Origin of the sequence: Bacillus sp. FSL E2-8868 (assembly GCF_038005505.1) — a bacterium.
GTDB lineage: Bacteria > Bacillota > Bacilli > Bacillales > Bacillaceae_G > Bacillus_A > Bacillus_A mycoides.
Map to the genome: position 1 here is coordinate 1 of NZ_JBBOTI010000002.1, position 230,686 is coordinate 230,686.

A 230,686-nucleotide genomic window follows, 5' to 3' on the forward strand; every position below is an offset into this window, starting at 1 on the left:
TTACATGATTAAACTGATTTGGATTAATATTAGCTTTTTGTGAGAGTGCTACAATCTCTTCTTTTGTAATTGAATCTTTAGTATTTATAGATGCTATATTTGTATATTTTCCATCTTCTGTTTTTGGAATTTCTAAAATCCCTTTATTTACAAGATCAACTACAGCCTTATGCTCTGAAGAATGTGTATCTACACCAGTAATTTTCCAATTATGCATAACTTTTGGCGTATATACACCGTTCTTTACCTCTTTTAAATATGTAATAGCAAGGTTACGAATGGTTCCACCTGTTTCTCCGAATGCATTCTCTTGTTTAGATGACCAAGTTTGTTCAAATTTACGTCCCTCTAAAGCTCCCCCTTTTGCCTGAAGAGCCTCCATTCTATACGCATTCATTCCTAGCGTCATAACATCGCTCATTTTGATTGGTTTATTTGTACGAATAGAGCGTAAATTTGTAATTCTACTACCATATGGTTTTGTTAAGTCAATTTCGTATTTTACGCCTCCAAAGAAATCGTTCGTACTGTATTTAGACGCACGACGGTTTTTATCAAAGCTAACTGTTACATCTCCGGCACGAGATGAGTTAAAATATCCTGCTGCCCATTCCATATAGTCTTTTAAATCTTTTCCAGTTATCTTATATACTGTAATTTCTCCCAAAGCATATTGATAATTATAAGCAATATCTTTCTTCTTTATAGGACCTATATCCAAACGGGCATAATCATTATCAATTTGATGGGCTACTACATCCGCCTTACTGTAATGGAGCATGACTTCATGAAAGAAATCTGATAAAGGTGTCTCTTGAATCTGCACACTTGGAATATCCTTTATTTCATTTTGAGGAACAAGGTTTCTACCCTTTAATCGGGCGACTACAACATTTGCATCTCCTCTCGCATACTCATGAAAAGGTGTTAATGTTTCTTCAAGTGTAGAATCAGATAATACTGTAGTTCCATCAGCATTTTTTACAGGTATAGCGGTAGCTGTTTTATCTTTTAAAACAAGCTTCCCATCTTGCTTTGTAAAAGTAAGGTCAATACGTGAAATATGCGTTCCGTATTTATCTGGTTCTGTAATAATTACGCCATTTACAACTTCTTTTTTTACAAGTTTATGCATATGAGCCGCAAAAATAGCGCTTAGTTCCGGACAAGCATTCGCAATATCTTGAACACCAGTACCTGGGATTCCATTCTCATTTTCTAGTCCCATATGCATAACCCCTACCATTACATCTACTTTATCTTCTAATTCTTTAATAGCCTTTTTTGTCTCTTCTACTGGATTTTTCACTACTAAACCATCCAAATGATCTGTCCCTTTTTCAAAATCACTAATCATTGGTGTATTCATACCAATAATCCCGACTTTAATTCCACCTTTTTCAACAATCGTATATGCAGGAAGAAAACGCTCTCCATTTTCCTTATAAATATTTCCTGCTAACGTCTTTCCCTTGTATTGCTCACTAACTTTTTTCAATGTATCTAATCCAAAGTTGAATTCATGATTTCCAAATGCCCAGGCGTCATATCCCATTGTATTCATTGCTACCATCATTGGCGATTGTGGCTTATCGTTGAATAATTCTACTGAGTTTCCTTGAATTGTATCCCCGGCATCTACTAATATGGTATTTGGATTTTCTTGACGTACCTTCTTTATAACCGTATAAAGCTGCGTCAAACTTCCACTCATATTTGCTCCATCAAGCGCATAATCCCAAGGCATAAATCTACCATGAATATCTGCAGTACCTAACAATGTAATATTAACATTAGATTCCTCAGCCTTAGAAATAGCTGGTTTGACTGTTACTGCTGTTACAAGAAGCATAAGAATAATAAAATTGCATACATAGTTCTTCCATTTCATTTTTTGCATAATAACAATATTTCTCCCCTTTTTGTACTGTCATAAAGTTGCTTGAACTTTAAAAATGTAACTTATTATTCAGAGAAATTCAACTACAAAAGATAATTTTGTAGTTGGTTTTGCTGTGAAAATATAGAGAATAAAATGCATATATCCCCTAACAGAATAGTATTTTATCATTTTCTAATAAAATACTTCTTCCTCCAACGTGTGAAGGGCGCTAAACCAACGGTAGATGTATATGTACTTTCAAGATTTTGGACATGCAACTCATTTTCGGATTTTATTTCTAATTTTTTCCTTCTATATGAAAATACTGAGATCACTTCCAAAAATAATAACCCCGCTCTTCATTTAAGACGGGGTTACACTTATACAGCAAATCGGATTCAGATTTTTTTCAAATGTTCGTTTCCTCTTCAGGAGTAAAATCTGCTAGTTTCGTATTTTTTTTCTGCTTATTGGTTGCTTTCAACTAAATTCATCATAATTTTAATCAGGACTTGTATTTTATCACTCGAACCCTTGATGCTATCCCAAATCGCTCAATAAATAGATAATGATTTTTACTTTTCAACTCCACAAAGCAATTTTATCTCTTTAATTTGTTCTATATGACGCTGTTCATGCAAATAGATCAGTTCTATCCACTGATCAAGAAGTAATTCTCCAAGAGCTGGATGCGTCACTGATTTTTTCGCTAATATAGATTCATCTTCTATTGTACTCAGGAAACGCATCAATTCTTTTCTAGAGTCGTTTAACAAATCAACCATTTGCTGCACTTCAAATGGTTCTATACTTGGTTCAATCATTTCTGGGGCTATAAATTTTATCGATCTATCTAATAAAATAGTGTGAATTTCTTTACGCTCATTTAAGATACTATCCATCTTTTTTAATCCCGATGAAATAACTGTTATAACTCTCTCATCTAATAAAACTAAGTGATGACAAACTTGTGCTATACTCCATTTATCCTTATCTGGTTTCCTATTAAATTGAGCATCACTTAACAAAGTAATTTCCTCAAATAATTGATTTCTAGTTTCATAAAACGTGTCATTTACAAATGTATTCATGTGAATTCTCCTTTCGCTAGAACCTACATACTTAAATTCCTACGCTAGAAATATTCTCTATGGAAAAAAGATTTTCCTTCACTATTATTCCAATCCAATCTTTTCTTTCTTTAGTAGGTTCTCTAATTCATGCTGAAATGTATGAGTTCTCTCAACATCCTTGAAGATTTCCTTGAGGTTATTATGCGCTACAGCTACATCATAATACTTTCAACGGAATCCTTTCAATATAACTACATAAAACGTTCCTAATTATCAATCTAGCATTAAATATATGTAAAAAATCAACCTATTCATTCATTTTTAATGCTTATGTATGTACATTTGTTAATTTATTAGTTATATTATGGGTATTGAATGATTACGAAAAGTTAATAAATCGCTTGTATAACACCTTATATTTTTATATCCGTGAAAACTACAAAATGTATAAAATTCCATTTGTCAAATGAATTTAATGCGGAAGGAGGTTTGTGGTTACTTCATCGGGATATAATAATCAGTTTTGAACTGATAAAAATATAGGAGGCGACATAATGTTTCGTACGATTTCAAATTTCATGAGAGTAGCTGAGATAAGAAACAAAATTCTTTTTACACTAGCGATGCTAATTGTTTTTCGAATTGGCACGTTTATTCCAGTTCCTCATACTAACGCAGAGGTATTAAAAGTACAAGATCAAGCCAACGTTTTAGGCATGCTGAACGTATTTGGCGGAGGAGCACTGCAACACTTCTCAATCTTTGCTGTAGGTATCACACCATATATTACAGCTTCTATCATTGTACAATTACTACAAATGGACGTTGTACCTAAATTTACAGAATGGGCAAAGCAAGGAGAAATGGGCCGTAAGAAATCAGCTCAATTTACTCGCTACTTTACAATCATTCTCGCATTCATACAATCCATTGGGATGTCTTATGGTTTTAATAATATAGCAGGTGGACAATTAATTACAGATCAAAGCTGGACTACATACTTATTTATTGCGACAGTTTTAACTGCTGGTACTGCATTTTTACTTTGGTTAGGTGAACAAATTACCGCTAATGGCGTTGGTAATGGAATCTCAATGATTATCTTCGCAGGACTTGTTGCGGCGATTCCGAATGTCGCTAATCAAATTTATTTGCAACAATTCCAAAACGCAGGCGATCAGTTATTTATGCACATAATAAAAATGGTTTTAATTGGACTCGTAATTTTAGCGATAGTTGTTGGTGTTATTTACATTCAACAAGCTGTTCGAAAAATACCGATTCAATATGCAAAAGCTGTTTCAGGAAACAATCAATATCAAGGAGCAAAAAATACTCATTTACCTCTTAAAGTAAATAGTGCAGGTGTAATTCCTGTTATCTTTGCTTCAGCCTTTTTAATGACGCCGCGTACAATTGCGCAGCTCTTCCCTGATTCAAGCGTATCTAAATGGATAATTGCGAATCTTGATTTTGCACATCCATTTGGAATGACACTATATGTGGGTCTTATCGTTGCCTTCACATATTTCTACGCGTTTATTCAAGTAAATCCTGAACAAATGGCTGAGAATTTGAAAAAGCAAAACGGATATGTCCCGGGTATTCGCCCAGGTAAATCTACAGAACAGTATGTAACAAAAATTTTATACCGTTTAACATTTATCGGTGCGATTTTCTTAGGAGCAATTTCAATATTACCACTTGTATTTACAAAAATCGCTACATTACCACCATCTGCTCAAATCGGTGGTACAAGTTTACTAATCATCGTAGGTGTTGCATTAGAAACGATGAAGACGTTAGAAAGTCAACTTGTGAAGCGTCATTATAAAGGTTTTATAAAAAAAGTGAATTAATTACAAAAACACACTAGGATATAAAGACCTAGTGTGTTTTTTATTCTATAAAAATAAAACCCTCATTTTCTCGCTTCATATTTTTATCTTTATTTTAATTACCATAAAAGTAGCTCCTTTCTCTCACCTTCAATATATCCCTCGGTGGTTATAAAAAGTCTCAGCATGAATTTATCTATAATTAAATAGTCTGGTACAAAATCTTTTAATGTTATTACTTGCTTTCTAACAATTCTTTTGTCACCTTTTATTCCAAAAACTTTAGCTTCTAAATAATCAATTTCACCTAAAAATAAATCTATCCTTTGATATATAGGGATTCCAACCAATTCTTTAACTTCTGGTTATATTGTGTAAGTTGTCTATTACTATCGTATAAAAAGAGATATTGAAATTCATTAACAATGTAGTTTGTAGACACAGGTATCATATTTTTCTTTCAAAAAAAACAGAGTGCCGCTCAACTAGCTCTCTGTTTTAAACTAATTATATTATTGCGTATGTAAAATACCTTGCAAAACAACTTCTAATCCCCAGCGGAATCGTTCTTCTCCACCAGATAACATATTTTCTTTTAGACTTACAATCATTGGATACCTTGCTGTATCTAAAGCCTCATACGAAGCACGAATTGGGTCAAGAGTGGTACCTTTTTCTTTGCGAGCTGTTTGTTCATATGCGACCGAAGCAGCATATAACAGTAAAATATCTACTCCCCATGCTGATGCTCTTGCATTAACTCCACCTTCATGTAATTGACACAAAATCTGTTCAGTAAGGGCTAAAGAATTTGGCCCAATTGGAATTGTCATTAAAGCTAATTCTGCCATTCCAGAAGAGTCGAATAAAATTCGAAAATATGAATGTACAAGTGTAAATAGTTCTTTTTTCCATGGTTCATTTTTCTCATCTGTTATTTCAATTTTCCCTAGACCATAATCTAATACATACGCTCTTAATTCATCAGCATTTTTTACGTATACATATAAAGAAGACGGACCTGTATCTAATACTTTTGCAATTTTACGCATACTAAGGCCAGAAATACCTTCAGACTCTAATAGGTCATAAGCAGTCTTAACAATGATTTCCTTACTTAACGGTTCTTTTGCTGGTCGTGAACGACGACTAGTAATTGTATTCGTTTGCTCTTCCATAGTTCTCCTTTAGTAAATATATTTTTATTGTTGCTCATGAAGTTGATTCATAAGATTATACATTTTCATAGTAGCATCCTCCGAGAAACAAATCTCAAGATTATCATTTGACACTTCAGCGGATTGAGAAGAATAATCGTACATTTTTTCTTCGTAATTTTCAATTGCCTCGTTCAAATTATCATGTTTTACAATAGATAATGCAAGTTCTGCCGCATCACGCATCGCTAGATTCACACCTTCTCCAGCAAATGGAGACATTAAATGTGCAGCATCACCAATTAAAGTAACACCAGGCTTACTTTTCCAAGTTAGTCCAACAGGTAACATATAAATTCGTCTAGGAAAAATCGCACCATCTGCACATCTAATATAATTTTTAAGTGTTTCATCCCAGTCTTCGAAATATTGTAGAAGTTGATGTTTTGCTTCTTCTAAATTTTTAAATGGAATTCCACAATTATCAAGCCATTTTTTATCTGTTCTAAAACTTAAATACACGCGAATACTGTCATCTCCATTTAATTGCGCAAGAATTCCTTTATGCTCCGCAAGTGCAAATACTTTGCCACGTCGATTAAATTTCGCCATCTGAGGGTGATTCTTCGTTACATTTTTCAAATTCAATTCTACCATGCTAATACCAGTATATTGCGGTATAGAATTTGTGACAAGTGGACGAATTCGAGAGAAGGCACCATCTGCTGCTACCACTAAATCAACAGTGTCTACATGTCCATTTTCAAAATGAAGTTCATGTATACCATTTTCTACAGGAATGGCTTTTGTTAAGTTATAGCCCCAATGTATACATTGCGGATCAACAGAATTTAAAAGTAACTCACGTAAAGTGCCTCGATCAATTTCTGGACGATCTCCGCAATTAGGATCCGCTACTTCATCTAAATATATTTTCCCGTTCTTATCACATAAACGAAAATCTTCTCCCTCATATCTAGCAAGTTCATTAAATTGTTCTAACAATCCTGCTTCTTTAAGCGCCTCTTGTCCGGAATCATGATGAATATCTAATGAACCTCCTTGTTGCCGAATCCATGGTGATGTTTCTCTTTCATATACGACACATTTTAAACCATGTTTCTGTAATATACGAGCTAATGTTAAACCTCCTGGTCCAGCACCTATAATTGCAATACGTTTTTCTCCTTTATTTTTTCTTTCCATCATTTATCACACCTTATATTTTATTGAATTACTTGTTTTATTTATAACATAACGTACACTGTTCGTAAAGTACGTCGTTCGTTAATTACTAAGCAAATTATGTTAAACTTAATGTGTAAAAATAAAAAGCATGTTACAAGTCAGTAGTAACATGCTTTTTAAGTTGATAAAGTAATAAACTTTTATTAACTTAATAGTCCAATGATTCCATTTGTATTATTTACATTTCTTTCTTCAATAACTTCCCTTGCTTAAAATAAACGCCCAGCGTAGAACGATTTGCTAAAAATACACCAATCAAGATTAAACAAGCACCAATTCCCATTGCAGGATTTAATGGTTCTCCTAATACAAAATAACCTACAATAACAGCAATTAACGGAGATACATACAACCAAGTCGATGGAAATACTGGATTTGTTTTTGATAAAAGCCAGTAATATAAACCGTGTCCACCGATAGATCCTACAAATATAAGATATAAAATTGGCCATTGTACATTCCAAGATGTTAATACAGCTAAATTCGGCTGTTCCATTACAACAGATACAATTAATAGCAAAACTCCTCCATAAAACATTTGAATGCCGTTAATGAGAAATGGTGATACGTTAGGTAAATCTGAAAGTATCTCTTTAGAACGAATCGAACCTATTCCATAAAACAACTCTCCTACTAATATAACAAGGCATGCAATACTCCATATGAAAGTAAGTTCTTGATGCATGCCAGGTAAAGATATAAACAAAACTCCTGTAAGTGCTATAACTAAAGCAACAAGTTGTTCTTTTTGCAGTTTTGTTTTGTTTCGCCTTGATTGTAATAGCAAAATCATCATTGGGGCTGTTGCAGATAGAACTGCAGCTAATCCAGAAGAAATATATTGTTCAGCCCAGTAAAGGGTCGCGAATGTCATAAATGTTAAACAAAAACCAGCATATATAATACGTTTCGATAATAAGTAAGGCATAATATCCTTTCGCTTTAATTTAAAAATAATAATGAGAATAAGGCCCGCCAAAAAGAAACGAATTCCAGCTGAAAATAATGGTGGTGCCCCCGCTTCTATTCCAATTTTTATCGTTAAAAATGTCGTTCCAAAAATAATACATACTAAAATATAATTTAAAATGACCATTTTCCTTCCTCCTTTTTACTCTTGAAATGAGTATAGAGGATATGGTGTATAACAGTGTATCCACGCATATAACAGTTGAATAAAAATATAGTTGATTGTCAGACTGTTTTTCGCTTTAATTAAATTAAAAAGAAAAACAGGTGATTCTATGAAGATAGTACTACGTAAAGAATCCAACATACCATATTACCAACAAATATATATGCAAATTGTTGAGAGAATTCAAAGCGGGATGCTTTCACATGGCGATTACCTCCCTTCTTTACGTTCTATGGCCGATGATTTGCAAATTAGTTTATTAACTGTTCGTAAAGCTTATAAACAGTTAGAAACGAAAGGTTATATACGAATTGAACAAGGAAAAGGTGCCTATATACATAAACGTGTGAATAAAGATTTCAAACCAATTCCATATCAATGGCAACAAACGAAATCCATTAATGTTATGCGTTCTCAATATGTGATGAACCAACACCGTAAATATTTCGATTTTTCACAGGCGGTCCTTTATCCGCGTTTATTACCAAATCCGTTTCTTTCAGATGAAATGCACAAATTACTTAATAAAGATCAAATGATACTAGCAACTTACGGACCTGTTCAAGGCGATAAAGAACTTAGAGTGGAAATAACAAACTACTTAAAAGAACACCAACAATTAGTTACAGATCCATCTCAATTATTAATTACAAGTGGTGCCCAGCAAGGAATCGATTTAATCGCCCAAACATTATTAAAGCCTGGAGACATAGTGTTAGTAGAAAGTCCGTGTTATGGAGCGGCGCTTGATGTATTTGTTAATAAAGGAGTTCAAATTATCCCTGTTAGTCTTGATAACAATGGCATTCGCTCAGATTTAATCGATGATATTTGTCAAAGAAAGAATCCTGTTTTGTTATATGTGAATCCTACTTTTCAGAATCCAACGGGCACAGTAATGAGTAAAGAAAGAAGAATGGAACTTGTAGAACTAGCAGAGCTATATAACTTCTTCATTATTGAGGATGATTCTTTCGGAGAAATTTATTTTGAGGATTTTAAAATTCCCCCTCCAATAAAAAGCTTTGATACAAATGGTCATGTTATATATTTAAAAGGATTTAGTAAAACGTTAGCACCAGGTCTTCGCATCGCGGCACTTGCAGCTGAAGGACATATCTTTGAATGGTTATACGCTGTGAAGGCTTCGATGGATATTGGTAGCCCTTTATTAACGCAGAAAGCACTACTTCCTTTTTTACGAGCGGAACGAATGAAAAATCATTTAGAAAAATTACGTACAGCTTTACAAATTAGACGCGATTTAACAATTGATATATTATCTCCATTAAAAGAATTAGAATTTGAAATACCTAATGGAGGATTTAACTTATGGATTACACTCCCTCAGTTAATCGATCCTTTTACATTATTACAAAAAGCGAATGAAGTAGATGTTTCTTTTTTACCCGGCACAGCTTGTTTGTTAAGCCATGAAACTCAATATAATCATTTACGAATTAGTTATTCAATGTTAAATGATAAAGATATGTTGATTGGATTAGAAAGATTACATGATACCATTGCTAAGTTTAAATCAATGATTTAAACTCCAAAACAACAACTAACCTATTATTCACACAATAAAAAACCAACACTTTAAAATTTTATTAAAAGTCAAGATATAAGCTGAACCTATTATTAATAGTGAATTCTTATCTAATGTCATACATTAGATTTATAAAAATTAAAAGGATAGAAGAGCTTGAATAAATTCGCCCTATCTATCCTCTTTTTAAACACAAATGACTAATCATAGCGGACTTCGCTGTCACCAGAACCCGTATTGCTCTATTGCTATGCTCAAACTTTTTATTACTACTTGTTCAATAAGAGGTGTTTTCTTCCTGCATAAAATTTATTTTATAGGGAATTCATTATACTTATTAAAACAACAACATGATATAGACAAAACCAAAGAATAAACATAATGGACTATAGAACCAAGTGTCATATCTAGCAAACTGCGAATGTTTAATTTTTTTGAAAAATCAAACAAACTTAAAATCACCAATTGCCCTAACAATGAAAACTAAAGCCCAGACAATACTTCCGATTTTAGATAAACTATTTGCTTTGAACCCCTGCAAATAACCTACTTGAACAACAATAATGACACTAGCTAATAGAATAAGAATGGCTACGAATAATGTTCCCCATATTCTCGGAGTAAAAGCAGGCTTATGTTCTCCCTCTTTTACTGGGATAACAGCAGCAGAACCCCATCGACCTCCAAAAGCCCAATAAATATGCAAAAAACTGATAAACCACAGAAGCCCCACAGCTACTACTATTAATAGTAATTTCATTTATTCGCCCCCAATTTCGTAACTTCAAAGATAACATACACTACCGTATGTTATAGTGAAAGTATTGTCCCTTCAGGTTTTATAACCATATTAGGGACATTTATTATCGAATAATCAATTATGCCTCAGCATAATTGCGTCCGGAGGCTTTACTTTTTTCAGTGGATGTTTGGACACCCGCTGAAAGAAGTTAAAAGCTCAACCATTTTATCAATATCAAAATTAAGATTTGCTTCAAACCTTGTCATCCACCCTACATACGTTAAATAGGCAAGTCTCGCTCGATCAACTGATTCAGTTTCGTCTATGCCCATTTTTTCATACAATTTTGCAACACAAGAAATTCTTTGTTCTTCTATATCTACTAAACGTGCTGCCACAACAGGATCATATTTAGCCCAAGCATAAATACCATTCTCAATTTTTTTATCTCGATTAAAACTAATCTGTAATAGCTGTTCTAAAGAGGCATCCTGTTGCTCCATACTTTGAACAATCAGCTTTGTTGCATGTACTTCCCAAAAGTCGAGCATAGAATCTAAAAGCTCTTGATGGTCACGAAAATAGTGATAGAAGCTTCCTTTGCTTATTTTTAGCAATCGAGCAAGTGCTTCAATGCGAACTTTATGTATACCTTCATTAGCTAATTGTTGTAATCCTACTTTTATCCAGTCTTCTCTCGTTAATTGCATATTATCTCCCCAATAAAATACGGTAGCGTATGTTTTACGTTAGATTACTACTATTCTCATTTTTTGTCAATTATTCATTCTGTTTATTTTTATGAACTTTAACGTTGTTGTTAATCGTAATATTGATCGTCATCACCCTCGATAAATTAGATAACACGAAAGTCCCTTCAGGATTACTGAAGGGACTTTTACACGTTTGCGAAAAGTGCCTTTATGTACAAGAAGCGCTTTTCAGTCTAAAACTATTTTTTCAGATTACATTGCTCTAGAAGCTTTTCTAGCATTTCCAAAGTAACTGGTTGTGCCTTGGTAGTTAGTTGATACCCAATCCGTCCATTCGTTTCTACAGTTGCTTGTTGTAAATTCTTGATTTCATGTATGCCTTTTTCTCTCAGATGCATAAATAATTGTTGTTCTGACATTTTTGCGCGTAATAAATTCTTTTTTAAGATTTCTCCGTTTTCTATAACAATAATGCTATTTCCATTTAGAAACTTTTCTACTTTTCGTGATTTCAATTCAAAAAAATGAATAATAAGTAAAACACCCGCAAAAATAAACGCAGCAAAAATAGATGGGCCTACTTTCCTACTTAATATAGGTTCTACAATAATACGTCCTATAGAAACCACAATAATAATTTCAGCTCTCGTCATTTGGCTAACAGATTTACTACCTGTCAATTTTAAAACAATAATTCCAGTGAGGATTAAAATAATGCTTTCAAAAAGTATATTCATTACAGCCCAATCCTTTAATAGTGAATGTTACTAGTATTCCCATTAAAGGATTTTTATGACATTTTAAAGTATCCATTCTCTTTACGTGCCTTATTCTTTGAAGCACCTCTCTCCCAGCTAGTACTGGTAAAGCATCAACTTTCTTCATTGCTTCTACTTGTGATTCGTTACGAATCATTGCGTACACAGTATGACCTTCTTTTATTGGCATTGGTATTAAAGAACATGCTGTTGCACCTGCTACAAAAATTTTCATATGTGTTCCTTCTTATTTTGAATATCATAATTGAGAAAAGACATATATAAGGTATGTGACAAATATTTGGCTAGTTTTTCATTATTCATATGAAACGTATACTTTTAAAGGATTAATTATCCCTTGACTCAGTTCCTCAAAACATTGTATGAGTGCAGTATAATGTATTTCATGTTGAAAAATTTCTTCTATAAATGGTGTTTGTTCTATTTTTCTAAAAAACCAATCTGCATGTTTTTGATAATCGTATCCGTCACTTGACCCAATGATTTGCAATTCTTTCCGATAAAAGTCGGCGGTTAATGTTAGTTCTACTTTATTACCATCAGAAAGTATACATATTACACCATTACTGTTAAGTGCTTTTTGCAATGTACGGAATCCGCTATTTGTAGCTGAACATTCGAAACCGTAACTATATGTTTCTATTATTTTCTCTTCTGAATCATATATGTTTTTTACACCAAATTTCTTTGCAAATTCTCTCCTATTTCTATTAGGTTCAACAATATCCACATGATCAACACCTACATAATATTTTAAGAAATAACATGTGAGTAAACCCATAACCCCCATGCCAGTTATTAGTACTTTTTTATCCTGTAGTGGGTTTAATTTTAATACTCCTTTAGCAGCATCACATGAAAGAATGGATAATAAGGCAACTTTAGGCTTTATATAACTAGGTACTCGAGTTACTTTATGTCCCTTAACTATTCCTATCGTTTGATGTCCATAAAAAGAAACTACTTTATCGCCTACGCTTAAATTTGTTACTTTACTACCAACTTGAATAACTTCACCATAACTTTCATATCCAGTTTCTCTCGGATATAAAGGATTAACATCTGAAATATCCGATTCTTTATACTGTGGTAACTCTGCCCCAATACTTATTGCACCTGCGATTGTTTTAACGATAATTTCATCATCCTGTATGGGCCTAATTTCACCCGTTTCCCACTTTAACTGTTTAGATCCTTCTAAAACTAATTTATATTGTTCCATTGAAATCCTCTCACTTTATAAAAATATATTCACACTAAACTTTAAGCTATAATAATCAATATGAAAGATTCATCCAAAATTAAAGCTATAATGTTGGCTAGCAACCAATAGTGATAACATGATAATTGAATTTGATGGATATGGAATTAATGAGTATGTTATTGGTCATAACTGTTCTATCAGTAAGTTAAAAAATGTATTTTAACGTAAAAAATGAAGAGTTATCTAATGAGGAGCTTATAAATTTATTTTGTGTACGTTATCATTTTGAAAACATTCCAAAGTCATTACAAGAAGACATTAAGACCGATGTCGTCATTGACTTAGATACGGACTATATTTATATCCCTAATAGATAACAATAACCCAGTAAACTAAAATGGTTTAATGTAACTTACGATTCAGACAAGAATTTAATAAAATAAGTAATTGCCCAAATAGAAGTCGCGAATTGAGTGACAAAATACATTGTCCATTCGAAAGAAGTCAGTTTTCTCTCTCGTTTAATCTTCTTTAAGTATCTGTAAAATATTAATGTACTCAAAAACATAAGTAATAAAGAGAATTGTTGTAAATCATCGACTATACGTACCGCCATAGACTCCATCACCCTCCTATACAAAATATAGACTATACTTTAAGGATATCATTTTTTTGGTAATGATTCCCTATATATTTAATGAAGTTAAAAAATGTTTTATGCGATATATGTGTACAGATAATAAAGTTGTTTAATTTTGTTCTTAGAAATACATTAATCGCCTACTCATAAATTTGATGGGCGATTATTATTTTTGTTTAATAATTGCTTTATTTCAATCACGACATTAATAATAGGTTTTGGTCTAAATGATTCTTGCAAGGAATCTCCTAATCTTGGACTTACTGATTTGGAAAAATAAAATTATTAAGATCGTCTCAATTACCATTATTTTGGAGAACAATGTGCTATTATATATTCGTAATCAATGAAATAATAAGAAAGAAGGGGTAGTTGTGGAAACAAAGATTATAGAAACAGAGAAGAAAATTGATTCAAAATCCCTTTTGGCTTTGGGATTATTAATTATTTCCGGGATTGTATATCAACTTTTCGCAGTGTTAGGAGATAATATACCTGAAGTATTGAGGATGATTTTTGAAGCTTTATGGAATCTTGTATTATGTGGAATTATAGGATACTATTTTTTAGGAAAAATATCATTAGAGCAATTTAAACATTTTAATTTCAAGACATTACTTTGGGGTTTGCCTTTAACAATTATCGTAGGTATGGCTTCCAACTTAATATTCAGTTACATTTTTGAACCTGCAACTAAAAATTCCGTTGCTGAAGTAATAAGTATTTCTATGATTTTATTCCGTGTACCCTTTATGTTAATGGGTGAAGAGTTGATTTGCACTAATATAATTATCGCATTACAAAAATTAGGATTAAAATTTGGCACGGCATCATTAATATGTAGTTTGTTGTTCGCTTTGTGGCATATTCCAGCTTATGGTTTTGTGCCAATGCAGTTATTAATAACTATAATCCCAATTAGATTAGCACTAAATTATATATGGAAAAATTCAAAAAGTATTTGGGTAAGTTGGATTTGTCACTTTATTTTTGACTGTATTTCATTTGTACCAATGCTTTTTAAATAACCATTTTATTTTTAAAAGGACTTTATTATTTGCGTATTGTATAAAGAACAAGAGCACTCAGCTATTGAGTGCTCTAAAAACATTAATTTTGATTCAAAACATTCTCCTCAAAATATTTCCCCCAATCTGGGCGTCTTCCATCCATATCTGTAAATCCATACTCTCTTCCTAATTCCCATGAACTTAACGCTCGTCCCGTTTTTTCATGAACATTTGGATCACTTGCTAAAGCTGCTACTGCTCTTCCAACAAAGAAAGGAGTTTCTGATGCGATAAAATGAGGGTCTTGTTTAGCTCCTTCTCGCCAATTCTCCTCTGTTACACCAAATATATCTAACATCGCTTCTGAACGAAGGAATCCTGGACTAACTGCGACAGCTGTAATATTGTGTTGTTCTAAATCTTTCGCCATAGCTTCTGCTAAATGAATTGTTGAGACTTTTGCTAAACTATAGTACAAATTACCTCGATATTGATAATCGACTCCATCTGTAATTTCAATAACAAGTCCCATTTTATTTTTCACCATTAATGGTACACCGTAATGGCTTGTCATTATATGAGAATGAACAGCTCTTTGTTGCATAAGTAGTCCGTTATGTAGGTTGTGTTCCCAGAAAGGTTTCTCCCATTCTGTTAAAGGATCGCCGCCCCAAACATCGTTTACTAAAATATCAAGCTGTCCATTTTGTTCGTCTTGAATCTTTGTAAATAATGCTTTAATATCTTCTTCTACCGTATGATCAACACGAACTGCGATTCCTTTTCCGCCTTGCTTTGTAACAAGCTCTGCCGTTTCTTCAATCGTTTCAGTTCTTCCCATACAGGATAAATTCCCTTTTGTACTTCTTCCTGTTACATATACAGTTGCACCGGCTTCACCAAGCATCATCGCAATACCTCTTCCGGCGCCTCGTGTTGCTCCGGCCACAACTGCTACTTTACCTTGTAATGGTTTCATGTGATTCTCCTTACTCTTTATAATCAAGTATAATTATTTTCGGTACCCCGTTCTGATTTTAAGAAGGGGTTAAAATAATATTAATTAAATTTGATTAGCATTGCACCCTATGCCTCGTTGTGCAGCAGCGAAGTTCATGCTTTTTTGTTCGAAATCAGCACATTTAAATAGTGCTGATTGTACATAACGCCTAATATGTTTCCGAAGGGATCAACTACGGAAGCCGTGATGAATCCCACGCCGCGCTCTGTAGGTGCCTCATATTCTTTTGCTCCCATAGACAGTAGCTTATTGAAAGTTGCTGTTACATCATCAACATGCCAGTACACTATAGAGCCAGATGGGCCGGTCACTGAATCAGCTGGCGCATAACGGCTATCGATTAAACCTAGCTCGTGTTGGTAGTCGCCAATGCGAAATTCGGCATATCCTGGACGTTCAAAGTATGGTTCACTTCCTAATAGGTCAGCGTACCATTTCTTTGCGGCTGCTAGATTATCTGTCCAAAAACTAACTGTGGTTAGCCCTCGTAATGTCTGTGTATTGCTCATAATCGATCTCCTCCATAATGTTGAGTAATATTTCCACATACTAAAACGAAATAACACCTTCTGAATTACCTTTAATTCACATATAAATAACCCATTCTCTTATCCATATTCAAGAAAATACCCTTTTAATGGCAGATCATGAACGTAACGATTTTTTTGTAATTAAACAATAATATTGTGAATCAATAAGAGCAATACATACAAACAAGGCTATTCTATTCAAAACACGCCCCCTCATAATTTTTATTCTTTTTTAAACTGAAAATCCACACGGTTCGTTCGTTTTATTTCCCCAATTACTTTGCCAATCCCTTCTTCAATCTTTTCTTCTTTTACATTAGATACATTTAACTTTAACAATCTCTCTTTATGAAAGTTACTTAAATAATTTTTATCAATAGAATCTATGCTTATTTGACTCTTGCTTAAATTTTTAATAAATGTGTCCGTGACTATATTTTTTTTCAACTGTAAACAAGTGTGTATTCCAATTGGATCTACTGTTCTAGAAGTAAACAAATGTGGATTTTCATTTTGAACACCTTCTACTACTGCCGCTAGTTTTTTTGACCTATTGTAGTAAGATGCTTTTATTTTATGTTTATGCCGATCAAACATTCCGCTCTTTATGTAAATTTCTAAAGCAGCTTGCGAAATCATAGGACTATCGATATCTAAAATCTTTTTATACTTATAAAAGGCATCTGCAATGGATTGCGGGATGACTGCAACACCGACTCGCAAACCAGGAAAGATGATCTTCGAATAACTTTTTAAATATATAACATGATTACAATTATCTTGGCTGTAAAACGGATCTACTTTTGAATCAGTTTCTAAATCTGCTAAATAGTCGTCTTCTACTATAAATACATTATATTTCTTCGCAAGTTTAACAATCTTTTCTCTCTCTTTTTTAGAATACGAAGTTCCAAGTGGATGATGAAATCTTGGAGTTGTATAAAAGAATTTAATTTTTTCTGTGCTGAATATCCGCTCTAGTTCATTTAAATCTATCCCCTCATGCGTACGCTTAATTCCGATTACAGGAATGTTATTTGTTTCTACATATTCAATATATAAATGGTAACTTGGCTGTTCAATTAGAATCATATTATGTTCATTCGGAAATGGTATTGAAGTTAATATAGCAAGTGCTTGCTGCACACCTGACGTTATAAATATATTATCTTCCTTTGTGAAAACTTGATAGTTTGCTAACTGTTTTTGCACAACCGAAATTAAAGATGGTAACCCTTTCGGTGTTCCGTATATAAACAAATCATTCTTATAGGTATCAATCGCTTTATTAATGCAATGCTGAAAATCTAAGTATGGAAAAACATCTGGATCTGGGGCCGAAGAAGCGAAATCAATAATCTCGTTACTTTCTATGTAACTTCCAGATTTCTTAACAACGTAGTATCCACTTTGAGGTACAGAATAAATAATATGACGCTTTTCCAATTCATGCAGCGCTCGTATTACAGTCGCCTTATTACATTCATATTGTGTAACAAGCGACCGTATAGACGGTAATTTCTTTCCTTCTTTTATCTCACCATTTTGAATCATACTTTCTAAGTCGTTCAAAACATGTAAATATTTATACATCATTACACCTCCTATTTTTTTGTACCGGTACAGTTTGTATTTGTTCACATTGTAGCACTAGATCAGAAGGATTACTATGTACGTATACTGGCCAGTAAGAAATCAACTACTATGAGGTGGAATTATGACAAATACAACAAAAGCATATATATCAGCATTACTCTATTCATTTATTATTGGGTTTTCATTTATGTTTGTGAAACTAGCACTAACCATTACGAGTCCTCTTGATACTCTGGCTCACCGTTTTACAGTTGCCTTCATAGCAGCAACCATTCCGGTTATTTTCGGTTTTGTAAAGTTAAATATATCATTTAAAAACATACTTACACTTTTACCACTCGCAATATTTTATCCAGCATTGTTCTTTGCTTTCCAAGCATTTGGCTTAGTATATACAAGTTCATCTGAAGCTGGAATTATACAAGCAGCGATCCCTATATTTACGATGATACTAGCTTCCTATTTTTTAAAAGAATATACGAATACATGGCAAAAAACATCAGTATGTATTTCTGTCATAGGTGTCATTTATATATTTGTTATGAATGGTATAGGGGCTCATGAAACGAGCTTTATCGGTGTTATTCTCATTTTATTATCGGCATTATCATCTGCTTGCTACAATGTATTAGCTCGAAAAATGACAAAGAAATTCAAGCTGATGGATTTAACATACACAATGACAGCAATCGGTTTTATTAGTTTTAATTTCATCGCAATCATTGACCATATGAACAAAGGTACAATAACTGTATACTTTAAGCCATTTACGAATGGAACATTCCTTATCTCCATTTTATATTTAGGATTACTATCTTCCTTACTGACAGCATTATTATTAAACTATTCATTATCTTATATTGAAGCAGCCAAAATAAGTGTTTTTAGCAACTTATCTACACTTATTACCATTATCGTAGGCGTTGTATTCTTACACGAGCAAATTGCCTACTATCATATTGTCGGTACACTTATGATTGTTCTTGGAGTAATAGGCACAAATTTTCTAGAAAAAAAAGGAATCATAGCGAAAAAGAAGAATACCTCCTTGAGTAAATAAAAAGTGAGGGGTAAATAATGCAGAACTCTAATACGATCGATATCCGTAATATACATGAGCTAGAGAACGAATTATCTACTTTATTAAGTAAACCCATTTCTTCAGGAGAAGATTTAGAAAATTGGCTGAAAATACAGTCGAAATTAATATGGGAAATCGAAGAACAATTGAGATCACACTATATTGACTTTCAATGTAATACAGATAACAAAGAAATAAAAGATACGTTTGAATATGATCAACAATATGTAAGGCCTCTTTTGAAACGTTATCAAAATTCCTTTGATAATAAATATTTAGAGTCACCATTTCGAATGCAACTTGATCCAAAAACTTATAGCTTACTAGATAAAAAAATAAAAAATGCGCAAACATTATTTTGTGAAAAGAACATTGATTTAGAAGTAAAAGAAGACAAATTAGTAACCGAGTACTTCGAAATTACAGGCAGTTTGACTGCACTATGGGATGGCGAAGAAAAAACAATTACTGAACTACAGTCTTACTTACAAAATCCGAATCGTGATATACGAAAAAAAGCAAAAACGCTCATTTCCGAAAAATTTTTATCTGTTGAAAATAATTTACAACATATTTTAAATGAATTAATTGCAATCCGTCACCAAAAGGCAAAAAACATTCAATTAGATAATTATCGTGATTATATGTTTAAAAAACATGAACGTTTTGATTATACGGCTGATGATTGCTATGAACTTGCAGAATCCGTTCGTAAATACGTTGTGCCACTTATTGATAATATATTTAATGAGAAAAAAGCTGAACTTCAAGTAGATACACTTCGTCCGTGGGATCTAAAAGCAGCCGCACCAAATCAAAAAGTATTAAAACCCATTGAAGATGAGAGTGATTTAATCGAAAAAAGTTCTCATATTTTACAAAAACTAGATCCAGAATTTTCTGCATTATTGAGCCGTATGCATAAAAATGATTGCTTAGATTTAGAAAGTCGTAAAGGAAAAGCACCTGGAGGATTTTGCGAACACTTACCTGCTTCTCAATTATCTTTTATTTTTATGAATCTCAATCATACACATTATGATGTTACTACTTTCCTCCATGAAATGGGCCATAGTATTCATAATGAATGTATGAAGCAGCTAAAGCTACAAAAATATTTAGAAATCCCTTCAGAATCAGCTGAGCTAGCCAGCATGACAATGGAATTGTTTTCGATGGAGTATTGGGATACATTTTATGAGAATACAGAAGAATTTATAAAAGCAAAATTAGATTTCTTTAAAGATATTGTTAAGTATTTACCACAAATGCTTATCGTTGATCAATTCCAACATTGGATGTATGAAAATCCAAATCATACTGCTAAAGAAAGAAATGAAAAATATTTAGAATTACATAACACTTACCAATCGAATGTGGTAAATATTGAAGGTTATGAAAACTGGATAGCAACTGGCTGGTTACCTGTACTACACATATTCGAAATACCATTCTATTATATCGAATATGCAATCGCGCAACTTGGTGCATTGCAAATGTATAAACAATACAAAGAGAATCCTAAACAAACACTACAAAATTACAAAAAAGCATTATCTCTAGGTAGCTCTGAATCCTTACCAGAGGTATATGAAGCAGCTGGAATTCGTTTTGATTTTTCTAGTGAGACAATAAAAGAATTAATGGCATTTGTAGAAGAGGAATTAAATTTACTTGAATAAATATAAGTAAAAAAGATGCACCTATACTTTTAGGTGCATCTTTTTTACTGTATTCTCTTCTAATTATTTTCAATTTTCATCTCGCTTTATTAATAAGCTCTATATATTGTAGGTCCCCATATCCTATTGTTGGGAAAAGATTAAACAACCTTTTTAGTAACTCTTGTGTTGGTAAATCTTTATTTTTGGAGATATACTTTACTACTACATTATTTTCTTTTAGCATCTCTAAATATAAATCTATCGCCTGATACATTACAGGTAGTATCTCATGAGATGGCTTTTTATGATTTACTAGAACTTCATTGTAAACAGAAAAATAGTTCCCTAATTCAAGTTCAATTTGACTTACTTTAAATTCATCCTCTCTGAAGCTATTTAAGTATACTTTTCCCTTATAATCAGACTGTTCAAGGTAAGAAAGTACGGTAAGTAGATTCATTTGGCAAAACATATCCTCACCAAACCATAAAACGATACATTTATACTCTTTCTTAAAAAGATTCTCTAAAGGATGAATAACCTTTTTCATATAATTTTCTACAGTACCATGGTGTCCTTCTGCCCTTGTTTTAATAAACTCATCATCAAAAATCTGTGCAGTAGTCGCATTTACACACATAGCTTCATTAAATGGAGCGTAATCAGACTCCCCCATTAGTCTTTCACTTTTAAATTCTTCATACATAAATTGACCATTTAATATATTTAGTACATCTTTATCAAACAGCTCACTCTTCGCATTCCGTAACTGATTAACTTCAATTTTTCTAGAAAAATTCATTCTATCCCACTCCTTGCCATCATTGATTGAGAGTTTAATAAATGATTGAACCGGTATTTTGTTAAGTTGGAATTTTCCTGGGGTTATACCAAAAACAGTTTTAAATGCTCTACTATAAGCCTCTTGCGAAGAGTAATCGTAATCAAATGCGATATCAATTATCTTTCTATCATTCGTCAAATCTTCCGTTGATAAATACAATCTTCTAAGAAGAATATATCGTCTAATACTTATCCCTGTTACTTGATGAAATTTAAACGAACAGAAGTAAGGAGAATACCCCATATAATCAGATAATTTATCTAATGAAAACTCCTTTTTTAAATTGCCCTCAATCCATTCAATCATTAGCTGTATATGTTCATTCATTTATATCCCTCCTCACTAAATATTATAAGAAGTATCCACTTCTTTCTTTTGATATTTCTTGTGGTTTATAACATTAACCACCCTCTAGAACCTTTAAATATCATATGTAATTACTCATTTCATATTTTTTCAGCTATCTTATTTTTCCATACATTTACTTAACTTTCTAATAAAGTGAAACTTTAATCAGTGGGAAGTTTGTTCCTCCCCACTGATTATTATCCCATACTAATCGGACTTTTACGGGATAAATCTTTTTTAAAGGATTCTACCAAATAAAACACGAAATTTGTAAGTTAAGGAACTAGTAGTTTTGTAAGTGGAAAATTTATGTTTGGAAAGGAAGTCAAAATGAATAATATAGAAAAAGAGATACTTAAACTAATTAATAAACTATATCCATTGGATTTTATTGAAATGAAACCAATAACAAATGAAATGTATCAATGTCTCACAGCACAAGGTACTTACTTCGTTAGAATTACAAACTATAAAACATATGAAGAGCAATTAGAAGAAGTTACATATACGAACTTTTTATATCAAAAGGGCTTAGGAGTCCCTCCCATAATACCTTCTTTAAAGGGGAATTTAGTAGAGAAAATAACATTAGACAAAGAAGTTTTTGCTGTATTATATAAAGCTGCTCCTGGTATACATTTACCAAGAAACGAATGGAATTCTAATGTATTTAAAAAGCTTGGTCAACAAATTGGTAAATTACATCGTGCATCTAAAAATTTTGAAAGTATTGAACCAGTAAAACATATAAACGACTGGTATGAAAATGAAGAGTATAATTTTCTTAACTATATCCCAAAAGAAGAGACTACTATAAGAGAAATTGCATCTGACGTTTTAACTTCTATAAAGGATCTGCCAAAGTCCACTTCAAATTACGGCTTAATTCATGGAGATTTATGGTTAGAAAACATATTAGTGGACAATGATTTAAATTTAACAATGATTGATTTTCAAGACTGTGAAAAACATTTTTACATATTCGATTTAGCTGTTCCAGTCTATAGTGCGATAGAATATTCTTTCGTTGGGAATGGCAACATAGTCGACTATGAGAATTCTATTACAAAAGCAATAATCGACGGATACCAGGAGGAAAATGATCTACCTAAAGAAATGATAGAGCAGCTTCCATTGTTTATTAAATTAAAGGAGATATTCGAATATAGTTTAATGCATATGTATTGGAATAAAGAAGAGTTAACTGAGGAACAAGTACGGATAATGAACCTTTATAGAATAAAGATTGAAAAAAGCCATTCTTTAAACACAGTTGGTTTCCTATGAAGTACACCCAATTGTTACATTCAGTTTAACAATTGGGTGTACTTTTCTATAGATAAGTTTTCTTCAAAAGACAAAATACAAGGAGCGAAACGATATTTAATCGTACAGTGGCACCTATTTTTCAATCCATTCAACGGATTTATCTAGCTTAATACCATCCTCGATATTACTTTCTTCCAAAGTATTTGCCCTAGCTTGAATACAAATAAAATAGAGAGGTTCACTTGAATTGTTACGCCAAATTCTTTCCCCCTTTTGTGCCACCCTTATGACAGTACCCTCTTTGATTTCAAGGATTTCATCATCAATCTTGAATTCTCCTTGTCCTTTGACGAAGATATACAGCTCTTCATTTTCTCTATGCTTATGATAAAAGGGCATCGAAATGCCTGGAGGGAAAACATTTAGTGAAACTTCCATCCCTGTACATTGTAAGTCTTCTTTAAGAAATACCTTTCCAGGAGCTTTAAATGGATTTCCATTTTTATATTGAAGCAGATTCTCCCACTTTCCTACTTGAACAGCACTAAAATTTTTACCTTCCATTGTTGAATTAACAAATTGACTCATTTATATTCTCCTCTCATATTTATTTTCCATAATTTCACTTTTCATTCTCTAATAAATGAATAAATCCTCTCACAAAAAGAAACCGAATAGTCTCTTTTTTACGGTAAAAAAACGGCTCAATTAGCCATAATATGTTATTAAGAAGTTTATTAGTAAAGATTGTTTTTTACATATTTATTTATCTCTACATTTATTTTATTTAGAATTTCTAAAAAACGAAGAAATCCAATTTTTATTAATTAATATTTATTTAAAATTGTAAATTAAGGCCTCAGCCGCTTCCATCACAATCTCACTTAAAGTTAGTTGAGCATGTGGTGTTAATGCAATATCTTCAACTGTCATGCCTGATTCAATTGCTAAACCCATTTCGGCAATTATTTCTGATGCACCATTACCCACGATTTGAGCACCTACTAATACACCATCTTCTTTACGCACCAATAGCCTCAAGAACCCTTTACCTTCATTTGATACAAGTGCACGACCGTTTGCTGAAAATCGGGATTGAATCACTTTTACTTCCATGCCTTCTGCCTTTGCTCGCTCTTCAGTATAACCAACTGTAGCTAATTCAGGATTTGTGAAACAAACTGCTGGAATTGCCAAGTAATCAACAAATGATAGTTCACCAGAGATAGCTTCAGCAGCTACTTTTCCTTCGTAAAATGCTTTATGTGCAAGCTGTGGACCAGCAATGATATCTCCTATAGCAAAAATGTTCGGAAGGTTAGTACGACATTGTTGATCAACTTTTAATAAACTGCGGTCAGAAAACTCAATACCGATTTTTTCAAAACCCATATTTTCAGTATTAGGACGACGGCCAACCGTTACTAATACGTAATCAGCGTCAACTTTCTTTTTTTCACCACCAATTTCGTAGGTAACAATTACACCATTTTCAACTTCTTCAACACCTTTAGCGGATGCATCTACTATTACTGTAACACCTTTGTTTATAAGGTCTTCTTTCACAATTTGAGTCATTTGTTTATCGAAGCCAGTTAAAATATCTTTACCTCCTTCAATAATTGTTACTATAGAACCGAGGGAAGCGTAAGCAGAGCCCAATTCAGTACCAATGTAACCACCACCGATTACAACCAATTTACTTGGAACTTCAGTTAAACTAAGTGCACCTGTAGAGTTAATCACACGTTTTGTAAATTTAAATGCTGGAATTTCAACTGGGCGTGATCCAGTAGCTATAATTGCATTTTTAAATGTATATGTTTGAGCTGCATCTTTATTGGTTACTCGTATAGTATTAGCATCCATGAAATAAGCTTCACCTTTTATCACTTCTACTTTATTGCTTTTTAATAACCCTTCTACACCACCTACTAATTTCTTTACAACGTTGTTTTTAAATTCTTGTACTTTTGCAAAATCAACATTTACACCAGAAGAAAAAATACCCATATTTTCTGAATGCTTTGTTTCCTCAAAACGATGACCTACAGAAATAAGTGCCTTAGATGGAATGCAGCCGACGTTAGCACATACGCCACCAAGATTCTCTCTTTCTATAATTGCCACTTGTTTCCCTAATTGTGAAGCTCTTATTGCAGCAACATATCCTCCAGGTCCAGAGCCAATTACGATTGTTTCTATTTCTCTCATATCCTTTTTCACACTCCTCCAAAAATTAGAAACAGGTAGGCCGAAATTGTTCATACTCTACACATTTTTCAATTTACTATTTTGTATTAGTACCATTCTTCTCTCATCCGTTTTTTCATAGTTCCATCATGGAATTTCTATTAAGTGATCACCCCCTCAAAAAAGAAACCGAACAGTCTCTTTTTAGCGATAAAAATTACGGCTTACTTGGCCGTAATTTGTTTTTCCAATTCATCTAAAAGTCGTGACGATACTGTATCAATATAAACTGTATCTTGGTATAAGCGTGACAAGGCAAGTGCTCCTTCAAGAGAAGAAATCCAGATGATAGCAATCTGCTTTGCTTGAGTATCTGGTTTTAACTCTCCTTGCTCAATTCCATACGTAATAATCTTTTCAATTATTCCAAGTAATTGATTCATCGCTATCTGTGCTTGTACTGCCATGAGAGGATGGGAATCATCTGCTTCTAACGTTACGTTCATGATTGGACACCCTCCAGGAAGAGGATCATTATGAATGAGAGATGTAAAAACTGAAATAAAAGTTTTTAACTTATCCAACGTATTGGATGCTTTTTTTATCTCTTCGACATAACGCACTCCCATTTGTGAAGTTGCGTGCTGAAAGGCTTGAACAGCCAAGTCATCTTTATTTTTAAAGTGACGATAAATACCACCCTTCTCCAGCCCAGTCTCTCGCATAATATCAGAAATTGAAGAACCACTATAGCCCTTTACATTAAACAGAGCAGAGGAACGATCAAGAATCATTCTTTTTGTTAATTCACCTTTACGCATTGTGTCCTCCTAAAAGAAAACGTTTGGTCTCTTTTAAGTATATGACAAACCGAAAAGAATTAGCAAGAAAAAAATAACAGGGAATATCAATGAGTAAAAAACAAATGATACACCATCCTTACAAGAATCAGAATAAATACATGAAAAACATCTTTTATTTACAGAGGTTTAGTCTCTGCCAGTCTAGCTGCACTAATTATAGGAGCCCACTGGAAAATTTCATCTCTTAATAAACCTGTTTTTTTGCAATATATATGTAAATACATTTCAGCTAATTCCACTGAATTCTGTGAATACAATAAGTATGTCCGAAACACATCTGCATGAATATCACCTGAACTAGCATCAACCCAATCTATAATTTTCACATCACCATTACTCATAATTAAATTAAACGGATGTAAATCACCATGACATAATCTAGGTTCAAATGTGATTGAATCTAACTTTTTTAATATATTTCCCTTTTGTTTTTCATCCAGATCATGTACGGAGTTAATTTGACGATAAAGCCTTTCTTCCATCGGTTCTATTTCATCCGAGCTCACAGATATAGCATGAATTTTTTGTTGTATACTTACACAAATACTTATGAAATACTCCGCTTTACTCAAATTATTAAGCAAAAGCTCACCAACACTTTCCCCTTCTACATATTCCATAATAATAGCTTGTCTACCTTGTATCTCTGTAACTTCAAATACTTTAGGAACGTATAAACCACATGAATATGCATACTTTTGTTTTCGTGCTTCGTATAGAGATTCTGTATTAGGGAGGTATTCTTTAAACAATTTCACAACTTTATTATCACAAAGATAAATTTCAGCCGTATTTCCTTTGGCTATCGGATTTCCTAGATTCAATTCATTTCTCTCCTTACAGTAAATTAGAATAACGCCTTATAGTCCTCTATAAATTCAGTGTAATTATATTGAAACCCTTCTTCATGAAAATGAAAAAAACTTACCCCTCCCTATAATTATATAGAAAGTGGTAAGTTTAATTTTCTAGGAATATCGGAATGAAACTCCGGTGTATGCAAAATAGAAAATGAATACCCTTGTTGAATAAACAATACTTCAGTATGTTTACTTTCAAATGGAACACCATTTTTCTTAAAGTTATTTTGGATTTGTTGTAAAAACGCATGATCCGGTGTTCCGAATGAAACATGTACTTTCGGTGGTAAAGCTTTCATCGCGATTGGAATCCACGGTCGCTGCCACCAGGTTGCAACGATATATGCAGTGCCACCTATTACAAAGTTAAAAATATCCCCATCTTCCTTCGTTTTCATGTCTAGATTTGATTTCAACCATTCCGTAAATACAGGTACACTTTTAACCGGAAGACCAATTTCCCTTACGTATAAAATGTTTAACGGTGAATGCGGGACTAATACATCTTCTTTAACATAACTATGTGCGATAATTTCGAGAAGATTTCCATCACCATCTTTAAAGTATAAATTAAATAGACCATTCTCCTCACCAATTGTATGACCATCTTTCCATTTCACAATGAGTAATCCAGACTCTTTAAGCCATTTTGCCGTTTCATGAAATTTTGAATATGGGATCTCAAAAGCGAAATGCGCAGGTGCAATTGGTTCATATACTTCTTGAAAACTAATTGTTGTATACGGTGTTACTTCAAATTGAATGTATGATGCGGTTTCTTTTTTTATTGGAAAAGATAATATGTCTTTATAAACTTGTTTTACCCCTTCTATAGAAACCGTTTGTAGTTTTATATCTGATATATGTGTAATCACTTTACATTCCCCCTTGTTTCTTATTATCTATTCTTATTGTATTACACTTATAAATAGATAAAATCAAACCGAAGGGTGGATTTTTCGTGTAAAAACTACAACTTTAGTATGAATATGTTAGCTCCAATTACTTTTTATTTCCTCTATAACAACTTCTGGTTTATCCCAGTGTAACAAATGTGTAGTATCAGGAATTTCTTTTACTATACTGTCAGTTTTCTCTGCATTCTTTCCCACAAAAAAACTGATTTTCTTTTAAAGAAAATCAGCTTTTACGTTAAAATACACTATGATTTAACAGCAATAATCATAAACCTTTTTGAATTCGTACGAATACCTTTTTCGGAACTATTAGCGTCAATGAACTTTTGTAAAATATTAAAGTCCTCTTCTTTTTCTCCAAATCTAGGAATAATAGGCGTATGTTTTAATAAGAAAATAAGATCCTCAGGAGTACTGTAATAATCAGTAACATCATATTCACGTACTTGTACGAGTTCAAATCCTGCACTAATAAGTTCACCCATATAATTATCTTTTAACGTACCATCTCTTTCACCTAAACATTGCCCTCTACCAAATGCTTCTTTAAGATTTAATTTATCATGTTCGCTAACTTGTTGTGTTAAGACAAAAGCACCTTTTTTCATTACTTTTGCTAATTCAGATGCTACAAACGGCGCATGACAATTTGAAGCAATATCAAAATGAGCATGCGGAAACGTTAAAACTTCAGAATCCATTTGGAGAAACTCAACGTTTTGTACACCTGCTTTATTCAAATTAGAATGTGCTGTTTTGATCATTCCATTAGAATTATCTATTCCAATCAGTAATGCAGCTGAAGATGCTATTTTTAATATATTCTCTCCTCCACCTGTGCCAACATCAAGTAGAATATGTGATGGTTTACATCTTTCTTGCACTTCGCCATAAAAGTCCCAAGTGTCACCTACAGTTTCACACTTTAGCTTACTAAAGTCCCACCCATTTAATCGTCCCACTTTATCATAAAAACTTTTATACTCTAATTCATTCATTTTATTATTTCCCCTTTGTAAAAATGCATTAACTGTTTAGATGATTCTCGAAATAGACTCATAGTTGATATTATCGTGAAAGGGCCTACGTCTCCTTTTATATCTGCTACGCATTTTTTCAGCACCGAACAACTAGTTACTTCGAACGATACAGCATTTCATCTATATCACTTCATCCGGAAGACTGCATATATAATAACCTATAGTACTATTTAATTATATATTATAAAATACAAATTATTAAAACGATATGTTTCGACACATCATATTTAGTTTACATAATAATATTATAGTTTGTTTTTATCGATATATTCTAAATGTCCTCTTCCCCAACCACACATACTATCCAAAACAATACTGACTGTTTTTCCATGCTCAGTTAAGCTATATTCCACTTTAGGTGGTATTTCTTGATAAATTTCGCGTTTTATTAGTTGATCGTGCTCTAATTCACGAAGCTGCTTCGCTAATGTTCCTTGAGAAATGCCTGGTATTAATCGCTTTAATTCACCAAACCGTTTCGTTCCATCTGTTAATAATATAAATAAAATGAGTGGCTTCCATTTCCCACCGATTATTTGTAATGTCGCTATTACCCCTTTTAATTTCGGTTCCTCTAAATTCACTTTCCTCACCATTCCCCTCAAATCATAAATTATAATGATTAATTTTTTATATTATGTATCCATATAACAAGCGATTAGTACGAAATTTGCGACTATGTACATATAAAGTGCGTACTTTTCACTTGCAATCTTTTAGCGAATAATAAAAACATAGCAGTTTTATTTTAAAGTTTTTATTAAAGGAGGGGCTAAAATATGTCTATTACTACATTAAAAGATACTCGTATCGTTATCATTGGTGGAAGCTCTGGTATTGGATTAGTAACAGCAAAACAAGCAATCGAACAAGGCGCACATGTTATTATTGCAGGACGCTCGGAAGAAAAATTAAAAATTTCTCGAGAACTAATAAATAACAACCATCTTCAAACTTATGTATTGGATAATCAAAATAAAGAGCAATTACAAGATTTTTTCAAGACAGTTGAGAATTTTGATCATTTATTCACACCGGGAGCCTCTTACACACTTGGACCAATAACCGCTACAGAGGAAATTGCTGAAAGCAGCTTTATCGGAAAGTTTTGGCCACAATATTACGCCGTAAAATATGCGATTCCTTTTCTTTCAAAATATGGATCTATCGTGTTAATGTCCGGTGCATTTAGTCAAAGACCACTTAAAGGTGCACCTGCTTATGGCGCTTGTAATGGTGCTATTGAAAGCTTAGGGAAAGCTTTAGCTGTTGAATTAGCTCCTATTAGAGTTAATGTTGTTTCTCCTGGAACGATACGAAGAGAGAATGAACAAAATGAGAAAAGACTAGCTGCTTATGAAGATTATAAATCTCTTTCTCTTGTACAGCGACCTGGGTATAATGATGAAATTGCACATACTGTCCTGTATTTAATGCAAAATGGTTTTACTACAGGTAATGTATTATTTCCTGATGGAGGATACACATATCATTAATTTATAACAATTCAATGCCTCCTTAGATTAACTAGTATTAAGGAGGCTATTATTGTTAATCAACGAGTCCTTTGTGCTAAATATTTTCAGATGGAAATAAAGTAAAAAAGGCATATACGATACCTTTTTTACTTTATTGTTTATTTGTTTATCGGATAACAAACCTCTGTAACCCACTTATTAGGATCTGATTCCATCGCTGGACTAACGTGATAAATATTAAACATCGGTCCGGCTAATTCATAACCTTCCGTTTCAATCCATTTTGCTGCCGCCTCATTTACAGCTGTCATTTGTTCATAACTTCCGTTAACTGTTATTGAAGCTACATAGGATGGATCTATCTTTTTGAAATTAACATCTTTTGTATTTTCATGCTCCCCTAAAATATTTATCTGTATTTCTACATCCACATCATTTTCCTTATATTCTTGATCATGGAATGTAGCAATACTATAACTCGGATTAGCTATACTAATATTTTTAACATTAATTTTTTGCATCAATATACTCCATAAATCCCCTTCGCAATTATACGATAGAATAACCTTTCTAACACTTGCTACATTTCTTTCTGGAATTTCTTTTAATGCAACATGATAGTTCATTTCAATAACATCCTCTCTCATCGTTTTCATTGAGTCTTCGAGGAGACGTAATTGTTTTTTGAGATTGTCCATTTCTTCCTTTACTTGAGCACTACGATTTTCAAATTGTGACTTTATTACTTCAATATTTTCACTCTCTACTAATTCTTTAATAGTGGCAATATTAAATCCCATATCTTTTAACACTTGAATTTGATTTACTTTCTTTAATTGGGCTGCTGAATAAAATCGATAACCACTTTGCTCATCGACTTTTACTGGTTGTAATAATTCCACTTTATCGTAATGTCTCAACATACGTATGCTAATGGAAGAAAGTTTTGAAAAATCTCCTATTTTGAACATTAGTTCCTCCTATTTATTACAATTATTCGAAGCTCAACTTAAGCTTAAACAATGACATTGTGTGAGAGTCAACTATTTATAACAGTTTAAACGATTATTTAATGTATTATATTTATATAATTAAAAGCTCTTACGACTTATTTACCAATTCACTTTTCAACGCAATATATATTGATATTAATCCATTTACATTCAATAAAGTAACTATAATACTAATGAGCAACGCTACATCTGCAGAAAATATTTTAATCGTCTGCCACGGTGAATTTGTACTATAAATAAGAAGTGGAATTAAAGTAATAGATAATATTAGAAATAAACTCCCTAGAAAAATCCAGGTCATTTTTTTACAAATTTTCTTACGTTTATACTTTATTATTAACACAATTGCTGTAATAAAAAGTGCGAATATTAATATTGACATAACAATTTGAACTATTGGTATATTTTTTGGTATATCAACCGGTTCTTCACCATTCAAAATATTAATAATCCCTTTTTTAAATTCTGGTAGTGATGCTTCTTCTAAAACATGATTTTTATTCGTTAAAATCACAACACCCCAGCCAGTTTCATTTAAAATAAATATTTCTGCATGTGAATCAGGAGTTGAGCCTGAATGCCAAACCATCTTTTCGTTTCCATTTATATTTGTTGTCCTCAGTCCAAAACCATAATATTTCGCTGAATCTATTTTATATAATGGAGATAAATAAAGATCCATACTATCTTTATTTAAAAATTGTGTATGCTCTTGGTGATTCAAAAACTTAATGAATTGAATCATATCTTCTAGATTTGCTGTAATATATCCATATGGTGTCCCACCATTATCATACGACACCGTACTTTTTCTTGGTATTCCAAACCATGATTGATAACCTGTTAAATAACCCTTTTTATAAGACTCTTCACTATTTGCTGCTGCACCATTCATTCTTAATGGCTGAAAAATTTGCTTCTCCATATAAGTAGAGTATGTCTCTTTTGAAACTTCCTCAATAAGTGCACCAAGAACGAGATAATTTACATTACTATATTGATATTTTTGTCCTGGGGGAGCAGTTAATGTTACATTCGACAGTTTCATTACATTTTCTTTTATAGCCGTAGTAGTCTTTGATTGCTTATCTGATAATGCTAAACCTTCATAGGTACTCATTCCACTTGAATGTGTTAGTAGATGTTGGATTGTTATATTTGAGGCCGATTGATTATCTTTTACTTTAAACCAAGGAAGATGTTGTTGAACTGAATCCTCTAATTTTATTTTTTTATCTTCTATTAACTTGACTATAGCTAAAGCTGTTAAAGATTTACTTATTGAGCCAATCGCAAATGGGGTTTTACTAGTTACCTTTTTTTCAGACTCCCCAGTAATCCCCCATGTTTTTGTAAAGAATACACCTTTATGATGTACAATTGCAACGGAAGCTCCAGGAATGTTCTGTTCCTTTATAAATTTTTCAATATACTTATCTAATGTAACTTTAATATTTTGCTGAGCATAAACTTTTGGATGTACGATACATAATATTAATACATTACAAAGAATACAAATTTGAAATAGTTTATAGATAGTTTTCTTCATTATACTTTAGATAGCTTTCTTTTTTTATAACTTACTAGGCTAATAAATACTAATATAGAGAGCGTAAAACTAAATATTATTAATACATAGTTCCACCATTGATTCTCTGCTATACGATATAAAAGATTATAATTAAATGTATTTTTGCTATTAGTTCCGTTAAATGATTCAGTTAAAAATAGTGAAAGTGTAGTTTGTGAGATGAGGTAAGTAATAACTGCGATGAATATGCCACCTAAGATAAATGTGCTCGAATTTCCCTTTTCATTTTGAAGTTGTCTCATTTTAACTTGTAGGTCAATTTCATTTATTTCTAAAAAATCTTGAACAAATAATTGAGGCGTACCTAGATCATTTATACTATCCTCCCCATTTTCACGACATTCTTGAATATGCTCTAAAATTTGTTGTTTAATATTTCCCCTTTCTTCTAAACTTATATCGTATTGCTTTAATTCCTTAAGTACGTCAGTTAAAAATTGATTTTCTTTACCGTTTAATTCATTCCTCATTTCAGAAGGTCTCCTTTCAAACCACTTTTTAATAATGTTTGAATATCAGATTGTAATTCTAACCACTCATTAATTTTCTTCTCAAGACGTATTTTCCCGTTTTCATTAATTTCATAATAGATTCTAACTTTACCACTGTCTGTTACTTCTTGATAAGTATTTACCCACTCTTGATTTTTTAACTTAGTTAAAATAGGGTAAATACTTCCTACTCCTTTCAATTTTAAATTGTGTACTTCAAGTTCTTTCATAATTTCATAACCATAACTTTTCTTTTTCGACAAAATAGATAACACACACATTTCTAAATGACCTTTAATTAAACTTGTTTTGTCCATAGGATAAATTTAACAGAAATATATACTTCATTCAAGTATATATTTCTGTTAAATTTAAAAATTCTAATAATTATACATTCACTAAAATATTCCTTTTGTTATTATCCAAATAACCTAAATTATTATCCCCAAAAAACATTTTTATACATCAATAATTATATAATAAATGATCATAATTAACGATTTAAAACTAACTCTCACAGATAAATGTATTTACATCTTAGAAAGACTAACAAAACTTAAACATAAATGCCAACCTGTAATACTTTTCAGTTTAAAATTTAAGAATAATTTATATTGGTATTACAAATAGATTTTTCTTGCTCTATTATCTATCTACCTTAACACGTTTAAAGAAACTCTTCTTCAACATAAAAACTCATTTGCAGATTATTGCAAATGAGTTTTTAATCCCTAACTGACCACTATTTTTTATTCTTCTTAATTTAATTATTTTTCTCAAGACATTCATAAACTGCCATCATTTCTCGCTTATTCAACTCACGAATTCGATTAAATATTAGAATGTCTGCAACATCCTCAGTTCGTAAGCTTTCATCCACAACATCACTAACTTTTCCAGTTAACCATGTTTGTACATCTATGCCATCAACAATTTCTTTAAGCCCTTCATCATTAATACCACTTGCATTACAAGTTATACATGGAATTGTTAATTTAAACACGCCATCATGTAGATTATCCTCGGCTATAACTTTTTTTCCGTTACAGAATGGACATGGGTTGCTTTTTTTAATTTTATTAATTTGGGTAACTAATTTTTTATAACCAAATGCTTCATACACATATGTTAATTTTTTATATTTTCCATTTGTGAAATACTTATCTATGATAGTTTCTCTTGTTTCATTGATATTTTGGAAATCACAAATAGTCACCTTATTATTATTGCTGATTGATTCGATATTATCTTTAATTTGGCTCCAGAATGGTAAAACATTTTGTAACACCATTTCATAGTTTGAAAAGCTTGCTTGTTCTAATTCAAACATTTTCAGTGCAACTTGTGTTTTCCTAGGCAGTAAAGAGACATCTTCTGTCATAATCATATTGTCACCTACGATAGATTTCAATTTGATGAGTACAGGTAAATCTCCTACAATTTTTATTATTTCATTAAGCGGCTGATTGATAATTTCACGAATATCTGTATCTCCAAATTTAAGCGATTTTTGGTGATTTAATACAGTTGCCTCACAAATTGGACATGTCATCATTTCTTTAGAAGTCTTAATATCTTCTTTAATAGCTGCTTTTGAAATAACAATATATCCGCCAATAATTGTATTAAATCCTACCCATGTTCTACGTGTCTTTCCTTTCTTATCATAAAAGGACTTATCAAAATAGCCGTACCAAAATGTATGTTTTTCTTCCTCAGACATATCATTATAGCTCTTTGACAAATCATGACCAAGCTCATTTTTAATTTCTTCAAATAGAAATTCTATTTTTTCATATTGATAAAATTTTAATACTTTCATGATTTCCGGATCGAATAGACCATCCCAAAATGGAACATTTTTATCTTGAATTGTAATTTCTTTATCAAAAACTTCAATTTGAAGACGTCCCGAACATGATGGGCAATGATTATCCTGAGAATAGAAATCGAAGCTTCTCGTATCTTTATTAGTCGGATGAGCAGCTACAATATGATTGATCAATCCACCAATTTCATATAAGAAACTATATTGACTATACAAATGTCTTTCGAGATCAATAGCAACTACAGGTGCAATTGTATCAGATTCGTATTCACCGTAAATTAAACGAGCCATTGATGATAAGCTTTTTAATATGCCACCCTTATAGATGTTTTCTGCATTTTTAAAATAATCAATATGATTTTCTTCTAAGTAATTAATTCCATTTTGTTGATTCAGTGTTGAAGAAATATGTATTTGCTCAGCATTATTCACACTGCTTTTTTGACGATAATAATCATCATGACTTACTACATCAAGATGCTCTATAGATTCAAGCTGTCTTTTTCCAAAATCGACAATATAATCAGAACTTTCTAGCATGTAACTGTTATGCTCAATCATTATGATAGAGACTGATTCATCTTGTAATATCCCTCTAACACTATCTATAAATTGATTTAAAATATTTTGCGATAAACCTTTTGAAGGCTCATCAAAAATAAACAATGTATGTGGATTTCTTGTTTTTGCAAATAACTCAGAAACTAAATGAACACATTGAAACTCACCCGTTGATAATGTTTGTGTTTTTCGTTCTAATGTTAAATAGCCCAGTCCTAATTTGATTAGTAGGCTCAAGCGTTTATACGCAATATCTTCGTTTGGAATTTCATCAATAATATCCTCAATTGAGCGCTCAAAAATATCATCAATTTCTTCACTATACTTTGTCAGTTTCTTTTTAATATCTAAGAAAGTTGCTACAGTTGATCGACTTGTAATCGATTGGTTTCGATCTTGCCCTACCATAACTAATTTATCTTTGGGATATCGTTTCAAGAAATCTGTAGCTAAACACTCATTGACAAGTGTAGATTTCCCGCATCCAGACTCTCCTGTAACAGTTACAAGTCTATTTTTAGGAATCTGAAACTCAGTCATTTGGATATTTCGGCAATATAATTCATGGAATGTATAATATTCTGTTGGCATTTTGTAATTTCGTTCCGATAGTATTGGTTTTGGTCTTGGTGATTCTTTCACGATTTGTCCACCATATTTTCCGCTACCAGGTCCGAAGAACATTTGCTCATCTGTTGTATCCAGTACTGTATCTGAATGATCAATGAGCCAGATTTGATTTTTACACCCTAATCGCTTGATTTCTTCTAATATTTGTAATAATGTTTCATTATCAAGTCCAACTGAAATCTCATCAATAATAATTACAGTATTTTCACTAACTGCCATGAATTCAGCTAAGTAAAGTCGTGTTAATTCTCCACCTGACAACGTACCCATAATTCGATTTAATGTTAAATAACCAATGTTCATATTGATAATATTTTGCAATATATGTTGTTTTGCTTCACTAATATTTAATTCTTCTGCTAATGAAAGAATAGATTCAACACTTAAATCGTTAATATCCGAAATTGTATGTGATTTAGCAAATAACTCAATAGTACGTTGTTCAACTTCTTCACTATAACGTTTCCCCTTACATTTTTTACACTCAATATTTTTAGTAGTACCACGCCCTTTACAGCCAGCACACCAACCTAATTGATTATTAAATGAAAAGACTTCAGGAGAAAGATTAAATTCTTCCGCTAGTTTTTCACGAATCTCTTTAAAAACACCTGTATGAGTACCAATCGTCGAACGTGGATTGGAAGAAATTGATGATTTCCCTAAAAAAAGTACTAAAGGCATTTCCTCCATCTTAATGGCACTAAAATTAGTTTCCATAATATTAGGAAATAAATATTGATATTCAGCCTTTGGCAATAAGGAAACTAGACGCTTCTTTGATTCTTCACCAATTGTTTGACAAAGAGTTGTTTTTCCAGATCCAGATAAACCAGCAATACCAAGTGATTTATTAAATGGAATAACAGTATCAAGTTTATTTATGTTATTAGCAATTAATTGATTTACTTTCATATTAACCTCTATTCTTATTGTTTTTAAAAATCATTTTTATAAGATAATAATTATATAATAAATACCATGAATTTAATCCCTAATCTTTCAACTCATCAACCTTAACCTTATAATTATCAAACCAATATTCCCACACATCTTTTGAAAACACCTTCTCTTCTCCTTCTAAAACGGAAGAAAAAAGATCTAAACAAATATGCCAACCAGCTATATCTTTCGGTGTATGATCAGTTAATTCCTGAATGTATTCTTTAAGAAGTAAAAGAGAACCATTTTCCTCTTTATGTATTTCAAATCGGACACGATCTTTATCCCATGTGAATTCAAGTACTGAATTTAGTTGGCACTCTAAAATATCAATATTTAAAAATGAACCATCCATCATGTCGAACTTTATAATTCCACCTGTTTTAAGATTTTCAATCTGTAAATTAGACATCCATTTTTTAAGCTTGCTGTTTTCAGTTAAAACAGACCAAACTTCCTCTATTGTATAAGAAAATTGGCGTTCAAATTTCACAATATAGCCGTCAGTTTGTTTCTCTATTTCAGCCAACATATTTATTGCCTCCTACTTGCATATAGAATGTATGTTCTTGTTTTATTTTACACGAATTTATGTATAAAAGAAATCTCTATGGCAATGAAATATTAATTTAATGTGTGAATGGTAATTTGAACATTGATTTATTATATATTCTCTCCATATGTTTATTACAATAGGCGTACCTCAACATTTCCACAAAAAAATTCAACATGAGAAAACGTTGATTTATTTATTTTATATAATATTTCCATTAAATATTTAAAAGCAATTTCCTTTAAGATAAATGGTGTTAATAAGAGCTAATATAGTATTCAAATCAAGTTATGTAATGTTCAAAATCACTTATTATGTATGTCTAATTCCTTGCTAAACGTAGGTTTACAAAACAAATAAAAAAAGCCGCATTTGCGACTCATGAACTGATAGAACTAACACCTATTTTAGGTGAATGACTTACCTTTTAATCGCGTCAACAATTAGCGATGGAAAACCAAGTTTATCGCCTCTATTTCTAGAATCATACCTTTTCGAACGGAAAATAACGCCGTCATTCGCATCCCATTCTGTGTAATAAAATTGACCATTTTCATCACAATATTCATGTAAAACTACCTCAAATCCAGCAATTTCAAACATTTTCGTTAATGTTTTATAATTATGTACGATTTTATGGCTTGCAGCTGGGTGGTCTTTCGGGCCAGGGCCGCCTATTTGAACTATATTTTGGTAGGTTGCATCTCGGAAAAATGCATCAGGCACTCCGCACCGAATATGACCTGATGGCTTTAAAAATTTATAGCAAATTTCAGCTGTTTTTACACCTTCTTCAAAAGTAAGATGTTCCCATACATGCTCTGCTAAAATAGCTGAAATGGAATTGTATTCAAATCTTTCTTCCCAAGTGGTATTGTCTAGTAAATTAAGTTCATCTTCTTGCGTTTGAACCCAACCTGGATTATTATTAAATACTCCAGCTCCGACTACTACTTTAATTTCGTCTTGCTTAATTGCCATCACTTTCACCTCATAAATCTTTTAATGTATTAATATATTCTATGTTTACTATACATTTTCCTTTTTCAACTAAAGTGCCAGTTAGCTCAATAAGATAGGTAACAAAACTTCTGTTGTTTTTACTTATCCTCCCACATACAGCAAAAACGTTTATAGTGCAAAATAAAAAGCGAAAAGAATAATTCCCTCCGCTTTTTATAGCAATAAATACATTTCATATTGTGCTAAAGAATTCTTTTCAAATCCAGATTTCTTTAAAAACCCTTCCAGTAAATTGTTGTTTGGGAACCCAATTGATAAACTTGATAACTTTAATTCTTCACTTGCTACCTGTAATAATTTCGTCCCAACACCAATATTTCTATAGTCTTTGTCTATGAAAATAAAACTAATTTTTCCTTGTTCATTTACACATACAGAACCTTTTATATCACTATCAACATATGCACCGTAAAATGTATGATTTGTTTTTTCGATATAATCAATATCATTTTGCCAATTTATATGGAAGTTTAGCCATTTCTGAATCTCAACTTTAAATGTTGGAAATTCTAATTGTTTTACTTCAATCTTTTTATTATCTTTATTCATTATTTTAGTTAAATCATTTAAATTATAATAAGAAAGATCATATACTTTTTCATAACCTAATTTGTTATAAAAATGAATCGCCCGATCGTTTCCTACAATAACTTCAAGAAAAAGCTGCTTACATTTATTTTGTGTCGCTTCTTCTTTATGTAACTCAAATAACTTTTGACTTACACCAATGCCTCGAAATTCTGGATGAACAGCTAATGTTCCGCAGCGCATTGTTTTTATACTTTCATATACCTTAATACCACCAAGTATTACACCAACAGATTTGTCACCGTCTAACGCAATAAAGGAGTGTTCTAGCGAGTTACCTTCTGGTCCCAAAAACCGTTGTACAAAATCCTCTTTTGAAACTTCCATTTTAATAATATAATCAGAAAAACCATCTTTAAACGCTTCATATACTAAATCAATATTTACTTCATTACACCTTTTATATTGAATCATATAGAATTATCCTCCACTTACTTGTATTAAACTCAACATTCAAACACATGAAATAAACTATTACCACTATATCCATTATATCCATTATTCTTTAATTTTTAACGATATCTCTTAATTTGAAATGAGCGGACACTTTCCTATATATCTTTCACTATTAATTTGTTTTACTACAAACGGTGCAATATCCCCATTTTGAATTTTGATTCCTGGCATATCTACTAAACTCTCTTTAATATCACCAATCCCATTTCCCTCTATAACAAATGGTAATCTAACAATTGTCCAATCTATTTCACTACTTTGTATAATTTGCAATTCTTTATATTTATCCTGCATCATCTTTGGAAGAAATAATCGAAACAAATTAGCCCCTATTTTATTTGCAATTCCCTTCTGATCTCCTTTTACATTTAAGGAGCCTCCAGAAATAAGAATATAGCGCTTCATTTCATATTCCTTCATTACTTTTAAAATATGCTTCGTAACTGTACTAAAAATATAAGGTTCATTTTTCGGCTGACCCACCGCATTAATCACAGCTTTACACCCTTGAAGTAATTCCTGTATGACTGAAAAATCGCGGGCATCCCCACGGATAGTCTCTATATTTTCATTAGTTATCGTCATATTTTTAGAATTTCTCGTTAATATTCGTACTTGATAGCCCTTTTCTAACGCTTGATTTACGAGGTATTTTCCGACTTTTCCATTCGCACCAAGAATCGCTATTTTATTTGTAGCTTTCATCACTATACTCCTCTTACTATACATTGTTAACTACAGTAATCTCATAAACACGTAAAAAAGTAATTAAATGCTCACACGCTCGTTCACATGCTAACATTTTAAAAACCTTTTGTTCTTCTTTCGTTTTGTCATTCGCTTGATCTGAGGCAGCTTTTAAACATAGAAATGGTTTGTTATTTACACGACATACATAAGCAAATGCTGCCACTTCTTGATCAACGGCTAAAGCACCGTATACAGTATGAAGTAAATACCTCATTTCTGAACTTCGAATACGTTGATCTCCAGATAGAAATGTACCAAAATGGACCGGGTCATACGAACGCAATTTCTTCATTCGCTTTACGAGTGATTTATTTGTTTCAATAGGTGCTGTTCTACCATCATATAGATTAAAACTATCTTCTCCTGAACCAGCCGCTGTAACATCATGCTGCAAAGTATTAAGAGCTACAACGATGTGTCCATTTTTCACCTTATCTGATAAACTCCCGCAAATCCCTGTCATAAATAACTGGTCTGGCTGGAATTCACTTATTAATAGTTGTACACAACTAGCACAACTTACTTTACCGACACCAGTTACAACTGAAATAACTTCTAATTCATTAATAGAATGAAAATGAAATTCCCAAGCTGCTATTTTTTCTACACGCTCACTTGGATAATGTTGATGCAAATACGTAAGCTCTGGTTCCCATGCAGATACAATTGCGATCCTTTTCATTACACACTTCACTTCCTCCTATTTTCATGTAAATAAGTCATCTATACTCTCTCGTTCATATTCTGGTATCCACTCTTTATACTTCACATATAAATCCCGTATCTTTTCTTTATTCTTCGCAATTACTTCACATCCTCTATCATCATAAATAAACATGATAATATCCTTTGTTACATTTATAAAAAATACATCTGGATATGAAATTTCTTTTTTTCGCCCTAGACGTGGACGTAGGTCAGGGTAATCTTCATGATTAGCTGCTTGAATAAGCGGTTCATATTTAATATCTTCTGCAAAACATTGTAAAGAAAATTGATATGTACAATATAAGTCAGCTTCTTCATCTTCAAATAGAAAAGGTAATGTTTCTTGTCTAATATGAAACTTTAAACCGCTCTTTTTAATAAATCTATTGTATACATTTATTTTCTGCAGATTTTTTATATTTTCCTGTTTAAATCGATAAACATTTGTGATTAAAAAGACGGTATCTTCTTTTGAAAATATATCTTTAAATAGATTTTTATTATACCTATATAGTTGTGTGAAATATTCCATATTATACGTGTTACCATCTTCTTTGAATTGATATTTATCTTTCCCAAAATCAAAATGAAGATGATTTTCCCACTGAGAGTATATGTACGGCACTAAAGTAACTCCTGGAAATATTTGATTCATATATTCTTTAAATTGCATTTTCATACCCTTTCTACTCTACAATTTCTTTTAAATTCCGAATTGAATGTTTATATGTAAATTCTTTATTGTATTTTAATAGGAAAGCTTTAATATCATTTTCTATTTTTCCAGTTGGAGTAAATGAATATATATCATTATATAACATAGCAAGTCCCCCTTATAACTATCTTTCAGTATAATGTGGAGTTTGAATATCCTTCTTATTTTATATTCGTTATGAATGTTTTAATTCCTTTTTAATACGATACATGAAATTTTATGTAGAAACATTACTACAAAATACATAAATGTTTGATATTATAGTAATGTTGATTAATTGTAAGGAAAGGAACTAACTATAAAATGAATAAAAACATATTAATTATTGATGATGATAAAGATATTGTAGAATTACTGGCTGTTTATTTACGAAATGAAGGCTATAACATTTATAAAGCTTATGATGGTGATGAAGCATTACAAATGATATGTACATATGAAGTTGACCTTATGCTTTTAGATATTATGATGCCAAAACGAAACGGATTGGAAGTTTGTCAAGAAGTGCGTGAAAATAATACTGTACCTATCCTTATGCTTAGTGCAAAGGCTGAAGATATGGATAAAATTTTAGGACTTATGACCGGCGCAGATGATTATATGATTAAACCGTTTAATCCACTAGAATTAGTGGCTAGAGTGAAAGCTTTATTACGAAGATCCTCTTTCCAAAATGCTACTTCCCAAAAGAATGAAGATGGTATTATTCGTATTCGTTCTGTTGAAATACATAAACATAATCATACTGTTAAAGTAAATGGAGAATATATTAAACTCACCTCTATCGAATTTGATATTTTATATTTACTAGCGAGTAATACTGGAAGAGTATTTAGCTCTGAAGAGATATTCGAACGAGTTTGGAATGAAGACGGTTATGGTTCTAATAAAACGGTAATGGTCCATATTAGTAATTTACGCGATAAACTTGAAACCGTAATGAATGGTGAAAAACTAATTCATACGGTTTGGGGAGTAGGATATAAAATTGAGAAATGAAGCATTTGATATATTAAAAGATATACCAAAGTGGAAGCTTATTTTTTGGCTTTTATTAGCTATCACTCTTACACCAATTACCGAATTAATTATATTTCGCCTCGTAACGAGTGTAATTGAGAGTTCACTTACTCTAAGCGAACTAGGAAAAGAATTCATTAGAATTTTTGGCCATGAAAAATATATTGGATTAAAAGAGTCTTTATGGATGATGATTGTATCTTATTTGTTTTTATTTTCTATTTTCTCATCCTATTTATACATTTTTTATCGTCATGAAAGAAAGGTTTACTATGAAACTTGTATAAAAAAAATGATTGAAGAGATTCGGTATATTGCAAGTGGAAACTTTAATCATAAAGTTTCCATCGTACACCATAATTATTTAGAAGAACTGGCAACTGGGGTCAATCAAATTATTGAGCAATTAAAAGTTTCGATTGATGAAGAAAGACAGGCAGAACAAGCAAAAAGCGAACTTATTACAAATGTATCACATGACTTACGAACCCCTCTTACATCTATAGTTGGATACGTAAATTTAATCCATCATGATAATTATAGAGATGAAGTAGAATTACGATACTATATTCAAGTCATTTACGATAAAGTAACCCGTCTTAATGCATTAATGAATGACTTGTTTGAATATACACGTGTTCAAAATAAAGAGTTAAGTTTATATTCTGCTCCCATTGATATTGTAGAATTGCTTGGACAATTAACTGTCCAATTTCGGATACAGCTTCAAGAAGCTAATATTGAATGTCGCCCTTCTTTCCCATCTCAAAAGCTAATGGTACTAGCTGATGGGGATAAATTAGTACGTGTGTTTGAAAATCTAATCATAAACGCTATTACTTATGGAAATGATGGAGATCATATTGATATTACCGCTTACGAAAGCAATAACATGATTACAATTGATATAACAAATTACGGACAACCTATCCCTAGTACTGATTTACCTCATATTTTTGAACGTTTTTATCGTGTTGAAAAATCACGTTCAACAAACACTGGTGGATCTGGGCTCGGATTAGCAATTGCAAAAAGTATTGTTGAATTGCATAAAGGAACAATTGAAGTATATAGCGATGATAAAAAAACAACTTTCACTGTAAAATTACTCCCTTATAAAGCTTAATACCACATATTTATAGGTTCAATTTTTTATCATATAAGAAATTGAACCTTTTATATTCCATCAATATCCAAAATTTAATAATACTTTATAATTCTTTAGAAATTCTTTACCTTTTCTTTCTTCCTAATTAAGCATTCCTTTTTACAATAATATTATTGATGTAATATTAGGAGGATCGCTAATGCAATTCTTGAAAAAAATAACAGTTTTATTATTATCTTTTCTTATTACTGCACTTATCGTTTTATATTTTTATCTTTATGTAAATGGTCCAATTATTCAAGCTAAATCAGCTATTTTAATAGATACTAATTCTGGTGAGATTGTTTATAAAAAAAATGAAGAAACTCCTATACAATCAGCTACTTTATCTAAATTAATGACAGAGTATATCGCACTGGAACAACTGAATGAAGGAAAAATACAGTTAGATGAATTAGTAAAAATAAGTAACGAAGTTTTCCGAGCAGAAACGAGTCCTATACAAGTAACTTCGAAAGATAAAACGACGGTTCGTGATTTACTTCATGCATTGTTTTTGACAGGGAATAATCGTTCCGCACTTGCCCTTGCAGAACACATTGCTGGAAACGAAGATAACTTTACACTTTTAATGAATGACAAAGCAAAACAACTAAAGTTATCACAACCATCCCCGTTTCTAAATGCTACTGGAATTAATAACGATACCAATAAACAATCAACTACAACATCGATAGACGTCGCTAAACTAGCAACACAATTAGTAAAAGACTTTCCAGATGTATTGAATGTTACGAAACTAACCTCTTACCAATTTACCTTCAAAGATTCAAAAGTTTTCAATACAAATAAAATGATATATTCCCTTAATAAAAACATTAAACTCCAAGGTGTTGACGGCTTACAAACTAGTTTTTCAACTAATGGTAATTATAGTTTTGTCAGTACAGCCACACGAGGAGATACTAGACTTATTTCAGTAATATTAGACGCCGGTGATGAAAACAGTACTTTTATTGAAACAAAAAAGTTACTTCAGTACGGTTTTGATCCTTCCTCGTACTCTGCACTCCAAGCTTTTAAAGATGCTGTTACATCTTGGACAATATTGTTTCAGTTTAAAAATTTAATCATACAAACGATTATGATCTTTTTCATCATTACAATCTTAATGTTTTTATATATACGTCAAAAAAAAGCCGAGGATTTTAATTAAGAAATCTTCTTATATATAAAAACCGACTTGCGTTTACACTGCAAGTCGGTTTCTAAATCTACAATCCTCTTCCAATTAAATTTGCTGAAACAGGCTGAAGATTTAGTTCTCTCGCCCATATAGATATCTGACCAATATGATGAATTTCATGTACAATTACATGCCTTAAAACTTCACCGTATTTATATGTTTTATCTGTCCATGAAGCTTTTAATATCTTATATTCTAGGTCACCAGACCATATTTGCAAAAACTCTTCTAATTCTCGTCGATATAAATCAGATAGCGCTTTTACTTTTTGGATTGATTGATAATCTTTAAACTGTGGTTCGTTATCCTCTTTTTCTTGAAGTGCACTAATCCAGCTATACTCAACATCTACAATATGGAAAAGTGTTTCTAAAATACTCCCAACACCTCCAACACGTTTGCGAAGCAATTCTTCCTCTGTAAGTTGTTCACACCATTTAAACCAATCATCTCTTACTTGCCAATTGTTATAAAATAGCGTTTTCAAATTGAAGCACCCCACTTTTTTATATAGCCATAAATGTTCCATTCGTATATGATTCATTTTTCAATCAACTTTACAAAATCACATTTCTTCTACTGAATTCCTCTACTATTTGCACAACTATTTCATTTACACATAAAGATCCATCCAAAACGATATCTGAATTCGGCTTTACTGTATTAATCGCCTCTAAATACGCTTTTCTCGCATGTGTTATATAGTGTTTTAGATCATTATGTATTTCACTAATTTTATCTTCTGTAAAGTCACGCAAAATCCTCCTAGCCATCGCAATATCTAAAGGGGTGTCAATAAATATAGTTATATCTATTAATTCCCGCATTTCACTATTTAAGTAAGCAAAGGGATAATCTACTATAATATAATCTAAACTACTATCTTGTATAGAACGCTGAATATCATTCATTAGCGGTGTAAGTACCCATTCATCGTAATTAGCTCCATCATCAATCCATTTACAAATATCTGCGGGACAGTTATCAAATTTATATCTATCAAAATATAGAGCCTTTGAGTTTTTCAACTCATGAGCTAAACTTTCTGTAATGGTAGTTTTACCGCCCCCTGAAACAGCTGCAATTGAAATTATTTTTGTTTTTTTATTCACGATTCCCACCAAACCCCTTTTGTTAACATAATATAATTATAAAACACTATTTTTTATTGTTCCATTCATATTCTAACATACTCATTTCCCATAAATTCCAATACGTTTCTCCTACTTTTTTTGACTCTCTTAATAAACCTTCTTTTACAAAACCTATTTTTTCGTAACAAGAAATAGCTGACTTATTAAAGTCATAAACACCAAGAGTTACTCTATGTAGTTTTAATTCTTCAAAAGCAATACGAAGTACGGCTTTCATCATATGTTTCCCTATAGAACGCCCTCTCATTTTCGTATTACCAACTAGCACTTTTCCAATTCTAGCAGACTTATTTATATTATCTATTTGTCCAAGAGAAATATGACCAATAACTGCTTTAGTCTCTTCATCTATTATTTTGAATGCCAGTGTGTTTGCACTTTCTGTATATTTCTCTAATTGCTGTTCATTTAAAGGATATGTGAATGCATTTCCCGACCATTGTATTAAAAATTCTTCGGAATTAATCCAATTTATTAATTGTTTGAAATCAGTTCTTGTAAATTGTTTCAGCTTGATCACTCTCATTCTCCTTTCACACAACCTTTTATACACCTTCAAATTTATTTCTATATGAAAAATATATTCCCTTTTAAACAAAATAAAAAGCCATTCATAAGAATGGCTTAGCATCAATAAAGCATAATTAATCTTTATTTGCTACGTCAACACCGTTAAAATCAAACTCATCAGTAACAGTTGTAGCAGGTGGTAAAATTGCTTCAATTTTACAAAGAGATATAATTGCTGCAACTGAACCAGGAATAGCAGCTAGCTTAACAACATCGCAAGTTACCGAAGAAACAGTACCTATATAAGTACGTCCTTCAGTGTTAATTCGCACTGTTTTATTAATTAATTTTTTAAGCTCATCTCTAATTCCTTGTACACAAGAGCTGTCACATTTCTCATTCTTTTCCTTTTTACACTCTTCAAAAATGTCCCAACAATCATCATGCTTACACGTACATTTTTTTCTACAATTATTAAATCGAGAACCCAAAACCTCACCCCCTAATCCTTTCTACTAGTAAAGTATGTCCAATAGCTTAAAAGTGTACGAGACAAAAGCATAGAAACAAAAAAACAAACACTTGTACTAAACCTTCTTATTTATATTTTTAATAAGCTGGCTCCTTGAATGGGGACCACCTTTTCCTATTACTTCACATATACATAGGCTTTGTTCGCAGTGATATGGTGTATTTTTCCTTTACCATTGTGAAATATACATTCAGAAAAGCGTACTCCAAAATAAGATATTATTTAAAATCTTAACGTTTCCTTCAACAAGTGTTTGTTGATTAATATCATAACCAGTAGTTCTCTCAACTATCTCTTGAAAATTAGCATAGTTTGTATGAGTTCTATATCTAGTAGAAAGCACTCTATCATATAAAGATAAAATAATAGGTTAATAAACAAGCCATTCTTTTACTAAAACATAGAATAGTATGAATCCTATTGAAGGGAGGTATAAAAGAATGTCCTGGAAAAATGATTGCTGGAGTTCTAAGAAAAAGCATTGTTGTGATGACTGGTGGAAATCTAAAGAAAAGAATCATTGTGATGATGATTGGAGTTCTAAGGAAAAGCATTGTAATGATGATTGGTGGACATCTAAAGAAAAGAATCATTGTGATAATGATTGGAGTTCTAAACGAAATAAGTGTCGTTGTAAATGTTTCTTTATTTGTTGTCATTGTAAAAGAAAAAATTGGTAACATTTTCAATATCGACTTAAAAGAGAGAACATGTCTTTTGTGACCGATAAATACTAGAATGTAATATACAAAAAGCTGACTAAGTATAGTCAGCTTTTTGTCAATGAACACGTCGAGATTTATTTTAATATAGTTCTTATTAGAAAAGGATTATTTTATATAGATTACTATAAGCATCCATAAAGCCAAGGCGCCAATGATAGCGAGCGCTATACGTGTAGATAGTACCCTTAATTCAAAGTCTGTTTTCTTGGAGGGTTCAGGATATGCAATTATGTAGATTCCCTTTAATAATGCAAGCCATGCAATAACCGTTAGGAACCCCTGCCAGTTGAATACCCATACATTATGTAGGATTACACTACCTAACCCTAAGAAAATCGATAGAAAACCATACATAATACCAAATCCTCTGTCTTCAACCACTAATTTTTTCAATTCACGTAGTACCGATGGACGTACGAAAAGTATTCCCGATACGATAACCGTTATCCATCCCCAAAACAATCCTAAAAAAGTACTAGTTTCCATTATTAGTTCACTCCCCTCAATTATTTATATTTCAGATATTCCCCCCTTTAGAACAATTCCAACATCTTTATATAGGCTAAATTCTGCTCTTTTTTAATACAAACATGGCATATTCTATGCCCATCCTTAATCATCTCATTTCTCTACAAAATGAAATTTTTATATCATTCTTCATCATCATCTATCCGAATCAACCGAAGTCGCTTTGTACTATTACCGCACACTTTTTCATAGCTTGGAGCTAACATGCACCAACGCCAATATAATGATTTATTCGCCTTTTCACTAACCTCTAAAATTGTCCCCTCTGTAATAAAATGATCACCTTGATACAATGTATACTCGCTTGTCCCATGGAATCATCATTATTCCCCTCCCTATTAAAATAGCGTTTTTGTTTCAAATAATGCTCTCATTAATTTGGACGCATTTACCAGTATATTTACCAAAAAATTCATGATATCGTTAACTAGTCGAGTACGTCATTACTTGACGATTACCCTTAGGAGCCCCGCAGACAATCGGGGTTCCTTTTATTTAAATAAGGATTTTGTTTAAACTTTACAAAACTCACCTAGATTAAACTATCTTCTAAAATTCCCATTGAACATTTATAATACTTTTAAACAGTTTAAATTCTACAATCAGTAATGGAGGCATTTTAATGGGAAACATCCCAAAAATATCATCACAACAATCAAATCCTAAGATACCCTCACAGCAAGTGAACGCTAACACCAAACAAGGTAATAATAAAAAAACAAGACGCCGTATTATAACTACTTTAGCTTTTATATTACCTATAATTTTTGTCCTTCAATATTCTCTTAATAACCAGCAAGAAATGATTAAAGAAAAACAAATCACGGTTAATACGGAGCAACAAAAATTATCTTCTTTAAAGAAGGATGGTCATACCCTTAAAAATGATGTTAAAGTTTTAACAGGTAGTGAAGAAGAAGTTTTAAAATTCGCAAGGAAGCTGTATGGATTTTCCAAACCGAATGAAACTATATATCAAATAACTGAATAAAATTACACTGTATTATCCAAAAGGCGATATGAAGATAATCGCCTTTTTATATTTAATTTCTAAAGTAATCATACTAATCTCTCTTTCTATCAAATAACTATTTTGTTTAATTTATTAAAATACAGCCACTTGTCCATTTCACTTTGCTCTATCATTACATTTACTATTAGTAATACGATTTTTAGAGGTGATATATAATGGACGAGTTTTTATCTTTTGCTGCACTTAATCCGGGTTCTATTGGACCTACACTTCCACCTGCTCCACCCTTTCAATTCCCTACCGGTCCTACTGGTCCTACTGGTTCTACTGGATCAACCGGTTCTACTGGACCAACTGGACCAACCGGACCAACTGGACCAACCGGACCAACCGGACCAACCGGACCAACCGGACCAACCGGACCAACCGGACCAACCGGACCAACCGGACCAACCGGACCAACCGGACCAACCGGACCAACCGGACCAACCGGACCAACCGGACCAACCGGACCAACCGGACCAACCGGACCAACCGGACCAACCGGACCAACCGGACCAACCGGACCAACCGGACCAACTGGTTCTACCGGATCAACCGGACCAACCGGATTTAATCTTCCTGCTGGGCCTGCATCTATTACTTTGACTTCTAACGAAACCACAGCATGTGTATCCACTCAAGGAAATAATACTTTATTTTTTTCGGGTCAAGTATTAGTAAACGGTAGTCCTACTCCAGGAGTAGTGGTCAGTTTTTCATTTAGTAACCCTTCTCTTGCTTTCATGGTTCCTCTTGCGGTCATTACCAATGCTTCAGGTAACTTTACCGCTGTATTTCTAGCCGCTAATGGGCCTGGAACAGTAACCGTTACTGCTTCACTTCTTGATTCTCCTGGAACAATGGCTAGCGTCACTATTACCATTGTGAATTGTCCGTAACGGTTTTATTTTTAAGGACTAAGCAATATCTAATAAGATGAGCACTGATTTACAGTGCTCTTTTTTATCATTGGGATGTTCCTTTCAAATGAAATTTCGTAACACCCTACTAAAATAACGCTTTTATTAAGAACTAATGATCTTTATATTTCTTAAGCTTGTCAGCACAAGTAATTTTTATAATTAGTTAAATTCTCAATATAGTTTGTGTATATAATTCCATTCAAAGATACATAATACCCACGTAACTATTTAAAAATACTTTGTTTTTATATCTAAGTTCAAAAAGGAGCTACATAACATGGATAAAAAAGATTTATTAAGTCAACAACTTGATTCTGTGTCATTAGATGCGCTGAATACCCCTAGTAAGGCCCAAGAACAACTGCAAGAAACCTCTCAGGAGGCACATAATTCAAACAAAAAGGACAGTACTCAAGCTTTACATGGCGAAGATTTACCAATTTCAGATGTATATAGAACAACGAACAAACAGTAAATTTAAAAGGGAAAAAATCTTAAGAACGAGTGAACTTAATTCTTTTCCCTTTTCCTATTTAAATAACACTTTTATATGAAACCCGTACACATTTTTGACACATCCACTATCAAAATCTCCTGAAAATTCGTGATAATATTAATTTGTCGGATACGCCAAATTTCGACATTGAACGACAATAATATCTCCCTTATTGAATCCCTGTCCCCCAGGGATTTCTCCTTTTATTCATTACTTTTTCTTCACTAAATTTTCATTCTTAACAAAATTCAATCATTCCATTGAATAGACAGCTATAGTATCCTATTTTGATAAAAACTAAAAACAAACAGATATACTTAACACTAATAGTAGATTTTTTAACTTCAAATTTACTTTTTCTCTCTTATCTTTTTGTAAACATTAAAAATGAGCTCTATTTACATAGAGCTCATTCGTAATTTTATAGTTTGCTAGACTGTAACCCCTGAATAAACGGAACTACTTCAGGATTTACAAGTGACGATAAATCTCCTAACTCTTTTCCTAAGTAAGCTGCTTTAATAACACGTCGCATTACTTTAGAATTTCGTGTTTTTGGTAAATCTTCTACAACGTGGATGTCTTTTGGACATAAAGCTTTACCAATATGAGAGTTTACTAAACTCATTAATTCTTTCTTTAATTCTCCTGAGAATGTTACACCATCTCGTAATACAACAAAACAATGACAAACTTCTCCTTTTACATCATCCGGTACACCAACTGCCGCTGCTTCTATTACATCATTATGTTTCACAAGAATAGATTCATATTCAGCAGGTCCAATACGTTTTCCAGCAATGTTTAACGTATCATCTGAACGGCCTGTAATGATATATTGTTCACCGTCATAAATGACCCAGTCACCATGAACCCACTTATTTTCAAAACGTGACCAGTAAGTGTTTACATAACGCTCATCGTCTTCCCAGAAACTTTTCGTCATACCTACCCAAGGTTTTTCTAAACATAATTCTCCGACTTCATCTCGAATTGGTTTACCTTGATCATCAAGTACAACCGCTGCCATTCCTGGTAAAGATGCGTTAAAACTAATCGGTGCGATCGGCTTAATTAGGACATTCCCGAAAATCCCACCTGAAATTTCAGTTCCACCTGAATAGTTACAAATTGGTACTTTACCTTTACCAACTGTATTAAATAACCACATCCATGGGTCTGGATTCCAAGGTTCTCCTGTTGATGCGAATACTTCTAAACTCTTTAACGAGTGTTTATTTACATATTCATCACCTTTTGCCATTAATGCACGGATTAATGTTGGTGAAATACCGAGATGAGTAATTTCATATTTATCGACTGTCTCCCATAAGCGGTCTGCTTCTGGAAAGTCTGGGACACCTTCATACATAACCATTGTTGCGCCATTAATTAAAGAGCCGAATAGTAAAAATGGTCCCATCATCCAGCCCATATCAGTTACCCATAATACTCGGTCGCCTTGTTTTATATTCATTCCAAATCCTGCATCAAATGCAGATTTTAGCGGGAAACCAGCATGTGTGTGTACTGTCCCCTTCGGCTTACCAGTCGTTCCAGATGTATATATAAGCATTAATGGATCATCACTGTTCATTTCTTCAGCATGTATAAATGGTTTTTCTTTTTCTAACGTACTCCATGAAAAATCATAATTATGCGGTGTAAAATCATTTCCTGCATGACGAACAATTACCACCTTTTCAACAGTTGGACAATGTTCACAAGCTTTATCTACTTCATCTTTTAATGAAACAATTTTCCCACGGCGTGAAAAGCCATCTGCGGTAATAACCATTTTTGAACCAGCTGCTTGTACACGTGTCATTACTGCATCAGCAGCAAAACCTGAGAATATTGGTGAAATAATCGCTCCAATTTTCATTACCGCTAACATAGCAACAACTGTTTCAGGAATCATCGGCATGTAAATTGTTACACGATCACCTTTTTCAATACCAGCATGTTTCAAACCGTTGGCAACACGGCTTACCCAGCTGTCAAGCTCTTCATATGTAAATGATTTCGAAGTTCCGTTTTCCCCTTCATACATAAGTGCTGCTTGTGTTTTCATTTTATCGTCTGCAAGCCAGCGAGATAAAGCAGATTCTACAACGTTACAAGTTCCCTCAGTATACCACTGTGCAAACGGTGTACCATTTTCTAAATCTAACACTTCTGTATATGGTTTCATCCACTGATAGCCAACTGCTCTCTCAGCTTCTCCCCAAAACCATGCTGTTTCTTCAATTGACTTATTATAAAAAGCTTCGTAATCTTCATAGCCTAATGATTTCATCCAACCAAATAAACGCGTTTTTTCTTTATATTCTTCTGTTGGAAACCAAACTGCTTGTTTCAATATTTTCCCCTCCTTGACTTTTTGAGCAAGAAAGCCCTAAATAGGGCTTTTAAACTGGATATACAGGATGTTTACGATCCGTGAATACTTGATATTTGCTCATATACATTTCGAATCGTCCTTTTAACTCTTCACGTAAATTATTTGGATGAACAATACCATCAATCACCATCTCTGATGCTAAACGGTAAATATCAATATCTTTCTTATACTCTTCTCGTTTTTCAGCAATAAAGCTTGCACGCTCTTCTTCTGGTAAAGCTGCAATCTTATTTGCATATACAGCATTGACCGCTGCTTCTGGACCCATTACTGCAATAGAAGCTGTTGGTAATGCTAAGCAGCAATCTGGTTCAAACGCTGGACCTGCCATTGCATATAAGCCAGCTCCATATGCTTTTCGAACGACGATAGAAATTTTCGGTACAGTTGCTTCACTCATTGCAGAGATCATTTTTGCACCGTGACGAATAATTCCGGCACGTTCTACTTTTGTACCAATCATAAATCCAGGTACATCTGCAAGGAATAATAATGGAATATGGTATGCATCGCATAAATTTATAAACTTCGCTGCTTTATCAGCTGAATCGTGGAATAATACGCCGCCCTTCATACGCGGCTGATTTGCAATAATGCCAATTGGCTTACCATCAATACGTGCTAAACCTGTAATTAGTTCTTGAGCAAATAATTTTTTCACTTCAAAGAAAGATCCTTCATCAATAATTCTGTTAATGAGATCTTTCATATTGAAAGGAGCATTTTGATTTTCTGGAATGATTTCTTCTAACGTTTTATCGAACTGTTTCGGTTCTTGAGGTGTAATCAAAGGAGTCTTTTCTAAATAGTTACTTGGAAAATAAGAAATATATTGTCTTGCTTGCGTAATTGCATCTTCTTCTGTTTTACATAAAACATCTCCGCATCCTGATACTGAGCAATGCATACGTGCTCCGCCCATTTCTTCTAAAGTTACCTTCTCACCGATAACCATTTCAGCCATACGCGGAGACCCTAAATACATAGAAGCATTTCCTTCAACCATCATAACAACGTCACAAAATGCTGGAATATACGCACCACCAGCCGCTGAAGGTCCAAATAATAAACAAATTTGTGGCACTTTACCAGATAATTTCACTTGGTTATAAAAGATTCTTCCTGCACCGCGGCGTCCAGGGAACATTTCAACTTGATCTGTAATACGCGCTCCAGCAGAATCAACTAAATAAAATAACGGTACACGTAATTTTTCTGCTGTTTCTTGAATTCGTAGAATTTTTTCAACTGTACGTGCTCCCCATGATCCAGCTTTTACAGTCGAATCATTTGCCATTACGCACGCAGTACGACCATGTATTTTACCAGTCGCAGTTACAACACCATCAGCTGGTAATCCAGTTTGTTCACAATTTGCAAATAATGCATCTTCCACATATTCACCATTATCGAATAAAAGAGCTAAACGATCTCGAACAAAAAGTTTCCCTTTTGCTTTGTTTTGTTCATGATATTTCGGTGCCCCGCCTTGCTTAATTGTTTCAACTCGTTCTTCAAATGAATTAGATTGTTGTTTTTGATCTAACATATTTACTCCCCCTTATACATTGGTTTGCGTTTTTCCTTGAATGCCTGTAATCCTTCTAATCTATCTTTCGTATGGATTACGCCCTCATACGCCTGTTTTTCCATTTGTAAGCCGGTATGTAAATCTACTTGAATTCCATTTGAAATTGCTTCTTTTGCTAATCGAACAGCAATTGGACCATTATTAGCAATTCGATCTGCAATTTCAATTGCTTTCTCTTCTAGTAAATCAGCTGGTACTACGAATTCTACTAAACCATATTCTTTCGCTTCTTGCGCCGAAATACGTCTTCCTGTATAAATTAATTCTTTCGCTCTACCGACTCCAATTAATCTCGGTAAACGCTGCGTACCACCTGCTCCAGGTATAATTGCAAGAGAAGTTTCAGTAAGACCTAGACTTGCAGTGTCAGAAGCAATTCTAAAATCACAAGCTAAGCTTAATTCAGTACCTCCACCAAGTGCGATTCCATTAATAGCAGCAATAACTGGTTGTGGTAATTGTTCCACCATCTCCATAGTAGAACGAATCATACCCACAGCATGGCGAACTTGTTCTTCACTCATGTTGGCACGCTCTTTTAGATCAGCACCAGCGCAAAATGCTTTTTCGCCATCCCCTGTTAAAATAACAACGCGCGTATTTGATTCTTCGTTTATTTGAGTTAATATAGTTTGTAATTCTTCTAATAATGCCAAAGATAATGAGTTTGCTTGTCTTTCACGATTTAACGAAATCTTTACAACGTGCGGTGTAACATAGTCAACTGAAATGTTTTGTAATTGTAGCATCTTCTCACCTACTTATCGTTTTATGTTGAAGCGCTCTATACACATGACTCGGTAATTGGATATTTAACTTACTTTGAATAAACTGACTAGCTCTCAATAGCTTTTCTTCATCAATATTAGTTTGGACTCCCAGCTTATGGAGCATATGCACTAAGTCATCAGTAGCAACATTACCCGATGCTCCTGGTGCATAAGGACATCCTCCGAGTCCACCACAAGAACTATCAAACGTTGTAATACCATATTCTAAAGACTTAACTACATTCGCCAGAGCCATTCCATACGTATTATGAAAATGCATTGCAAACTGCGAAGCATCATACTTCTTTAATAGATGTTCTAATACTTGTTCTACTTGTAATGGATTCGCTACACCAATCGTGTCACCGAGAGAAACTTCATAAATGCCGTATGAAAATAGTTGATTACATATTTCGTCAACTGCTGTGGCACTTATATCCCCTTCATAAGGACATCCAAATACAGTAGAAACATAGCCTCGTACCTTTTTACCTTCGAACGTTGCCTGTTTTGTTATATCTTCAATTACAGCTAATGCTTCTTTAATAGATTTATTAATATTACTTTTATTGTGAGATTCACTTGCTGATAAAAAAACATTCACCTCATCTACATTTTGCAAAAAAGCTCGTTCCAAACCATTTTGATTTGGAACAAGCGCTGCATATGTAACATTTGGATCCCTTTTTAGCTCAGAAAATACATCACTTGCATCTGCTAATGCAGGAACCCATTTAGGGTGAACAAATGAGGAAACTTCAACGTACGACAATCCCGCTTCTGTAAGTAGTTGAATCCATTTTACTTTATCTTTTGTGCCAACAATCTTTTTTTCATTCTGTAAGCCATCACGTGGCCCGACTTCTTTAATGACAGCAAAATTAGGTAGTTTCAATTCGCTTCCCCCTATATCTCCCTATTCAATTTCTAGTAATACATCTCCTTCATTTACAAAATCGCCTTCTTGTACGTTAATTTTCATAACAGTTCCGGCTTCTTCTGAAACGATTGGAATTTCCATTTTCATAGATTCCAAAATGACGACATCCTGCTCTTCCTCTACTGTATCTCCTACTCCTACAACAATCTTCCAAACATTTCCTGCCATCGATGCATATACTTTCGTCATCATTTTTTCCCCCTTAATATTCATAAATCTTACTTTTTAACAAGTTGTTTCGTTACAAAACCCGTTGTATAAATACCACTTTTGAACACATCGTCTCCGAGTACTTGCAGTAACATTGGTGTGTTTGTTTTAATACCTTCTACTTTTAACTCTTCTAGAGCAATTTTTAATTTTGAAATCGCTTCTTCACGAGTTTCACCATGTGCGATTACTTTCGCAATCATTGGATCATAGAAAGGTGTAATCGTTACTTGATTCTCCAAAAAGTGATCAATACGTATATTTGTCGGTAACGTTAAATCTGTAATTTTCCCAGGTGATGGGAAGAATGTTTTCGGATCTTCTGCATAAATACGAGCCTCAATGGCATGACCACTACGTTTTACATCATCCTGTGTAAATGATAGCTTCTCACCATATGCGATAAGTAATTGTTGTTCAACTAAGTCTAACCCAGTAATTTCTTCTGTAACTGGATGTTCTACTTGTAATCTCGTATTCATTTCTAAGAAATAAAAGTTCTTTTGATCATCTACAAGAAACTCAACTGTACCTGCATTTGTATAACCAAGTGCTTTAGCAGCTTGTACAGCAACTTCTCCCATAGCCTTTCGTGTACCCTCATCTAAAAATGGTGAAGGTGCTTCTTCAATTACTTTTTGATTTCGGCGCTGCACTGAACATTCGCGTTCCCATAAATACACTGTATTACCATGTGTATCTGCTAAAAGCTGAATTTCAATATGATGTGCATCTGCTATATAGCGCTCTAAATACATTTCTCCGTTACCAAAGAAATTTTGCGCTCTTGTTTTATTACTTTCAAATGCTTTGGTGAGCGTTTGCTCAGTTTCCATCAACTGCATTCCAATGCCTCCGCCGCCCGCGGATGCCTTAAGCATTAATGGATAACCAATTTGTTTCGCAATTTCAATTGCTTCTTCAGCAGTTTCAATATTTGTAGTAATGCCTGGAACTACTGGCACATCTGCTGCTTGCATCGCTATACGTGACTCAATTTTACTTCCCATCTTAGTAATGATTTCTTCTGAAGGACCGATAAATACGATTCCTTCTTCTTTACAGCGAATCGGAAAAGATGGATTCTCTGATAATAATCCGTACCCCGGATGGATTGCTTCAGCATGTGTCTTCTTAGCTATTTCAATAATTTTTTCAAGGTTTAAATAGCTTTCTTGGACACGCGGACCGCCTACTAAGTAAGCTTCATTTGCCAATTTTACATGAAGGGCATTTTCATCAGCCTCAGAATAAATAGCAACGGTACGAATGCCAAGTTTTTGACAAGTTTTCATAATGCGAACTGCGATTTCCCCGCGATTAGCAATTAATATTTTTTGAAACATAGTGACTCCTCCTTTTTATCTACATCCTAAATGTCTTGCAATTACGAGACGTTGAATTTCAGAAGTTCCTTCACCAATTTCTAAAAGTTTTGCATCACGAATATATCGTTCAACTTCATATTCACGCATATAGCCATATCCACCATGAATTTGTACTGCATGATTTGCTATACGACTTGCAGCTTCAGATGCAAACAACTTTGCCATAGCCGCTTCTTTACCGAAAGGTTTATCGTTATCTTTTAACCAAGCTGCTTTATGTACTAAATTACGCGCTAATTCTACTTCAGTCGCCATATCAGCCAATTTAAATTGAATCGCTTGGAAATTAGAAATCGATTTTCCAAATTGTTGACGTTCTTTCGCATATTGCAATGCACGCTCAAATGCAGATTGTGCAATACCTACTGCTAATGCTGCAATTGAAATACGTCCTCCATCAAGTGTATATAAGAATTGTTTAAATCCTTTATTTACATCACCAAGAATATTTTCTTTCGGTACACGTACACCATCAAGTACGATTTCACAAGTATTAGAAGCACGAACACCCATCTTATCGTAAGGGCTTGAAATCGTTAATCCTTCACTAGTAGTCGGTACGATAAATGCAGAAATACGTTTTTTACCATTGTCTTCAAAACCGTTGATAGCGGTTACAATAATTGTATTTGCATACTCTGCGTTTGTAATCCAGCACTTTTCACCACTAATAACATATTCATCGCCATCTAAAATTGCTTTCGTTTGTGTGCCCCCTGCATCAGATCCAGCATTTGGCTCCGTTAATCCGAAAGCACCTAACGTTTTACCTGACGCCATTGGAACTAAAAATTTCTGTTTTTGTTCTTCTGTACCGAAATAATAAATTGGAGAAGCACCTAATGAAATTGTTGCAGCATAGCTTAAACCTGTTCCACCACAAGCACGACCAATTTCTTCAACAGCTAACGCGTACGATAACGTATCGCCACCTGAACCTCCATACTCTTCCGGGAATGGGATACCTAATAATCCTAGTTCGCCCATTTTTTGAAATGTTTCATATGGAAATTCCGCAGTTTTGTCATAATATACAGCTTTCGGTGCGATTTCCTTTTCAGCAAAGTCACGTACCATTTCTTTAATCATTTGTTTTTCGCGAGTTAGAGTAAATTCCATTCCGCTACACACCCCTTATCGAATATTGAGTTTCGACAGCGTGCGAGTTTCTACTACAAACATTACTTCTTAAAAGACACGAATATTAGTTAGACAATTGCTATAATTCTGTCATAACTTAATTTTAAAACAGATTCTGTACCAATGCACAAAAAAATTCCTACATTGTTCTACAACAACATAGGAGGTTTTGTGTCGAATTATGTAATTTATTGTTTAATAATCTCTACCTTTTCCCGAATCAGAAATTTCTACTAACCCTTCAGGGTATGGTTCGAAATATGTTTGTCTTAATAAATACTTTTCATCAAATCGAATAGCCCATGATTTTAAAATTGTAAGCAAACTACTAAGTGGTATTTTCTTTTCTGCATATTTTTGTATCAGCTCTAAAAAATGATCTTTTTCTTGTTTTTTTAGCTTTGTTTTAAAATATCCGAAAATGTGCTCACATACATTTACATTCGATGTATAGCGAGGCGCGCGAATAAATAATTTATATAAAGTCTTCTCATAGTTATCAAATACGACTTCAATTGTTTCATTTTTTTGATTTGCAATAATACGCCCTAATTCTTTTTGTTTCACCTGATTATATGCCATAAATAAATACTTATAATCTGATTGAAACGCTACGAGTTCTTTTATGTTTTTAGTATGTTTAATCATTTTGTAATGCGCGATTGTAAACAATCTTGTAAAGAAATGCTCTCTAATAATAAAATTCGACAATCTACCTTCTTCTTCAATTGGAAGATGCGAAAATTTTTTTATTACTGCTCCGCCAAATAATCCAGTTCCTTTTCCTTTTACTGGCCCTTTTTCAAAACCAGAATAGATTTTCACATCACGAGTTCCGCAACTTGGCGAACGATTCTTCAAAATAAAACCGTCAACTTCAGGTAATGTTTGTAAAAATGCATTTGAAAATTCATTCATTTTTTCAGTTACATCTTCTCGTATTGACGGTTGCACAAGCCTATTCGTACCGTTTTTTTCTACAATACGTATCGTTTCACGAGGAGTCCCTAAACCAATTTCTACTTCAGGACATACAGGTATAAATGTAACAAATGGCTGCAAGTTTCGAATTGTTAAATCTGGAACCATCTCTCCATTATAACGACAGGCATCAAATTCTAAACATTTACTTACAACAATTATCGGTTTAGCAAATTGTCGCATCACATTACCTCCGTGGCGTTAGTCCATACAATATAAATTGAATCGTATTTTCAATTTCCACTTCATCGTCCCATTTCTCTTCCGGCAATAATAAAAACCTCGTTAAGAGCAACCCTAATACAGCTGATAAAGTAAGACGTAATACAGAAGAAGGCGGAAGTTCAATAATTTCCCCTTCTTCTTGAAACTTAGCAATCAGCTTTTTAAAATGTACAAGCAGTTCTGTTTCTATTAATTGTTGTATTTCACTTTTTAGTTCTGGCTGAAATGGTACTTCTTGAATTAATATTTTTATCATTGGAAAGTGCTTTTTAGCAAATTCAAATCTATTTTGAATTATTACTCTTAAAAGCACTTCATACGATTCATACTCTGTTTTAAATATTTCTTTTGCAAAGGCTTGTACGAAAAATGGTGCAGCGAACTTTGTTAAGGTCGGCATCACGACTGCAAACAATAAATCTTTTTTCGTTTTATAGTAGCGGAAGATTGTTCCTTCCGCTACACCAGCTCGCTTTGCAATTTCACTCGTTGAAGTTGAGGCGTACCCTTTTTCTCCAAACATATCAACAGCTGCCTCTAATATACGCATTTGACGTTCATTACGTTTATCAGTATTCGTTGCGGCAACTAATTCTTCCAGCCAATCCTTCTTCATTTATTGTGCTCCTTTTTATCATCATTATATTTTGCGATGTTTCTTTAATGCAAATACATTTCCTACTGCAAATAATAGTGAAAAAAGTAGTAATACAGTAAGATCTAATGCAATCTCTGTAAACCCTTGATTCCGAATCATTACTTGTCTCATAGCGTCAGCACCATATGTGAGTGGAAATAATTTACCTAACATTTGTAACCATGTATTCATGGATTCCATTGGAAACAACCCAGAAAAGAAAACTTGTGGCACAATAACAAGCGGTATAAATTGAATCATTTGAAATTCATTATTTGCGTATGCCGATAAAAATGTGCCTAATGTTAGTGCAGTTAAAGAAAGCATACATGTTATAAGTAGCGTTAGCCATATTGAGCCAGCTACATATAAATCTAAAATATAAACTGAAAAACTTACAATTATAATAGATTGTATAAATGCAAAGATTCCAAAACCAATAATATACCCTAAAACTATTTCCCATCTTCTCACTGGTGTGGACAATAATCTCTCTAATGTACCACTTAAACGTTCTCTTACAAAAGATACTCCGGACAATATAAATACAAAGAAAAATGTAAAGAAACCAATTAATACGGGACCAAGCCCATCGAACATCGTAATGTCTTTAGAGCCATGTAAATAATCCACTTCAGGCTTCATCATTGATACATCATTCTTCTCTGTACTCTTTTGCAATACTTGAAGTACCGCACGGTTTTTTGATGAATCACTGCCTTCTAATAGAAGATTCATTTTTCCATTTTCTAAATGAATTACTGCATCTACCTTTTGCTTTTCTAATTCCGAAATTGCTTTGTCTTTACTATATTCATAAATTGATGCTTCTTGATTTTTCATTACTTTTACTATAGGAGCAGGTACATCGACTACAGCAATATGCGGTATATAGTCTTTTTGTGTAAATACTAGCGACAATAACCAAAGTAATAACATTGGTGCCCCAAACATCATTGCTAAAGAACGCTTATCTCGAAAAAATTGACGAATGATACGGATGACTACACCATTAACTCTCATGATTCAATCACTCCTTCTAACATAAAGACATCTTCAATTCGTCCAGAAGATGTTTGTTTTTTCAATTCCTCCGGTGTGCCAATCGCAACTAAATTCCCTTCTCTAATTAGCCCTAGACGTTCGCAAAACTCAGCTTCATCCATAATGTGCGTTGTTACAATAATAGTTGTCCCTTTCTTTTTAAGGTCATAAAACTTCTCCCAAATCGATTTTCGAAGTAGAGGATCTATCCCAACTGTTGGCTCATCTAAAATTAATATTTCTGGTTCATGAAGGAGTGCTATCGCCAATGATAAACGTTTTTTCATTCCACCTGAAAAATGCTGTACTTGCTTTTTCATATGCTCTGATAATTGCACAAGTTCAAAAACTTCTACGATTCTCTCTTTCTTACGCTTACCTTTTAACCCATACATCGTTGCAATAAAATCTGCATTTTCATATGCCGATAGTTCTTCGTATAATGCATCAGCCTGAGCCATATAACCAATTCTTTTCATTTCATTTAGATTAGGCATGTTTGTATTAAAAACAATTACATCCCCTGTAGTTGACTCATTAATACCTGCAATCATTTTAATGAGTGTTGTTTTCCCTGATCCGGAAGGTCCAACCAAGCCAAAAATTTCTGCTTTTTCTACTTGCAGCGAAAGGTTATGCAAAACTTCTTTTTTCCCAAAACTTTTTGATACATCTCGTAAAATAATTGAAGGTTGCTGCACTAAAAATCCCCCTTTTCTTTAAAATGAGTGAGTACTCACTTTTATTTTACTCTCGAATTATTATATGTCAAACTTTTCAAACATATATTTTTTCTGTTATTTACTAAATCAATGAAACAGAGTCGACATTAGAATATCTTTTCTTAAAGTCGACTCTGTTTCATTGTAAATTATTCGATTTTTGTTATGTTTTTAACTTTAAATACCTTCTAATTCTAGCAACATCTAATGAATATTCGATAACTATTTGCTGTATTGGTAATATAACCGTTTCCGGATATAAATGTGCATATTGTAACGTTTCTGCATACTTTTCCAACCGTTTTTCTAAATACTTTACAATTTGCTCAGGATGACTTACTAATAAAGACGTACTATAATAATGAATTTGCTCCTCAATCGCCGTATATTCTTCAATTTCAAATTCTTTATGCATTTGTACACCCCTTTATATTTTTAATATTGCTTAATAATAACTATTTTAACTCGACTAATTTTTAAGTTTTTTGATTATTTACACTATAACAAACTCAATAGGTCAAATTTTGTTACTTTATGTAACGTTGAAAAATTTTAACAAAATTGTAATGGAAACTTGTACTCAAGAAAAACTACCTTTAAATTATTCTCCTGAACAAAAAAGCAGTACAGATTAATTTAACTGCACGACTACAATCTCAGGTCTATTAAAAACTCTTTGCGGAATGATACTATTGCCTAATCCTCTACTAACTATCATAGACGTATTTTGTTGTTCATATAAACCCGCTGTATATTTGGGCAGTATTCCTTGATTAGGAGCAACTAATCCCCCGATAAAAGGTAACCGAACTTGTCCCCCATGTGCATGACCCGATAACACTAAATCTACTTGCTCATCAGCATATGCTTCTAAAAATTCAGGCCTATGGGATAATAATACATTATACCTATCTGGCTGCGTTTCAATTTTTGCTTTTACAATTGCATCTTTTACAATACTTCCTTCATCAATATCTCCAGTATTAAATTCCGGATCATCAATTCCTAACAAGTTTATTTCGTGTCCTTCCTTTTGTATTATTACATGTTCATTTCTTAAAACAGTGACATGCTGTTTCTTTAATTTTTTTTCTAAACTGTTATATTTTCCTGACCATTTTTCATGATTTCCTGTCACAAAATATACCGGGTATTCCTTTACAAGTTCTCGTATTACTTGCATACTAATTTCTGCATCGTACGATTTACTGTCTATTAAATCACCCGTAATAGCAATAATATCTGGATTTATGCTTTTTACTTTTTGAATTAAAACGTCTTGATTATCACCAAATTTTTTATTATGTAAATCTGAAATTTGTAGTATTTTATATCCTTTAAAAGAAGAGGGAATTTTACTAGAGGTTATTTTAACCTCAGTTATACTTATTAAATTGTTTTGTAAATATAAAAAGATACTAATGCCTACTAATATACCAATAATTAATATGATTCTTTTAGTCTTCTTGTTCATATTTCCTCCTAAAATCTTGATCAATACTACAGTTCACAATAAATATTACGTGCCCTTCGCATTCAGAATAACTGAAATTTTTTAATTGATTTGTAGTATTTGCTATAGTTTTATACGCCACTTATAAAATTTTTCAATCGTATGCGTGTATGATGTCATGCTCATTCTTCAGTAATTTTATAGCAGATCACTGGAATCTCTTCATAATATTAACATTTATCTTACTTAGTTTGATAACTATATCATGATATTTCCTATAGTTTTTTATAAAAATATTGTGTACTTTTCTCGAAGTATATACGACATTTGATTACAAATATATTATTACCACTACGATTTTAATTTGTTTAAAACGTACAAAGAGAGAATTGAAACACTAAATTGCCTTATGAAAAGGTATTACTGTATTATTTGTTAGAAAATTGAAAAAATATGTGTAGATAGCTATCATTGTAAGTGCATATATAATTAACTTTGATTTTCTGACATAATTTCACATAATTCTTAAACTATTTTTTTGCGTGCATTATGAAATAAAATATTGCCCCATGTCAGTCTTTAAAAAATTATATATCATAACTTTAAGGGAGGAAGAAAACTATGAAGATGAAAAGAAAAATCATGATGACGACAGCACTTGCAGCTACATTGGCTACAGGTGCACTACCAAGTACATCGGTGTTTGCTGCTGAAAAAGAGGCTCCTATCCAACAAGAAGAGACACAGATGAGTATTCAACCATTTGCACAAAATAATTTGGAAACAGCAGTTAAAGCTGCCTTAAATGGTCCAGAAGTTAAAAAAATTAAAGTATTTGAGCATGAATTTAATGTAAAACCAATTGAAGTAGTAAATTTAGGTGGCGGTAAAACATATGTTAAGGGACAAATTTCTCATCATTTAAGTTTTCGTCCAGATGATCAATTTTATTATGAGTTTACAGTGCAAGATGGAAAGGTAATAGATAAGCCTGTATTTAATATTGATAGAGGTGGTTGGACACCATTTGCTGCTCCACTTTTATCAATTCTTGCTGCGTATAATGGGATTCCAGTTAATCCAAATGATTTAAATGCACTTGGTCAACAGATTGGAAAAGTGATAGATGGAAGCTGGGAACATGCAGCCCAATCTATCGCAACTGTAGTTAGTTTAAGTTTTAATGAGTAGAATTTCTTAATTTTTGTTAGCCTAACAGAGTCCCATTTTTCATAAGTAACCTTGATATAAAAAATTCTGAAACAGCTATAAATAGATTTTTACCACTCAGTCACATTATCTTGATTTGTTAACCACCTTATCATTCATTATATGTCACAAAATAGAAGTCTTTTTTAAGACTTCTGTTTTGTTTGTATACAGTACAGCGGAAAGTTTGTTTTTTACCTATCTATGCTTCAATTCTTTAAGAATCCGTTTGACTATTAGATACAATTTATTACAACAAACTATTAAAATCTCAAATAACTTCCTACCCTATTTTGATTTTTTCAAACACAAAAATTCATTACTTTAAGAATGAAAACAATAGATGTAGTAAAAAATCATCTTGTTTTATTATATCTATTGTTTAAAAGTCAGGAGAGATAAAATGAACAAAATAAAAATGAGGAATTTTTTTAAAATTAGTATCCTTACTTGTTTCACACTAGCAAGTTTAAGTACACCATCTACTATTTTTGCTGATAGTCATCCAGGTTATTCCTATGAATCCAATATAGGCTATCAAAACCCAGCATGGATGTCGAAAGTAGCAGATTCAACAAAATTGAGTGAAATATCTATTCCAGGGACTCACGGTACAATGGCTTTACATGGAGCAAGTTTTCTTGATGAAAATTTGACAAGAAATCAAACTATGAGTCTACCACAACAATTAAATTCCGGAATTCGATATGTAGATATGCGTGTTAAACGTGTAAAAGATTCTTTTGCAATGTACCATGGGATTGTAAATCAAAAAGCAATGTTTGAAGATGTATTAAAAGAGGCAATTCAATTTTTAAAAGATCATCCTACAGAAACAATTTTAATGCGCTTAAAAGAAGAAACTACTCCTGAAAGTGGCTCACTATCATTCGAGGAAATACTTAATAAATACAAAGACCTTAATTCTTCCTATTTTTGGGATCCGAGTTCTGTACCAACTTCAAAAAGAAATAACCCTACTCTAGGAGACATCCGAGGGAAAATTGTAATCTTACAAAACTTTACAGCCTCTCAGCAATATGGTATTAATTACGATAGCTTAAATATACAAGATACATTTGAAATTGAAAACGGACCAGACGGAATGTATGAAAAATGGAATGCGGTGAGAACCCACCTTCAAAATGCAAATAATAATTTTAACAATGATAAAATCTATCTTAACCATTTTAGTGGCACAGGTGGTGCTGCTGCATTATTAAATAATGTTTATCCTTGGTTTGTTGCAAGTGGTAAAGAGAGCAGAAATACTGATAGTAACCCCAAGATGATTCAAAAAGCTACAACTAATGCGTGGGAAGATTTCCCTCGTGATATAAATGGTCAAGTATTTTATGGTGGAATGAATACACTTGGGACCGAACTCTTGCAACAAGGTGGAATTAAACATTCTGGTATTATCGCAGCTGATTTTCCTGGTCCAGGTTTAATTGATAGTATCATTAAATTAAATGGTATACATTCGAATGAAAAAGAAATATTAATTTCGCAAATTTCATCCGAATCTAGCCCTTTAACCGGACAACAAAATCGATCCAGTCAAAACTTTAAAATTGATAGTTTACCTGTAGGTACTAAGGAATTAAAATGGATTATTGAGCCTTCAGAAAAAGATCATCCTTCTTCTATCTCTTTCAATGTAATGATTGACGTTTCCCTAGGTACAGATTCTACTCGTTGGAAAAATATTTCACATGGATCTAGGACTGAAGCTTATACGAATGCTAAATATTATATTGCAAGCCCACTTGGTGCCACTAACAAATTTACAGTGAAAATATACGCTATTACAAATTAAAAAATAAAGAATCCCAATGGAATTCCTTTTTGATGGAATACCATTGGGGTTCTTTAATAATTTCATTTCGTATATATTGGGATGAAGAGTAAAAATTGCACCCCTGTTCCGGTATTGCACATAGAATAAGTGATAACTACCCTTTTCCACTTATCATTTATTTAAAACTGGCTTCCAAAGCGATAGTGCAAAAATCCAATTTGGATCGCCGTTCCCTTGATAACTTTGAATCGCTTCATACACTTTTCCCTCATGTACTACTTTATCACCTTTATTGTATGCTTTTCTTGCATCCCATTTTTCATAAGTAGAGTCCTCTAGTTTTGTTGCTACAGTTAAAACATCACTTCTACTAGACTCATTTCTAGCTAAATCAACCGCTGTCACTACATATTTGTACGATGTATTTGCCTTTAAATTTTTATCCACAAAGGATGTATTATCCGTTGTCCCAATTTTATTCATAACCCCTGCGTTTTCTCTATATACAACATAATGGTCAACACCTACATTATCTTCAGACGGACTCCACATCAAATCCACAGTTGTCGCTGTTGTACCCATACTATGTAATCCTTTTGGTTGAGTCGGAGCCTCTTTATCTGGAATTTCATTTGTTGTCTTAGCCTTTAGTTTTTCACTTTCTTTTGATATGTTTCCAGCAGCGTCTAATGCCTTTATTGTATAGGTATATTCCGTATTTGCTTTTAATTTTTTATCAGTAAAAGTTGTACCTGGTACCGTACCAATTACTTCTCCATTACGTAACACTTGATATTCTTTTACGCCTATATTATCAGTAGAGGCCTTCCATGTTAGTTCAACACTATTGGCAGAAACTTTAGACGCATTTAATCCCGTTGGTTGACTTGGAGCTACTGTGTCGGGAGTTTCATTATTTACTAAATTCACATCAATTACGTTATAAAACGCATTTGACGTATCTGCTACATCCCATACAGCTAAAATAACATGATAACCATTGCGATCAGTTGGTACATTAATTGTATGTGTTAAATTATTTGATGCTGCCGAACCGTCATGATTCACAGTTCCAATTGGTTCTAATTCAGCACGTGTTAATGGTTTATTAGGATCCCATCCCTTTTTTGTAATGTAATAATGCCATTTACTTGTAGAATGTGCCGCTGTGTATTTCCATGTAAATGTATTTGCTCCCCCCTTTATTGTGTTTTTGAACCAGCGATTTGATGTTTGTTGGTCAAGAATCCCTCCAAACAATCCTCCTGCCGAAGCAATTTTCCCATCAATCGGTCCACCATCAGGGAATCCTTTAGGTGCTTCTAGACTTTGAGGTTCGTACATTACATTTCCACAATTTAAATTTAATGCTCCATAATTCTGACTACATAAAGCAGCACGACTACTCGGCTTTTCAACAAACCCATGTGCATATGCACTTTGAGGAATCATTGTAATTGCCGTCACCCCTGCAGCTAAAACACAAGCACCAATTCCTTTTTTACTTTTTCTTAATCTTTCTAACTTAGATGTTAATTTCAAATTCATACTTGTCCCCCCAATATATTGTTTACGCTAATATAATAGCAATATAGGGATAAACGAACAAATCACCTACTAATATATTAATAGTTCAATAACATAAACACATTTAGTTTATTTATTAACCTAATATGGGGCTAAATTAAGCAAATTAATTCTATTTTGTAACATTATGTAGTAAAGAGTTTATAAAAAACCAATAAAGATTCACAAAAAATCCAAATATCGATTACTTAATTTTTTACAACCACACCCCACACGATAACTACATTATTAAGCAGGTTTCATGATTTATTACATTCTCTCGCCACCTGACAAAATCAGATCAAAAACATATCCCTGCATATTATCAATTAGTTTAACCACATCTGGATTTTTATCGTTGCTCAGCGACCAATTAATTGACACCATTGCGTTTGCTGTATACAACTGAGCTACAAAGTCAATCGGCACACTTACTTCAACCTGCTGCTCTTTCAAATAGGAATAGCAGGCATTATATAAAATGGCTTCTAATTCTAAACGTAAATCCGCTGAGGGAACACGTACATGGAGTAAAGTTGCAACCTCTTTTTTTCGCGCTGAGATCTTATCGGTTATCATATTAATAGCTTGAGCCACATTTCCATTCTCTATTAATGCGAAACGAAATTCAATTTCTTCCTTGAACCAGCAGACATAATTTTGCACTAATTTTTCCAAAAGATCATATTTATCTGCAAAATGGCTGTAAAATGTGGACTTACTCACCATAGCATGTATGCAAATATCTTTAGTTGTAATTCGCCCAAACTCTTTTTCGTTCAAGAGGGTAATAAGTGTATTAGAAATATTTTTCTTCGTTTTATAAACGCGAACATCCTCTCCCATTAATAATCAATCTCCTTCCCAAAGTTGCTTATCAAACCATTTATATCCTTATGGTTCGATTTCGTACTTCTTACCCTTTCCTGCTTGTTGTTTCTTTAATATACTTCTCTTATCCTTACCTTGTAGTCAAATATAAGGAGGGATTTTATGTTTAAACAGTATGTAAACAACGAACAGTTCAATTTGCAAATTAACCGTTTTTTCAACGATTTCTATCAAGACGATGAGCGGGCAAATCAGGATTTGCAAGCCATCATCCCAAGACTTACAGACACGGACAGCTGGTATAACACTTGGATAGAATATGCAGCAATGCGGGAGCATCAGAAAGACTTCGATCTGGCTTCGGTTTATTATCAGGCTGCCGAGTTTTATATGGAATCCTCCGATCCAAAAAAAGAAAAAGTGTACCAAAAATACCGTGAAACTTTTTATAAGGGCTTTCATGACTTTGAGTATGAAACCTATCAAATTCCTTATGAAGATTCCTATCTTCCTGCAATCAAATTCATGACACCAGGCGCATGTAATACACTACTTTTCTTTGGAGGCTACGATTCCTACATGGAGGAAATGATGAAGATGATGAACTACCTCATAGGAATCAATTATAATATTATAGTTTTTGATGGACCTGGACAAGGAACAGCACTGAAAAACGGCTTAAAATTCATCCACAACTGGGAGAAGCCCGTTTCCACAGTCATTGACTATTTCAAACTTGACCGTGTTAGTATTCTCGGAGCTTCTTGGGGCGGCTACTTGGCAATGCGTGCCGCCGCTTTTGAAAAACGAATCGACAAAGTCATCGCCTTTAATATTTTTTATAGTGGCCTTGATGCACTCAAGATGCGCATGCCGGATAATATCTGGAATAAATTGACCACGCTTCTGGCTACTAATGAAGCTGACAAAATTAATACCATGTTTAAACAAATGATGGCCACCAGCATCGACCTGAACTGGAAAGTTAAAAAAGGTATGGAAAATACAGGTGAAAAAACGCCATTTAACTTACTTAAAAACTTTGAAAAACATACGATGGCAGGAATCGGTCAGTTCATAAATCAAGAAGTATTGCTCCTGGCTGGTGAAGACGATCAGTACGTTCCAATTAGCCGATTACCGCAAATCGAATCGGAGCTATGTAATGCAGCCTCCATCACTTCTGTAGTTTTCACTAAGAAAACTGGTGGTGAACAACATTGTCAGGCTGGTCATCGTCACTTAGCTTTTGATGAAATTAAAAGATTTTTGCGACATAACTTCTAGTGAATAATATCAAGCATTTTAGCACTTTCAAAATTTTTCATATACTAACACATTAGAACATGGTTACTATCGTGACACTCCTCAAAAAAACTGATATTTTGTCATAAAAGAAATCCCCCACTTATTTGCGGGGGGATTATTCTGTGCTTTACTTATAATGATATGTGTGAAGTTTTGTTTATTTACAAACCTAAAATCCCTACAATCTGACTCGCCTTTAAATTAGTAATATAATTGTACATCTCTAAGCCTTTTCTTTCAGCCTTTAGCACCTTGCCTCTCATTTTCGATAAATGTTGGGAAACAGTAGATTGTGGAATTTTTAAAAGCTCCGTCAATTGTGTAACATTACATTTTTTATACTGAATTAACTCGTTTATAATTTGCAATCGAATTGGATGTGCCATTATTTTTAACATATCTACATCCTCTTCAGTTATTACACTCTTTTTCATTTCACTTTTATACATTGTCATAAGAAATTCTCCTTTATTATCCGTGCATTTCCGCACGTCTTTTAATTAGAAGTATATTCTAAAATTATTACGGTTTAATATTCTTACTTTTTGGTATATTGAAGTTTATATTTTCAAAATAATATAATTCCAGAAACGCCTTACACACATATTGTGAAATTCCAATATGCGATTCATATGAACTTAATATACGGTTTAAATGAATCTCACTTCACTATGGAGACACTGTTGAAACTTTACTTCAATAACTCTGTAGGAAACTTATAAACAACTAAAAAAGGACACACCTATAGCATATGTATGCGTAGGTGTGTCCTTTTCTAAGATAAATTTTAGAGTATTAACTTCTTTTTATCACATCGTATAAGATAACTATTTAAATTTCAAAATATATAGTATAGAATAGGAACATTCGCTATATTTATGTATGAAAGGATTTTTGGAAATGGACTTGTTGCAAATCAAGAAAATGGAAAATTTAATTTGGACTATTGAACATAGTAGTGACCTCTCAAAAAGGTTTTATATAATAAAATTTTTTGATAGAGAAAATACAATTAAGCCAATTGAAACATTAGAATTTGGAAATAGAAATATCGACAAATTTGAATGGGTGTTTATTAATATATTTCCAAGGGTAGTAACAACTTATGTCCCTTCCACTGGAAGGAAACCTGATGAATCATTAATAGATACAACTAGAGAAAACAGTAAAGAATCACTTATTTTACAAGGAATACGGACCTACACCAAGTTTTGGTCATGTTAACCCCCACCCTTCTATAGCAGCAAATATAATTTTGCATAAAATGTGTTTTTTTGAGTTAAGGTGAATTCTATATGTAAATTCTTCTGAGAGTTTCATTCACATTGTATTGTTCGTTATTTGAAGAACAAGGAGTTTTTTATAATATACGATATATCAATTTTTAAAATGTATGCTTATACTTATTTTTTTAGGCATTTTATTCTCTTAAGAGCATCCACGCAAATACATGCTCTTAAGAAAATAAAAGTAGTACGCATGAGATTGAATGAATATTAAATAAAACACTTTGGATCTGGAACTTACCTTACACTTTGTTTTATATACATAAAAGAAGAGTAGAATATCCTTTTTTATTTTTAGATTTGCCTACTAACACTTCAAACAATCTATCAGGACGTTAAGTAGTGAATAGTTCAATTTAAGGGGATTGTTTTAGTCTCTACTAATTTAGCAGAAAATTCAGTTCCACATTTAACCTTTTTAAATTCTAGATGATTAAATCCTTGATTAGCGCCTCATCGGTTGAATCAAAAAGGGTATGCACTTTAATACACCTAGTCCAACAAACGTAAATATTACTCCTACCAAATCAAACAAAAAAATTTGAGTAGCCCCCTATTTATTGCACTAATTATAACTAGAGCTAGCCCTTTCCTTTTCTTTAAATTCCTACTTTAACTAGAAGATACGGACGTTAAGTGATATGAATTCATTTTATAATGGGGGAATTTTTCACCTTTTCTAAACAACTTATTATATTATTTTTATCTAATAAGGCACAGAAACAAATTAAAAAACTTTAGTGCTCCTGAAAATCTCTTGAGGAAAAACGTTTTTAGGGTGAAACGTTTTTCAGGGTACTTTCATACTGACTCTTTTCCTTAAAATGTTTCTGTACCTAATATTTAAATTAACTTATGTCAAAATATTTCGCAATACAAGCGCTAAATGCTACATGGATATATAGAAAATGACACTTTTTATGAGCATACCCCATCAAATACTTATATTAAATATAGAAAAGTTACCTTACTATTATTAAATTTGTTAAATTAAATAATGAAAATGGAGAATACTAACTTTATAATTGTCACAATTTAATTTATATATCTACTCTTTTATTACTCGTAAAAATCATTTGATAATTCCTTCAATATTAATTTATGAAATGCAGAGACCATCTAAAGCAACAATTTTCTTACATTAGATTGTTTTTCTATTTAATTTATTTTGTCGAAAAAAGTCGATATTTTCATATTTTTTTCATTTAATTATTGTACATTTGCACATTTAATGTTAGGATTATGCCTATTCAAATTAGATCCTATTGATTCCTCTTTAAGATTTCTTTATTTTATTTGTGAAAATTAGTTACTTTCTAGTAAATTCCCAGCAATAATACAGCAAACTACACTAATAATAATTCTAAAATTATATTTTCATCTCGTAAATTCATAAAAAGGAATTTAAGTCAAACTATATTTTCTATCTGTGTATATTCATTTTTTATTCAAACATGATTAATCATAAGTTCTAACTCGTTAATCAAATTTAAATAACAATTTTGATTCTAAAATAAGTTCAAAATCAAAATAAATATATTGTTATTTTAAAATAATGTTGTAAACTATCTTTAGAATGGAAAGATTTATGTAACAGCATGTTAAGGGGTTACAGGGGGAATAAAAATGAGAAATTTTTTCGATGACAAGTATAAAAATATTGAATTAAAAAGGAGACTATTAAATATAATCAGTGAAATTAGTGAATTAAAAGGAAAATTAGCTGCTTATCAGGAACAAAATCCTGATATATTTACTAGCTTAGAAAAAACCATACCACTTCATTACATAAAAAACTTTACTACTACCTATGAAGATATAAAAGTCCCAAATAAAAGATTAAAAGAACTTATTTTAGATGATATAGTACCTAAAAATATTTCGGAAGATGCTATCTTTTGTTTTTATCAAACACTTACTTTTGTACATAAGAATTCCTGTGATTTATTAATCAATCCAGAGACTATACAGGAATTACATTTTCAATTAATACATTACATTACCTCTGACAGTGCCAAATGGCGCGAAAAACCGTTTACTATTCCAGGTATTCCTGAAAACGGAATGCACTTAAATAGTTACCGCATTCTTCCACATGAGCTTATTCCACAAGTAATGGAACAATTATGTGATCAATATAACTCATTAAATTCTAGTAAGGGCCATCATTCACTTTTATTAATAGCTCGTTTTATATTTAATTTTTATTGCATAGTCCCTTTTAATCAGGGTAACGGCAGATTGGCACTTATGTTAATGCAATTGCTATTAATTAAGAGTGGAAATACATTTGTAAAATATGTATGTCTGGATAAATACATTAAGAAAAGTGAATCTGAATATTACAATTCGATTTATAAATCTTCGGTAAATTGGTACTGCGAGGAACATAATAGTAGCTTTTGGTTAAAAACGTTTTTAACTATTATATTAGAGGCGTACAAAGATCTTCATAATACAGTTCTAGATTCTATATGTAAGCATACTAAAGTGGAGAGAATTCAGGATTTTATCCTTAAACAAAAACAACCCTTTACTAAGGAGTGTATTCGTAACACATATCCAGACATAGCAGAGAGTACAATCAGTAAGGCTTTAAATTCCTTGCAATTGTTTGGCCATATTAAGCTAGTGACAAAAGGAAGAAATGCTAGTTGGATTAAAGTTTAACTATACTTGTAAAACACTTACAGTTCAAAAAAGAAAATTATAACTTTATCATTTAAATTCATGCCTTTGGACTCTTATTCATTGAATTTCACTTTAATATATTAAGCTATTATTACTAATTTAGTTATTTCTAATTCCTACAAAACGTTTTATAGAAATATTTGTCGAAAAAAGTCGCATTTTAATATTTTTTCTTTATTTTCTGGTTGTAAACGTTTCATTTTCGTGTTACCATCTTAATCAAACAATAGATGGTAATAAAAATGAAAATATTTCTTTCCCTTAGAAACATATAAACGTACGGTCATATCAAGAAAATAAAGCCAAAGAAATATTTGATACCTATCCAAATTACCAATAGGAATTTTGCCGCATTAACTTTCTGTTATTTCAGAATAAAACTTCACATTTTGTCCCTAAACAAAATTTGTTAGCGTGCAAAATTCAAATACACTAAAACACCCAAATAAATGAAATGTCCTTTTTTATTGAGCATTGAGGTATGAAAAAATAATTCTTCCTACAAAATTCAGCTGAGTAACATAAAGACATCTAAATTGCTACCTTTATCGCCATCTATTGTTGACAACATATTTACCAACTATTAAAAAGAACCTATCAAGGGTTCTTTTTTATTATAATCATTCAAATTTCACTTCTATCTTGATACTTAGATTTCTACACAAATTACATCTACTTTTTTACTCTCAATTATTGAATTTATAATATAGTACTTCAATTTTAGTTATTCTTGATCTCAATCCGTTTAAATTAATGAATAAAATTCAAACATATAAAAATAATAACTACAACTAATCGTTATATATTAAAGAGGTGTCAATTTTGTCCTTAAATGAAAAGACCCTAGAAACAAAGACAGATAAAACCATTGAAAAAATCCAAACAAGTAACTTAAAAGAACTTAAAAATACATTAGCTAACATCTTTGATATTAGTGCAGATTTGATTGAACATCCTTTGCAATTAAAAACAAACACGAATATTTTACTATATTATTTTGAAGGCCTTACAGATGGTGTTGCATTAAAAGGAAATGTTGTTACACCATTATTACAAGAAGTGAATGAAGACAGTCAAATATTTAATTCTAATATTATTGCTACTCATACCAAAATAGTATATACGTGGAATGAAATTAAAGAAGGATTACTTGAGGGACAATGTGTACTGTTTATGGAAGGAGAAAAGAGGTCCCTTCTAATAAATACAAAAGGCTGGGCAGAAAGAGCGATTCAAGAACCCATTTCAGAAGTTACTATTAAAGGCTCACATGATGGGTTTATTGAGAATGCCACAAAAAACATAGGCTTAATTCGTCGATATATTCCTTCTACTGAATTGAAAATTAAAAAAATGACAATTGGAGAACGCGCCACTTCTTTAGTCTATTTAATTTACTTAGGGGATGTAGCAAACGAAGATGTGGTCCAAGAAATAGAAACTAGAATCTGTAAAATTAAAACGGATGCGGTATTGAGCATTGGAGAACTATCTAATTTTACAAAGGATCAAAATTGGACTCCTTTTCCACAGGCTTATTTAAGTGAACGCCCAGATGCCATTTCTAATCATATACTTGATGGAAAAGTAGCAGTGTTAATTGATAGATCTCCTGGTGCGATGATTGTCCCAATGAATTTAATTGGATTTTTTCAGACTCCAGATGATTATAATATACATTGGCTCATTGCATCATTTTTTCGCTTATTACGATTTGCAGGATTTATTATAGCTATTTTTTTACCCGCAATTTATATTGCTATAGTCTCTTTTCACTTTGAAATCATTCCTTTAGATCTATACACTTCTATTGCAACGTCAAGAGTTAAAGTCCCTTTCTCTCCTTTATTGGAAGCTTTTATAATGGAAATCACACTAGAAATGCTACGTGAAGCTGGTATTCGCTTACCACAACCAATTGGACAAACAATTGGAATTGTTGGAGGGATTGTAATTGGGCAGGCGGCTGTTCAAGCTGGTCTTGTGAGTAACGTTATGGTTATTATCGTATCTATTACCGCCATTGCATCATTTATTGTTTCTAATTATGATTTATCAAGTTGTATTCGGCTTATTCGTTTTCCAATGATGTTATTAGCCTATTTTTATGGGATTGTAGGTATTGTTAGTGGATTAATGCTCTTATTTGCTCATTTTGTTTCATTAACTTCCTATGGTTCACCATATGGATTGCCAATTGCACCATTTCGTCTCCAAGAGTTAAAAGATTCTTTTGTAAGATTTCCTATTTCCATGATCACCACCCGCTCGAGTACAGGACAGCCGGAACAAAAAAAGAAAAAAGAAGGTGGTTCGCATGGGGAATCTTAAATTTCAAAACATAACTTTATTTGAATTTATTGTTTTCATCCATTCACTGCAACTTGCATCAGGTATGTTAATTATGCCAAGCCCACTTGCTACTACCGCTGGCACAGATGGCTGGATTTCTATCATTCTGGGATGGATGGTTACTTCTATAATTGGCGTATTTATTGTATTAATGTTACAAAAAAGTCCTAGCAAAAATTTCTCACAGATTTTAAAAACATACTTTGGTAAATGGCTAGGAACAATTTTTCTTCTTTTATATGCCTTTTATCTATTTTTTGCTGGTTTTAATACTTTATTAAAGGCAACTGACATTATAAAAGTGTGGATATTCCCTTCCACTCCTGCTTATCAAATCGCCATATTATTACTATTGCCTTTTATTATTTTATCATTGAGTGGGATAAGGGCTCTTACTAGTTATTCTATGCTTGTTTTCTTCTTCACTGCTTGGATGCCACTATTTCTTCTGTTTTCATTAAAGAGTAACTACAATCCTTTACACCTACTACCTATTTTTAAAGATGGCATATCCCCTATTGTAAAAGCAACAAAAGAAACAATTACCCCTTATGCTGGCTTAGAAATTGCATATTTTATTTATCCGTTCTTACAAAAAAAACAAAAAGCCATAAAAGGAATACTAATAGCGAATACTGGAACCATGTTTTTCTATCTATATGTGACTATTCTTTCTTATATATACTTTAGTCCGGAGGGGATAAAAGACGTAATTTGGCCAGTATTTCATTTGTTAAAAGGGGTTCGTTTTTCATTCATAGAACGATTAGAAATTATATATATCGCTTACTATTTGATTGTATTTTCTACTACAATATATCCGTATTTATTTTTCAGTTTTGAATCTGTGACCATTTTATTTCAAAAAAATGCTCGCAATTGGGTGCTCGTTAGTTTTATGTTTTTAATAGTCGGCTTATTTATTTTTCTAAATCCCGACGTGGATCAATATTTGTTTATATATTCTCTTATGGATATCTTAAATATCATTTTTTTTATTCTATTACCAATCTTTTTTTTCGCATACAGCATTCTTTTCACTTGGTTAACTAGGAGGAAACAACTTTGATTCGAAAATGGATATGGATTGTAACTTGTTGTGTATGTTTAATCGGTTGTAGTCAAAGAATCCCTCTTGAACAGGTTTCATTAATCCTGTTAATCGCCTTAGATAGAACTTCTAATGGAGACATAAAAGTGGGCACAAGCATACCACTCTTTCATCATAAACAGCAAAGAAGTACTATAGAGCAATGGACGCGGGCATCCACTGTATATAATGGATTCAGTAAAATAGATACGAAGTTAACGGGCTATATGACAGCCTCAAAAGCTGAAATCATTTTAATTGGGAAAAAATTGGCCCAAGAAGCAAATTGGATGCAGGAGCTTGATTCTTCTTACCGTGATCCTTACGCTACCATTAATGCTAAAGTAGTACTTGTTGATGGACCTGTAGAAGAAATTTTCACAATTAATAAGCCCGATAAACCATCACTACCATCTTACATAAGTAGTGTAATCGAATCCTCCATTCAAAATAATCAATCCGTTTCTTCCACGATTCAACAATTAATGAGAGAAAAAAATGAAGAAGGAATGACACAAGCTGTTCCAGTTATAAAAAAAACAAAGAATGAAATCGACACGGTAGGAATTGCACTTTTAGATCGACAAGGTAAATATTTAAGCCGTATCCCTAAAAAAAATGTTAAGTTCTTCAATCTTTTAAATAAGCCCAAAAATAAAGGCCGGATGATACTACACCTTGTGCTTCCACCTAAAAAATCCAGCCAAAAACCAAACACTTCTATATTAATACAGAATGCGACTAGGAAAATAGATGTTAATTTTCAAAAAGGAAAGTTTGTATTTAATTTCGATATAAACGCTAATGTAGCTATAATAGAAAAAACTAACGCACATTTAATTAAGGAGCATTATGATAATAAAAAAAACATACATAATTTAGAAAATGAGGTTCAAAAAGAAATTAATAAGAAATTACAAAATATGTTGTATGAATTACAAAAGAATAAAATTGATCCTATCGGATTATCGTTATATGCTAGAGCTTTTCAATATAACGAGTGGAAAAAACTAAAAGGAAATTGGTTGCAAGCGTTAGCAGAGGCTAAAATAACTGTAAAAACACACGTCAAAATAAAAGATACTGGGACCATTAGAAATTAGATTAGCCTATTCTTTTATTTGACAGCATTTCTCAGTCGAATTTCCCTTCCTCAATAATTATGATATAAAAGACGCTAATTCAAAGAAAAATCTTTCGGTTAAATGCTAACCAATAGATTTTTCTTTTTTCTCTAACCAGTTCTTTTAAAAGGGCAACAATTTAACTACGGTAATCAAGTACAAGTTTCTAATTTAAGGAATTTAAGAACTTATAACTCTATTGCAGTAAACATGCCAGATACCATTATCAAAGCCGAAATTCCTAAGTTAAGGGGTTTCGGCTTTTTGAGTTCGTTCGAATATCTTAGTTTTAGTTTTATGTACTTTGATAGAATAGATACACATCAGCATATTTGTGCTTAATTTTATCGTTTAATGCGGCTTTAATAAATCATTTTTAGTTTATATATCCCATAGTGATAGCAATTGAATTTTATTATTTATCCCCTTAGATTATTTCAAATGATTCTATTTTCTTTCCATTTGACTCTTTTGATATATTTCAAATTTCTTGATTACATCTTGTATAGGGGAGCCCTTCTTTTTTCCACGTAAGAAATCCTCCCTTTAAATTAACTACTTTCTTTATATCAGCTTTTTGTAAAATGCTAGCTGCTATAGCAGAACGTAACCCCGTTCGACATTGTAAAACTATTGGACAATTTTTCGGTACATCATCTAGCCGTTCAAGTAGATTACCTAAAGTGATATGTATTGCATCATGAAGATGTCCTTCATCCCACTCTTTTTTACTACGCACATCGATAACCTTTACACTTCCATCTTTTATTAACGGATATAATTCATTTGATGTTTTTTCCTTATAAATCTCTAAACTATGGAATCTTTGAATTACCTTTGAAGGTGCAAAAGCAATAATATTATCTAAGCCAATGGACTCAAAGTCTCTAATAACTTCCTCCACTTTAACATTTTCCGCATCTAAAATTATTAAAGTTTCTTTTTTATAATCTAATATCCCCCCACACCAAGTTGTGAAAGAATTGTTATAAGGTATGTTAATTGACTTCTCGATGTGGCCAGCAGCAAAACACTCTACATCCCTTATATCAACTATTTGCTGAACACCCCTCATCACTTCTTGAAGTTCTTCTATTATATAAATAGCAGTAATCTCTCTCTTCTTACGAGTTGGTGGACCATACTTATTTAAATGCTTCATTAATGGAAAATACTTTGGAGGCTCTGGCTGTCCCGTCAATAAATTCGATATAAAATTATCTTCATCATTACATTGAAACGCCCAATTAAACATCTTTTCATAACCTAATGTGGAAGTTGGAATTGCTCCTAATGCTTTTCCACATGCACTTCCTGCACCATGTGATGGCCATATTTGCAAATAATCGGGGAATATTTTTATTTTTTGTATAGAATCAAATAATTGTTTCGCTCCTATTTTTGCGGTATCTTTAATACCAACAGCAATTTCTAATAAATCGGGTCTACCTATATCTCCTACAAATATAAAATCACCTGTGAATATTCCTATCGGTTTATCATTCATATAATTATTTTGACTTGTATCGGTTACTAAAAAGGAAATACTTTCAGGCGTATGCCCTGGGGTATGAATGACATTGAATTTTATATGACCAACCTTAAACTCTGTTCCCTCTCTAACCAAATTGTATCGGCCCTCGTTAAGATTTTGATATTTCCAATCACTATCTCCTTCATCTGATACATATAAATTTGCATTAAAAAGAAGGGAAAGTTCTCTAGACCCAGATAGAAAATCTGCATGAATATGAGTCTCAGCCGCAGCAATTACTTCCATTCCCTCTTTCTTAGCAAATTCTATATATTGTTCTATATAGCGGCTGGGATCAATAACAATTGCTACGCCTTCCTTCTGACAACCAACTAAATAGGAAGCATGAGCTAATTTTTCATCATAAAAATATTTTAAAAGCATAGCTATTCCCTCCAAATGCTTATTTCAAATTACTTCTCGGTTGTTACAACAACTCTCTATCTTTCCTTATAGAATCCCTTTCAACATTAAATTCCAATACATATAGGGCAACATATACCTTTTAAGTAAAAACATACTATACCGTTCTTTCGCTTGATTAAACGGAAACGTTTCTTGAGGCTCATGTTCATAGTTAAATTCAGCGAGTATAAGACTTTTATATCCTGTAACAATCGGACAGGATGTATACCCATCATAATTAGCCTGCAAATCTCTTCCATTAAGTACGTCCAAAATATTTTGTTTTAAGACAGGTATTTGTTTTCGAATTGCCGCTCCAGTTTTAGATGTAGGTAAATTGGTACAATCTCCAAGTCCAAAAATATTCTTATATTTTACATGCTGCAAAGTATAAGGACTTATATCTACCCACCCCTGATAATCACTTATCTCACTTTCTTTAATAAAGTTAGGTGGCCCCATTGGTGGAACAACATGTATCATACTATATGGTACTGTTTCTCGTTTCAGTGTTTGCGTATCTTCAAAAATTGCTTCTCTCTTTTCAGCGATAATTTCTACTAAGTTTTTATTATAGTTCGTTATAATTTGCTTTCTTTCTAGTACTTGTTCTAATGTTTCAGCATAACGCGGTACCTGAAATATGTTAGCGTTCGCAGAATAAAACATTACTTCACTTCTGTTTTTCAAACCGCCATTACAAAAATACTCTTCTGCTAAATACATAATTTTTTGTGGGGCGCCACCACATTTAATAGGAGTATTGGGGTGGGTAAAAATCGCATTTCCTCCTTTGAATTTTTCAATTTCTCTCCAAGTAGAATCAACATATTTATAAGAATAATTGCTACAAACCCCATTGGTCCCAATAGACTCCTTTAAGCCTTTAATACCACCCCAATTTATTTGTATACCGGCTGCTACAATAAGAATCTCATATTCAAGTAGCATTCCATCATCTAAAAGTATCTTATTTTGATCTGGAAACAACTTAACAACACTTTTAGGAATCCACGTTGCTCCTTTTGGAATAAGTGATTCTTGATCACGCATCGTACATTCCTTTGAAACGATTCCTCCCCCAACTAAACTCCATAGTGGTTGGAAGTAATGTTTTTTAGATGAATCGATAATAGCTATACTTTCTTTCAATAGGGATACATTTCGTAACAAATGTGCAGTAGAAGATAGTCCTGCAGTCCCAGCGCCAATCACAATAATTTTATAATTATCTCTGGTCTTCATTATCCTCTTCCTATCTGAATTTAATTTTTAAGTTAACTAATTATTAGCCTTATTTCATCGTAGTAACAATATTATAAGATAAAAATACTATTATTTCATCTTATTAAAATGAATATTCCGTTAACTTTATCCGTCGACATTACTATATGCGTAAATCCCTTATGTTACTTCTTTAATTTGTTTCAAACTCTACAAACTTTACATTTCTCAATATTAGCCTGTATCCTATCTCACTTTAATGACATTACACTTCTATAGATAATGAAATGCAAGTTTCTTTGGTATGGTTTGTCCATCCTCCTTTTCAGGAGATAGACAAAAACAATCTTATTCCAATAGCTATATTACCTATTCTTTTTTGAATCTTTGTTATAAATATCTATACATGCATTTGAGAACGTCTTTGTTGTTTTTCCAGTCCCTCAATAATGTGAGAATTGCTATTACCATATTTCCCGTAGCCTTTGATTTATAGGGAGCTGAAAATAGTACATACCAACCCGACTGGAATATTGAACACCTCATAACAGGAGATAATTTCTACTTAACTCAACGTTTTGGTAGAGCGCATTTTGGTGCCAAAATGAAGATTTTCAAGGTTCACCCTGACGGTACTTTACAACGCTTTATTACAATTGAACCAGAATTTATTACTACGCCTAAAGGGTTAGAAATTTGGAGAACACCAATTACAAATGTATATACTAAAGGGACATATATTGCAGTAATTAAGTATAACGGAGAATTTACCTACTCAAATCATTTTCAAATTAATTAACTCTTTCCTACTCAGTAGCTAAAATTGATTAATTAGGTAGCTATGAAGAATTAAGATCTTAACCAGCTTCAATTGGATTTTAACTTTTTTAATATAAACACATTTTACCTTTAATAGAAGTAAGTTAACTATTATATCCACCTACTCTTCGTATGCAATATTGCATACGAAGGGCCTTAAATATTTTGGTATACTATGCATGTGGATTTTTCATCCAAAATTCCACTCAAACGCATATTTATGTATATGCCGACCCTAATTGCTAAAAGTGAGAAGAATGTTATTCATTCTTCTCACTTTTTTTATTTAAAATGTGTGCTTGTACTTAGGTCTTTAGATATTTTACATTTTGAATCTTAATACTAATCCACGTATGTGAATTTCCTTATAAAAATAAACTCCAAAATAGAATTAATCTTCCAAATTCCACCTATGGATTCAGTTGTTTTCTAAAAAACATTCCAGCGTTTTTATCAATTGATTTTAGAATAGTTAAATAATAATACCATATACAAGCTCTGCATAAATTATTCATTTTCTTTTATATAATACCTACCTTTTTACTTCTGATAAATCATTAAACATTGGATTATATTTCACTTTTATATAAATAAAAGCCAAATAGCCGTTCATAATGAACGACCATTTAGCATCTTACTAATAATTTGAATGTTCTTCATGTTAATCTATTTTGTTTAATCCCGTAGAAGTAACTTGATAGGTTCTTTTTTTACCTATATATTCTTGTTTATTATTCTCAAGGTTAATAAGTGTAGCCCGTGTCTTTTCCTTTACTGCTTCCCCTTCTATATGGGTAAACTCGATATAATCTCCCACTTTGACTGGCACAGTTTGTCTTTCAGCAGTTTGCTGTCTATTTCCCACTATTTCCTTATTGTACACAACACTACCGGATGAATTCTGTACTTTGATACTTGCATACGTATTATTAAAATAAGAATGTGGTACGCCTGCTTCTAAATTCACCTGCATTTTCTCTGTTACCCTATTATAATCTACTTTTGCGATTTCTCTATCACTATATCCCTTTAAAGACCAACCAAATTGATTTCCGTCTAAAACCGTTGCTTCTGGCATCTTTTCTACTTTCTTCAGACCTTCTTTTGTAACTTCGTACATTGCTTTTTTTCCAAAGCTCTCTTGTTTACTGTTGTCTACATTTGTGAAAGTAGCTCTATGCACACCTTCTAAATGTGTTAACTCAATATAATCGCCTACTTTAACTGGAACTTTTTGCAATTCAGCATTTTGTTGTTTGTTTCCATAAATGTCTTTCTTGTATACTACTTTCCCTGATGCATTTTGTACTTTAATACTTGCATATGTTTCATTAAAATAATGATGTGGTACGCCTGTTTTTAAGTCAACTTGCATTTCTTCTGTCGACTTATTGAAATTGATTTTAGCAAACTCGAAATCACTAATTCCTTTTAGTGACCATGCAAATTGATTTCCATCTAAAATTGTTGCTTCTGGCATTTTTTCTACTTTCTTCAAGCCTTCTTTTGTGACTTCATACATTGCTTTTTTTCCAAAGCTTTCTTGTTTACTGTTGTCTACATTTGTGAAAGTAGCTCTATGCACACCTTCTAGATGTGTTAACTCAATATAATCGCCTACTTTGACTGGAACTTTTTGCGATTCAGCATTTTGTTGCTTGTTTCCATAAATGTCTTTCTTGTATACTACTTTTCCTGATGCATTTTGCACTTTAATACTCGCATATGTTTCATTAAAATAATGATGCGGTACACCTGCTTTTAAGTCAATTTGCATTTCTTCTGTCGACTTATTGAAATTGATTTTAGCAAATTCGAAATCACTAATCCCTTTTAGTGACCATGCAAATTGGCTTCCTTCTAAAATATTATTTTCATTAGGCACATCTGGTTTAATTGGATTAGAATCCGTACCCTTCCAAATCTCTGCTGTTAAAATTGGATATCCTAATGCAGCCACTTTTTGAATGGTATCGTTATTTGGACGCAATCCCCACTTCTCAAAGAAAGGTATCAAATTTTGTTTGGCTACTTTTGATGCCGAAATCATAAATAATTGTTTTTTATTTTCATCAGTTTGTGGAAGTTCACTTGAAGACATGTCTCTATACAATTGATGCAATTTAGGATAGAAGTCCTCTCCATATGCTAACTGTAGTTGCCAAAGCATAACAAGCTTAACAAAAACATCACTAACTTCGTCATAATTTTTATTAGGTTGTTCTAAGTATTGAAATGCCTTAGTATAAGCGCCCTCCTGTTGCAATCTAAAAGATTGATTAGATGTAAATGCTTTTTCTACAGAAAGGCTGTAAATATTATTTTGTACTTCTGTCATATTATAAAACTTCCAAGGTGATTGCTGTCTCAAATGCCCTGCCTCATGCCAAGGACCCCAGCCATCTTTTATAAATTTATTAATATTTAACACGTATTGGATTGCATCTCCTACATATGCGGTTCGATAAGAAGTTGCATACATATAATAATCGGGAGAATGATTTTCTTCTACGTAATGAATATAATGTTTATCTACTTGTTCCTCGGATAAACCAGCTACTTTGTCTTGAATTCGAGTAGCTTCATCCATCTTTTTTAAGAGTTGTACAGGATCTGTATTAGAACCTAACAAATATTTCTTAACACGTGCAGGGCTGGCCGTAATTAATACACGTTCTCCTTTTAACTCCACTGCATGTGCATTGGGATATTGGTCCAGCATGTTTATTAAATCTTGTTTCGTATGCTTTCCTAGTTCAAAAAAAGGAGTAGTCGTTCCACCTGTTGTGACTGTTGTTCGAATGGTACCACCTTGTTGTTTATTATAAAAATAAATCATCCCCCCATTTGGAGATTGGATTGTGTTTATACCAGGTTTTAATGTAAATGATTTTATTTTAGAATCTTCTCTCCAAGAAGCATCATACGAATACGTTCCAATGTATGCTTGAATATTTTGATTTCCTTCTACATTAATCGTTATTTGTTCATTTGGCTTTGCATATAAACCAGTGGGTTCATATGGACTAAATGCCATACTTTTTCTTTCCTGTTGTTTCAGTACCTCAACATCCCCTTTTCCTGGGACTGTATATATTCTGTTTTCTGATTTAACTGACTTTTCTTCTTGCAGTGATGTCGATATTTTTTTTTGCTGCTTTGTTTCCTCTGCAAAGACATCTGATGAAGAAACCATTACAGTCGTAAGCATAGTTACTGTAGCAGTAGCTGCAAGTATTTTTCTAGTTTTATATTTTGAGTTATTCCCCATATTATCTCCCTCATTTTCCCTTAGTACATTTAAGGATTATTATTTTATTTATTACGTTTTTACACCAAAAATTTTTTACGCTATTTATGTTGTATCTAATACTCTATTTTTCCTCATAATAGTCTCCTTTTCTTTATTTCTAATTGTTTATAAATGTTATTTGATGACACATAAAATAACAACTTTACGATAAACTCATCAATAACAACCTATTATGTTTTGATTTAGTATTCTTAACTTCCATCTAATTGTATAAAAGTATTCAATTAGGAAAATAAGAATATAAAGCTCACTAATCATAGATTAGGTTTTACGGAAAAATTCATAAAAATCATTCACTTTAAAATTTCATACTTGTATAACTATTTTCTACATATAGGATGGAATTATAAAAATATTTCAATAAATTGAAAAGACAGAGGCCTGATGATACCTCCGTCTTTTCAATTTATAAAGAACAAAAAATCATTTTATAACTGTATAAATGCCCTTGCAACAAATACTGTATTCCGCTATTTTTTTGAAGAAACAGGATCCATTTTTAATGTTTTTATCCCTTCTTTTAATGTAAACGCATCCGCTCTCAATGTTTTCCAACTATCTTTCGCTGCATTCAAATTAGGTTTTAGGAATTTGAATTTATTTTGATCCGCTTTTTGGGATGCTTTATCAATATGACTAAGCACTCCCGAATATTGAGAATCTAAATCATGCCATTGTGCAGACATATAGGTAAGTGCATTAATAGCCGATCCAATCGCATTGTGCATTTCATTAATATTATTATACGCAACACCAACTACACGATTTAATGTTACTTTATAATCTATAGTCTGACGTAATTGTGCTAACAACGGCTCTAACGTACCTAAATTATTTCTTGCTACCCCTATCATTACACCACCAGCAATCCACGTAGGAATTGAGGGAATTGATACAGTTATTATTCCATCTGATTCTACTTGTTTAAAATGTCTTACTTGCTCTAAAACTTCATTTAGGCGCTTTTCATCTTCATCAATTCCAGATGCTTGGTTTTTCAGAATCGAATGCAAAATATCTTTATGACCTCCAAATGCCCGGACATCTTCTCCAATACTATCTCTTAACTTAGCTAGTTCTTGTATTAAATTCTGTGTATATGCTTGATTTTGTTTAATCTCACCTTGTAAATCTGTCATGCCTTCTTTTAATGTGTCTGCATCCCCTTCATTAATCGCTTCTACTAATGTGTCATAATAATTGTCGAATTTAGTATCATACTCTACAATCCCCGTCAGTGTATCTAAAAGTTGTTTTTTTATGTGTGAATCCCATTTCGTAGCATGCTCTCTTGCATTCTTTTGATCTTGTAGAATTTGACTAGGTAGATTTGTATATCCTTTAATGTCAATGCCTTCAAAGTTAACATCTGGGTTTTTAATTAACAAATAAGAGTAATCATTCATGGATTTTGCAAATACCCCAGCATCTTGCAAAGCTTTTTTCATCTTTTCGCTGTTTACAGAAAGAGATATATCTTCGGTACTAGTTTGTTCCATTTTACTTTCACTTGCGAAGGCTGCCACTGGAGAAACTACAGTAGTTGTTGTCAGAGTTAAAAACGTCGATACAGCAAGTAGTTTATAAGGAAAGTTTTTATTCATTTTAATTCCTCCTATACATATATATTGATTTTTAATTTGTTTTTTCTTGTTTAAAAGCAATGTCTTTTGAAATGAATTCTGCATCCTTATGAATATCATTCCAACTTTGTTTTGCAGCCTTTAAATCATCAGGTATTAAAGAAAGTTTATGTTCTTGCATTTGGTCGATATTATCATATAGATCTTTATAATTCGCTCCCATCGTATTCCATTGTTGCTGAATACTTGTTAGAGACATAATTGCTTGATCAACTGTTTGATACAAATATGTTAAAGTGTCTTTTGTATTAGTAAGTGAAATAACTGCTTGGTTAGCTAAATCAGCTTTCATACTTAATTCTCCAATTTTATTCGAAATTTCATTATAGGAGTTCATATGATTAGATGCCTCAACACCAGCTGCTGTTCCTAAACCGATACCAGCTGCCCCTAGAGCCGTTAGACCACCAACAACAGCTGGTGTCGCTGTGCCACCGGTCACAACAATTACTACCGCTCCTGCAATCGTTCCAATAACTAAAATAGCTGCTCCTAATCCACCACCAATTGACCAGGCTAATACATTATCAAAATGTGCTTTCTGCGTAGAACGTAAATTCTCAATTTCGGCCTGAAGTTGTGGGACTAGTGCTTGTTTTCCCGCTAATATAGCCGTTAATCCCCCTTGTCCATCTGGACCTCCAACATTATTTTTAAAATCTACAGTATTTGTATACAACTTTGTTTTGAAAGCTTCTAACATCTTAATAATTTCCGTAACTTCATTTGAATTTGTATGAATTGTACCGATTAAATCCCCTATTCCTTCTTTGAGGCCCGCCTTATCTTTCTTTTTTACAGTATCTACTAGTGTGTCGTAATAATTTTGAAATTGTTCATCATAATTTACAATATTACGTGCTGTCTTTTGAATGTTTGGCTTCGCTGTATCTAGCCAGTAATTTGCATTGATTCGTGACAGTTCTTGATTCAGGTGAATGTTTTTGATTAATTCTCCCCCTCCTGAACCTAAATCAATGTTGGATAAATTTACATTCGGTTGCTTAATCATTGTTTTTGCGTACAAATCCATTACAAGAATATGAGAGCCTGTTTTAGCCAACACTTTCTTTAACCCTTCAGGTCCTAACGCATAATTTTCTATTTTCTGTTCTTGTGCTGTCTGTTCTTGTGCAAGTGCGTGAATAGTACTACCATTCGTAGCAGTTATAACCGTTGCTAAAGTGGCCAAAGTTATGACCTTAAATGGAAATTTCATTATTTGATTCTCCTCCTTATTTTCAATTGATTTATTATCTTTTCATTAAACCTAAATTCTTAATATTAAAATTTATGGACTTGTTCTTCGAGTTGATTTGTTACATTTTTTAGTCGTCTTAATGTATCTTTTTGAGACTGAGTGTTACTAGTATCAACTTCAGTCAATAATTTTTTAATACTATTATTTATTAGATTCAAATCCTCTTTATAACGTTTCATTAGCTCAATTTCTCCATCTACTTGATTAGCAAATGTATGCAAATCATTTTGCATGAAAAGAATCATTGATTTTTGTAGATCTGCTACTGTTAATTTAGTTGTTAAGTCATATAATTTCTGATTTTGTTTCTCTAAATCATTTAAATATACTCTTTGCTCTGCTGTTAGTTTATTAATTTCGGCAAAGGTACTATATGTTTTTTTAATTTTTTCAGGATCAATCACTTTCATAAGATCATACTCTTTCGTTTTTGTAACTGCAGCTGCAGCAATCTCACCTTTTTTACTTTTCTCTATCGCTTCACGTGCTTCTTTTTTTGCAGCTTCAATTTCTATAGCTGATTTTCCCTTTTCTGTTGCTTCCTGCTCTGCTTTCTTCTCTGCTTCTACAATAGTATTATTTATTTCTTTTCCTTTGTTATACGCTACTACCGCTGTTTGAGCAGCCGGTTCAATGATATCTTTTGATAGGCTATAAATTTCTTGGAATACCTTTAGCCCTTGTTCATTTAAAGCTCCTGGTAATAATGCTATTTGCTCTAAAGCATTTTGAATTGATTTTTTTGTATTTAGCATTTCATTTTTTAACTTGTCTATTTTTCCTGTTCCCTCTGAACTAAGTACACTCTGTGCTTTTACCACATCTGTATCAAGATTTTTCAGTTTCTTATCTACCTGTAGTTTAAGATCTGTTAACTCATTAATCTGACGTTGCACGTTTTCTTGGTTTGTTATAGTCATATCTTGGAGAACTTCCAGTCTATCTATAAACCCTTCTTTATCTTCCTTATTATCTACAAATCCTTTTAATGTTGGATAATAGCTATTAAATTTGGTTGCAAATCCTTTACTTTTTGAATTTAGTAGAATTAATTTTGGATATAGTTCTGATGACCACTCTTTCATATCTTGTTTAATTAGAAATTGAGTTGTATTTAAAGATGGAACTTCTTCAAGTTGCACATTCGGACTTGCTAAGGCTCCATCTATAAAGGTTTGTGTTAATTTGGAGTGTGCACCTATTTTTCGTAATGCTGAGGAAATATCTATATTTTCTTGTTTCATTTCTGCCTGAACGATTGGCGTTGCGAGAGTATTGATAGGAATAGTCGCTCCAGTAACGATTGATGTTATTAAAAATCCTGTCATAATTTTATTCTTCATTCCGTACACCTCTTCACTATTGTCTTTTACAGTTTTAATCGTAAATGTTGTACAACCTAACGTTAGGATTTCTTCACATATACTTGAGGATAAAGATTTTTCCAAAAAAGTAATTACATCTCGTTTTTTATTTATTTTTGATAGAATATAAGGACCTTACTCCCCCCTCATTTTAAACACTATGTTTTTCATAAGTAAACCAGAAAATCGCTTTGATTAAATTTGATTTTTCAGATATTAATTATTCAAATTATAAAATATTATATTTAAAAAAGTTAAATCCAAATTTCATTTCATAAAGTGAAATAATTATACTATGATAATTAAACATAAAAATCCTTTTATTCCCCAAATCCTATATGAATCCCTCATCCGGAAATGATTTTAATATAATTTAATAGTGATTGACGCATATGTGTCTTTTATATGGATATGTAAAATTACATATTCATATAGGAGTAACTAGCATATATACGCCAAAATATTATTATCGTATATATAATAATCATGTTACTACGAACACCACAGGAGAAAACTCCCCTCATGCACTTTAGAGGATAAATTATCCATGAAATAATAATTTTTGCTTGTATACTTACTATTATTATAGGAATACAAAAAAGCGATTCTTTTCACAGTAAAAGAATCGCTTTCTAGGTTCCTATTTTCAATTACATTACATAAAGAATTGAGAAATTATCATTTAAGAGCCTTAACTATCACTTCAGTTGCCTCTGCAATTAGTTGATTATCATAGGCAGCCTCTTTTTCATCTTTACTAGATAAAATTGCGATGATAATGGGTGCTCTATTTGGCGGCCAAACGATAGCAATATCATTGCGTGTCCCATAACTTCCAGCTCCTGATTTATCTCCAACTATCCAGTCAGTTGGTACGCCTGCACGAATAAGTTTGTCTCCTGTAGCATTTCCTTTCATCCACTCTGTAAGAACTTTACGTTTATCAGCTGGAAGTGCATTTCCGACCGTAAAAGCTTTAAGATTCGTAGCAATGGCTTTCGCTGTACTAGTGTCACGAATGTCTCCTGGAGTAGCTTCGTTTAACTCTGGCTCAAAGCGATCAGCTATAGTAACCCGATCACCCATCTGTCTAAGTGCTTTTTCATATCCTTTAGGTCCGCCTATTTTATTAAATAAAATGTTCCCGGCGGTATTATCACTGGAACGAACAGCCGCCTCTGCAATTTCCCCAAGTTTCATGCCTGTATCTACATGTTTCTCTGTAATGGGTGAATATTCAACTAAGTCGTCTTTCGTATAAGTGATAACTTCATTTAATTTATCAATTGAGTTTTGCTGTAGCAATACTCCTGCCGCTAATGCCTTGTAGGTTGATGCAAAGGCAAATCTTTCGTTAGGTCGATAAGCAATTGTTCGATTTGTACCAGTATCAATAGCATACACACCTAATCGAGCATCAAATTTTTTCTCAAGTTGAGAGAATTCTTTATACGTCGCATGATTTTTATGTTTAACTGGTCCGGTCTTTTCTTTCGCTTCAACTTGCAATGCCCCTCCTGTAAAAACTTCTAGGCTTGTAAGACTTAAACCTAATATACCAACACATAAACCTATTTTTAACATCCTCTTGTTTTTCAAAATCATCATTCCTTTCAAATTTTCAATACTGAAAACAAGTAGTAAATTCAATACACTGTATCCTATTTGAAAACCTGTTTTTATACGTACACATAATAGACCATCTAAGAAACAAGTTTGTTCCATAAATTTAAAACCTTTTTAACTAGTAGCCAAGATATTAACAAAAGTAAGAGATAGCAACTATGATAGCCGCTATCTCTTATTTCAAATCTTCCTTTTTCTTTAACTTATAAAGGCTTTTATATAAACAGGGTCTCTTCCCCTGAGAAAAGTGCACAAATTTTACTAATTTTGATTCGAACTATCTATACTAGCAGCTTCACCATGTATACGTTGCTTTTTTAAATCAAAGTATACATCTAAAATTTCCTTTCCAATTATAGAATTAATTCCATTTTTATCATCATGAAGCCATGGGACTACTACAGAAAATGCTACTTCTGGATTATCATATGGAGCATATCCAACTAATGTTAAGTTATAACATTCCATACGTTCTCCTTTTGCATTTCTACCAATTGGTTCATCTCCACCATATACAGTTTGAGCTGTCCCTGTCTTTCCTGCTGGTTTATATGGCGCATTTTTGAAATACTTCACGCCAGTTCCATCACCTTCTTGGAATACCCATCTAAAGCCTTCTTTTATCCGATCAATATGTTCTTTCTTCATATCAACTCGATTTAATACGACAGGCTCCATAGAGCGTATAACTTTACCGACCTCTTCTTCTTTTATTGATTGCTCTCGTATTTCTTGTACAATTTGGGGTTGCATTCTATATCCACCATTTGCAATAGTTGAAATATATTGTGCCAATTGCAATGGCGTATACGTATCATACTGACCGATAGAAAAATCTAGTAAAAACCCAGGTTGACTATCTACTTTTCTCGTTTGCCCAATTATTTCATTCGGTAAATCAATACCTGTTGGGACACCTAGACCAAATTGTTTAAAATAATAACGCATTTTATCAAATGCTTCTTGTTTAATATCCAATGAACCATTTGGTACGTAATTAACTCCCGCAATTTTTAAAGCTGTCTGGAACATGTATACATTCGAAGATACTTGTAAAGCTCGTAAATCATTAATATTACCAAATCCGGATACATTCCATGATTTCTTGGCTTGTGTACCTTTAAATTTCATCGGTGCATCATAAAATTGATCTCCTGGCTGTATTGCCCCTGTCTCATATCCAGTTAATAACGTTGCGCCTTTTACAGCTGATCCTAGCTCATACGAAGTTGTCATGTTACCTAATGCCAAATCCTCAATCTCTATTTTCCCTTCTTTTTCTACAATCTTTTTGCCTGCCATAGATAAAATCTGTCCGTTATTTGGATTTGTCATGACGACAAACGCTCGGTCCAACAATGGCTCTGAACTCTTAAAAGCCCTCAAATTTTTCTCTATACTTTCTTCCACTTTCTTTTGTAATTCCATATCAATCGTTAATGTTAAACTACTACCACTTTTTCCTTTAGAGATTATTTCTGTGTTTATAATGTTTCCTGATTTATCAGTAATGTTTTTCACTTCTTCTTTTGTGCCGTGTAATACATCTTCATATCGTTGTTCAATATAACTTTTTCCTACACGATCATTACGGTTATATCCACGTACCAAATAAGAATCTAAGTTTTCTTTCGGTAATCCTTCTTCACTACTTGTAATATTACCTAACACGGAACGAAATAAATTACCATTTACATAATTACGTTCCCAATCAACTGTTGTATCTACTCCTGGAAACTCCGCAAGTTTTTCACTTATCCGCGCATATTCTTGATCTGTCACATCTTTTTTTATAATTTGTGGTGTCAGTTGATAACCTGAACTCATTTTACTTTTAATAGCTAACACCTTTAAATCTTGTGCTGTTAATTCTGCCAATTCTACTTCTGTAACGCGACTTCGTCTTAAGTCTTGAATTTTTTTGTCTAGTTCTTTTCCCTCTATTCCCTTTTCTTTAAACTTTCCTATGTCGTTTTTAGTAATCTTTGATTCCGCACGTTTCATATTCAATTGCATCCAGAAATCTTTTTTATCGATATCGGTTAATTTATTTATATCTTGCTCAGGCATTTCAAGTACCTTCGCCAAGTCTTTTGCTGTTTTTAAAATATCTTCACTCGTAATCCCCTTCACCCTTGTATACGTAATTGTGCGAAGAGATTTATTATTAACGACCGTTTTCCCTTCTCGATCTAGAATCTGTCCACGTGGAACTGGTATACTAGTTGTTTCATTTTGACTGTTTTCCACTTGGTTCTTATAAGCCTCTCCCTCAACGATTTGTACTTTTCCTAGCTGCATAATAATAGCTGAGAATAGTACAAATATGCAAAGGAACATTATATTCAATCGAATAGATATATATGTCTTCTGTTTCTTTACTTTTTGTTCTTTCATAAATCCTCCATATAATTCTTCAGGAAATCCTCACTAATACTTAGTAAATAAATATACTAAAAGCGTTCCCTATATATTAGAAACCACTATTCAGTTATAATAGTGTCTTATCTTTTTTGTTAAATCCTTGTAAGCATCCATTCCTTTTGGTTTAGCCGCGTAATTGATAAATCTCCCTTCCTGTTTTTTTCTCTATTTTTTTGTCGCCTGCATTAGAAATGCTAAACTGTATAATGACTCATATTAAGCTTACACATAGACTTACTATTAACATGTACTTTTTTTCATACTGATTGTTCCTTTCTTCATGCTGTAATACTTAATAGACAACCTAAGTAATAAAGTTGTTCCACATTTACAAAAAAAATAATTAACTATAAGATGGAATAGGCTACATAAGGGAGGGTTATATGTTACATACGAAAAGATGGAGATTTTTTGCGGTTCTTTCTATTGTAAGTGTGATTTTACTAATTTTATTAAAAATCAACTTCATTTCAATTACTATCGCAACTTCTTCAGCTGAAAGAGGAAAAATTCTTGATCAAAATGGTGTAATACTAGCTACAAATAAGAAAGTTAAGTCTCTATATTGCACTTCTAATGATGAAAAACTATCGAATAAAGATACATCAAACACATTAGCTTTTTTCAATCAATTTTCAAACGAGTTTCAAGATGACATTTCTACAGAGGACATAAAATCTCAATTACAACAATCCTGTAATAAGCAGACTATGAATGAAATATCCTTATACTCTGATATAAATGAAAATGAAATTTCATTCATAAACAAGAATAAACCTAAAAATGTAGTGATCAAAGACGAATTCATTCGATATTATCCAAAGAACGAAATTGCTTCACAAGTAATTGGGTATGTAGAAAATGACCTTAATTCTAAGTATGGACCTATTGGTAAAAGTGGGATTGAGCTTCAATATGAAAATGATTTAAAAGGAAAACCCGGAAAAACTCTGATTTTTAAAATTAACAATAAGAAATTCTTATGGAACATCCAAACAGTACAACAGGGAAAAGATGTCAGGCTAGCTTTAGACTCTAAATTGCAGCAAAAAACAGAGGAAGCACTAAGATCTCAAATTAAGAAAGTACCTGATGCTAATGCTGGTTATGCAGTAGTAACCGATGTAAAAACTGGCGCAATATTAACTATGGCCAATTCGGCAGTTTTTGATCCAAATATATTAAATACACATGTATCATCTAAAAAAGAAAACATTAAATCCCTTTCGCAAAATAAAGCAATTCAAAAATTAAAGTATGGTGAATCTTACGTAAATATGGCCTCTACTATAAAGCCACTTACTATTTTAATCGGATTAAACGAAAAGCTTTTTCAACCTGAAGATACATATTTGGATAATGGTAGTTTTCAGTATGATAATCAAAATAAAATCACTAATGCTCCTGGAACACCAACAGGTGAAATTACACCGAGTCAAGCTATCATTAATTCATCAAATACATTTATGACAGCAAAAGTAGCTCTCCCCTTATTCAACCGAAATAATGGGAATATAGAAAAAGTAGCAAATATATGGACAGATTATTTAAAGCAATTTGGCCTCCGCTCTAAAACTGGTATTGATTTACCCTTTGAAGAAGACGGAGAATATGAATTTCATCCATCTAATAAGTTTGAAAATGGAATCTCTGCTTTATTAAATGCATCTTGGGGAGGAAATGAAGTACACACCCCTCTTCAACTTGCTCAATATGCAGCAACTTTGGCAAGTAAAGGTGATAAATATAAACCTCAAATCGTAAGTGCTATTATTGGTCAAGACGATAAGGAAACAAAAAAGTTTAAACCACTCTTAGAAAGTTCAAATCGTTATCCTATGAAATTTTGGGGTGTCGTGCAAGGTGGGATGAGTCAAAATATAGAGGAGATTAAAAACTTGCCCTTTCATGTCGCGGGTAAAACAGGGATAACTGGCTCTCCGAACGAGCAAGAAAGAATGATAAATCATTCTCTTTTCATTGCATATGCTCCTACCGAAGATCCAAAAATTGCTATTTCTGTCGTTATTCCTGGTAGTAATTCGGAAAAAAATATTGCTGCTCTCGTTACATCAGAAATTTTAGAGTGCTGGAATTCACTTCAAAAAGAGGATAAAGATAAAGAGGAAGGTTCATTAAAGTGAACCTTCCTCTTTTACCATATAGAATCTATATTCGTTATTTCCCATATACCTTCATCATTCTTTTCAAATATGAAAGAATATTTAATATCAGTTAAAACATACTCTTTTTGTACATATCCAGTATAACCGTTAATTGTCGATATTTTTATATATCCATCATTCTGCGCTTTTTCTGGAATCAAAGCTTTTACCATTTCATTAGATACTTCATATAAAACTTGTGATTCTCGTTTTGGTTCAGCTAAAATTTTCGTTTTATTTCCAGTAACAGTTGCATATATAAAATGCGATTGCTTTGGTTGGTTACTTTCTGTCAATCCACTTGGTACTTTGTATGATTTCTTTGTATCATTTGCAAATTCTCCCCCCATTGTAAGAGCGACTTGCAACTCATGAAAAATATCCTCATCAAACTTCAATTCATCCTTCTGATAACTTTTCCCTTTAAATAGAACTTCATCATTTAACGCTCTATACAGGTCATTTTCATTTTTTGAATTTGTACTTCGATATAACTCATTCATAAATTGTTTTAATGATGGATCTTGAGCAGACTCATCTTTTGTTTTAGGCTTAATTTGAGTACTACTTTGTACCGGTGATTTATTATCATCAAGCCAAGGTTGTTGAACAATAAAAAATAACATTGTACAAACCAAAACAACTACAATAGGCAATGCTTTTTTACGAAATGGTCTCTTGTATGGTACAGAGTCTACTTCACTATTTTGGTATATCGATTGCTTTATTTTATAAATAAATGCTTCTTCATCTTTACGACGCTCCATTGGTCCATTTTTTAATTTGCTATACCAGTCAGGATTTTTTTTACTGTTCATCACTTCTACCCTCCCCTATTAATTTTGAAACTTTACTTCTTGCTCTGCTTAACCTAGATTTGACTGTTCCAATGGATACACCTAATGTTTCAGCCATTTCTTCATAAGATAATTCATATTTCGCGTCCAATATTAGTATTTCGCGGTGTTTTTTAGGTAGTTTTAATACAACATCCCACACATCATTCATTTCCTCTTGATTAAAAAATTCTTGTTCTGCCGATGGAGATTGCTTATCGTCACTAAAAAACCCCACTAAAGATATCCTTTTAAAATAAGAGGATTTCAAATAGTTTATTGCCGTATTTCTTGTAATTTTTAATATCCACGTTTTAATAGATGACTCCTTTCGAAACGAATTCCAATGTTTAAAAACCTTAATAAATACATCTTGTGTGATGTCATCTGATAAGTGTGGATCTTTCGTAATAATAAATGAATAATTCCATACATCTTGCCAATAGTCTTTTATAACATAGTCAAGCTCATCATGATTACATTTTTCAATAAACTTCTGTTCCATTTCCACACCTCAAACTTATTTGAATAAACATAAAGCTGCCCTCACTTTTAATATGGTTTCAATATATAGACATGATACAAGTTTCATTTGTTCCATTGTTTATCTTTTTTTTCGACAGATGATATTTCTAAAAAAATGTAATAAAAAAGACCAGGATAAATTCTTAAAATCATCCTGGTTTTTCTGTATTAAATATATTTTCATTATTTTTTTATAATAGAAACCGCATCTAATACATCCACTTGACTCCCCATAGTTTTAGTTAGTTTTTTCCATTCAGTTTCTGCTTGTACAGCCGTAACATCATCTGTGTTATATGGTCTATCTTCACCATACGATTTATTGAAATGAAGGATTTCCATTGATGTTTCATTTACAGGGATTTGATTGAAAGTTGCATTATCAACAATTACAATCAATTCCTCGTAATTTGGATTACGATAGTGACCAAACCAAGTATCACTAGCATACTGGACATCTATTTTCTTTTCATTAATTGTTAATTCTTTGATTTTTTTATTTTTCTTACTAGCTAGTAAGACAGCTTTATCTTTTGGAACTGAAGGTACTGACTTAATTGGGTCTGAACTCCATACTTCATCATCATTATCTGACTCTCTTAATACACCTAACCCAACCATTTTTTTCGCTGTTTTTTGATCCATCATTAATACTTGTTTACCATCAATTTCTGCTTGCTTCACTTTATACAAAGTGTTGGTCTTAATTTCACTTTTATGTTGATTTACTATTCCTTTTAATGATTGTTCTCCTCCAATTAATAAAGCGGCATTCCTTGGTTCTTCTTTCTTCCCAAAAGAACAAGCTCCTAACATAGAAATAGATACAATCCCTGCCACGCACACTTTCATTACTTTTTTCATTGCTTTTTCTCCTCTTTGCTTGTTTTATCAATACGCTACATAATTTTTTTATATAACCGTTGTAAATAACGCCAACGGACAGTGAAAAAGTACACACTTTGAATGGATATAAAGGCTAGTATAATTAAAATCGAAATCTTTAAAACTGAGTAGTCAATTAGCTGTTGCAAGGCTATAAAAGCGACCCCGCTATGAATAATCGCTATAATGATAGGCAAGAAGAACATTAGTATAAGCTGTCGTGTTACGATTTTCTTTAGTTCTTTTCTACTTAGACCGACCTTCGCAATCATTTCGTATTGTTGTTGTTCTCTTTCTAAATCTGCATATAGCCTGAAATATAATAGGCTGGCTGCAAACGTAAAGAATACGATCCCTACTAATACACTGACAATAAGTAAAATACCGTTCTCTTGTTTCGAAGAAATCCATTCAGAATACAACGCTTTAAAATAATGATGTGCTTGCCCCGAATTATGATTACCCATTGTTTCTTCTAATTTTTTTGTAACCACTCTTGATTTCTCCCAATTTTCCACGACAAAACCATATTGACTTTTCATTACGTAAGAATCATCTTCCGTCTTTCTGTTAGGGATTTTATCGTACAGAGAATCCGAAACAACAATAATGGCTCCAATTGAATTTGGGAGAACTATATGTGGGACCGCCTTCTTGACCCGGAGGGACATTTCTAAGTTTTCCTGTACTACATCTATTTTCTCGGGTATATCTTTTCCTCTTGCATACTTTTCTTTTTGCGAAATGATTGAGGGTACTATAATCGCTTCTTGATCATTATCTATCTTTTCCATTTCATATCCGAAAATTTTTGCAAACTTGTTATACTCTGATACTTTGATTAGCACTAAATTATTTTCCGTGAATTTAGGATTCGTAACCGCTACCTGATAAGAGAAATTTGAGCGAGTAAGTTGTTTTTTCATTTCTGTAATGTGCTCTTCTTCTTGTGCATTTTCTCCTAACGAAGTATAGGTAAATGCAAATGGATTGGTCATTTCGGTTAATCCCTTATTTCCCATTGCTAGGCATGTACCAATCCCTGTGAAGGCCACAGCGGAAACAATCGCTAGCATAAAGAACATAGTTGCATTATCCTTCATACGATAGGCCAATTCAGATATAGTAAGAAGGTTTGTTTTATTAAAAAACAAAGTGTCTTTTTTCTTTAAGACACGTATTACATACACGCTCAACTGTGAAAATAGAAAATATGTCCCTATCACTACAAAGACTACCCCTCCAAGTAAGTAAGGCATAATGAAGTTTCTTTCTAGTACGAAATAGAACACACATCCATACCCTAATCCAATGAAGAATACGGAAAGAAATGCTAATGCTTTTGATGCCTTTGGCTCTGGTTTTGGCTTTTCCTCTGATTTCATCAAATCAATTAACTTGTTTGCTTTTACCATTTTAGAAGTAAACAACGAAATGACTAGAAACAGAATCAAAAATGCGCCAGTTGTCGTAAAGACAGCTTTTATAGGAACGTAAAAAGGAAGACCCTTATCAATCGCTAATATATTTTCACTTGCCAATAAATTGAGCTTTGAAAATATTAAACCAATTAAGATACCAAATGTAATTGAAGCGACTCCAATTAACATATTTTCTAAAAAAATTAATTTATTTAACTGCGCCGGTGTCATACCATGCATGATTAAAATTCCAAATTCTTTTTTTCTTGTTTTTAAAAAAGAACTCACCGAATATAAAAGAAAGAAGAATGAAAATACAAAAATGAGATATTGAGAGATTTGCATCCCCATTGTTCCTAAAAGGCTCATTGTTTTACTTGTGGAGGCTAGTTCTCCTTGTAAATCAGGATGAAAAAGTAAGAGTGAATATGTAAAAAAAACCATAACTGAAAATGAGCTACTTAGAAAGTGTGCAGCATAAGTCCGCTTACTTCGAATGATATTATTAAAAGCGAATCTTTGAAAAGTCATGCTTACGACCTCCTAGTAATGCAAGTACATCTATAATTTTTTGATAAAATATTTGTTGGTTTTCTCCGTTATAAATTTCGTTATATAATTTTCCATCTTTAATAAATACAACGCGATCACAAAAACTTGCAGCCACTGGATCGTGCGTAACAAGCATCATTGTTGCATCTTGTTCTTTATTTAATCGTTTTAATAACTCCATTACATCATTAGCCGCTTTTGAATCTAAGTTTCCTGTCGGCTCATCTGCAAGTAATAATTTAGGTTTATGAATTAGAGCACGTGCAATTGCTGTTCTTTGTGCTTGTCCGCCCGATATTTCATATGTTCGTTTATTTAATATATCTTGAATGCCTAATTTTTCTGCAATACCTTCTACACGCTGATTCATATCCTCAACTTTAGTACCATCTAACGTCAGAGGAAGAACAATATTTTCTTTTACAGTTAATGTTGTAAGAAGATTGAATGCTTGAAACACAAAACCTAATTCACGTCTTCGAAATAATGCCAGTTCATTTTGAGATAATTGATATGGATTTTCTCCATTAATCAATATTTCTCCTGATGTGGGAGAATCAATAGTAGAAACCATGTTCAACAAAGTAGTTTTTCCACTTCCTGATGGTCCCATTATTCCTACAAACTCCCCTTTTTTCACACTCAAATTAATGTCGGCGAGCGCTTCATAAGATACCTTTCCTGTATAGATTTTACTCAGTTCACAGACCTTTAATATTTCCATATCGTTTTGCTCCTTTTTATCTTTTAATAACCTAAGTTTATCTAAGCATCCCTTCTTCTCATATCGATTAACCTTTCATATATCTAACAGGTCTGTAATATTTCTGAAAAGTCAAACTAAATACCATTCTAACGATTTGCATAAGGGAAAATAATACAGATTGTTGTTCCTTTTCCTACTTCCGACTTTATTTCAATATCATGTTCCAATCTTTTTATAATATTTTTCACAAGATATAATCCCATCCCAGTAGATTCCTTAAATTTCCGACCGTTTATTCCCGTATAAAATGGGCGGAATACTCTCGGGAGGTCTTCTTTTGGGATTCCCACACCATGATCGTGTATTTCAAGGATTACTGAGCGCTCTTCTTCTAATGTAGTAATAGTAACGTTTTTTCTACTTCCTGCTGAATACTTAATGGCATTGGATATCACTTGATGAATAACAAACCGAAGCCACTTTCTATCGGTTTCTACCATAATAGTTTGTTTTACTTTTACTTCTGGATAAACATAGCTACGGATAAACAGACGTTTATTTTCACGGATTACTTCTTGAACGATTTCCTGTAACGAAACTCTTTCCACATAAAAATCTTGCTCAAACGTTTGTAATCGCGCCATATATAAGACCATTTCTAATCCGTACTGCATTTGATCTACTTCTTCCACAATACTTTCAAAAACCTCCCCATTCTCTTCTTGTGTGATCAGTTCAATAACTGATAGGGGCGTTTTCATCTGATGCACCCATTGATTAATAAATGTAAGGTGCTCTTTTTGTTTATATTCCCAAGTCTTTAACTGTTGATGATATTGACTGTATTGTGTCTTTAACACACGCTGAAGTGCTACTGATAATGGAGTGGAATCGAGTTCTTCTAAGGAGTCCTCTAATGTTTCAGAAGGGTTGGATAATTTGTTATAAAATCTACGATGGCTAAAGTAGCGATAAAGTAAAAACGCAATTAAAAAGCATCCTCCTAAAAACACACTATATAACGCAGTAGATAAGTGGTTATATCCATCCAGCCAATAAACAGTTAGAACGACAAATAGCTGAATGATTGAGAAACAGATGAAAGGGATATGTTCACGTAAAAATAAATTCATTATTATACCTCATCATTCTTCCAAGTTATTTTCAAACGATATCCAGCACCACGAACTGTTTCTAATGCATTTTTTATTCCGATTTCCTCTAATTTTTTTCGGACACGTGTAACATTTACACTTAACGTATTATCATCTACATACGTATAGTCATCCCAAAGTTTTTCTAAAATCTTCTCTCGACTAACAATACTAGGAGATTGTCGTAAGAGAGTTTCTAGTAAAACAGTTTCTTTTTTTGACAGTATACACATGCTATCATTTAGCTTTAATTCCATTTTTTCTGGATAAAGTATTAAACCGGATTGCTGAACAACTCTTTCTTCCGCTTTCGGTGCGTATTCTCCGTAAATTCTTCGAAGATGACTTCGGATTTTTGCCATTACAACTTCATAATGAAACGGTTTAGTGATATAATCGTCTGCACCATGTTCAAGTGCCATAACTTGCTCCATCTCTCCACTACGTGCTGATATAAATATAATGGGACAAGTAGAGACCGTTCTAATTTGTCTGCACCAGTAGAAACCATCAAAACTCGGTAAATTTACATCTAATAAAACTAAATCAGGTTGAATTTTTTCAAAGTTAGCCAAAATATTTTCAAAATCCTCTGTAATATTCCCTTCATACCCGTACTTATTAATATGGGATTGAAGTAGTTTAGAAATTTTTTGGTCATCTTCTACAATCATGATTTTATACATATATTTAGCTCCTTTTATTTATGTATCTATTTATTATCTAGAAATATCTAATTAATACTTTTATCTTTTAGTATAAAGAAATTCCCCTCTTACTTATATTGAATAACCTTACTTCAAACTAACAGTTTTGTAATATTTCTGAAAATAAAATTAAGTATAATAGCTCTTATTTTTTAAATTTCAATTATCTAATTTAACATTTTAAAATTTGTTGTTTTATAATTTTTAAATAAAAAATAATCGTATTTAATTGTGTAAAAAACACGTAATTAAATACGATTATTAAAATCATAAAATCTGCGTTTAGACATAAATTAACCGATTCCTAATATAATCTTGAATCGGTAAGGTTTGTATATTTACTAAAGAAGTAAATTTCACCTTCTAATTAAGTATTATTTCTGAAAAACATGTTTTATTTTTTCACCTGGAACGTTGCTCCCGCCTCTTCCTTTTACATCTTCAATCATCATGGTAACAATCATATTTGGCGCGCTTGCATCGAAAGCTGCAAACCATCCAAGTTCTTTACCCTCTGCTTCTTTCGATTCTTTCAGTTCTGCTGTACCTGTCTTACCAGCGAGAGTTACACCATCAACTTTAGCAATTCTCCCAGCACCATCAGGATCATTAATAACCTTTATTAACGCACTTTTTAATATCTCTTGATTCTTGGTAGAAATCACATTTTCTTTCCAATTTCCCGCTTCTTTTGTTTTTTTTATAAGATGCGGTGACGGAATGTTACCCTCATTGACAATCGGTGCATAAGTCAATGCTAAATGAAGAGGTGTCATTAATACTTGTCCTTGTCCGTACCCCGTGTCTGCTAGTTGAATATCATTTTTTATCCCATCTTTTGCAATGATTGAAATAGGGAATTCGTATTCAATTGGTAATTTTTCATGAAATCCGTATTTCTTAAATTCATTTACATACTGATCTTTTCCTATTTTCAAAGCTTGTTGAGCAAAATAAATATTATCAGAGTACTTCATTGCCTTATCAAAATCAACTGGACTAGCATCCTTCACACGTGTTACATAATAATTTCCCCAAGATGAATCTTTTGTCCACTTTAATCCTTGAATTTTAAATTCTTCCTTAGGATTTATTGTGTTTGTTTCCAAACCAATTGCACCTGTTATCGTTTTAAATACGGAACCTGGTACAAATGCTTGTGTGAAGCGATTCATCATTGGCAGTTTCGAGTCATTATTCCATGCTTCCCGTTGAGCTTTTGATGCTCCTCTAACTATTGTATTTGGATTATAAGCAGGGCTACTTACAAGTGCGATTGTTTCACCCGTTTTAGGATTGACCGCTGCACTAGATCCTGCTTCATTTTTCATCTCATTAAAGATTTTTTCTTGAATTGCAGCATCAATAGTTAACGTAACATTTTCCCCTTTTTTTGCTTCTTGTTTTGCTACGTTTTTAATCTCTTTCCCGTTCTCATCTTCCATAAATACGCGTCCACCCTTTTCACCACGCAATTTATTCTCTAATACTTTCTCTAAACCTGTCTTACCCACTAAATCATCTGCTTGATAACCTTTTTTTTGAAGCGATTTTAACTCCTCTGCATTTACCTTTCCTATATATCCCGTTAAGTGTGCCGCTGCTTCTCCTAATGGATACGTACGAATATTTACTGGGCGAGATGAAACTCCTTCTAATTCAATATAATCATTCTGTCTCGTTCCCTCTTTTAAAATACCAATTGGTACAAGGGAATCTGGTTTTATCCATTTCGCTGCGAGCTTTTGATTGATCTCTTCTATAGACATATCAAGTAATTGTGCTACTATTTCTTTCGTTTGCGCTGCCGTTTCACCTAGTTTCTCTGGAATAATTCCAACTTCAGTCGCTTTACCATTCGTTGCAAGCCCTTTTCCATTTCGATCATATATTTCTCCGCGTTTTCCTTGCTCTGTTTGCATACGTACTTTGTAATCTTTTTTCATACCTGGGAAAATGAAGTCTGGTGTCCAATCTATTTTCCAAGATTCTTTATCTTTATCTTTCACGAGTTTTGCTTCATGGATGAATGAAACTGTTCCTCCATCCGTATCCATATTAACTTCAAAAAGAAAAAGTTCTTTATCTTTAGTATTCGCTCCTTTCGTTTTAATTTTTAAATTCTTAACTCCAATACCCTCATAAATTTTTTGATATTTCTCTGTGAACTCCTTTTTAGAAATCGTTTTTTTTGCATGTTCTGATAAATAATCATACATATTTGTAAATTTTTTATCATTCCATAAATTGATATATTCTTCAAATGCTTGTTTTGGCGGCTCATCTTTATTGCATCCTACCAACATAACTCCAAAACAAAAGAAAAGCAGCATCCATATTTTTTTCAATTCAATCTTCTCCCTTAATTAAAAATGATTATTCCTTTCTAAATATGTTAAATAAAAAATGTTTTAACGCTTAATAGACAGTGTAAGTAATGAAATAGTTCCACATTTACAAAAAAATTAAATTTATGGGTAAGCTGCATCCAAAAGGGAGGATTTTAAGATTCTTACAAACGACGAATATATTTAGCGAACGTTATCATTATTAGTGTTGTTTTAACAATTCATTTAAAATACCTTTTAGTTCATTTCCGCCAATTTCATCTTTTTTCTTTATAGATTATTGATACAAAAAAAGAATCCTTATACTAAGGATTCTGCAACAGAAAATAACAAAAATATAAACAATAAAAAGAATTACTTAAAGTATAATTTATAGGCACTCTATATCCTTCTTTTTCGCACCAAAAACCCCTGTACAGCATGCGACAGGAGTTTAGGTCATTCTCTACAGCTTATTTAAAAGAGTCATGTACAGGCAAACTACTAAAAATCAATTCAGCAACTTTTACATATCCTTTTGAGTTTGGATGAATTAAATCCGTAGACCAAAGCGTATTGTCATTAACTAAATGATGATTCCAAAAGTCAACATGATGTAGCTTATACTCTCTACTCAGTGAAAGTATAACTTCATTTGCCTCTAATAATTGTTCTTTTAATACTTGTTTTTTTTCAGAAGGAAACGGAAGCCGAACTGTAAAATCTGGAAGGTTTGCTATAATAATATCAGCATCTGTTTTACTTAATGTATCTATCATAAATTCCATATCGTTCTTATATGCATGATGATTCCAACGTCCTTTTAAAACATCGTTTGCACCTGCAATTAGACTAACCAAATCTGGATTAAAAGTTAATGCCTGTTCCAATTGCTGTGAGCGAATTTCTTTAGTTACTAACCCACGTTTTGCAAAATTAGCATATTTTAAATCATCTACACACAGTTGAACAAAATGATCTACCCAGCTTTTTAATGCTATTCCCTCAACTTCATCCCCTATCCCCTCTGTAAAACTATCACCAATCGCTACAAATCGCTTCCACATATATAGTCCCCCTTTTTTGTTATTCATATCTACACTATACAATAGCCCACAGCGTAATTGTTCTTCTTAAATGTTTTTCAATTTCAATTAAATTCCATGGGAGATTTTTCAAATGAGCAAGACAACTCGATTAAACTATTTCACATGAACAAAAACATGAAAATCTACGTTATCTTCTCGCAGAAATAGGTTGAGACCAACTATCTTTCCCATTATCATTTAAGCGTACTTGAAAAACATATATAGGTTGAGAAAAGCCTTTTGTATCAGCGTAGTAATCTATATTATAATCTGTAATGACTAATGTATCACCTGCTTTGAAAGATATTATAGGATCAAAGTCTCCTTGTTTTAGTTTTTGAAATACTTCTTTGGGAGACAGAATTTCGACATCTCGAATATGTGATTTTTTTGTAACTGGCTCATTGTCATTAGGCATTTTTGTAATTTCCTCTTTGTAAACAGGCATTTTATTACCTTCGTCTTTTAACTCTATTGATGTTTTTATAGTGACATCAGTCATGTCTGTTTTTGTAATGGGATCTAAAGGCATATTCCCAAATTCCTTCATTTGATACGAAATCATTATTCCAAGTGCAACAAAACTTACTGTAATCGGAAGAAATAAATATTTGGTCATTTGTGTATCTGTTTCTTTTTTCTTCAACAATATAAGAACTATATTTAACATAGAATATCCTAGCATCATTCCTAAAGTATTATGAAGTAAATCGGCTAGTTCCATACTTCCACGTTGCATTGTAAATTCAAGGATTTCAATCAATAAACTTGCTATAATTGAGCTGATTAACATCCATTTTGTTTTTTGAAAAACATTACTAAATAAAGGTAATAAAATTCCTAACGGAAAAAGCATACCTATATTCACAATGATATGGAAAAAAGAAGAAAATGAAAAGGTATTCCATGCTTTTTTATAAACACTAAGTACATCAAAGTCAATTGTTCTTGCAAAAGTTATATCATCTGGACGACCAAATGAAGTAGCTGATAATACAAGGGAATAATATCCTATTATCAATATAAACAATATAACTTGTTGTACGGTAAATTCCCCCCCTCCTTTACATACCTTTTTGTATACTAAAAAGTAGCTAAAAACAAAAATGAGTAGTAACAAGAATGTGAGTTGTATTGTAGGAATTGCAAAGGTAACAAGTAGTTCGGAAATAAAATTCATTTTACACCTCTGTTTTTACGAATAAAATATTCAATAGTTTTATATAACATTTTAGATATAGATAGCGATATGTTGTTACCCCTAATAATTATTAATACAGAATTAAACCTGTATACATTGAGCATTTCTCCCTCTTGAAACCAGCTTTATTTGACCAAGCAGCTACAAGGAAACTAGCGTTTTACTAATTGTACTTTCGGCTATGTCTGGAAAAACGTTACGAAGATTCTCTTTAGTAAGAGGATTTTTGGAGTTAAGTATAAAATTAAAAATTTGTTCAATTTTAGTATATTTATATAGAATCCGTAATTGACCGATTCCTAATATACTTAGGAATCGGTCATATTCGTATATTTACTAAAGAAATAAAATTCCTTCAAGCATTACACTTTTTTTCGAAAATTTGTTGTTCTTTGTTTTGCCCAGTTGATACATTTCTTTTCAATTAAATGATACGAAACTATAGAAAAAAGTATTGTCATTGAAATACACAAAGCAAGAAGGAAAAAGATAGGTATCTTTGTATACAAAAGTTTAAATAGTACCATCATGATTGGAAAATGACACAAATAGATACTGTATGAAATTTCTCCTAAGTATACAAATACACTCTTATTTAAAAATGCTTTCACTTTTAGGTTACTCATAGCCATTATTATAAATATACTAACACCGATTACGACACCCCAATCTTTTAATAAGAAAGTAGTATCATTACGGGAAAAACCATAAATTAAAATGGAATATAAATATAGAATAATCCCTAATGCAATAAGAAATCCTTTATTAAATTTTTTCATATTCCTATATAAGTAGATAAGCTTTTCCTGATGCTTAAAAAGTAACATTCCAACCATAAACATCGATGTGAAATGCAGTGTATCGGCATAACCATTATAAAATCCCTCTGCTTTCCCTATATGCAACATATTAAGGAAAACACTAATTAAAGAAAAGCTCAAAGCAAATAGTATCGTTTTCTTCCAACTCAGTTTATAAAAAAGAAGGAATAACAACGGAAACACAATAGATATACGCATTTCTTGAGCCAATGACCAGATAACTGGATTATAATTTTCCGTAAAAAAGTTATTAAGAAGCACAAAATGGTTTATAATATCTATTTTTGTTATAGACCCTTGCCACCTATCATAGAACCAATCCCGTAGTCCAGCCACTTCATACGGCGAGAACAAAATAAATAAAGCAAAGGTACTGATTATCCAAAAATAATAAGGAATATAGATTCGTACAAATCGCTTAATTAAATATCCCCAATAATTTGTTTTTGAATGATAAAGTGCCATAGATAACACAAAACCACTGAGTACATAAAAAACGATTACAGCTTCCCCGCCAGCCCATAAAAACCTAAGCGGAGAAAATTTAATAGAATTAGGCAACGATGGTAGCATTAAATAAAAATGTCCAAATACCACTGTCAGTGCCGCTAACCCTCGTATGGAATCTAATTCTTTTATTCTCTTACTCATAAAATGTTCTCCTTGTAAATTGTAGATTTTGCTGTTAATAAAGGCCACTATACTATTGTAGTGGGAGAATTATACATATTGTTTCTTTAAATTCCTAATATAAGCAGTACAAAGTCAATCTATGTATCTGTTTTAGGAAACTTTCGTATTTAGGCATAAGTTATATAATAATAGAAAGAAAAAAGAAATTTCATTCTATAAAATCATATTGTCGTTTAGAAAACATTTTAAAACTGTTTTCTAAACCCTCGTTATAGTCTGTCTGCTTATTTGTCCATTGAACACCCTTATTCCCAGGCCACCCTGAGGTATTAGCAACATATTTTAATAGCTCTGGTCCTTTTAAATTTTGCTGTAAACCACGGTTATATGCATTTATCATATTAGATATTGCAATTCGAGTATTGGTTTCTGCATTTTTCAAATCTTCGTTCGTTAAATCTTTAGGTGCTAGTCCACCTCGATGAAGCTGAAACAGTCCAAATGATGTGCCCTGATCTCCAATTGCGTTTCGATCAAACTTACTTTCATGGAATGCAATAGATAAAGGAATCCATGGCGGTATACCATGCTCTATTGATATTTGTTGAATCGTGTCTCTTACTTTAACTCGGTTAGTATGATGGTCATATGCGTATTTTGTAAGATATAGCCCTCCTGTTAAAACTAAAATAAATACTCCACTTTTTATTAATGTCCCTCTCATCGACGTCACCTCACTTGTCAGTATCAAAGATTGTCACTAGTAATCCTATCTTTTGGGGATATTAACTCGTAATCATGTATCATTTTGTTATTGTTTGTTTCATTAATTACCGATTTTTAGGTGAATTTATTAGGGAGTTCCCTCCATATAACATTCGCTTTTATCACTTTCGGTACAATTTACTTTTGTATGGGAGAGCGTTTTCTCTGTATGGTACCGTACTTTTTTCTCGAATACCTTGCTTTTTTATTCGATTGAAATTAAAGAATAACTATATACATAGGGATAAACACTATAAAAAGATACTTAAATTTCTTTAAAAAATTCATTTTTCGGCCTCCATTTCTTTATATAATTAATTTAAAACAAAATATTTAATAAGAAGAAAAGATTTTATTAAATTTTTATAAAATTTAATAACAGGAATAAGTACCAGGTATTTATTTTTATTGTCACTTGATGGAATAATGAATGTATTTTCATCATGTAACTTTATTAAACTAGCCTTGCACCAGAACCCTTTGAATCGAACAATTCATAATAAACGCCATCCTTTCTGTATATTTCTACAAAAAGAATAGCGTTTTTTGATTATATGGATACAAATTTATCTTAGCTTGATTGCAATACCGAAAGTTCCGAAGAACCAGATTTGAGAATTAATGCAATCTTCCATTCCAAGCCATCCACATAAGAATCTATAATACTTTGAAACCTTTTATTTCAGGCTAATATTTAGTTTTATCCTACAAAGTTAGCCTTTTACTATATCAACCGCACTATTCCACATACCGCTAAAGAAAGATCCTATTTCGCGCATTAAACGTGTAAACCAATTTGCTTGTTCTACTTCAGATTTTGTTACAAGGTCTACTTGTAATGATTTACCTGATAAAAATCCAGGATCTGTACTATCTTTAGGTGATATAGTCATTTTACTAATTGTTACATCTTTTTTAATAGGCGCTTCTTGTTCTTTATTCGATACTTTAAATTCTTTTTTATAAACGTCTTTGTTGCCCTTTGGCATTGGAAGTGAAACAGCTTGCTTCGTTTGAACAACTACATCTTTGTCCTTTGCATTTGCTACTCGCACTGTTTCATGACCTTTTACTACTGAATCTTTTCCATAGACCTTCTTCACTTCAAAATTTGCAAATCCATAATCATATAATTTCTTTGTTTCATCAAAACGTGCTGTATGAGAGTTTGCTTTTATAACTACAGAGATTAGACGCATACCGTTTTTTTCTACTGTACCAGTAAAACAATCTCCGGCTTCTGGAGTAGTTCCTGTTTTTAACCCATCTACACCTTCGTATTGCTTAATTAAGCCTTTTAACATCCAGTTAAAGTTCGTCATATCAATCGGATACTTGCCACCCTTTTGGAATGTTTTTTTAGGGATTTTTGCTGTATCTAATATTTTCGGGAAATCTTGAATAAGACGTTGTGCTAAAATCGCACAATCTCTTGCGGACATTTTATTTTTCTCGTCTGGAGTTGTCCCTTCTGGGTGATGTCCTTTTAAATCATGGTTTGTTAAACCTGTAGAGTTTACAAATTTATAATTTTCCATTCCAAACTCTTTTGATTTATCGTTCATCATTTTCACGAAATTGACTTCTTTTCCAGCAATCTCTTCAGCTAAAGCAATTGTTGCACCGTTTGCAGAGTAGATTACTATTGCCTCATATAACTCTTTGACCGTATAAGAGCCACCATTTTCTAATGGAACGTTTGATAATGAGCGATCTTGCGAAATCTTATATGCATATTCAGAAATTTTAACTTTTTGATCCCATTTAAGTTTTCCTTTATCCACCGCTTCATGAACTAAGTATTCACTCATCATTTTTGTCATACTAGCAATTGCTAATGATTCATCTGCATTTTTTTGATATAAAATTTTCCCGGAATTTGCTTCTACTAAAATTGCTGATCCTGCTTCTACGTCTATAGCAGGAACTGTTTCCGCTGATGCTCTTCCAAATGGAACGGCCATGCTACAAAATAGTGTAAGCACTGTTACTATTGTAATAAATCTCTTGCAAAACATACTTTTCACTTCTGTTACCTCCAATATCTTTGTACTCAAAAAAACGTTATTTTAACATAATCCTCCAAAAAATAGACAGCGTTATCAAATTCTATATACATATAAGACATTAGAACCACTTTCATATAGACCATCTCATCCCACCCTTTTAGGCACACTGACACTTAGTGTTCCCACACATATCCCTCTTTTTAATACCCTTGTATTTTTCGAAATGATCTGTACTTTCATATCTTTTAGGATTACACTTAATAGACAATCTAAGTAATACATTTGTTCCACATTTATAAAAAAATAAAACCAGTGTGCCCCGGTTGAATACCAAAACACACTGGTTGCTAAATTTACTATCGTCTCTTACATTATTCATATCAATGAACTTCCCCTTTATTCGATTAATCACTTTATAATAATAAATCAAATTAACTTATCAGTATCATGTCTACTATGAATGGCCTACTTGAATTATTAACTTAAGAAGTTTCTTAAGTTTTAAAAAAAAAGCTTATGGAACCTTTCATTCCATAAGCCATTCTATTTAATTGGATGTTCAACAATAAAGGACATCCAGCCTACTTTATATTCTGCATGTATATTACCATTATGAAGTTCAACAATTCTTTTTGAAATAGCGAGTCCCAGTCCATTTCCTTGATCATCTTTTCTGGCCTTATCACCCCTGAAAAACCTTTCAAATAATTTATTAGGATCGCTAACAGGCGGCTTCTCGACTTTATTTGATACTTTCAAAATTGCTTTGTTACCTATTAGTTCAAGACATATTGATAATTCGGATGGTTTCATGCTGTACTTTATCGCATTCATAAACAGATTTTCATAAACACGTACCATTTTTTCTACATCCATGAAAATAGGTATTGTTTCTTCCGTTATTGATTTTTGAACACTTAAACCTACCTTTTCAAATATAGGAATATATTCTCCAACTATTTGCTCCAACAAGCCTGATAAATCAACTTCGTTAATGTTTAACTTAGCATCGATGTCTGATAAACGGGTGTACTCAAATAGTTCATCAATTAGATATTTCAATCTCTGTGATTTTAAATAAGTGGTTTCGAGATACTCCTGTAATTGTACTTTACTGTCGTATTGCCCTCTTTTTAATAAATCTACATAGCCGATAATAGATGTCAACGGTGTGCGTAAGTCATGAGATACGTTGGTTATGAGTTCATTTTTTGTACGTTCCAATTGTCTTTCTTGTTCAAATGTATTCTCCAATTCCTTGGACATATAATTAATATTTTGAGCAAGATGAGTCAATTCATCCTTTCCCTCAATCCCAATTGTCAAACCCAGCTTTCCATTGGCAATATCATTAACACTATCAGAAATGAGCTTTAAATATATTATTTTCTTTCGAACCAATATCAAAAAAATGATTATAAAAGTAAAGATTGCTAACGCGAATATAAGAAATGTAAGCATATTATTTTCAAATGTACTAAGATCATCAAGATAGTGATTTAGATTTAATGGTATTATGACATATAGAAAAGTGAGGATTGTTAAACCAAACGAAACAAAAAAACTAACTGCAACAGCACCAAGAAGTTTTATAATTATCTTATTTCTAAAACTAACCTTCTTCATATTTTGTACCCAATTCCCCAAACAGTTTTAATATAAATTGGATGTTTAGAATCCTCTTCAATTTTGTCTCTTATTTTTGTAATATGCACCATGACAGTATTATCCGATTTATAAAAAGCATCTTTCCAAACTGCTTCATATATTTTTGCAACACTGAGAACAATTCCTTTGTTACGAGCAAGTAGTTTGAGTATATCGAACTCTTTTGGAGTTAGCCTTACTTCCGTTCCTCGTACCCATACTTGACGTGTATCTGTATTCACGGTTAAATCACCAATTTCTAAGATGCTTTTATTATTATCTGTATGCGTATTGTATTTTTTAAACCTTCTTAATTGGGATTTTACTCTAGCGATTAACTCCAACGGGTTAAACGGTTTTGATAAATAATCATCGGCACCAGACGCTAGCCCCTGAATTTTGTCTATATCCTCTGATTTTGCAGATAGCATGATAATAGGCATATTTCGTTCTTCCCTAATTTTCATACATGCTTCAATACCATCCATATTAGGCATCATAATATCCAAAATAATAAGATCGAACTTCTTTTCTTCTAACAATTTTAAAGCTTCAATAGCATCTTCTGCCTTTTGAGTTTTCAGACCTTCATTTTCCAAATAAACAGAGATAAGATTTCTAATCTCTTTATCATCATCAACAATAAGAATTTTTGACTCCATCATATTCCTCCACATTTTTCTCGTATTGAACAACTAAAGGCAAAAGCAGGTGGTACATTTCTATCCTCTCTTTAGTATATACTTGCAATTAAAAGCGCCAAAATAACATAATCGGTATAAAAGATAATGTCTTAAATATTGTTCGAAATTTTCTTTAGATCCATTTACAATTAATAAGTTTTCTTCTTCATTAAATTTAGCTTTTAATAAAAAATAATTATTTTGAGATTCCTTCTTTTAATTAAACTTTTTTGATTACACCTGTAGTTTATATAACTTATAAAATGAAAAAAGAATCCTCTTCAATACGCTCATTAAAGGAAATTCTTTTTCAAATCTTATTTTCTTTACTCGTTACTTATTTTAACCAGTTTTTCTCCTTGTTCTAAAAGTGTTTCATAGTCATTGTTCTCTTTAATTTCTTTGATTTTATTTTCAATTGTGGGCGTATTATTTATATTAAAGTACGTATTTAATACTTCATATGGTGTCTTTCCTTGTTTGGTTGCACTATCTTCAATAGCTTCTTTCCATGGAATATTTGCTTTGTCCATGCTTAATTCAAGGGCTGAACCAGTCTCATATCTCATATTCCGCTCTAAAAACTTTGGAGATTCTGCCTGTCCATTAGCAACGAAGTTGAACGCCTCCATAAAAGTAACATGATATGGCTTCTGTTTCTTTGCAAGTACCATAAGATTTCCACCAGTTAACTTACTATAACGATACTCTAAGTATCGTGCTGAACCTTCTATTGCTTCAGTTTTTGTTTCTCCAATTAATTGAGGCCATTTTTTATAGCGATAGTTACGTACAATTGTCCAATCATATAATGCCTGATTAATACTTTCTGGGCTTGTATCAATCATTGCTTTATCTAATAGCTTAAATTCTAATCCCATTAGCGCGTAATTTTCTTTATTAATCGGATATTCGTGAATAAACTCTCCACCATTTGCATCATATGTCCAATCTTTTTGTTTATAAGCATGAAAACCTTCATGTAATAAGAAAGATGAAAAATCAAAATATAAATCTGGATTACTAAACATTTTAGGATGATATTTTAAATAAAATACATCCATATCATTAATATTTATTGTCCCAAAGTTCCAAGGAAACCAGGTAGAAATAGTTCTAAAATCAAAACGAGTTAAGCGATAGACTTTAGGTAGATGCAGAGAATTTGAGACTTTTATTTCCTTTGCAAAAATACTATTTTCTAATCCCGTTACATTAACTGCATAAGCTTCTTGTCTAAAGAATCCCCCGTCTTTATTACTACGTATCAGAACCAATGGCATTTTTTCAAAGCGATAATCTTCATTCCAAAGTTTATCACTCGATTCTTCAAAGCTCTTATAAATAGTAGCTAATTCTTTTAACATCTTTTGATCCGTGTTATCTAAAGACTTAAACTCTGTATGATATGTTTTATTTAAAATTATGCTTCCCAACATAATTCCTATAAATATTACTAATAAGATTAAAATTACCTTTAAAAATTTTTTCAACACACACTCCTTTTCTAAAACGATAATCCTTATGATGAATAAGGTTTACAAGTTTTATGTTTATTTACACTCTTTTGGTGCAGACCCAATTTTAAATAATAGCTATAATAGACACAATTTATACAAGATATTATTTTGATAATTGTTCCATCCTGTCAAAATTCCGGTTATAGTTAACAATTAATATGGGATGATTATTCAATTTTATTGTAAGGGGATAGTGCAAGAGTTCCTACAAATAAGGTTAAAGTAGTACTCAATGTAGGAACGATACTATTTTCCCACTTCCTTTCCCTTCATCATAACGGGGGCCAATTATGATGATACTTAGTATACATAACATTATTACATTAACCTTCTTTCGGAAGTACAATTCTTTTATACAATTGAACTGTAATCCAGTAGTAAATCGAGTAAATCACTATGAAAATAACAATTGGTAACCAAATTCGAAAATACGGATCGATTAAAAGAGGGCCAAACATATTCATACCAACTAATATGTGAACAATACCGATAATTGCTGGGACTAAGAATACGAAGGATAACTCCTTATAAATCGATTGTGTTAATAATTCCCGGCGAACACCAATTTTACGAAGCATTTGATAACGTATACTATCTTTAGATGCGCCAGATAGAATTTTAAACATTAAGCAACTTGCCATCATTGCTAAAAACGCAATTCCAACGAAGAACCCCATAAACATTAGTCCGCTGGAAAAACTTTGATTCGCCTTATATGTTTGATACTTACTATCCAGTTCTTCCACTTTCACATTTTTATATTTAACTACCTGCAATTCATCAATTTTTTTCCATTCTTTTACGTATGCTCCAAAAACATCTGTTTTCCCAATAAACACCGTATTTTCTGTATCTTTCATACTATCGTATATGTTTTGATCTACAATTTTTATTTTATGATCAGGATGTATATAATTTGGCTGAATTGTTTCGAAAGCTTCTCTCCATTGTTTTGATTCCGCATCCTCTTTACCCCATTGTCTTGACAATGCAAATGCATCCATGGGAATCTCTTCTGAAACTTTCATTATCTTCTCATTTTTTCTATCTTTTACTAAAGGACGATTTTTCTCTAAATCTTCTTTTATATAATAAACATACTTATCATCTACTTTGTAGCGATATTCAAGATTCTCTTGGAATAAGATACCACTCAAAATGTCCTTTTCTTCCGCTGTTGGATTATGAACTACCGAATCGTAAATTGTTCCTTTATCAGTCTGCTTTAGAACGTCGTTTTTAAATGCCAGACCACACGCAATTCCACCAGCGCCAAGAGCCACTAGAATTGCTACCGTTGCAAGCACATTTGTTAGGCCATTAATGCGGAAGTTTAATTGAGCAAAAGTAAAAGCATTAAGCCCTTTTTCACTACGTTTTTTATTACTCTTTAACTTTCTAATCATAACTGGGAGAAGTGATCCAAATAACATGTAAGTACTAACTGTTGCTGTGATTAATCCAAGAGCCATTAATTTAGGAACGGTTCCTAGATCTTTTTCATGTGGTATATAGATCAGTGATGCATAACCAATACCTAGCAAAATCAGACCAAGGAATGCAACTACAGCTGCCATTTTTCCTTTTACCGCGACATGCTCTGTTTGTGCATCTGCATGTACAAGTTGTAATACAGAAATACGTGATAATTTAATACTATTCATACTTGCTGATAGTACAAATAATGCAAAGAAGAAGATGCAAGTAACAACCATAGATGGAATGTACAAAGCTTTGTAACCTTCTCCAGTTAACTCCAATTGTTTCATTAATAACCGACCGATACCCTCTGCAAGTCCTACACCAACTACAATTCCGATTACAAGAGATGCGGCACCTAATACGATTGTTTCGATAAACATAAGTAAGGTAACTTTATGCTTTTTTGCTCCTAACATCATGTACATGCCAAACTCTTTTTGGCGAAGAGATAATAAGAAAGAGTTTGCATATAAAATATAAAAAAATGTTACAATTGCTAATAAAAAGGAACCAATGTGGAATATATATACAATAGGACCCACATGTGCATTAGATTCAAGGAACCCTTTATTTAGTGCTAGCGTTTGAAACATATAGAAAATTGAAATAGATACAATAAGACCAACAAGTAAGACAATATAATCTTGTAACTTACTTTTTAACCCTGACATGGAAAGTTTAAATAACATGCCCAAACCCCTTTTCTTACGCTTTTTGTGTGCCTAAATCTGCAAGTACGTCTAAAATTTCTTTATAGAACTCTTCACGTATACCACCGCGATGAATTTCTTTATATAGCTCACCATCTTGAATGAATAAAATACGCTGACAGTAACTTGCACTGTACGGATCATGTGTAACCATCATAATAGATACACCTTTCTCTTTATTTAAGCTTGTCATGGCATCAAGTAAACTCGTTGCATTTTTAGAATCAAGAGCTCCTGTTGGTTCGTCCCCTAAGATAATTGCCGGCTCATGCACAAGTGCACGTGCTGCTGCTGAACGCTGTTTCTGTCCACCAGATACTTCAGATGGATACTTTTGAAGTATTGCTGAAATTCCTAACATATCAGCTACCTTTTCTACTTTCGGCCCAATATTTCGTGATGGAACACCTTTAAGGGAGAGTGGAAGTGCAATGTTTTCATAAATAGATAAGTTCTCTAATAAGTTAAAATCTTGGAAAATGAACCCTAATTTTTGTGAACGGAAATCTGAAAGCTCACCTTGTTTCATTTTCGTAATATCCGTTCCTGCAATTTCAATAACACCACCTGTCGCTTTATCAAGTGTCGAAATTACATTTAATAATGTTGTTTTGCCAGAACCAGATGGCCCCATAATACCGACAAACTCCCCCTCTTGAATCGAGAATGAAACACCTTTTAATGCGTGTGATTGATTCTCACCTTTTTTACCGTACACTTTTTGAACGTTTTTCACGTCTACAACTGGTTTCGTCATATATATCCTCCTACGTTTGTATGATTGATAAGCTACTGTTTGAGTTATGTCTTTTTCGTTTCTACTTGCAATGCTTCATCTGTAAAAGTATTAAACTTGTCCACCACCAATACACATCCTTTTATTTTTCAAAATAATAAGTCCTTTCATACTTTTGTAATACATAAAAATAGGTATCAAACGGGATTTATTGTATTTAATTTGAATATCTATTTTTAGTAATGCATGTAATAGACAATCTAAGTAATAAATATGTTCCCCTTTAAGATAAGAAAGCACTAGGTGTTTTGTTAAGAAAACACAATGAATTGCAAATAAAAACTATACAGAAATCTAACTCCTTATAGTAAATTGCACATAAAAAATCCCTTTTCCCCATCTCACAAAAAAAGAATCATTGCTGCATCCTTTATAAACTTTATAATGGCCGGCTCATGCACAAGTGCACATACTGCTGAACGCTGTTTTGTCCACCAGATACTTCAAATGGATACTTTTGAAGTATTGCTAAAATTCCTAACATATCAGCTACCTTTTCTACTTTCGGCCCAATATTTCGTGATGGAACACCTTTAAGGGAAAGTGGAAGTACAATGTTTTCGTAAATAGATAAATTCTCTAATAAATTAAAGTCTTAGAAAATGAATCCTAACTTTTACGTACGGAAATCTGAAAGCTCACCTTGCTTCATTTTCGTAATATCCGTTCCTCCAATTTTAATAACGCTGCTTTATCAAGTGTCGAAATTACATTTAATATTGTTGTTTTACCAGAACCAGATGGCCCCATAATTCTTACAAACTCGCCCTCTTGAATTGAGAATGATACAACTTTTAACACATGTGATTGATTCTCACCTTATTTACCGTACACTTTTTGAATGTTTTTTACATCTACAACTGGTTTTATCATATATATCCTCCTACGTTTGTTTTTTCATTATCCGTTTTACATTTCTTTAAAATAAACTGCTATTTAATTAATTTTGCATTTACCTTATGTAATAAAATGAACTTTTACATTAAAATCAGTTTCCTGGGTCTCCTCCATGTTAGAATATAAAATATTATTCAAATTATTTTAGTCCCATAAGCTAAAAACACCCTTGTACACTTAGAAATTTACGGTTTTAGAATGAAGAAACAATTTTGTGTAATCATTTGAATTATAAATAAAACATATTAAGAACTACTGATTATATTTCTTAATTTTTCTTAAGATAATCTATAAAAACCAAACCATAATGGGGAGATTATTTCATAATTGATTCTAGTACAAATAATAAAAAACAAAATTAGATATTGATTCCTATTGGAATCAACTCTAAAGCAGTTATTCCATGCCAATCACCTGATATGTAGATCGAGACATACATTCTGCTTTTTAAATTGCAATATAGAAGGTGTAATAAAAAAACATATTGCAGGAATAGAGGGAAATACGTAGTTTACAAAGGATATTTTCATTAAGTGAGCATATATGGCGCTCTCTAAAAGTATAAAATCTAATTCATAATAAAAGTAAGTCTATAACATATTTTTACACGTATCTCGCTTGTCCCCAAATTAAATCCGTATCCATTGAGCGTTTCGAATATCGTGTATTATAAATTTTTTTGATTGAGTATAAAATTTTGAATTCGTTCTATTTTGATATATTTAGATACTCTTTAAAATTTCGTTTTATATTCCGATGAACAATATTAAATAATATTATTTGTTATACCAACAGAAATATTAAACACCACATCCATGATCTGTTGGAAAAATTATTTGTGAGATACATCTTAACGATGTAATTCCGTATAAAGTAGTAAATCATAAAAAGTTATTTGCTAGAATAATTCTATTGCAAAATTTAAAATTAAGTAAAACGAATTTCATTTCAGCTCCAAGGTAAATAAGCACCTTCTATATTTTTCAATATTACAAAATATCAATAAATATAGAAGGTGCTGGTTCTATCCATATAGACGTAATTTTTTACTTTTCTGTAATATTTACAAAATTGACGGCTCTCTTGTCCTCAGTGCCTAAAGCCGTATTCACTTTATCTATTTCCTTTCTTAATTCGGGTGCTTTCCCTTGATTGACTAAATTAAGATTCCCAAAAGATTTATTAAAAGATAGAAATTGTCTTGTTTTTTCTTTCCCATTTATTTCTTTAAATAATGTATCATCTACAATTAATAGGATCACGTTGGATCCACCACGATATGGAGATAGCCATACATCCCCTTTATATTGAACATTCATTTTTTTCTCATCAAATGTTAGTTCTTTCAAGTCTTTATATTCTTTATTTGCAAATAAAATAATTTCATCTTTTTTTATTTTGTGTAAAGAATCCAGGGGAATTGAAGATGTGAGTCCACTATTATTATCTCTCTCACGTATAAGCCCTTTTTTATTCATTTTTTCAGCAGTTGTTTTACTTATAAATAGCACTTCACTATTATTAGAATCCCCAAAATCCGCTGGGAGCTTTATGTTGTGTTTTTTATTTTCTATGGTCCCTTTTTTTATTGCATATAAGTCTTTTGATATAGTTATATCTTTGTATAAATCTATTATAGAATTTCTAGTTTGTTCGTCTATCTCGCCAACCTCTATTGCAAGTCCATTTGCTGGAGAATCTTTTGCACCAAATAATGAACATGCTCCTAACATGGTAATAGAAATACCTGCTACTATTAATAATCTTAGTCTTTTTTTCAACCTATATTCTCCTTCTTTTAATTATTTTTGAATTAAAAAATCGTTTTATACATTTTTTTCAAGTATTGAGAACGAACAAAGTAAAAGTATATAATTTGCAAAACTAAGAAACAAATTAATACCATAACTGAACTACCCAAGACTGAAAAATTGGCTAACTTTTGTAAGGCCATAAAAGCAACCGTACTATGTGTAATCGCTATTGAAATTGGTAAAAAGAATAACAATGTAAGTTGACGTGACACAACTTTCTTTAATTCCGGTTTGCTTAAACCGACCTTTGCTATCATTTTATATTGCTGCTGATTTCGTTCTAAGTCTGTGTATAACCGGAAATATAAAAAGCTTGCGGCAAACGTAAAGAAAACAATGCCTATTAATACACTCATGATAGATGCAAGTCCAAACCCTTGCCTCATCTCTATCCATGTAAGAATTAAAGCCGAAAATGTATATTTTTCGCTGTCTACTATATGCTCATTTATACCTTTATTATCCTTCTGAAAAGCAGCTACAATATTTTCCGCAACTTTTTTTGTTTTCTCCCAATCTTTCACAATAAAACCATTAATAGTGTTTTCAAAATAGTAATTCTCTGGATCCGGTATCATTTGATTATATACAGCGTCTGGTACAATAATTATCGTTACTCTTGTATCTTGTAATTCTTTCGGAGTAAGTATTTTATTTACATGCATATCTTTTTTTATATCTCTATACAACAATTGAAAGTTATTTTGATTAGATTTTGTATTAGCAACTTTTCTTGAAGGTATGACAACACTATCATTTTCATCTTTTAAGCTTTCTTTTTCAAAACCAAATGCCTTAGCTAACTTATTATAATCACTTAATTTTATAACGGTTGATAATAAATTACTGTTATAGAGAGTATCTCGAATTTGTTTTATTGAATAAGTCACCTGTTTGAAATTAAACTCACCATCATGGAGTTCGCTTTCTATTTTTTTTAAATGTTCTTTTTCTAAATGGTTATTATTATAAGACTGATAAGAAAATGCAAAAGGACTTTCCGATTCAGCCATGGATGAGTTGCCTAATCCCATACAAGTCCCCACTGCAGTGAAGGCAACGGTAGAAATAATAGTGACCATAAAAAACATTTTTGCATTATCTTTTAATTGATACACTAAATCTGAGATGGTTAGTATGTTTGTTTTCTTAAAGAAAATATTTTCCCTTTTCTTTAATGCACGTAACACATACACACTGAGCTGGGTAAATAAGAAGTACGTTCCAAGTACAACAAAGCTCACCCCTGCCCCCATCATGAATAATACATAATTCGAACCCTTGTACTGAATTGCGTTAATACTATGGAAAACAGCCGTATATCCTAATCCCATACAAATAAGTGCGAATAAAGATAGCCAAAAGGATGCTTTTGGTTCAGGCTTTGGCTTTTCCTCTGCTTTTATTAATTCTACTAATTGCTCTACATTTACTAGTCGAGTAGTGAAAAGTGAAATAAATAAAAATAGTAAGAAGAAAGCTCCAAATGTTATTCCAATTGCTTTAAAGGGCATGTAAAATGGGAGTCCTTTATCAATTATTAACAGATTGTTGCTCATAATTAAGATAAACTTAGAGAACGCCATTCCAATTGTAATTCCTGTTAAAATAGAAGCGATACCAATTATTATATTTTCAATAAATACTAATTTATTCAACTGTGAACGTGACATCCCATGTAGCATTAGAATTCCAAAATCTTTTTTTCTTGTTTTTAAAAATGCACTTACAGAATATAGGATAAAGAAGAATGAGAAGAAAAATATTAACCCCTGCGATATCTGTAGTCCTGACTTTGCAACTGTATTGATTGTTACACTGGTAGCAAGATTGCCTTGTAAATTAGGATGAAATGCAAGTAATGCATAAGTAAAGAAAATCATAATAGCAAACGTACTACTTAAAAAATGAGCCAAATATGTTCGTTTACTTCGAATGACGTTATTAAACGCGAACTGTCGAAAAGTCATTTGCATTTCCTCCTAACAATGCTAAAACCTCTAGAATTTTTTGATAGAATACTTTGCGATTATCTCCACAATAAATCTCATTGTATAACTGTCCATCTTTGATAAACACAATTCGATCACAATAACTTGCAGCCATTGCATCATGTGTCACTAACATCATCGTTGTGCTATTTTCTTTATTAAGCCTTGTCAATAGTTCCATCACATCACGCGCTGATTTTGAATCCAGATTTCCTGTAGGTTCATCTGCAAGTAATAATTTTGGATTATGAATAGTAGCACGCGCGATTGCGGTTCTTTGTGCTTGTCCCCCAGAAATTTCATACGTACGTTTATCTAATATTTCAGTTATCCCAAGTTTTTCAGCAATAGCTTCCACTTTCCTTTCCATTTCTCTAGGATTTACACCATCAAGCGTAAGTGGAAGAACAATATTTTCTTTCACTGTCAATGTATTAAGGAGATTAAATGATTGAAAAACAAACCCTAATTCACGTCTCCGAAATAAAGACAACTGATCTGGAGATAACAGATATGGATTTTCTCCATGAATTACTACTTCTCCTGATGTTGGAGCATCTATAGTAGACACCATATTTAATAGCGTTGTTTTACCACTCCCAGATGGCCCCATAATTCCTACAAATTCACCTTTGTTTATTTTTAAATCAATATGGGATAATGCTGTATATGAAATTTTCCCAGGATAAACTTTCCCTAAATCTGAAACATGTAGTATCTCCACAAGTATTTCACCTTCCATTTCTCTTTTCGATACATGAAGTGTAACCTATATATAGTATGTCTCATATCGATTTCCCTAACATTTATCTAACAAGTTTGTAAGATTCAAAAGAAAAAACCGATGAAAAGTTTACCTTTCATCGGTTAACGAGATGCATACGGGAATATTATTCTAACTATTGTTCCCTTATCTACCTCAGATTCTAGCTCAATCTTATGATTTAATTTTCCACATACTTCTTTAACAAGATATAATCCCATGCCAGTAGACTCTTTAAATTTTCTACCGTTTTCTCCAGTATAAAATGGATGGAAAACACGTGGTAAATCCGCAGTAGGGATACCCACTCCATAATCTCTTACTTCCAAAATAATTGCTCGTCCTTTGGAATACGCCGATACTATTACTTTCTCTTTCTTACTTGATGAATATTTAATTGCATTTGACAGCACTTGATTGAGTATAAATCGAAACCACTTCTTATCTGTTTCTACAATAAGACTCGGATCTACTTTTACCTGTGGATACACATAACTACGTATAAACAGACGTTTATTTTCATGAATAACAGAATCAATCATTCCCAATAATTGCAATCTGTCTACATGAAAATCTTGTTCAAATGTTTCTAAACGAGCAACATATAAGACCATTTCTAATCCTTTTTTTATTCTTTCCGTTTCTTCATTAATACTGTCAAATCGAGAGTCATCTGCATCTTGTGTAATTAACTCAATAACAGAAAGAGGTGTTTTCATTTGATGAACCCACTGATTCATAAAGGTCATTTGTTCTTGTTGTTTTCGTTCCCATTTTTTTAATTGGTTTTGATAATATTGATATTGAGTTTGTAGTAATTTATCTAAGGCCATTGATAATGGAGTCAAATCACTATCTTTTATTGACTCATTTAACGTTTCCATTGGTGTTGATAGACGCTTGTAGAATGAACGATGACTATAATAACGATATATTAGATAACCCATTAATAAAAAAACACCCAAAAATACAGAATATAATGCTGTCAAAATATGTGGATAACCATCAAACCAATATATAAAAAGAATGATAAGCAATTGGGAAAATGTATAACAAATGAGTGGAATATGTTCTTGTAAAAATAATTTCATTATTCCTTTCCTTCCTTCTCCCAAGTAGCATGCAAACGATATCCAGCACCACGAACTGTCTCCAGTGCGTTTTCAATACCTAAATCTTGCAACTTCCTTCTAATTCTCCCTATATTTACACTCAATGTATTCTCGTCTATATATGAACTATCCCATAGTTGTTCCAAAATCACTTCACGTTTTACAAGAAGTGGAGACTTTGTTATCAATATTTCCAATAAAGTTGTTTCTTTTTTAGTAAGTATAATTGTCTTATCTTCTAGTTGAAGTTCCATTCTTTCTGGGAACAGGAATAGTCCTGATTGCTCAACTATTCGTTCTTTTACTTTAGGAGCATATTCACCGTATGCTCTTCTGAGTTGACTACGGATTTTAGACATTACAACTTCATAATAAAAAGGTTTCGTAATATAGTCATCACCACCATTTTCTAAAGCCATAACTTGATCCATCTCTCCACTCCTTGCAGATAGAAATACAATTGGACAAGTAGAAATAGCTCGTATTTGGCGACACCAATAATAACCGTCAAAATTGGGTAAATTTACATCTAATAGCACTAAATCTGGTTTAATCTTTTGAAATGTATCTAAAACATTTTCAAAATCCTCTATCATAACACTTTGGTATCCATATTTTTCAATATGCGTTCCCAGTAATTCAGCGATTTTTATATCATCTTCTACAATCATGATTGTATTCATATCTTTCTCTCCTCTAATGGCAGTGTGATTTTTAAAGTTCGTTTGGCTTTTTATATTTAATTTATTTAATAGAGTTGATATATTACATGCATCCTTAAATGCAATTAATATAAAACAAAGCATATATTTGTTGTTTTTTTAAAAAAATTTTAATACTTAGTGCGTTGATATAAGAAACCATAACACAATATTTTAATGACTTTTATCTTCGTGACTTTGGAATAATGTTTAATTTAACATAACTTGCTACTTCATTTCAATTTCACAAAAAATATATTGTAAGTGCTATATTAATCAGATATTAAAATTGCCAACTATTTTATACAGACTTTACTACTAGCGTTAGTTTATTGGATATTAAGAATTTCAATTATTAAATCCAACTATTTGCTAGACTCATACCAAATATGAATTCTTCTTCATCTAAACTATTAGTTTTTTTGTAGTAAAAAAACTACATCCCATATAGAATGTAGTTTTTCTAGCTGATTTATTTATTTTTCACTTCATTTTTATAAAAAGTAAATAATGGTTCAATGGCTGGACTAGATAAAAGAGGAATTGCCTTCTCAATCAATTCTCTATCCCAATCAAACCAACGCATTTCCATTAGCATATTAATTTCTGTATCAGTGAACCGTTTTTTTATTTCCTTAGCAGGATTACCGCCCACTATTGTATATGGCGGAGCATCTTTACATACGACAGATCCTGCCGCAACGATTGCACCTTCACCGATTGTAACGCCAGGCATTATTGTAGCATTCATACCAATCCAGGCATCACTTTTAATGACTGTATCACCCTTCGGTTCATAAGATTGTCCGATTTGCTCAGCGAATGGATACACTGTAATCCATTCAGCGTGATGATTATGATTCCCACCCATTAGAATGACAACTCCACTTGCAATACAAACATAATTTCCAATAATGAGCTTATCAAGATGCCAACCCATCTGTTCAATTGGATTGAAAAGTGTTTGGGACTTAGCATCGCCCCATAAATACCTTACACAACCATCTTCAAAATTTTGATTTCCATAATACCCTGAATAATAGGAGTACTCTCCTACTTCAATGAGTGGATTTGTTACTATATCTTTTAAATACTTTGTTTCAGACCAATGATTAAATAATGGATGCTTCATAACTATATTCCTCGCTTCTAAGTATTGTAGATTTTTGCAATTTTCTTAGAAGCTTAATACGACAGCGACATTTTTAAACTTTTTCAAACGACGAATCATTATCTTCAAGCCTTTCAGTTATAATGAAAAATCATAACGTAATAAATTACACAAGTCAAATTAACCAAGTTATAATAAATCCGAGAATGCGGACAAGAAAACCATTTTATATTTTTTTTGAAACTCTTTATTTTTTTATTTAAATTACGGTACATGAAATTCACATGACACTCGTGTAGTAATACTTTCTCCTTATCAAGAGGATATAATATTACAGCGCACTTTTACATAGATGTAGCTTTTGAATAAAGTTTGATTAAATTAACTTAACTTAATAAACCTTGATAAAAGAGCGAATAGAAAAAGCGTGTTTTGAAAAAAAGATTGATCAAAATACGCTTTTTCTATATTCAATTGAATCATCCTTTTATAAAAAAGTTTGATGATTTTTGTGAACCTTACCAATTAAAGCGCCCGACTGTGGTAGATACATTATCCTCAATTACTTCTTGGGGTAGCGTCAGGAAAATGCGGACTTACAACGCTAAGGAAATGTCACTTATTAAAAAAGCCGATTCCCATCTCAAGGAATCGGCTTTTTAGTTCATTAAGTAAGAGGTTTGAAAAAATAGCCTATATATATTTGAACGATGAATAACTTACCTATTTTCTTGTGTTTGTTTGCATTACATAAAGAAAATTCAGAAAAACATAACGTATTATTTATCTGATTGTTTTTGCTTCTTTTTCAAATACTCCGCACGCAATTTTTCAAGTTGCTGCTTTTTATCAAATTTGGCAGGCGTCTGTTTTTCATGAAACTTTGCCACCGCTGCCTGACCTTTGTAATCCAATTGATATTTCCCCACTTTGTTCACCTACTTTTCTTGTCTTTAAAGAGAATCTATTCAACAAATATAATATACCTTATTTTACTGAAGTAAACCTTATTAGTCAAAGGAACTTAAAGTAAAAAGCTTGATAATAAGGGGAAAACCAACCTAAAAAGTCGCTTTCCTTAGGTAAGGGAAAGCAACTTTTTGTGTAGTCTTATTCAATTAAATGGCCCGATTGTTGAAGAAAGAGATACTCTGCAAAATAGATCTTTTTATCAAACTTTATTTTAAATCAACAATAGGTAAATTTCTTGGCCATTATTTTGCTTCACATAAAATTCTATACAAAAAAGCAACCTATAAATTTAGGCTGCTTTTTATTCCGTCTTTTATTACTTAGCTAATTCTTTCGTTCCCTGCATTACATCAACGAAAAATCCCCAGTTATTCACAACAGAAGAAATACTAATATGTTCATCTGGAGTGTGAACATTAAAGATATCTGGACCGAATGAAATAGCATCTAACTCAGGCATTTTTTGAACAAATACACTGCACTCAATTCCTGCATGTACTGCGAAGATTTCAGCATCTTTGCTGTATTTTTCTTGGTGCACTTTTTCGAATAAATTACGGATAGGCGAATTAGGATTATATGGCCATTCTGGATACTCAGACTCTTTTTCAAATGTTGCCCCTACTAATTCCGCAATATATTTAATTTCATCTACAATATGTTGTTTTAAGCTACTTACAGAACTTCTCACTTCGCTTCGTAATTTAATCTCATCTTGCAGTGTTTGAATAACTCCTAAATTAGTTGAGCTTTCTACAAGACCTTTAATATCCATGCTCATACTTTGTATACCATTTGGAATTAAGAATAATGAAGAAATAAGCTGTTTTTGTGTTTCTTTAGAAAAGACTTTTTCCGCCTTTTCTTCTACTTTTGTAAGTGAAACATGAACATCCGGATCAACAGCACGCAGCTCTTCTTGTAACATACGTGTCCATGATTTTAGTTTTTCTTCTACTTGCTGTACATCTTCTGCACGTAATAAAATTGTAGCTACACTTTCACGCGGAATTGCATTTGTTTTTAAGCCGCCATGAACTTCACTCATATTAAACTGAATGTGAAGTGATAAATCACGTAAAACTCGTCCTAATACTTTATTCGCATTACCGCGTTGTTTATCAATTTCCAAACCAGAATGTCCACCTTTAAGTCCCCCAACATATAGTCGGTATGTGTCCATATCTACTGACGCTTCATCCCAAATCACTGAAATCGTTTCAACTGCTTTCGCACCACCTGCGCTACTCACTAGTAATTTATGATCTTCTTCAGAATCAATATTAATAAATATTTTTCCGTCAAAATGATTTGAATCAACAGCGAATGCACCGCCCATTGTCGTTTCTTCTTCAGTTGTAATAACAACTTCTAAAGCTGGATGCGGGATGTCTGTTGAATCTAATAATGCTAATGCATATGCAACGGCAATACCATTATCAGCACCTAAAGTAGTTTCGCTTGCATATAACATATCTCCAATAATTCTTAATTCAATTGGATCTTTCTCAAAATCATGAACTGTCGCTTGGTTTTTTTCACACACCATATCAGAGTGCCCCTGAATGATAATAGCTGGAACATTCTCATAACCAGAAGTAGCTTCTTTTTTTATTATGACATTTAACGCTTCGTCTTGAATAACTTCTAAATTACGTTCCTTTGCGAAACTCACTAAGTAATCACTAATTTCTTTTTCATTACCTGATCCTCTAGGAATCTTTGAAATTTCTGCAAAATGATAAAATACAGGGTGCTTTGTTAATTGTTCTAAAGTAGAATACATTTTTCAAGCTCCTCTCAAAATGACGAAATAATATGTAAGTCCTTTATCATTATACCATGATTCATTATTTTACCTTTCTTCTAACGTTCTAAATATTTAATATAAACCATTCATTTTATCCTTCTATAGTTCCATTTAACGTAAATAACCTTTACTCTTACAAGATTGTAAGGGTGTTATAATTAAAAACAATTTTTCTAATATAAAAATAGTCGTATACTTTTTAAAGAAACAAATTGAAGGAGATAAGGAATATGAAAAAGCTTTTTGCTGTTATTACACTATGTTTATTATTTTACTATTGGCTGCGAGAGAGCATCACTACATAGAATTGGTAAGGATGTATATTACGTACATGTAAAAGGCGAAAGCGTTATTGAAAAAGTAGAAGGTAGAAGCTTACGGAACTACACGTTACCCGCATATGATGAAGACGGAGCAAAAAAACAAATTACATTTAGAAGTACTAAAAAAGAAAACGACCATAAATTAAATGAAAACGCGTTTTTAAGCCTTTATGTAGATCAAGATGATAAAGATAAAAATGAAATTTCATCTATTGAAGTGAAATCCTATGAAGAAATTCAGAAAGCAGATTTACCTGAAAAAGTAAAAAAGAAGTTTAATGTTAACTAATTTATAACTTTAATTAGTTTCATCCCTACTAATTATTAATCCGCAAATAACGGAATAAAAAATAAAAGAAAATGCCTATGCATTTTCTTTTATTTTTTTCTCTTTTATATATTTCGAACTATTACGATTCATAAGCTTTTCTAACCGATTTATATTTTCCGTTAATGCACCTTTCACAAGAGAGAAATCTGTATTCGATTCTTCCTTTTTTTCTTTAAAAAACGAAGATTTTTGTACATTTATTTCTGCCATCTCTTCTCCCCCTTTTATAAAAAAATACAACCTTTTATTTATATTATATAGCAAATGCAAACAGAGTGTACATGTATCATTTTCTTTTTAATTCTTCTACTTGCTGCATAGTATCTCCTTTTATTAAAGAGAAATCTCTTGTATCTTCAACTTCTACCTGGCATTCTATCTTTTGTATTTTTGTTAATTATCATAAAATTACCAATATTAATCTACTATTTAATAATAATATTTGATATTATATAAAAGTAGATTTTAATGGGATTATCACCTAATATATTTTTGATTAAAATAATTTCTCATATAAGAAGGTTAACCATATTGAATATTATCGTGACTCCAGAATTATTAGAAGCTACTGCTAACATATATATTGATAACACTTCAAACGTTACATATCAGAGCTTAGATGGTATTGCACATAAAATTGAAGCAATTTCAGACGATAGTTTATTTTTAGAATCTAAAAATTTATTGCAGATAGTATTTCAAGAAGGGGAAAAAGAAAGCAAAATTGTAGGAACTCTCCCAAACCGTCTGGTACAAAATATCGAAGAATTATTCCCACTGTCTATTCAAGAAGGGAAAACAATGTTAATAGAGAATGGCTTTAATTCCTTATATGCTGAGAATTTTATAAAGGATTTAAAAACAACGCAGTCTATCTATACTATTATGCGTCTAGATACAACAGAAAAGGATGAAGTTATTTCTGATAATGGATTCTTTGTTATTGAATCACCAAACACTCAATGGCTATTAACTCGAAATATAATAAATGATTCCTTTGATATAACTTATTTAACCAAAAATCTTTTCGAAAATGAAATAGAAAAACTAATAAAACATTAATCCTTTAAGACGGGAGTATATTTATATTGAATAAACAACAGAATTCTAATAAAAAAAAGGAAAGCCTTTTTGAAAATAGGATATTACCTATCATCACTGTTCTTTCAGGTGTAATTCTACTAGTGTACAAAGGATTAGAATTTATTTCAAAGTATATACTACTTTTAATATTATTTGCCCTAATTATTGCTTCGTTATACTTATTGTTTATGAAAGAAGTAGTTGGTGCTACTGTCGGATTTATTTTTGCAGCTCTTGGGTATTATATGTATAAAATCATTTTTAAACAAAAAAAGAAATAGTGTATAAACAAATCATAAAAAGATAATTTAAAAGAGAATGCTTTTACGCATTCTCTTTTAAATTATCTTCTTTTATATACTTATATGGGGTGTCCTCCATAAATTTTTCTAATCGATTCACATCTTGAGTCAATGCACCCTTCACAAGAGAGAAATCTGTATTTGCTTCTTCTTTTTTTTCTTTAAAAAACGAAGAATTTTGTACATTTATTTCAGCCATCTCTTCTCCCCCTTTTCAAAAAGATACAACCTTTTATTTATATTATATAGCAAATGCAGACAGAGTGTACACGTATCATTTTCTTTTTAATTCTTCTTCTAACTCTTCTACTTGCTGCAAAGTATCTCCTTTTATTAAAGAGAAATCTGTTGTATCTTCATTATCTTCTTTAAAAAAATCATTGTCATAATCTTTTATCACTACAATCACCTCTACGTGCTAGTGTAGGAATGATTGTCCAATTTTATACAAGCTTGTCTGAATTTGTTCTCCCTTTATGTATAGGTGAAAAGGACAGAAAAAGATTCTGTCCTTATTTACTAAAATAACTATGATGAATTGTTAAATTATATACATTTTCAAAATCTCGATCTTGAAGGTTATTTTTCTTCCCATCAATAACAATGAAAACATCACTAACTATTTTTGCTGGTATAATTCCGACATTTTCTACTTGCACCGCTTTCTGCTCATTCAATTGCTCGATGTGTTCTAATGGAACAATAATACTAAATTGAGAGCGGATACCACGAAAGTTTGTATTTAATTCCTTCACCGCTTCAAATACAACAATTTTCGCACCAATCTTTTCCCCATATGAATCTAAAAATGTGTTTAAGCTTTTTGTATATTCCTCTTCCGTATGCCATTCCATTGTCCCAAAGGCTGTTGGATTCACATTTTGAATAATTGTCGTATATATTTCTCCTCTTGCTTTTGAAGCAATTAATGACCTTTTAATTGATTGGACCGTCTTTCCAATATCGCTGAATTTTGCGCCCCATATTTCTGAAATATTTGGTGTCAAAATGAATGCAATATCAACGAAAATTACCATCGCAGTAAACATTAAAAGATTTTTCCAGAGGGTTAAATCTATTCCTTTTATCGTGAAATAAACTGTGACTGATGTTATGAACAAACCGTACCACGTTTTTCGAATTCGTTGTTTCTTCTCCTCGTACAACTCTTCATTTCTCCAATAAAAGAAAACAAGAACAATAAAGACGATTGCTAAAATAAATAAGCCAATTCGAATGTTAGAGATCGTCAATCACATCACCCTCCATTCCAAAACTACTCACGATACCATTACATGCACAAACAGCTCTCTTTATGACAAAAGACGTGGACAACCTTCTAAAGTTAGCAACATCGCATATACATTAGAAGCAGGCCACGTCTTTTATCCCGCATTAACGGGCAGTAAGAGCCCCCACCTCAAAATTCAGCGAAAGCAAAGACGTTAGGTGAGGGATAAACTGCCCATAAAAGCCCGATTGGTGAAGGCTAATACTCAGTGCGGGATGAACACCCTCCACTGATTAAAGTTTCACTTTATCATGAATCTACATTGTATATGTAGACAAGCATGCGTTTCAAATTTTCATGTTAAAAAGAAATATGTTTCGGAATTTCCCCTTCAGGTACTTCTCCATCCATACTTAAGTAATAATGACGAATCGGACGTAATTTTTCATCTAACTCATAAACAAGCGGAATGCTAGTTGGAATATTTAATGAAACAACACCATCACTTGAAAGGTTGTCTAAGTATTTCACTAGCGAACGAATTGTATTACCGTGCGATGAAATAATTACTTTCTCACCACTTTTTAATGACGGTACAATTTCTGAATGCCAATAATCAACTACTCTTTTCTCCGTATCCTCTAAACATTCAGTCAATGGGAATTCATCTTTTTTTAACGTTTTATATCTTGGATTGTTCGCCTCATATCGAGGATCATCTTCAGTAAGTGCAGGCGGTCTCACATCTATACTTCTTCTCCAAATATGAACTTGTTCATCTCCATATTTTTTTGCAGTTTCGTCTTTATTCAATCCTTGTAGTGCACCATAATGGCGTTCATTCAACTTCCATGAGTTATGTATAGGGACCCAAGTGAGATCCATTTCATGCAGTACAATCCATAATGTACGAATTGCTCGTTTTAGTACCGAGGTATACGCAACATCAAATGTATATCCATTCTTTTTTAATATTGTTCCTGCTTCTCTCGCTTCACTTAATCCATTCTTTGATAAATCCACATCTGTCCATCCTGTAAATCGATTTTCAAGATTCCACAAACTTTGTCCGTGACGAATGAGTACAAGTTTTATCATTATAATTCCCCTCTCGGAAATATGAATTTTAAAATTTCAATACGTACACATATAAAGTTTTTGGCAATGTGAATTTTTTATCCATAGTTGCCAAATATACAGATAAAAATTTATGATTTTTCAAACTACAAAACAAGATACTGTTTCTATCTTTTATTCTACTGGTATTTCACGCTTAGACGTCCATGCATCAAATCCTGAACGGCTATTTGCCATTTCATTCATAACTTGATGCCAATTTTCTTCACATGATTCGCCAAACTGTGAGAAAATAGCTCCCATTTGTTCTCTTTGAACATCGCTCAGTTTTTTCTCTAAGTCTGTTCCTTCTTCTGTTAAAGACAGCTGTTTCACACGACGATCATGTGCAGCTTCATTACTCTCAATAAGTCCTTTATCTAACAGTTGGCGCAACGGTCCGTGAAGAGCTTGTTTACTTATTTCTAAAAGTGATAGCAGTTCATTTACACTAAGCCCTGGAAAACGAGCGATAAAAAACAGAATTCTATGATGTACACGCTGTATACTATACTCTTTTATTATTTCATCTGGTTTTTCTGTAAAAGTTTTATATGCAAAGTAAAATAATGCTAATGCCTCATTCATTTGCTCTTCTTTATGTTGTGTCATCTACTTTCCCCCTGTATGTAAATTATACCACAACTCAATTATGAATAATTAAGTTGGTATATTGAGCCTAATTTCTTCATTCTAAAACCAACAAATTTCAACTATTATATTTTTTGAAGGTTGTTTAATTCGTAAATTATACCTTCAAATAAAGTATCCAAATTATTTTTTAAAGAATTCTTAAGGAAATAGGTTAAATTCAAATGATAAATATTGTAAAATTTATTTATTAATATTTTTTTAAAAACTCAATTGTGATTGGAGTGTTATTGTATGCAAACAAAAAAAGTTTATCTTTATGTATTTAATACGATGTCAGACTGGGAATATGGACATTTAATTGCAGAACTAAACTCAGGAAGATATTTCAAAAAAGAGTTAGCCCCTTTAAAGGTAGTTACAGTAGGAGCTAATAATGAAATTATTACTACGATGGGAGGACTGAGCATAAAGCCAGATATTTCCCTGGATGAATGTACTCTTGAGAGTAACGATCTTTTAGTTTTACCTGGAGGGACTACTTGGGGGGAAAGCATTCATCACCCTATCTTAAAAAAAATTGGTGAAGCGTTAAAACTCGGCACTATTGTTGCTGCCATTTGTGGTGCAACTGAGGGGTTAGCGAATTTTGGATACCTAGATTCTAGAAAACATACAAGCAATGATTTAGAATATATTAAAATGGTTTGTCCTAATTATAAAGGAGAACAACTTTATAAGATGGAACCTGCAGTATGTGATGAAAATTTGATTACTGCATCAGGAGTAGCTCCTCTGGAATTTGCAATGGAAGTATTGAAAAAAATTGATGTATTTGCACCAGATACGTTACATTCATGGTATAACCTAAATAAGACTTATAAGCCTGAATACTTCTTCCAGTTAATGAATTCAATTACTAGATAAGCTGAAAAATTAAATTAGCAGTTTTATATTATATAAAAAACTTAAAAAGCACCCCTAAAGTCGTTATAAATACAACCGATGACGGTTGTAAAACAAAAAATAAAAGGGATGATACATATTTATCTTGTATCATCCCTTTTATTTTTTATAACATTAATATCACCATATTATTTTAATTATTCATCTCCAGCAAGAGTTAACTGCCAAGACACACCATACTTATCATTTAACCAGCCAAACTTTTTACTAAACGGATATGAACCTAAAGGCATAAGAACTTTTCCATCTTGTGCTAGTTTATTAAAAACTGTTTCGATTTCCTTTTCCGTATCACAAGTTACATAAAGAGACATAGCTGGAGTGAATGTAAAATCATGCTTTACATAACTATCAATACACATAAACTCTTGTCCATTTAGCGTAAAAGTTGCATGAATTACAGTTCCCTCTTTACCTGGTCCATTCTCATCATAACGAGAGATACTTACAATTTCTGATTGATTAAATAGCGATGTGTAAAAATTCATCGCTTCCTCAGCTTTGCCCTCAAACATTAAAAACGTAGTGATTTTTTGATTTGTGTTACCCATTTAGAGACATCCCCTTGTTATGTATTTATGCAAAACATACATCGGACAATAAAACCGAACACATATTCTTATAAGTGTATTGTCTATAAAAACGATGAGTTTGTCAATTATCTATGTTTTATTTCTTCTTAAATAATGCTGTCCAAAGAAATGATTCTCCAAACATATGATTTGGTTGTTCAATTTGCTTCATCTTTCTAATTTCAACCACTTCAAACTCATTAAATATCTCTCTTAATTTTTCTTCTGAATAAGCAAGACCACCTTGCAGACTCCAGCTTCTATATACATCCCAATCTGTTATTTCTGATCCATTTCGCTCATCTAAATCGCCTGCTGCAAAACATGTTAATCCGAAATAACCACCCGATTTTAATGAGTTTTTAACTAAATCAACATAATTCATTCTTCTATGTGGTGGAATGTGATGCAAGCAACCGGAATCATATACAAAATCATATTCATCTTGAAAATCCAAATTAAAAATCGATTCACAAACAAATTGTATGTCTATTCCGTTTTCTAACGCCCTCTCTTTGGCCCAATTAATCCCTTCTATAGACAAATCGACTGCTGTTACATCAAGTCCTTGTTTCGCTAAATAAATTGCATTTCTTCCTGGACCACATCCAAGCTCTAACACTTCTCCTTTTGAAATCCATTCTTTTTGTATATATGAAACTAAATTCTCATCTGGAATATTTGCAAAAAAAGGAACATCCTTTTCTCTATTTGTGTAAAATTCATTCCAAAATGGTACTGCAGGTCTTAATAAAGAATCCAGCATTTTTAATATATCTTCTTGCGTGTGTAACGTTTCACTTTTCATTTATACCCCTCCATAATCAATAGTCAGAAAATTATTATATCTCTTTTTAAACCTTCAAACAAAGAAAAAACTCCTATATTCAATAGGAGTCAAAAATATTATCTCTTTAAAATCCAAGTACAGTTAACCATTTTAACAACTGCTCTTCTCGCACCTTCAAATCATCGTTTCTATACTTACCCATCTGTATTTCGCTAACAATTTCTCCGTCCACCATAAAAAGAACTCTTTCTGTTTTAGCTGCTACCTTTACGTCATGAGTAACTAGCAAAATTGTAGTTCCCGTACGGTTTATATGTGCTAAAATATCCATTACTTCTTCTGTCGCTTTTAAATTCAAAGCACCCGTTGGTTCGTCAGCAAAAATAATATTAGGTTTATTTATGAGTGCTCTACAAATAGATACCCTTTGTAATTCTCCTCCTGATGCTTCAGTTATATTATTAGTTGCAATTTGACTAATTCCCATTTTTTTCATCAATTCAAGTGCACGTTTATTTATTATTTTCCTGCTCTCAAATTTTGCTAAATACGCAGGCAAAACTATATTATCAAAAAGATTCAAATTTCTAAGAAGATTGCTCTGTTGAAAAATAAATCCCATTTCGCTGAGTCGTAATTTTGCTAACACCTCTTCTTTCATACATGTTATTTCTTTACTATCAACTTTCACACTTCCTGATGACATTTGATCCATTCCGCTAATATTATATAGTAACGTCGATTTCCCTGAACCAGAAGGTCCCATGACCGATATAAACTCTCCCTCATAAATCTCTAAATTTATATTTTTTAACATATGGTAAGTTTTATTTCCATCCATTGCGTATTCTTTATTTAATTGTTTTACTTCTAAATTTTTTTTCAAATTACACATCTCCTACTCCCCATTTAGCTTTAAATCATTTGTTTGTTTCACTGTAAAACTACTGAAAATTGTTGCTACGGTCACAGATATAAATAAAATAGCTGGACATATTACATAAGAAATGATCGGATTAACAACAAACTTTATGTGAGCTGCTCCCATAAATGAACCTAACCAGCTTATTAGTGTTTCTCCAAACGTAGCAGCTATAAATGTCCCTGTTAAAATACCTACTAATACTATAGAAATAGAACGAGTAACATATTGTATACGAATATCTTTGTATGAAAAGCCGATACTTTTCATAATTAATATTTGCGAAGAATCTTTTACCAATAACATTTTAAAAAACATCGCAGTTATTAAAACCGATATCAATATAGCAATCAAAATTGCCACTTGTGTCACGAGTCTTAATTGTTTAATTGTCTCTCCTAAAGTTTGAGATAAATAATTATCCGTATCTGTTATTTTTGCAGAATTAAAATTTTGTTTATACTCCTTCACTTTTTCTTGTAGATTCACTTTGGGTTTCATATCTACATTTACTACGTACCATAATATATTTTCTTTATTATAAGAAAAACTCGCTTTAGCTGTTTTTCCTCCATTCGTTACATCTTGATATATACCACTAATAGTTAGCATTTTCTCTTTTCCTTCTACAAATAAAACGATTTCATCCCCTATATTCTTTTTTAATTCATTTGCGTTCATATAAGAGAGAGCGATCTCATTTTCATTTTTTGGTGCCATACCTTGAACATATTCTATTGGAAATTGGGCGAAATCTCCCACTTCTACATTTAAGTTTTCATGTGTACCATCAGCTTTCACCATTTTAAATGTACTCGTCACAAATGCTGCATATTTTTCTACCTCTTCATCGTTTCCGACATACGATATAACGTCATTAAACCGTTTTTCTATATTTTCAGATTGCTGTAAATCTATTCGTATATCACTCTTTCCTGTTCCCATATAATTAACAAATTGCGGTGACTGAATCGTGTACAAAAAGTTAACTGGTACAACAATCATGAACACTGCAATAATTAAAACGATACTTAATACTCGATATAACTTAAATCGTTTCACTACATCTTGTATACCAATAAATATATTTACATTTGTAATTTTAGTTTGATAGAGAGAAAAAAATCTTCTAATCTTTCTTTTTCCTAGTTTATCTCTTGATCGTAAAGCGTCTATTGCTGTAATTCTTCTAAAATTCCGCAAAATGATGCGGCAAAAAAGGATAACGGCTAGAAATAACAATGTTGTGACTATCAATGGCACAACATAATATAAAATACTTTTATTAGCTGTCCCCATATAAAGTGCGATGTTAGAGGTAAATATTTTTGTAACAAATAACGAAAGGATATATCCACATATACATCCGATAGCGGAAATAACAACATATTTTGTTACATATAGTTTTTGAATATCTTTACTTTGAATGCCGATAGCTTTCATAACACCAATTTCCCGATAATCTTCTTCCATTGAAGTCATAATCGTAAATCTAATACATAAAATCGCGATTAGCATTAATAATGCACTTATTATGATAAGTACTGCAGCTATTATTCCATCTGTTAATGAATTGAGTGTTTTAAAGAGTGAATACGTAATAGAGGGACCTTTTTGAGGTAAGTTTGATGACTGGTATAAAGTTTCAAATTCATTTATTTTAGTTAAATCTGTTAGCTGGAATTCAATAAGATATTCACTTTCTCCAAAATTCCCCTTTATTCTTTCGAAGTCTTCATCGCTTATTACAAATCGTTTTGAACTAACAAGTGATGGGTTCATTTGAACATCACGAACAAATGCCGAAATAGTAAATTCTAGCTCATTATTATTTTTAACAACCCAAATTTTATCTCCAATACGCAAATTATATTTTTGCATATAATAAATTGGTACACCTATTTCCCCTTTCCTAACATCGATCAATTCATTATTTAAATCTAATAAAAAGTCAAAAATAGTATTTTGCTTAACGAAGCTAATGTCCATTACACTATTATGTTCCGCTTGATTTTTCTTCTTTATAAAAATGTTAGATCCGCCTATTTGAACCATCTCTGCTGTTTGTTGTTTTTTTACAAAAGGAGTTTGCGCTACAAATGAATCAATTGACTTTTGGTTTATTTCTCCGGCATGCATTTGTACGAAGTGCGGTGCGTTTGATACTTTAAACAATTGATCCGTTGAGTTCAATAGATTTATAACGTTACTTGAAGCACTTGCGATTAAAAGACTTGATAACATGATAAACATAAATAGAATGGTAATTATCATTTTATTTTGAGAGAAATCTCTTTTTAACATTCTCCTAATCATATGGAGCTAGTTCCCTTCATTCCATAATATTTTCTTCGTCACCATCGCTATTATTATCATTATGAAACTAATAACTAATATAGGTAAATAAATTTTCATACTGAATCCTTCAAACATAAAACCATAAATGACTTGCCCAATTGGTGCCATACATTGAGATACCGCTGTTATAATTGCCATTACTTTTCCTAGGTTTTCATTTGGTGTTTTCTTTTGGACTACAGTAATCACATAGATGGATACAATTGTCACGATCATTGCAATTAGAATAGAAGAAAGTATAAAGAGGATAAATGGTGGATAGTATCCTAAATTAAGAATAACTGGCGTAACTGATAGTGCCATTGGTAGTACTAATAAAGCTATTAAAAGCATCCAGTAATACAATGTTTTCATCTGTAGCTTTTTCGCAAAAAAACCTATCGATAATGCACCTAAAATAGTAGCAAAATCGATCAATCCCATTCCAATTCCATATAACGTGTCGCTACTTTCCATTGTTACTCGTATAATAATTGGAGCGCCAACAACAAATAGCGGTGTAAGTATTAAATTTAGTAATGCAGCTAAAAGCATAGATTTCAAAATAAATGGTTGTTTTAAAACATATATAAATCCTTCTTTCATATCCTTTACAATTGTCGGTATTATATGGCTTTCTCGTGCTCTTTTTATAAAAGGTATTTTAATAAACATTTCTAAAATCGCAGATAAAAAGAAAGCAAGACAACTTATTATTACAAGCATTTTCAAACCAATTATGCCGTACAATATTCCTCCAAATACAGGAGCAACTATATTTGACAATGATTGCACACCATTTACGATACCGTTCGCTTGCTCTAACTTATTCTCTGGAACTAATTGCGGAATACTCGCCATTACAACAGGTGAATACATTGCACTAACGACTGCTAGTAAAAACATAATTGTTCCAATCAATATAATAGATACAGGTCCAGTAAATAACAAAACTATAAAGCTTAATACAATCGCAGCGTTGATGAAGTCAAAAATAACCATTAAATCACGGCGATTGAAACGATCTGCTATCGCTCCGCCGAGAGGAGCTAGTAAAAACGGAATACTCGTTACCGCATATAATCCTGCGAATATATCAGCACGCCCTGTTATATCTAGCACATATAATGACAGGGCAAAACGTAAAAGTGTTGAACCTAAAATAGTAATAATTTGTCCACTCACCATTAAGTGAAAATCTTTCATCGAAGACCTTATACTAGCTGACATCCTTATCACACCTTTCATTCGATTCAGACCGACTGTCGGTCGATAATATCCAAACAGAAAATTACTATTTCTGTTTGATTAAAACCTCCACCATGTAATCAAAGGCTCCCTCTTTCGCTCCAACAGATGCTTCCATCATTTTGATATAAGCTTTAGCCCTCCTCATCATTTCTTCCGGCTTCCACTGGAATAAACCCTCATCAAATATGACTTGTGCTGAAGAGAGTAATAATTCAATCGTTTCTTGTGGGTATGGAGTAGAAAATATGCCTTCAGCGATTCCTTGTTCTAAAATCTCTGCTAAAACAGGAGATAAATGAATAATTGATTGTACTATACTTTTTTGATGCATTTCCGCATTATTTGGCTGATGAAATTGTTCAATCATTTTATCTTTTACATCTCCTGATTTTGGTGATTGTTCCATTAAAACTCGAAATAACTTATCCAAAACTGGGATATTAGGGTTAGAGACAATTGCTTTCGCTTTAGCAACATCCGCTTTAATAATCCTCATAATAATTTCATCCATTACTTCTTCTTTCGACTTAAAATAATGATAAAACGTCCCCTTTGCTATACCAATCTCTTTTAAAATGTCATTTACTGTAGTTTTCGTATACCCTTTTGTAACAAACAAACGTTCAGCAGTTTCTAAAATTTCATTTCTACGTTCCCCATATTCTTTTACGATCCTCATTCATGTACTCCTTCCTATGGACCGACTGTCGGTTTATTTAAAGTATATGTTTAGTATGTGAAAAGTTTCCTGTTATCGTACATATACAACAACCTACTTTATATTTCCTTTATGAATTTTAAAATTTATTTTTAATACGGTGAATGAAATTTTAAAGGTTGTTTCTATGTAATCACCCTTGTCCTTATATCGACTTCGTTGTATAAAAACAAAAAAGAGCCGCAACACTTTGCGACTCTTTTTGAATAATAACTATTTAACGGCCACGTCTTTGCTGACCTTGTTTTGTACTACTTTTCTTATTACTTGGCTTATTAAATGATCGATTGTTATCATTTCTAGAACTATTTCTTGAATCGTTTCTTGGACCACCTTTTGAACCACTTCTTGAACCTTCACGGCTATCTCTTTGACGATATTGACCTGATTTCTTTGGAGCCGGCTTTTGTACCGGTTTTCCATTTTCATCTACATTTTTTATCATCGGTTGTTCGATTATTTGTCTTTGTATTGGTGCACCAAGCGTTTTTTCAATTTCTTCTAAATGTTTTTCATCTTTCGCTGCAACGAACGTAATTGCAAGACCTGATCCACCTGCACGTCCTGTTCGGCCAATGCGGTGAATATAACTTTCTACATCTTCAGGGATATCAAAGTTAAATACGTGCGTTACACCATCTACATCAAGTCCACGAGCTGCTACATCCGTTGCGATTAAGTACTGAATTTTAGCTTCGCGGAAACTCTTCATAACTCTTTCACGTTTCGCTTGAGGTATATCACCATGAAGTTCAGCACAATTATAACCAAGTCCCTTTAAATCATCATAAAGCTTACTTGCTCTAACCTTTGTACGACAGAAAATAACTGCTAAAAATGGCTGATCACGATCCATAACAAAACGAAGTGCATCTGGCTTTGCACGATCTGTCGTCTCAATGACACGCTGCTCAATTGTATCTACCGTTACTTCTTCACTTTGTACTTGAATCATTTGCGGCTCTTCCATATAACGTTTCGCCAATTTTTTAATATCTTTTGGCATCGTTGCTGAGAATAACATCGTTTGTTTACTATCAGGTGTCTCATCTAAAATATCTTCAATATCATATAAGAATCCGAAATAAAGCATTTGATCTGCTTCATCTAGTACAATCGTTGAAAGATTACTTAAATCAATTGTTTCACGTCGTATATGATCTAATAATCGTCCTGGTGTCGCTACAACAATATGTGTATTACCTTTTAATTTTCTCAATTGTTGTGCTACATCTTGTCCGCCATATATCGCTAGTACATTAATATCTTCTCTTTGAACAAGCATTTTTTTAATTTCAGTTGTAATTTGCAGTGCTAGTTCCCTTGTTGGTGCAACAATTAAAGCCTGAACATCACTAGACTCTGGATCGATTTTTTCTAAAATCGGTAACACGAATGCTAACGTTTTACCCGTTCCTGTTTTCGCCTGCCCAATAATATCTTTACCTGACATAATAACAGGAATTGCCTTCTCCTGAATCGGTGTTGCTTCTGTAATTCCATTTTCACGTAATGTATGATTAAAAGTTTCACTAATTCCTAATTCTAAAAAGTTTTTCAAATAGACCACTTCTTTTCCTTATTTTTCACATTAGCTTTCATTGTACCATTTGTTTCGCCAAATATGAAAAATAAAAAAATTCTTATCTTCTTTTTTTATATTCATCCTGTACTAGATGAACAAATTCTTTTTGTTTTTTCTCGGATTTTATTAATGCTTCCATATTTGCAGAAGTCAAAATATACTTTTTAATTTTTCTATTACTCCAAATTAAACTTGTATACTTCGGATCTTCATGTAGATTTCGAAACCACTCTAATTCACTTAATTTTGCGATATAATGTTTTAATTTCATGTCATTTCGAGGATAAAATAACATCTGCTATTACATCAAATAATGAGCCCAAGTTATTCCCTCCTATAACTTCTTTAATGAAGATATTAACGTAATTTTAAAAATCATTGTTTCACCAATTCAAAATAAATTACACCAATATGTACATCAAGGAACTAAGTTCTACAATTTAATATGTAATACGAAAGCATTATATAACCTTCATTTTGATTTAGCATATGAGCTTATCTTTCAGAAAGATGGTTTGCAATATAAAATGGAAAAATCCTAATAGTGCATTAGAGATATTTATTATTTTTCATTATAATTTTTATAGCCTTACCATATCAATTTGGGGATTTTGTGCGTTTAGAAAACCATTTAGATACATTTAGTATTGTACGCCAATAATATAGTAGTAATAAATTTACAAATGAAGGATATAGAAAGAGTAAGGGGGCATGGTTAATTACTCATGAAGGTATAGTGCATTAGATGAATAAATAGGCTTCATTTGCAATAACATAGTATGTTTTCCCTTTACTGCTGTGTGCTTTGTACTGTGGCGAACCATTGACACTCACTTTTGCATCAATCATAAATCCCTGCATCTACAGAACCAGCTCCATCTTTATATTTCCAAGGTGGAGCATCCTAGAAACGTAGATTGTCCACTTTGAAAACAATACGTTTTCAAGGTGGACAAATAAACTGTGCTTTTCTTATCGAGTAGCAACAGATACTTCTGAAAGAAATAGACTACATCGTAATAGGGGTTATATTCACAGCTGTAATTTTACAAGTTGAAATTGCAAACCTAACGGTTGTAGTTGGATTTATAGGTAATGTCCCTAGTACTATCCCAAGTCCTGTTTGTTCCACGCTAAAATCTGCTGCAATAGAACCATTACTTGCTAAAAGACTTACTGTAGATCCGATAAACGCATCCAGTAATTGTCTAATTGGTCGTTCACGACATTCACACTCGCATCCTACATCGGTAGGTGGAAGTAATGTAATAGGTGGTCCTGGTGGTAAAAAACCTACCCCTGTTACATCAGATATATTGACCACAAAGGTTGTGGTGCCATCTGTAACTGTAACTAAAAAATCATTCACAGAAGTGATAGTAAATAGAAAGAAAAGCGGGGGCGTGTTGGGTGTGTCTGCAATAGTGCCAAGAATAACAGTTTCTCCAATAAGTTGTTGTAAAACGCTTTGCATAGGTAAAACACAGCAATCACAAAGACAACCTTCAGTTCCTCCTGTTGGGCCTGTCTCTCCTGTTGGACCCGTTACTCCCGTTGGACCCGTTACTCCTGTTGGACCCGTTACTCCTGTTGGACCCGTTACTCCCGTTGGACCCGTTACTCCTGTTGGACCCGTTACTCCTGTTGGACCCGTTACTCCTGTTGGACCCGTTACTCCTGTTGGACCCGTTACTCCTGTTGGACCCGTTACTCCTGTTGGACCCGTTACTCCCGTTGGGCCTGTCCCTCCTGTTGGACCTGTGGGTAAAGTAAATGGTGGGATTGGGGGAAGTGTAGGGCCAATTAAATTTGGATTTAATGCATTAGCTTGAAGTATCCCATTTATCTTTTGTATTTCATTTTTATCAAACACATAACTACCTCCTATGAATGTACTATACTGTAGTAATACAGTTACAAATACATAAACTTCATTGATCGTAATATAATATGTTTTCCCTATACTATTGTGCGCCTTAAATTGTACTGAACCTTCCATATTTAACTTCCTGAAAATTGTAAACACCTCACCTACATCTACAAAACCATCCACGTCTTTATCCTGCCAAGATCGAGCATCATAGAAACGTAGAATGTTAACTTTAGAAACAACACGCTTTCCTACAATAGAAGAATCTACTGTACTTTTCTTACTAAACTTCACATAGGATGGATTGTTCTTAATCCATTGCTCTCCACCAAGGTTTAACCAACCAGGCTTTTCGCCCCATTCAACATAAGCTTCTGATTTATTTAGTTGACGAATCTTAGAATAGCTTGTGTCTGGTCCTTTACGTAAATTAACGTTGTAGCCTTCAATATAAGCTATACCATCGGTTACAGCTGTTGGTACTTCTGTTGGTTTAGGTGGCTTTCAGGTACAGAAACATCCACACTAGAATTATTGTATGCCCGTTGTACATCAGCACGGGATTGAGCTCCTGATCCCCCATGAGATTTTAAATAATCAAGTTGATCTTCATGATCTGTACTGCCAAGATATTTAATCACATCGTAGTGAATCCACAATCCTTTTCCTAAAGATAACTTGTTATCTTTTAAGATTTCCGCTAAAAGTTTTACGTATTTTTCATATGAACGCTCGGGCTTTGTATGGTCTGCTGTTTCACATAACTCTACATGTACAAATCGTTTATTAGCAGCAGGTCCACCGCCATATGCAATGTATTTTATATTAGCGATTTGGATTGTTTCATCTCAATCAACAGCATATTGAACAAATGCGTTTCTTCATGTACGAGATTCATACTTTTGAATATTTCAGAAGTCGCTGTACTATGAGCTACTACGCCCTCATAAACACCTACGCCAAAACGATATGATTGTTTTGGTAAATTAGGGATAAAAAACGTTCTATTAGCAAAAATACTTGTAGCAAATGAACCAGCAAGTACTAGAATCATAAGGAACGAGGTAATTAGCTATATTAAAACCAGCTAAAATTGGAATGAATGTAAGTGATTGATTATTTATTTATATCCTTAATTCCTTTCAATATTATTGTTGTATTCGGATTCATATACGCTATAAACAATCTAATAATTATTGTCAAGATAGCTGGTATTAAGAAATCAAAAGTTTTTTCTGCCTTCGTTGCAGAACGCAAATAATTCATTGAAACCTCTATCGGAAACTTATTTGCTTTCCAAAATAGATTTTCTCTTCATCCATCTCCATAATCGTATCCGCTTAACAAGCATTGTTTTATTTTGAACAGGTATTCGCTTATAAATATCGAAATATACAATAAGAAAAAACAATAAAATTGATTATTCTTTCGCTTCTTTGTCCATCCTTTTAAAAAATCTATTTTTTGGAAAAGGAGTGTTTATATGGAGAAACAGACACTTTGGAAAAAATTCAAAAAAAGCTCAGCAAACCTCGGGAAATCAAGCGTATATGAAAGTATTATTTTATACTACACAATGAGAAAAAAAGGGTTACCTACTAAAGCTAAATTCATAATATTAGCCGCTTTATCTTATTACGTATTAGCAATCGACTTCATTCCAGATATAGCTGCTATTATTGGGATTGGCTTATTAGATGATGTTTTAGCAATCGCTGTAGCGCATAAATTTGTAATGCGACATGCGGATGCTGAAATTCGAGAGAAGAGTAAAATAAAAATGGAATCATTATTTACTTCAGCACACATTTAACGAAGAAAGATAGGCTCTTACTTGTCTTTTCTCACTGCCTAACCATCATCTATAGCTTTTAAACAAATGATTTGAACAGTGTTAATACAGAAAAAAGAACTAAAATAATCTTTTAGTTCTTTTTTGTCAACTCAATTTATTTTTGAACAATAGTTAAAAGAGCCTATTTTAATTTACCAACTAAAACAGGCTCTTTACTAATTTAAATTTACAAGATCATCATCATTTTACGCTATAGTTTGCTACTTCAACAACATTTCTCTTTCATCGCTTTCATCATAGACATAGTAGTCTTCATCATTTCATCACATTCATTCATTTTCACCATCATTGCCTTATCCATTTCTACATCCATTTGCATCATGTTATTCATCATCATTTTCATACACTTCATTTCACACATCATTTTTTCCATAGACATCATCATGTTTGTTGTTTCTACCATCATAGTTTTTTCCATATTAACATCCCCCTAGAATTTTTATGTTACAAGTATAAAAATTCCTTTTCGTTTTTCTAAAACCTTCTTAGTTTACCTCATACAAATATTTATCAATATATTTCCCTCTCAATTCGTCATTGATTAACTTTATTTATTGTCACGCTGAAACGTAAATATAATAAAAAGCATCTTATTATAGATGCTTCCTTGTCTAACAATTAAATTATTAACACTATGAAACTCCATTTGTTTCGTAAACATAGGGTAAATCTATTATTTTTATAAAATTCATAAATCCAACTATAACGTATTATAGTTTTATTCATATACTGTAGTAGATCACTAGAAAGGAGGCGTATATATGGAAAGTTGTATTGTGTTCGTAAACGGCCAACCTTTTTTAGTACTCACAGTTGCTGGCATCGAAATTGCTAGATTGGAAATTACTCTTCAAGTAGCACTAGCTTTGAGAGTTCTCGGTATTCCAATCTGTGGGTAATTCATTTAAGTAAGTTTAAAAGAGAGCTTTCGCTCTCTTTTAAACTCTTGTCAAAAAATGCACTTCTATACACTTAGCAAGTGTGACTCATAGCCTTGTAGAAATTATATAATAAATATACAAGCATTTACGTTAAAAGAACTTTCTTTAACACACACATCTGCAAACAATTTAACATCCTCTTCATATCACGTTCTTTATAGTGATTCAGACATGCTATTTGAATCCAGTTATTCTTTTGTAAATACGCTGATTCATAATGAACAATATATCCTTGTAACGCTAACGCATCACCTAGCGCCTTAGAAGACCGATCTTCATTTAATTGAATGGTAACTATAATTGGCGCGGCATGTTCTTTAGGTGAAACAAGATTTAAACCCATATTAGTAATAGCTTGTTCAATATATGTATACGTCTCTTTTATTTTTTCAAATACCATTTCATCTTCAAATATTTTTAATGCTTCTTGCAATGCATAAATTAAATTCCATGAATGGGAGTATGGGATACTTTCATTTTCTTCGTACATACCAATGTCCATATAAGCAGGTACTGCCTCGTTTACTTTTACAATGTGGTTATGAAAAACGAAAGATAATCCTGTATATGATTTAATCGCTTTTCCGCTAACACCACTTGCAAAATATACATCCTTCAAATTTATTGGTATTGCTCCAATTGAGCTTATACAATCTACACATAGTTTCATTTGATATTTTTTACAAAGAATGTTTAGTTCTTCTAAATTATTTAACATTCCAGTTGATGTTTCATGGTGAACAAACCAAAGCCATTCATAATTTCCAGTTGCCATTATTTTTTCTAATTCTGTATAAATAAACGGCTCTGCCATTTCTTTTTTATACGTATCAAAATTTAAATGTGCACGTTTTGCCTGCTCAATTAATCTATTACCGAACTCCCCGTTCGCTAAAACTAGTCCTTTACCTTTTAATGAACGTAACTGTAAAGCAATTGCATCATTCGCTAACGTTCCTGTTCCTAACATAAGTTGTACACGTTTTGCTTTCGTTATTTGAAGTAATCGTTTTTTTACATTTTCTATCGTCACTTGAAATGACTTAGAACGATGCGAAATAGGCTTAGTAGAAAATGCCTTTCGAACATTTTCTTCAATATCCACTGGACCAGGTAAAAACGTATATTCTTTCGTCATAATACCTCCAACACTCGACTCTTCAAACATAGCTGGGGTAACATACATTGGCTGGAAGGCTGCTTCTTCAGTACCAACTAACGTATGGAAAGATTTGAATCCCATTTGCTCATATAAAAGTAGTTCACGTGTTGTAGCAGAAATGAGTGCCAATTCATATCCATTTAGAAGCAAATAACGATGTAAAAAGCGAATTAAACCTAATAATGCTCTTCCATTTCGATATTCACGTTCTACTGAAAGTAAACGAATTTCATATACATTTTCTCCATGTTCTTGCAAATAAAAATCTAGATTTGGAATTTTATAATCTAACGAGAATGGTCGTTTTCCTCGCAATGCAACCATACCTACTAACTTATCGTCATCTAAACAAATTAAATATGTATTTTCTTCATGGAAACGATCTATACGAACACGATCTTTCGTTTCTTCATGTTGCGGAATTTCTTCTACAAATGTTTTATAATTCAATTTATGTATACTTTCAAATTCCCAAGCTTGATCAGCAACTTTATAAATTAACCCCATGTTGTATCTCCTTTATGTATTTAATAAAAATTATAAGTGGAGATTAACTCCACTTATAAAAAGTTCATTTCATTCTCGATTTACATATAAAATAAGTACAATGATAAGTGCACTTAAAATAGTCGTAACAATAGAGTAAGAATACAAAATCATGCAAACTGGTAAACAAGCGATTGTAATTAGTCCGGGCTTAGTAAATCCTTTAAAGATTAAATAAAATATAATGAAAACAGCAATAAGAGTAAGCGCTATCAAATAATCAAATGCAATTAACCCTCCAATAAATGTTGAAATGCCTTTTCCGCCCTTGCCTTTAAATAAAATTGGGTAAATATGTCCAAGTATAACAGCCAGTAAAGCTAACATTACAAATGTAGAATCTTCGAAAAGGTATTTTGCAATAGAAACTACGATTGCCCCTTTGATCGCATCACCTAAAAATGTAGCGACGAAATACCCTTTTCCATATACGCGCCCCATATTTCTTGCGCCAGGATTACCACTTCCTTCTTCACGAATATCAACATTATGTTTCCATTTCGTTACTATATAAGCGGTCAATATGTTTCCAAATAAATAAGAAGCCACCAAATACAAAAATTGCATACTATTAATCATGTAATCATTCACTTTCTACATGGGAGTACTTATACAATATTCAATGACTATGTATATTGTACTTTTTCTTGCTTTACATCCCTTTGTATATTTTAACATCATATTTTTACAAATCATACAAAAATTCTCATACTTCTATTTTATAAAATATACACCCTTCATTAAATGATATGTTCCTTTCACTGCCATTTCTGATGGTGATACGAATATAACTTCTCCCATACTTTTCTCACAGCATTTCTTAAATTCAGCATATATCTCAGGAACGAAACGCAATATACTGCCACTTACTGCAATTAAAGGTGATAAATCAAACTGCATCTTGTTGTAAATATTCACCGTAATTATCGTTAATTCCTTAGCCGCTTGCAGAATAATTTTATGTGCATCATCATTCCCATTCCTCGCTTCCTCTATAATTAATGGTGCAATTGCTGCAACTTTATCTTTTGAAGAACTATATACTAGTTTTTTTATATGAGATGATGTTAAAAGTCGAAACTCGTCTTGAATCCTTAAGCTTAATGGACAAAGTCTAACTCCTTGATCAAATTGATTTGCCATTCTCTTTAAACCTTGTAACGCAATCCAATAACCGCTTCCCTCATCCCCTAAAATATGTCCCCATCCACCGCTATACTCGTACACTTCGTCTTTCTTTCCTATACAAATTGCACCTGTACCACCTATAGTTAATATTCCATTCTTACCTTTTAAAGCAGCTGCATGTGCAATCATTGCGTCATTAAAAACTTCAATTTTCGTTTCATATTTCTTTATTAATCGTAATGTTAATTCATTTGTATTCGCTCCACTTATACCCGCTAACCCTAAACAAATACAAACGCAGTGCCCATCTATTAAAGCTTTCTTGCATTGATCGATCGCCTCCATAATATGCGAAACTGCTTTTTCATAATCTATTAATATATTTCCAAACCCACTCGTACCTCTTACAACTTCGTTTCCGTCTTGATCAAATGCAATTGCTTCTGTCTTCGTGCCCCCACCATCTACTCCAATCATATACTTCATATGTTCGCCTCATTTTCATCATCTTATTGGAGGGAATGTTATATTCCCTAAAACTACAGATTGCTTTGCACCTGTTGCGCTTGGCACATTACTCGGATTACGATGATGCGTTTCGTTTGCTAATATCGCAAAGGCAATTGCTTCTTTCGCCTCTGAAGAATAGCCTATATCTTCTTGAATGAATATCGCGCACTTTTCTTCCTTCAATCCATTTCGTATCATTTCAACAAGTGTACGATTATAACTGCCCCCACCACCTAAAATTACTTCATCGATTTCATAATACGGCAGAATAAACTCCTTATAATGATGAACAATTGAACTTGCTGTAAACATCGTGACAGTCGTCAAAAGATTTTCTTTACCATGCTTTTCAAACCGCTTCAATAATTCACTTACAAACTCTTCTCCAAACTGTTCTCTACCAGTTGATTTCGGTGGATTCATTTTCAAAAATGGATGGTTCATACAATATGTCAAAATTTCATCTACAACTACTCCTTGTTTTGCAATCCTACCATTTTGATCATATGGCAACTGAAATAATCTTTGACATACATCATCGATTACCATATTTCCTGGGCCAGTATCAAAAGCAATAACACTCTTATCACTTAGATGACTTGGTACTACTGTAACATTACCGATTCCGCCAATATTTTGTAGTAATCTATTTTTAGTTTGATGACGATACAAAATGACCTCTGAATATGGCACAAGTGGTGCACCTTGTCCCCCTGCTGCCATATCCATCGTTCGAAAATTAGAGATAACCGTTGTATTCGTTTCATATGCAATAACTGCTGGTTCTCCAATTTGCAATGTCGAAGAAATACTATTGCCTTCTTGCTTTGGCTGATGATAAATCGTTTGTCCGTGAGAACCTATTAAATCTAATTGTTCCAATGACAAATCAGCCTTTTTACAAACTTCCTCCACAGCATTGGCAAAACATAAACCAAGCTTAAAGTTCAAACTGCATATCAATTGAACATTAGATGTATCAATTGATAAAGCCTGCAGTATCTCATTTTTTATATCCTTACAAAATGGAACAGTAGTAAAATGAATGAGTTCGACTTTAGAATCTACACCGTTTCCTTCTACATGAACGAGCGCTACATCTATTCCGTCTAACGATGTACCGGACATTATCCCTGCAATATACATAATATGCATGCCCCCTATTCACTAAAAAACAATTATGTAAGTAAACAACGTACAACCTACAGAAAACAATATAAATCTAAAAAACAACTGTGCTTTCGATGCAAACGATCCATCAATGAAAGAAACAACTACCGTAAGCAAAATACTTGCCGCAAAGCTTGTAACGAGCCATATACTATGCATTTGTGATAGATTTAGCATTCTTAATAAAGGTACGAAAAGTAAATTTGCACATATCACTCCAAATAACAATAAAAATACACCTTTATAGCTAAATTTTATATTCATTCTATTTCACCCTCTCTGGACTTAATGTGAAAGAAGTGATAGACAAAATGCCTATCACTCAAAAATAAAATATAAAACTTACGGATTAACAGATTCCCCATCACCATTTTTCTCAATTTCAAGCATGTTTTTGTCGTACATTTTAAAGAATGGTAGGTAAATAAGGAATGATATTGCTATATTTATAAAAACTAATACTACTGCACGCCAATCTCCACCTGTGGCTAAATACGCGCCAATTGGAGCTGGTAATGTCCATGGAGGCATTATATGTGTTGGTGTAACAAACCCCATCGCAGTTGCTGAGTATGCAATAGTTGCTGTTACGAGTGGTGTAATGATAAATGGGATAATTAAAATTGGGTTTAGTACAATTGGCAATCCGAAAATAACAGGTTCATTAATATTAAAGATACCAGGCACAATACAAGTTCTTGATAATGCCTTCGAATATTTTGATCGACCAAATACAATCATAGCTAATACAAGTCCTAACGTCGCACCAGAACCACCAATCCATATAAACCATTGGTATAATGGTTCTGGTGAAATGAATGGCAACTGATTTGCTCCACTAGCAACTGCTTCACCATTTTTCCCTAAGTATACTTCCCATAATGGCCGAGCAACAGTTCCAACAACCGACACACCATGGATTCCGAATGACCAAAAAAATATGATTAAAAACACTGGAATGATTACACCGAAATAACTATCACCAGCTTTTACTAACGGTGCTGCTAATTTATCAACAACATGGTGTAAATCAATACTAAAAACGACAGTTACTAAACTCATTAAAATAATTACGAATGCAGCAGGTATAAGTGCTTCAAACGAACGTGAAACAGACGGCGGTACTTGTTCTGGCATTTTAATCATTACATTTTTCGTCTTACAAAATCTTAAAATCTCTACTGATAAAATAGATACAATCATCGTTACGAATAATCCATGCCCCCCGAGATTTGTCATCGGAAGCATAAATCCTTTTTTATCGATTAATTCGGGCGCCAATGTTAAAAGTAGTGAGCATACTGCTAACTGTGCCCCTGATAAAGCATCTAACTTATAACTTTTCGCTAAATTGTATCCTATACCAAATGCTATATATAAAGACATAATAAACATCGTTAAACGATATGGTATTAATATACTTGTTTGATTTTTCAATGCCCAAACTGATATGAAACTATCTTTCGGTAATGGTGGAAATGCTACTATTAAAAAGAAACTCCCTACGATAATAAATGGTAACGCCGAAATAACTCCATCACGGATTGCTTGTAAATGCCTCTGTTCAGAAAGCCTTGCCATCGGTCCAGATAAGTTTTTATCAAGAAACGTGACAAACTTATTCATAACGCTTCCCCCTAACTAATTAATTCATTTACAGTTTTTAATAAAGTCGGTCCACCAAGCGGCGTGTATGCTTGCGGCGGAATAATACCGCACGGAATAGATTCTTGTTCTGTAAGTTTTTTTACAGCGTCAAATCGATGTCTAACTTGAGGTGCAACCATTACAACATCCCAACCATTCTTTACTTCTTCCTCCACCTCACTTGTTCCAATAGCATGCACTTCCATGTTCATACCTTTTTTCTCTGCTTCTTTTTTTAAAGCGTTTACAACAATTGCGCTGGACATTCCTCCAGAACAAACGAATAAAACTTTCATTATTGAATCCTCCTATACTTATAAATTGTTTCTTTCAAATGAAAGAAAGTTTCACTTTACTAACAAGCATATGAAGAAATGAAACGATTTAGTTATACTGAAAGTAAATTTCACTAAAAATATTTTTCCTATTAAATTAATGTTTCAATATTTATTTTTCTCAATTGCAGGGCCAACCTAACATCATATATTATTTTAAATAATCGTATAATAGGGAGGCGTATAAATGATTATGAAACGTTTAGTAATGATGTGCTGTATCGTCATATTGTTTACTCCTTTCTCTTTCATTTCCCCTCACTCTACTTATGCTGAAGTAAATACTACTTACAAAAAACATGAATTACGCGCTGTATGGCTAGCATCTGTTCTCAATATTGATTGGCCTTCAAAAACTGGCTTACCTATTGAAAAGCAGAAACAAGAATTTATAAGACTATTAGACGATGTAAAAAACACTGGTATGAATGCAGTCGTTGTACAAATTAAACCGACTGCTGATGCTTTCTATCCTTCAAATTACGGTCCTTGGTCTGAATACATTACGGGTACACAAGGAAAAGACCCTGGATACGACCCGCTCGCATTTATGATTGAAGAAGCACACAAAAGAAATATAGAATTCCACGCATGGATTAATCCATACCGAATAACGATGAATCACACTGATATAAATCGATTATCAAATAATCACCCTGCAAGACAACATCCCGATTGGGTTGTACCTTACGGCGGGAAGCTATATTACAACCCTGGTATTCCAGATGTGAAAAACTTTATAACGGAAGGCGCTTTAGAAATCGTAAAAAATTATGATGTTGATGCAATTCATATGGACGATTATTTTTACCCTTATAAAGTAGTTGGCGAAGAATTTCCTGATCAAAAAACATTTGAATCATATAATAATGAGAATTTTTCAACTATCGAAGATTGGCGTCGCAATAATGTAAATGAACTCGTAAAAGGTTTAAATACTGCTATAAAACAAGAAAAATCATACGTGAAATTTGGCATTAGTCCATTTGGCGTATGGCGAAATATAGCTGACGATCCAACTGGCTCTAAAACAACCGCAGGTCAAAGAAACTACGATGACCTTTATGCTGACACACGTGAGTGGATACAAAAAGGGTACATTGACTACATTACACCTCAAATATATTGGAATATAGGTTTCACACCTGCTGCATATGATATATTAGTAGATTGGTGGGTAAAAGAAACAAATAACAAACCGATTCACCTATACATCGGTCAAGCGGCTTATAAAATAAATAACAACTCTGTGCCTGCTTGGTCTGAGCCAGAAGAATATCCAAAGCAAATCGCTTTAAACCATCAATATCCACAAATAAAAGGTAGTATGCATTTCAGTTTAAAAGATATAAATAACAATCCACTTGGAATTAAAGATAGACTCTCAAAAGACATATATAAACACCCTGCATTAATTCCACCTATGCCTTGGCTTGATCATGATCCGCCAAAACAACCTACTTTAAAAGGTGCCATTCCAAGAGATGAAGGTATTGCCGTGGGAATAATTGACAATAGAGATAATGACTCTTCTTATTACGCCATTTACCGTGTGAATGGAAAAAATGAAGTGGATATACAAAACCCAAAACATTTACTTACTACTGTAAGAAAAACAAAACTTGGAGAAATTTACGTAGATAAAACGGCTATTTCTGGAGAAACGTATACGTATGTGGTAACTGCAGTTGATCGATTGCATAATGAAAGCATTCCTTCTAGTTTTACTACCGTTAAGGCAAAATAAAATCTCAAAAAAAACGCCTTAAAGCTGAGAAATACTTAGCTTTTAAGGCGCCTTTTTTATTTATTCTTAAACTTCTCAGTCGCTGCTCTCATCTTCACATTCAAATCATGATCAATGGAGTCGCGAATATCACGCTCTACTACTTCCATTTCTTTTTGGAAATTTTGCAAGTATATTTTTAGTTCTTCTTCTTTTTCAGGACGTTGTGATGGTGGTAATTGTACCACTAATGATAACATCGCTGTTAAATCTTTCATTAAGAACGTTTCAAGTTTATGTTGTTGTTCAAACATGCGTTGTTCTTGATAGTACGGCAATGCATTTAATACTGAAATTGTAATGTCATCAACTGTTCTTTGTAGTGAAGGATTAATCGAGCGTTTATATGCTTGAATTGTATTTAATGCATCTGGATATCGATCATAGAAATACAATTTATAAAACGATAAGTCTGTCGGTTTTACAGTTTGCTGCGTTTCTTGTCTTAAGAAATCTTTCACTTTCATCGCGGCCACATCGATATCTTCATTTGTAAGCTTTTTCGTTGTTTTTGCCATTACATGCACTTTTTTCTGTTTTTCTTTCGGTAACATTGAAAATACTTGTTCTCTCGTACGTTGACCTGATGTACAGAAAAGAGTATTCAATGTATGTTGTTCTTTCTTTCCTTCCGTACGAATCCAGCGATAAAAGAGTGGATGTTGCGTAAACTCTTGTAAAAACGGTGTCGATTTGTTTGATAATTTCTCAATGGAATCTTGTGCTCTCTTATATGGTTTCGTCCATGAAAAATAAAGTTTACGTCCGAAGTATACAACTAAAACAACGACAGTAAATGCGATTAAAAGTAATGATCCTAATAGTAATAATACTCCTTGAATGAAACTCATTTTTTCACCTCCTCTAAAAGTCTGTTATTTCCTTGGACGCTGAATGAGTTTCTGCTTCATCTCATCATTAAATGTATCTAGTTCAATTACAAATTTCTTACTAGACTCAATAATACGTTCTGACGATTTCTCAGATGCTTCAATAGCGGCAAATACATTTTGGAATGATTCACGCAATTTATCCATGCTAATTGCAGGATTTTCTAGGAGTTTTGTTGTTTCTTCTGTATTTTGTTTTAATGCTTGTGAATTGCTTAATACCATTGATTCAATCGCTTCATTTGTTGCATTAACAGCATCAATTGTTTTACGTTGATTTGTTAATGCGAGCTGAATTGCAGCTGAAACCGTTATAACGTTTTGCGTCATCGTAATTGCATTACGAATTGCCTCTGATAGCTTTTCATTATTTTTCTTAATGATGTCTACAGATGCGATAGATTGTAATAATACACTTTTTGCTTGTTGCATATTACGAGTACGCACAAGTATCTTTTCTAATGCATCATTTATTAACGGAATATCCCTTTGACGTTCTGGATTTTGTTTCTCAGCTTCAAGCATACCAGCAAGTTTTCTTCCTAAGTATACTTGTTTATCAAGAGCGTGAATTTTATCGTGTGATTGCTCTTTTAACATTTCAAGACCAACCGTATCCTCTTGCAAGTTATCACGGCCAATGAGAAGTGATCTTATAATCTCCTCGATTTGCTTATCTATAGATTGATATTTATGCACGTAATTTTCAAGCGGATTTTTCTTAAACACTTTAAACATAAGTTTCTTCATACCAGTTGCTTTTAATGAGTTTGGATCAAGTTCTGATACCACTTTTCGTAATTCTAACAATGTATTTGGAATTTCTTCATTCTTTCCATTCATCATCGCTGTCACAGGACGTTTTAAAGCTGATAGCGTTTGTCCTGCCGCTTGCTGCTCTTTATCCCCTAAGTCTCCAAGCTGCGACAATACTTTTGATAAATCTGTATTTTGCTCGCTATTTAACTTTTGTACATAAAGATCTGCTTCTTTATTCAGTTCTTCAAGTTCTGCATCTTTTATTACTGTATCCACTACTACTTCTACATTATTATCTTTCACAATCGATACAGGTTCTTTTTTCTCGAGTTCAGTCAACAAAATCGCTCCTTTATTTATATGTGCGAATTTATGTGCACTATATTTCATCTAATATATCGTATTTCATATACATTTTTGCTTGCTTGAAATCGATTTTTCAAGAAATACCTGCTTATGCAGTCATTCCCTGTTTCATAGTATAAGTATACCTGTTCTCGTCATTATTTTCCTCAGACTTAAGACCTAGAGAACAACATACTGAAGACGGATTCTTCATAGCTTACCTTACTTATCACCACTGACTATTAATTTGAAATTCCATTTAGTTACCTTCTTAAATTCATACAATGCTCTATCTTTTGACATATACTATCTTTCAATGTGATAATTATATTAGGTCCACTTCTAATTATTCTTCCGCGCAACAAATGCTCCCTTTTGAAAAGCTAATAACACGGTTTCAAACGTAACGTCTTCTTCAATCATCTTTATAAATCCAGCTAATTCCCCCGCATGAGAAGTTGCATTATCAATTACAAGAAAACCTTTTGGCTCTAAAATACGTTTTATATGTTCCCACCACCACATGTATTGCGTGCGCTCTGAATCTAGGAAAATAAAATCAAATGAACGATCTACTTGCGAATCTAAAAATGCCCCAGCCTCTTGATTATGAATATCGATTCTCTGTGTAAGATTTGCCCTTTCAAAATTTCCAAGTGCCTCTCCAACCCGTTCTGAAGAAAGTTCTACAGTTATAACATTTCCATTTGTTTCTTCTACCGCATTTGCTAGCCACAATGTAGAATAGCCATTTGAAGTTCCAATTTCTAAAATTTTTTTTGCATTGCAGCCCTTTACTAATACTGATAAAAACTGCCCCATTTCACGAGAAATATTTCTTAATTTTTCTTCTCTTTTTTCTTTATGTCGATCATGCTCTTCTCCATATTGTTCAAGTTGCAATAATAATGAATCTAGAGTATTCATTTTCTCCATCGCCTTTCCAAGCAATATGATGAAAAAGTACATGATGCCCGTCTACTTTTCATTATATGCGAAATGCACACCTTTTTCCTGTTATACGACAAAGAATTAAAATTTTTTATAGCATATTGTTTCGTTTTTTGGTAAAGTTAATTTCTACGTGCAATTATTTAATTCACATTATTTTACAATCAGTTTTCAATTATAAGATAATCTAAACCCCATTTAAATGAATCGGTATTTCTAATTCAACTAAGCGCCCTTTTCGGACGCATTTTCTTTTGTTTATATATTTCTGTAAGAAAGGATGCTTACACATGAACGTGATTAACTTAGATGCTGCTAGAAGACGTAAACAGCATAAAAAACTAATGATAACTATACCGATTATTAAACGCATTTATGAAGAAGACGGGGAAATTAAATTCGAGGTAGCCGGCGAAAAAGATGTACCTCTTGAAATGTTAGAAAAATAAAAAAAAAGACGCACTTCTAAAGAAATGCGTCTTTTTTATACTATTACATTTAAGTGCATAAGTTTTTCTGGATTAACCATCATATAAATGTTTGAAATTTTCTCATCCTCAAATATGAATGAAAGTACATACGTCACTTTATTATTTATTGTAACTATAACGCCTGGTGCACCATTTACTATTTTGAAATCAACACTATACTTTTCTGGCAATCGTTTTGCAATTCCAAAGAACAAACGTATAATTTTATCTGCAGAATAAATCGGATTAATTGCAGTTGTAACTTTACCACCACCATCTGCTTTAAATATCGCATCTGTTTTTAAAACTTCTAACATGCCTTGCGTATCCCCACACTGCAATGATGATACAAATTTCTCCACGTAAGCAGCCATCTTCTTCGTACTTAATGTTGACTGCTTCGGCTTATCTAAAATACTTTTTCGTGCACGTTGAAAGATTTTTCGGCAATTCACACTACTCTTTTCTACAATCGAAGCGATTTCTTCGTAGTCATAACTAAAAACCTCTCTTAATATGAAAACAACCCTCTCTACCTCAGTCAGTTGTTGTAAAAGTAATAAATATGCCGTAGAAATTGATTCTTTCATTACAAATGACTCTGATGGATCATCAATCTCTTCCACAAATGGCTCTGGCAACCACATTCCGACATATACGTTACGTTTATGTGCTGCCGAACGTAATTTGTCAATTGAGCGATTTGTTACCATTTTACATAAATAGGCTCTCATATTTTCTATAGATTGAACGTCCTCCATATTATTAAACGATATAAATACGTCATGGACGATATCTTCAGCATCCATAACACTCCCAAGGATTCTATATGCTAACGAAAATAATAATGGTTGATACGCTTCATATAACTGCTCCGTTTCCATGATGAACTGCCTCACTTTCAAATTTCTTTAAAATGTGTAACGCTGCACGTTTCCCGCTTGCTACCGCAGCATCAGCTAATATTTCATCATGCCCAGCCCAATCTCCTGCAACGTAAACACCTGGCATTTCAGGTATACTAGGGCCTGGTTTTTCAACACGGTCAATACGAGGAAAATCATGTACTACCGTAATTTTCGGTAAATATTGCTGTGCAACAACTTCTCTTTTCCAATTCGGATGTAACAATTCCATCATATTTTCTAACTGTTCTTTCTCTTCTTGAATATGATTCAGTTCTAGTACAGGGTTATGGTATTTAATTAGACTCACTACAATTGATCCATCTTCACTCAATTTAGCTGCTCTCGATTGATTCGTGAAAAATATAGGTTGATCCAATCCCAATGCAAAATGATGCAAAGGATTCGGTAATTGTTTTAAACCAATATCTAACGCTGCCACGGTCACTTGTGTAGATTGTTCACTCCATTTTTGCAAACTTGTTCCTTCTGTACCTTTTATAATTTTACATGCCTCTTTCGGTGGAGTTGTTACAATAACTGCCCCAGCTTCAAATACTTCATCGTCAAAACAATGTATTCTTTGTTTTCCTTCACAATGCTCTATTTTTAAAACATGCTTTTTAGCCAGAAATTGTACACCACTAGTATTCGCTATTCCTCTTAAATTTGTTATTATCGTCTCCCAACCACCATCTACATAAAGTACTCCTTCTTTCATAGAAAGCTGTATTTGCTTTAGTACGGAAGATGCTAATTGTATTGTAGGAGCATACGTATATGTTGTTGTTCGGCATAATGCATAAAATATATTTCGAACCATTGGATCTTTAATTTCATTTTCTGCCCATGTAGTTAGGCTTATTTTCGGAACTTTTTCTAAATCTAAGTTTCCTAAATGAATCATAAGACGAGCGAACTGTACTTTTGCAGACCATGAAAGTAACGGTGTTGATAAAATAGAGCGAAAATCTGTTGGAATGGTATAAATATCCCCTTTCCATATTCCATGTGCTTTTGTAGATGGGATTCCACCTGGAAGATTTACTCCTAGCTCATTAAAAGTTATAAACGCTTCTCCACCTCTATATAAAGCATGTGCACCAAGATTCATACAAATGCCGTTTTTATTTATAGTCATCCCTCGACCACCGAAGTGACTGGACTTTTCTAATACAATAACTTTCCTTCCAGCTTTCGCTAAATATATAGATGCTGTTAATCCAGCAAGCCCACCACCAACAATTGCTACATCAAAATGTTTCATAATAAAATCCCTCCTTATCCGTTCTACATACAAGACGAACGATTAAGGAGGGATGTGACATGAAAATATATTTTTCCTTATCTATTTTATTTCATTATTTTTTTATTCTGTCATATTGCATACGAAATAACTCAATTGCAAATGGAATATCCTCTTCACTCTTTATATAATAACTTATCCATCCTGATTCAGGTAATACGTGATGTGGTTTCACCAATCCTTGGCTCACTAATTCATCCCGCTTTACCTTTGGAAATGGTAAATCAACTAACTTATCGCCATGCAAATGACCAAGTTCTTTCTTACCATAATTTATTTCAATACCACCAAATCGATGCGGTTTTTCAGAAACACCTGCCCAGCCAAGTACTTCATTTCTAATCATTTCACTAAATGACATGAACCTTCACCCCTTTTTAATGATTGATGTAATATTAAATTAACATGTTCATTACTTTTTTCCATCAATCCAAAGTATGAATGGATATACGAATATAGTTTAATCTCAATATCTTTATTTTTTTACACACTTAAAACAATTTCAAAGGGTATTTATTCTATTATATAGAATTATTATTAAAAATAAATTTAAGGGATGGATATATATGAGCAAGGTATTATTACAAAAGGCAAATTATCTACGATCTGATGAATTAAAGCTTTTGAAAAAAGCTATACATTTTGCAGAGCAAGCACATGATGGACAATACCGTCAAACTGGAGAACCATATATTATTCACCCTTTCGCGATTACAGAAATACTGCTAAATTATAAAGCTGACATTACAACATTGATTGCTGCTTTATTACACGATGTTGTAGAAGATACCGAATACTCTCTAGAAGAAATTGAATCACATTTTGGTGCGACTATTCAATATATTGTAAATGGATTAACAAAAGGAAAAAAACTACAAGATCAAAACAAAGTATTATATGAAGCAATTAATTTCAAAAAATTACTAGTATCCTCTCAACAAGATATACGTGTTGGCATTATTAAAGTTATAGATCGCCTTCACAATATAAAAACATTGAGTGTTAAAAAACCCGCAAAACAAGTAGCTTATGCGAATGAAACATTAACACTATTTGCGCCACTTGCAAAGCGATTAGGGTTATATACAATCCAGCATGAATTAGAAAATCTTGCTTTTCAATATCTACATAAAGAAAGATATACTGAAGTACATAAATTTTTAACCGAATATGTGCCACACCTTCAAAAAAATATAACTCATTTAAGAAAAGGAATACATTCTTTTTCTAATACAAACCTTTCATTTGAAATAAACTATGAGTTTCCCCCAGTATATACTGCATATTCACAATTACAAGAAATACAAAATGTATCAGGTATTTCACAAATTTGTATTACAACTACAAGTTTACTAGATTGCTATAAAATTCTTGGAATAATACATCAATTATATAAACCAACTATAAACTATTTCGAGGATAATATAGCACTTGAAAATAGCCATTTTAATAACAACTTAAAAACTAAAGTCAATATGAATGATGCTGAACAAACAATTATCATTCAAACACAAATAGCAAAAACGTTGAAAGATAACGGTATTTTTTCTTTATTGAATGATAGAACTGCAAATATTCAAGCAATATCTTATAAAATAATGGATGATACAATTGTGAATAACAATTTATTAACTACAGATCCAATCACTTTCCGTAGTTTAGTATCGTATGAACTATTTGAAAATACTATTACAGCTTATACTACAGATTTACAACCAGTTTATTTACCTGATGGTGCTACAATCATTGATTTTTCTTTCTCTGCATTTCCAAAAATTGCACATAGCATGAAAAAAGTAAAAGTAAATGGGATGCCTGTTCCACTTAAAACAAAGATATCTCATTTAGACGTAATTGAAATCCATTTTGATTTAAAACAAAACTTGGCAATAGAATGGCTAAATTACGCCAATACTGCTAAAGCACAATTAATGATTCATCAAAAACTATCTTAAATAAAAGGCCAATTCCTTTCTATAAGGCATTGGTCTTTTCATATAACGTAACCATTAAAATATACGAAATAAATTTCAATATTTTTACTCCTAACCTAACATCAATAATTCCGACTTTCATTAGTTCGCTCTAATTTTTATCCGTATTTACATTATGAGAAATAAGAAGCACAACCTATATTCTTTATAAAACAGGTGAATTTATTATGATACAGACAAATGCACATAACTAACACTAGGCACATATCCTAAAGTTGTATCCATACTTACCTATAGAAAGGCGGGTAATACAATTGACTTCTAATATCGACTACACTTCCCCCTCAACTAATTTCACTCATGATTTAAGTAAAAGTAATTTTTTTAAGAAAGATGCCCAAAATTATATAAATGTACTTGGCATAAAACAATTAAACACTTTAGAAAATACTTCTTTATTAGATATTTATTTAAGTACAGGCAACGTTGTAGAACCACATATTCATCAAAATGCAGCTGAACTTGTTTACTGTATTTCAGGATCTGCTGTTGTTTCTTTACTTAATCCATTTACGAATCAAATATTAAACTTACCGATAAAACCAGGGCAAGTTGCCAACATTCCACAAGCGTGGTGGCATTATGAAATTGCTTCAGCAGATAATACTCATTTATTAGCTATATTCGACGCCCCAACCCCAGAAGTTATTTTTGGTTCTGATATTTTAAGATTAACTCCCGCTAATATGATGGCTCATACTTATTGCCTCAATGAACAACAATGGAAACAAGCAGTATCCCCAATTCAATCCACTACGGTAATTGGTCCTCCCGGAAACTGTAATCAAAACCGCGACATGATAAATCAGTCAACTCAGCCCCCTACTCAACAACAAAATCTATATTACCAAGATTCTTATTACTTCCCTCTATACTGGGGGTATTAATTAGTATCATTTTAATAGAACCACCATTTATCTCCTCGGAAAATATCGAGGAGATTTTTTATCGTAACAATTAATAGAGTACATACATATAATATTTATATATTTAATTGGAGGTGATAGTACTATGAGTAATTATAACTATCGAAAAAACTACTCTAATAATAAAAATAGTAGCTCTTCAGCATCCTCTCAATCTTCGAACTCTCAATCTTCCGATTCCCAGTCACAAAGAGATTTAGCCGAGCAAGGCTATGTAAAGAAAAAAGGATGTAACTGTAATAAAAATAAATAGTTTATTACTAATTTGAGCAATGACATTTCACCGCTCATGATTAACAATTTAACCCACTAGTATATAGTTTATTTAATGGATGAATTCTGTTTTTAATAGAATTCATCTTTTTTGTTTATATGTAATTTTTCAAACCATATAACTTATTCCATAAACAATAAAGTGCAAATCATAAATTTTAATTTTTCTTATATACCAACTTAACAAAGAGTAACTTTTCAATTGATTTATTTCTAATTTCCCACAAAAAATATAGCCCCACCTAATAAAATTAGGTGGGGCTATATACAAATGCCTGTTTAAATTTCAAACAAACATTGTAACAAGTTAGACGATATTAATACCTGCACTTACAAATCCAGCAACTGCAGCTATTGGACTAGCAGCTGTTAATGAAACATATAATAATACTTTATCCCCAGCGGCTACCGGAATTGCTTCAGGTATGATACCTGATGCTGTAGCACCAATCGCTATTACAGCAAATGCTGGTGCTAATAATAAAGGTGCGCCCTGTACTGTAAACGTATTACTTGCTGCTGGTGCAGTTAATATTTGTATCTGCACTTGAACAGGTGATAATGGAGCTAATGCAGCTGTTGCACTAAAGAAACCTGCTAATGACGTAATAGTCCCTGCACGTGGTGCTACAAATGCATAAGAACCTATCCCTAACGCTAATGTGATACTTGTTCCACCCGTTAAAGCAACTCCAGGCTGACTAAATCCAAATCCAAGAAGAGTTCCTGTATTAGCTATTAACGCGTTAACTAACGCAGATGGTGTTGTACCTGAAGCAAACGGAATAATAGCTCCGCCACCTGTTGCTCCTGTCGCTCCTGTTGCTCCTGTCGCTCCTGTTGCTCCTGCTGCTCCTGTTGCTCCTGTTGCTCCTGTCGCTCCTGTTGCTCCTGTTGCTCCTGTTGCTCCTGTCGCCCTAAGCTGCTCCTGTTGCTCCTGTTACTCCTGTTGCTCCTGTTGCTCCTGTTGCTCCTGTCGCCTCCCGTCGCTCCTGCTCCTGCTGCTCCTGCTGCTCCTGTCGCTCCTGTCGCCCTTATTGCTCCTGTCGCTCCGCCTCCTGTTGGACCTGCTGGACCTGTTGGACCTGTTGACCTGTCGCCTCTGAGTAGCATTGATTAATTGAATTAATAAATTAAAAGAAGTTGTAAAGTTGCAGAATCAACATTTGAGTTGCAGGATATAGGGATAAGATCTAAAGCGAAGAAGAATTGTGCAAGGGCGCTATAAAATTGCTGCAATAATGTTGACAATTGTCCTAAATTAGGTGCTGGAGATTGTAATAAAACTATAATACTTTGAGTTAATTGTTTCAAAAAATTAACTTCTGGAGAAGGTAATAAGGAATTTAAGAAAATTAAAATTGATTAAATAAATCGAGTAACGCTAATCTTGTTTGCATTACTTGATTTGCAAAAAATGCTGAAATAGCTGATACTAATGAGTTTAGTAAAGTAATTAATTGACTTAATTGTTCCCTAGTAATAGGAACTGACTGTGGATTTTTACAAATACCGAAGTTGAAAAACAATTGGATTGCAGTTATTATGACCAAAACAATTATTATTTGACATTTATTTCCTCCTTACTTTTCTTATAGCTGAGTGTTTTCCTATTCTAAGAACTATAAAAGATACGATTGTAAAAAGTAGTTGAGTTATATCTTTCTCTTAAAACAGGGAAACATGAATTATAATCAAACTTGAAACGTAATTTAATTATGTTCATGACTCACATATTAATTATATGTTTTTAATAATTGACTGCTTAGATTAAACACCTAAACTTAAGAGTTTATTTTATTTTTCCACGTTTATCTATTAGGTCCAAAAGCACATTTTCATTTAAAAATTAAAACATAAATAAATCATTAGCATATATTCTACAAGTAACAACATCATTCTTTCAACTAATTAAAATGATATCTTTACTAATATTGTGTTCCTTCTATAATCATGAAGCCGTTTCTATTATAAAAACTTTCATACAATATAGTGGACAAGTTATTCTATACTTCGTTCAAAAAATAATTAAAGGAGTGAAATTTAATTGCCAATTATTCAACCATTTATCGCTTCTAGAAGATTTACATCTACACTAGGAGCTGGAACAGGAACAGGTGCAGCTTTTGCAATTGCTGCAACAGCTTGTTTAAACGATGCCGGTACTACTGCAACTGCCTTTCCGACTTTTACGTATTACAACCTCTATGTAAACGGATAATTCAACCTAGCGTGAACTCCAGTGTCACCACAGGTCCTACTGGTGCTATTACAATTCCTGGCGGAGATGTATTAGACGGTGGAATCCCAATAACAATTGAATTTATCGTCACTTAATTTTAACTAATGTAATTTAGAACAAAAAAAGACAGATTCCTTTTCCATTAAGAATCCGTCTTTTTTAATTAATAATAATAAATTGTAGGATAATTGAAGATCCCTTGTGAGGGTGGTTCATCATCTAATAAAGTTAACTGACCAGCTGTAACTTCATAAAAAGGTTGTGGTTGAAGAATTCCATTTATAAATAGATTAATATAAGAAACTTCACTTGGTGATAAGATTTGTGTTGTACCGTATTGTGCTATACCATCTGCATTAGTATATATAAGTTTTTCCCCATCTGAAAAAGTAAAATATAATAGGTTTGTTGCTGGGATTGTTCCCGGTATTCTGCTGCTCGGTTATTCCTGTTTCTCCGGTTGCTCCGGTTACTCCGGTTACTCCCGTTATTCCTGTTTCTCCCGTTATTCCTGTTGCTCCTGTTGCCCCTGTTTCTCCCGTTATTCCTGTTTCTCCGGTTATTCCGGTTGCTCCTGTTTCTCCGGTTGCTCCGGTTGCCCCTGTTTCTCCTGTTATTCCTGTTTCTCCGGTTGCCCCTGTTTCTCCCGTTATTCCTGTTTCTCCGGTTGCCCCCGTTTCTCCTGTTTCTCCTGTTTCTCCTGTTACTCCTGTTGCTCCGGTTGCCCCTGTTTCTCCCGTTATTCCTGTTACTCCGGTTAACTCCGGTTACTCCGGTTGCTCCGGTTGCCCCTGTTGCTCCTGTTTCTCCTGTTGCTCCGGTTGCCCCTGTTTCTCCCGTTATTCTGTTTCTCCTGTTTCTCCTGTTACTCCTGTTACTCCTGTTTCTCCTGCTTCTCCGGTTGCTCCTGTTGCTCCGGATGTCTCTGTTTCTCCTGTTTCTCCTGTTACTCCTGTTTCTCCTGTTACTCCGGTTGCCCCTGTTTCTCCGGTTGCTCCGGTTGCTCCGGTTGGAAAATTAATAGACGGAAGAGGTGGAAATGTAGGACCGATATTTTTAGAATCCATAACTTCCTTAGACATTGGTAATTTGTCATATCGATTCAAATTTGCATCTCCCTTCTATAGTATTTATTAAATGTTAGATGTTCCGAAATGTTAAAAGAATTATCTAAAAAAACACTATTAATCTCTCGATTAAAATCTTTGTACAAAATCAAATTTAATGTAACTTACTAAAAATGAATGTATTTTAAACAGCATGCCGTTACTATAAAAATTATTATTAATAGAATATATGAAAAGTATCTCCTTTATCATAAAAATGAGATGATTTTAATTAAAAATAAAGATAGAGAAAATCCCCAAAATAATGACGTACAATTATCCTTCCTTATAGACTAACTAGTCCTACTGGTAGTACTGGACCAATGAGTAATACCGGAGCATAAACGTTACAACAAATTCTATGTTTGCAAATAATACAGTGGATGGAACAGTTTCAGTTGTACTAGGGTGGTACTAACATACTACTTTCAAACAATCAAAGCCTTGATAGCTTTGCAGTCAATAGTGCGAATGATTTATTTACAGTGCCTGTAACGGGACGTTATTATTTTTCTTATCAAATTAATACTACAACTGCACTTCTTGCGGGTTCAAGACTACTTTTAAACGGATCTACATCACTTCTGAGCTCAATTCTATCTCCTGCCTTATCTACTTCAAGTTATAATAATAATTTAATTACAATATTAAATGCAGGTAATACTATTTCTCTTCAATCATTCGGTCTCTTATCAATTGTCAATTTAGTCGGTGGTGGATCAACTGGCGCCCCTCTAACAATTATACGAGTTGATTAATAAATGATTCATTTTTTCTTCTTAGCTTTAAATGTCATTCCCCTATATAGATAGTAGAAACTATCTATACTAAATATTCCGGATAAACATTATCAATTTACTCTATACGCTATCAATGTTAAGTTATTTATGAAGACAGTTTCTCCTTTACTAATCATCTCAATATGTATTTGAGAAACATTCTCCAATCCTATACGCGAGAGAAATACTGTGTTGACACTCAAATGAGTGTCTTTTTTTGTAAATTGTAATAAATAAAACCATCTCTTATAGATGGTTTTATCAAAACATATCTCTTTATATTCTAAATAAAATAGCAAGTTTATGAAGCTGGATAATAAATGGTCATACTTAACCGAGTTAGCGTTCGTCCGGAATTATGATAAGAGTGCGGTCTATCCGCCTTAAAGCGAATTGAATCTCCGCTATTTAATGTATATTGACAATCATTTATTTCAATTGTCAATTCTCCCTCAAACACCGTTATAAATTCTTCGGTCCCTTCTTTATGGCCTTCCGAACTTAATTTTCCTTCCTTTTCAATTTCAACCGTATAGATTTCAAAGTTCCTATCATCTTGAAAAGGAAAAGAAGGATACACTTTATATCTCCCATTGTCTTCTGATAATATTTGAACATCGTTTCGTAAAACCACTTTCGTATCAGGCTGTGGATTATTAATTAAAGACGTAAAAGACACTTTTAAACCATTCGCAATTTTCCATATCGTTGTTAGTGTCGGGCTTGAATCTCCTCTTTCAATTTGTCCAATCATCGTTTTACTCACACCCGTTAATTGGGAAACCTTTTCTAAACTTAATTTTTCTTTCTCACGTATTGCTTTTATATTTTTCGCCAAAATAAGTTGAATTTCTTCCATAAAAAAACACTCCTATACTATATACAACATAACGACCGTTATGTATAATAAAAAGCACACGTTATATTGTTCTTTTCGGTCATTATAACACACGAAAAATACTTAGGGGGTTTTGAAATGCCTTTATTTTCTTTTTTATTATTTGTTTTTATTAGTAGCTTCACACCCGGTCCTAACAATTTTTTAGCTATGACATACGCAAATCAACTTGGTTTGAAAAGGAGCATGCAATTTTGCTTTGGAGTAGCTTTCGGTTTTTTCCTCCTCACTTCTTTATGTAGTTTCTTTAATATCGTACTAATTAATATTTTACCCAAAATCGAATTACCTTTAAAAATTTTAGGAGTAGCATACATGCTATATCTAGCTATTAAAATACTCATTAGTAAAGGCAGTACAGATCCCGATGAAAAAGATAATAAAAACTTATTTACAGTGGGGATTTTTCTTCAGTTTGTTAACCCTAAAGGGATATTATTCGGACTGACTGTAGTTTCTACTTTTATTCTCCCTTACTACAATTCATATTCTAGTTACCTTCTTTTTTCATTATTTTTAGGAGTAGTCGGTTTAATGAGTACATTTAGTTGGAGCCTATTCGGTTCAATGTTCCAAAAACTTTTATTAAAACATAACCAATTCTTTAACATTATTATGGCAGTTTTATTAATTTTTAGCGCTATTTCAATTGTTATCAACTAACTCCATAACCATCCCAATTCTTAATTTAACAGTCAATCCGAAATAAATAATTATCCTTACACCTATCATCTTTGTTTTTCTAGTTTTAAGGTGGGAACCTTCTAGCGATAAGATTCCCACCTTATCGTACTAAATAAGAAGTATGCTATATAAGGAGGAGGTTTTCATTAAGACTACTTTAAGTTCTCATTTTTACAATGAAGAATATTTACTTCCATGGTGGTTAATGCATCATACAAAACTATTTGATCACGGTATTCTAATTAACCGAGGATCTACTGACCGTTCAGTGGAAATATGTAAGTTATTTGCACCTCATTGGGAAATTCGCAATTCAAAAGTAGTAGAATTTGATGCCTATCTAGTTGATCAAGAAGTTATGGAAATTGAAAAAGAAGTTACTGGATGGAAAATGGTATTAAATACGACAGAGTTTCTTTGGTGTTTTAATAAAGAACAATTCTTCACTTCACTTAACTCTAATGGAGGGAACAAGTTTTCCATTAGAGTTATAAAGATGATCGATGAACGTTATCACGGTATTTTAATCCACCCCAGTCCCAATCTGCTTTATCCCAACGGTAGATTACTTCACAATATTTTTCATGGTGACTACAGAGTCGGCAGACATGGCTCACATTATCCATATAGCATTTACATGCAGCCTGCTTTCGTTTTTAAATTTTTTTATAGTCCATGGAACAAGGCTATGAAAAAAAGAAAATTACAAATTGGACCCACTCTTTCTAAACATAGTGTACAGCGTGGTTTAGGTTCTCATCATTTAACAACACTTGAAAAATTAGAAAAAAACTATACGCACTATGTGACCTTAACTACTGATCTTCGGTTAATCCCAGAATATCAAACTGTATTTCCCGATCTATGCTTTCCTAACTATTAATATCGTAAAAAGGTTAGCTATACATTTCTTATATTTGGGTTGACTGAAACAAATTCTACAGAACATACATCTAAATTTTTTCTCTTATTCTCCTAAATAGAACTTTTTTCTACCTTGTACAAACATTTCTTACTTTTATTAAATACTATATATAGACAAATAAAAGATAGGAGATTAAAGAATGGCTGACTATTTTTATAAACATGGAAAAAAATACTATAAAAACTATTCTTATTCTCACCACAAAAAAGAGAACTGTTTCATTGAAACGCATACGATTGCCGGTTCAAATATACCTCTAGATATTGTCGTACCAGCTAACACTTCAAGAATAGTTTTCGAAGATTCTACTAATAATCACAACAAAACATTACTTCAGTTTCATGTTCCTGGCACCTCTGCACCGATTGTAATAACTATTCGTACAAGAAATGCTCGTAGACCAATTACTGCTACAATAGCTACAGGTGAAACAAGGATTTTTCAAGTAGAAAATTTTGAAAGCCTCACTGTCACAAATAATACCAATACAAGTAGCGATATTGGTATTTTTATTCAAAAAACGTTTTGCATCTGCTGCGATGACCAAAATGATTACTATGCAGAACAATCACATTCTCTTAACCAAAAGAGTAACTGTTTTATTGAGACTCATACCATAGCCGGTTCGGGAACTTCCTCAACTGGAAATGTACCTCTATATATTATCGTACCCCCTAACTCTTCAAGAGTGGTTTTTGAAGATCTTACTATTAATCACAACAAAACATTACTTCAAATATCTGTTCCTAACGATTCCGGTCCCATTGAAGTAACTATTCGAACAAGGATTTCTAACACACCAATTATCGCTACGATAGTTCCTAATGAAACAAGGATTTTTCAAGTAGAAGATTTCCAAGAACTTACCCTCACAAATAATTCCGATTCCTTTGATTTTATCGATATATTTATCAATAAAACGTTTTGTATTTGCTGCAATGATCAGAACATCCCTTGCGATGAATGTTGCAATGAATACGACAATGATTATGATTGCTAGAATAACCGAAAAAGAAATCTCTCCTTTTACATTTTCCCATTAATACAAAAGGATGCTGTTAAAACATTTAGTGAGAGACTATTCGGATAGCGATGTTTGCAAATACAAAAAATGCGGTTTCTCTTATCACGAGAAACCGCATTACATCAATATTTTTGTTAAATTTTAAACTGACTTGTATACAAATCAAAGTAGAATCCTTTCTCTTCCATAAGAGATTCGTGATTTCCTCTTTCAAAAATACTACCATCTTTAATTACAAGTATTTGATCTGCTTTTTCAATCGTTTTCAGCCGATGAGCGATTACAAAACTTGTTCGCCCTCTCATTAAATTATTTAATCCAGATTGAATTTGTAATTCTGTTCTCGTATCAATATTAGATGTTGCTTCGTCGAGAATTAATATATCTGCATCTGCTAAAATCGCTCGTGCAATCGCAAGGAGTTGTTTTTGTCCTTGACTTAAATTCGAACCTTCTGAAGCAATTTCCGTTTCATATTGATTCGGTAGATGTTTTATAAAAGAATGTGCTGATGCTGCTTTTGCTGCTGCAACTACTTCTTCATCACTTGCATCTAAACGTCCATATCGAATATTTTCCATAATCGTTCCTGCAAATAAATACGTATCCTGTAAAACAACCCCTATTTTACTCCGCAAAGAATTAATATCATAATCCTTTATATCTTTTTCATCAATGCTAATTTGCCCTTTTTGAATGTCATAAAAGCGAGTTAACAAATTAATAATTGTTGTTTTTCCTGATCCAGTTGGACCGACTAAAGCGATTGTCTCCCCAGGATTCGCCTCGAGACTCACATCTTTTAAAATCATGTTGTCCTGTGCGTATCCAAATGAAACTTTCTCAAGCCTAACATGTCCTTGTAAATTTTGTACAAGTACTGCATCTTTTTTATTTTGAATTTCTGGTACTTCATCCATAATTTCAAAGACACGTTCTCCTCCAGCAACTGCCGCTTGAATCGTATTCATTAAAGTTGCAAATTGACTAAGTGGTCTTGAAAATTGTCGAGAATAATTAATAAAAGCTGCAATGACACCTACTGTTGTCATTCCGTTTAATACCATTACCGATCCAGTTCCAATTACAAGCCCCATTCCTAAGTTATTAATAAAGTTCATACTTGGAAAAATAAATGCTGAAAACGTTTCAGCCTTCGTTGCTGAAATTCTTAGCTGTTCGTTAATTTCATTAAAGTTATGTACGGTTTCTTTTTCTTTTCCGTATAACGTAGTTACGTCTGCGCCTGTAATAGCTTCCTCAATAAATCCATTTAATTCTCCTAAATCCTTTTGACGCTTCGCAAAGTTTTTCCCACTATAAGCAACTAGTTTTTTCGTAACGAAAAACATAATAGGTACTGTAATTAAAGTTACAATCGCTAAAATCCAATCTAATGAAAACATCGCAATTGTTACACCTATAAACGTTAACGCTGATGAAATGATTTGCACAACACTTTGTGTCAAAGCTTGATTTAAGTTATCAATATCATTTGTCACACGGCTCATTAAATCACCTTGAGAACGTACATCAAAGAATCGTAGAGAAAGTGTTTGGATTTTTTCAAAAATATCTTGTCGTATTTTTTGTATAGTCTTTAATGCAACATTAATCATTACAAATGTTTGTAACCATGTTAATAATACGGTTATCCCATATATCGCAATGAGTAGCATGCACATTCTGGCTGTCCCGCTTAAATCCTTCGGTACAATGTATTCATCAATGATGACCCCCATATAATATGGTCCAAGTAAACCTAGTAATGTCGTGATAAATACAAGAATAATAACGAACATAAGAGATGCTTTTTGATACCCCATATAGTTCCATACTCGCATTATAGTTCCTTTAGTATTCTTAGTTTTTCCCGTTTTCGGATTGTTACGTCCACCTTTATTTCCAAATTGTCCTTGAAAATTACGCACGCTCTTCCCCTCCTTCTTGCTGCAGGCTACCACCTTGGGAAAGATAAATTTCCTGATACACTTCACAAGTTGCCAATAAATCCTCATGCGTACCATTTCCAACTAATTCACCGTTATTCAAAACGAGGATTTTATCAGCATCTATAATAGAAGATATTTTTGATGCAATTAAAAATGTCGTTGTGCCACTATATCTTGTCCTTAACGCTTCCTGTATTACAGCTTCTGACTTCGCATCAACTGCCGATGTAGAATCGTCTAATACAAGAATAGATGGCTTTCTCACTAGGGCTCTTGCAATAGATATACGTTGTTTTTGACCACCAGATAGATTGGTTGCACCTTGTGTTAAGTTATATTCATAAGAGTCTTCCAGCTTATTGATAAACTCAGTCGCACAAGCAGATGAAGATGCTAATTCCAATTCATCATAAGTTGCATCTTCTTTGCCATAGCGTAAATTCCCTTCTATACTGCCTGAAAAAAGAAGTGCCTTTTGTGGAACGAAGCCAATGGAAGCACGAAGTTTTTGCAAATCGTATGCTTTCACATTAACATCATCTATACATATTTCACCTTGATCAACATCGTAAAGTCGTGGCAATAGTTTCGCCAATGTAGATTTACCACTTCCGGTCGATCCAATAATCCCTATTTTTTCACCTTTACGTACAGTAAATGAAATATCTTTTAAAACATATTCATTATTTTTCGTATAACTATAGCTAACATTTTTAAACTCTACATTACCACCCACTTGTTTTGGTTCATATACGTCGCCTTCAGTTGTAATATCAACTTCAGTATGTAAGACTTGTTGTACACGATCAGCTGATGGAAAAGCACGGGCAATTTGAATAAATACCATACTAATAGACATAAGTGACATTAAAATGATATTTAAATAGTTAATAAAAGCTAAAATGGCCCCTACTTGGAGTGTACCGTTAAAAACTTTCTCGCCACCAATCCATAAAGTTGCTACAATTCCGCTATTTACAACTAGCATAATAATTGGCATCATCAATGAAATAATTTGTATTGCACGAATATTTATTTCAGTTAAACTTGTATTAACTTTCTCAAACTGTGCGATTTCATATTTTTGTCTTACATATGCTTTTATAACACGTACACCAGATAAATTTTCTTGTAGCTTTGTGTTTACTTTATCTAATGCTTCTTGTACTCGCTTAAATGAACCGCTCGATTGACCTGCAATCAATACAATTGCAACTAATAATACGGGTACCACAACAAGTAAAATTGGAAATAGGTCTCTCGCTGTTACAAAGACTATAATGATACTTCCAATAAATAATAACGGTCCACGGACAAGTACACGTAACGTCATCGTCATTGCCGATTGAATAGATGTAATATCATTTGTCACGATTGTTAATAATTTACCTGTTCCAAATGAATCACGATTTTTGCTAGAAAATGTTTCTATTTTCGCAAACACATCTTTTCGTATGTCTGTAGCGAAATTAACAGCAGCTTTTGTAGAATACATCATACAACCAAGTCCTCCAACTAAACCGATTGCTGCTGCTCCTATCATAAGAAGCCCCATTTTTATTACATAATTCAAATCCCGGTTTGCAATTCCAACATCAATAATATGTTGCATTATTGTCGGTTGAATTAAGTCCATCGCAACCTCAAGTACCATAAATAGCGGTCCAATAATAGCGAAGAACATGTATGGTTTTAAATACTGTAACAACTTGCGAAATGATTTCATACACAATCTCCTTTTTTCATGAAATTACCATCGAATAATTTATATTCCTCCTTATTTGAGCGATATAGTCTGTAATTTCTCCATTAGTCCTATTATATTAGGCAAATTAATATTTAACATTATTAAATGATAAGTTTTAAATCATTTTTAGTCAATAAAATGGAACTTTAATCTACCAGGCATTTTCACTGCCAGTTGATGTGAATACTCTTTAACTTAATAAAAACCGCATTCTCATTTAGTAAGAATGCGGTTTTCCCATCTATATTTGTTCAATTTTAAAATCGAAAACCTCGGTCTCGAATCCATTATTTTCAGAAGGACTACACGTATAAAAACCAATTTTAACAGGCTCATTACCTATGTCCTCCATCAAATGAGCGATTCTTATTTGTTCCCATCGCTGACTCGTTTTCACATATATTGTATAATCGCCAAGTTTTCGAATAATTTGAAAACTTAATTGTTGCTTAGCAAACTCATTTGGATAGTCTTGCGTTGACCAATCAGAATAGCCATTATTCGTTACGACAGCACCTAAATGTGATGGGCCCTCAGGAATATATTCTAAAGATGTTTTTAACCAACACTTCTCAGAAATCATAACAAATAAACCCGCTTGATCGTATGTCGCATTTGGATTCATGCGCAATTGAACCTCAGCCTGAAAATCTGTCATTATCTCATCATAAAATACATGGCCATTCATTACTTCAAAACCATAATGGGTTTTCAGCCAAAAATCTGTTTCTTCTTTCGAATGGACAATGAATGTATCATTGTCTTCAAGTTTGTAAAATTTAGGTGCGTTCATTACAGTAAGTTGCTCAATATGATTTGGTATATATGATGTTTTCATAATTCCTCCATAAAAAAGCATTTAAATTAATATTTAAAACTCAGTTAATACCGGGAATTTATAACCTTTAAAATCTAATTCTTTATTACTTCGAACCATTAAATACTTACTAGTCTGTAATTCTGTATATTGTACATCATCAATTCCTAATTGATCTGGGTAGAAATAAAATTCAATCTCCGTAAATTCCCCAGAGATTTCCTCACATAATTCATCTAAAATCGGAATTACCGGCGCAAATACTCCAAATAATTTTAGTTTTTGATTTTCTACTGTAAAAACAATCAGCGCATCTAATTTCTCTGAATAATAAAGGTTTTCATTCCATGTTGAATCATACATATTTAAATAAAACGAAGAGCGGTAATTTAACGTTGAAAATTTATTAGAAAGCCTTTGGCCATTTTCAATAATCTCATGTATTAATTGTCTATCCTCTTCATTATAAAAATCTAACTTTTTAAGTTGAGAATCTTTGTAACCTTTATTTTCGCATGATACTGTCATCAAATATTCTTGCACAATTTGAAAACCAAATGGTTTATATAGTTCCGGATTTTCAGTAAACAAGACCGCACACTCGCATTGCTCATCAATTTCCTCTATCATCTTACTAAACAATTGTTTCATTAATCCTCGTCTACGATAATTCGGATGTGTCATTACTGATTGAATACCCGTTGCATTTATTTTTTCACCATTAATTAAAAGCGGAAGTGAAAATGCCGCAACATTTGCAATCGCATTATCATCTTGTAAAAATGATAATGCTTTATATGTATAATCCCAATACCCTTTCTCTGAAAAATCCTGCAATGTTTGGCTCGTAATCCCAAACACTTCTTCAAATAAAGGAAATAACTGTTCTCTTCTCGGTTCTTCTAATAGAAAGTTTGCCATTTTTTTAACATTCCCCATGTTGTCCCTCCATACGTCGATTCCATTAATTTAGATATACTTATATGACCTACTCTCAAAAAATAGGCCTTTCAAATCAATATAGTATCATAAAACTTTTAAAAATGGTTTAATTTATTTTATGTTTTGATTATTAAAAAACAAGTCGAATAAACTAGTATTAAGATTTTTGAATAATATCATGTTTATTATATAGCAAATGGTGCTTCCTACTTATCTTTCCGATAATAGAAATACACCATTTTATGCAAATATAATTCACCTATTCTTTGGTTCCCTCAAGTCGCTCCTTCGTACTAATTTCTTCTCCCTTCACTCGCTTTTCAAACGTCTTTCTCCAACTAGTAGACAGTGCATTTACTTCTAAAATCCTTTTTAATCCTTCAGAGTTTTGTTTTTCTTTATGCATTATGCGATTCGCAAACAAAATTGACACACCTTTTGGATCAGGCTTCAACAATTTTAAAGTATCTACCGGTAATATCCACCCTTCTTTTAATACTCGAAAATAAAAACCTGTGTATCCTGTATCTTGAAAATATAATGGCAACTTTGGAATATTATATTTCTTCGCTAATTTAAAACAAGGTTGTCTTGGCTGCGTTACTTGTACAATCGCTTCTCCGAGTTGAAACGTGTCACCAATACAAACATCTTCTTCACGCATTCCGCTTACTGTTATATTTTCACCGAAAGCCCCATATACAAGTTCCTGATTCAACTCTTTTTCCCAGTAAGGATAGTGGTCACCAGTATAAACACAAACCGCTTTATCTACCCCTCCATGATGAACTAAATCCGCCTGTCCATCTCCATTAAACTTTAAAAATGATAAAAAAACAGGTTCCTTTACTTGCTTTTTATTTATCCCTGTTTGAATTAACTTCCCACCATACATAACCTCTTTTGGTAGTCCTATATTTAAAGATAGGATTTCATATACTTTAGTCATTCAAATTCCTCCTCTTACTTGCGGCACAACTTTTCAAAAGACTCATTTATTATTTCAAACCCTCTATCTATTTCTTCGTTTGAGATAACTAGAGGTGGTAAAAAGCGTAGTACATTATCAAATATCCCCGCTCCAATACTTATAAGCCCATTCTTCCAAAAATCTTCAATTAGCTTTACTGTTAGTTGTTTTGCAGGTTCTTTCGTTATGCGATTCGTTACAAGTTCCATTGCAACCATCGCACCGATTCCACGAACATCACCAATCACTTCGTACTTTAATTGCATTTGATGTAGATGTAACATTATTCTATTTCCAATTTGCTGAGCCCTTTCAACTAGATTTTCTTCTTCCATTATTTCAAATACAGCAAGACCAGCTGCACAAGATAACGGACTACCTGCAAAAGTTCCACCAATTTGTCCTCTCCCAGGAATGTCCATCAACTCCGCACGACCGACAATAGCACTTAATGGTAAACCGCCAGCAATTGATTTTGACAAAGTCATTATGTCAGGCTCTATATGAAAATGTTCTGTTGCAAACCATTTCCCTGTTCGGCCAAATCCAGTTTGCACTTCATCCATTATCATTAAAATACCGTATTGATTACAAATTTCTCGTAATCGTTTTACAAATGTAATAGAAGGAACAATAAACCCACCTTCTCCTTGTACTGGTTCCATTACGATTGCTGCTACTTTTTCAGGTGATACTTCTTCTAAAAACTTTTCAAACTGATAGATGACTTGAGAATCCACTTCTTCAGTAGAAACTCCTTCTTCAGCTCTGTAATAGTACGGATACGGCAATATATGCATGTCTGAAACGAACGGACCAAATCCTGCTTTATATGGAGTTTCTTTGGTCGATAGAGACATTGTCATTAATGTTCTCCCATGAAATCCTCGTTCAAACGAAATTACTTTACTCCTCCCTGTTACTTTACGTGCGATCTTTACAGCATTTTCAATCGCTTCCGCACCACTATTGGCAAACATCGTTTTTTTCTTACTTGTACCTGGCACTTTCTCATTAATTTTCTCCGCTAAAGTAATATAATTTTCATATGGAGTTACATGAAAACAAGGATGTATAAATGATTCTGCTTGTTTTTGTACCGCTCTTACAACTTTCGGATGACAATGTCCAACATTTTGCATACCAATTCCACCAGCAAAATCAATAAACTGATTTCCATCTACATCTGTTATTATCGCTCCCCTTGCTTCTTTTACATATAAAGGCGTTAAATGATATATTCCTGTCGGTACAGCCTCCTCATACCTTTTTTGAAGTACTTGTGAATAACTACCCGGTAATACACTAGATTTCAACAATTCTTCTTCACCTCATCTAATTTTTTAATCAATCCATTTCTGATAAAGTGATTATATATCCCACAAAACCATTGTTCAATTCAATTATTTATATAATAATGATAGGTATATCCTATGATTAAACTTGAGGTGATTTCAATCGAATTACGACAATTAGAATACTTTTTAGCTGTTTCGAAAGAATTACATTTCACAAAAGCAGCCGAGAAATTAAATATTTCACAACCTTCACTAAGCCAACAAATACGTGCATTAGAACATGAAGTAGGCATGCCACTTTTCGATCGAATTGGTAAAAAAATATCTTTAACTGAAGCAGGCAGAGTTTTATTATCGCACAGTAAAACAATCTTTCACGAAGTCGAACAAGCTCGTTCTGCCATTCAAGATTTAAATGGATTACATCATGGTTCCTTAACAATAGGATCTTTGTTAACCGTAGTAAATTATTTACTACCACCAGCTATATTAGATTTCAATAAGCAATATCCAAATATCGAACTCTCTGTGTTGGGGCTTCGTACAGGAGAAATTCGTGAAAAATTATTACAAAATGAATTAGATATTGGTATTACATTTCTCCCGGTGCAAGATAAAGAGATTGTTTCTATCCCACTATATAAAAGTGAACTTACATTAGTCGTGCCAACCAGCCATTCTTTAACTGAACGTAAGTATGTATCTATTGAAGAATTACAGGACTATCCTTTAATTCTTCTACCTAAAAATTTCTATTTAACAGAACTAATTACATCTCATTGCCAAAACTTTAACTTTAAACCAAAGCCAATTTTAGAAATTAGTACAATGGAATCTTTAATTCAAATGGTCGCACAAGGTATGGGGATTACCGTGTTACCAAAACCATATATAGACTTTTTGCAAAATGAGCACATACAAGCTATTAAAATTGAAAACCCCACTCCAACAATAGATATAGGACTTATTTATAGAAGAGATAAATATATGTGCGCTGCTACCCGGAAATTTATTGAGCAACTCAAAATAACAGTACATTCTTTACAAAAATAAGCATAAAAAGAGATTATCCTATGCAGCCGTTACACAACGACCTATTAGAATAATCTCTTTTTATTATGATATAAAACATTACATTTTATGGTTTCTTTTCTAATAACCTATTATTCATTATAAGTGCTAAATTATTATCGTATTATTAAGCTACACATCAGCGATATTTTATGTCTATTTCGTATAGGTGTTAGCAAGTCCGTTTGCAAACTTGTTAGCACATTTTTATAAAAATTATATAATGCTTCACAAAGTAGGAATCCGTTTCGATCAATCTTTTTTCAAAATGGATTCCTTTTTGTCTCTTATCAATATTCAAATGTTACAGTAGTACCATTAAAACCATCAAAACAATTAGAGCAATTAGAGCAATTAGAGCAATTAGAGCAACCACCACAACCAAAACAACTAAAGCAACCGAAGCAACCAAAACAACGGAATCCACCACAACGACCACCGCCACAACGACCACCGCCACAGCCGCCACAGCGACGAGCATCATCTGTAATATAGTAATATGGATATTGGTTTTGCTGGTCCCAATACACAATATTTCCAGGCTGATAATCATTAAGGCTTAACGCTTGTAGTTCTTGTTGAAAATTATTCATCTTCATGACCTCCGTTTATAAACTAAAACCCCATCGATACTTTCCTATATTTCTGTTCGTTAAATCTAAGTAGAAATAGCGCTATAAAGTGACACTTTAATCAGTGGGGAGTGTTCATCCCCCACTGATTATTAGCCCGACTCCCACCTAGCTTCTTTGCTCCAGTCGAATTTTGAGGTGGGAGTTTTACTGCCCACAAATAGCGGGTTAAACTAAGTTCAATACGTACACCTACAAAATATGACCTATCACTAGATGATGTACCTTGTTCATATGCCTATTTTTAGGTTATTTTTACTATGGGCTCATTTTTACAAATGGAAATTATAAAATATGAATTTAAACAATAACATTTAGATTTATGTTATCATTTTCTAGTTCTATAGTCGTATATTCCATAATTTTGTTTGGTCATCTTCGTATTTCCAATATGCACTCCCATCATTATTTTTCTTCGCTTCAATAACTGCTAAATCAGAGCTAATTTTATAAGTATTTATAATTAGTGCTTTCTGCTAAGAAAAGTCTATTTTTATGAATGGCAAATCAGCGATGTTTTATGTCTATTCCGCATACGTGTTAGCACTTTTTTATATGAGAAATTCCCTATGATGTGTAGTATTGATATTGAAAATAACGAGGTATTAATTAGTTCCATTTTTTTTTATAACGAAAAAGAAAATGAGTATTTTGCTATAGAAGATGTAGTGAAAAAGGTTGAGATGCCAATCTCAATTAATATTTATCTCACAATTAATGGAGAGCCTAGATTTTTAAAATTCTCTGCAAATAAAATTGATATTTATAGAAACACTATAAAAACTAACTTACATTAAATTCAAATTGAAGTTAGGAGAATACTCATTAAGTAAAAAATGGGAAACCATTATAATTAACGGTTTCCCATATATCCTCCTATTTTCAATGTTTATATAAATTTATACTAAATAATCCCCTTTTCCACCAATGTCTCTGCGATTTGAACTGAGTTCCAAGCCGCACCTTTTAATAAATTATCAGAAACAATCCAAAGATGGAATCCTTTTGGCGTATCCGGATCTTTGCGTATTCTACCTACAAATGTATCTCTTTTACCCTCTGCATATAATGGCGTTGGATAAATTTGTTCACTAGGATTATCTTGTAAAATAACACCTGGTGCATTCAGTAGTACTTCTTTAATTTCTGCAACGGTCGCTTCTTTTTCAAGTTCAATATAAACCGATTCAGAATGCCCCGATACAACTGGAACTCTGACGCAAGTAGCTGCCATTTTCAGATTTGGATCTTCTAAAATTTTCTTCGTCTCTTGAATCATCTTTACTTCTTCGAATGTGAAATCGTTGTCTGTAAATATATCCACTTGCGGCAAAACATTAAATGCAATTGGATAATGTTTTTTATCTTTTTTCGCTGGTAATATAGTACTCTTCACTTCTTCACCTGTAAGCATTGACTTAGCCTGTTCTTTTAATTCATGAATCGCATGAATTCCTGATCCTGATACGGCTTGATACGTTGAAACAATAATTCGTTCTATACCAAATGATTTCCGAATAGGTTGAAGAGCTGTTACCATCTGTAGTGCTGAGCAATTCGGAACTGCAATGATCCCTTTATGTTTCCTTAAAGTATGTGCATTTACTTCTGGAACGACGAGTGGTACATCGTGTGCCATTCGGTATTCACTTGTGTTGTCAATTACAATTGCACCACTAGAAACTGCATGATTTACATATTGTCTAGAAATTTCTCCTCCAGCACTAAAAAATGCAATGTCTACACCTTCAAAACTAGTTGATTTTGCCTCTTGTATTTTAATCTCCCTGCCTTTAAATTTTACTGCCTTGCCAGCAGATCGTTTTGACGAGAGTAATGTAATTTCTTCTATATTAAATTTCGTTTCTCTATCTAACAATGCAATAATTTTTTGCCCTACTGCACCTGTAGCCCCAACTACAGCTACATGATAGCTCTTTTCACTCATTTTTTCTCCTCCAATTTCACTTGAATAAATTTCTCCACAACTTAATTTTAAAAGAAATTTAATGATTTGAAAAATTGAAATACATGATATAATCATTCACAAATCATGATAATAAAAGAGGTATCACTTATGGAAATGAGACATGTTAAAACATTTTGTGCCATTGTTAAATATGGCAACTTTTCTAAAGCTGCTCATGCATTAGGTTATGTGCAATCTACTGTAACAGCCCATATTAAATCATTAGAGAGCGATTTAAACATTCCTCTATTCGATCGATTAGGAAAAAAAATACTTCTTACAAAAGCAGGTCATCAATTTCATCCGTACGCATTAGAATTACTTACTATTTATGATAAAGCGCAAGAAATCCCTCAAAACAGTGACCATTTAGAAGGAACATTAACTATTACATCTAATGAATCATTGGCAGTGTATCGATTACCACAATTATTACGTACTTACAAACAGGAAAATCCGAAAGTAAATATCGTACTTGAGACAAATACCAATGGGCAAGCATTGAAAAAACTACATGAAGGAGAAACCGATGTTATCTTCATAATTGGAGAAAGTATAGAGCATAATGATTTTATTACGTGTAATTTATGTAATGAAACATTTGGATGGATTTTCCCTGCTCATTTCCCTTCAAACACTGATCCACTCCTTTTATTACAAAATACTCAATTTATATTTACTGAACAAAGCTGCGGCTATAGACCGATGGTAGATCGTTTTTTACGTCAAAGCGGGAATATTCCCGCTAAAACATTCGAAACTTCCAATGTTGAAGTCATTAAACAATCTGTGATGTGTGAGTTAGGAATTTCAATTCTCCCTTACATCGTTGTACAAGAAAGTTGTCAAAAAGAGCAACTCTGTTTTCAGCCCATCGAAACTCCAGCAGTCATTCAAAGCCACGTAATCTATCATAAATCTAGATGGATATCACCAGTTTTACAATCGTTTCTTACATTATTAGAGAGAATAGAAAAGTAAGCGAGTAATAACAAAAATGAGTAACTGCTCTAAAAAGCAATTACTCATTTTTATTAAAACATTTGTGTTCATAACAATACAGGTGTTTCAAAATCAATATGTATATTATTTATTAGCTTGTACCTCACCTGCAATTAATTTACTACCTGAATATGTACCTTTTTGTATAAAAACTTGATTAATTAATTCTTTTTGCTCCTTTTCTGACATTACTCCTTTCCCTTCTCCTAAATTCCCACTTTGTAATTTCCAAATCTTGTTGTGGTCTACATCAACCTTTTCATATTTTCCTTGTTTCCATCGTTCTAAAATATCCACATATGTACTTTTTTGTGCAACATCATTACTATTTATAATTTCGAGTAAACTTTCAATACGTTCTTGTGTAATAAAAATATAGCCCCATTTTTGATCAGCTTTCGTTTTTTGATGTGCCATTTCATGTAGTGCTGTCTGTATGTTCTCATCTGTCCACTTAAAATTTTTATTAAAACCACTATTCGGTAATGAATGATTGCCATTTTCTAAAAGCTTTGCATCTTCAGCTTTTACATTACTATCAGCTAGCACTTCTACTGCCGGAGCGGCTGGTGATGCCTTTTTCGCAGCTGGTTTACTATTATTCAGATAATACAGCATACCATACGTTACACCTACCCCGATTACCGCCATACCAGCTATAATTCCTATGATTTTAAATAATGTTTTCATCTTGCTTGTTTCCTCCCAAATATCTCTGTTCTTACTACCTCATTATTTCTTATATAAAACAGTTCCTTCATTCAAAATAGTTCATCCCATCCCCTATCATATTATTTATATATATTTCCTTATATTGTATTTCTTTTTTCGTGAAATTGAAAGATTATTCTGTTAAAAAATAAAGATATTCTACAAAATTTCCCTTTATATTTATATGGAAACAAAAAAACAACGAGCGCCTTCTAAAACACTCGTTGTTTTTACCTTATGCACGATTTTCTTTTAACCACTTCGTAATAACATCTAACCTCGAAACATCAAAACGTCTTTCTTCACATACTTTTAAGCTGTTTAAACTTTTCACAATTTCTAATTCATTCGACTTTATACTTTTTGCTTCAATCAATTTACAGTACCCGTCTGTGACGGTATTGAGATTTTCATAATAACGCTGAAATGCTTTAGATATATGTAAATGTTTTTCAAAGTTTCTTCTTTTTTTCGTCCCATCAGACTCTTTCCGTTTTCTAAGCTCTTCATCACTTGTATATAAATAAAAATATTGATCTGGAAAACCAATTTCTCTATTTATCATCTTTTCTTTATAAAAGTTTTCTATTAAAGATAACGGCTGATTAAATATATCAAAATGAAAACACCAATTATAACTAAGTGGCTGATATATATCCCCATCGAGTATTACTAATTCATATTGCTGCGACTTCTGCACTGCTATATTCCAGCGCTCTACTTGTTTTTCAAAATACCATGTTCTATGTTCATTTTTTGGTCTTTCAAATAAAAAATTCACTTCAGGTATAATGAATGCTCCATAATTGTTTTCTAGTTCACGGCATGTGCTACTCTTACCAACAGCACTCGCTCCCTCAAACGCTATAATCCCCATAGTTTCTCCCACTTTCATTAACTGAAATCTCGTTGTTTCACTCTTCTCCCCCATAACTGTCTCCATAAAACAATTGAAGCGATAGAAAGCATTATTGTTGTAATGATACTACCTTCAATACCAAATGAGCCTCCATGAAGCACTTCTGACCCATTTGTTACAGGTTTAAATAGCGGCGTTGAATATATCGTCATGCCACTAACTGCAAAACCATAGACGTTATATTGCGCCCAATTCCAAATGGAATGCCACGCGCATATCCCCCAAAGACTACTGTCTTTTAAAACGTAAAATGCTGCAAATACACCAACTAATATTATATTCGATATTGAAAGAATTGTAATACCAGGATTAAGTAAATGAAGAAAGCCAAATAAAAAGGACGTCACTACAATCCCAATCCATATACGACTTCTAACAGAAATAACTGGAAACAACCAGCCTCGTACAATAATTTCTTCCGTTGCACCTTGTATTAAAAAAGCAATTAAAGATCCTACAATACCAAATATGGCGGTTGCCGTAATTTGTTGCATTTGTAGTTTTACAATCCCTGTTAATACAAGTACAATTACTGGCATTGAAATGAAGACAAATCCTATTAACGCACCTCTCAAGTAATTTCTCATCCATTGCACTTTCCAAAAACCAATGGATGAAAATGACCTTTTTTCTACAAACCTAATCCATAAAAAAATAAAAAATATAGCCCCACCAAACGTTAATATCATCTCAATATTATTATAAATTGCCTTTACAAATGATGTATCCGCTTTCGGTAAAAACAGCATAAATAACATAAAAAATTCACCTAGAGTTAAAAATACAATAGCTAGTATTACAGCTAAAATAGGATGAACTTTTCTTCTTCCTTCTTTCGCAGCTTCGATTATTTTAAATTGAGTATTTCGCAATATTCTCTCCTCCTAAACAAATAAATCACAACTGTTCTTAAATATATCTATCCTTTCCCTTATACATACTTATTAATTAAAATGTTCTCAGTTTAGCATAAATCCAAATTAGGCATAATATATAAATAAAAGAGATGTCTTTGTGCCTTTTGCTATAAAACCCCCTATTTTTTCTTGATTTTCCCAACACTTGCTATTTCCCACCATTTGTTGTAAGATAGTAATTAAGGTCAATTTAGCACTATATTTTCTTTGCATATTATCAAGTATCAATCAGGAATGTTTTGTACTCCTTATGGATTTTTGATAATATGTGAACTTTTATTTCCAATCGAATAAGGCCGATCATATTGTAATCTTTTTAAATTTTAGGAGGCATTACCATGACATTAACAGGTAAAGTAAAATGGTTTAACAGCGAAAAAGGTTTCGGTTTCATCGAAGTTGCAGACGGTAGCGACGTATTCGTTCACTTCTCAGCTATTACTGGCGACGGCTTCAAATCTCTTGACGAAGGTCAAGAAGTTAGCTTCGAAGTTGAAGACGGTAACCGTGGACCTCAAGCTAAAAACGTTGTAAAGCTATAATTCAATCAATAAAAAGGTTGTTACCAGCTCGGTTAACAACCTTTTTAATATATAACTAAAAATTTTTACATAAAAGGAGTGGTTACATGTATCGCAATCGAAAGAACGATGTAGCAGAAGTACCACCAGAACAAACCCCTGTTTGGGAATGTGAATCAGAGGATTGTTTAGGATGGATGAGAAAGAACTTTTCATTTGAAGAAGAGCCTAAATGCCCTTTATGTAAAAGTAGTATGAAAAGCGGAGAACGTTTATTACCTAAAATAGGTTGATTTTTACAAGCCCCTCTTATTTTAAATAAGAGGGGCTTTTTTATTAATAATGAATATCCTCTACATCTGTTCGTACAATAGAATACATTAATGCATCGTGTTGTTTATTTCCTTGATGAATGTATCCACGTAACAGCCCTTCTTGTTGAAAACCTAATTTAGATAACATATTACACGAAGTTATATTTTCAGGATATGTAATAGCTCCAATTCTAAATAAGCCTAAATCTCGAAATCCATAAGTAATAATTTCTCGAGCAGCTTCAGAAGCATAACCATTCCCCCAATAACGAGGATGCAAATCATATCCAATCTCTGAGCGTTTACTCCAAAGTTGTAAATTATTTAATCCAATTGTTCCTACTAAATTATTTGTGTCTTTTAATACAATCCCCCAACGCATTGCCTTTTTCTCAAAGTAATTTTTTGAAAAAGATTCAATCATACGTGAAGCTTGTCCAAACTCAGTAAAAGAATTCATACCGTAATAACACGTTACCTCATCTAATGAGAATATTTCATATATTTTTTGACAATAAGATTGTTCTATTTCAACTAAGCGCAAGCGTTCTGTTTCTAACATAGGAAATACCATAGGATCACTCCTTTCTCTCTACTCATTTATTATAGCAGAAAAAATATTTATAATTAGGAAAGTCCTTAATGTCCCACAAATCAAATATTTCTAGCGATGTTTATCCTATTAATAATATATAACTTCGTTGTATTTATTAATTCCCCTCTAAAAACCACCCCTAATTTATACCTTCTCATGTTAAAATATAGAAAAACAGTAAATATTTCTTACGGAGGTGCTTAAACTTTATGTATATTTTCATTGGCTTATCCCTCTTGCTCATTTTACTCATTTTTTTATTCGCAAAAAAATTCACACCAAACTCATTCATGATGACTAGTTTTAAAGGAAATAGCTTTAAGACATTTTCAGTTGGTATATTAATCGCTGCCACACTCTCTCTTTCATACGGAATGTATCACGCAGCAACATATCAACCTAGGTATTTAGATATTAAATTACAAAATCAAAATTTTACTGTTTTCGGTAATGTTGGTGAGTTTGGTTATTTCTCAGAAGAATTACTAAAAAAAGATGCAGAAGTTGAACTGTATTTTGTCTCTTGGGAAACAATAAAATTAAATAATCCAGAAATAATAGTAGACTACCCTTCAGGAAAACAGAAAACATGGAAGCCTAATATAACAATAATACCTACAAATAAATTACAAGAAGAACATAATATTAAAGAACTTTATCAACTCTCACCGTATTCCTTTGAAGAATCTGGAAAAATAATATTAACTATTAAAGAAAATAAAACATCTCATAAAAAGATTGCAATTAATGTAAAATAATTACAAATAAAATGTCCCTCCATTATGTTGGAGGGACATTTTATTTACATATGTATTTAATATTATTATTTTGACTGTTCATTCAATGTCGCAATTATTTCATTGGCAGTATTCTTTCCGTTTCCAATACAAGCACCAATTCCTACACCGTAATATGAAGCTCCAGCTAAGTATACATTAGGATAAAGAGCGGCCAATTTTTCTTGTAATGATTGAACAGCTTGATTATGTTCTAAATGATATTTCGGCATTAAATCTTTCCAATTTGTAACTTCAATTACTTCCGGTTCACCTTTAATTCCGAGGCTCTTTTCAATATCATATAAAGCAACTCGTACTAATTCTTCTTCACTATAACTTTTGATCGTTTCATATACTGGATTAGTGCTCTTATAAAACATTCTTACTAATAGCTTTTGTTTACCAGATGTATGTTTCCACTTCCTGCTTGTCCATGTGCAAGCATCACAATGTAAATCACTGTTTTCCGTTACGATAAAACCTGTGCCGTCAGCCGGTAGTTGTTCATCTAGTATGTCAAAACCTAAGTAAATACTTATAAGCGATGAATTTTTAAATTTATTAAAATGCTCATTTAACTCATTAGACTGTAATAACGTTTGTGCGATATCATGTGGAGCTGCTAAAACGACATAATCAGCTTGTATTGTCTCATGATTTGCAAAAGAAACCTCATACCGATCCCCTTTTTTACTTATCACTGTTGTTACAGCACCTTTATTAATGACAGTCTCCGTCAGCACTTCTTCTAAGCGATTAATAATCGTAGATAGTCCACTTTTAAATGATACAAACTTTTTATTTCCTGCTGACTGAAATTGTTTTTTATTCTCTTCAAAACCTTTAATAATACTTCCATATTTATTTTTATACTCAAGTAAATATGGTAACGTAGATGCCATTGTAAGCTCATTCAATTTACCAGAATATACACCTGACAGCACAGGTGCAATTTGTCTTTCCACTAATTCTTTCCCTAAAAAGCTTTCTAAAAATACAGCAAGTGATGTATCCTTTGTAAACTCCTTATTTTTCGTAATAAAATCTTTTAAAGCAACGATTTTCCCTTTTTTTGAGACTAGCGTACTGCTAAATAATGATTCAACACTCATAGGAATCCCAAATATAGTGTCAGCAGGAATTGGATGTAATATGTTATCAGAGTATATGTAAGAAATACCTGTTTCGTTATATACCATTTCATTTTCTAAATTTAAATCTTTTACAAGCGGCAAAACATGTTCATTACGAGCTACAATAGAATCTGCTCCAGATTCCATAATAAAATCATTTTCTTCCACACTGTGGATTTTACCACCTAAATACTCTTCTTTCTCAATAAGGATTAAATTTAAATCTATATTATAATCCTTCTTTAATTTTTCTAAATAAAACATAGTAGAAAGTCCAGTAATACCTCCACCGATGACAACGACTGTTTTCATATTTGCTGCGCCCCTAACCGATACAATTAATAATTCCTTTATTATTATAACCAAAAATTATCATAGTCGACTAGCAGCTTGCGCATTCTGTAAGAAATTAGACAATATATATGAATATATTTTAGGCTGATCATTATGCACTAAATGACCTGCAAACGGAATAACAGCAATATGTATATTGTTGTTTAATTGTTTAAACGTTGTAGCGGCTGTAACTTCATCTGCTGAATCTCCCCCAACAATACACAGTGTAGGTACTTGAAGATTAGCTACATCACCTGTTTCATGAAATGGGTACCACTCCTTAACTTGCCACGATTTCAGCAACCCTTTCCAATCACTTTTTACATGAATTTGATTCATATAAGTTACAACTTCTTCATTTTCCATCAACTGTTGATGACACTTTACTTCATACTCCTGAGACTCTTCCCAATTATCTCGCTCAATAGGAAAGATACCTGAAAAAGTTAATGTCCTCACTTTATCTGGATATTTTTTTGCAAATAATAAAGCGGCTATCCCCCCTAGTGAAACACCCGCTATATGACAACTATTAATTTGCAAATGTTCTAGTGTATCATTCAAATCATCAGCAGAGCAAAGAAAATAATTATCTAATGTACCTCCTGATTCTCCATGTCCCCTCAAATCAGGACGAATTACTTTATATTGTTTTTCTGTAAAAAATTCTACCTGTTCTTCAAACTCTACTAAACCTGTCATACCACCAGAATGTAAAAGCACAATTGGTTCCCCTTCACCTGAAATATGCGTATGTAGTATCATTTATCCCCCTCCTTTAAAACTGAATATTCTATTTATTGATAGTATATCGAATATATTTCTAAATTACCAATTAAAAAAGAACTATAACATATTCAACTCACGTCATAGTTCTTTCTATTTTAAAAACATAAACCAGTTTATTAATTTGTCAATTTCTTGGCTGAGTGCTATTACTTTTTCATGTTGAAGTCCATAATTTGAGACTAGATTCAATAATTCTTCTTTTTTCAATTCAATTATTTTTTCTAACTTCACTAATTCCATGTCGTCTTTATTCGCTCCAATTTCAAAATATATGTATTTTAGTATAGCCTACTTACATAATAAGTAAAAGTCTCATGCTAATGTAAAATCTTACATATTTGAAAAAACAACATACTACTAACAAAAAAAGAGACTTAAACTAAGCCTATTATTACAGGTCATTATAATTTTCTACCATTTTTTATAAATATGTTAGTTTATGAATGTGTACCATTTACTATTAATTTAAAGTTAGACACTTTTACTCATTAATAATACAACAGAATTTCTCAAATGTTTTATCTTTATATTCTGGAACCCTTGTTAAGTGATCAAAATAACTATATGAAAATTTAAATATGTGTCCAAAATCCCAATTAAATTCGCTGTAGTCTTTAAGCCAGAATGCATTATCTAGCGGAAGTGTATCAACTTGTTTTGCTTTTGTAAGAGGTAAACGATCTACAGTAGAATTCAATATTATTTGGGCATTCGGCATTAAATTGCGACTTTTTCTAAGTACATAAACTAGCTTTAATAGTGGTTTTATTCCTCGTTGAAATAATTCTATATGCCCTAAGTCATATAATATATTAATCGCATGTGAGAAGGTAAGCATATGACCAATTAAATCGTGATGTGATTCTGCCTTATATATAACATTGAATTCAGATAATTCATTTAAAATAAATCCAGATAATTGCTTCGGGTTTTTAATTTCGCTTTGAATCTCCTCATTATTTATAATGAGTTGCTTTACTTCTTTAGTTGTAAAACCAATCCAAGATCTACCGGGAATTGTTTTTTGAAACGATAATATAAGGTTTGCTATATTATTAATATCTTGCTCACTCCCCCAATGACTTAACTCCTTAATGGCTAGTAAACTTAAAGAAGCGTAAATTACATTATGACCAACCCAATGGAGTTCATCAATCGTTTGTTCCAAAGATTTAATTATCGTTTCTTCAGCACTTTGATAATCGACACCTTGTTTATTATCAATTGTTTTGCCTAACCTTTGCTTATGGAGCATCATTTTCGCTTGAGAATAAATGTTACAGGCAGTTTTTTCATCAATGTTATTGTTTTTCGTAAAAAAATAACTAGCAATGGCAGCTGCTCCGAAATGTGCATGCCAAATATCATTTGTTTCTTTTTTACATTGAGATATAATTGAAAGCCCATCTTTTAATACACTTATATTTTCCATCTCTCTTATCCCCTCTAAACCCTAATAAAAATGGTTTTTTAGCATCTACAAAGTCGGCAAAAAGCCAGGTGAAAACTCTTGAAAGGTTTCCTCCTTTACAGTTATAAATTAAAATTGCCCCTGTCGCTCAACAAGAATTAAATTTGCTTCTAATAATATTTTGAGATGATACTTATTCATCCCTAATGCAGTCTCAATCTTCCACAATTGTGTTTGTTTTGATTATGAAATAAATAACGAACAATCTCTCGTTTTACTCCTGCCAAAGCCTTAAAAATTTTCACTCTTTTTTTATCTGAATTATTTGGTTTGATAGTCATGGAACTATCTTATTTTTTTGTCAAATCTCTCATCTTCTTAAACATACAATGTGAAAATCAAATGTGTATGTATTTATAGATAGTTGTTTTATTATACACGCGAATCTTTATGTAATTGATACTTTCTATTATGTTACCACTTAGTATGTATCCTTAAGCTACTTCCTCAGCTTAAGGAAGGTGTTAATACAAATAAGATGTGATTCATTTCATCACTTTTATTCAAAAATCTATGTTTCACGTTCGGTGGAATACGCACAACATCTCCTTCTTCTAAAAAATATTCATTCCCTTCCAATTCCACATACACTTCCCCTTTCATTACAACTGCAATTTCTTCCTTATCTTCGTGGGAATAGTGACTTTCTGTTGTATTTGCATATCCGTTTAAATCCATCATTAACATTTCTATGCGAGCTTTCATAAAATCTGGTGTTAACACATCATAAACAATATGATCATTATTTTCTCGATATACTTTTTTCCGATCTTTCTTCTTAGAAATAAGTGAGTCTGTATCAATATCATTAATAAAAAGAGTAAACAGCGGTACATTTAATGCTTTCGCTATTAATTCCAATACATTTAAAGAAGGATTGGCATGTCCTCTTTCAATTTGACTAATAAGTGAAGTACTGATTCCTGCATAATCAGCAAATTCACGAATTGTCATATTATTTTTCTTACGATAACTTAAAACAGTTTGACCTAGCCGATAATGAATCATTGTTACAACTTCCTTTCGTCCATCATAATACATCTTTTGTCCCTTTTGTGCTGACATACTAAACAGTGGCAATTAATCCTTCCTTATTTCATCTTAGGCTTATATACTAGCTTTTGTACATTATATTATATACAGTTCATTATAATAAACAACCAATCGGAGGGACAAACTTTGAAATCACCTATTCTTTCATATTTCATCTTATTTTTTGGCGTGTTCGCCTTATCTACTTCAGCTATCTTCGTAAAAATAGCCGATGCCCCTGCAGCAATCACTGCTTTTTATCGATTATTGTTTGCTACGGTAATTCTTTTACCGTTTCTAATATTTAATACAAACAATCGAAGCGAACTTCGCTCATTATCAAAAAAGCAATGGGGATTTGGACTCTTATCTGGATTATTTCTAGCAGCTCATTATGTACTATGGTTTGAATCATTACAGTATACTTCCATAGCAAGTTCTACAGTTATCGTAACGTTGCAACCTTTATTTTCAATGGTCGGTGGTTATTTTTTATTTAAGGAACGGTTTACGAAAGGTGCGATTATAGGCTGCCTTATTGCAATTTCAGGAAGTATCGTGATTGGGTGGCAAGATTTTCAAATTAGTGGTGAGGCTTTATACGGCGATATTTTAGCTTTTATTGCTGCTGGCGTCATAACAGCTTACTTTTTCATCAGTCAATATGTTCGTAAAGACCTATCCCTAATACCGTACTCGGTAATTAGTTATGGCAGTAGTTCACTCTTTCTCGGTATATTTGCTTACACACAGCAGTCATCTTTCTTCAATTACACTGCACAAACATGGTGGTCCTTTATAGGTCTTGCATTCATTGCAACGATTTTAGGACAAACAATTTTCAATTGGTTATTAAAATGGATGAGCGCTACTGTTATCTCGATGAGTATTTTAGGAGAGACAATTGGAACTTGTATTTTAGCCTATTTCATTTTAGATGAAACAATTTCTTTACAGCAAGGACTAGGAATTCTACTTATTTTCATTGGATTAGCAATATTTTTATTACAACCGAAACAATTGAATCACAATTTATAAAGTGAAACTTTAATCAGCGGGGATTTTATTCATCCCCCACTGATTATTAGCCTTCACCAATCGGGCGTTTACGGGCAGCCCGACTCCCACATAACTTCTTTGCTCCAGCCAAATTTTGAGGTGGGAGTTTTACTGCCCACAAATAGCGGGATAAACAAGAAAAGCATGACATTAGTTTGCCATGCTTTTCTTGTTTATTTATTATTGCGGAGATTGTTCCACTTGCTTTTGCTTTAGCCTTTGCTCCAATACATGAATCATGAAGAGGAAATGCTCTGCCTCTCTTGTAACATGATCAGCAAGCAATGGATTTATGACATTTCGGATTTGACATGTTTGAATTAACTCTAATCCTGCTTTTTTGAAATCCCTTAACTCAACAGTGGCATTTTCACTATCTTTATTCATTTTTCCTATAATCGGGTATGTCGGTTCTTTTTGATATAACATCGATTCAACATCTCTAGCTTGGTTAAGCAAAATTTCGAAATCATCACCGAATTTCAACGCTGTATGAACAAGATTTCTTTCCGATTGATCCAGTAATGATCCAATAAAACGTGAGTGTTCCATCATAATACGCAGCCAGAAAACATTCTCACTAATAATCGCATCTTGAATAGGATCCATTTTCCCTTCGTTAAACTTTTGAAGTGTCCGCATAAAATATTCTGCTTCTCGTGCAACATGATCCACTAAAAGTGGGAAATTAAACCCTTTCACTTTACAATTGATGATTAAAATTAGTAAGTTTCTTTTATAATTACGAAAAGCATACACTAACTGAATGCTCTCTTCATTTAATTGCCTTACCGCTTGAACAGTTTGTGGAATAGTAAATGCTTTTTGCAGCTGCCTATCAAACTGATTATAAAACTGTTCTACTTGCTGAATTAAATTTTTATCGTTACGATTAAACCCCTCACCAAGAAACAAAGCATGCTCTTTCATAATACGTAACCAAAATCTATTTTCAGTTATAGATCGTTCAATAAATAATTGTTCTGTTAATGATTCAGATGGAGCTGCTTTCAATTCCGGTGGCAACAGCATAGCTCGCTGTGGGTCCATAATAAAATGTCCAGGAATAGGTTGGTCTGTCGACATTACAATCACTCCTTGTTCCTTGAATGCTCAATTATACTGTGTATGAAAATAAATAAAATTCAAATATACTTATGCAATCGTTTTTTCAAGGTTTTTGAAATTTCCACATATGCATTCCCCTTGCACATAGAAATAGATTCTATTAAGTCATATGCTTTCCGGATTAAGATGATTCCTAATGCTTCATCCTTTAAAACATCCTTTAAATAAAAGTTGCTCTTTATTTTTAATAAACTAAAAAAGCATGGTGTCCTTTTGCCATACTTTTTTCAAAACAAATCGATATTTTCGTTCAATTTACACCTCTATTTATTATGTACAATCAAACCATTTGGTCTAAAACGACTCATCATGATTTCGTTAACAAATTTCCCATGAGCCTTCAAATTCCCAACCTTTACACCCTCTTCGATAAATCCAAATTTTTCATATAATACTTTGGCTCTAGGATTCGTTTCTAATACACCAAGTTCCACTCGTTCTAACATTAGCCAATTATCAGCTAAATCAAGCATTTTTGTAAGAAGTGCTTTTCCAATTCCTTTATTGTGATACTCACTATCTACTCCGATGAATAAATCACCCGAGTGAGATCTTCGCCCTGGACTTTGGGTTAAACCGACAAATCCAACAACTTCTCCATCATATTCTGCTACAAATTCAAATTGATTCTGTGCTAAATTTCGAATTCTATTCTCCATTGCATCTACACGCATACTAGGTAAGAAAACCATATAAGGTAAAACATCATCTTGTATGCATATACGATGAATTGCTCTAGCATCTTGTGTTTCTACTGCTCTAACGTTAATCTCCATCTTTTTCCCCTCCATTCAAATATTCATATTCTAATATCCCATATTAAAATCCTGCCAACCCTTATTTCTTTGTGTTATTTTTATATAATTATTTCGATATAACATTCGCTTTTTGAACATCATCTCTTATATTCCCTCTCGTTCAAAATGAAAAAATCACTTAGAATATGCTAAGTGATTTTTTATTTAATTTTTTACCCTATTATACAACTCAAGCAGTTCTTCTACTGAAATACCATTTATTTTCATACCAGTAATATCACAATTTTCTATTTCAATATTTTTCAGATTACTACTACGTATTGTAGTACTTTCCAAATCACATCTATCAAATGAAATAGGATCTTTATCCTCTCCAAGGCTTGTATCTCTAAATTGAACTCCACCTAAAGTCACAAAATTAAATTTACTGCCAGAAATATTTAAATCTGCATATGAGGAATTTCTAAAATTAATATTTCTAAAGGTTGATTGACTTATATTACAATTACTCATATTCATATGCATTATATTACTACCAACAAATGCACTATTTTTTAAATTTACTTGATAATATTCTGTATTAACCAAATTACAGTTTTCGTATTGACCATTTTTCATATCTTTATTTTTAATTAGGTTCTCTCCAACTGCATCTACATTTTTTCTTTTTACATAGCAATACTCATCTTCAGATTTAAAAATTATTTCATAGCCCATTTTTTTATAAAAATGATGATTATTAATTTGTCTACTAGATGTTTCAAGATCCCAAATCCTTATGTTCGGAAATTTTTCTTCTATTAACTTAATAACCCGCGATCCAATTCCTTTTCCTTGAAGAAAAGGCTCTACAAAAATACGATCGATTCTTCCGTACGATTTACCAGAGATCGTAACTATAATTCCCCCGATTACTTTTTCACCCATTATCACTTTGTAAGTATCCAATTCTTCAATTGAATATTTCATCATTTCAACTGAAGAATATCCTGGCGGTTGAATGTTATAATCAATTACATCACCTTGGCCGTATAACCATCGCTTTGCTTCTTCATCAAATATTCTTTTCATTATTTCTGTTAACTTTTCAGCATCTAAAATTGTAGCTTTTTCTATAGATATTATTGTCATTTTTGTTTTCCCCTTCATTGTTATAAACCGATAACTTTTGTGAACGATATAGTTATTAATTTACTTTTGTCTTTAATATTTTTCCCATTATTACATATGGGGCATCACTTTTACTTGGGTGAAATGGCTCTAATACATCCACCCAATCCAATCTTTTATATAAAGAACGCGCTTTTTCATTGTTTATTTGTGTTGTTAAAATACTCGTTCTATTTGAAATCCCTTCTAATAATTCATTATGTAATTTCATTCCAAGACCTTCATTTCGATATTGTGGGTGAACTGCTAACTCTACAAATTCAAAACAATCTTGTAACCATTCGTCTGCTTGTTCTAGATTTAACGCTTCTCTCATTAATTGATTATAGTACTGCCCTTCTAATGAGCGATAACCATAAGTAAAACCAACTACCTCATTTTCATCATTTATTGCTACTATACCTTTAAAATCTGCATATTCTATATGTCTTTTCATTCTCTCAATCATTTCAGTAAAATTTGTTTTCTCAAATGCTTTACAATACAATTTTGCCATATTATTAATTAGGATTTCATCTTTTTCAATACGTATGAATTTCACTTTACCTTCCCCCTATTAAAACATTTGAACCCTTAAATAATTATAAAATAAAGAAATTTAAAACTAATCACTCTCTTTACTATTAAACTACAAATCAACCTATATTTTCCACTGTTACTTAATATGAATGAATAAAAAGAAGAGAACATGTAATATACATATGTTCTCTTCTTTTTATTTTAACGCTTATTCATTTTCAATTTTATATAATTAATAATTAGATATTACTTAAGCCACTCGTTACAAGTATTAGCTAGCTCCTGTAAATCCTCTATAAATCGACTCGCATGATATCCATCACAAACCGCATGATGTACTTGCAATGAAACAGGTAGCATAACCCTGCTTCCATCATTGAAATATTTCCCACAAGTAATAATTGGTAATAAAGAATCACCATCATTATTAATATTTAAATTAAATCCTGTAAAACTAGTCCAAGGTATACCAGAAATCGGAAAAATATTTGGCGGAATATTTTCTTTCGTGAAGAAACCATGAACATTAGCATAACATCTCATATCCTCTTCATAGTTTTTATAGAAAATGTGGAAATCGCTAGAATAACCCGTCCATATACTTGAAAAAGATTTATCATCTTTATGAAAGATTGTATAACTAGGTATCATTTCCTCCCAATACCCTAAAACTCCTTCATCATTAAAACATGTTCGAAATTCTGTATGTTTATTTATCACTCTAGAAATTACATAAATAAAAGTCGGATAAAATTTTATTTCCTTTTGATGTATTTCCTCTAGCATCATCGTAATATCAACATTCGCTGTCATACTAAACGAACACTTTAATTTTAAATAATGTTCAAAATACTGCTCTCTATTCCAATTTTCTCTGTCAATTACATGAAACTTCATTTTAATAGCCTCCTAAAATTTTATTTTTATTTTAGAAGGCTAACTTTCTTGTTTTCACCACACTTGTTCACTCCTTACAGTTTAAATTTAATACTAAGCTTTTTATTTAACTATATAACATCTGCAGAAATTCGTTCACATATTTCTGGAAATCCATCCACATACTATTAATAAATCAAATGACGTTTGGAGGATTCAAACATGAATGACAAAAATGTAAATAAAAAAGAAAATGTTATCGAAAATACTACATCTATTCAAAATAATAATACTGCAAATCTTAATATCGAAGAACAAGCAATGAACGGCTCATATGGAATGCCCGAAACAACCATTGAAGATGCTGATCACGTTGTAACTGATGATTTGACTTCAAAAAATTAATGAACTACATAGAAAAGAGCCAAGGAAAATATCCTTGGCACTTCTCTATTATATATCCATTTTTTTTACTTCTTCACTCTTTTTAGAAAGTTTCCCTGGCCAAAAAGCAAAGCGTCCTAAAACGACTGTAATCGCAGGTACAAGCAGTGGTCTTACAATAAATGTATCTAGTAATACACCAATTGCAGTTACAATACCAAATTGGACAAGAACTTGAATTGGAAGTGTGCCTAACACTGCAAAAGTCCCTGCTAAAATTAAACCTGCGGATGTAATTACACTACCTGTTTGTATAACACCATTTTTCACTGCATCTAGATGATTTTGTTTCTTTCTGTTTTTCCATATTTCAGAAACCATAAAGATATTATAATCTTCCCCTAAGGCAACTAAAAATACGAATGCATATAACGGTATCGCACCTTGTATCGCGGGAGCTCCCATACCGAAATGCAGTAAAATCCAGCCTGCTCCTAATGCAGAGAAGAAAGATAAAACGACAGTTACAATTAAGTAAATCATCGCAACGATTGAACGTAAATACACGAGTAAAAGTAAAGCGATGATACTAATCATAACCGGAATAATAACCGCTTCATCCCGTTCAGTAATTTGCTTTGTATCATATAAGGAAGCTGTTTCTCCGCCAATCCATAAATGATTCTCAGCTTTACTAATTCCTTCATCTTTTAATACCTTTTCTACACTATTTTTCAATTTAGGGATTTGATCTAATGCTTCAATTGAGTATGGGTTTTCCACTAAAGAAACTTCATACATTTGCAATTGATTATTTTCTTTTCCCTTCATTGGCTCTTTCACTTTATTAACAAAAGATAATTTCTCTATTTCTTGTTTAATAGGTAAATCTTTTCCCTTTGAATCAACTACAATCTTTACTGGCGCTAATTCTCCAGCTGAAAAATGATCCGTAATTAATGTAAATCCTTCGCGTGATGGCATATCTTTCGGGAATGATTCTAATAAGTCGTACGTGTATTGAATACGCGGTACAAATGAAGCCAAGCCTCCTAATAAAAATACGGTTAGCATAATAATTGTCCACGGTTTACGTACAACAATATCCCCAAGTTTTTTACTAAAGAACCCTTTAGTATTTTTTACTTTTACTACTTTCTTTTTCTTTCTTGCAAACTCTTCATTCATTTCAGCTGTTCTCGGTATGAACGGGAAAAATGCAACTCTACCGAAAATTAATAATAATGCTGGAAGAATCGTTAAAGCAGCGATTCCCATAATGAAAACAGCCACACTAAATGGGACTGCGAATCGATGAAAAGCTCCATAATGAGCAAGTAATAACGTTCCTAACCCTAATACTACAGTAAGTGCACTCATTATAATTGCTCCACCTGATGCTTTTATCGCAAGTTGCAATGCTTTATACTTACTTTCTTCTTCTAGCAAGTACTCTTTATATCTTGAAATAAGAAATAAACAATAGTCCGTTCCTGCTCCAAACAGTAAGACAGTCATAATCGATATAGCCTGTGCATCTACTTTAATCCATCCATTGTCTGCTAAAAAGCCCAGTGTCGGACTGATAATTCCGTATGCAAAACCAACAACGAGTAAAGGTAAAATTGCTAAAATTGGTGAACGGTACAGTAAAATTAATAAAACCAATACTAGTAGTACAGTAGCAACTAATAATTTCACATCAGCTTGACTAAATAAACTTACCGCATCCGTTTGAATACCCACAGGTCCAGATAATCGAACATGTAAACCAGAGTCGGTAATTTTTTGTTTGAACGGATCTTCATCCACTTTACTATTCACTATTTTTCGTAACTCTTCTAAATTACCTTTTAATATATCCGTTCCAGCAGATTTATTAAAAAATATTGGTGTGACAAATGATGTACCATCTTTTGATGCACTTTTTGATAATACTTGCTCTGGAATTGTATCAAATGGTGGTAACAATGATTGTTCTTTTAAAGGGTCCGTTTTTAACTCTTTATAAACGTCCTGTATTAATTTGTAGTCTTTTGACTCTAATCCACCATCCCGATGCCATACAACTAACAACGGGTTTCCTGCATTATTAGGAAATTCTTTTTTCATAAGTGCTTCAGCTTGCTGTGACATAGCTGTTTCAGGTAAATTTTTCGGATTCGGTTCTTTCGTACTGTTTACTTGTGGTAACGTAAATGAAAGTACTAATGTAATAAGAATCCATACCGATAAAGTTATCCATTGCGTATTCTTCCCTGCTACAAGCCTCCCTAACATATGTAACGGGTGCTTTTTCATAAAACCCCACCTTCCTTTTTTTCCTCCAATATTAATTATATATACTGGTCGGTTAATTAATCAAGAATGATTAAAAAATTATGTTATAATTATCTCAATAATAAATGTCAGGAGCGAATGTATTTGGATCAAAAACAACGTCCTCTCGGAAGGCCTCGTCAAAATAAAAATACAAAGTCTACAAAAGAAATCATTTTAGAAGTTGCAACTAGGTTATTTCTCACTCAAAATTATCAAGTTGTTTCAATGGATGAGGTCGCGAAAGAATGTGGAGTTACAAAAGCAACTGTCTACTATTACTATTCAACAAAAGCTGATTTATTTACCGCTACTATGATTCAAATGATGGTGCGCATAAGAGAAAATATGGATCAAATACTCTCTACGAATAAAACTTTGGAAGAAAGATTATTGAACTTTGCTACAGTATACTTACACGCAACGATGGATATTGATATGAATAATTTTATGAAAGATGCAAAACTTTCTTTATCTGAAGAGCAATTAAAGGAATTAAAAAATGCCGAGGATAACATGTATGAAGTGTTGGAAAAAGCGCTAGATAACGCAATTCTCCTTGGAGAAATTCCTAAAGGAAATCCTAAATTTGCTGCCCATGCTTTCGTAGCTTTATTATCAATCGGGAATTTTAAAGATGAGAATCACAATCCTACTCTTGCAAATATAGATGAATTAGCAAAAGAAATCGTTTCGTTTTATTGGAATGGATTAAGTCATCAAAATTAAATTGATTATATTTAATAAAGAGCACATTTGAAATTCCTTCAAACATGCTCTTTATTAATTTAAGGGTTTTATTTATATACTAGCAATTAAATTATACTTTAGCACCGATTAACAAAAAATTCTTATCTATAGCTCTTGAATTTGTGCATTTATATTCCCCTTACTTAATCCACCATGGTAACAAACTACAGAATCAATTTCTAGATTTAAATACTTCTTCAAAGAATTTTGCGCTTCTTTTATATCCAAAGTAGTTGGGGCATGAATTCCCCCTAAAATTCCGTTTACACTATACATTGAATCCCCAGCGATAAGAGTTTTACTTTGTCTCAAATATAAACTAATATGACCAGGAGTGTGCCCTGGGGTATGAATAATAAGAATACCACCGCAATATGGAAGTTCTTGGCCTTCAACCAAAGTATCATCCACTTTTCCTTTTGGTGGATTCTGTACTTGTGCATCCTTCAACAAAGGTAACTCCCCCTCGATATATGGCTTATCTAGATCGTGAGCATAGACTTTTATATTACTTCCACAGTTTTGTAATAGTTCAGGAAGACTACCTATATGATCTATATCTTGATGCGTCAAAATCACGGCTTTTAGTTTATCAAACGATACTCCAACCTTACCCATTTCTATTCGTATATCTTCAATTTGTCCAGGAAATCCAGTATCTATTAAAACTGCCATTTCATCATCCCATAAAAGAATTGGGTGAATAATATACTCTTGAAATTCAAGATGTAACATCTCTACCCCTTTAGCAATCTCCATAACATTATTCTCCTTTATAATGAAATTTTTGAAATCTAAAAATTGGCCTGATAAACAAGTAATTCTAAATTACAAAGCCCCGCTATCGTTTAATATGTTTCGTCATACCAATCGAAAATTCCTCAAATCCAATTGATTCATAGTAATATTTTAAATCTTCAACACACATAAGTTGTGGAATAACTCGTTTTTGTTCACAGTGCCGGATTAATCGTTCCACTATTTCCTTTCCAACGCCCATGGACTGATACTCTGGCATTACACATACACCGCAAATAATGCCCGTTATTACACCATCTGATATTACTCGTCCCATCCCAATTAATTGTTGCTCTTTAAAAGCATATATCACATACCAACTTTGCTTACACATTTGCTCTAACTCATTAACCGATAATTCAAGAGAATTCCATCCTAAAGATTCATACATAGTTAATAATTCATTGAAATCTTTAGGGGGTTCAATCGTGTAATTTAAAATAGTTTTCATGTAAATACTCCCTATCATCCTTTTTGTTTTATTCCAAAAAATTTTGACCGTCGTTAAACTGACTAGAACAATACTTCAATAAGAAAAAATGAAACTCCTTCTCTTTAAAAACATAAGGAACTTAATAAGATTGGTACCATATATATTTCTCTATTTAATATTTGTTTAATATATCAACTAATGGTGAGTATAAAATATATACATTTCAACCATCACCAAATACTGAATCTAAATTACAATTATAAGAAAAAGAAGGTATCTCATCTTTGTGAGATACCTTCTTTTATATCAATCCATCATTATATTATCAACCAAAAATCATACAGCTACATACGATAAGAACAAACAAAACTAATAAACTATTTGAGAAATAACCCATAGAATACTACCCCTTTATTTCATTATGTAAAAGATTTTACCATAAAATTATTAATAGTATAATGACTGAAAAAGACATTGGCTTCATTAGTTTTTTATGTATAAAGTAATATTTTATAATCTTTCTACTCACCGCTCATAAAAAACTTTAACTTTTCCTCTAATGCATCGCTCACGATTTAAATAACATTGATATTAGTAAATAAACAATTACTAATATCAATGTTATTATTTGATTTTAAGTAAAAATAGTAATAAAATAATTACTAAATTGATAAAGGACACGAAAAATAATGACTAATAAAGAATTAATAAACGAATACATGAATTTATTATTAAATATGTCAGGTACTTTCAAATTATTATCAGAGAAATCCACTGAATTTACACATTTAGAGCAACACATAGTTGAGTATATTGCCCAGCAAAAAGTCGCTGTAAATTTAAAAATGATTGCTAGTTATTTAAACATACCTAAACAACAATTAAGTGTAACCGTTCGTAATTTAGAGCAAAACGGATACATTGTAAAAAAACAAGATACAGTAGATAAACGAGCTGTTTTAATTTCCTTAACAGATAAAGCTGAAAAAGTACATTATGAAAGATGGAAACAAATTTATAATAATTTCACTAGTAATCTTGAAAAACTCAGTGAAGAAGATCAACGTGATTTAGCTTACGGACTGTATAAAACAAATAAAATGCTATCAAAAATGCTAAATAACGACTAATCATATATATATGATATTTTTTTATTATTAAATGGAGGACGTTTCATGGTTAAAGAAATAGATTTACAATCAGTTCAAGGTACTATGCTTATTCCACTATGGGGACGAGCATATGGTAGTGAGAAAAACAAGGATATTTTAGATGATACGGAAGCTATTCGGATTATTAAAGAATGCGACTTTGATTTCTCTAAAATAGCAGATACATTTGGCGAATATGGATGTATCACTTACATTACCCGTGCAAGAAAAATAGACGATACTATTAAACAATTTATTAGAAAACATCCGAATGCTACTATAGTAAATATCGGTTCTGGACTAGACACTACTTTTTCAAGAATTGATAACGGTACTATACAGTGGTATAACCTTGATTTGCCTGATGCGATCGCTTTCCGCAAAACATTAATTGAAGATACACCACGAAATATAAGCATTGCCAAATCATTTTTTGACACTTCTTGGTTCAACGATATAAAATATGATCCAAAAGACGGTATTCTTTTTATATCAGCAGGTGTGTTTTATTACTTTAAAGAAGAAGAACTGAAGGAGATATTTGTCGCTATGGTAAAACGTTTTCCTGGAGGAGAGTTATATTTTGATGCCGAATCAAAGTTCGCACTGACACTTTCGAATGCTACTGTAAAAAAATCTGGTAATAACGGCGCTATGATGTATTTTTACGTAAATAATCCAAAGACAATAGAAAAGTGGTCTTCTAACATAAAAATATTAAGCTGCTCCCCTTTCTTTAAACATATACCTACAAATAAAGATTGGGATGGAAGTACACGAATTATGATGCGGATTGTAAATTTAATAAAGATGTTGAAGTTCGTTCATATACGGTTTGAAAAATGATAAATCTATAGCTTATATATTAATCATATATAAAAGAAGACCTCGATTTTATTAAATTCATATAATAATCTATAGGATAGTTAGTCCATTATGAGGGCTAACTATCCTTTTTTATTTACATAATGAATGAAATAAGTAAACAATAAATATTTAATTTAATCAGTATAATAAAGATATATAACTTGAAACGTTCGATTGGTTTTTGGGGGAGGGCATAGCCTCGGTGCGAAGGCAACACTCCGCTTTCGAGGACATGCTTCAGTTATAGTTTGTCACTATTTGAATTATAAATCAGTTATTTTATCTTTATCTGAATTCTTGCCCAAACTAATGACCTCTTCTCCTTTTCAATAGTTTCGAGTTAGGTCCGGGATTTCTAAAGGTCGCGTACGTTCCAAACAATCTCACCGCGCTCGTCCCACGTACTGTGATGCCTCTTAAATCCTATCTTTTCTAACACCCGGAAGGACGCAACATTCCAAGCGCCTACAGTCGACCAAAGTCTGTGGCGCCCCGTAGCAATCGCAGCGTCCAGCACAACAGATGCTGCCTCAGTCGCATAGCCTTTGCCATGAGCACTGCGGAACAACTCGTATGCGATCTCCGGCTCTTCCAGTGTGGAACGACCGATAATCAAGCCACAGTATCCGATGAAATCACCTTCGTCTCGTCGGCGAATAGTGAGAAGGGAAATGCCATTTTCGCCTGCTCTCTTACGCATCTCTATAAGCATACTACGAACGGCGTCAAGGGTTGGCATATCCACACCACGTTCGCCAATTAATTTTCTCATCCAGACTGAATCGGATTCCTCCCACATACTCAGATCAAGTCGTTCAGTTTTCAGCTGGAACTCCATAGCTTTAAATAAAGCTGTCATAGTGGAAACCTCCTAGTTATGTCACTGCACTCATAATATAATGTACACCATCTTCCAACATGTACTGAATCACTTATTTTCTCTCCTTATCGCTCATTTACTACCACCTAAATGTATATGTTCTAATTATTAACACCTTTTCCTTTAAATTCTTTAGACCCTATCCTCATTTATAGTAATAGCTTTCTTATTCGAAAAAAGATTTTTAAAAATTCCTACCCCTACAATTAATAGACCTATACCAATTAATTTATTTATTTGTATAGGTACTCTCTCCATTCCAAACAATCCAAATGTATCAACACATAATGCAACAACTAATTGAGTAATAAGGCTAATGAGCACCGTATAAGCTGGACCTAAACTCTTTATTGCACCCATTATACAAATAATTAATCCGATACCAAACAATCCACTTATATAAAATAAATAATTTGCAGTATAAAAGTTAACGCTTATACTTTTCTCTGTAATGATATGAAATAAAACAGAACTTATGAGACCTATTCCAAGAACACATGCAGTTGTTAACCACTGTCCTACAATTTCATTCACTTTCGTATTAAAAACAGATTGTAAGCTAATTAATATTCCAGCTAATATAGCTAAACTAAATCCAATCATAACCCTTCTCTCCCTTTCATTACTCATATATATTATCTTTAGCAACTTCCTTCATTCTAGAAAAATCTTTAATTACAATAACTCCATTTTTCTTTTTAATTAATTTTTCACTATAAAATTTTTGTAAAACTCGAATTACATGCCTATAACTTACACCTATAAAATCTGCAATACTTGATACAGAAGTTGAATCTAAATCCTCTTTATACATATTCCCATTACTATCCGTTGAAATCGAAAGTAAATAACTAGCTACACGTACTTCTACCGGATAAAGTAAATTTAGAGCTGTAAAACGAGTCGATATTTTTAACGTGTTCGCAATGTTTTCAAGCAAGAACTTCATAAATATAGGATCATGTAATAACTTATTTCTAATAACTGTATTAGAAATGGAGATTGCTACAACATCTGAACAAGCTTCAACAACATTATGTGCTTTGCTATTTTGTATTAATTCAATATCACCAACAATTGCTAATGGATTGATAAAGCGAAGGATTAGTTTCTTTCCTTCTGGTGTAATCGTGTAAACTTTTACTTTTCCTTTAATAACAAAATATAAACGATGAATTTCATCATCTTTATCGCAAATAAGCTTGCCTTTTTCAAAATGATTTACTTGAAAATTGTCAGTACTTATTCCTGAAAAAATTTCAAGTATATTATAAGCTTTCAAATATTGAATAATTAAGTCTGATTTATTATCCACTTACAGTCCCTTCTTTCCTTACATATTAAACACAAAAATACCTAAAATCATTACTATTGTCCCCACAATATGGTATCTCTCCATTTGTATCTTTTTTATATGAAATAATCCTTTCATTTCAATAACAGTAGCAGTTAATAATTGAGCAACCATAAGTGTTCCAGCTGTTAATGTAACTCCCATTGAATATATCGCCATTGTTTCCGCACAAATAATCAACCCACCAAGTGCGCCAGCTGCTAAATATACTTTTTTTACACCCTTTAAATCCGTTACTTTCTCTTCTTTCTTTAACAAAAATATAGTTGTTGCAATAAGAAACCCAATTAAATGCGTCATAATACTCGTCGACCATATACCGATATCTGAACTAAGTTTCGCATTAAACGTACCTTGAAGTGTAATGAATACTCCTCCAAAAACTGAAAGTAAAATACCTTTCAAAAAAATCATCTCCTAATCTTCTATCTATGATTTAATTAAAAGCTACAATACTACAACGACAAAAGGACAAATGTCACATCGATATGAAAATAATTAGTAATGTACACGAAAAAACACATCTCAAAATATGTGAGATGTGTTTAAAATATTTAATCCGTATATAATATTTTAGTAATTAAAACTACGCTACATTAACACCTTTATTCTTCAAAACAAACTTTCCAAATAAGAAACGTACAAGAGGTCCCATTATTATTAATTGAAGTGGGTACGCCATAATGAAATTTTTAATGAAAATCGAGAAATAAATTGAAGCGAATGAGTCACCATGTAACCCATTATGTAAATACATCATAGCCATTCCGTAAAATGACATAAAGAATACCATTCCGATTACCATTGTTGTTGCCATCGCAATAATCATGTTTACTTTTTTTGATTTATCAAATGGTAATGCAAATACAATCTTTTTCGCACACGGTCCAACGATACATATTTCAATTAATAGCGCAATAATAAATCCAATTATTAGTTCTAATGCGATTTCCTTAATATGAATTGGTCCTCCTGCTCCATTCATTAATAAATTGTAAAACGTCATAACGATAACCATCCCGAGGCACATCATCATACCAAATTGGAGGTTTTCCTTTCTTGTTGTTGGCAATTTTCATCATCCCTTCTCTTTGAGTCTTTGTCATTATATCGATATTGGAAACTCCTTCGTAAGTGAACATTTTGTGAACATTTTTAAAGCGTTTACGTGCATTTCTTCCACTCTTCACTCCAATCCTCCCACTTTATAACTTTTTACTTACAAAGGTTTTATATATTTTGATGTTGAATTATTAAATTTAATATTGAATTATATGATAATTACTACTAGGAGGATAACCATGAATAAAGCAGAATTTTACGCATATCACATCGTTACAAGGAAAACAATGAGTATCGGACAAATCATTCACTTTGACAAAAATCAAACTAATACCCTCTATCACTTCTTTTTTGAAAGAGAACAATTAAATTCTAATGATGAAGACTCCATTCAAATTTTAAAAAGGCATTATATCAATAAGGAATTACATATAAATAATGAAAATGCTAAAGTAGTTCTGAATTATATAGATCAAACAATTAGAGCGGTTAGAGAAACGATTGTAGAAATGGTTAGACTGCAAGAATTTCCTGAATATCCCTCAAGGTTGTCTTGCTTATATGCTTCCAAAAGCTATGAGGATGCTTTGAAATGGAAAGCGCTATTTGATTCTTATAATCGAGAAGTTTTGCAGATTGTTAAACTACGAGTAATCGGAAGTTCTTTTGAAGGTGATGGAAACCTTTTGCCGAAAGAAGATGGTATTCCTTTCGCTCAAAAAATGGAACAAGCTAGAGAGTATTGGAAAGGAAACGTTAGAAATGAACTTCCTGAGTTACTGATTAATGGGAGAATTGAAGTGGTGGAAATTATTGATGATTTTTCATCAATTAAAATTTAATTCCTGGTTAAATTTTAAAGAATGGAGATTAAAATGATGAAAAAAGTGTACTTCAATCATGATGGTGGTGTAGATGATTTAATATCACTATTTTTACTACTCCAGATGGAAAATATAGAACTTACAGGTGTTTCAGTTATTCCTGCAGATTGTTATTTAGAACCAGCAATGTCTGCCAGTCGTAAAATTATAGATCGCTTCGGCAAAAATAATATTGAGGTAGCAGCGTCCAACTCTCGTGGAAAAAACCCATTTCCAAAAGAATGGCGGATGCATGCATTTTATGTAGATGCTTTACCAATTTTAAATGAGTTTGGGAAAGTTGTTACACCTGCATCAAAAAAACCTGCACATCATCATATAATAGAGACTCTTCTACAAACTGATGGAAAAACAACTTTATTATTTACAGGGCCCCTGACTGACCTTGCTCGTGCACTATATGAATCTCCAATAATCGAAGATAAAATTGAACGTCTCGTTTGGATGGGCGGTACATTTCGTACTGCAGGCAATGTACATGAGCCAGAACATGACGGAACAGCCGAGTGGAATTCATTTTGGGATCCCGAAGCAGTAGCTCGTGTTTGGAATGCTAATATAATCATTGATTTAGTAACTCTAGAAAGTACAAACCAGGTTCCGCTAACTATAGACATACGTGAACAGTGGGCAAAAGAGCGTAAGTATATTGGTGTTGATTTCCTTGGTCAATGCTATGCAATGGTCCCCCCTCTCGTTCACTTTTCAACTAACTCTACCTACTATTTGTGGGATGTATTAACTGCTGCGTTTGTTGGGAAAGCTGATCTTGCAAAAACAAAAACGATTGCTAGTATCGTTCATACATACGGACCCAGCCAAGGACGTACAGTGGAAACTGCTAACGGAAGACCAGTAAATGTCATTTATGATGTAAAACGTGATGCATTCTTTGAATATATTACTGAATTAGCTAAAAAAGCTGCTACTTGAAACCTCAATTTTACGAAAAATAACTTTTAAGATTACAATACATATATTCTGAGAAATCACTCCTAAAAGTTAGAAACCCAAACGAAAAGTATATTAAGAATGATATACTTTAATTAATATAACATGGGGTGATATGATGGATTACGAGTTACTAAAAGAAAGAATAGAAATAATAACTTCTAGAATTAAAGAAATAGGCGGTGAAGTTCAAGAAGTTTGTATAGATGAACCTTCTTCTCTTGAAAAGATAATCCAAGCGGAAAAAAAACTTGGTGTTAAATTACCAAATAGTTTCAAAAAAGTACTTTTAGAGTTCTCAGGAAATTTTAGCTTACGCTGGTTTTTACCTGACGATATGGAGCTACCAAATGAATTTCGTGAAATTTTTTGCGGAACACCCCACTGGAGTTTAGAAAGTCTTTCTGAGTTTGAAAAAGAACGAAAAGACTGGATTGACACGGTTTTTCCAAATCCTGAAGATGAATATGATATAGTCTGGCATAATAAATTAGCATTTTGTGAAGTGGGCAATGGGGATTATTTAGCATTTGATATGCAAGATAATATAGATGCTCCGATAATTTACCTAAGTCACGAGGATGGAGAAGGACATGGATATAAGATTGCGAATAATTTCATTGAATTCATTGATAATTGGTCAAGAATAGCTTTTGTAGGATGCGAGGATTGGCAGTGGTTACCGTTCGCAACCAGTCTTGAAAGTGGTGTAAACCCAGATGATGAGCCAGCAAAAAGATTTAGAAATTGGTTGGGACTGGATATTTAATTATTAAAAAGAGTATTGAATTAACTTTCAATACTCTTTTTGTACAGTTTAATTATATTCAAATCAGAATAAGCTTCAATCTGATTTGAGTTAGGTTTTACAGATTAACCATTTCATAACCATTTACAAAGTACGTTATTGTTTCTAGCTCATCTTCATTTAATTCTCTATCTAGTTCTTGTTTATACGATGCCTTTATCTTCTCTTCATCGCCTTTATGAGTTTCCGTATAAGTTCCTACTGTTTTTAGCAAATGAATTTCTTGTGAAAACTCATCCCGATTTATAGCTGTCCCATGGGAAAGAATATAGGTCTCGGCATCAAATTTCTCTAACTCTTGTATCAGTTTAAACGTTCGTTTCGTCGTATAGTTCCGCTTTGCAGAAAAGATATCTGCATATATACAGTCTCCTAAAAACAAAATCTTTTCTTCTTTAATATAAATAACAACAGAGTCATGTGAATGATCTCCGCCCACATGCTCTAACACACATGTCACATCACCAAGGTCTAATTCAAGTTGTTTCTGAAAGGTTAAGGCCGGCGGAAGAATTTGAATATTTCTTGGTTTTTCACTGAACTCTTTTTTTATACAGTCCGCACAAAATTCAATTTCTGTACCTTCTTTCACTCGTGCGTCCAATGCCTCATCCGACCACTCATAAGAAACAAGTGTGTTCATCTCTTTTTTTGTTTCAAAATGTGCGATAGACAATGCATTTTGTAATACAGGCAATCCAAAAATATGATCCCAGTGCCAATGCGTTAATGCTACAAAATCAGGATTTGAGATATTTTGCTCTTTTAGCATTTCTAAAAACAATTGTGTATGTGCTTCTGAATTACCTGCATCTATCATCAAAGTCTTTTCTTTTCCAACTACCATTCCTAAGATAGGTCTATCAGTCTCGGAAACAGGTGTCATGTACCAAAATGCGTTTCCTATTTTTTTAATTTGCTGCATAACTATTGCCTCCATTTTATGAGTGTGTAACAATTTCCAGCCGAGAAAATTCTTTATTTTGTATTTTGATTACTATTAAATAACAATGTCAGAAATAAAATCATTCTACATTTTTTATTATCTAGTGAAATACAAATACTAATTTTGACAAGGGAATCCTTTCTCAACATTTGTTACTTTTAATCTATTTTACGCTACGAATTTACATTTAAATTATATTACAATTTGTATAAATGAGATACATTTTACAATATCGAAGGAGTGTTGAACCTGGAATGCAAAGGAACCAATCATGTCCTATTTCGGTAATGTGTTAACAGGTAAAAAGTTGATCAATCAATGAATTTAATGAGGAGGGCTACCATGTTATCAATTGAATAAAAGCAGCAACTATACAGTTGCTGCTTCCAACATTTCTTTTTGTATTTCAACACGTTTGATTTGGTGAGGGTCTTTAGAAAGGATTTTAAATACATATCCTTCGCTATTTACTGTTTGCCCTTCTTGGATATCATAATTCTGCATCAGAATCCAACCACCAATCGTGTCAACATCACTATCATTCATATGTAATCCTAGTAAATCATTTAATTCGCTAATTAATACTTTACCTTCTACGACAACATGACCTTCATTCATTTGCTGGATGGGCGGACGCTCATCTTCATCGTATTCATCACGTATTTCTCCTACAATCTCTTCCAGTATATCCTCAATGGTTACAATACCAGCCGTACCGCCGTATTCATCATATAACACAGCCAACGGAATACGTTTCTTTTGCATTTGTAGTAAAAGATTATGTATTGGTATGGTCTCAATTACTTCAATTACTGGACGCGTATACGATTGAATAGAATTGAATTCTTTTATTTCCTTATTCATATAACGAATAAAGAAGTCTTTCACATTCACCATGCCAATGATTTCATCTTTATCTTCCCCAAATACTGGGTAACGTGTATACTTTTCATCACGGATTATTTTCATATGGTCTGCTAAAGAATTATCTACATGTAACCCTATAATTTCTGTACGGGGGACCATGATTTCTTTCGCAATACGATTATCAAATTCAAAAATATTATTTACATATTTGTATTCAGCTTGATTAATTTCTCCACGTTCATAACTTTCAGAAAGAATCAATCGTAATTCTTCTTCTGTATGTGCTACATCATGCTCTGATGCAGGTTTTAAGCCGAACATTCCTGTTATCATCCTTGCAGAGCCATTTAACAAGCGAATAAACGGATACATGATTTTGTAGAACCAGATAAGCGGAGCCGAAAGTAATAAAGTAACCTTCTCAGCCTTTTGAATCGCGAATGTTTTTGGTGCTAATTCACCAACTACAACATGTAAGTACGTCATAATAGTAAAAGCAATTCCTAAAGATAATACACCTGCAATGGAAGGATTGATGTTCCACTTATCAAATAAAGGATGTAAAAGTCTCTCAATCGTTGGTTCACCTAGTGCCCCGAGTCCCATTGCTGTAACTGTAATCCCTAATTGACAAGCTGACAAATACTCATCCAAGTTTGATGTCACTTTCTTAGCTGCCAGCGCACCTTTCTTTCCTTCTAATACAAATTGATCAATCTTTGATCCTCTTACTTTTACAATAGCAAACTCAATTGCTACGAAAAATGCAGTACATGCGATTAAAACCACTACCATGATTAAATTAAATATGTCCAACTAATTCCCTTAGCTTCCTTGAAACTAAAGGATTCACCTCCTGATATATTTTCTCTTTCCAGACCTACTTCATACACATTGACATGAGATTGTATAAAATCTACATTCTCAAAATGATGAGGGGTACTCTGAGAAAATCGAGGTCATTTAGCCACCTATCCGAGTCAACATCTGAGTCCAATACATTTCCACCGCCTTGATTAAATTATCTATATGTTAGCATGAGAAATAAATCCCAGTCAACGTTTACATTTTGTATACCCTGAAATTCAAACAAAAAGCTTCTCTTTCCTGTTACATAAAACCTCTTAATGTGTGCATCAAACACTATAACATTTCCTTCGCTTCCACTAACTATATTATTTTTTTGTTCATTATTTACATTCCTTCTCACATTAAAAATAAAGCGAAGAAACATTTATCAATCTTTTTTAAAAATATTTTGACACACATATTAGTAATAACTAATACGATTGTTCAACTCAAATGATTTAGATGTGAAAGCGAAGTTCATACATGGCTTTACCGATAAAATAATGTTACAAATGCTTCAATGTATCATAGGTGGGGAAAAACAGTTTCTTATTTAAATGTCATCCTCTTCTTGTTTTTCAAAATCACTCCATGTCCAATTGGTCCAATCATTATTTACTTTCCCTACAGTTATCAAATTCACATTATTTAATTCAATCGCTTTAGCTAAACTTTGAAAGAATATGCTCTCACTCGGTATTTGATCATCACTTATATCAGGATGTTCCCATTCTTCTGTTTGATAAAATAGATTTGGTTTAAATTCTGCATTGGTTTCATCTAATATGTCCGAGGGATTTACCCAGAATTTCTCCTTATATTTAGAAGTTAAAAAACGAATAAGTTTGGTAGGATGAAATGAATCTGTTTCAATTCCTAAACGCTTATACTCTTCTACAGTTGGTGTTAAAGTGATACGTTCTCCTTTCAAAAGTAACTCCATATGAAAAGGATCTACAAGGAAATGATCTTCATCATCGTACCAATATTCTTCATTTACAAGCGTTAAGATTTCATCGAAACATGAAAAGAATCCTTGCTGTCTCATGCTATTACTATACACATAGAAGTTATTCGATATCTCAAGGTTTGCATCAACGCCCACAACCTCAAATACAATGAGCCACTTGTCTTCCTCTCGAAAAACAGATATTCTGGATTGTGCTAAGTCAAAATTATAGTTATCAAGTACTGGAAAATCAAACTCCTCCGCGTACCTATCTAGTGTTTCAAGTGTTTTTTCTGCTTTCATAACATTACTCTCCATAAAGTTAGTATAGTAAATTTTTATTACATTCGTTTTTCTTTATTTAACTCATAAACATTATCTAAATACCAGGACATTTTTTTATGTCCCTCTAAACTGGCAACCATCCAGTTTTATTTATTTGTATATTATATAAAACTCTAATGGCTCAGTAAACAACATTTGATTATGACCTTACCGTTCATTTTCTTTATACACAGTCCCCACCATAGCACTCCACTGCAGCTCCTCTTATTCTTCCTTACAATTAAAACAAAGACACATAGTCTATTGTTAATGTGAAATACAGTTTGATCATTTTTTCTAATAACTTACTATATAACAATCAGCATCCCTATCTTTTCTTCTGGCAAACTACCACCATAGAATAACAATCCTCCTGCAACTCATTCCCCTCCCAATCATTGTATATCTGTAACAATTCAAACCCATTCGCTACAAGTAATCTTTCTAATTCTTGCGGATACGTATACCGAAGATCTATTGTTGTTTTCAGTTCCTCTACTAGCGTATCCTCCTCATAAAACCTTCTTGTTGTTATGTAGTGCTGTATTTGTTGAATTGAATCATAATTCATCTCAGTATATAAATCACATCTTCTTCCCTTTTCATCTGCAATAGTTGTCCAATATTCTTCTGTAGATGGTTGTATTAATTCTTCCTTTGACGGAAAACGTGTATTAAATATGAATATACCATTAAATGAATTTACAGTTTTTTCTCTATAATTGGTCATAATAATTTGGACTAATCTCCCTCCCCCATTAGTAAGCTGAAAACAAGGGGATAGAATTGGAGTGTGATGATATGGAACGTTTATGGATTCCTATAATCGTTACGTTTTTTTCGTTCGGTGGATTACTATTGGGAGGTGCTGTTGGAGTAGCAACACGCCAACTAATTGAAGAAAAGATGCATCGCTTATACGCATTATGTGGTGGGGTTTTACTTGGGCTTTTATCACTTGAAATTATTCCTGAAACATTTTCAAGCTATGACATAATAGGTCCTATACTTGGGATAGCTATCGGTATTTTAATTATGAGCTTATTAGATAACTATTGTCATCATCCAATGATACATAAAAAGGATCAACAAGCATGGCAAACCTTCCTTTTTCTTTCTTTTGCTATATTCATTCATAATATGCCGAGTGGGTTTGCGTTAGGTACAGCTTTTATAAATCATAATGACTCTGCCATTCCTTTCTTACTTGCGATTGTCATTCACCATATTCCAGAAGGGTTAGCTTTAATTATTCCATTTCTTTTTACAAAACATAAATATATTTCATTTTTATTAACAACTTTATTACTTTCTCTTATCCTAGGTACCGGTACTGTTTTTGGCATTATGATGGACGGGAAAGCGCTCCATTTACAAGGACTTATTATGGGAAGCGCAATTGGTTCTCTTGGCTATGTCACAATTCACGAAATGCTTTGGAAAGCAAAAAAACAGCTATCTCTCCTTCCGTTTCTATCGTGGTCTATTAGTGGATTTTTATTAATAATAGCCTTCACTCTTTTCACTGGACATCATTAAAACAAATAAGTTATATCATTTGTATATTTTCCCTTTTTCTCCAAAACATAATAGTATCTACCTATTATAAGGAGGAACGATTATGTTTGGAAAAACAGCCGGTGAAGCATTAGTGGATCTTTTAATTGACTGGGGTGTAGAACACATATATGGTATGCCTGGAGATTCCATCAATTCTATAATTGAAGCTTTAAGGAAAAAACAAGATAAAATTAAATTTATTCAAGTTCGCCATGAAGAAGCTGGCGCATTAGCAGCGGCAGCATATGCGAAATTAACAGGAAAACTTGGTGTTTGTATGGCTATTGCAGGACCTGGAGCGATTCATTTATTAAATGGTTTATACGATGCAAAACTCGATCAAGCTCCTGTACTAGCAATTTCAGGACAAGTAGAAAGCGATTTACTCGGAACAGATTTTTTCCAAGAAGTAAACTTAGAAAGAATGTTTGATGATGTTGCGGTTTATAACCAACGAATAATGTCAGCTGAACAGTTACCTGCTGTAGTGAATCAAGCGATTCGAATGGCATATACAAAAAAAGGTGTCTCTGTTCTTACAATTCCAGATGATGTTCCAAAATTTGAAGTAAAAAATGGTGCGCGCATTACAAACTCTTCCTTTACATTACCAGAAATATTTCCGCAAGAAGAAGATTTAGCTGTAGCGAAACTCGCACTTAATGAAGCGAAAAAACCTGTTATTTTAGCCGGAAAAGGAGCTAAACATGCGAGAGAGTCTTTACTTGCATTTGCAGAACATATCGGTGCTCCAATCGTACTTACATTACCAGCTAAAGGGATTGTTCCTGATGAACACCCTCTTTGTATCGGTGGATTAGGATTAATCGGGACGAAACCTTCTTATGAAGCAATGAAGCATGCAGATACTTTAATTATGGTTGGTACTTCTTATCCGTTCACTGGTTTCTTACCCGAAAAAGCAAAAACACTTCATATTGATACAGACCCTGCACAAATCGGGAAACGTTATACGACAGATATCGGCTTAGCTGGTGATGCTGATAAAACATTAAAATGGTTAATTGAAAATGTAGAAAAACACGAGGATCATTCCTTCTTAGAGCATCATCAAGAAATGATGAAAAAGTGGGAAGAAAAATTACACACTCAAGAAGAAGATTCTTCTACTCCAATTAAACCACAACGAGTTATGCATGCACTGCAGAAAGTAGCAGAAGATGACGCAATTCTTTCAGTCGATGTCGGAAATGTAACAGTATGGACTGCAAGGCACTTCCGTATGACAAACCAGAAATTTATCATTTCTAGTTGGCTTGCAACACTTGGCTGCGGTTTACCTGGTGCACTTGCTGGACAAATTGCTTTCCCGGATAAACAAGTGTTTGCAGTTTGTGGTGACGGCGGATTCGGAATGACAATGAACGATTTCGTAACAGCTGTTAAATATAAACTACCAATCGTTGTCATTGTATTAAACAATAATAAAATTGCTATGATTAAATTTGAACAAGAAGTTATGGGGAATATTGAATTTGGTACAGACTTAACGAATCCTGATTTCGCAAAATACGCAGAGGCGTGCGGTGGTATTGGATACCGTGTAGAACAGTTAGATGACTTACTTCCTGCCTTTGAAAATGCGGTAAAACAAAGTAAACCATGCATTATTGATGTAGTTGTAGATGTAAATGAAGCACCAATGCCAGCAAAAATCACATTTGGTCAAGCAGCTGGTTATACGAAACATATGATAAAGGAATTATTTGAAGAAGGTAAGATTGATTTACCACCACTTTAAACAAAAAAGATAGCTGAAAACAATTTGTCTTCAGCTATCTTTCTTTATTTTTGTACCTCTCTATGAAATGAAAAATCATTCACGGTAGGCTGTATTTGTTTCTCTACTTTCACCTCTTCCTTCTTCTGTTTCGCTCTTCTAACATTTCCTAATTTAATCGCATCTTGCATACTATTACTAATAAGATTTCCTGACAAAATTGTCATACTATAGAAAGCGATTGGTATAAGTACAATCCATGTATGAGTAGTTAAGTGACGGAAGTTTTGACCAATTAACCCTGTCCACTCTTTTGTTACACTATCTGCATCTATACCGCCAAAAATTATTGTTCCGCCAAAAAATAATCGCAACAAACCAAGATGCAAGAGGAGTAATAAAGTACTTACAAATTGCTGGGCTACTAATAAAAGAAATGATGGTAACATATGCGGCCATACATGGTGTCTCAACCTCTGCCACTTACTTCCGCCTAGCACAGTGGCCGCCAACATAAATTCTTCATTCTTAATACGTTTTACTTCTTGCGCCACGTACAACATAACAGTCGGTACAGCAAGGCACGCAAGAACTATAATTTGAAACGCAACCCGTAAATGAAACGGAGCAGCAGCCTCTCCACTTTCGAACATTAAAACTGCATTTAACATAAAATAGGAAATCATAATCATTGGTACAATACTAAACGGATCAAAAAAAGATGAGATTACTGGAAATGAGCGTTTACTGTACATACCAAGTAATAAACCAATAGCTCCTCCAATTACTACACGTAAAACTGCGATAACGACACTTGCACCAACTGTCCATTTCGCTCCTTCTATTATTAACTGGAACAGGTCACGGCCTTTCTCATCAGTTCCAAACCAAAATTTACTCGACGGTGAAAACGGAGCAGCCTCTAATTCTCCTTTTTCGTTATACATCATCGTTAGTTCACGAATATTCCCATCGAAAAACAGCGTATTCCCAATACTAACAATCATTAGTACACTCAAAAAAGTAACACCTAACCAAAATCTCACATCTCTTTTTACAACTTGCCACATGTTACACACGCTCCTTTATAACATTTTGTAAAAGCGTATGTAATAAACGAAATAGTATAAAAAGCGGTACGTATAATAAAACTAAACTCACTGTAAATATTTCTAATTTCGAATTTTCTTTCACGAAAACGAACATACCGTACGTATTAAACAGCCATTCAATAATATATAAGTTTGATAACATAAATAAAATATTCGTTTTTGCATAATAGACTGTTGTTAACAGGACATTTCTTGAAATATGGTGCGTCAAAATATGTCTTAAACTTAGCCCTTTACTCTTAGCAAATATACTATAATCTTTCTCTAATTCTTCTCTGAAACGTAATAGTAGCAACTTAATAAATAATAATGTTGTAGGTAAAGTAAGGCATATTATTGGTAACAGGCGAGCCCTTTCCTCTCCAAGTCCTGCAAATTTCACTGGCATAAAACCTGTTTTTTGAAAGATTATTACTACTAGAAGTTGAGATAATAAAATTAATAAAATGTCCGGAATACTTTCAAGTGCAACGAAAATCCCATTCCACATACGTTGCTTTGATTGAGAGCGCTGTAATACCCACACCACGATAAGATACGCAATGAGTAAAGATAGTATAAATGCCGAAATAAATACAAACATTGTCTCTACATAATGAATCCATATTTGTGGAAATAACTTTCTTGAATTCCGAAATCCATACGTAATTTCACCTGGTTGAAGTAACTTCTCTCCAAGAAACACAACTGTGTTCCAAAAACCGATTAAATCAATTTGTAATCCCTTAAATAAACGCGGTAGTGCCCCTAAAAATAGAATACAAATAAGCGCCGCAAATAATTGTAAACATGTAACCCCACACCATTTAGCAACTCGCATCAACATCACTCTATCCCCCTTGTTATTCGATAGAATATTCAGAAACCAAAAACCTACATATGTTACATCTCTTCAGCTATACATTGCACTTGCTTCTTCCCACTAGGTAAAATAGCTTGATATAAACACGTAACTAAAAATAATAAACCAAATAAAATAATATACAATGTATCTGCACCAATCCATTTTGGGAATAACATCGCTATCGCACCGAGAGATAACAGCTGGAATCCTGTCGTTAATGGACTAAGTAAACTTTGAACACGTCCCATGAATGACTCTTCTACAATTTCATACATCCAGCCCGATATTGCAACATTAATAAATGGTAAAAAGAAAGTCGCAAAAGCGATACATAGATAAAAAGACCATACGTGATTTACAAAGTAACACATACCGAAGAAGACCCCAGAGCCCGCCATCCCAAATACAATAATAGATTTTGGTGCATATTTCTTACCTATACTCGTTGCTACTATACTTCCAATTAGTAATGAGATTCCTCCAACTACTCCACCAACCATTGCTAAGCTTTCATATGTTGCTGGCGCTAATTTGTATTTTAATATGTAAGTAGTGGATACGCTTAAAATACCATTTAATAATCCAAATACGATAAATCCTAAAAGTAATTTTTTTAAAGTTTCATTTTGGTATATATACTTAATCCCGCCTTTAAACTCTGTTATTAACATCTTCAAATTAACTTCTTTCCATTTTGTTCTACCATTTGGCAAACGAACTTTTTCTGGAATCGAGATCGTTTGTATCAAAATACCACTCGCAATAAAGGTGAGCGTATTTACTAAAATGCTCCCGTAAATTCCAAAAGTCCAATACACCATCGTTGCAATTCCTACACCAAATAAAGCATATAAACTATTTACCATTTGATTAATACCTGCCGCTGCACCGTATTGGTCTGATTCTACTACTCCCTGTATCATTGCCTGTTCTGATGGAGAGAAAAATTGGATACATGCATTTTCCAAAAATAAAAATATAAAGACTAGTATGATCATCCCGTAATAAAGCGAAATTAGAATTCCGATATTACAAATTGAACAACATATATTACTTACCGTACAAATACGTTGTCTATCAAATCGATCCACTACTGTCCCTACTAATAAAAAAAAGATTAGTGCAGGTAATGCAATCATAATTTGCGTCATCGTTGCGTAAACTGGTTGTTTTCCGTATTGATCTAACAAGTAAAACATTAAAGAAATTCCAGCAATCATAGAACCAAGGCGTTCTAAAATATTCGCTAGAAAAAAGCGTGCATAAACTTTGTTTCGAAATAACTGTAGCATTTCTTTCATACGTAATATCCTTTCTCTCGACAAAATATTATTATTTCAGTCATTTCTCGGAAGTCTTATTATATTTTTTTCGACCATTATCCAATCTTTTCCTTCTTTATAAAGAACATCCTATTGAAAAAGCCCTTGTTTTCATACAAGGACTTTTCCATTAAACTATTTTATTTCGCTACTTCTTCTTTCGGCATTACCATACCTTTATACAATTGAACAGTTATCCAGTAATAGATGAAATAAATGACTAAAAAGATTCCTATTGGCATCCATACTTTTACAAACGGGTCAACTAATATAAAGCTGAATAAATTAAGCCCTACTAAAACATGGGAAATGCCAATGATCGCCGGGAAGATAAATAAATATGAGATTTCTTTATATATACTTTTTGTTAACATACTACGTCTCACACCGATTTTTCGTAGCATTTCATAACGGCGTACATCACGAGAAGCTCCTGTTAATATTTTGAACATAAGAGAACTCGCCATCATTGCTAAAAATGCAATTCCAAGGAAAAATCCCATAAACATTGTTCCGCTCATGAAACTGTTCACGAACTGATAAGTTGTCATTTTCGTATATAATTCTACTTTTGTACCTGTTGTTTTTTCAATTTGTTCTTTTTGCCTCTTATCAATTTCTGTCAATAACGGTTTATATTTTTTCATATCATCTACTTTTGCTAATGTTACAGTATGCTCTGTTCCTTGAATTCCTTTGTAATGCTCTTCATCTGCAATTCTTACCGGTTTTCCGTTAAACTGATTATGTGTAATTTGTATCTCTCTTACAACCGCATCTTCCCAATCTTTTGGCATACGAGGAAGCTTATTCGCTACTTCAGGAGCTTCCAAAGCAGAATAGACAGGTTCAGTTAAAGGTGTAGCCACACGTTTACGAGCAGGTTCTTTTAAAGTCTTTGTATCAAAATGATCTGAAATAAGTGGGGGTTTTTCAGTTAAGTCGTTACGTAAATAATAAACCGCTTCTCCATCTACTTTATACTTATACTTGCTTTCTTCAACAATTTCCATTTCTTTTAATGCCGCTTTATCTTGTTCATTTGGATCATGAATTACGACATCATATACACGTGAGAAGTCTGTCATAATGCCTACATTCTTTTGAAACGCCATACCTGCTGTCATTGCACCTGCACCTAATGCAATTAACATCGCTACAGTGCCTAGTACCCTCGATAAACTAGTTACTCGAAAACGTAACTGTGCATAAGTAAAACTATTTAATCCCGTTTCATTTCGTTTTTTATTTCCCTTAATTTTCATTACAAAAAGTGGGAGCAACGAGCTAAAAATGAAATACGTTCCTACTGTCGTAACAATTGTCGCTATTATAAATCCTAGTTCAGCAAACATTTTTATATTCACCATAAAATAATATCCTGTACTTACTAGCAATACACCTAGTACTGTCATAATAACAGTGCGAGTCTTACTTTTCTTCACCTCATCTTGCGTTTCATCTTCACGTATTAACTCTAATTCTGTTTTACGTAATAATCGGAAACTATTCATTAAACCAGTAATGAAAAATAATATTAAGAAGAAAATAGATGTAACTAATATAGCTGGTGTGTACACAGATGCGTAATTACCTTTTGCTGAAATCTCCATTCCATTCATTAAAAAATTTCCTGCTACACTAGCAAGTACTATTCCTACTAAAATACCGATAATAATACTGACAATCCCCATACCAAAAGTCTCAATAAATAATAATTGCGCTACTTTTTTCTTTTTCGCTCCAAGCATCATGTACATACCGAGTTCTTTTCTTCTTAATGTAAGTAAAAAAGAATTGGCATATATGATGTAAAAAACTGTAATGAAAGAAAGCAATATTGCACCAACCCAAAAGACGAGCCTAATACTACCAATGAGACTATTATCTTTTGTAAATTCACTATTCATCGCCATCGTTTGGAACATGTAAAAAATACTAATACTAATGACTAGACCAATAAGTAAAACCATATAATCCTTTAACATTTTTTTCATACTATGACGTGATAATTTGAATAACATAGTCTCGCCCCCCTTACTTCAACTCAGTTGCTGAGCCCATTTGGGCAAGCACACCTAAAATATCTTGATAGAAATTTTCTCGTGTTCCTTGACGTTTTAACTCTTTATAAAGAAGTCCATCCTGTATAAATAAAATACGTTCACAATAGCTCGCACTAAATGCATCGTGTGTTACCATCAAAATACTTACATTGTGATTTTCATGTAAATCTTGCATCGCTTCTAATAAACTTTTTGCATTTTTACTATCAAGTGCTCCTGTCGGTTCATCTGCTAATACGATTGCCGGATTATGTACTAAAGCTCGTGCTGCCGCTGTTCTTTGTTTTTGTCCACCAGAAACAGCAGTCGGATATTTAGTTAAAATTTCAGTAATCCCTAATTTCGTCGCAACCCCATTTACTTTTCCAGTAATCTCACTTGATGGTACGCCTTGCAAGGAAAGTGGTAAAGCGATATTTTCATAAATTGATAAATTTTCTAGTAGATTAAAATCTTGAAAAATAAATCCTAATTTTTGAGAACGAAAATCTGATAATGCATTCCCTTTCATAGAAGTAATATTTGTGCCAGCTATTGTTACACTACCACCTGTCGCTTGATCAAGTGTACTGATCACATTTAGTAATGTCGTTTTACCGGATCCAGATGGACCCATAATCCCTACAAACTCTCCTTCTTTAATACTTAATGAAACACCCCTTAATGCTTTTGACTGATTCTCATTTCTTTTTCCATACGTTTTTTCTACACTTTCTACAGTAACTACATTTGTTGACATCTCTTTCACTCCATCCCTTTTGTATAGTATAAATTTCCCATATATTTCTTATATTTTTCTCATAAAAATTCTTAAGAATTTTTAAATTTTCCAAATGCAGATTGAGATACATAAGAAATACAAACGATTTCTCTGCTTAATATTCTCACTTTTCTAAAATCCTTTCATTCGATTTCCCTTACATTTACCTTACATTTTTGTAAGGTTAAAAAAACAAACCACTTCATAAGAACATTTCTTTGGAATGAGAAATGCTTTTTATTGTTAACAAAATTCAAAAGATATTCCAATAACAATAATAATGAAATAAAAAACAATACATTTTTATTGCAAAACGATAAATAACATGATAAAATCATGTTGTTATTACATAAGTGAGGTGCTTTTTATGAAACAAGTTACGACACTCTTTTTAAAGCTAGCTATTACTTTTATAGGATTCCCAGTTCTTGCATTGTGCATATTTTTGGTGCCTAAGATTGGGAATTTTGCTGGAGAATTGTATCCAGATATTGCTTATATGAAATCTCTCGTTTTAATCGATATGTACGCGGCAGTGATACCTTTTTACTTTGCTCTGTATCAAGCTTTTAAACTTTTAAGCTATATTGATAAGAACCAAGCGTTCTCGGAATTATCGGTAAAGGCTTTAAAGAATATAAAATACTGTGCCATCACGATCAGTACCTTGTACTTGCTAGGTATGCCACTCTACTATCTCATGGCAAAAAAAATTGATCCTCCAAGTTTCATACCAATCGGATTGACCATCATTTTCGCCTCTATGGTGATCGCCGTTTTTGCTGCTGTTCTCCAAAGGCTTTTACAAGAAGCTATTAATATAAAATCAGAAAATGATTTAACGGTCTGAGGTGGAAAATATGGCAATTATTATTAATATTGATGTGATGTTAGCAAAACGAAAAATGAGCGTAACGGAGCTTTCGGAGAGGGTTGGGATTACGATGGCGAATCTTTCCATTCTGAAAAATGGGAAAGCAAAAGCGGTTCGTTTTTCAACATTAGAAGCGATATGTAAGACTTTAGATTGTCAACCAGGTGATATTTTGGAGTACAAAAGCGACGAATTCACTCAATAAATACAGACAACAACTTTCTTCAACCAATGGGATTAAATAGTGAAATTAAAATGAAGGGATAGCAATTAAGCTATCCCTTCTCTGCGTTTGTTATTGTTATTTAATATATCTTTAATTACTTTAAATTCAGTATTACATATTAATGGTGTGTTTTATTATCAATCTCTATTTCCTATTTTTAATTTCCTCTTTCATACTTTCCACAAACGCATCTAGTTCAACAACTTCTGACTTCTCTTCACCATATTTCCGTACATTTACAGCTTCGCTTTCCATTTCCTTATCCCCAATAACAAGAACATACGGAACTTTTTGCATTTGCGCTTCTCTAATTTTATATCCTAACTTTTCATCTCGTATATCTCGTTCGACACGAATTCCGGCTTGTGCTAATTTATCTGCAATCCTATTTGCATATTTTTCATGCACTGCATTTGAAACTGGAATTACTTTCACTTGAACCGGTGCCACCCACGCTGGGAACGCGCCTCCAAAGTGTTCAATTAATATCGCTAAAAAGCGATCTAAGGATCCTAATACAGCGCGGTGGATTACAACCGGTCTTCTTTTTTCATTATTTTCATCTATATAATTTAAATCAAATTTTTCTGGCATTTGGAAATCAAGTTGGACTGTTCCGCACTGATGACTTCTATTTAAAGCATCTTTAATATGGAAATCAATTTTCGGACCG

The 230,686-nt window shown here is 32.7% G+C and carries 213 protein-coding genes and 18 pseudogenes (1 of these 231 cut by a window edge); 61 read left to right on the plus strand and 170 right to left on the minus strand.

Annotated elements, in window-relative coordinates; genetic code table 11:
- Positions 1 to 1,900 (minus strand): bifunctional metallophosphatase/5'-nucleotidase (locus NSS74_RS11005; protein ID WP_340813596.1); only part of this gene is annotated, 1,900 nt, incomplete at its 3' end.
- Positions 1,901 to 2,457: 557 nt separating this feature from the next.
- Positions 2,458 to 2,973: a DinB family protein gene (locus NSS74_RS11010; RefSeq protein WP_003189443.1), complete on the minus strand. Its 516-nt coding sequence runs from the start codon at positions 2,971 to 2,973 to the stop codon at positions 2,458 to 2,460.
- A gap of 536 nt (positions 2,974 to 3,509) precedes the next feature.
- Between NSS74_RS11010 and secY the strand changes: the two genes are divergently transcribed.
- Positions 3,510 to 4,814 carry a preprotein translocase subunit SecY gene (gene secY, locus NSS74_RS11015; protein WP_002069884.1) on the plus strand — a complete coding sequence of 435 codons (1,305 nt, stop codon included), beginning with the start codon at positions 3,510 to 3,512 and terminating at the stop codon, positions 4,812 to 4,814.
- Between the two features lie 98 nt (positions 4,815 to 4,912).
- On the opposite strand, the gene NSS74_RS11020 is transcribed toward secY, so the two are convergent.
- The 4 genes from NSS74_RS11020 to NSS74_RS11035 all read right to left on the minus strand — a co-directional run bounded on the left by NSS74_RS11020 (position 4,913) and on the right by NSS74_RS11035 (position 8,294).
- Positions 4,913 to 5,143, minus strand: coding sequence for a hypothetical protein (locus NSS74_RS11020; RefSeq protein WP_016101932.1), 231 nt, complete (start codon positions 5,141 to 5,143; stop codon positions 4,913 to 4,915).
- 162 nt (positions 5,144 to 5,305) lie between these two features.
- Complete coding sequence (locus NSS74_RS11025; RefSeq protein WP_016127036.1) at positions 5,306 to 5,971, minus strand: TetR/AcrR family transcriptional regulator; 666 nt, start codon at positions 5,969 to 5,971, stop codon at positions 5,306 to 5,308.
- Between the two features lie 24 nt (positions 5,972 to 5,995).
- Positions 5,996 to 7,159 carry an FAD-dependent oxidoreductase gene (locus tag NSS74_RS11030; RefSeq protein WP_016101933.1) on the minus strand — a complete coding sequence of 388 codons (1,164 nt, stop codon included), beginning with the start codon at positions 7,157 to 7,159 and terminating at the stop codon, positions 5,996 to 5,998.
- A 217-nt stretch (positions 7,160 to 7,376) separates the two neighbouring features.
- Positions 7,377 to 8,294 carry a DMT family transporter gene (locus NSS74_RS11035; protein ID WP_016101934.1) on the minus strand — a complete coding sequence of 306 codons (918 nt, stop codon included), beginning with the start codon at positions 8,292 to 8,294 and terminating at the stop codon, positions 7,377 to 7,379.
- Positions 8,295 to 8,442: 148 nt separating this feature from the next.
- Between NSS74_RS11035 and pdxR the strand changes: the two genes are divergently transcribed.
- The gene (pdxR, locus tag NSS74_RS11040) at positions 8,443 to 9,882 is read left to right on the plus strand and encodes a MocR-like pyridoxine biosynthesis transcription factor PdxR (protein WP_061690180.1); all 1,440 of its coding nucleotides are present in this window, start codon (positions 8,443 to 8,445) and stop codon (positions 9,880 to 9,882) included.
- A gap of 337 nt (positions 9,883 to 10,219) precedes the next feature.
- Here pdxR and NSS74_RS11045 read toward each other — a convergent pair.
- From NSS74_RS11045 to NSS74_RS11065, 5 genes and pseudogenes are all read right to left on the minus strand, one after another.
- Positions 10,220 to 10,642: pseudogene (locus NSS74_RS11045) on the minus strand (DUF3995 domain-containing protein).
- A 158-nt stretch (positions 10,643 to 10,800) separates the two neighbouring features.
- A complete protein-coding gene (locus NSS74_RS11050; RefSeq protein ID WP_061690182.1) occupies positions 10,801 to 11,334 on the minus strand; it encodes a TetR/AcrR family transcriptional regulator in 534 nt (177 codons plus the stop codon).
- A gap of 242 nt (positions 11,335 to 11,576) precedes the next feature.
- Positions 11,577 to 12,074, minus strand: a complete 498-nt coding sequence (locus tag NSS74_RS11055) for a DUF421 domain-containing protein (RefSeq protein WP_002085380.1) — start codon at positions 12,072 to 12,074, stop codon at positions 11,577 to 11,579.
- Entirely contained in the window at positions 12,058 to 12,330 is a 273-nt protein-coding gene (locus NSS74_RS11060) for a hypothetical protein (protein WP_149190548.1), read from the minus strand. Before NSS74_RS11060 ends, NSS74_RS11055 begins: the two co-directional genes overlap by 17 nt.
- 81 nt (positions 12,331 to 12,411) lie before the next feature.
- Positions 12,412 to 13,338, minus strand: coding sequence for a zinc-binding dehydrogenase (locus tag NSS74_RS11065; RefSeq protein ID WP_149190547.1), 927 nt, complete (start codon positions 13,336 to 13,338; stop codon positions 12,412 to 12,414).
- Between the two features lie 118 nt (positions 13,339 to 13,456).
- Here NSS74_RS11065 and NSS74_RS11070 point away from each other — a divergent pair.
- Positions 13,457 to 13,697, plus strand: a pseudogene (locus NSS74_RS11070) (hypothetical protein).
- 35 nt (positions 13,698 to 13,732) lie between these two features.
- On the opposite strand, the gene NSS74_RS11075 reads toward NSS74_RS11070, so the two are convergent.
- Entirely contained in the window at positions 13,733 to 13,936 is a 204-nt protein-coding gene (locus tag NSS74_RS11075) for a hypothetical protein (protein WP_000290880.1), read from the minus strand.
- Positions 13,937 to 14,334: 398 nt separating this feature from the next.
- Between NSS74_RS11075 and NSS74_RS11080 the strand changes: the two genes are divergently transcribed.
- The gene (locus NSS74_RS11080; RefSeq protein WP_033729412.1) at positions 14,335 to 14,988 is read left to right on the plus strand and encodes a CPBP family intramembrane glutamic endopeptidase; all 654 of its coding nucleotides are present in this window, start codon (positions 14,335 to 14,337) and stop codon (positions 14,986 to 14,988) included.
- A gap of 82 nt (positions 14,989 to 15,070) precedes the next feature.
- Here the strand turns inward: NSS74_RS11080 and NSS74_RS11085 are convergent, their stop codons facing one another.
- The 3 genes from NSS74_RS11085 to NSS74_RS11095 all read right to left on the minus strand — a co-directional run bounded on the left by NSS74_RS11085 (position 15,071) and on the right by NSS74_RS11095 (position 18,114).
- The gene (locus tag NSS74_RS11085; RefSeq protein WP_002032284.1) at positions 15,071 to 15,949 is read right to left on the minus strand and encodes an SDR family oxidoreductase; all 879 of its coding nucleotides are present in this window, start codon (positions 15,947 to 15,949) and stop codon (positions 15,071 to 15,073) included.
- Between the two features lie 134 nt (positions 15,950 to 16,083).
- A complete protein-coding gene (locus NSS74_RS11090; protein WP_061690184.1) occupies positions 16,084 to 16,500 on the minus strand; it encodes a VOC family protein in 417 nt (138 codons plus the stop codon).
- Between the two features lie 243 nt (positions 16,501 to 16,743).
- Complete coding sequence (locus NSS74_RS11095; RefSeq protein ID WP_149190546.1) at positions 16,744 to 18,114, minus strand: aminotransferase-like domain-containing protein; 1,371 nt, start codon at positions 18,112 to 18,114, stop codon at positions 16,744 to 16,746.
- Positions 18,115 to 18,238: 124 nt separating this feature from the next.
- Between NSS74_RS11095 and NSS74_RS11100 the strand changes: the two genes are divergently transcribed.
- Entirely contained in the window at positions 18,239 to 19,177 is a 939-nt protein-coding gene (locus NSS74_RS11100; protein WP_061690186.1) for a DMT family transporter, read from the plus strand.
- Between the two features lie 17 nt (positions 19,178 to 19,194).
- Complete coding sequence (locus tag NSS74_RS11105) at positions 19,195 to 20,880, plus strand: M3 family oligoendopeptidase (protein WP_149190545.1); 1,686 nt, start codon at positions 19,195 to 19,197, stop codon at positions 20,878 to 20,880.
- 76 nt (positions 20,881 to 20,956) lie between these two features.
- Here the strand turns inward: NSS74_RS11105 and NSS74_RS11110 are convergent, their stop codons facing one another.
- Positions 20,957 to 22,033: a helix-turn-helix domain-containing protein gene (locus tag NSS74_RS11110; RefSeq protein WP_131246239.1), complete on the minus strand. Its 1,077-nt coding sequence runs from the start codon at positions 22,031 to 22,033 to the stop codon at positions 20,957 to 20,959.
- A gap of 330 nt (positions 22,034 to 22,363) precedes the next feature.
- On the opposite strand from NSS74_RS11110, the gene NSS74_RS11115 reads away from it, so the two are divergent.
- A complete protein-coding gene (locus tag NSS74_RS11115; RefSeq protein WP_061690189.1) occupies positions 22,364 to 23,341 on the plus strand; it encodes a phosphotransferase enzyme family protein in 978 nt (325 codons plus the stop codon).
- A gap of 114 nt (positions 23,342 to 23,455) precedes the next feature.
- On the opposite strand, the gene NSS74_RS11120 is transcribed toward NSS74_RS11115, so the two are convergent.
- The 8 genes and pseudogenes from NSS74_RS11120 to NSS74_RS11155 all read right to left on the minus strand — a co-directional run bounded on the left by NSS74_RS11120 (position 23,456) and on the right by NSS74_RS11155 (position 29,792).
- On the minus strand, positions 23,456 to 23,911 hold the full coding sequence (locus NSS74_RS11120) for a cupin domain-containing protein (RefSeq protein WP_061690190.1): 456 nt from the start codon (positions 23,909 to 23,911) through the stop codon (positions 23,456 to 23,458).
- Between the two features lie 246 nt (positions 23,912 to 24,157).
- Positions 24,158 to 25,537: a dihydrolipoyl dehydrogenase gene (lpdA, locus tag NSS74_RS11125; RefSeq protein WP_061690191.1), complete on the minus strand. Its 1,380-nt coding sequence runs from the start codon at positions 25,535 to 25,537 to the stop codon at positions 24,158 to 24,160.
- A gap of 203 nt (positions 25,538 to 25,740) precedes the next feature.
- A complete protein-coding gene (locus tag NSS74_RS11130) occupies positions 25,741 to 26,337 on the minus strand; it encodes a TetR/AcrR family transcriptional regulator (RefSeq protein ID WP_061690192.1) in 597 nt (198 codons plus the stop codon).
- A gap of 158 nt (positions 26,338 to 26,495) precedes the next feature.
- On the minus strand, positions 26,496 to 27,203 hold the full coding sequence (locus tag NSS74_RS11135; protein ID WP_149190544.1) for a phosphotransferase family protein: 708 nt from the start codon (positions 27,201 to 27,203) through the stop codon (positions 26,496 to 26,498).
- Between the two features lie 116 nt (positions 27,204 to 27,319).
- On the minus strand, positions 27,320 to 28,114 hold the full coding sequence (locus tag NSS74_RS11140; protein WP_149190543.1) for a VOC family protein: 795 nt from the start codon (positions 28,112 to 28,114) through the stop codon (positions 27,320 to 27,322).
- Positions 28,115 to 28,231: 117 nt separating this feature from the next.
- A pseudogene (locus NSS74_RS11145) lies at positions 28,232 to 28,333 on the minus strand (alpha/beta hydrolase); the annotation flags it as partial.
- Between the two features lie 68 nt (positions 28,334 to 28,401).
- Positions 28,402 to 29,154, minus strand: a complete 753-nt coding sequence (locus NSS74_RS11150) for a class I SAM-dependent methyltransferase (protein WP_340813610.1) — start codon at positions 29,152 to 29,154, stop codon at positions 28,402 to 28,404.
- Positions 29,155 to 29,441: 287 nt separating this feature from the next.
- Positions 29,442 to 29,792, minus strand: coding sequence for a winged helix-turn-helix transcriptional regulator (locus NSS74_RS11155; RefSeq protein WP_149190541.1), 351 nt, complete (start codon positions 29,790 to 29,792; stop codon positions 29,442 to 29,444).
- A gap of 183 nt (positions 29,793 to 29,975) precedes the next feature.
- Between NSS74_RS11155 and NSS74_RS11160 the strand changes: the two genes are divergently transcribed.
- On the plus strand, positions 29,976 to 30,692 hold the full coding sequence (locus NSS74_RS11160; RefSeq protein WP_149190540.1) for an SDR family oxidoreductase: 717 nt from the start codon (positions 29,976 to 29,978) through the stop codon (positions 30,690 to 30,692).
- A 140-nt stretch (positions 30,693 to 30,832) separates the two neighbouring features.
- On the opposite strand, the gene NSS74_RS11165 is transcribed toward NSS74_RS11160, so the two are convergent.
- The 12 genes and pseudogenes from NSS74_RS11165 to NSS74_RS11220 all read right to left on the minus strand — a co-directional run.
- Entirely contained in the window at positions 30,833 to 31,645 is an 813-nt protein-coding gene (locus tag NSS74_RS11165; protein ID WP_149190539.1) for a MerR family transcriptional regulator, read from the minus strand.
- 130 nt (positions 31,646 to 31,775) lie between these two features.
- Positions 31,776 to 33,236, minus strand: coding sequence for a serine hydrolase domain-containing protein (locus NSS74_RS11170; RefSeq protein WP_340813612.1), 1,461 nt, complete (start codon positions 33,234 to 33,236; stop codon positions 31,776 to 31,778).
- Positions 33,236 to 33,748 (minus strand): hypothetical protein, encoded by a 513-nt coding sequence (locus NSS74_RS11175; RefSeq protein ID WP_149190537.1) that lies wholly within the window; start codon positions 33,746 to 33,748, stop codon positions 33,236 to 33,238. The genes NSS74_RS11170 and NSS74_RS11175 overlap by 1 nt, the downstream gene beginning before the upstream one ends.
- Positions 33,745 to 34,086, minus strand: coding sequence for a PadR family transcriptional regulator (locus NSS74_RS11180; RefSeq protein ID WP_002032268.1), 342 nt, complete (start codon positions 34,084 to 34,086; stop codon positions 33,745 to 33,747). Before NSS74_RS11180 ends, NSS74_RS11175 begins: the two co-directional genes overlap by 4 nt.
- A 446-nt stretch (positions 34,087 to 34,532) precedes the next feature.
- Positions 34,533 to 37,703 (minus strand): ATP-binding cassette domain-containing protein, encoded by a 3,171-nt coding sequence (locus NSS74_RS11185; RefSeq protein WP_340813613.1) that lies wholly within the window; start codon positions 37,701 to 37,703, stop codon positions 34,533 to 34,535.
- Positions 37,704 to 37,782: 79 nt separating this feature from the next.
- Positions 37,783 to 38,262, minus strand: coding sequence for an SRPBCC family protein (locus NSS74_RS11190; protein ID WP_149190535.1), 480 nt, complete (start codon positions 38,260 to 38,262; stop codon positions 37,783 to 37,785).
- 441 nt (positions 38,263 to 38,703) lie between these two features.
- Entirely contained in the window at positions 38,704 to 39,267 is a 564-nt protein-coding gene (locus tag NSS74_RS11195; RefSeq protein WP_149190534.1) for a class I SAM-dependent methyltransferase, read from the minus strand.
- Between the two features lie 192 nt (positions 39,268 to 39,459).
- Entirely contained in the window at positions 39,460 to 40,308 is an 849-nt protein-coding gene (locus NSS74_RS11200) for a GNAT family N-acetyltransferase (protein WP_061675562.1), read from the minus strand.
- A 111-nt stretch (positions 40,309 to 40,419) separates the two neighbouring features.
- Positions 40,420 to 41,055: an SDR family oxidoreductase gene (locus tag NSS74_RS11205; RefSeq protein WP_002032257.1), complete on the minus strand. Its 636-nt coding sequence runs from the start codon at positions 41,053 to 41,055 to the stop codon at positions 40,420 to 40,422.
- A 16-nt stretch (positions 41,056 to 41,071) separates the two neighbouring features.
- Positions 41,072 to 41,782, minus strand: coding sequence for a 5'-methylthioadenosine/S-adenosylhomocysteine nucleosidase (gene mtnN / locus NSS74_RS11210; protein WP_149190533.1), 711 nt, complete (start codon positions 41,780 to 41,782; stop codon positions 41,072 to 41,074).
- Positions 41,783 to 41,806: 24 nt separating this feature from the next.
- A complete protein-coding gene (locus NSS74_RS11215) occupies positions 41,807 to 42,481 on the minus strand; it encodes a DUF3885 domain-containing protein (protein WP_149190532.1) in 675 nt (224 codons plus the stop codon).
- 25 nt (positions 42,482 to 42,506) lie between these two features.
- Positions 42,507 to 42,629 (minus strand): annotated as a pseudogene (locus NSS74_RS11220) (HD domain-containing protein); the annotation flags it as partial.
- A 197-nt stretch (positions 42,630 to 42,826) separates the two neighbouring features.
- Between NSS74_RS11220 and NSS74_RS11225 the strand changes: the two are divergent.
- From NSS74_RS11225 to NSS74_RS11235, 3 genes are all read left to right on the plus strand, one after another.
- Positions 42,827 to 43,522 carry a response regulator transcription factor gene (locus NSS74_RS11225; RefSeq protein WP_002016575.1) on the plus strand — a complete coding sequence of 232 codons (696 nt, stop codon included), beginning with the start codon at positions 42,827 to 42,829 and terminating at the stop codon, positions 43,520 to 43,522.
- Positions 43,512 to 44,669, plus strand: coding sequence for a sensor histidine kinase (locus tag NSS74_RS11230; RefSeq protein ID WP_002085430.1), 1,158 nt, complete (start codon positions 43,512 to 43,514; stop codon positions 44,667 to 44,669). The genes NSS74_RS11225 and NSS74_RS11230 overlap by 11 nt, the downstream gene beginning before the upstream one ends.
- Before the next feature lie 181 nt (positions 44,670 to 44,850).
- Positions 44,851 to 45,867, plus strand: coding sequence for a D-alanyl-D-alanine carboxypeptidase family protein (locus NSS74_RS11235; RefSeq protein WP_002141854.1), 1,017 nt, complete (start codon positions 44,851 to 44,853; stop codon positions 45,865 to 45,867).
- Positions 45,868 to 45,925: 58 nt separating this feature from the next.
- On the opposite strand, the gene NSS74_RS11240 is transcribed toward NSS74_RS11235, so the two are convergent.
- The 4 genes from NSS74_RS11240 to NSS74_RS11255 form a co-directional block, all read right to left on the minus strand.
- Entirely contained in the window at positions 45,926 to 46,384 is a 459-nt protein-coding gene (locus NSS74_RS11240; protein WP_149190531.1) for a DinB family protein, read from the minus strand.
- 70 nt (positions 46,385 to 46,454) lie between these two features.
- Positions 46,455 to 47,009 carry an AAA family ATPase gene (locus NSS74_RS11245; RefSeq protein ID WP_149190530.1) on the minus strand — a complete coding sequence of 185 codons (555 nt, stop codon included), beginning with the start codon at positions 47,007 to 47,009 and terminating at the stop codon, positions 46,455 to 46,457.
- 46 nt (positions 47,010 to 47,055) lie between these two features.
- Complete coding sequence (locus NSS74_RS11250) at positions 47,056 to 47,571, minus strand: GNAT family N-acetyltransferase (protein ID WP_061690209.1); 516 nt, start codon at positions 47,569 to 47,571, stop codon at positions 47,056 to 47,058.
- Positions 47,572 to 47,695: 124 nt separating this feature from the next.
- Positions 47,696 to 48,052 (minus strand): hypothetical protein, encoded by a 357-nt coding sequence (locus tag NSS74_RS11255; protein ID WP_002032241.1) that lies wholly within the window; start codon positions 48,050 to 48,052, stop codon positions 47,696 to 47,698.
- Between the two features lie 461 nt (positions 48,053 to 48,513).
- On the opposite strand from NSS74_RS11255, the gene NSS74_RS11260 reads away from it, so the two are divergent.
- Positions 48,514 to 48,816: a hypothetical protein gene (locus tag NSS74_RS11260; protein ID WP_187770548.1), complete on the plus strand. Its 303-nt coding sequence runs from the start codon at positions 48,514 to 48,516 to the stop codon at positions 48,814 to 48,816.
- Positions 48,817 to 48,923: 107 nt separating this feature from the next.
- On the opposite strand, the gene NSS74_RS11265 is transcribed toward NSS74_RS11260, so the two are convergent.
- Positions 48,924 to 49,304 carry a hypothetical protein gene (locus tag NSS74_RS11265; protein ID WP_002127497.1) on the minus strand — a complete coding sequence of 127 codons (381 nt, stop codon included), beginning with the start codon at positions 49,302 to 49,304 and terminating at the stop codon, positions 48,924 to 48,926.
- Between the two features lie 164 nt (positions 49,305 to 49,468).
- Positions 49,469 to 49,639 carry a hypothetical protein gene (locus tag NSS74_RS11270; protein WP_016101959.1) on the minus strand — a complete coding sequence of 57 codons (171 nt, stop codon included), beginning with the start codon at positions 49,637 to 49,639 and terminating at the stop codon, positions 49,469 to 49,471.
- 329 nt (positions 49,640 to 49,968) lie between these two features.
- Here NSS74_RS11270 and NSS74_RS11275 point away from each other — a divergent pair, with 329 nt between their 5' ends.
- Together NSS74_RS11275 and bclA are read left to right on the plus strand one after the other, a co-directional pair.
- Positions 49,969 to 50,337 (plus strand): FtsB family cell division protein, encoded by a 369-nt coding sequence (locus NSS74_RS11275; RefSeq protein WP_149190529.1) that lies wholly within the window; start codon positions 49,969 to 49,971, stop codon positions 50,335 to 50,337.
- A gap of 233 nt (positions 50,338 to 50,570) precedes the next feature.
- Positions 50,571 to 50,885 (plus strand): annotated as a pseudogene (bclA, locus tag NSS74_RS11280) (collagen-like exosporium glycoprotein BclA); the annotation flags it as partial.
- A 143-nt stretch (positions 50,886 to 51,028) separates the two neighbouring features.
- Here the strand turns inward: bclA and NSS74_RS11285 are convergent.
- Positions 51,029 to 51,244 carry a hypothetical protein gene (locus NSS74_RS11285; protein WP_002085442.1) on the minus strand — a complete coding sequence of 72 codons (216 nt, stop codon included), beginning with the start codon at positions 51,242 to 51,244 and terminating at the stop codon, positions 51,029 to 51,031.
- A 317-nt stretch (positions 51,245 to 51,561) separates the two neighbouring features.
- Here NSS74_RS11285 and NSS74_RS11290 point away from each other — a divergent pair, with 317 nt between their 5' ends.
- A complete protein-coding gene (locus tag NSS74_RS11290; RefSeq protein ID WP_002189672.1) occupies positions 51,562 to 51,759 on the plus strand; it encodes a hypothetical protein in 198 nt (65 codons plus the stop codon).
- Positions 51,760 to 52,201: 442 nt separating this feature from the next.
- Here the strand turns inward: NSS74_RS11290 and NSS74_RS11295 are convergent, their stop codons facing one another.
- The 13 genes from NSS74_RS11295 to NSS74_RS11355 form a co-directional block, all read right to left on the minus strand.
- On the minus strand, positions 52,202 to 54,142 hold the full coding sequence (locus NSS74_RS11295) for an AMP-binding protein (protein ID WP_061690214.1): 1,941 nt from the start codon (positions 54,140 to 54,142) through the stop codon (positions 52,202 to 52,204).
- Positions 54,143 to 54,191: 49 nt separating this feature from the next.
- Positions 54,192 to 55,733, minus strand: coding sequence for an acyl-CoA carboxylase subunit beta (locus tag NSS74_RS11300; protein WP_002017014.1), 1,542 nt, complete (start codon positions 55,731 to 55,733; stop codon positions 54,192 to 54,194).
- Between the two features lie 2 nt (positions 55,734 to 55,735).
- Complete coding sequence (locus NSS74_RS11305; RefSeq protein WP_002065524.1) at positions 55,736 to 56,524, minus strand: enoyl-CoA hydratase; 789 nt, start codon at positions 56,522 to 56,524, stop codon at positions 55,736 to 55,738.
- Between the two features lie 4 nt (positions 56,525 to 56,528).
- A complete protein-coding gene (mvaB, locus tag NSS74_RS11310; RefSeq protein ID WP_002017011.1) occupies positions 56,529 to 57,440 on the minus strand; it encodes a hydroxymethylglutaryl-CoA lyase in 912 nt (303 codons plus the stop codon).
- A gap of 21 nt (positions 57,441 to 57,461) precedes the next feature.
- Positions 57,462 to 57,677, minus strand: a complete 216-nt coding sequence (locus NSS74_RS11315; protein ID WP_001985297.1) for an acetyl-CoA carboxylase biotin carboxyl carrier protein subunit — start codon at positions 57,675 to 57,677, stop codon at positions 57,462 to 57,464.
- A 26-nt stretch (positions 57,678 to 57,703) separates the two neighbouring features.
- Positions 57,704 to 59,041 carry an acetyl-CoA carboxylase biotin carboxylase subunit gene (locus tag NSS74_RS11320; RefSeq protein WP_016101963.1) on the minus strand — a complete coding sequence of 446 codons (1,338 nt, stop codon included), beginning with the start codon at positions 59,039 to 59,041 and terminating at the stop codon, positions 57,704 to 57,706.
- Between the two features lie 15 nt (positions 59,042 to 59,056).
- Complete coding sequence (locus NSS74_RS11325; RefSeq protein ID WP_002189664.1) at positions 59,057 to 60,202, minus strand: acyl-CoA dehydrogenase; 1,146 nt, start codon at positions 60,200 to 60,202, stop codon at positions 59,057 to 59,059.
- 216 nt (positions 60,203 to 60,418) lie between these two features.
- Entirely contained in the window at positions 60,419 to 61,387 is a 969-nt protein-coding gene (locus tag NSS74_RS11330) for a YbgA family protein (RefSeq protein ID WP_149190527.1), read from the minus strand.
- 4 nt (positions 61,388 to 61,391) lie between these two features.
- Positions 61,392 to 62,045, minus strand: a complete 654-nt coding sequence (locus tag NSS74_RS11335; protein WP_002065518.1) for a TetR/AcrR family transcriptional regulator — start codon at positions 62,043 to 62,045, stop codon at positions 61,392 to 61,394.
- Positions 62,046 to 62,069: 24 nt separating this feature from the next.
- A complete protein-coding gene (locus NSS74_RS11340) occupies positions 62,070 to 63,089 on the minus strand; it encodes an ABC transporter permease (RefSeq protein ID WP_002085449.1) in 1,020 nt (339 codons plus the stop codon).
- A complete protein-coding gene (locus NSS74_RS11345) occupies positions 63,086 to 63,811 on the minus strand; it encodes an ABC transporter ATP-binding protein (RefSeq protein ID WP_002032219.1) in 726 nt (241 codons plus the stop codon). The genes NSS74_RS11340 and NSS74_RS11345 overlap by 4 nt, the downstream gene beginning before the upstream one ends.
- Positions 63,812 to 63,995: 184 nt before the next feature.
- Positions 63,996 to 64,247 (minus strand): hypothetical protein, encoded by a 252-nt coding sequence (locus NSS74_RS11350; protein WP_061675549.1) that lies wholly within the window; start codon positions 64,245 to 64,247, stop codon positions 63,996 to 63,998.
- A 216-nt stretch (positions 64,248 to 64,463) separates the two neighbouring features.
- The gene (locus NSS74_RS11355; protein WP_149190526.1) at positions 64,464 to 65,306 is read right to left on the minus strand and encodes a metallophosphoesterase; all 843 of its coding nucleotides are present in this window, start codon (positions 65,304 to 65,306) and stop codon (positions 64,464 to 64,466) included.
- A gap of 600 nt (positions 65,307 to 65,906) precedes the next feature.
- On the opposite strand from NSS74_RS11355, the gene NSS74_RS11360 reads away from it, so the two are divergent.
- Both NSS74_RS11360 and NSS74_RS11365 read left to right on the plus strand, forming a co-directional pair.
- Positions 65,907 to 66,476 (plus strand): hypothetical protein, encoded by a 570-nt coding sequence (locus NSS74_RS11360; RefSeq protein ID WP_002016999.1) that lies wholly within the window; start codon positions 65,907 to 65,909, stop codon positions 66,474 to 66,476.
- A 421-nt stretch (positions 66,477 to 66,897) separates the two neighbouring features.
- Positions 66,898 to 68,313, plus strand: a complete 1,416-nt coding sequence (locus NSS74_RS11365; protein ID WP_149190525.1) for a phosphatidylinositol-specific phospholipase C — start codon at positions 66,898 to 66,900, stop codon at positions 68,311 to 68,313.
- Between the two features lie 153 nt (positions 68,314 to 68,466).
- On the opposite strand, the gene NSS74_RS11370 is transcribed toward NSS74_RS11365, so the two are convergent.
- Together NSS74_RS11370 and NSS74_RS11375 are read right to left on the minus strand one after the other, a co-directional pair.
- A complete protein-coding gene (locus tag NSS74_RS11370; RefSeq protein ID WP_149190524.1) occupies positions 68,467 to 69,843 on the minus strand; it encodes a lytic polysaccharide monooxygenase in 1,377 nt (458 codons plus the stop codon).
- Between the two features lie 288 nt (positions 69,844 to 70,131).
- Entirely contained in the window at positions 70,132 to 70,707 is a 576-nt protein-coding gene (locus NSS74_RS11375; RefSeq protein WP_340813622.1) for a TetR/AcrR family transcriptional regulator, read from the minus strand.
- 147 nt (positions 70,708 to 70,854) lie between these two features.
- On the opposite strand from NSS74_RS11375, the gene NSS74_RS11380 reads away from it, so the two are divergent.
- Positions 70,855 to 71,979: an alpha/beta fold hydrolase gene (locus NSS74_RS11380; protein ID WP_002016994.1), complete on the plus strand. Its 1,125-nt coding sequence runs from the start codon at positions 70,855 to 70,857 to the stop codon at positions 71,977 to 71,979.
- A 182-nt stretch (positions 71,980 to 72,161) separates the two neighbouring features.
- On the opposite strand, the gene NSS74_RS11385 is transcribed toward NSS74_RS11380, so the two are convergent.
- Positions 72,162 to 72,455: an ArsR/SmtB family transcription factor gene (locus NSS74_RS11385; protein ID WP_002141834.1), complete on the minus strand. Its 294-nt coding sequence runs from the start codon at positions 72,453 to 72,455 to the stop codon at positions 72,162 to 72,164.
- Between the two features lie 445 nt (positions 72,456 to 72,900).
- Here NSS74_RS11385 and NSS74_RS11390 point away from each other — a divergent pair, with 445 nt between their 5' ends.
- The 5 genes from NSS74_RS11390 (at position 72,901) to NSS74_RS11410 (ending at position 80,522) form a co-directional block, all read left to right on the plus strand.
- A complete protein-coding gene (locus NSS74_RS11390) occupies positions 72,901 to 73,224 on the plus strand; it encodes a hypothetical protein (protein WP_002127477.1) in 324 nt (107 codons plus the stop codon).
- A 1,688-nt stretch (positions 73,225 to 74,912) separates the two neighbouring features.
- Positions 74,913 to 75,956 carry a Fic family protein gene (locus tag NSS74_RS11395; RefSeq protein WP_002141832.1) on the plus strand — a complete coding sequence of 348 codons (1,044 nt, stop codon included), beginning with the start codon at positions 74,913 to 74,915 and terminating at the stop codon, positions 75,954 to 75,956.
- An 843-nt stretch (positions 75,957 to 76,799) separates the two neighbouring features.
- Positions 76,800 to 78,308 (plus strand): spore germination protein, encoded by a 1,509-nt coding sequence (locus tag NSS74_RS11400; protein ID WP_002141831.1) that lies wholly within the window; start codon positions 76,800 to 76,802, stop codon positions 78,306 to 78,308.
- Positions 78,295 to 79,398, plus strand: a complete 1,104-nt coding sequence (locus NSS74_RS11405) for a GerAB/ArcD/ProY family transporter (RefSeq protein WP_002136423.1) — start codon at positions 78,295 to 78,297, stop codon at positions 79,396 to 79,398. Before NSS74_RS11400 ends, NSS74_RS11405 begins: the two co-directional genes overlap by 14 nt.
- On the plus strand, positions 79,395 to 80,522 hold the full coding sequence (locus tag NSS74_RS11410) for a Ger(x)C family spore germination protein (protein ID WP_002141830.1): 1,128 nt from the start codon (positions 79,395 to 79,397) through the stop codon (positions 80,520 to 80,522). The genes NSS74_RS11405 and NSS74_RS11410 overlap by 4 nt, the downstream gene beginning before the upstream one ends.
- 502 nt (positions 80,523 to 81,024) lie before the next feature.
- On the opposite strand, the gene NSS74_RS11415 is transcribed toward NSS74_RS11410, so the two are convergent.
- Positions 81,025 to 82,461 (minus strand): MBL fold metallo-hydrolase, encoded by a 1,437-nt coding sequence (locus NSS74_RS11415; RefSeq protein WP_340813623.1) that lies wholly within the window; start codon positions 82,459 to 82,461, stop codon positions 81,025 to 81,027.
- A 66-nt stretch (positions 82,462 to 82,527) separates the two neighbouring features.
- Entirely contained in the window at positions 82,528 to 83,727 is a 1,200-nt protein-coding gene (locus NSS74_RS11420) for an NAD(P)/FAD-dependent oxidoreductase (protein ID WP_002141828.1), read from the minus strand.
- Positions 83,728 to 84,250: 523 nt separating this feature from the next.
- On the opposite strand from NSS74_RS11420, the gene NSS74_RS11425 reads away from it, so the two are divergent.
- Positions 84,251 to 84,505, plus strand: coding sequence for a DUF5065 family protein (locus tag NSS74_RS11425; RefSeq protein ID WP_080019764.1), 255 nt, complete (start codon positions 84,251 to 84,253; stop codon positions 84,503 to 84,505).
- A gap of 681 nt (positions 84,506 to 85,186) precedes the next feature.
- Here NSS74_RS11425 and NSS74_RS11430 read toward each other — a convergent pair.
- The 6 genes from NSS74_RS11430 to NSS74_RS11455 form a co-directional block, all read right to left on the minus strand.
- On the minus strand, positions 85,187 to 87,796 hold the full coding sequence (locus NSS74_RS11430) for a putative mucin/carbohydrate-binding domain-containing protein (protein ID WP_002141827.1): 2,610 nt from the start codon (positions 87,794 to 87,796) through the stop codon (positions 85,187 to 85,189).
- A gap of 512 nt (positions 87,797 to 88,308) precedes the next feature.
- Positions 88,309 to 89,442: a hemolysin BL binding component B gene (gene hblA, locus NSS74_RS11435; protein WP_002141823.1), complete on the minus strand. Its 1,134-nt coding sequence runs from the start codon at positions 89,440 to 89,442 to the stop codon at positions 88,309 to 88,311.
- A gap of 31 nt (positions 89,443 to 89,473) precedes the next feature.
- Positions 89,474 to 90,703 carry a hemolysin BL lytic component L1 gene (gene hblD / locus NSS74_RS11440; protein ID WP_157404376.1) on the minus strand — a complete coding sequence of 410 codons (1,230 nt, stop codon included), beginning with the start codon at positions 90,701 to 90,703 and terminating at the stop codon, positions 89,474 to 89,476.
- Between the two features lie 62 nt (positions 90,704 to 90,765).
- The gene (hblC, locus tag NSS74_RS11445; RefSeq protein ID WP_002141820.1) at positions 90,766 to 92,085 is read right to left on the minus strand and encodes a hemolysin BL lytic component L2; all 1,320 of its coding nucleotides are present in this window, start codon (positions 92,083 to 92,085) and stop codon (positions 90,766 to 90,768) included.
- 699 nt (positions 92,086 to 92,784) lie between these two features.
- Positions 92,785 to 93,711, minus strand: a complete 927-nt coding sequence (gene bla, locus NSS74_RS11450; protein ID WP_372488648.1) for a class A beta-lactamase Bla1 — start codon at positions 93,709 to 93,711, stop codon at positions 92,785 to 92,787.
- Between the two features lie 282 nt (positions 93,712 to 93,993).
- Positions 93,994 to 96,129: a peptidoglycan D,D-transpeptidase FtsI family protein gene (locus tag NSS74_RS11455; RefSeq protein WP_002141818.1), complete on the minus strand. Its 2,136-nt coding sequence runs from the start codon at positions 96,127 to 96,129 to the stop codon at positions 93,994 to 93,996.
- 410 nt (positions 96,130 to 96,539) lie between these two features.
- On the opposite strand from NSS74_RS11455, the gene NSS74_RS11460 reads away from it, so the two are divergent.
- Entirely contained in the window at positions 96,540 to 98,300 is a 1,761-nt protein-coding gene (locus NSS74_RS11460) for a peptidoglycan D,D-transpeptidase FtsI family protein (protein WP_002141817.1), read from the plus strand.
- An 11-nt stretch (positions 98,301 to 98,311) separates the two neighbouring features.
- Here the strand turns inward: NSS74_RS11460 and NSS74_RS11465 are convergent, their stop codons facing one another.
- The 28 genes and pseudogenes from NSS74_RS11465 to NSS74_RS11600 form a co-directional block, all read right to left on the minus strand.
- Positions 98,312 to 99,139: an SH3 domain-containing protein gene (locus NSS74_RS11465; RefSeq protein ID WP_002141814.1), complete on the minus strand. Its 828-nt coding sequence runs from the start codon at positions 99,137 to 99,139 to the stop codon at positions 98,312 to 98,314.
- Positions 99,129 to 99,662: an RNA polymerase sigma factor gene (locus NSS74_RS11470; protein ID WP_002127457.1), complete on the minus strand. Its 534-nt coding sequence runs from the start codon at positions 99,660 to 99,662 to the stop codon at positions 99,129 to 99,131. Before NSS74_RS11470 ends, NSS74_RS11465 begins: the two co-directional genes overlap by 11 nt.
- Before the next feature lie 203 nt (positions 99,663 to 99,865).
- Entirely contained in the window at positions 99,866 to 100,546 is a 681-nt protein-coding gene (locus NSS74_RS11475; protein WP_002141813.1) for a lipoprotein BA_5634 family protein, read from the minus strand.
- A gap of 35 nt (positions 100,547 to 100,581) precedes the next feature.
- The gene (locus NSS74_RS11480) at positions 100,582 to 102,519 is read right to left on the minus strand and encodes an FtsX-like permease family protein (RefSeq protein WP_002141812.1); all 1,938 of its coding nucleotides are present in this window, start codon (positions 102,517 to 102,519) and stop codon (positions 100,582 to 100,584) included.
- Entirely contained in the window at positions 102,494 to 103,264 is a 771-nt protein-coding gene (locus NSS74_RS11485) for an ABC transporter ATP-binding protein (RefSeq protein WP_002141811.1), read from the minus strand. Before NSS74_RS11485 ends, NSS74_RS11480 begins: the two co-directional genes overlap by 26 nt.
- Positions 103,265 to 103,392: 128 nt before the next feature.
- Complete coding sequence (locus tag NSS74_RS11490) at positions 103,393 to 104,379, minus strand: sensor histidine kinase (RefSeq protein ID WP_002017026.1); 987 nt, start codon at positions 104,377 to 104,379, stop codon at positions 103,393 to 103,395.
- Positions 104,380 to 104,381: 2 nt separating this feature from the next.
- Entirely contained in the window at positions 104,382 to 105,086 is a 705-nt protein-coding gene (locus NSS74_RS11495) for a response regulator transcription factor (RefSeq protein WP_002085493.1), read from the minus strand.
- Positions 105,087 to 105,481: 395 nt separating this feature from the next.
- Positions 105,482 to 107,455, minus strand: a complete 1,974-nt coding sequence (locus NSS74_RS11500; protein ID WP_002141810.1) for a penicillin-binding transpeptidase domain-containing protein — start codon at positions 107,453 to 107,455, stop codon at positions 105,482 to 105,484.
- Between the two features lie 452 nt (positions 107,456 to 107,907).
- The gene (locus tag NSS74_RS11505) at positions 107,908 to 108,501 is read right to left on the minus strand and encodes an SGNH/GDSL hydrolase family protein (RefSeq protein ID WP_002141809.1); all 594 of its coding nucleotides are present in this window, start codon (positions 108,499 to 108,501) and stop codon (positions 107,908 to 107,910) included.
- Positions 108,502 to 108,670: 169 nt separating this feature from the next.
- A complete protein-coding gene (locus NSS74_RS11510) occupies positions 108,671 to 109,702 on the minus strand; it encodes a VanZ family protein (protein WP_002141808.1) in 1,032 nt (343 codons plus the stop codon).
- Between the two features lie 162 nt (positions 109,703 to 109,864).
- Positions 109,865 to 109,996: pseudogene (locus NSS74_RS11515) on the minus strand (Fic family protein); the annotation flags it as partial.
- A gap of 89 nt (positions 109,997 to 110,085) precedes the next feature.
- Positions 110,086 to 111,243, minus strand: a complete 1,158-nt coding sequence (locus NSS74_RS11520; RefSeq protein ID WP_340813630.1) for an acyltransferase family protein — start codon at positions 111,241 to 111,243, stop codon at positions 110,086 to 110,088.
- Positions 111,244 to 111,385: 142 nt separating this feature from the next.
- Positions 111,386 to 111,901 carry a transglycosylase SLT domain-containing protein gene (locus tag NSS74_RS11525; RefSeq protein WP_002141806.1) on the minus strand — a complete coding sequence of 172 codons (516 nt, stop codon included), beginning with the start codon at positions 111,899 to 111,901 and terminating at the stop codon, positions 111,386 to 111,388.
- Between the two features lie 754 nt (positions 111,902 to 112,655).
- Positions 112,656 to 113,969, minus strand: a complete 1,314-nt coding sequence (locus NSS74_RS11530) for a D-alanyl-D-alanine carboxypeptidase family protein (RefSeq protein ID WP_340813631.1) — start codon at positions 113,967 to 113,969, stop codon at positions 112,656 to 112,658.
- Between the two features lie 525 nt (positions 113,970 to 114,494).
- The gene (locus NSS74_RS11535; RefSeq protein ID WP_340813632.1) at positions 114,495 to 115,577 is read right to left on the minus strand and encodes a sensor histidine kinase; all 1,083 of its coding nucleotides are present in this window, start codon (positions 115,575 to 115,577) and stop codon (positions 114,495 to 114,497) included.
- Positions 115,574 to 116,260, minus strand: a complete 687-nt coding sequence (locus NSS74_RS11540) for a response regulator transcription factor (RefSeq protein WP_002085507.1) — start codon at positions 116,258 to 116,260, stop codon at positions 115,574 to 115,576. Before NSS74_RS11540 ends, NSS74_RS11535 begins: the two co-directional genes overlap by 4 nt.
- A gap of 347 nt (positions 116,261 to 116,607) precedes the next feature.
- Complete coding sequence (locus tag NSS74_RS11545) at positions 116,608 to 117,774, minus strand: hypothetical protein (protein WP_012260947.1); 1,167 nt, start codon at positions 117,772 to 117,774, stop codon at positions 116,608 to 116,610.
- Positions 117,775 to 118,124: 350 nt separating this feature from the next.
- Positions 118,125 to 119,972 (minus strand): ABC transporter permease, encoded by a 1,848-nt coding sequence (locus NSS74_RS11550; RefSeq protein ID WP_002141797.1) that lies wholly within the window; start codon positions 119,970 to 119,972, stop codon positions 118,125 to 118,127.
- A 16-nt stretch (positions 119,973 to 119,988) separates the two neighbouring features.
- Entirely contained in the window at positions 119,989 to 120,750 is a 762-nt protein-coding gene (locus NSS74_RS11555) for an ABC transporter ATP-binding protein (RefSeq protein ID WP_002032159.1), read from the minus strand.
- Positions 120,751 to 121,437: 687 nt separating this feature from the next.
- Entirely contained in the window at positions 121,438 to 121,590 is a 153-nt protein-coding gene (locus tag NSS74_RS11560) for an ATP-binding cassette domain-containing protein (RefSeq protein WP_002017044.1), read from the minus strand.
- 1,142 nt (positions 121,591 to 122,732) lie between these two features.
- Positions 122,733 to 123,467 (minus strand): lipoprotein BA_5634 family protein, encoded by a 735-nt coding sequence (locus NSS74_RS11565; RefSeq protein WP_002127435.1) that lies wholly within the window; start codon positions 123,465 to 123,467, stop codon positions 122,733 to 122,735.
- 32 nt (positions 123,468 to 123,499) lie between these two features.
- Positions 123,500 to 125,470: an FtsX-like permease family protein gene (locus tag NSS74_RS11570; RefSeq protein ID WP_002141795.1), complete on the minus strand. Its 1,971-nt coding sequence runs from the start codon at positions 125,468 to 125,470 to the stop codon at positions 123,500 to 123,502.
- Entirely contained in the window at positions 125,445 to 126,215 is a 771-nt protein-coding gene (locus NSS74_RS11575) for an ABC transporter ATP-binding protein (RefSeq protein WP_002141793.1), read from the minus strand. Before NSS74_RS11575 ends, NSS74_RS11570 begins: the two co-directional genes overlap by 26 nt.
- A 143-nt stretch (positions 126,216 to 126,358) precedes the next feature.
- On the minus strand, positions 126,359 to 127,345 hold the full coding sequence (locus NSS74_RS11580) for a sensor histidine kinase (RefSeq protein ID WP_002141792.1): 987 nt from the start codon (positions 127,343 to 127,345) through the stop codon (positions 126,359 to 126,361).
- Entirely contained in the window at positions 127,345 to 128,049 is a 705-nt protein-coding gene (locus NSS74_RS11585) for a response regulator transcription factor (protein WP_002085517.1), read from the minus strand. The genes NSS74_RS11580 and NSS74_RS11585 overlap by 1 nt, the downstream gene beginning before the upstream one ends.
- A 490-nt stretch (positions 128,050 to 128,539) precedes the next feature.
- Positions 128,540 to 129,199 (minus strand): CatB-related O-acetyltransferase, encoded by a 660-nt coding sequence (locus NSS74_RS11590; RefSeq protein WP_002141791.1) that lies wholly within the window; start codon positions 129,197 to 129,199, stop codon positions 128,540 to 128,542.
- A gap of 758 nt (positions 129,200 to 129,957) precedes the next feature.
- Positions 129,958 to 130,107 (minus strand): hypothetical protein, encoded by a 150-nt coding sequence (locus NSS74_RS11595; protein WP_002141789.1) that lies wholly within the window; start codon positions 130,105 to 130,107, stop codon positions 129,958 to 129,960.
- Between the two features lie 359 nt (positions 130,108 to 130,466).
- On the minus strand, positions 130,467 to 131,936 hold the full coding sequence (locus NSS74_RS11600; protein WP_002141788.1) for an aminoacyl-histidine dipeptidase: 1,470 nt from the start codon (positions 131,934 to 131,936) through the stop codon (positions 130,467 to 130,469).
- A gap of 254 nt (positions 131,937 to 132,190) precedes the next feature.
- On the opposite strand from NSS74_RS11600, the pseudogene NSS74_RS11605 reads away from it, so the two are divergent.
- Positions 132,191 to 132,572: pseudogene (locus NSS74_RS11605) on the plus strand (YxeA family protein).
- A gap of 75 nt (positions 132,573 to 132,647) precedes the next feature.
- On the opposite strand, the gene spoIISB (NSS74_RS11610) reads toward NSS74_RS11605, so the two are convergent.
- Positions 132,648 to 132,824, minus strand: a complete 177-nt coding sequence (gene spoIISB, locus NSS74_RS11610) for a stage II sporulation protein SB (protein ID WP_002141786.1) — start codon at positions 132,822 to 132,824, stop codon at positions 132,648 to 132,650.
- 321 nt (positions 132,825 to 133,145) lie between these two features.
- On the opposite strand from spoIISB (NSS74_RS11610), the gene NSS74_RS11615 reads away from it, so the two are divergent.
- Entirely contained in the window at positions 133,146 to 133,676 is a 531-nt protein-coding gene (locus NSS74_RS11615) for a hypothetical protein (RefSeq protein WP_040963068.1), read from the plus strand.
- Positions 133,677 to 133,702: 26 nt separating this feature from the next.
- Positions 133,703 to 133,978 carry a hypothetical protein gene (locus NSS74_RS11620; RefSeq protein ID WP_002141783.1) on the plus strand — a complete coding sequence of 92 codons (276 nt, stop codon included), beginning with the start codon at positions 133,703 to 133,705 and terminating at the stop codon, positions 133,976 to 133,978.
- Positions 133,979 to 134,021: 43 nt separating this feature from the next.
- Here NSS74_RS11620 and spoIISB (NSS74_RS11625) read toward each other — a convergent pair whose 3' ends face one another.
- From spoIISB (NSS74_RS11625) to NSS74_RS11645, 5 genes are all read right to left on the minus strand, one after another.
- Positions 134,022 to 134,198, minus strand: coding sequence for a stage II sporulation protein SB (gene spoIISB, locus NSS74_RS11625; RefSeq protein ID WP_002141782.1), 177 nt, complete (start codon positions 134,196 to 134,198; stop codon positions 134,022 to 134,024).
- 75 nt (positions 134,199 to 134,273) lie between these two features.
- Positions 134,274 to 134,399, minus strand: a complete 126-nt coding sequence (locus NSS74_RS11630) for a hypothetical protein (RefSeq protein ID WP_000588712.1) — start codon at positions 134,397 to 134,399, stop codon at positions 134,274 to 134,276.
- A gap of 112 nt (positions 134,400 to 134,511) precedes the next feature.
- Complete coding sequence (locus NSS74_RS11635; protein ID WP_002032139.1) at positions 134,512 to 135,252, minus strand: type II toxin-antitoxin system SpoIISA family toxin; 741 nt, start codon at positions 135,250 to 135,252, stop codon at positions 134,512 to 134,514.
- 338 nt (positions 135,253 to 135,590) lie between these two features.
- Entirely contained in the window at positions 135,591 to 136,328 is a 738-nt protein-coding gene (gpmA, locus tag NSS74_RS11640) for a 2,3-diphosphoglycerate-dependent phosphoglycerate mutase (protein WP_002141781.1), read from the minus strand.
- A gap of 153 nt (positions 136,329 to 136,481) precedes the next feature.
- Entirely contained in the window at positions 136,482 to 136,958 is a 477-nt protein-coding gene (locus NSS74_RS11645; RefSeq protein ID WP_002017049.1) for a MarR family winged helix-turn-helix transcriptional regulator, read from the minus strand.
- 273 nt (positions 136,959 to 137,231) lie between these two features.
- On the opposite strand from NSS74_RS11645, the gene NSS74_RS11650 reads away from it, so the two are divergent.
- Positions 137,232 to 137,864: a type 1 glutamine amidotransferase family protein gene (locus tag NSS74_RS11650; RefSeq protein WP_002017047.1), complete on the plus strand. Its 633-nt coding sequence runs from the start codon at positions 137,232 to 137,234 to the stop codon at positions 137,862 to 137,864.
- A 176-nt stretch (positions 137,865 to 138,040) separates the two neighbouring features.
- On the opposite strand, the gene NSS74_RS11655 is transcribed toward NSS74_RS11650, so the two are convergent.
- The 8 genes and pseudogenes from NSS74_RS11655 to NSS74_RS11690 form a co-directional block, all read right to left on the minus strand.
- On the minus strand, positions 138,041 to 138,454 hold the full coding sequence (locus tag NSS74_RS11655; RefSeq protein WP_002141779.1) for a VOC family protein: 414 nt from the start codon (positions 138,452 to 138,454) through the stop codon (positions 138,041 to 138,043).
- 118 nt (positions 138,455 to 138,572) lie between these two features.
- Positions 138,573 to 139,283 carry a class I SAM-dependent methyltransferase gene (locus tag NSS74_RS11660; protein ID WP_002141778.1) on the minus strand — a complete coding sequence of 237 codons (711 nt, stop codon included), beginning with the start codon at positions 139,281 to 139,283 and terminating at the stop codon, positions 138,573 to 138,575.
- A gap of 106 nt (positions 139,284 to 139,389) precedes the next feature.
- Positions 139,390 to 140,151, minus strand: coding sequence for an ABC transporter ATP-binding protein (locus NSS74_RS11665; protein WP_033716353.1), 762 nt, complete (start codon positions 140,149 to 140,151; stop codon positions 139,390 to 139,392).
- Positions 140,152 to 140,163: 12 nt separating this feature from the next.
- Positions 140,164 to 142,503 (minus strand): ABC transporter permease, encoded by a 2,340-nt coding sequence (locus tag NSS74_RS11670; RefSeq protein WP_002141776.1) that lies wholly within the window; start codon positions 142,501 to 142,503, stop codon positions 140,164 to 140,166.
- Between the two features lie 6 nt (positions 142,504 to 142,509).
- Positions 142,510 to 143,772, minus strand: coding sequence for an MFS transporter (locus NSS74_RS11675; protein ID WP_258169442.1), 1,263 nt, complete (start codon positions 143,770 to 143,772; stop codon positions 142,510 to 142,512).
- Positions 143,773 to 143,818: 46 nt separating this feature from the next.
- Positions 143,819 to 144,454: a TetR/AcrR family transcriptional regulator gene (locus NSS74_RS11680; RefSeq protein WP_002069302.1), complete on the minus strand. Its 636-nt coding sequence runs from the start codon at positions 144,452 to 144,454 to the stop codon at positions 143,819 to 143,821.
- 256 nt (positions 144,455 to 144,710) lie between these two features.
- Positions 144,711 to 146,063 carry a DEAD/DEAH box helicase gene (locus NSS74_RS11685; RefSeq protein ID WP_002141774.1) on the minus strand — a complete coding sequence of 451 codons (1,353 nt, stop codon included), beginning with the start codon at positions 146,061 to 146,063 and terminating at the stop codon, positions 144,711 to 144,713.
- Between the two features lie 73 nt (positions 146,064 to 146,136).
- Positions 146,137 to 146,401: pseudogene (locus NSS74_RS11690) on the minus strand (hypothetical protein).
- An 18-nt stretch (positions 146,402 to 146,419) separates the two neighbouring features.
- On the opposite strand from NSS74_RS11690, the pseudogene NSS74_RS11695 reads away from it, so the two are divergent.
- A pseudogene (locus NSS74_RS11695) lies at positions 146,420 to 146,608 on the plus strand (hypothetical protein); the annotation flags it as partial.
- Between the two features lie 211 nt (positions 146,609 to 146,819).
- On the opposite strand, the pseudogene NSS74_RS11700 reads toward NSS74_RS11695, so the two are convergent.
- From NSS74_RS11700 to NSS74_RS11710, 3 genes and pseudogenes are all read right to left on the minus strand, one after another.
- Positions 146,820 to 147,021: pseudogene (locus tag NSS74_RS11700) on the minus strand (N-acetylmuramoyl-L-alanine amidase); the annotation flags it as partial.
- A gap of 66 nt (positions 147,022 to 147,087) precedes the next feature.
- Positions 147,088 to 147,951, minus strand: coding sequence for an exosporium leader peptide-containing protein (locus tag NSS74_RS11705; RefSeq protein WP_149191130.1), 864 nt, complete (start codon positions 147,949 to 147,951; stop codon positions 147,088 to 147,090).
- A 42-nt stretch (positions 147,952 to 147,993) separates the two neighbouring features.
- A pseudogene (locus NSS74_RS11710) lies at positions 147,994 to 149,002 on the minus strand (N-acetylmuramoyl-L-alanine amidase); the annotation flags it as partial.
- Positions 149,003 to 149,431: 429 nt separating this feature from the next.
- On the opposite strand from NSS74_RS11710, the gene NSS74_RS11715 reads away from it, so the two are divergent.
- Positions 149,432 to 149,761: a YkvA family protein gene (locus tag NSS74_RS11715; RefSeq protein WP_002141768.1), complete on the plus strand. Its 330-nt coding sequence runs from the start codon at positions 149,432 to 149,434 to the stop codon at positions 149,759 to 149,761.
- A gap of 247 nt (positions 149,762 to 150,008) precedes the next feature.
- Here the strand turns inward: NSS74_RS11715 and NSS74_RS11720 are convergent, their stop codons facing one another.
- Positions 150,009 to 150,221, minus strand: a complete 213-nt coding sequence (locus tag NSS74_RS11720) for a hypothetical protein (protein WP_000416118.1) — start codon at positions 150,219 to 150,221, stop codon at positions 150,009 to 150,011.
- A 343-nt stretch (positions 150,222 to 150,564) separates the two neighbouring features.
- Between NSS74_RS11720 and NSS74_RS11725 the strand changes: the two genes are divergently transcribed.
- Positions 150,565 to 150,702 (plus strand): DUF3956 domain-containing protein, encoded by a 138-nt coding sequence (locus NSS74_RS11725; protein ID WP_002127410.1) that lies wholly within the window; start codon positions 150,565 to 150,567, stop codon positions 150,700 to 150,702.
- A 127-nt stretch (positions 150,703 to 150,829) separates the two neighbouring features.
- Here NSS74_RS11725 and NSS74_RS11730 read toward each other — a convergent pair whose 3' ends face one another.
- The 7 genes from NSS74_RS11730 to NSS74_RS11760 form a co-directional block, all read right to left on the minus strand.
- The gene (locus NSS74_RS11730; protein WP_340813634.1) at positions 150,830 to 152,413 is read right to left on the minus strand and encodes an aminotransferase class V-fold PLP-dependent enzyme; all 1,584 of its coding nucleotides are present in this window, start codon (positions 152,411 to 152,413) and stop codon (positions 150,830 to 150,832) included.
- Positions 152,414 to 152,482: 69 nt separating this feature from the next.
- Positions 152,483 to 153,031: a glycerol-3-phosphate 1-O-acyltransferase PlsY gene (plsY, locus tag NSS74_RS11735; RefSeq protein WP_002085555.1), complete on the minus strand. Its 549-nt coding sequence runs from the start codon at positions 153,029 to 153,031 to the stop codon at positions 152,483 to 152,485.
- Between the two features lie 135 nt (positions 153,032 to 153,166).
- Entirely contained in the window at positions 153,167 to 154,066 is a 900-nt protein-coding gene (locus tag NSS74_RS11740) for a BadF/BadG/BcrA/BcrD ATPase family protein (RefSeq protein WP_002141766.1), read from the minus strand.
- Positions 154,067 to 154,084: 18 nt separating this feature from the next.
- A complete protein-coding gene (anmK, locus tag NSS74_RS11745) occupies positions 154,085 to 155,236 on the minus strand; it encodes an anhydro-N-acetylmuramic acid kinase AnmK (protein ID WP_002141765.1) in 1,152 nt (383 codons plus the stop codon).
- Positions 155,237 to 155,257: 21 nt separating this feature from the next.
- Positions 155,258 to 155,524, minus strand: coding sequence for a hypothetical protein (locus NSS74_RS11750; RefSeq protein WP_002136308.1), 267 nt, complete (start codon positions 155,522 to 155,524; stop codon positions 155,258 to 155,260).
- Positions 155,525 to 155,602: 78 nt separating this feature from the next.
- Entirely contained in the window at positions 155,603 to 156,886 is a 1,284-nt protein-coding gene (locus NSS74_RS11755; RefSeq protein ID WP_340813636.1) for a PTS sugar transporter subunit IIC, read from the minus strand.
- Between the two features lie 11 nt (positions 156,887 to 156,897).
- On the minus strand, positions 156,898 to 157,203 hold the full coding sequence (locus NSS74_RS11760) for a PTS sugar transporter subunit IIB (protein ID WP_000865888.1): 306 nt from the start codon (positions 157,201 to 157,203) through the stop codon (positions 156,898 to 156,900).
- 226 nt (positions 157,204 to 157,429) lie between these two features.
- Here NSS74_RS11760 and NSS74_RS11765 point away from each other — a divergent pair, with 226 nt between their 5' ends.
- Positions 157,430 to 158,989 (plus strand): glycoside hydrolase family 10 protein, encoded by a 1,560-nt coding sequence (locus NSS74_RS11765; RefSeq protein ID WP_002141762.1) that lies wholly within the window; start codon positions 157,430 to 157,432, stop codon positions 158,987 to 158,989.
- Between the two features lie 56 nt (positions 158,990 to 159,045).
- Here the strand turns inward: NSS74_RS11765 and NSS74_RS11770 are convergent, their stop codons facing one another.
- The 3 genes from NSS74_RS11770 to NSS74_RS11780 all read right to left on the minus strand — a co-directional run bounded on the left by NSS74_RS11770 (position 159,046) and on the right by NSS74_RS11780 (position 161,958).
- Positions 159,046 to 159,879, minus strand: a complete 834-nt coding sequence (locus NSS74_RS11770) for a DUF3974 domain-containing protein (RefSeq protein ID WP_002035109.1) — start codon at positions 159,877 to 159,879, stop codon at positions 159,046 to 159,048.
- A gap of 24 nt (positions 159,880 to 159,903) precedes the next feature.
- Positions 159,904 to 161,016, minus strand: coding sequence for a toxic anion resistance protein (locus tag NSS74_RS11775; protein WP_002085564.1), 1,113 nt, complete (start codon positions 161,014 to 161,016; stop codon positions 159,904 to 159,906).
- Between the two features lie 348 nt (positions 161,017 to 161,364).
- Positions 161,365 to 161,958: an O-methyltransferase gene (locus tag NSS74_RS11780; RefSeq protein WP_002085565.1), complete on the minus strand. Its 594-nt coding sequence runs from the start codon at positions 161,956 to 161,958 to the stop codon at positions 161,365 to 161,367.
- Positions 161,959 to 162,263: 305 nt separating this feature from the next.
- On the opposite strand from NSS74_RS11780, the gene NSS74_RS11785 reads away from it, so the two are divergent.
- Entirely contained in the window at positions 162,264 to 162,422 is a 159-nt protein-coding gene (locus tag NSS74_RS11785) for a hypothetical protein (RefSeq protein ID WP_002085567.1), read from the plus strand.
- 35 nt (positions 162,423 to 162,457) lie between these two features.
- Here the strand turns inward: NSS74_RS11785 and NSS74_RS11790 are convergent, their stop codons facing one another.
- The 3 genes from NSS74_RS11790 to NSS74_RS11800 all read right to left on the minus strand — a co-directional run bounded on the left by NSS74_RS11790 (position 162,458) and on the right by NSS74_RS11800 (position 165,015).
- Entirely contained in the window at positions 162,458 to 163,327 is an 870-nt protein-coding gene (locus NSS74_RS11790; RefSeq protein WP_002141760.1) for a sigma-70 family RNA polymerase sigma factor, read from the minus strand.
- Positions 163,305 to 164,615 (minus strand): phytoene desaturase family protein, encoded by a 1,311-nt coding sequence (locus NSS74_RS11795; protein ID WP_002141759.1) that lies wholly within the window; start codon positions 164,613 to 164,615, stop codon positions 163,305 to 163,307. Before NSS74_RS11795 ends, NSS74_RS11790 begins: the two co-directional genes overlap by 23 nt.
- Before the next feature lie 94 nt (positions 164,616 to 164,709).
- On the minus strand, positions 164,710 to 165,015 hold the full coding sequence (locus NSS74_RS11800) for a luciferase domain-containing protein (protein WP_002035104.1): 306 nt from the start codon (positions 165,013 to 165,015) through the stop codon (positions 164,710 to 164,712).
- Between the two features lie 205 nt (positions 165,016 to 165,220).
- Here NSS74_RS11800 and NSS74_RS11805 point away from each other — a divergent pair, with 205 nt between their 5' ends.
- From NSS74_RS11805 to NSS74_RS11815, 3 genes are all read left to right on the plus strand, one after another.
- Positions 165,221 to 166,609 carry an HD domain-containing protein gene (locus NSS74_RS11805; RefSeq protein WP_340813637.1) on the plus strand — a complete coding sequence of 463 codons (1,389 nt, stop codon included), beginning with the start codon at positions 165,221 to 165,223 and terminating at the stop codon, positions 166,607 to 166,609.
- A 293-nt stretch (positions 166,610 to 166,902) separates the two neighbouring features.
- Positions 166,903 to 167,535: a cupin domain-containing protein gene (locus tag NSS74_RS11810; RefSeq protein WP_002141757.1), complete on the plus strand. Its 633-nt coding sequence runs from the start codon at positions 166,903 to 166,905 to the stop codon at positions 167,533 to 167,535.
- A 124-nt stretch (positions 167,536 to 167,659) separates the two neighbouring features.
- Positions 167,660 to 167,827: a hypothetical protein gene (locus NSS74_RS11815; protein WP_002085580.1), complete on the plus strand. Its 168-nt coding sequence runs from the start codon at positions 167,660 to 167,662 to the stop codon at positions 167,825 to 167,827.
- A 327-nt stretch (positions 167,828 to 168,154) separates the two neighbouring features.
- Here the strand turns inward: NSS74_RS11815 and NSS74_RS11820 are convergent.
- Positions 168,155 to 169,419 (minus strand): annotated as a pseudogene (locus NSS74_RS11820) (exosporium glycoprotein BclB-related protein).
- A gap of 475 nt (positions 169,420 to 169,894) precedes the next feature.
- On the opposite strand from NSS74_RS11820, the pseudogene NSS74_RS11825 reads away from it, so the two are divergent.
- Positions 169,895 to 170,184, plus strand: a pseudogene (locus tag NSS74_RS11825) (DUF4183 domain-containing protein).
- A 64-nt stretch (positions 170,185 to 170,248) separates the two neighbouring features.
- On the opposite strand, the pseudogene NSS74_RS11830 reads toward NSS74_RS11825, so the two are convergent.
- Positions 170,249 to 171,171: pseudogene (locus tag NSS74_RS11830) on the minus strand (DUF4183 domain-containing protein).
- A gap of 347 nt (positions 171,172 to 171,518) precedes the next feature.
- Here NSS74_RS11830 and NSS74_RS11835 point away from each other — a divergent pair.
- Positions 171,519 to 171,953, plus strand: a pseudogene (locus NSS74_RS11835) (BclA C-terminal domain-containing protein).
- Between the two features lie 322 nt (positions 171,954 to 172,275).
- Here the strand turns inward: NSS74_RS11835 and NSS74_RS11840 are convergent.
- Entirely contained in the window at positions 172,276 to 172,833 is a 558-nt protein-coding gene (locus NSS74_RS11840) for a helix-turn-helix domain-containing protein (protein ID WP_002141752.1), read from the minus strand.
- 117 nt (positions 172,834 to 172,950) lie between these two features.
- On the opposite strand from NSS74_RS11840, the gene NSS74_RS11845 reads away from it, so the two are divergent.
- The 3 genes from NSS74_RS11845 to NSS74_RS11855 all read left to right on the plus strand — a co-directional run bounded on the left by NSS74_RS11845 (position 172,951) and on the right by NSS74_RS11855 (position 175,481).
- Positions 172,951 to 173,535 (plus strand): LysE family translocator, encoded by a 585-nt coding sequence (locus NSS74_RS11845; RefSeq protein ID WP_002141751.1) that lies wholly within the window; start codon positions 172,951 to 172,953, stop codon positions 173,533 to 173,535.
- A gap of 142 nt (positions 173,536 to 173,677) precedes the next feature.
- Positions 173,678 to 174,439, plus strand: coding sequence for a glycosyltransferase family 2 protein (locus NSS74_RS11850; RefSeq protein ID WP_002141750.1), 762 nt, complete (start codon positions 173,678 to 173,680; stop codon positions 174,437 to 174,439).
- Between the two features lie 181 nt (positions 174,440 to 174,620).
- On the plus strand, positions 174,621 to 175,481 hold the full coding sequence (locus NSS74_RS11855) for an exosporium protein D (protein WP_340813639.1): 861 nt from the start codon (positions 174,621 to 174,623) through the stop codon (positions 175,479 to 175,481).
- A 158-nt stretch (positions 175,482 to 175,639) separates the two neighbouring features.
- Here the strand turns inward: NSS74_RS11855 and NSS74_RS11860 are convergent, their stop codons facing one another.
- The 6 genes from NSS74_RS11860 to gabT form a co-directional block, all read right to left on the minus strand.
- Complete coding sequence (locus NSS74_RS11860) at positions 175,640 to 177,436, minus strand: ABC transporter ATP-binding protein (RefSeq protein ID WP_002085618.1); 1,797 nt, start codon at positions 177,434 to 177,436, stop codon at positions 175,640 to 175,642.
- Complete coding sequence (locus NSS74_RS11865; protein WP_002141748.1) at positions 177,429 to 179,183, minus strand: ABC transporter ATP-binding protein; 1,755 nt, start codon at positions 179,181 to 179,183, stop codon at positions 177,429 to 177,431. The genes NSS74_RS11860 and NSS74_RS11865 overlap by 8 nt, the downstream gene beginning before the upstream one ends.
- A gap of 262 nt (positions 179,184 to 179,445) precedes the next feature.
- Positions 179,446 to 180,042, minus strand: a complete 597-nt coding sequence (locus NSS74_RS11870; protein WP_002141747.1) for a DUF1349 domain-containing protein — start codon at positions 180,040 to 180,042, stop codon at positions 179,446 to 179,448.
- 33 nt (positions 180,043 to 180,075) lie between these two features.
- Entirely contained in the window at positions 180,076 to 180,960 is an 885-nt protein-coding gene (locus NSS74_RS11875) for a GNAT family N-acetyltransferase (RefSeq protein ID WP_002085624.1), read from the minus strand.
- Between the two features lie 262 nt (positions 180,961 to 181,222).
- Positions 181,223 to 181,912, minus strand: coding sequence for an MOSC domain-containing protein (locus tag NSS74_RS11880; RefSeq protein WP_002136285.1), 690 nt, complete (start codon positions 181,910 to 181,912; stop codon positions 181,223 to 181,225).
- A 14-nt stretch (positions 181,913 to 181,926) separates the two neighbouring features.
- Positions 181,927 to 183,252, minus strand: coding sequence for a 4-aminobutyrate--2-oxoglutarate transaminase (gene gabT, locus NSS74_RS11885; RefSeq protein WP_002136283.1), 1,326 nt, complete (start codon positions 183,250 to 183,252; stop codon positions 181,927 to 181,929).
- 129 nt (positions 183,253 to 183,381) lie between these two features.
- Here gabT and NSS74_RS11890 point away from each other — a divergent pair, with 129 nt between their 5' ends.
- Positions 183,382 to 184,284: a LysR family transcriptional regulator gene (locus NSS74_RS11890; protein ID WP_085963395.1), complete on the plus strand. Its 903-nt coding sequence runs from the start codon at positions 183,382 to 183,384 to the stop codon at positions 184,282 to 184,284.
- 308 nt (positions 184,285 to 184,592) lie between these two features.
- Here the strand turns inward: NSS74_RS11890 and NSS74_RS11895 are convergent, their stop codons facing one another.
- Entirely contained in the window at positions 184,593 to 184,895 is a 303-nt protein-coding gene (locus NSS74_RS11895) for a heterocycloanthracin/sonorensin family bacteriocin (protein WP_215601078.1), read from the minus strand.
- 596 nt (positions 184,896 to 185,491) lie between these two features.
- Here NSS74_RS11895 and NSS74_RS11900 point away from each other — a divergent pair.
- Positions 185,492 to 185,731, plus strand: a pseudogene (locus tag NSS74_RS11900) (hypothetical protein); the annotation flags it as partial.
- Positions 185,732 to 185,838: 107 nt separating this feature from the next.
- Here NSS74_RS11900 and NSS74_RS11905 read toward each other — a convergent pair.
- Positions 185,839 to 186,882 (minus strand): aspartate-semialdehyde dehydrogenase, encoded by a 1,044-nt coding sequence (locus NSS74_RS11905; protein ID WP_002085641.1) that lies wholly within the window; start codon positions 186,880 to 186,882, stop codon positions 185,839 to 185,841.
- A 129-nt stretch (positions 186,883 to 187,011) separates the two neighbouring features.
- Between NSS74_RS11905 and NSS74_RS11910 the strand changes: the two genes are divergently transcribed.
- Positions 187,012 to 187,884 carry a LysR family transcriptional regulator gene (locus tag NSS74_RS11910; protein ID WP_113734464.1) on the plus strand — a complete coding sequence of 291 codons (873 nt, stop codon included), beginning with the start codon at positions 187,012 to 187,014 and terminating at the stop codon, positions 187,882 to 187,884.
- 105 nt (positions 187,885 to 187,989) lie between these two features.
- Here the strand turns inward: NSS74_RS11910 and NSS74_RS11915 are convergent, their stop codons facing one another.
- The 3 genes from NSS74_RS11915 to NSS74_RS11925 form a co-directional block, all read right to left on the minus strand.
- Complete coding sequence (locus tag NSS74_RS11915) at positions 187,990 to 188,595, minus strand: PRK06770 family protein (protein ID WP_002085644.1); 606 nt, start codon at positions 188,593 to 188,595, stop codon at positions 187,990 to 187,992.
- Between the two features lie 256 nt (positions 188,596 to 188,851).
- On the minus strand, positions 188,852 to 189,493 hold the full coding sequence (locus NSS74_RS11920; RefSeq protein WP_061688797.1) for an AAA family ATPase: 642 nt from the start codon (positions 189,491 to 189,493) through the stop codon (positions 188,852 to 188,854).
- A 17-nt stretch (positions 189,494 to 189,510) separates the two neighbouring features.
- Positions 189,511 to 190,407 carry a CPBP family intramembrane glutamic endopeptidase gene (locus tag NSS74_RS11925; protein ID WP_215589018.1) on the minus strand — a complete coding sequence of 299 codons (897 nt, stop codon included), beginning with the start codon at positions 190,405 to 190,407 and terminating at the stop codon, positions 189,511 to 189,513.
- 383 nt (positions 190,408 to 190,790) lie between these two features.
- Here NSS74_RS11925 and cspD point away from each other — a divergent pair, with 383 nt between their 5' ends.
- Together cspD and NSS74_RS11935 are read left to right on the plus strand one after the other, a co-directional pair.
- Positions 190,791 to 190,994 (plus strand): cold-shock protein CspD, encoded by a 204-nt coding sequence (gene cspD / locus NSS74_RS11930; RefSeq protein ID WP_002012849.1) that lies wholly within the window; start codon positions 190,791 to 190,793, stop codon positions 190,992 to 190,994.
- Between the two features lie 86 nt (positions 190,995 to 191,080).
- Positions 191,081 to 191,266 carry a cold-shock protein gene (locus NSS74_RS11935; RefSeq protein ID WP_000286202.1) on the plus strand — a complete coding sequence of 62 codons (186 nt, stop codon included), beginning with the start codon at positions 191,081 to 191,083 and terminating at the stop codon, positions 191,264 to 191,266.
- A gap of 43 nt (positions 191,267 to 191,309) precedes the next feature.
- Here the strand turns inward: NSS74_RS11935 and NSS74_RS11940 are convergent, their stop codons facing one another.
- Positions 191,310 to 191,861, minus strand: coding sequence for a GNAT family N-acetyltransferase (locus NSS74_RS11940; RefSeq protein ID WP_002031946.1), 552 nt, complete (start codon positions 191,859 to 191,861; stop codon positions 191,310 to 191,312).
- 230 nt (positions 191,862 to 192,091) lie between these two features.
- Between NSS74_RS11940 and NSS74_RS11945 the strand changes: the two genes are divergently transcribed.
- Positions 192,092 to 192,640 carry a hypothetical protein gene (locus tag NSS74_RS11945; protein WP_340813645.1) on the plus strand — a complete coding sequence of 183 codons (549 nt, stop codon included), beginning with the start codon at positions 192,092 to 192,094 and terminating at the stop codon, positions 192,638 to 192,640.
- A gap of 65 nt (positions 192,641 to 192,705) precedes the next feature.
- Here NSS74_RS11945 and NSS74_RS11950 read toward each other — a convergent pair whose 3' ends face one another.
- From NSS74_RS11950 to NSS74_RS11970, 5 genes are all read right to left on the minus strand, one after another.
- On the minus strand, positions 192,706 to 194,106 hold the full coding sequence (locus NSS74_RS11950; RefSeq protein ID WP_340813646.1) for a protoporphyrinogen oxidase: 1,401 nt from the start codon (positions 194,104 to 194,106) through the stop codon (positions 192,706 to 192,708).
- 60 nt (positions 194,107 to 194,166) lie between these two features.
- On the minus strand, positions 194,167 to 194,895 hold the full coding sequence (locus tag NSS74_RS11955) for an alpha/beta fold hydrolase (RefSeq protein ID WP_002141734.1): 729 nt from the start codon (positions 194,893 to 194,895) through the stop codon (positions 194,167 to 194,169).
- A 114-nt stretch (positions 194,896 to 195,009) separates the two neighbouring features.
- Positions 195,010 to 195,159 (minus strand): aspartyl-phosphate phosphatase Spo0E family protein, encoded by a 150-nt coding sequence (locus tag NSS74_RS11960; RefSeq protein ID WP_002012842.1) that lies wholly within the window; start codon positions 195,157 to 195,159, stop codon positions 195,010 to 195,012.
- A gap of 241 nt (positions 195,160 to 195,400) precedes the next feature.
- The gene (locus NSS74_RS11965) at positions 195,401 to 196,351 is read right to left on the minus strand and encodes a hypothetical protein (protein WP_340813647.1); all 951 of its coding nucleotides are present in this window, start codon (positions 196,349 to 196,351) and stop codon (positions 195,401 to 195,403) included.
- Between the two features lie 486 nt (positions 196,352 to 196,837).
- Complete coding sequence (locus NSS74_RS11970) at positions 196,838 to 197,455, minus strand: helix-turn-helix domain-containing protein (protein ID WP_002031957.1); 618 nt, start codon at positions 197,453 to 197,455, stop codon at positions 196,838 to 196,840.
- 114 nt (positions 197,456 to 197,569) lie between these two features.
- On the opposite strand from NSS74_RS11970, the gene NSS74_RS11975 reads away from it, so the two are divergent.
- Complete coding sequence (locus NSS74_RS11975) at positions 197,570 to 198,460, plus strand: DMT family transporter (protein ID WP_002141731.1); 891 nt, start codon at positions 197,570 to 197,572, stop codon at positions 198,458 to 198,460.
- 201 nt (positions 198,461 to 198,661) lie between these two features.
- On the opposite strand, the gene NSS74_RS11980 is transcribed toward NSS74_RS11975, so the two are convergent.
- From NSS74_RS11980 to catA, 5 genes are all read right to left on the minus strand, one after another.
- Entirely contained in the window at positions 198,662 to 199,567 is a 906-nt protein-coding gene (locus NSS74_RS11980) for a DUF2935 domain-containing protein (protein WP_002141730.1), read from the minus strand.
- Positions 199,568 to 199,872: 305 nt separating this feature from the next.
- A complete protein-coding gene (locus NSS74_RS11985; protein WP_002141729.1) occupies positions 199,873 to 200,385 on the minus strand; it encodes a GNAT family N-acetyltransferase in 513 nt (170 codons plus the stop codon).
- Positions 200,386 to 200,571: 186 nt separating this feature from the next.
- Entirely contained in the window at positions 200,572 to 201,516 is a 945-nt protein-coding gene (locus NSS74_RS11990; RefSeq protein ID WP_198286133.1) for a GNAT family N-acetyltransferase, read from the minus strand.
- A gap of 37 nt (positions 201,517 to 201,553) precedes the next feature.
- The gene (locus NSS74_RS11995) at positions 201,554 to 202,078 is read right to left on the minus strand and encodes a GNAT family N-acetyltransferase (protein WP_002141727.1); all 525 of its coding nucleotides are present in this window, start codon (positions 202,076 to 202,078) and stop codon (positions 201,554 to 201,556) included.
- A gap of 224 nt (positions 202,079 to 202,302) precedes the next feature.
- Entirely contained in the window at positions 202,303 to 202,953 is a 651-nt protein-coding gene (catA, locus tag NSS74_RS12000; RefSeq protein ID WP_002141726.1) for a type A chloramphenicol O-acetyltransferase, read from the minus strand.
- A 201-nt stretch (positions 202,954 to 203,154) separates the two neighbouring features.
- Between catA and NSS74_RS12005 the strand changes: the two genes are divergently transcribed.
- Positions 203,155 to 203,337 carry a DUF4021 domain-containing protein gene (locus NSS74_RS12005; RefSeq protein ID WP_002141724.1) on the plus strand — a complete coding sequence of 61 codons (183 nt, stop codon included), beginning with the start codon at positions 203,155 to 203,157 and terminating at the stop codon, positions 203,335 to 203,337.
- A gap of 48 nt (positions 203,338 to 203,385) precedes the next feature.
- Here NSS74_RS12005 and NSS74_RS12010 read toward each other — a convergent pair whose 3' ends face one another.
- Positions 203,386 to 205,617: an MMPL family transporter gene (locus NSS74_RS12010; RefSeq protein ID WP_340813651.1), complete on the minus strand. Its 2,232-nt coding sequence runs from the start codon at positions 205,615 to 205,617 to the stop codon at positions 203,386 to 203,388.
- A 123-nt stretch (positions 205,618 to 205,740) separates the two neighbouring features.
- On the opposite strand from NSS74_RS12010, the gene NSS74_RS12015 reads away from it, so the two are divergent.
- Positions 205,741 to 206,364 (plus strand): TetR/AcrR family transcriptional regulator, encoded by a 624-nt coding sequence (locus NSS74_RS12015; protein WP_002085667.1) that lies wholly within the window; start codon positions 205,741 to 205,743, stop codon positions 206,362 to 206,364.
- A 126-nt stretch (positions 206,365 to 206,490) separates the two neighbouring features.
- Here NSS74_RS12015 and NSS74_RS12020 read toward each other — a convergent pair whose 3' ends face one another.
- Together NSS74_RS12020 and NSS74_RS12025 are read right to left on the minus strand one after the other, a co-directional pair.
- Positions 206,491 to 207,144 (minus strand): MBL fold metallo-hydrolase, encoded by a 654-nt coding sequence (locus NSS74_RS12020; RefSeq protein ID WP_002031870.1) that lies wholly within the window; start codon positions 207,142 to 207,144, stop codon positions 206,491 to 206,493.
- Positions 207,145 to 207,226: 82 nt separating this feature from the next.
- Positions 207,227 to 207,634, minus strand: a complete 408-nt coding sequence (locus NSS74_RS12025; protein WP_002031872.1) for a GNAT family N-acetyltransferase — start codon at positions 207,632 to 207,634, stop codon at positions 207,227 to 207,229.
- Between the two features lie 671 nt (positions 207,635 to 208,305).
- Between NSS74_RS12025 and NSS74_RS12030 the strand changes: the two genes are divergently transcribed.
- Together NSS74_RS12030 and NSS74_RS12035 are read left to right on the plus strand one after the other, a co-directional pair.
- Entirely contained in the window at positions 208,306 to 208,746 is a 441-nt protein-coding gene (locus tag NSS74_RS12030; protein ID WP_002141720.1) for a MarR family winged helix-turn-helix transcriptional regulator, read from the plus strand.
- 45 nt (positions 208,747 to 208,791) lie between these two features.
- Complete coding sequence (locus NSS74_RS12035; RefSeq protein ID WP_002141719.1) at positions 208,792 to 209,613, plus strand: class I SAM-dependent methyltransferase; 822 nt, start codon at positions 208,792 to 208,794, stop codon at positions 209,611 to 209,613.
- Between the two features lie 376 nt (positions 209,614 to 209,989).
- Here NSS74_RS12035 and NSS74_RS12040 read toward each other — a convergent pair whose 3' ends face one another.
- From NSS74_RS12040 to NSS74_RS12065, 6 genes are all read right to left on the minus strand, one after another.
- The gene (locus NSS74_RS12040; RefSeq protein WP_002012819.1) at positions 209,990 to 210,493 is read right to left on the minus strand and encodes a GNAT family N-acetyltransferase; all 504 of its coding nucleotides are present in this window, start codon (positions 210,491 to 210,493) and stop codon (positions 209,990 to 209,992) included.
- Positions 210,494 to 210,646: 153 nt separating this feature from the next.
- On the minus strand, positions 210,647 to 211,117 hold the full coding sequence (locus NSS74_RS12045) for a DMT family transporter (RefSeq protein WP_012260918.1): 471 nt from the start codon (positions 211,115 to 211,117) through the stop codon (positions 210,647 to 210,649).
- Positions 211,118 to 211,136: 19 nt separating this feature from the next.
- Positions 211,137 to 211,829, minus strand: coding sequence for a Crp/Fnr family transcriptional regulator (locus tag NSS74_RS12050; protein ID WP_016102042.1), 693 nt, complete (start codon positions 211,827 to 211,829; stop codon positions 211,137 to 211,139).
- An 18-nt stretch (positions 211,830 to 211,847) separates the two neighbouring features.
- Positions 211,848 to 212,273 carry a DMT family transporter gene (locus tag NSS74_RS12055; RefSeq protein WP_002127319.1) on the minus strand — a complete coding sequence of 142 codons (426 nt, stop codon included), beginning with the start codon at positions 212,271 to 212,273 and terminating at the stop codon, positions 211,848 to 211,850.
- A gap of 181 nt (positions 212,274 to 212,454) precedes the next feature.
- On the minus strand, positions 212,455 to 212,904 hold the full coding sequence (locus NSS74_RS12060) for a hypothetical protein (RefSeq protein WP_002031882.1): 450 nt from the start codon (positions 212,902 to 212,904) through the stop codon (positions 212,455 to 212,457).
- Positions 212,822 to 213,058 (minus strand): hypothetical protein, encoded by a 237-nt coding sequence (locus tag NSS74_RS12065; protein ID WP_229193939.1) that lies wholly within the window; start codon positions 213,056 to 213,058, stop codon positions 212,822 to 212,824. The genes NSS74_RS12060 and NSS74_RS12065 overlap by 83 nt, the downstream gene beginning before the upstream one ends.
- A 111-nt stretch (positions 213,059 to 213,169) precedes the next feature.
- On the opposite strand from NSS74_RS12065, the gene NSS74_RS12070 reads away from it, so the two are divergent.
- From NSS74_RS12070 to NSS74_RS12080, 3 genes are all read left to right on the plus strand, one after another.
- Positions 213,170 to 213,772, plus strand: coding sequence for a DUF2441 domain-containing protein (locus NSS74_RS12070; protein WP_002031883.1), 603 nt, complete (start codon positions 213,170 to 213,172; stop codon positions 213,770 to 213,772).
- A 33-nt stretch (positions 213,773 to 213,805) separates the two neighbouring features.
- Positions 213,806 to 214,747 (plus strand): nucleoside hydrolase, encoded by a 942-nt coding sequence (locus NSS74_RS12075; RefSeq protein ID WP_061675307.1) that lies wholly within the window; start codon positions 213,806 to 213,808, stop codon positions 214,745 to 214,747.
- Positions 214,748 to 214,883: 136 nt separating this feature from the next.
- A complete protein-coding gene (locus NSS74_RS12080) occupies positions 214,884 to 215,534 on the plus strand; it encodes an SMI1/KNR4 family protein (RefSeq protein WP_061688776.1) in 651 nt (216 codons plus the stop codon).
- A gap of 97 nt (positions 215,535 to 215,631) precedes the next feature.
- Here the strand turns inward: NSS74_RS12080 and NSS74_RS12085 are convergent, their stop codons facing one another.
- Together NSS74_RS12085 and NSS74_RS12090 are read right to left on the minus strand one after the other, a co-directional pair.
- On the minus strand, positions 215,632 to 216,513 hold the full coding sequence (locus tag NSS74_RS12085; protein ID WP_002031885.1) for an MBL fold metallo-hydrolase: 882 nt from the start codon (positions 216,511 to 216,513) through the stop codon (positions 215,632 to 215,634).
- A 375-nt stretch (positions 216,514 to 216,888) separates the two neighbouring features.
- Positions 216,889 to 218,202, minus strand: coding sequence for a hemolysin family protein (locus NSS74_RS12090; RefSeq protein WP_088292232.1), 1,314 nt, complete (start codon positions 218,200 to 218,202; stop codon positions 216,889 to 216,891).
- Positions 218,203 to 218,675: 473 nt separating this feature from the next.
- On the opposite strand from NSS74_RS12090, the pseudogene NSS74_RS12095 reads away from it, so the two are divergent.
- Positions 218,676 to 218,777, plus strand: a pseudogene (locus NSS74_RS12095) (ArsR/SmtB family transcription factor); the annotation flags it as partial.
- 11 nt (positions 218,778 to 218,788) lie between these two features.
- On the opposite strand, the gene NSS74_RS12100 reads toward NSS74_RS12095, so the two are convergent.
- Both NSS74_RS12100 and NSS74_RS12105 read right to left on the minus strand, forming a co-directional pair.
- Positions 218,789 to 219,487, minus strand: coding sequence for a DUF7003 family protein (locus NSS74_RS12100; RefSeq protein ID WP_235675263.1), 699 nt, complete (start codon positions 219,485 to 219,487; stop codon positions 218,789 to 218,791).
- 349 nt (positions 219,488 to 219,836) lie between these two features.
- Positions 219,837 to 220,202 (minus strand): annotated as a pseudogene (locus NSS74_RS12105) (SAM-dependent methyltransferase); the annotation flags it as partial.
- 107 nt (positions 220,203 to 220,309) lie between these two features.
- On the opposite strand from NSS74_RS12105, the gene NSS74_RS12110 reads away from it, so the two are divergent.
- Both NSS74_RS12110 and NSS74_RS12115 read left to right on the plus strand, forming a co-directional pair.
- Positions 220,310 to 221,047 carry a ZIP family metal transporter gene (locus tag NSS74_RS12110; RefSeq protein ID WP_061688795.1) on the plus strand — a complete coding sequence of 246 codons (738 nt, stop codon included), beginning with the start codon at positions 220,310 to 220,312 and terminating at the stop codon, positions 221,045 to 221,047.
- Positions 221,048 to 221,129: 82 nt separating this feature from the next.
- Entirely contained in the window at positions 221,130 to 222,830 is a 1,701-nt protein-coding gene (locus NSS74_RS12115) for a pyruvate oxidase (protein ID WP_002136230.1), read from the plus strand.
- A 44-nt stretch (positions 222,831 to 222,874) separates the two neighbouring features.
- Here NSS74_RS12115 and NSS74_RS12120 read toward each other — a convergent pair whose 3' ends face one another.
- The 5 genes from NSS74_RS12120 to NSS74_RS12140 form a co-directional block, all read right to left on the minus strand.
- A complete protein-coding gene (locus tag NSS74_RS12120) occupies positions 222,875 to 223,879 on the minus strand; it encodes an ABC transporter permease (protein ID WP_340813662.1) in 1,005 nt (334 codons plus the stop codon).
- 1 nt (position 223,880) lies between these two features.
- Positions 223,881 to 224,747 carry an ABC transporter permease subunit gene (locus NSS74_RS12125; protein ID WP_016102052.1) on the minus strand — a complete coding sequence of 289 codons (867 nt, stop codon included), beginning with the start codon at positions 224,745 to 224,747 and terminating at the stop codon, positions 223,881 to 223,883.
- Positions 224,748 to 224,803: 56 nt separating this feature from the next.
- Positions 224,804 to 226,066 carry an MFS transporter gene (locus NSS74_RS12130; RefSeq protein ID WP_016102053.1) on the minus strand — a complete coding sequence of 421 codons (1,263 nt, stop codon included), beginning with the start codon at positions 226,064 to 226,066 and terminating at the stop codon, positions 224,804 to 224,806.
- A 161-nt stretch (positions 226,067 to 226,227) separates the two neighbouring features.
- Complete coding sequence (locus NSS74_RS12135; protein WP_149190476.1) at positions 226,228 to 228,111, minus strand: ABC transporter permease; 1,884 nt, start codon at positions 228,109 to 228,111, stop codon at positions 226,228 to 226,230.
- A 13-nt stretch (positions 228,112 to 228,124) separates the two neighbouring features.
- Complete coding sequence (locus NSS74_RS12140; protein ID WP_016102055.1) at positions 228,125 to 228,892, minus strand: ABC transporter ATP-binding protein; 768 nt, start codon at positions 228,890 to 228,892, stop codon at positions 228,125 to 228,127.
- 388 nt (positions 228,893 to 229,280) lie between these two features.
- Between NSS74_RS12140 and NSS74_RS12145 the strand changes: the two genes are divergently transcribed.
- Positions 229,281 to 229,763, plus strand: coding sequence for a DUF2975 domain-containing protein (locus tag NSS74_RS12145; protein WP_016102056.1), 483 nt, complete (start codon positions 229,281 to 229,283; stop codon positions 229,761 to 229,763).
- A 10-nt stretch (positions 229,764 to 229,773) separates the two neighbouring features.
- Positions 229,774 to 229,992 (plus strand): helix-turn-helix domain-containing protein, encoded by a 219-nt coding sequence (locus NSS74_RS12150; protein WP_002141696.1) that lies wholly within the window; start codon positions 229,774 to 229,776, stop codon positions 229,990 to 229,992.
- Positions 229,993 to 230,157: 165 nt separating this feature from the next.
- On the opposite strand, the gene thrS is transcribed toward NSS74_RS12150, so the two are convergent.
- A protein-coding gene (gene thrS / locus NSS74_RS12155) for a threonine--tRNA ligase (RefSeq protein WP_061688771.1) crosses the window boundary here: on the minus strand, positions 230,158 to 230,686 show its end. 1,391 nt of this gene lie beyond the right edge of the window; only the last 529 of its 1,920 coding nucleotides appear in the window; the start codon falls outside the window, past its right edge — the gene reads right to left on this strand; it ends in the stop codon at positions 230,158 to 230,160.

What these genes read in the sequence shown, in the direction of transcription:
- NSS74_RS11965 (WP_340813647.1), bottom strand. Translation starts at nt 196,351, where the DNA reads ATGGAAAATATAAGTGTATTAAAAGATGGGCTTTCAATTATATCTCAA.
- NSS74_RS11510 (WP_002141808.1), bottom strand. Translation starts at nt 109,702, where the DNA reads ATGAATTTTATTTCCGAACTACTTGTTACCTTTGCAATTCCTACAATA.
- NSS74_RS11075 (WP_000290880.1), bottom strand. Translation starts at nt 13,936, where the DNA reads ATGGCGGTACGTATAGTCGATGATTTACAACAATTCTCTTTATTACTT.
- hblA (WP_002141823.1), bottom strand. Translation starts at nt 89,442, where the DNA reads ATGAATAAAAACTTTCCTTATAAACTACTTGCTGTATCGACGTTTTTA.
- NSS74_RS11365 (WP_149190525.1), top strand. Translation starts at nt 66,898, where the DNA reads ATGAACAAAATAAAAATGAGGAATTTTTTTAAAATTAGTATCCTTACT.
- NSS74_RS11120 (WP_061690190.1), bottom strand. Translation starts at nt 23,911, where the DNA reads ATGAGTCAATTTGTTAATTCAACAATGGAAGGTAAAAATTTTAGTGCT.
- NSS74_RS11110 (WP_131246239.1), bottom strand. Translation starts at nt 22,033, where the DNA reads ATGAATGAACATATACAGCTAATGATTGAATGGATTGAGGGCAATTTA.
- NSS74_RS11055 (WP_002085380.1), bottom strand. Translation starts at nt 12,074, where the DNA reads ATGAATATACTTTTTGAAAGCATTATTTTAATCCTCACTGGAATTATT.
- NSS74_RS11050 (WP_061690182.1), bottom strand. Translation starts at nt 11,334, where the DNA reads ATGCAATTAACGAGAGAAGACTGGATAAAAGTAGGATTACAACAATTA.
- NSS74_RS11770 (WP_002035109.1), bottom strand. Translation starts at nt 159,879, where the DNA reads ATGAGTTTCATTCAAGGAGTATTATTACTATTAGGATCATTACTTTTA.
- NSS74_RS11880 (WP_002136285.1), bottom strand. Translation starts at nt 181,912, where the DNA reads ATGACTAAAGTATATGAAATCCTATCTTTAAATATAGGACTACCAAAA.
- NSS74_RS11740 (WP_002141766.1), bottom strand. Translation starts at nt 154,066, where the DNA reads ATGAAGTATATGATTGGAGTAGATGGTGGGGGCACGAAGACAGAAGCA.
- NSS74_RS11715 (WP_002141768.1), top strand. Translation starts at nt 149,432, where the DNA reads ATGGAGAAACAGACACTTTGGAAAAAATTCAAAAAAAGCTCAGCAAAC.
- NSS74_RS11730 (WP_340813634.1), bottom strand. Translation starts at nt 152,413, where the DNA reads ATGGGGTTAATTTATAAAGTTGCTGATCAAGCTTGGGAATTTGAAAGT.
- NSS74_RS11955 (WP_002141734.1), bottom strand. Translation starts at nt 194,895, where the DNA reads ATGATACTACATACGCATATTTCAGGTGAAGGGGAACCAATTGTGCTT.
- NSS74_RS12130 (WP_016102053.1), bottom strand. Translation starts at nt 226,066, where the DNA reads ATGAAAGAAATGCTACAGTTATTTCGAAACAAAGTTTATGCACGCTTT.
- NSS74_RS11060 (WP_149190548.1), bottom strand. Translation starts at nt 12,330, where the DNA reads ATGAAAATTTTTGTAGCAGGTGCAACAGCATGTTCTTTAATACCAATG.
- NSS74_RS11480 (WP_002141812.1), bottom strand. Translation starts at nt 102,519, where the DNA reads ATGACTTTTCAAAGATTCGCTTTTAATAATATCATTCGAAGTAAGCGG.
- NSS74_RS11585 (WP_002085517.1), bottom strand. Translation starts at nt 128,049, where the DNA reads ATGAATACAATCATGATTGTAGAAGATGATATAAAAATCGCTGAATTA.
- NSS74_RS11850 (WP_002141750.1), top strand. Translation starts at nt 173,678, where the DNA reads ATGCTATATAAGGAGGAGGTTTTCATTAAGACTACTTTAAGTTCTCAT.
- NSS74_RS11650 (WP_002017047.1), top strand. Translation starts at nt 137,232, where the DNA reads ATGCAAACAAAAAAAGTTTATCTTTATGTATTTAATACGATGTCAGAC.
- NSS74_RS11935 (WP_000286202.1), top strand. Translation starts at nt 191,081, where the DNA reads ATGTATCGCAATCGAAAGAACGATGTAGCAGAAGTACCACCAGAACAA.
- spoIISB (WP_002141786.1), bottom strand. Translation starts at nt 132,824, where the DNA reads ATGGCAGAAATAAATGTACAAAAATCTTCGTTTTTTAAAGAAAAAAAG.
- NSS74_RS11275 (WP_149190529.1), top strand. Translation starts at nt 49,969, where the DNA reads ATGGGAAACATCCCAAAAATATCATCACAACAATCAAATCCTAAGATA.
- NSS74_RS12085 (WP_002031885.1), bottom strand. Translation starts at nt 216,513, where the DNA reads ATGGAGGCAATAGTTATGCAGCAAATTAAAAAAATAGGAAACGCATTT.
- NSS74_RS11945 (WP_340813645.1), top strand. Translation starts at nt 192,092, where the DNA reads ATGTATATTTTCATTGGCTTATCCCTCTTGCTCATTTTACTCATTTTT.
- NSS74_RS11430 (WP_002141827.1), bottom strand. Translation starts at nt 87,796, where the DNA reads ATGGGGAATAACTCAAAATATAAAACTAGAAAAATACTTGCAGCTACT.
- NSS74_RS12135 (WP_149190476.1), bottom strand. Translation starts at nt 228,111, where the DNA reads ATGTTATTCAAATTATCACGTCATAGTATGAAAAAAATGTTAAAGGAT.
- NSS74_RS11330 (WP_149190527.1), bottom strand. Translation starts at nt 61,387, where the DNA reads ATGCGACAATTTGCTAAACCGATAATTGTTGTAAGTAAATGTTTAGAA.
- cspD (WP_002012849.1), top strand. Translation starts at nt 190,791, where the DNA reads ATGACATTAACAGGTAAAGTAAAATGGTTTAACAGCGAAAAAGGTTTC.
- NSS74_RS11315 (WP_001985297.1), bottom strand. Translation starts at nt 57,677, where the DNA reads ATGATGACGAAAGTATATGCATCGATGGCAGGAAATGTTTGGAAGATT.
- NSS74_RS11350 (WP_061675549.1), bottom strand. Translation starts at nt 64,247, where the DNA reads ATGCATAAAGAATTTGAAATTGAAGAATATACGGCGATTGAGGAGCAA.
- NSS74_RS11390 (WP_002127477.1), top strand. Translation starts at nt 72,901, where the DNA reads ATGGACTTGTTGCAAATCAAGAAAATGGAAAATTTAATTTGGACTATT.
- NSS74_RS11805 (WP_340813637.1), top strand. Translation starts at nt 165,221, where the DNA reads ATGAGCAAGGTATTATTACAAAAGGCAAATTATCTACGATCTGATGAA.
- NSS74_RS11800 (WP_002035104.1), bottom strand. Translation starts at nt 165,015, where the DNA reads ATGTCATTTAGTGAAATGATTAGAAATGAAGTACTTGGCTGGGCAGGT.
- NSS74_RS12120 (WP_340813662.1), bottom strand. Translation starts at nt 223,879, where the DNA reads ATGTGGCAAGTTGTAAAAAGAGATGTGAGATTTTGGTTAGGTGTTACT.
- NSS74_RS11025 (WP_016127036.1), bottom strand. Translation starts at nt 5,971, where the DNA reads ATGGAAGAGCAAACGAATACAATTACTAGTCGTCGTTCACGACCAGCA.
- NSS74_RS11985 (WP_002141729.1), bottom strand. Translation starts at nt 200,385, where the DNA reads ATGGAGATTAACGTTAGAGCAGTAGAAACACAAGATGCTAGAGCAATT.
- NSS74_RS11355 (WP_149190526.1), bottom strand. Translation starts at nt 65,306, where the DNA reads ATGAACAAGAAGACTAAAAGAATCATATTAATTATTGGTATATTAGTA.
- secY (WP_002069884.1), top strand. Translation starts at nt 3,510, where the DNA reads ATGTTTCGTACGATTTCAAATTTCATGAGAGTAGCTGAGATAAGAAAC.
- NSS74_RS11085 (WP_002032284.1), bottom strand. Translation starts at nt 15,949, where the DNA reads ATGAAACCATTACAAGGTAAAGTAGCAGTTGTGGCCGGAGCAACACGA.
- NSS74_RS11950 (WP_340813646.1), bottom strand. Translation starts at nt 194,106, where the DNA reads ATGAAAACAGTCGTTGTCATCGGTGGAGGTATTACTGGACTTTCTACT.
- NSS74_RS11725 (WP_002127410.1), top strand. Translation starts at nt 150,565, where the DNA reads ATGGAAAGTTGTATTGTGTTCGTAAACGGCCAACCTTTTTTAGTACTC.
- NSS74_RS11845 (WP_002141751.1), top strand. Translation starts at nt 172,951, where the DNA reads ATGCCTTTATTTTCTTTTTTATTATTTGTTTTTATTAGTAGCTTCACA.
- NSS74_RS11980 (WP_002141730.1), bottom strand. Translation starts at nt 199,567, where the DNA reads ATGTCGACAGACCAACCTATTCCTGGACATTTTATTATGGACCCACAG.
- NSS74_RS11600 (WP_002141788.1), bottom strand. Translation starts at nt 131,936, where the DNA reads ATGTATTCTACTTTAGAACAATTAACAAAGCACCCTGTATTTTATCAT.
- NSS74_RS11680 (WP_002069302.1), bottom strand. Translation starts at nt 144,454, where the DNA reads ATGAGGATCGTAAAAGAATATGGGGAACGTAGAAATGAAATTTTAGAA.
- NSS74_RS11200 (WP_061675562.1), bottom strand. Translation starts at nt 40,308, where the DNA reads ATGATTCAATATAAAAGGTGTAATGAAGTAAATATTGATTTAGTATAT.
- NSS74_RS12005 (WP_002141724.1), top strand. Translation starts at nt 203,155, where the DNA reads ATGAATGACAAAAATGTAAATAAAAAAGAAAATGTTATCGAAAATACT.
- NSS74_RS11660 (WP_002141778.1), bottom strand. Translation starts at nt 139,283, where the DNA reads ATGAAAAGTGAAACGTTACACACGCAAGAAGATATATTAAAAATGCTG.
- NSS74_RS11675 (WP_258169442.1), bottom strand. Translation starts at nt 143,772, where the DNA reads ATGAAAGGTGTGATAAGGATGTCAGCTAGTATAAGGTCTTCGATGAAA.
- NSS74_RS11095 (WP_149190546.1), bottom strand. Translation starts at nt 18,114, where the DNA reads ATGTATAAATATTTACATGTTTTGAACGACTTAGAAAGTATGATTCAA.
- NSS74_RS11100 (WP_061690186.1), top strand. Translation starts at nt 18,239, where the DNA reads ATGACAAATACAACAAAAGCATATATATCAGCATTACTCTATTCATTT.
- NSS74_RS11505 (WP_002141809.1), bottom strand. Translation starts at nt 108,501, where the DNA reads ATGTGGAAGCGATTTGTAGCGATTGGTGATAGTTTTACAGAGGGGATA.
- NSS74_RS11895 (WP_215601078.1), bottom strand. Translation starts at nt 184,895, where the DNA reads ATGAATAATTTTCAACAAGAACTACAAGCGTTAAGCCTTAATGATTAT.
- NSS74_RS11550 (WP_002141797.1), bottom strand. Translation starts at nt 119,972, where the DNA reads ATGTTATTTAAACTTTCCATGTCAGGGTTAAAAAGTAAGTTACAAGAT.
- NSS74_RS11225 (WP_002016575.1), top strand. Translation starts at nt 42,827, where the DNA reads ATGAATAAAAACATATTAATTATTGATGATGATAAAGATATTGTAGAA.
- NSS74_RS11540 (WP_002085507.1), bottom strand. Translation starts at nt 116,260, where the DNA reads ATGGAGTCAAAAATTCTTATTGTTGATGATGATAAAGAGATTAGAAAT.
- NSS74_RS12075 (WP_061675307.1), top strand. Translation starts at nt 213,806, where the DNA reads ATGATGAAAAAAGTGTACTTCAATCATGATGGTGGTGTAGATGATTTA.
- NSS74_RS12080 (WP_061688776.1), top strand. Translation starts at nt 214,884, where the DNA reads ATGGATTACGAGTTACTAAAAGAAAGAATAGAAATAATAACTTCTAGA.
- NSS74_RS11320 (WP_016101963.1), bottom strand. Translation starts at nt 59,041, where the DNA reads ATGTTTCAAAAAATATTAATTGCTAATCGCGGGGAAATCGCAGTTCGC.
- NSS74_RS11760 (WP_000865888.1), bottom strand. Translation starts at nt 157,203, where the DNA reads ATGAAAGTTTTATTCGTTTGTTCTGGAGGAATGTCCAGCGCAATTGTT.
- mtnN (WP_149190533.1), bottom strand. Translation starts at nt 41,782, where the DNA reads ATGAAAAGGATCGCAATTGTATCTGCATGGGAACCAGAGCTTACGTAT.
- NSS74_RS11720 (WP_000416118.1), bottom strand. Translation starts at nt 150,221, where the DNA reads ATGGAAAAAACTATGATGGTAGAAACAACAAACATGATGATGTCTATG.
- NSS74_RS11180 (WP_002032268.1), bottom strand. Translation starts at nt 34,086, where the DNA reads ATGGACAAAACAAGTTTAATTAAAGGTCATTTAGAAATGTGTGTGTTA.
- NSS74_RS11785 (WP_002085567.1), top strand. Translation starts at nt 162,264, where the DNA reads ATGAACGTGATTAACTTAGATGCTGCTAGAAGACGTAAACAGCATAAA.
- NSS74_RS11300 (WP_002017014.1), bottom strand. Translation starts at nt 55,733, where the DNA reads ATGTTAGATCAAAAACAACAATCTAATTCATTTGAAGAACGAGTTGAA.
- NSS74_RS11855 (WP_340813639.1), top strand. Translation starts at nt 174,621, where the DNA reads ATGGCTGACTATTTTTATAAACATGGAAAAAAATACTATAAAAACTAT.
- NSS74_RS11385 (WP_002141834.1), bottom strand. Translation starts at nt 72,455, where the DNA reads ATGACAATGTATAAAAGTGAAATGAAAAAGAGTGTAATAACTGAAGAG.
- NSS74_RS11870 (WP_002141747.1), bottom strand. Translation starts at nt 180,042, where the DNA reads ATGAAAACATCATATATACCAAATCATATTGAGCAACTTACTGTAATG.
- NSS74_RS11990 (WP_198286133.1), bottom strand. Translation starts at nt 201,516, where the DNA reads ATGAAGGGGAAAACAAAAATGACAATAATATCTATAGAAAAAGCTACA.
- NSS74_RS11290 (WP_002189672.1), top strand. Translation starts at nt 51,562, where the DNA reads ATGGATAAAAAAGATTTATTAAGTCAACAACTTGATTCTGTGTCATTA.
- NSS74_RS11405 (WP_002136423.1), top strand. Translation starts at nt 78,295, where the DNA reads ATGGGGAATCTTAAATTTCAAAACATAACTTTATTTGAATTTATTGTT.
- NSS74_RS11495 (WP_002085493.1), bottom strand. Translation starts at nt 105,086, where the DNA reads ATGTATAAAATCATGATTGTAGAAGATGACCAAAAAATTTCTAAACTA.
- NSS74_RS11380 (WP_002016994.1), top strand. Translation starts at nt 70,855, where the DNA reads ATGTTTAAACAGTATGTAAACAACGAACAGTTCAATTTGCAAATTAAC.
- pdxR (WP_061690180.1), top strand. Translation starts at nt 8,443, where the DNA reads ATGAAGATAGTACTACGTAAAGAATCCAACATACCATATTACCAACAA.
- NSS74_RS11670 (WP_002141776.1), bottom strand. Translation starts at nt 142,503, where the DNA reads ATGATTAGGAGAATGTTAAAAAGAGATTTCTCTCAAAATAAAATGATA.
- NSS74_RS11175 (WP_149190537.1), bottom strand. Translation starts at nt 33,748, where the DNA reads ATGAGGAATGAATTAAACGGTAAAGAAAATCAATTTTTAACTGACGTA.
- NSS74_RS11535 (WP_340813632.1), bottom strand. Translation starts at nt 115,577, where the DNA reads ATGAAGAAGGTTAGTTTTAGAAATAAGATAATTATAAAACTTCTTGGT.
- NSS74_RS11010 (WP_003189443.1), bottom strand. Translation starts at nt 2,973, where the DNA reads ATGAATACATTTGTAAATGACACGTTTTATGAAACTAGAAATCAATTA.
- NSS74_RS11170 (WP_340813612.1), bottom strand. Translation starts at nt 33,236, where the DNA reads ATGAAGAAAACTATCTATAAACTATTTCAAATTTGTATTCTTTGTAAT.
- NSS74_RS11970 (WP_002031957.1), bottom strand. Translation starts at nt 197,455, where the DNA reads ATGTCAGCACAAAAGGGACAAAAGATGTATTATGATGGACGAAAGGAA.
- spoIISB (WP_002141782.1), bottom strand. Translation starts at nt 134,198, where the DNA reads ATGGCTGAAATAAATGTACAAAATTCTTCGTTTTTTAAAGAAAAAAAA.
- bla (WP_372488648.1), bottom strand. Translation starts at nt 93,711, where the DNA reads ATGATTTTGAAAAACAAGAGGATGTTAAAAATAGGTTTATGTGTTGGT.
- gpmA (WP_002141781.1), bottom strand. Translation starts at nt 136,328, where the DNA reads ATGATAAAACTTGTACTCATTCGTCACGGACAAAGTTTGTGGAATCTT.
- NSS74_RS11765 (WP_002141762.1), top strand. Translation starts at nt 157,430, where the DNA reads ATGATTATGAAACGTTTAGTAATGATGTGCTGTATCGTCATATTGTTT.
- NSS74_RS11525 (WP_002141806.1), bottom strand. Translation starts at nt 111,901, where the DNA reads ATGAGAGGGACATTAATAAAAAGTGGAGTATTTATTTTAGTTTTAACA.
- NSS74_RS11130 (WP_061690192.1), bottom strand. Translation starts at nt 26,337, where the DNA reads ATGCGTAAAGGTGAATTAACAAAAAGAATGATTCTTGATCGTTCCTCT.
- NSS74_RS11420 (WP_002141828.1), bottom strand. Translation starts at nt 83,727, where the DNA reads ATGAAGACCAGAGATAATTATAAAATTATTGTGATTGGCGCTGGGACT.
- NSS74_RS11360 (WP_002016999.1), top strand. Translation starts at nt 65,907, where the DNA reads ATGAAGATGAAAAGAAAAATCATGATGACGACAGCACTTGCAGCTACA.
- NSS74_RS11335 (WP_002065518.1), bottom strand. Translation starts at nt 62,045, where the DNA reads ATGAAGAAGGATTGGCTGGAAGAATTAGTTGCCGCAACGAATACTGAT.
- NSS74_RS12010 (WP_340813651.1), bottom strand. Translation starts at nt 205,617, where the DNA reads ATGAAAAAGCACCCGTTACATATGTTAGGGAGGCTTGTAGCAGGGAAG.
- NSS74_RS11645 (WP_002017049.1), bottom strand. Translation starts at nt 136,958, where the DNA reads ATGACACAACATAAAGAAGAGCAAATGAATGAGGCATTAGCATTATTT.
- NSS74_RS11570 (WP_002141795.1), bottom strand. Translation starts at nt 125,470, where the DNA reads ATGACTTTTCGACAGTTCGCGTTTAATAACGTCATTCGAAGTAAACGA.
- NSS74_RS11875 (WP_002085624.1), bottom strand. Translation starts at nt 180,960, where the DNA reads ATGGGGAATGTTAAAAAAATGGCAAACTTTCTATTAGAAGAACCGAGA.
- NSS74_RS11375 (WP_340813622.1), bottom strand. Translation starts at nt 70,707, where the DNA reads ATGGGAGAGGATGTTCGCGTTTATAAAACGAAGAAAAATATTTCTAAT.
- catA (WP_002141726.1), bottom strand. Translation starts at nt 202,953, where the DNA reads ATGAAGTTTCATGTAATTGACAGAGAAAATTGGAATAGAGAGCAGTAT.
- NSS74_RS11840 (WP_002141752.1), bottom strand. Translation starts at nt 172,833, where the DNA reads ATGGAAGAAATTCAACTTATTTTGGCGAAAAATATAAAAGCAATACGT.
- NSS74_RS12125 (WP_016102052.1), bottom strand. Translation starts at nt 224,747, where the DNA reads ATGTTGATGCGAGTTGCTAAATGGTGTGGGGTTACATGTTTACAATTA.
- NSS74_RS11920 (WP_061688797.1), bottom strand. Translation starts at nt 189,493, where the DNA reads ATGGGGATTATAGCGTTTGAGGGAGCGAGTGCTGTTGGTAAGAGTAGC.
- NSS74_RS12040 (WP_002012819.1), bottom strand. Translation starts at nt 210,493, where the DNA reads ATGACAGCTTTATTTAAAGCTATGGAGTTCCAGCTGAAAACTGAACGA.
- NSS74_RS11960 (WP_002012842.1), bottom strand. Translation starts at nt 195,159, where the DNA reads ATGGAATTAGTGAAGTTAGAAAAAATAATTGAATTGAAAAAAGAAGAA.
- NSS74_RS11490 (WP_002017026.1), bottom strand. Translation starts at nt 104,379, where the DNA reads ATGAATTTATTTTTACGTGAACATATCCCTTTCATCTGTTTCTCAATC.
- NSS74_RS11285 (WP_002085442.1), bottom strand. Translation starts at nt 51,244, where the DNA reads ATGGTAATAGTGACGCTAGCCATTGTTCCAGGAGAATCAAGAAGTGAA.
- NSS74_RS11915 (WP_002085644.1), bottom strand. Translation starts at nt 188,595, where the DNA reads ATGAAAACATTATTTAAAATCATAGGAATTATAGCTGGTATGGCGGTA.
- NSS74_RS11185 (WP_340813613.1), bottom strand. Translation starts at nt 37,703, where the DNA reads ATGAAAGTAAATCAATTAATTGCTAATAACATAAATAAACTTGATACT.
- lpdA (WP_061690191.1), bottom strand. Translation starts at nt 25,537, where the DNA reads ATGAGAGAAATAGAAACAATCGTAATTGGCTCTGGACCTGGAGGATAT.
- NSS74_RS11265 (WP_002127497.1), bottom strand. Translation starts at nt 49,304, where the DNA reads ATGGAAACTAGTACTTTTTTAGGATTGTTTTGGGGATGGATAACGGTT.
- NSS74_RS11205 (WP_002032257.1), bottom strand. Translation starts at nt 41,055, where the DNA reads ATGAAAGCTACAAATAAAATAGCGATTCTTGGTGCGAATGGAAAAGTC.
- NSS74_RS11190 (WP_149190535.1), bottom strand. Translation starts at nt 38,262, where the DNA reads ATGTTGGCTGAAATAGAGAAACAAACTGACGGCTATATTGTGAAATTT.
- NSS74_RS11590 (WP_002141791.1), bottom strand. Translation starts at nt 129,199, where the DNA reads ATGAAGCATCCATTATTTAATCATTGGTCTGAAACAAAGTATTTAAAA.
- NSS74_RS11160 (WP_149190540.1), top strand. Translation starts at nt 29,976, where the DNA reads ATGTCTATTACTACATTAAAAGATACTCGTATCGTTATCATTGGTGGA.
- NSS74_RS11795 (WP_002141759.1), bottom strand. Translation starts at nt 164,615, where the DNA reads ATGAAACATTTTGATGTAGCAATTGTTGGTGGTGGGCTTGCTGGATTA.
- hblC (WP_002141820.1), bottom strand. Translation starts at nt 92,085, where the DNA reads ATGAAGAATAAAATTATGACAGGATTTTTAATAACATCAATCGTTACT.
- NSS74_RS11105 (WP_149190545.1), top strand. Translation starts at nt 19,195, where the DNA reads ATGCAGAACTCTAATACGATCGATATCCGTAATATACATGAGCTAGAG.
- NSS74_RS11455 (WP_002141818.1), bottom strand. Translation starts at nt 96,129, where the DNA reads ATGAAAGAACAAAAAGTAAAGAAACAGAAGACATATATATCTATTCGA.
- NSS74_RS11755 (WP_340813636.1), bottom strand. Translation starts at nt 156,886, where the DNA reads ATGAATAAGTTTGTCACGTTTCTTGATAAAAACTTATCTGGACCGATG.
- NSS74_RS12100 (WP_235675263.1), bottom strand. Translation starts at nt 219,487, where the DNA reads ATGAAAGCAGAAAAAACACTTGAAACACTAGATAGGTACGCGGAGGAG.
- NSS74_RS12070 (WP_002031883.1), top strand. Translation starts at nt 213,170, where the DNA reads ATGAATAAAGCAGAATTTTACGCATATCACATCGTTACAAGGAAAACA.
- NSS74_RS11940 (WP_002031946.1), bottom strand. Translation starts at nt 191,861, where the DNA reads ATGGTATTTCCTATGTTAGAAACAGAACGCTTGCGCTTAGTTGAAATA.
- NSS74_RS11115 (WP_061690189.1), top strand. Translation starts at nt 22,364, where the DNA reads ATGTTTGGAAAGGAAGTCAAAATGAATAATATAGAAAAAGAGATACTT.
- anmK (WP_002141765.1), bottom strand. Translation starts at nt 155,236, where the DNA reads ATGTATATTGCAGGGATAATGTCCGGTACATCGTTAGACGGAATAGAT.
- NSS74_RS11905 (WP_002085641.1), bottom strand. Translation starts at nt 186,882, where the DNA reads ATGAGTGAAAAGAGCTATCATGTAGCTGTAGTTGGGGCTACAGGTGCA.
- NSS74_RS11305 (WP_002065524.1), bottom strand. Translation starts at nt 56,524, where the DNA reads ATGCTACAATTACAAAACATTTCAGTTGACTATGTTACACCGCACGTT.
- NSS74_RS11090 (WP_061690184.1), bottom strand. Translation starts at nt 16,500, where the DNA reads ATGAGCAATACACAGACATTACGAGGGCTAACCACAGTTAGTTTTTGG.
- NSS74_RS12115 (WP_002136230.1), top strand. Translation starts at nt 221,130, where the DNA reads ATGTTTGGAAAAACAGCCGGTGAAGCATTAGTGGATCTTTTAATTGAC.
- NSS74_RS11780 (WP_002085565.1), bottom strand. Translation starts at nt 161,958, where the DNA reads ATGGAGAAAATGAATACTCTAGATTCATTATTATTGCAACTTGAACAA.
- NSS74_RS11340 (WP_002085449.1), bottom strand. Translation starts at nt 63,089, where the DNA reads ATGAGAGTTAATGGTGTAGTCATCCGTATCATTCGTCAATTTTTTCGA.
- NSS74_RS11655 (WP_002141779.1), bottom strand. Translation starts at nt 138,454, where the DNA reads ATGGGTAACACAAATCAAAAAATCACTACGTTTTTAATGTTTGAGGGC.
- NSS74_RS12020 (WP_002031870.1), bottom strand. Translation starts at nt 207,144, where the DNA reads ATGGAGATTGCTAAAGGGGTAGAGATGTTACATCTTGAATTTCAAGAG.
- NSS74_RS11155 (WP_149190541.1), bottom strand. Translation starts at nt 29,792, where the DNA reads ATGGTGAGGAAAGTGAATTTAGAGGAACCGAAATTAAAAGGGGTAATA.
- NSS74_RS12140 (WP_016102055.1), bottom strand. Translation starts at nt 228,892, where the DNA reads ATGTCAACAAATGTAGTTACTGTAGAAAGTGTAGAAAAAACGTATGGA.
- NSS74_RS11235 (WP_002141854.1), top strand. Translation starts at nt 44,851, where the DNA reads ATGCAATTCTTGAAAAAAATAACAGTTTTATTATTATCTTTTCTTATT.
- NSS74_RS11865 (WP_002141748.1), bottom strand. Translation starts at nt 179,183, where the DNA reads ATGAAATCATTTCGCAAGTTGTTACAGTATTTAAAACCATACATGTTC.
- NSS74_RS11910 (WP_113734464.1), top strand. Translation starts at nt 187,012, where the DNA reads ATGGAAATGAGACATGTTAAAACATTTTGTGCCATTGTTAAATATGGC.
- NSS74_RS11815 (WP_002085580.1), top strand. Translation starts at nt 167,660, where the DNA reads ATGAGTAATTATAACTATCGAAAAAACTACTCTAATAATAAAAATAGT.
- NSS74_RS11415 (WP_340813623.1), bottom strand. Translation starts at nt 82,461, where the DNA reads ATGCTTTTAAAATATTTTTATGATGAAAAATTAGCTCATGCTTCCTAT.
- NSS74_RS12030 (WP_002141720.1), top strand. Translation starts at nt 208,306, where the DNA reads ATGACTAATAAAGAATTAATAAACGAATACATGAATTTATTATTAAAT.
- NSS74_RS11165 (WP_149190539.1), bottom strand. Translation starts at nt 31,645, where the DNA reads ATGTTCAAAATAGGAGATTTTTCAAAACTTTCTTCCATTAGCATACGT.
- NSS74_RS11750 (WP_002136308.1), bottom strand. Translation starts at nt 155,524, where the DNA reads ATGAATATAAAATTTAGCTATAAAGGTGTATTTTTATTGTTATTTGGA.
- NSS74_RS11150 (WP_340813610.1), bottom strand. Translation starts at nt 29,154, where the DNA reads ATGAATGAATTAGAGTATAAAAGTTTTTATGATAAAGTGGGACGATTA.
- NSS74_RS11035 (WP_016101934.1), bottom strand. Translation starts at nt 8,294, where the DNA reads ATGGTCATTTTAAATTATATTTTAGTATGTATTATTTTTGGAACGACA.
- NSS74_RS11465 (WP_002141814.1), bottom strand. Translation starts at nt 99,139, where the DNA reads ATGAACAGTAAAAAAAATCCTGACTGGTATAGCAAATTAAAAAATGGA.
- NSS74_RS11470 (WP_002127457.1), bottom strand. Translation starts at nt 99,662, where the DNA reads ATGGAACAGAAGTTTATTGAAAAATGTAATCATGATGAGCTTGACTAT.
- NSS74_RS11065 (WP_149190547.1), bottom strand. Translation starts at nt 13,338, where the DNA reads ATGGAACAATATAAATTAGTTTTAGAAGGATCTAAACAGTTAAAGTGG.
- NSS74_RS11370 (WP_149190524.1), bottom strand. Translation starts at nt 69,843, where the DNA reads ATGAATTTGAAATTAACATCTAAGTTAGAAAGATTAAGAAAAAGTAAA.
- plsY (WP_002085555.1), bottom strand. Translation starts at nt 153,031, where the DNA reads ATGATTAATAGTATGCAATTTTTGTATTTGGTGGCTTCTTATTTATTT.
- NSS74_RS12060 (WP_002031882.1), bottom strand. Translation starts at nt 212,904, where the DNA reads ATGATGATGTGCCTCGGGATGGTTATCGTTATGACGTTTTACAATTTA.
- NSS74_RS12025 (WP_002031872.1), bottom strand. Translation starts at nt 207,634, where the DNA reads ATGAAAACTATTTTAAATTACACGATTGAACCCCCTAAAGATTTCAAT.
- NSS74_RS11325 (WP_002189664.1), bottom strand. Translation starts at nt 60,202, where the DNA reads ATGGAATTTACTCTAACTCGCGAAAAACAAATGATTAAAGAAATGGTA.
- NSS74_RS11215 (WP_149190532.1), bottom strand. Translation starts at nt 42,481, where the DNA reads ATGCAATTTAAAGAATATATGAATCAAATATTTCCAGGAGTTACTTTA.
- NSS74_RS11580 (WP_002141792.1), bottom strand. Translation starts at nt 127,345, where the DNA reads ATGAAATTATTTTTACAAGAACATATTCCACTCATTTGTTATACATTT.
- NSS74_RS12045 (WP_012260918.1), bottom strand. Translation starts at nt 211,117, where the DNA reads ATGATTGGATTTAGTTTAGCTATATTAGCTGGAATATTAATTAGCTTA.
- NSS74_RS12110 (WP_061688795.1), top strand. Translation starts at nt 220,310, where the DNA reads ATGGAACGTTTATGGATTCCTATAATCGTTACGTTTTTTTCGTTCGGT.
- NSS74_RS12035 (WP_002141719.1), top strand. Translation starts at nt 208,792, where the DNA reads ATGGTTAAAGAAATAGATTTACAATCAGTTCAAGGTACTATGCTTATT.
- NSS74_RS11555 (WP_002032159.1), bottom strand. Translation starts at nt 120,750, where the DNA reads ATGACGAAACCAGTTGTAGACGTGAAAAACGTTCAAAAAGTGTACGGT.
- NSS74_RS12150 (WP_002141696.1), top strand. Translation starts at nt 229,774, where the DNA reads ATGGCAATTATTATTAATATTGATGTGATGTTAGCAAAACGAAAAATG.
- NSS74_RS11485 (WP_002141811.1), bottom strand. Translation starts at nt 103,264, where the DNA reads ATGGAAATATTAAAGGTCTGTGAACTGAGTAAAATCTATACAGGAAAG.
- NSS74_RS11460 (WP_002141817.1), top strand. Translation starts at nt 96,540, where the DNA reads ATGTTACATACGAAAAGATGGAGATTTTTTGCGGTTCTTTCTATTGTA.
- NSS74_RS11790 (WP_002141760.1), bottom strand. Translation starts at nt 163,327, where the DNA reads ATGGAAACGGAGCAGTTATATGAAGCGTATCAACCATTATTATTTTCG.
- NSS74_RS11030 (WP_016101933.1), bottom strand. Translation starts at nt 7,159, where the DNA reads ATGATGGAAAGAAAAAATAAAGGAGAAAAACGTATTGCAATTATAGGT.
- NSS74_RS11395 (WP_002141832.1), top strand. Translation starts at nt 74,913, where the DNA reads ATGAGAAATTTTTTCGATGACAAGTATAAAAATATTGAATTAAAAAGG.
- NSS74_RS11475 (WP_002141813.1), bottom strand. Translation starts at nt 100,546, where the DNA reads ATGAAAAAAGTAATGAAAGTGTGCGTGGCAGGGATTGTATCTATTTCT.
- NSS74_RS12145 (WP_016102056.1), top strand. Translation starts at nt 229,281, where the DNA reads ATGAAACAAGTTACGACACTCTTTTTAAAGCTAGCTATTACTTTTATA.